At 40.9% G+C, this 230,686-nt stretch carries 196 protein-coding genes, 3 tRNA genes, 1 other RNA gene and 1 pseudogene (1 of these 201 cut by a window edge); 117 read left to right on the forward strand and 84 right to left on the reverse strand.

From position 1 onward, the window contains the following. Nucleotide 1: 1 nt before the first annotated feature. Together I5349_RS07575 and I5349_RS07580 are read right to left on the reverse strand one after the other, a co-directional pair. Nucleotides 2-73: transfer RNA gene (locus tag I5349_RS07575), tRNA-Glu, on the reverse strand. A 40-nt stretch (nt 74-113) separates the two neighbouring features. Continuing rightward, nucleotides 114-185 (reverse strand) — tRNA-Glu (locus tag I5349_RS07580). 200 nt (nt 186-385) lie between these two features. On the opposite strand from I5349_RS07580, the gene gap reads away from it, so the two are divergent. From gap to lhgD, 6 genes are all read left to right on the forward strand, one after another. Next, complete coding sequence (gene gap, locus I5349_RS07585) at nt 386-1,387, forward strand: type I glyceraldehyde-3-phosphate dehydrogenase (RefSeq protein WP_226390160.1); 1,002 nt, start codon at nt 386-388, stop codon at nt 1,385-1,387. Nucleotides 1,388-1,766: 379 nt separating this feature from the next. Then, nucleotides 1,767-2,264, forward strand: a complete 498-nt coding sequence (locus tag I5349_RS07590) for a nuclear transport factor 2 family protein (protein ID WP_226390161.1) — start codon at nt 1,767-1,769, stop codon at nt 2,262-2,264. Nucleotides 2,265-2,384: 120 nt separating this feature from the next. After that, nucleotides 2,385-4,007, forward strand: a complete 1,623-nt coding sequence (locus tag I5349_RS07595; RefSeq protein WP_226390162.1) for an ABC-F family ATP-binding cassette domain-containing protein — start codon at nt 2,385-2,387, stop codon at nt 4,005-4,007. 152 nt (nt 4,008-4,159) lie between these two features. Further along, nucleotides 4,160-5,341 (forward strand): class I SAM-dependent rRNA methyltransferase, encoded by a 1,182-nt coding sequence (locus I5349_RS07600; RefSeq protein WP_226390163.1) that lies wholly within the window; start codon nt 4,160-4,162, stop codon nt 5,339-5,341. 132 nt (nt 5,342-5,473) lie between these two features. Continuing rightward, nucleotides 5,474-5,917, forward strand: a complete 444-nt coding sequence (gene msrB, locus I5349_RS07605) for a peptide-methionine (R)-S-oxide reductase MsrB (RefSeq protein ID WP_226390761.1) — start codon at nt 5,474-5,476, stop codon at nt 5,915-5,917. A gap of 135 nt (nt 5,918-6,052) precedes the next feature. After that, entirely contained in the window at nt 6,053-7,249 is a 1,197-nt protein-coding gene (gene lhgD / locus I5349_RS07610; RefSeq protein WP_226390164.1) for an L-2-hydroxyglutarate dehydrogenase, read from the forward strand. A gap of 10 nt (nt 7,250-7,259) precedes the next feature. Here lhgD and I5349_RS07615 read toward each other — a convergent pair whose 3' ends face one another. Beyond that, nucleotides 7,260-8,231 (reverse strand): YheT family hydrolase, encoded by a 972-nt coding sequence (locus I5349_RS07615; RefSeq protein ID WP_226390165.1) that lies wholly within the window; start codon nt 8,229-8,231, stop codon nt 7,260-7,262. Nucleotides 8,232-8,698: 467 nt separating this feature from the next. Here I5349_RS07615 and I5349_RS07620 point away from each other — a divergent pair, with 467 nt between their 5' ends. Further along, entirely contained in the window at nt 8,699-10,993 is a 2,295-nt protein-coding gene (locus I5349_RS07620) for a TonB-dependent receptor plug domain-containing protein (protein WP_226390762.1), read from the forward strand. A gap of 144 nt (nt 10,994-11,137) precedes the next feature. On the opposite strand, the gene I5349_RS07625 is transcribed toward I5349_RS07620, so the two are convergent. Further along, nucleotides 11,138-11,485 carry a hypothetical protein gene (locus I5349_RS07625; protein WP_226390166.1) on the reverse strand — a complete coding sequence of 116 codons (348 nt, stop codon included), beginning with the start codon at nt 11,483-11,485 and terminating at the stop codon, nt 11,138-11,140. A gap of 54 nt (nt 11,486-11,539) precedes the next feature. Further along, the gene (locus tag I5349_RS07630; protein WP_226390167.1) at nt 11,540-12,778 is read right to left on the reverse strand and encodes a BaiN/RdsA family NAD(P)/FAD-dependent oxidoreductase; all 1,239 of its coding nucleotides are present in this window, start codon (nt 12,776-12,778) and stop codon (nt 11,540-11,542) included. 107 nt (nt 12,779-12,885) lie between these two features. Here I5349_RS07630 and I5349_RS07635 point away from each other — a divergent pair, with 107 nt between their 5' ends. Together I5349_RS07635 and I5349_RS07640 are read left to right on the forward strand one after the other, a co-directional pair. Continuing rightward, nucleotides 12,886-13,830 (forward strand): DNA/RNA non-specific endonuclease, encoded by a 945-nt coding sequence (locus tag I5349_RS07635; protein WP_226390168.1) that lies wholly within the window; start codon nt 12,886-12,888, stop codon nt 13,828-13,830. Then, nucleotides 13,820-14,545: a DnaJ-like cysteine-rich domain-containing protein gene (locus I5349_RS07640; protein ID WP_226390169.1), complete on the forward strand. Its 726-nt coding sequence runs from the start codon at nt 13,820-13,822 to the stop codon at nt 14,543-14,545. Before I5349_RS07635 ends, I5349_RS07640 begins: the two co-directional genes overlap by 11 nt. 41 nt (nt 14,546-14,586) lie before the next feature. Here I5349_RS07640 and I5349_RS07645 read toward each other — a convergent pair whose 3' ends face one another. Further along, nucleotides 14,587-15,435, reverse strand: a complete 849-nt coding sequence (locus I5349_RS07645; RefSeq protein WP_226390170.1) for a pirin family protein — start codon at nt 15,433-15,435, stop codon at nt 14,587-14,589. Nucleotides 15,436-16,676: 1,241 nt separating this feature from the next. Here I5349_RS07645 and I5349_RS07650 point away from each other — a divergent pair. From I5349_RS07650 to I5349_RS07690, 8 genes and pseudogenes are all read left to right on the forward strand, one after another. Further along, nucleotides 16,677-16,937: pseudogene (locus I5349_RS07650) on the forward strand (tyrosine-type recombinase/integrase); the annotation flags it as partial. A gap of 238 nt (nt 16,938-17,175) precedes the next feature. Next, the gene (locus I5349_RS07655) at nt 17,176-17,502 is read left to right on the forward strand and encodes a helix-turn-helix domain-containing protein (protein WP_226390171.1); all 327 of its coding nucleotides are present in this window, start codon (nt 17,176-17,178) and stop codon (nt 17,500-17,502) included. A gap of 1 nt (nt 17,503) precedes the next feature. Continuing rightward, nucleotides 17,504-18,580: a DNA cytosine methyltransferase gene (locus I5349_RS07660; protein WP_226390172.1), complete on the forward strand. Its 1,077-nt coding sequence runs from the start codon at nt 17,504-17,506 to the stop codon at nt 18,578-18,580. Then, a complete protein-coding gene (locus tag I5349_RS07665; protein WP_226390173.1) occupies nt 18,570-19,586 on the forward strand; it encodes a restriction endonuclease PLD domain-containing protein in 1,017 nt (338 codons plus the stop codon). Before I5349_RS07660 ends, I5349_RS07665 begins: the two co-directional genes overlap by 11 nt. A 234-nt stretch (nt 19,587-19,820) precedes the next feature. Beyond that, the gene (locus tag I5349_RS07670; RefSeq protein WP_226390174.1) at nt 19,821-20,411 is read left to right on the forward strand and encodes a DUF6624 domain-containing protein; all 591 of its coding nucleotides are present in this window, start codon (nt 19,821-19,823) and stop codon (nt 20,409-20,411) included. Between the two features lie 375 nt (nt 20,412-20,786). Further along, on the forward strand, nt 20,787-21,263 hold the full coding sequence (locus I5349_RS07680; RefSeq protein WP_226390175.1) for a hypothetical protein: 477 nt from the start codon (nt 20,787-20,789) through the stop codon (nt 21,261-21,263). Nucleotides 21,264-21,922: 659 nt separating this feature from the next. Beyond that, nucleotides 21,923-22,891, forward strand: coding sequence for a virulence RhuM family protein/type II toxin-antitoxin system death-on-curing family toxin (locus I5349_RS07685; RefSeq protein WP_226390176.1), 969 nt, complete (start codon nt 21,923-21,925; stop codon nt 22,889-22,891). A 437-nt stretch (nt 22,892-23,328) separates the two neighbouring features. Next, entirely contained in the window at nt 23,329-24,162 is an 834-nt protein-coding gene (locus tag I5349_RS07690; protein ID WP_226390177.1) for a hypothetical protein, read from the forward strand. Between the two features lie 1,060 nt (nt 24,163-25,222). On the opposite strand, the gene I5349_RS07695 is transcribed toward I5349_RS07690, so the two are convergent. Next, nucleotides 25,223-26,392 (reverse strand): glycosyltransferase family 4 protein, encoded by a 1,170-nt coding sequence (locus I5349_RS07695; RefSeq protein ID WP_226390178.1) that lies wholly within the window; start codon nt 26,390-26,392, stop codon nt 25,223-25,225. Between the two features lie 230 nt (nt 26,393-26,622). On the opposite strand from I5349_RS07695, the gene I5349_RS07700 reads away from it, so the two are divergent. The 6 genes from I5349_RS07700 (at nt 26,623) to I5349_RS07725 (ending at nt 30,520) form a co-directional block, all read left to right on the forward strand. Beyond that, nucleotides 26,623-27,744, forward strand: a complete 1,122-nt coding sequence (locus I5349_RS07700) for a DUF4934 domain-containing protein (protein ID WP_226390179.1) — start codon at nt 26,623-26,625, stop codon at nt 27,742-27,744. Nucleotides 27,745-27,750: 6 nt separating this feature from the next. Beyond that, the gene (locus I5349_RS07705; protein ID WP_226390180.1) at nt 27,751-28,260 is read left to right on the forward strand and encodes a hypothetical protein; all 510 of its coding nucleotides are present in this window, start codon (nt 27,751-27,753) and stop codon (nt 28,258-28,260) included. A 14-nt stretch (nt 28,261-28,274) separates the two neighbouring features. Next, nucleotides 28,275-28,781 (forward strand): hypothetical protein, encoded by a 507-nt coding sequence (locus tag I5349_RS07710; protein WP_226390181.1) that lies wholly within the window; start codon nt 28,275-28,277, stop codon nt 28,779-28,781. Nucleotides 28,782-28,793: 12 nt separating this feature from the next. Beyond that, nucleotides 28,794-29,414 carry a YdeI/OmpD-associated family protein gene (locus tag I5349_RS07715; protein ID WP_226390182.1) on the forward strand — a complete coding sequence of 207 codons (621 nt, stop codon included), beginning with the start codon at nt 28,794-28,796 and terminating at the stop codon, nt 29,412-29,414. Between the two features lie 211 nt (nt 29,415-29,625). Beyond that, nucleotides 29,626-30,051: a DUF3574 domain-containing protein gene (locus tag I5349_RS07720; RefSeq protein ID WP_226390183.1), complete on the forward strand. Its 426-nt coding sequence runs from the start codon at nt 29,626-29,628 to the stop codon at nt 30,049-30,051. 67 nt (nt 30,052-30,118) lie between these two features. Beyond that, complete coding sequence (locus I5349_RS07725; RefSeq protein ID WP_226390184.1) at nt 30,119-30,520, forward strand: hypothetical protein; 402 nt, start codon at nt 30,119-30,121, stop codon at nt 30,518-30,520. 91 nt (nt 30,521-30,611) lie between these two features. On the opposite strand, the gene I5349_RS07730 is transcribed toward I5349_RS07725, so the two are convergent. Next, entirely contained in the window at nt 30,612-31,937 is a 1,326-nt protein-coding gene (locus tag I5349_RS07730) for an ABC1 kinase family protein (protein ID WP_226390185.1), read from the reverse strand. A 2-nt stretch (nt 31,938-31,939) separates the two neighbouring features. Further along, nucleotides 31,940-32,608: a TetR family transcriptional regulator C-terminal domain-containing protein gene (locus tag I5349_RS07735; RefSeq protein WP_226390186.1), complete on the reverse strand. Its 669-nt coding sequence runs from the start codon at nt 32,606-32,608 to the stop codon at nt 31,940-31,942. A 150-nt stretch (nt 32,609-32,758) separates the two neighbouring features. Between I5349_RS07735 and I5349_RS07740 the strand changes: the two genes are divergently transcribed. Beyond that, on the forward strand, nt 32,759-34,060 hold the full coding sequence (locus I5349_RS07740) for a S41 family peptidase (protein ID WP_226390187.1): 1,302 nt from the start codon (nt 32,759-32,761) through the stop codon (nt 34,058-34,060). Between the two features lie 72 nt (nt 34,061-34,132). Here I5349_RS07740 and I5349_RS07745 read toward each other — a convergent pair whose 3' ends face one another. Beyond that, nucleotides 34,133-35,287 carry a glycoside hydrolase family 53 protein gene (locus I5349_RS07745; protein WP_226390188.1) on the reverse strand — a complete coding sequence of 385 codons (1,155 nt, stop codon included), beginning with the start codon at nt 35,285-35,287 and terminating at the stop codon, nt 34,133-34,135. A 145-nt stretch (nt 35,288-35,432) separates the two neighbouring features. Between I5349_RS07745 and I5349_RS07750 the strand changes: the two genes are divergently transcribed. The 3 genes from I5349_RS07750 (at nt 35,433) to acnA (ending at nt 40,075) form a co-directional block, all read left to right on the forward strand. Beyond that, the gene (locus I5349_RS07750; protein WP_226390189.1) at nt 35,433-36,716 is read left to right on the forward strand and encodes an APC family permease; all 1,284 of its coding nucleotides are present in this window, start codon (nt 35,433-35,435) and stop codon (nt 36,714-36,716) included. A gap of 92 nt (nt 36,717-36,808) precedes the next feature. Further along, on the forward strand, nt 36,809-37,252 hold the full coding sequence (locus I5349_RS07755; RefSeq protein WP_262895377.1) for an OsmC family protein: 444 nt from the start codon (nt 36,809-36,811) through the stop codon (nt 37,250-37,252). Nucleotides 37,253-37,297: 45 nt separating this feature from the next. Beyond that, complete coding sequence (acnA, locus tag I5349_RS07760; RefSeq protein ID WP_226390190.1) at nt 37,298-40,075, forward strand: aconitate hydratase AcnA; 2,778 nt, start codon at nt 37,298-37,300, stop codon at nt 40,073-40,075. A gap of 41 nt (nt 40,076-40,116) precedes the next feature. On the opposite strand, the gene ung is transcribed toward acnA, so the two are convergent. Further along, nucleotides 40,117-40,779 (reverse strand): uracil-DNA glycosylase, encoded by a 663-nt coding sequence (gene ung, locus I5349_RS07765; RefSeq protein ID WP_226390191.1) that lies wholly within the window; start codon nt 40,777-40,779, stop codon nt 40,117-40,119. A gap of 71 nt (nt 40,780-40,850) precedes the next feature. On the opposite strand from ung, the gene apaG reads away from it, so the two are divergent. Next, the gene (gene apaG, locus I5349_RS07770) at nt 40,851-41,237 is read left to right on the forward strand and encodes a Co2+/Mg2+ efflux facilitator ApaG/CorD (protein ID WP_226390764.1); all 387 of its coding nucleotides are present in this window, start codon (nt 40,851-40,853) and stop codon (nt 41,235-41,237) included. Nucleotide 41,238: 1 nt separating this feature from the next. After that, complete coding sequence (locus I5349_RS07775; protein WP_226390192.1) at nt 41,239-42,018, forward strand: O-methyltransferase; 780 nt, start codon at nt 41,239-41,241, stop codon at nt 42,016-42,018. On the opposite strand, the gene I5349_RS07780 is transcribed toward I5349_RS07775, so the two are convergent. Beyond that, complete coding sequence (locus I5349_RS07780; RefSeq protein ID WP_226390193.1) at nt 42,012-42,596, reverse strand: methyltransferase domain-containing protein; 585 nt, start codon at nt 42,594-42,596, stop codon at nt 42,012-42,014. The genes I5349_RS07775 and I5349_RS07780 overlap by 7 nt on opposite strands. An 81-nt stretch (nt 42,597-42,677) precedes the next feature. Between I5349_RS07780 and I5349_RS07785 the strand changes: the two genes are divergently transcribed. The 12 genes from I5349_RS07785 (at nt 42,678) to fsa (ending at nt 53,194) form a co-directional block, all read left to right on the forward strand. Continuing rightward, nucleotides 42,678-43,595: a DUF8428 domain-containing protein gene (locus I5349_RS07785; RefSeq protein ID WP_226390194.1), complete on the forward strand. Its 918-nt coding sequence runs from the start codon at nt 42,678-42,680 to the stop codon at nt 43,593-43,595. Between the two features lie 119 nt (nt 43,596-43,714). Next, entirely contained in the window at nt 43,715-44,086 is a 372-nt protein-coding gene (gene rpsF, locus I5349_RS07790; protein WP_226390195.1) for a 30S ribosomal protein S6, read from the forward strand. Further along, nucleotides 44,083-44,334: a 30S ribosomal protein S18 gene (gene rpsR / locus I5349_RS07795; protein ID WP_226390196.1), complete on the forward strand. Its 252-nt coding sequence runs from the start codon at nt 44,083-44,085 to the stop codon at nt 44,332-44,334. Before rpsF ends, rpsR begins: the two co-directional genes overlap by 4 nt. Before the next feature lie 44 nt (nt 44,335-44,378). Then, nucleotides 44,379-44,822 carry a 50S ribosomal protein L9 gene (rplI, locus tag I5349_RS07800; RefSeq protein WP_226390197.1) on the forward strand — a complete coding sequence of 148 codons (444 nt, stop codon included), beginning with the start codon at nt 44,379-44,381 and terminating at the stop codon, nt 44,820-44,822. A gap of 127 nt (nt 44,823-44,949) precedes the next feature. Then, nucleotides 44,950-45,927, forward strand: a complete 978-nt coding sequence (locus I5349_RS07805; RefSeq protein ID WP_226390198.1) for a GSCFA domain-containing protein — start codon at nt 44,950-44,952, stop codon at nt 45,925-45,927. Further along, nucleotides 45,924-47,912, forward strand: coding sequence for a thioredoxin domain-containing protein (locus I5349_RS07810; protein ID WP_226390199.1), 1,989 nt, complete (start codon nt 45,924-45,926; stop codon nt 47,910-47,912). Before I5349_RS07805 ends, I5349_RS07810 begins: the two co-directional genes overlap by 4 nt. Further along, complete coding sequence (priA, locus tag I5349_RS07815) at nt 47,905-50,397, forward strand: replication restart helicase PriA (RefSeq protein WP_226390200.1); 2,493 nt, start codon at nt 47,905-47,907, stop codon at nt 50,395-50,397. Before I5349_RS07810 ends, priA begins: the two co-directional genes overlap by 8 nt. A 4-nt stretch (nt 50,398-50,401) precedes the next feature. Beyond that, nucleotides 50,402-50,809: a hypothetical protein gene (locus I5349_RS07820; protein ID WP_226390201.1), complete on the forward strand. Its 408-nt coding sequence runs from the start codon at nt 50,402-50,404 to the stop codon at nt 50,807-50,809. 134 nt (nt 50,810-50,943) lie between these two features. Next, nucleotides 50,944-51,927, forward strand: a complete 984-nt coding sequence (gene pfkA, locus I5349_RS07825) for a 6-phosphofructokinase (protein WP_226390202.1) — start codon at nt 50,944-50,946, stop codon at nt 51,925-51,927. Nucleotides 51,928-52,016: 89 nt separating this feature from the next. Further along, nucleotides 52,017-52,253 carry a hypothetical protein gene (locus I5349_RS07830; RefSeq protein ID WP_226390203.1) on the forward strand — a complete coding sequence of 79 codons (237 nt, stop codon included), beginning with the start codon at nt 52,017-52,019 and terminating at the stop codon, nt 52,251-52,253. 87 nt (nt 52,254-52,340) lie between these two features. Beyond that, nucleotides 52,341-52,439: signal recognition particle sRNA small type (gene ffs, locus I5349_RS07835), an RNA gene on the forward strand. Nucleotides 52,440-52,534: 95 nt separating this feature from the next. Then, on the forward strand, nt 52,535-53,194 hold the full coding sequence (fsa, locus tag I5349_RS07840) for a fructose-6-phosphate aldolase (RefSeq protein WP_226390204.1): 660 nt from the start codon (nt 52,535-52,537) through the stop codon (nt 53,192-53,194). A gap of 42 nt (nt 53,195-53,236) precedes the next feature. Here the strand turns inward: fsa and I5349_RS07845 are convergent, their stop codons facing one another. Together I5349_RS07845 and I5349_RS07850 are read right to left on the reverse strand one after the other, a co-directional pair. After that, nucleotides 53,237-54,112, reverse strand: coding sequence for a DUF4249 domain-containing protein (locus I5349_RS07845; RefSeq protein ID WP_226390205.1), 876 nt, complete (start codon nt 54,110-54,112; stop codon nt 53,237-53,239). Between the two features lie 4 nt (nt 54,113-54,116). Next, complete coding sequence (locus I5349_RS07850) at nt 54,117-56,477, reverse strand: TonB-dependent receptor (RefSeq protein ID WP_226390206.1); 2,361 nt, start codon at nt 56,475-56,477, stop codon at nt 54,117-54,119. Between the two features lie 245 nt (nt 56,478-56,722). Here I5349_RS07850 and I5349_RS07855 point away from each other — a divergent pair, with 245 nt between their 5' ends. The 4 genes from I5349_RS07855 to I5349_RS07870 all read left to right on the forward strand — a co-directional run bounded on the left by I5349_RS07855 (nt 56,723) and on the right by I5349_RS07870 (nt 59,720). After that, entirely contained in the window at nt 56,723-56,929 is a 207-nt protein-coding gene (locus I5349_RS07855; RefSeq protein ID WP_226390207.1) for a fructose-6-phosphate aldolase, read from the forward strand. A 3-nt stretch (nt 56,930-56,932) separates the two neighbouring features. Continuing rightward, nucleotides 56,933-57,643, forward strand: coding sequence for a cell division ATP-binding protein FtsE (locus I5349_RS07860; protein ID WP_226390208.1), 711 nt, complete (start codon nt 56,933-56,935; stop codon nt 57,641-57,643). 35 nt (nt 57,644-57,678) lie between these two features. Beyond that, on the forward strand, nt 57,679-59,160 hold the full coding sequence (locus I5349_RS07865) for a potassium/proton antiporter (protein WP_226390209.1): 1,482 nt from the start codon (nt 57,679-57,681) through the stop codon (nt 59,158-59,160). Between the two features lie 74 nt (nt 59,161-59,234). Further along, the gene (locus I5349_RS07870) at nt 59,235-59,720 is read left to right on the forward strand and encodes a VOC family protein (RefSeq protein ID WP_226390210.1); all 486 of its coding nucleotides are present in this window, start codon (nt 59,235-59,237) and stop codon (nt 59,718-59,720) included. Between the two features lies 1 nt (nt 59,721). Here the strand turns inward: I5349_RS07870 and I5349_RS07875 are convergent, their stop codons facing one another. Both I5349_RS07875 and I5349_RS07880 read right to left on the reverse strand, forming a co-directional pair. Continuing rightward, nucleotides 59,722-60,486: an XRE family transcriptional regulator gene (locus I5349_RS07875; RefSeq protein WP_226390211.1), complete on the reverse strand. Its 765-nt coding sequence runs from the start codon at nt 60,484-60,486 to the stop codon at nt 59,722-59,724. 12 nt (nt 60,487-60,498) lie between these two features. Then, entirely contained in the window at nt 60,499-60,747 is a 249-nt protein-coding gene (locus I5349_RS07880; RefSeq protein ID WP_226390212.1) for a hypothetical protein, read from the reverse strand. Between the two features lie 262 nt (nt 60,748-61,009). Here I5349_RS07880 and I5349_RS07885 point away from each other — a divergent pair, with 262 nt between their 5' ends. After that, the gene (locus I5349_RS07885; protein ID WP_226390213.1) at nt 61,010-64,240 is read left to right on the forward strand and encodes a WD40/YVTN/BNR-like repeat-containing protein; all 3,231 of its coding nucleotides are present in this window, start codon (nt 61,010-61,012) and stop codon (nt 64,238-64,240) included. Between the two features lie 89 nt (nt 64,241-64,329). Here the strand turns inward: I5349_RS07885 and I5349_RS07890 are convergent, their stop codons facing one another. Further along, the gene (locus I5349_RS07890) at nt 64,330-65,265 is read right to left on the reverse strand and encodes a UDP-glucuronic acid decarboxylase family protein (protein ID WP_226390214.1); all 936 of its coding nucleotides are present in this window, start codon (nt 65,263-65,265) and stop codon (nt 64,330-64,332) included. 35 nt (nt 65,266-65,300) lie between these two features. Further along, a complete protein-coding gene (locus tag I5349_RS07895) occupies nt 65,301-65,834 on the reverse strand; it encodes an ArsR family transcriptional regulator (RefSeq protein ID WP_226390215.1) in 534 nt (177 codons plus the stop codon). A gap of 249 nt (nt 65,835-66,083) precedes the next feature. Here I5349_RS07895 and I5349_RS07900 point away from each other — a divergent pair, with 249 nt between their 5' ends. After that, entirely contained in the window at nt 66,084-67,244 is a 1,161-nt protein-coding gene (locus I5349_RS07900) for a DUF4221 family protein (RefSeq protein ID WP_226390216.1), read from the forward strand. Between the two features lie 56 nt (nt 67,245-67,300). On the opposite strand, the gene katG is transcribed toward I5349_RS07900, so the two are convergent. Continuing rightward, nucleotides 67,301-69,538 carry a catalase/peroxidase HPI gene (katG, locus tag I5349_RS07905; RefSeq protein WP_226390217.1) on the reverse strand — a complete coding sequence of 746 codons (2,238 nt, stop codon included), beginning with the start codon at nt 69,536-69,538 and terminating at the stop codon, nt 67,301-67,303. A 275-nt stretch (nt 69,539-69,813) separates the two neighbouring features. Here katG and I5349_RS07910 point away from each other — a divergent pair, with 275 nt between their 5' ends. The 12 genes from I5349_RS07910 (at nt 69,814) to I5349_RS07965 (ending at nt 82,746) form a co-directional block, all read left to right on the forward strand. Beyond that, a complete protein-coding gene (locus I5349_RS07910) occupies nt 69,814-71,985 on the forward strand; it encodes a penicillin acylase family protein (protein WP_226390218.1) in 2,172 nt (723 codons plus the stop codon). 185 nt (nt 71,986-72,170) lie between these two features. Further along, on the forward strand, nt 72,171-73,655 hold the full coding sequence (gene miaB, locus I5349_RS07915) for a tRNA (N6-isopentenyl adenosine(37)-C2)-methylthiotransferase MiaB (RefSeq protein ID WP_226390219.1): 1,485 nt from the start codon (nt 72,171-72,173) through the stop codon (nt 73,653-73,655). Beyond that, nucleotides 73,652-74,926, forward strand: a complete 1,275-nt coding sequence (locus I5349_RS07920) for a sigma-54-dependent transcriptional regulator (protein ID WP_226390220.1) — start codon at nt 73,652-73,654, stop codon at nt 74,924-74,926. The genes miaB and I5349_RS07920 overlap by 4 nt, the downstream gene beginning before the upstream one ends. Beyond that, a complete protein-coding gene (locus I5349_RS07925) occupies nt 74,919-75,446 on the forward strand; it encodes an LptE family protein (RefSeq protein WP_226390221.1) in 528 nt (175 codons plus the stop codon). The genes I5349_RS07920 and I5349_RS07925 overlap by 8 nt, the downstream gene beginning before the upstream one ends. Nucleotides 75,447-75,482: 36 nt before the next feature. Next, nucleotides 75,483-76,448 (forward strand): DUF8458 domain-containing protein, encoded by a 966-nt coding sequence (locus I5349_RS07930; protein WP_226390222.1) that lies wholly within the window; start codon nt 75,483-75,485, stop codon nt 76,446-76,448. Between the two features lies 1 nt (nt 76,449). After that, entirely contained in the window at nt 76,450-76,803 is a 354-nt protein-coding gene (gene secG, locus I5349_RS07935; protein WP_226390223.1) for a preprotein translocase subunit SecG, read from the forward strand. Between the two features lie 298 nt (nt 76,804-77,101). Further along, nucleotides 77,102-77,980, forward strand: a complete 879-nt coding sequence (locus I5349_RS07940; RefSeq protein ID WP_438865898.1) for a sterol desaturase family protein — start codon at nt 77,102-77,104, stop codon at nt 77,978-77,980. A 221-nt stretch (nt 77,981-78,201) separates the two neighbouring features. Further along, on the forward strand, nt 78,202-78,480 hold the full coding sequence (locus tag I5349_RS07945) for a co-chaperone GroES (RefSeq protein WP_226390225.1): 279 nt from the start codon (nt 78,202-78,204) through the stop codon (nt 78,478-78,480). A gap of 46 nt (nt 78,481-78,526) precedes the next feature. Then, nucleotides 78,527-80,155, forward strand: a complete 1,629-nt coding sequence (groL, locus tag I5349_RS07950; RefSeq protein WP_226390226.1) for a chaperonin GroEL — start codon at nt 78,527-78,529, stop codon at nt 80,153-80,155. A 287-nt stretch (nt 80,156-80,442) separates the two neighbouring features. Next, nucleotides 80,443-80,817 carry a response regulator gene (locus I5349_RS07955; protein WP_226390227.1) on the forward strand — a complete coding sequence of 125 codons (375 nt, stop codon included), beginning with the start codon at nt 80,443-80,445 and terminating at the stop codon, nt 80,815-80,817. A 63-nt stretch (nt 80,818-80,880) separates the two neighbouring features. Then, nucleotides 80,881-81,951, forward strand: coding sequence for a magnesium/cobalt transporter CorA (corA, locus tag I5349_RS07960; RefSeq protein WP_226390228.1), 1,071 nt, complete (start codon nt 80,881-80,883; stop codon nt 81,949-81,951). 3 nt (nt 81,952-81,954) lie between these two features. Continuing rightward, nucleotides 81,955-82,746, forward strand: coding sequence for an alpha/beta fold hydrolase (locus I5349_RS07965; RefSeq protein ID WP_226390229.1), 792 nt, complete (start codon nt 81,955-81,957; stop codon nt 82,744-82,746). 140 nt (nt 82,747-82,886) lie between these two features. On the opposite strand, the gene I5349_RS07970 is transcribed toward I5349_RS07965, so the two are convergent. From I5349_RS07970 to I5349_RS08065, 20 genes are all read right to left on the reverse strand, one after another. Continuing rightward, entirely contained in the window at nt 82,887-83,141 is a 255-nt protein-coding gene (locus I5349_RS07970) for a T9SS type B sorting domain-containing protein (RefSeq protein ID WP_226390230.1), read from the reverse strand. A 147-nt stretch (nt 83,142-83,288) separates the two neighbouring features. Then, on the reverse strand, nt 83,289-83,897 hold the full coding sequence (locus tag I5349_RS07975; RefSeq protein WP_226390231.1) for a Crp/Fnr family transcriptional regulator: 609 nt from the start codon (nt 83,895-83,897) through the stop codon (nt 83,289-83,291). A gap of 139 nt (nt 83,898-84,036) precedes the next feature. Next, nucleotides 84,037-85,035 carry an alkaline phosphatase D family protein gene (locus tag I5349_RS07980; RefSeq protein WP_226390232.1) on the reverse strand — a complete coding sequence of 333 codons (999 nt, stop codon included), beginning with the start codon at nt 85,033-85,035 and terminating at the stop codon, nt 84,037-84,039. 54 nt (nt 85,036-85,089) lie between these two features. Continuing rightward, nucleotides 85,090-85,329 (reverse strand): hypothetical protein, encoded by a 240-nt coding sequence (locus I5349_RS07985; protein ID WP_226390233.1) that lies wholly within the window; start codon nt 85,327-85,329, stop codon nt 85,090-85,092. 202 nt (nt 85,330-85,531) lie between these two features. Then, on the reverse strand, nt 85,532-86,812 hold the full coding sequence (locus I5349_RS07990; RefSeq protein ID WP_226390234.1) for a metal-dependent hydrolase family protein: 1,281 nt from the start codon (nt 86,810-86,812) through the stop codon (nt 85,532-85,534). A gap of 121 nt (nt 86,813-86,933) precedes the next feature. Beyond that, on the reverse strand, nt 86,934-88,580 hold the full coding sequence (gene pgi, locus I5349_RS07995) for a glucose-6-phosphate isomerase (RefSeq protein ID WP_226390235.1): 1,647 nt from the start codon (nt 88,578-88,580) through the stop codon (nt 86,934-86,936). Nucleotides 88,581-88,752: 172 nt separating this feature from the next. Next, the gene (hisIE, locus tag I5349_RS08000; protein WP_262895378.1) at nt 88,753-89,361 is read right to left on the reverse strand and encodes a bifunctional phosphoribosyl-AMP cyclohydrolase/phosphoribosyl-ATP diphosphatase HisIE; all 609 of its coding nucleotides are present in this window, start codon (nt 89,359-89,361) and stop codon (nt 88,753-88,755) included. A 12-nt stretch (nt 89,362-89,373) separates the two neighbouring features. Continuing rightward, nucleotides 89,374-90,129 (reverse strand): imidazole glycerol phosphate synthase subunit HisF, encoded by a 756-nt coding sequence (gene hisF, locus I5349_RS08005; RefSeq protein WP_226390236.1) that lies wholly within the window; start codon nt 90,127-90,129, stop codon nt 89,374-89,376. Nucleotide 90,130: 1 nt separating this feature from the next. After that, nucleotides 90,131-90,850 carry a 1-(5-phosphoribosyl)-5-[(5-phosphoribosylamino)methylideneamino]imidazole-4-carboxamide isomerase gene (hisA, locus tag I5349_RS08010; protein WP_226390237.1) on the reverse strand — a complete coding sequence of 240 codons (720 nt, stop codon included), beginning with the start codon at nt 90,848-90,850 and terminating at the stop codon, nt 90,131-90,133. Next, nucleotides 90,850-91,431: an imidazole glycerol phosphate synthase subunit HisH gene (gene hisH, locus I5349_RS08015; protein WP_226390238.1), complete on the reverse strand. Its 582-nt coding sequence runs from the start codon at nt 91,429-91,431 to the stop codon at nt 90,850-90,852. Before hisH ends, hisA begins: the two co-directional genes overlap by 1 nt. A 95-nt stretch (nt 91,432-91,526) precedes the next feature. Beyond that, nucleotides 91,527-92,306: a phenylalanine 4-monooxygenase gene (locus tag I5349_RS08020; protein ID WP_226390239.1), complete on the reverse strand. Its 780-nt coding sequence runs from the start codon at nt 92,304-92,306 to the stop codon at nt 91,527-91,529. 238 nt (nt 92,307-92,544) lie between these two features. Next, the gene (aroF, locus tag I5349_RS08025; protein WP_226390240.1) at nt 92,545-93,555 is read right to left on the reverse strand and encodes a 3-deoxy-7-phosphoheptulonate synthase; all 1,011 of its coding nucleotides are present in this window, start codon (nt 93,553-93,555) and stop codon (nt 92,545-92,547) included. A gap of 11 nt (nt 93,556-93,566) precedes the next feature. After that, nucleotides 93,567-94,346, reverse strand: a complete 780-nt coding sequence (gene trpA, locus I5349_RS08030) for a tryptophan synthase subunit alpha (RefSeq protein WP_226390241.1) — start codon at nt 94,344-94,346, stop codon at nt 93,567-93,569. 42 nt (nt 94,347-94,388) lie between these two features. Further along, a complete protein-coding gene (trpB, locus tag I5349_RS08035) occupies nt 94,389-95,567 on the reverse strand; it encodes a tryptophan synthase subunit beta (protein WP_226390766.1) in 1,179 nt (392 codons plus the stop codon). 20 nt (nt 95,568-95,587) lie between these two features. Further along, complete coding sequence (locus tag I5349_RS08040) at nt 95,588-96,241, reverse strand: phosphoribosylanthranilate isomerase (protein ID WP_226390242.1); 654 nt, start codon at nt 96,239-96,241, stop codon at nt 95,588-95,590. Nucleotides 96,242-96,246: 5 nt separating this feature from the next. Further along, nucleotides 96,247-97,050: an indole-3-glycerol phosphate synthase TrpC gene (gene trpC, locus I5349_RS08045; protein ID WP_226390243.1), complete on the reverse strand. Its 804-nt coding sequence runs from the start codon at nt 97,048-97,050 to the stop codon at nt 96,247-96,249. Nucleotides 97,051-97,078: 28 nt separating this feature from the next. Beyond that, a complete protein-coding gene (trpD, locus tag I5349_RS08050; RefSeq protein WP_226390244.1) occupies nt 97,079-98,089 on the reverse strand; it encodes an anthranilate phosphoribosyltransferase in 1,011 nt (336 codons plus the stop codon). Nucleotides 98,090-98,103: 14 nt separating this feature from the next. Continuing rightward, the gene (locus I5349_RS08055; RefSeq protein WP_226390245.1) at nt 98,104-98,685 is read right to left on the reverse strand and encodes an anthranilate synthase component II; all 582 of its coding nucleotides are present in this window, start codon (nt 98,683-98,685) and stop codon (nt 98,104-98,106) included. 1 nt (nt 98,686) lies between these two features. Next, nucleotides 98,687-100,096 (reverse strand): anthranilate synthase component I family protein, encoded by a 1,410-nt coding sequence (locus I5349_RS08060; RefSeq protein ID WP_226390246.1) that lies wholly within the window; start codon nt 100,094-100,096, stop codon nt 98,687-98,689. 358 nt (nt 100,097-100,454) lie between these two features. After that, entirely contained in the window at nt 100,455-100,919 is a 465-nt protein-coding gene (locus I5349_RS08065; protein ID WP_226390247.1) for a MaoC family dehydratase, read from the reverse strand. A gap of 125 nt (nt 100,920-101,044) precedes the next feature. Here I5349_RS08065 and I5349_RS08070 point away from each other — a divergent pair, with 125 nt between their 5' ends. After that, nucleotides 101,045-101,812 carry a YdcF family protein gene (locus tag I5349_RS08070; RefSeq protein WP_226390248.1) on the forward strand — a complete coding sequence of 256 codons (768 nt, stop codon included), beginning with the start codon at nt 101,045-101,047 and terminating at the stop codon, nt 101,810-101,812. Here the strand turns inward: I5349_RS08070 and I5349_RS08075 are convergent. The 3 genes from I5349_RS08075 to I5349_RS08085 all read right to left on the reverse strand — a co-directional run bounded on the left by I5349_RS08075 (nt 101,809) and on the right by I5349_RS08085 (nt 105,069). Then, nucleotides 101,809-103,173 carry an NAD-dependent succinate-semialdehyde dehydrogenase gene (locus I5349_RS08075; protein ID WP_226390249.1) on the reverse strand — a complete coding sequence of 455 codons (1,365 nt, stop codon included), beginning with the start codon at nt 103,171-103,173 and terminating at the stop codon, nt 101,809-101,811. The two genes, I5349_RS08070 and I5349_RS08075, sit on opposite strands and share 4 nt — an antisense overlap. Next, entirely contained in the window at nt 103,170-103,580 is a 411-nt protein-coding gene (locus I5349_RS08080; RefSeq protein ID WP_226390250.1) for a rhodanese-like domain-containing protein, read from the reverse strand. Before I5349_RS08080 ends, I5349_RS08075 begins: the two co-directional genes overlap by 4 nt. A 73-nt stretch (nt 103,581-103,653) precedes the next feature. Continuing rightward, nucleotides 103,654-105,069 (reverse strand): MBL fold metallo-hydrolase, encoded by a 1,416-nt coding sequence (locus tag I5349_RS08085; protein ID WP_226390251.1) that lies wholly within the window; start codon nt 105,067-105,069, stop codon nt 103,654-103,656. 123 nt (nt 105,070-105,192) lie between these two features. Here I5349_RS08085 and I5349_RS08090 point away from each other — a divergent pair, with 123 nt between their 5' ends. Further along, nucleotides 105,193-105,702 carry a metallophosphoesterase family protein gene (locus I5349_RS08090; RefSeq protein ID WP_226390252.1) on the forward strand — a complete coding sequence of 170 codons (510 nt, stop codon included), beginning with the start codon at nt 105,193-105,195 and terminating at the stop codon, nt 105,700-105,702. Nucleotides 105,703-105,780: 78 nt separating this feature from the next. Here I5349_RS08090 and I5349_RS08095 read toward each other — a convergent pair whose 3' ends face one another. Beyond that, nucleotides 105,781-105,927, reverse strand: a complete 147-nt coding sequence (locus I5349_RS08095) for a hypothetical protein (RefSeq protein WP_226390253.1) — start codon at nt 105,925-105,927, stop codon at nt 105,781-105,783. A gap of 180 nt (nt 105,928-106,107) precedes the next feature. Between I5349_RS08095 and hisS the strand changes: the two genes are divergently transcribed. The 4 genes from hisS to I5349_RS08115 are packed head-to-tail and all read left to right on the forward strand — an operon-like array spanning nt 106,108 to nt 110,357. Continuing rightward, the gene (gene hisS, locus I5349_RS08100) at nt 106,108-107,472 is read left to right on the forward strand and encodes a histidine--tRNA ligase (RefSeq protein WP_226390254.1); all 1,365 of its coding nucleotides are present in this window, start codon (nt 106,108-106,110) and stop codon (nt 107,470-107,472) included. A gap of 9 nt (nt 107,473-107,481) precedes the next feature. Beyond that, the gene (hutH, locus tag I5349_RS08105) at nt 107,482-108,993 is read left to right on the forward strand and encodes a histidine ammonia-lyase (protein ID WP_226390255.1); all 1,512 of its coding nucleotides are present in this window, start codon (nt 107,482-107,484) and stop codon (nt 108,991-108,993) included. A gap of 3 nt (nt 108,994-108,996) precedes the next feature. Further along, nucleotides 108,997-109,335, forward strand: a complete 339-nt coding sequence (locus tag I5349_RS08110) for a YbaB/EbfC family nucleoid-associated protein (RefSeq protein ID WP_226390256.1) — start codon at nt 108,997-108,999, stop codon at nt 109,333-109,335. Next, nucleotides 109,335-110,357 carry a glycosyltransferase family 2 protein gene (locus I5349_RS08115; RefSeq protein WP_226390257.1) on the forward strand — a complete coding sequence of 341 codons (1,023 nt, stop codon included), beginning with the start codon at nt 109,335-109,337 and terminating at the stop codon, nt 110,355-110,357. The genes I5349_RS08110 and I5349_RS08115 overlap by 1 nt, the downstream gene beginning before the upstream one ends. Here I5349_RS08115 and I5349_RS08120 read toward each other — a convergent pair. Continuing rightward, nucleotides 110,350-110,565: a PspC domain-containing protein gene (locus I5349_RS08120; protein ID WP_226390258.1), complete on the reverse strand. Its 216-nt coding sequence runs from the start codon at nt 110,563-110,565 to the stop codon at nt 110,350-110,352. The genes I5349_RS08115 and I5349_RS08120 overlap by 8 nt on opposite strands. A gap of 118 nt (nt 110,566-110,683) precedes the next feature. Between I5349_RS08120 and I5349_RS08125 the strand changes: the two genes are divergently transcribed. The 7 genes from I5349_RS08125 (at nt 110,684) to I5349_RS08155 (ending at nt 121,226) form a co-directional block, all read left to right on the forward strand. Next, complete coding sequence (locus tag I5349_RS08125; RefSeq protein WP_226390259.1) at nt 110,684-112,498, forward strand: TPR end-of-group domain-containing protein; 1,815 nt, start codon at nt 110,684-110,686, stop codon at nt 112,496-112,498. Nucleotides 112,499-112,674: 176 nt separating this feature from the next. Next, entirely contained in the window at nt 112,675-113,655 is a 981-nt protein-coding gene (locus tag I5349_RS08130) for a pyruvate dehydrogenase complex E1 component subunit beta (RefSeq protein WP_226390260.1), read from the forward strand. Nucleotides 113,656-113,934: 279 nt separating this feature from the next. Beyond that, the gene (locus I5349_RS08135) at nt 113,935-114,546 is read left to right on the forward strand and encodes a hypothetical protein (protein WP_226390261.1); all 612 of its coding nucleotides are present in this window, start codon (nt 113,935-113,937) and stop codon (nt 114,544-114,546) included. 125 nt (nt 114,547-114,671) lie between these two features. Continuing rightward, entirely contained in the window at nt 114,672-115,469 is a 798-nt protein-coding gene (locus I5349_RS08140; protein WP_226390262.1) for a dienelactone hydrolase family protein, read from the forward strand. A 1,166-nt stretch (nt 115,470-116,635) separates the two neighbouring features. Then, nucleotides 116,636-117,787 carry a lycopene cyclase family protein gene (locus tag I5349_RS08145; RefSeq protein WP_226390263.1) on the forward strand — a complete coding sequence of 384 codons (1,152 nt, stop codon included), beginning with the start codon at nt 116,636-116,638 and terminating at the stop codon, nt 117,785-117,787. A gap of 232 nt (nt 117,788-118,019) precedes the next feature. Then, entirely contained in the window at nt 118,020-119,174 is a 1,155-nt protein-coding gene (locus I5349_RS08150) for an SIR2 family protein (protein WP_226390264.1), read from the forward strand. Between the two features lie 138 nt (nt 119,175-119,312). Beyond that, nucleotides 119,313-121,226: an ATP-binding protein gene (locus tag I5349_RS08155; RefSeq protein WP_226390265.1), complete on the forward strand. Its 1,914-nt coding sequence runs from the start codon at nt 119,313-119,315 to the stop codon at nt 121,224-121,226. Between the two features lie 1,799 nt (nt 121,227-123,025). On the opposite strand, the gene I5349_RS08160 is transcribed toward I5349_RS08155, so the two are convergent. Next, nucleotides 123,026-123,988: an SDR family oxidoreductase gene (locus I5349_RS08160; RefSeq protein WP_226390266.1), complete on the reverse strand. Its 963-nt coding sequence runs from the start codon at nt 123,986-123,988 to the stop codon at nt 123,026-123,028. Nucleotides 123,989-124,361: 373 nt separating this feature from the next. Between I5349_RS08160 and pyrG the strand changes: the two genes are divergently transcribed. The 8 genes from pyrG to lepB all read left to right on the forward strand — a co-directional run bounded on the left by pyrG (nt 124,362) and on the right by lepB (nt 132,856). Continuing rightward, a complete protein-coding gene (gene pyrG / locus I5349_RS08165) occupies nt 124,362-125,984 on the forward strand; it encodes a CTP synthase (protein ID WP_226390267.1) in 1,623 nt (540 codons plus the stop codon). 17 nt (nt 125,985-126,001) lie between these two features. Beyond that, nucleotides 126,002-127,810: a membrane protein insertase YidC gene (gene yidC / locus I5349_RS08170; protein ID WP_226390268.1), complete on the forward strand. Its 1,809-nt coding sequence runs from the start codon at nt 126,002-126,004 to the stop codon at nt 127,808-127,810. Between the two features lie 180 nt (nt 127,811-127,990). Next, entirely contained in the window at nt 127,991-128,674 is a 684-nt protein-coding gene (locus tag I5349_RS08175; RefSeq protein WP_226390269.1) for a metal-dependent hydrolase, read from the forward strand. Nucleotides 128,675-128,681: 7 nt separating this feature from the next. Beyond that, nucleotides 128,682-129,461, forward strand: coding sequence for a ParA family protein (locus I5349_RS08180; RefSeq protein ID WP_226390767.1), 780 nt, complete (start codon nt 128,682-128,684; stop codon nt 129,459-129,461). Between the two features lie 4 nt (nt 129,462-129,465). After that, entirely contained in the window at nt 129,466-130,386 is a 921-nt protein-coding gene (locus tag I5349_RS08185; RefSeq protein WP_226390270.1) for a ParB/RepB/Spo0J family partition protein, read from the forward strand. 101 nt (nt 130,387-130,487) lie between these two features. Beyond that, on the forward strand, nt 130,488-131,057 hold the full coding sequence (locus I5349_RS08190) for a DUF5683 domain-containing protein (protein WP_226390271.1): 570 nt from the start codon (nt 130,488-130,490) through the stop codon (nt 131,055-131,057). After that, a complete protein-coding gene (gene dapB / locus I5349_RS08195; protein WP_226390272.1) occupies nt 131,054-131,776 on the forward strand; it encodes a 4-hydroxy-tetrahydrodipicolinate reductase in 723 nt (240 codons plus the stop codon). Before I5349_RS08190 ends, dapB begins: the two co-directional genes overlap by 4 nt. 3 nt (nt 131,777-131,779) lie before the next feature. After that, on the forward strand, nt 131,780-132,856 hold the full coding sequence (lepB, locus tag I5349_RS08200; RefSeq protein WP_226390273.1) for a signal peptidase I: 1,077 nt from the start codon (nt 131,780-131,782) through the stop codon (nt 132,854-132,856). A 41-nt stretch (nt 132,857-132,897) separates the two neighbouring features. On the opposite strand, the gene I5349_RS08205 is transcribed toward lepB, so the two are convergent. The 10 genes from I5349_RS08205 to I5349_RS08250 form a co-directional block, all read right to left on the reverse strand. Then, nucleotides 132,898-133,947, reverse strand: coding sequence for a UDP-glucose--hexose-1-phosphate uridylyltransferase (locus I5349_RS08205; protein ID WP_226390274.1), 1,050 nt, complete (start codon nt 133,945-133,947; stop codon nt 132,898-132,900). Beyond that, the gene (locus tag I5349_RS08210; RefSeq protein WP_226390275.1) at nt 133,944-135,104 is read right to left on the reverse strand and encodes a galactokinase; all 1,161 of its coding nucleotides are present in this window, start codon (nt 135,102-135,104) and stop codon (nt 133,944-133,946) included. Before I5349_RS08210 ends, I5349_RS08205 begins: the two co-directional genes overlap by 4 nt. Before the next feature lie 14 nt (nt 135,105-135,118). Further along, nucleotides 135,119-136,795 (reverse strand): sodium/sugar symporter, encoded by a 1,677-nt coding sequence (locus tag I5349_RS08215; protein WP_226390276.1) that lies wholly within the window; start codon nt 136,793-136,795, stop codon nt 135,119-135,121. A gap of 150 nt (nt 136,796-136,945) precedes the next feature. Beyond that, complete coding sequence (locus I5349_RS08220; protein WP_226390277.1) at nt 136,946-137,983, reverse strand: aldose epimerase family protein; 1,038 nt, start codon at nt 137,981-137,983, stop codon at nt 136,946-136,948. A 76-nt stretch (nt 137,984-138,059) separates the two neighbouring features. Beyond that, nucleotides 138,060-139,028: an MlaD family protein gene (locus I5349_RS08225; protein WP_226390278.1), complete on the reverse strand. Its 969-nt coding sequence runs from the start codon at nt 139,026-139,028 to the stop codon at nt 138,060-138,062. Then, nucleotides 139,029-139,790 (reverse strand): ABC transporter ATP-binding protein, encoded by a 762-nt coding sequence (locus tag I5349_RS08230; protein ID WP_226390279.1) that lies wholly within the window; start codon nt 139,788-139,790, stop codon nt 139,029-139,031. It abuts the gene before it with no gap. A gap of 3 nt (nt 139,791-139,793) precedes the next feature. After that, complete coding sequence (locus I5349_RS08235) at nt 139,794-140,621, reverse strand: MlaE family ABC transporter permease (RefSeq protein WP_226390280.1); 828 nt, start codon at nt 140,619-140,621, stop codon at nt 139,794-139,796. Between the two features lie 132 nt (nt 140,622-140,753). Beyond that, nucleotides 140,754-141,965, reverse strand: coding sequence for a response regulator (locus tag I5349_RS08240; protein ID WP_226390281.1), 1,212 nt, complete (start codon nt 141,963-141,965; stop codon nt 140,754-140,756). Nucleotides 141,966-142,192: 227 nt separating this feature from the next. Continuing rightward, nucleotides 142,193-142,849 carry an MCP four helix bundle domain-containing protein gene (locus I5349_RS08245; RefSeq protein ID WP_226390282.1) on the reverse strand — a complete coding sequence of 219 codons (657 nt, stop codon included), beginning with the start codon at nt 142,847-142,849 and terminating at the stop codon, nt 142,193-142,195. 10 nt (nt 142,850-142,859) lie between these two features. Further along, nucleotides 142,860-143,516 carry an MCP four helix bundle domain-containing protein gene (locus I5349_RS08250; RefSeq protein ID WP_226390283.1) on the reverse strand — a complete coding sequence of 219 codons (657 nt, stop codon included), beginning with the start codon at nt 143,514-143,516 and terminating at the stop codon, nt 142,860-142,862. A gap of 242 nt (nt 143,517-143,758) precedes the next feature. On the opposite strand from I5349_RS08250, the gene I5349_RS08255 reads away from it, so the two are divergent. Beyond that, the gene (locus tag I5349_RS08255; protein WP_226390284.1) at nt 143,759-144,229 is read left to right on the forward strand and encodes a GNAT family N-acetyltransferase; all 471 of its coding nucleotides are present in this window, start codon (nt 143,759-143,761) and stop codon (nt 144,227-144,229) included. An 83-nt stretch (nt 144,230-144,312) separates the two neighbouring features. Here the strand turns inward: I5349_RS08255 and I5349_RS08260 are convergent, their stop codons facing one another. Beyond that, nucleotides 144,313-146,580 carry a Tex family protein gene (locus tag I5349_RS08260; protein WP_226390285.1) on the reverse strand — a complete coding sequence of 756 codons (2,268 nt, stop codon included), beginning with the start codon at nt 146,578-146,580 and terminating at the stop codon, nt 144,313-144,315. 133 nt (nt 146,581-146,713) lie between these two features. Between I5349_RS08260 and I5349_RS08265 the strand changes: the two genes are divergently transcribed. From I5349_RS08265 to I5349_RS08275, 3 genes are all read left to right on the forward strand, one after another. Then, nucleotides 146,714-147,301, forward strand: coding sequence for a TlpA family protein disulfide reductase (locus tag I5349_RS08265; RefSeq protein ID WP_226390286.1), 588 nt, complete (start codon nt 146,714-146,716; stop codon nt 147,299-147,301). Beyond that, a complete protein-coding gene (locus I5349_RS08270; RefSeq protein WP_226390287.1) occupies nt 147,288-148,262 on the forward strand; it encodes an NAD(P)H-quinone oxidoreductase in 975 nt (324 codons plus the stop codon). Before I5349_RS08265 ends, I5349_RS08270 begins: the two co-directional genes overlap by 14 nt. Before the next feature lie 218 nt (nt 148,263-148,480). Then, nucleotides 148,481-149,998, forward strand: coding sequence for a glycosyltransferase family 2 protein (locus tag I5349_RS08275; RefSeq protein ID WP_226390288.1), 1,518 nt, complete (start codon nt 148,481-148,483; stop codon nt 149,996-149,998). 77 nt (nt 149,999-150,075) lie between these two features. Here the strand turns inward: I5349_RS08275 and I5349_RS08280 are convergent, their stop codons facing one another. Further along, nucleotides 150,076-151,470 (reverse strand): alanine/glycine:cation symporter family protein, encoded by a 1,395-nt coding sequence (locus I5349_RS08280; RefSeq protein ID WP_226390289.1) that lies wholly within the window; start codon nt 151,468-151,470, stop codon nt 150,076-150,078. 133 nt (nt 151,471-151,603) lie between these two features. On the opposite strand from I5349_RS08280, the gene I5349_RS08285 reads away from it, so the two are divergent. Next, a complete protein-coding gene (locus I5349_RS08285; RefSeq protein WP_226390290.1) occupies nt 151,604-152,947 on the forward strand; it encodes an amidohydrolase in 1,344 nt (447 codons plus the stop codon). 170 nt (nt 152,948-153,117) lie between these two features. Here the strand turns inward: I5349_RS08285 and I5349_RS08290 are convergent, their stop codons facing one another. The 3 genes from I5349_RS08290 to I5349_RS08300 all read right to left on the reverse strand — a co-directional run bounded on the left by I5349_RS08290 (nt 153,118) and on the right by I5349_RS08300 (nt 156,063). Further along, nucleotides 153,118-154,188, reverse strand: coding sequence for an agmatinase family protein (locus I5349_RS08290; RefSeq protein ID WP_226390291.1), 1,071 nt, complete (start codon nt 154,186-154,188; stop codon nt 153,118-153,120). A 6-nt stretch (nt 154,189-154,194) separates the two neighbouring features. Next, nucleotides 154,195-155,472 carry a polyamine aminopropyltransferase gene (gene speE, locus I5349_RS08295; protein WP_226390292.1) on the reverse strand — a complete coding sequence of 426 codons (1,278 nt, stop codon included), beginning with the start codon at nt 155,470-155,472 and terminating at the stop codon, nt 154,195-154,197. 102 nt (nt 155,473-155,574) lie between these two features. Next, entirely contained in the window at nt 155,575-156,063 is a 489-nt protein-coding gene (locus I5349_RS08300) for a SixA phosphatase family protein (protein ID WP_226390293.1), read from the reverse strand. 166 nt (nt 156,064-156,229) lie between these two features. Here I5349_RS08300 and topA point away from each other — a divergent pair, with 166 nt between their 5' ends. Continuing rightward, nucleotides 156,230-158,551, forward strand: coding sequence for a type I DNA topoisomerase (gene topA, locus I5349_RS08305; protein ID WP_226390294.1), 2,322 nt, complete (start codon nt 156,230-156,232; stop codon nt 158,549-158,551). Nucleotides 158,552-158,608: 57 nt separating this feature from the next. Here the strand turns inward: topA and I5349_RS08310 are convergent, their stop codons facing one another. Then, on the reverse strand, nt 158,609-159,202 hold the full coding sequence (locus tag I5349_RS08310; RefSeq protein WP_226390295.1) for a hypothetical protein: 594 nt from the start codon (nt 159,200-159,202) through the stop codon (nt 158,609-158,611). Nucleotides 159,203-159,375: 173 nt separating this feature from the next. On the opposite strand from I5349_RS08310, the gene I5349_RS08315 reads away from it, so the two are divergent. Both I5349_RS08315 and I5349_RS08320 read left to right on the forward strand, forming a co-directional pair. After that, on the forward strand, nt 159,376-159,753 hold the full coding sequence (locus I5349_RS08315) for a hypothetical protein (RefSeq protein ID WP_226390296.1): 378 nt from the start codon (nt 159,376-159,378) through the stop codon (nt 159,751-159,753). Nucleotides 159,754-159,962: 209 nt separating this feature from the next. Next, nucleotides 159,963-165,440, forward strand: coding sequence for a PAS domain S-box protein (locus I5349_RS08320; protein WP_226390297.1), 5,478 nt, complete (start codon nt 159,963-159,965; stop codon nt 165,438-165,440). Between the two features lie 52 nt (nt 165,441-165,492). Here I5349_RS08320 and I5349_RS08325 read toward each other — a convergent pair whose 3' ends face one another. The 4 genes from I5349_RS08325 to I5349_RS08340 all read right to left on the reverse strand — a co-directional run bounded on the left by I5349_RS08325 (nt 165,493) and on the right by I5349_RS08340 (nt 170,718). After that, on the reverse strand, nt 165,493-167,166 hold the full coding sequence (locus tag I5349_RS08325; protein ID WP_226390298.1) for an AMP-binding protein: 1,674 nt from the start codon (nt 167,164-167,166) through the stop codon (nt 165,493-165,495). 144 nt (nt 167,167-167,310) lie between these two features. After that, nucleotides 167,311-168,468, reverse strand: coding sequence for an acyl-CoA dehydrogenase family protein (locus tag I5349_RS08330; protein ID WP_226390299.1), 1,158 nt, complete (start codon nt 168,466-168,468; stop codon nt 167,311-167,313). Nucleotides 168,469-168,660: 192 nt separating this feature from the next. Beyond that, entirely contained in the window at nt 168,661-170,205 is a 1,545-nt protein-coding gene (locus I5349_RS08335; protein ID WP_226390300.1) for a M20/M25/M40 family metallo-hydrolase, read from the reverse strand. Between the two features lie 33 nt (nt 170,206-170,238). Further along, nucleotides 170,239-170,718 carry a DUF6702 family protein gene (locus tag I5349_RS08340; protein WP_226390301.1) on the reverse strand — a complete coding sequence of 160 codons (480 nt, stop codon included), beginning with the start codon at nt 170,716-170,718 and terminating at the stop codon, nt 170,239-170,241. A 133-nt stretch (nt 170,719-170,851) separates the two neighbouring features. Between I5349_RS08340 and I5349_RS08345 the strand changes: the two genes are divergently transcribed. Then, nucleotides 170,852-171,433 (forward strand): HupE/UreJ family protein, encoded by a 582-nt coding sequence (locus I5349_RS08345; RefSeq protein WP_226390302.1) that lies wholly within the window; start codon nt 170,852-170,854, stop codon nt 171,431-171,433. 55 nt (nt 171,434-171,488) lie between these two features. Here I5349_RS08345 and I5349_RS08350 read toward each other — a convergent pair whose 3' ends face one another. Together I5349_RS08350 and I5349_RS08355 are read right to left on the reverse strand one after the other, a co-directional pair. Then, nucleotides 171,489-171,845, reverse strand: coding sequence for a hypothetical protein (locus I5349_RS08350; protein WP_226390303.1), 357 nt, complete (start codon nt 171,843-171,845; stop codon nt 171,489-171,491). A 2-nt stretch (nt 171,846-171,847) separates the two neighbouring features. Beyond that, on the reverse strand, nt 171,848-172,432 hold the full coding sequence (locus tag I5349_RS08355) for an RNA polymerase sigma factor (protein ID WP_226390304.1): 585 nt from the start codon (nt 172,430-172,432) through the stop codon (nt 171,848-171,850). A gap of 151 nt (nt 172,433-172,583) precedes the next feature. Between I5349_RS08355 and I5349_RS08360 the strand changes: the two genes are divergently transcribed. After that, nucleotides 172,584-172,955, forward strand: coding sequence for a DUF6249 domain-containing protein (locus I5349_RS08360; RefSeq protein ID WP_226390305.1), 372 nt, complete (start codon nt 172,584-172,586; stop codon nt 172,953-172,955). Nucleotides 172,956-173,010: 55 nt separating this feature from the next. On the opposite strand, the gene map is transcribed toward I5349_RS08360, so the two are convergent. From map to I5349_RS08375, 3 genes are read right to left on the reverse strand one after another with little or no spacing between them, the layout of a single operon-like run. Next, nucleotides 173,011-173,769: a type I methionyl aminopeptidase gene (gene map, locus I5349_RS08365; RefSeq protein ID WP_226390306.1), complete on the reverse strand. Its 759-nt coding sequence runs from the start codon at nt 173,767-173,769 to the stop codon at nt 173,011-173,013. A 19-nt stretch (nt 173,770-173,788) separates the two neighbouring features. Beyond that, nucleotides 173,789-174,301, reverse strand: a complete 513-nt coding sequence (locus I5349_RS08370; RefSeq protein ID WP_226390307.1) for an acyl-CoA thioesterase — start codon at nt 174,299-174,301, stop codon at nt 173,789-173,791. Between the two features lie 2 nt (nt 174,302-174,303). After that, the gene (locus I5349_RS08375) at nt 174,304-174,840 is read right to left on the reverse strand and encodes a DinB family protein (protein ID WP_226390308.1); all 537 of its coding nucleotides are present in this window, start codon (nt 174,838-174,840) and stop codon (nt 174,304-174,306) included. 65 nt (nt 174,841-174,905) lie between these two features. Here I5349_RS08375 and I5349_RS08380 point away from each other — a divergent pair, with 65 nt between their 5' ends. Continuing rightward, a complete protein-coding gene (locus tag I5349_RS08380) occupies nt 174,906-176,270 on the forward strand; it encodes a M20/M25/M40 family metallo-hydrolase (protein WP_226390309.1) in 1,365 nt (454 codons plus the stop codon). A 1-nt stretch (nt 176,271) separates the two neighbouring features. Continuing rightward, on the forward strand, nt 176,272-177,207 hold the full coding sequence (locus I5349_RS08385; RefSeq protein ID WP_226390310.1) for an SMP-30/gluconolactonase/LRE family protein: 936 nt from the start codon (nt 176,272-176,274) through the stop codon (nt 177,205-177,207). A gap of 67 nt (nt 177,208-177,274) precedes the next feature. Here the strand turns inward: I5349_RS08385 and I5349_RS08390 are convergent. Next, nucleotides 177,275-177,348 (reverse strand) — tRNA-Ile (locus tag I5349_RS08390). 114 nt (nt 177,349-177,462) lie between these two features. Here I5349_RS08390 and I5349_RS08395 point away from each other — a divergent pair. Both I5349_RS08395 and I5349_RS08400 read left to right on the forward strand, forming a co-directional pair. Then, on the forward strand, nt 177,463-178,095 hold the full coding sequence (locus I5349_RS08395) for an HAD family hydrolase (protein WP_226390311.1): 633 nt from the start codon (nt 177,463-177,465) through the stop codon (nt 178,093-178,095). Beyond that, the gene (locus tag I5349_RS08400; RefSeq protein WP_226390312.1) at nt 178,082-179,209 is read left to right on the forward strand and encodes a site-2 protease family protein; all 1,128 of its coding nucleotides are present in this window, start codon (nt 178,082-178,084) and stop codon (nt 179,207-179,209) included. Before I5349_RS08395 ends, I5349_RS08400 begins: the two co-directional genes overlap by 14 nt. A 13-nt stretch (nt 179,210-179,222) precedes the next feature. Here the strand turns inward: I5349_RS08400 and I5349_RS08405 are convergent, their stop codons facing one another. From I5349_RS08405 to I5349_RS08430, 6 genes are all read right to left on the reverse strand, one after another. Beyond that, nucleotides 179,223-179,789 (reverse strand): DUF7010 family protein, encoded by a 567-nt coding sequence (locus I5349_RS08405; protein WP_226390313.1) that lies wholly within the window; start codon nt 179,787-179,789, stop codon nt 179,223-179,225. Nucleotides 179,790-179,818: 29 nt separating this feature from the next. Then, complete coding sequence (locus I5349_RS08410; RefSeq protein WP_226390314.1) at nt 179,819-180,196, reverse strand: DoxX family protein; 378 nt, start codon at nt 180,194-180,196, stop codon at nt 179,819-179,821. A 31-nt stretch (nt 180,197-180,227) separates the two neighbouring features. After that, nucleotides 180,228-180,593, reverse strand: coding sequence for a cupin domain-containing protein (locus I5349_RS08415; RefSeq protein ID WP_226390315.1), 366 nt, complete (start codon nt 180,591-180,593; stop codon nt 180,228-180,230). 63 nt (nt 180,594-180,656) lie between these two features. Further along, on the reverse strand, nt 180,657-181,565 hold the full coding sequence (locus tag I5349_RS08420; protein ID WP_226390316.1) for an ABC transporter substrate-binding protein: 909 nt from the start codon (nt 181,563-181,565) through the stop codon (nt 180,657-180,659). Nucleotides 181,566-181,643: 78 nt separating this feature from the next. Next, complete coding sequence (locus I5349_RS08425; protein WP_226390317.1) at nt 181,644-182,492, reverse strand: alpha/beta hydrolase; 849 nt, start codon at nt 182,490-182,492, stop codon at nt 181,644-181,646. An 82-nt stretch (nt 182,493-182,574) separates the two neighbouring features. After that, the gene (locus tag I5349_RS08430; RefSeq protein WP_226390318.1) at nt 182,575-186,645 is read right to left on the reverse strand and encodes a two-component regulator propeller domain-containing protein; all 4,071 of its coding nucleotides are present in this window, start codon (nt 186,643-186,645) and stop codon (nt 182,575-182,577) included. A gap of 151 nt (nt 186,646-186,796) precedes the next feature. Here I5349_RS08430 and I5349_RS08435 point away from each other — a divergent pair, with 151 nt between their 5' ends. Continuing rightward, nucleotides 186,797-189,436: a glycoside hydrolase family 2 TIM barrel-domain containing protein gene (locus I5349_RS08435; RefSeq protein ID WP_226390319.1), complete on the forward strand. Its 2,640-nt coding sequence runs from the start codon at nt 186,797-186,799 to the stop codon at nt 189,434-189,436. Nucleotides 189,437-189,486: 50 nt separating this feature from the next. Here the strand turns inward: I5349_RS08435 and I5349_RS08440 are convergent, their stop codons facing one another. From I5349_RS08440 to uxuA, 6 genes are all read right to left on the reverse strand, one after another. After that, nucleotides 189,487-191,505 carry an alpha-galactosidase gene (locus I5349_RS08440; protein ID WP_226390320.1) on the reverse strand — a complete coding sequence of 673 codons (2,019 nt, stop codon included), beginning with the start codon at nt 191,503-191,505 and terminating at the stop codon, nt 189,487-189,489. Beyond that, the gene (locus I5349_RS08445; protein WP_226390321.1) at nt 191,502-192,779 is read right to left on the reverse strand and encodes a purple acid phosphatase family protein; all 1,278 of its coding nucleotides are present in this window, start codon (nt 192,777-192,779) and stop codon (nt 191,502-191,504) included. The genes I5349_RS08440 and I5349_RS08445 overlap by 4 nt, the downstream gene beginning before the upstream one ends. A 68-nt stretch (nt 192,780-192,847) precedes the next feature. Then, nucleotides 192,848-194,401: a beta-helix domain-containing protein gene (locus I5349_RS08450; protein ID WP_226390322.1), complete on the reverse strand. Its 1,554-nt coding sequence runs from the start codon at nt 194,399-194,401 to the stop codon at nt 192,848-192,850. Between the two features lie 27 nt (nt 194,402-194,428). Further along, on the reverse strand, nt 194,429-196,033 hold the full coding sequence (locus I5349_RS08455) for a beta-helix domain-containing protein (protein ID WP_226390323.1): 1,605 nt from the start codon (nt 196,031-196,033) through the stop codon (nt 194,429-194,431). Nucleotides 196,034-196,038: 5 nt separating this feature from the next. Continuing rightward, a complete protein-coding gene (locus I5349_RS08460; protein ID WP_226390324.1) occupies nt 196,039-198,873 on the reverse strand; it encodes a TonB-dependent receptor in 2,835 nt (944 codons plus the stop codon). 297 nt (nt 198,874-199,170) lie between these two features. Further along, complete coding sequence (gene uxuA / locus I5349_RS08465; protein ID WP_226390325.1) at nt 199,171-200,355, reverse strand: mannonate dehydratase; 1,185 nt, start codon at nt 200,353-200,355, stop codon at nt 199,171-199,173. Between the two features lie 203 nt (nt 200,356-200,558). Between uxuA and I5349_RS08470 the strand changes: the two genes are divergently transcribed. From I5349_RS08470 to hsdR, 9 genes are all read left to right on the forward strand, one after another. Further along, nucleotides 200,559-201,059 (forward strand): hypothetical protein, encoded by a 501-nt coding sequence (locus I5349_RS08470; protein WP_226390326.1) that lies wholly within the window; start codon nt 200,559-200,561, stop codon nt 201,057-201,059. A 64-nt stretch (nt 201,060-201,123) separates the two neighbouring features. Then, nucleotides 201,124-201,390 (forward strand): PLDc N-terminal domain-containing protein, encoded by a 267-nt coding sequence (locus I5349_RS08475; RefSeq protein WP_226390327.1) that lies wholly within the window; start codon nt 201,124-201,126, stop codon nt 201,388-201,390. After that, complete coding sequence (locus I5349_RS08480) at nt 201,390-201,971, forward strand: YdeI/OmpD-associated family protein (RefSeq protein WP_226390328.1); 582 nt, start codon at nt 201,390-201,392, stop codon at nt 201,969-201,971. The genes I5349_RS08475 and I5349_RS08480 overlap by 1 nt, the downstream gene beginning before the upstream one ends. 670 nt (nt 201,972-202,641) lie before the next feature. Then, complete coding sequence (locus I5349_RS08485; protein ID WP_226390329.1) at nt 202,642-204,108, forward strand: class I SAM-dependent DNA methyltransferase; 1,467 nt, start codon at nt 202,642-202,644, stop codon at nt 204,106-204,108. Then, nucleotides 204,105-205,388 carry a restriction endonuclease subunit S gene (locus tag I5349_RS08490; RefSeq protein WP_226390330.1) on the forward strand — a complete coding sequence of 428 codons (1,284 nt, stop codon included), beginning with the start codon at nt 204,105-204,107 and terminating at the stop codon, nt 205,386-205,388. The genes I5349_RS08485 and I5349_RS08490 overlap by 4 nt, the downstream gene beginning before the upstream one ends. Beyond that, nucleotides 205,385-205,780, forward strand: coding sequence for a GxxExxY protein (locus I5349_RS08495; protein WP_226390331.1), 396 nt, complete (start codon nt 205,385-205,387; stop codon nt 205,778-205,780). The genes I5349_RS08490 and I5349_RS08495 overlap by 4 nt, the downstream gene beginning before the upstream one ends. 155 nt (nt 205,781-205,935) lie before the next feature. Next, nucleotides 205,936-206,862, forward strand: a complete 927-nt coding sequence (locus I5349_RS08500) for an endonuclease NucS domain-containing protein (RefSeq protein WP_226390332.1) — start codon at nt 205,936-205,938, stop codon at nt 206,860-206,862. A 43-nt stretch (nt 206,863-206,905) separates the two neighbouring features. Beyond that, the gene (locus tag I5349_RS08505) at nt 206,906-208,324 is read left to right on the forward strand and encodes a KAP family P-loop NTPase fold protein (RefSeq protein WP_226390333.1); all 1,419 of its coding nucleotides are present in this window, start codon (nt 206,906-206,908) and stop codon (nt 208,322-208,324) included. A gap of 4 nt (nt 208,325-208,328) precedes the next feature. Continuing rightward, nucleotides 208,329-210,713 (forward strand): EcoAI/FtnUII family type I restriction enzme subunit R, encoded by a 2,385-nt coding sequence (gene hsdR / locus I5349_RS08510; RefSeq protein ID WP_226390334.1) that lies wholly within the window; start codon nt 208,329-208,331, stop codon nt 210,711-210,713. Nucleotides 210,714-210,948: 235 nt separating this feature from the next. Here the strand turns inward: hsdR and I5349_RS08515 are convergent, their stop codons facing one another. Continuing rightward, a complete protein-coding gene (locus I5349_RS08515; protein ID WP_226390335.1) occupies nt 210,949-212,400 on the reverse strand; it encodes an NADP-dependent isocitrate dehydrogenase in 1,452 nt (483 codons plus the stop codon). Nucleotides 212,401-212,627: 227 nt separating this feature from the next. Here I5349_RS08515 and I5349_RS08520 point away from each other — a divergent pair, with 227 nt between their 5' ends. From I5349_RS08520 to sov, 13 genes are all read left to right on the forward strand, one after another. Continuing rightward, complete coding sequence (locus I5349_RS08520) at nt 212,628-213,413, forward strand: enoyl-CoA hydratase/isomerase family protein (RefSeq protein WP_226390336.1); 786 nt, start codon at nt 212,628-212,630, stop codon at nt 213,411-213,413. A gap of 11 nt (nt 213,414-213,424) precedes the next feature. Then, the gene (locus I5349_RS08525) at nt 213,425-214,930 is read left to right on the forward strand and encodes a lipopolysaccharide biosynthesis protein (RefSeq protein ID WP_226390337.1); all 1,506 of its coding nucleotides are present in this window, start codon (nt 213,425-213,427) and stop codon (nt 214,928-214,930) included. A gap of 1 nt (nt 214,931) precedes the next feature. Then, on the forward strand, nt 214,932-215,366 hold the full coding sequence (gene dut / locus I5349_RS08530; RefSeq protein ID WP_226390338.1) for a dUTP diphosphatase: 435 nt from the start codon (nt 214,932-214,934) through the stop codon (nt 215,364-215,366). Between the two features lie 59 nt (nt 215,367-215,425). Next, the gene (locus I5349_RS08535; RefSeq protein WP_226390339.1) at nt 215,426-217,162 is read left to right on the forward strand and encodes a tetratricopeptide repeat protein; all 1,737 of its coding nucleotides are present in this window, start codon (nt 215,426-215,428) and stop codon (nt 217,160-217,162) included. Between the two features lie 22 nt (nt 217,163-217,184). Further along, entirely contained in the window at nt 217,185-217,931 is a 747-nt protein-coding gene (lolB1, locus tag I5349_RS08540; protein WP_226390340.1) for a lipoprotein insertase outer membrane protein LolB1, read from the forward strand. A gap of 3 nt (nt 217,932-217,934) precedes the next feature. Further along, nucleotides 217,935-219,197: a murein hydrolase activator EnvC family protein gene (locus I5349_RS08545; RefSeq protein ID WP_226390341.1), complete on the forward strand. Its 1,263-nt coding sequence runs from the start codon at nt 217,935-217,937 to the stop codon at nt 219,195-219,197. 89 nt (nt 219,198-219,286) lie between these two features. Further along, nucleotides 219,287-219,484: a twin-arginine translocase TatA/TatE family subunit gene (tatA, locus tag I5349_RS08550; RefSeq protein WP_226390342.1), complete on the forward strand. Its 198-nt coding sequence runs from the start codon at nt 219,287-219,289 to the stop codon at nt 219,482-219,484. 4 nt (nt 219,485-219,488) lie between these two features. Next, complete coding sequence (gene gatA / locus I5349_RS08555; RefSeq protein WP_226390343.1) at nt 219,489-220,913, forward strand: Asp-tRNA(Asn)/Glu-tRNA(Gln) amidotransferase subunit GatA; 1,425 nt, start codon at nt 219,489-219,491, stop codon at nt 220,911-220,913. Between the two features lie 5 nt (nt 220,914-220,918). Continuing rightward, nucleotides 220,919-222,313, forward strand: a complete 1,395-nt coding sequence (locus I5349_RS08560) for a lytic transglycosylase domain-containing protein (protein WP_226390344.1) — start codon at nt 220,919-220,921, stop codon at nt 222,311-222,313. Between the two features lie 54 nt (nt 222,314-222,367). Further along, nucleotides 222,368-223,477, forward strand: coding sequence for a DUF4837 family protein (locus tag I5349_RS08565; protein WP_226390345.1), 1,110 nt, complete (start codon nt 222,368-222,370; stop codon nt 223,475-223,477). Between the two features lie 10 nt (nt 223,478-223,487). Further along, complete coding sequence (locus tag I5349_RS08570) at nt 223,488-225,752, forward strand: NADP-dependent malic enzyme (RefSeq protein ID WP_226390346.1); 2,265 nt, start codon at nt 223,488-223,490, stop codon at nt 225,750-225,752. Nucleotide 225,753: 1 nt separating this feature from the next. Further along, a complete protein-coding gene (ruvA, locus tag I5349_RS08575; RefSeq protein ID WP_226390347.1) occupies nt 225,754-226,347 on the forward strand; it encodes a Holliday junction branch migration protein RuvA in 594 nt (197 codons plus the stop codon). Nucleotides 226,348-226,364: 17 nt separating this feature from the next. Beyond that, nucleotides 226,365-230,686, forward strand: the 5' portion of a protein-coding gene (sov, locus tag I5349_RS08580; protein WP_438865896.1) for a T9SS outer membrane translocon Sov/SprA. It continues 2,785 nt past the right edge of the window; 4,322 of the gene's 7,107 nt are visible here — the first part of the coding sequence; it begins with the start codon at nt 226,365-226,367; the stop codon falls past the right edge of the window.

The raw sequence follows: 230,686 nt of genomic DNA on the forward strand, positions 1-230,686 counted from the left end.
GTAGTCCGTACGGGAATCGAACCCGTGTTTTATCCGTGAAAGGGATACGTCCTAACCCCTAGACGAACGGACCATTTCGAAAGGCCGCTATCGCACGATGACGATGTTTAATGTAGTCCGTACGGGAATCGAACCCGTGTTTTATCCGTGAAAGGGATACGTCCTAACCCCTAGACGAACGGACCATTTGACTCTTTGAGGCTTCCCTCCCGAAATGGTGATGCAAATATAGAATTTAGCTTTTGATTCACAAAATGTGACCAAAAAATATTTCGTTTCTACAGCCAAATGGCTGATGCTAAGTAGGAAATCTTTTTCATTGTACATTCTCCCTTTCTTTGCTAATTTCGCATACCAAACCATCATAATAAACCCAGATATCAAGATGTCAAAGATCAAAGTAGCTATCAATGGCTTCGGACGCATCGGTCGCCTGGCTTTTAAACTCCTGCTAAAGCAAAGTAATATAGAGATAGTCGCTGTAAATGACCTCACGACAGACATCCCTACCCTAGCTCACTTACTCAAATATGACTCTGTCCATGGCAAGTTCGATGGCACGATAGAAGTAGCATCAAACGGCTTCATCATCAATGGCTCATTGATCAGGTTGTTTTCAGAAAAAGAACCTAAAAACATTCCTTGGGGATCACTAGGTGTAGATATAGTGCTTGAAGCTACCGGCAGATTTACAGATGAAGCAGGTGCTAGGGGACATTTGATCGCAGGAGCCAAGAGAGTAATCATATCCGCTCCTACCAAAAGTCCTGACACAGTACCTACCGTTGTTTTAGGGGTGAATGACCACATTATCACAGGCCAAGAAAAAATCATTTCTAATGCTTCCTGCACGACCAACTGCCTCTCTCCTATGGCTAAAGTGCTAGATGATCACTTCGGAATTGAAAAGGGCTATATCACTACCGTACACTCCTATACAGGTGATCAAAATATCGTGGACGCTCCGCACAATGACCTCAGAAGAGCCCGAGCAGCGGCATACTCGATAGTACCTACCTCTACTGGCGCTGCTAAAGCTGTCGGTCTCGTTTTGCCACATCTCAAAGGCAAACTAGATGGTGTAGCTATGAGAGTACCGATCCCTGATGGATCCCTCGTTGACCTGACAGCAGTGCTTTCTAGAGAAGTCTCGATAGAAGAAATCAATACTGTGATGAAAAAAGCTGCTGAAGGCCCGTTCAAGGGCATTCTTCAATATGTCACAGACCCAATAGTCTCCATAGACATCATCGGCAATCCTCACTCTTGCATCTTTGACTCGGAACTCACTGCTGTCAATGGCAACTTAGTCAAAGTAGTCGGCTGGTATGACAATGAGGCGGGATACTCGAATAGAATTGTTGACTTGATCAATAAACTAGGTTAAAACTCACATGATTTCACAAAGGCCTCTGAACATCATCCAATCCATGTGTTTCTGAGGCCTTTCTTTTTGACTCAGCACAAAAAAATTATTTCAAAATTTTAATACTCCTCCCTAAAAACTTGTAACTTCATACTGTTGAGAGCAACCTAGTGCAACGAAGCCTAGCATCCCACTCAGCAACTACTCCCATGGCTAAAAGTCAAGACGCAAAGAAAACGACCAAAAAAGAGCCTACTAAGACGCTCAAAGAAAAAAGGCAAGAAAAGCAAAACAAAAGAGATCAAAAAAGCAAACACGATTGATCGACTTTCAAATCCATAAATCAGACAGTAGTTTTAGTAATCACTAAAACTACTCTTTTTTTAACTTCTTCACTCCTATGAAATCTCCAGAGGTACTAATCAAAAATTTCTATGAAGCATTTGCCAATAATGACTTGGAACAAATGATGGCCTGCTATCATCCAGAAATCATTTTTGAAGATCCTGTATTTAGAAAATTGAAAGGTACGGAAGTCAAGTATATGTGGGAAATGCTGCTACTGAGAAGTAATGGCCAACTGAAAATCTCTTTTGAGCAAATAAAAGCTTCCGAATCCAATGGAAGTGCCAAATGGAAAGCTATTTATCCCTTTGGCAAAAAGAAACGCAAAGTGATCAATCACGTAACAGCTCAATTTACTTTCAAAGAAGGCCTCATCTACAGACACTTCGATCACTTTGATCTTTGGAAATGGAGCAGGCAAGCTTTAGGTTTACCAGGCTTCTTTTTTGGATGGACCAAATTCATGCAAGACAAAATCCATCAAACCACAAGATCTCTCCTAGATCAATACATTAGAAAGCGCCTTCATGAGGCTGCATCGGACAATCTCTGAGTCTAAAAATTGTAACACACTGATCAGTAATAATTAATCTCGCTTGCGCTAGGAGTCCATTATTTTGAGGAACATATTTTTCTTATCTTTGCACCTTCAAAATCAAAATAAGCAAACGAAATGATTACTGTTTCTGACCTATCCCTACGATTTGGCAAACGTATCCTTTTTGAGGATGTCAATATAAAATTCACTCCCGGCAACTGCTATGGCGTCATTGGAGCCAACGGTGCAGGTAAATCTACTTTCCTCAAAATACTTTCTGGTGAAATAGAAAGTACTACAGGGCAGATTGCCATCTCTCCAGGAGAGCGTATGGCTACATTAAAGCAAAACCAATTTGAATTTGACAACTACCAAGTATTACAGACAGTGATCATGGGTCACAGCAAGCTGTGGAAGATCATGGAAGAAAAGGATGCTATCTATGCAAAACCTGACTTCTCAGAAGAAGATGGTCTCAGAGCCTCTGAACTTGAAGGGGAGTTTGCAGAGATGGAAGGTTGGAATGCCGAAAGTGATGCTGCATCACTATTGAGTGGTCTGGGGATTTCTGAAGACTTACACTACCTTCAAATGAGCGAACTTGATGGTAAGCAAAAAGTAAGAGTTTTACTTGCACAAGCCTTGTTTGGCAATCCTGACATCCTCCTACTCGATGAGCCTACTAACGACCTTGATATCGAGACAATCAACTGGTTAGAAAACTTCCTGATTGATTTTAAAAATACAGTTATCGTAGTTTCTCACGATAGACACTTCTTAGATACTGTCTGTACACACATCGTGGACATCGACTTTGGTAAAATCCAGACTTACTCTGGTAACTATACATTCTGGTATGAATCTAGTCAGCTAGCTGCAAGACAGAGAGCAGACCAAAACAAGAAAACAGAAGAAAAGCGTAAAGAACTACAAGAGTTCATCGAGCGATTCAGTGCCAACGTAGCCAAATCTAAGCAAGCGACTGCACGTAAGAAAATGCTCGAAAAACTTAATGTAGATGAAATCCAGCCAAGTACTAGAAAATATCCTGGCATCATCTTTAAGCAAGAGCGTGAAGTTGGTGATCAGATCCTCATGGTGGAGCAACTAACCAAAAAAGCAGATGACGGTACTACCCTATTCCATGATGTGAATTTCATGCTTGAAAAAGGTGACAAAGTTGCCTTCATCTCTAAAACAAAGCTCGCAGTGAGTACTTTCTTCAGAACCATCATGGGAGAAGTCAAAGCCGATAAAGGAGAGTTTAAGTGGGGCGTGACCGTTACAAATGCTTACTTACCGTATGACAATGCCAAATACTTCGATGGCAACATGAACCTCATCGAGTGGCTGCGCCAATACACGGCCGAAAATGCTGAAGAAAGCTATGTAAGAGGATTTTTGGGTAGAATGCTATTCACAGGGGAAGAATCTCTCAAAAAGACCAAAGTCCTCTCTGGAGGTGAAAAGGTCCGTTGTATGATCTCCAAAATGATGCTAGCTAACCCAAATGTACTAGTACTCGATGAGCCTACTGCGCACTTGGATCTAGAGTCGATCACTGCTTTTAACAATGGGATCTTAGAATACCCTGGTACAGTGATGATGTCTTCTTATGACCACGCATTTGTACAGTCGGTAGCTAACAGAGTCATCGAACTTACTCCTAAAGGCATGATCGATCGTAGGATGTCTTATGATGACTACCTAGAAAGCGCAGAGATCAACGCACTGAGAGAAAAAATGTACCAAAAATAAATCGCATCATTCATATCAAGAAATCGTCCTCTTATAGCCAAGCACTATTTGAGGACGCTTTTATTTAAGGCTCAGGATATTTTATGAGTACTAGACCTTATAAAATACCCTTGTGACCTTATCTTTAATGAGTCAATTTGTTAAAAGATTCTATGAACTACCCTCAAATATACCTCAAGCCAGGTAAAGAAATTGCTGTCAAAAGAAGACACCTTTGGATATTTTCTGGTGCAATAGCCCGTATGGATGCCGATATCAAAGATGGTGACATCGTCAAAGTCTGTACGCATAAAGGCGCTTTTCTCTGTCTTGGACACTATCAAGACGGTAGTATTGCCATCAGAATTATCGCTTTTGAAGAGCAAGCTATCGATCAAAAGTTTTGGGATGAAAAAATCAAACAAGCACTCAGACTACGACAAGCTTTAGGCCTTGTAAATAGCTCAGAAACCAATGTTTATAGACTTTTTCATGCAGAAGGAGATGGCGTACCAGGACTCATCATCGATATCTATGCACAGACTGCCGTTATTCAAGCACATAGCATAGGTGTATATCTGCAGATAGACTTGATCGCTCAAGCCCTGCAAAACTGCCTTGGAAAGCAGATTAACTGCATCTATGACAAGAGCTCTGAAACACTTCCTAAAAAGTTTGCAGCCCAAATAAACAATCACTTCCTTCTAGGTGAAGCACCTAGTACACAAGTCCAGGAGTATGGTCATCGCTTTCAGATAGACTGGATTACAGGTCAAAAAACAGGCTTTTTCATAGACCAAAGAGAAAATAGAGCTTTACTCGCGCGCTACAGCAAGGGAAAAAAAGTACTCAACACTTTCTGCTATTCGGGTGGCTTCTCAGTCTATGCACTCCAATCTGGTGCCACAGAAATTCATTCAGTAGACATTTCTGCAAAAGCCATCGCACTCACGGAAGAAAACATCGCCCTAAATCCATCTAAAGGAAAGCATGAGGCCATTACGGCTGATGTAGTTAAATATATTAGAGAAATAGGTGATGATTTTGATGTGGTGATACTTGACCCTCCTGCCTTTGCTAAAAGTCAAAACGCTAGACACAATGCCGTCCAAGGATACAAAAGACTCAATGCTGAAGCGCTCAAAAAAATCAAATCTGGCGGAATACTATTTACTTTCTCATGCTCACAAGTAGTAGACAAAGCGCTCTTTGCCAATACCATAGCCGCAGCAGCCATAGAAGTAGGCAGAGAAATCAAGATCCTACACTACCTCTCCCAGCCAGGAGATCACCCGATAAATATCTATCATCCAGAATCTGAATACCTCAAAGGACTCGTACTTTACGTTAGTTAAACAAAGAGTCCTACGAGCCGTTAATCTAAAAAAGCAGAGAATATGAAAAAGTTAATTTATATCATGAGCCTTGCCACCTTAGTCCTAGGTGCATCATGCTCTCAAGCACAAGACAAAAAGATCGAAAAGAAAATGGATAACGGAAAAGTAGCCAAAGTAAGCTTGCCTGAAGAAGAGTGGAAAAAGAAACTGGATCCACTTTCCTATCATGTATTGAGAGAAAAAGGAACAGAAAGAGCCTTCACTGGAGAATACTACCTCAACAAAGAAACGGGTATCTATGAGTGTAAAGCTTGTGGCAATGAGATATTTAGCTCGGAAGCTAAATATGACAGCGGCTGTGGATGGCCAAGCTTTACAGAGCCGATCAGCAAAAATGCCATCAAAGTATCTATGGATTACTCACATGGCATGGTAAGAGAAGAAATTACTTGCGCCAAATGTGACGGACACCTCGGACACAGATTCCCTGATGGACCTAAAGACAAAGGGGGTATCAGATACTGTATCAACTCAGTGTCTATGAACTTTGACAAAAAAGAAGCCTCCAGCGCAAAAGCTAAAAAAGATAACTAAGCAACGCTTAAACAGCTTAAAGCCCTCATGGATAATTTCATGAGGGCTTTTTTTATATAAAAACTCCACAATGAAATTTAGAGAATCTCATTCCTAATTCCGATCCTCTATTATCTTTGTTATCAAATATCAGGTATGAAATACGACATCACGATCATAGGAGGAGGCATTGTAGGCTTAGCTACTGGATTACACCTCATCCAGCAAAAACCCACGCTTAAAATCGCCATTTTAGAAAAGGAATCTAAAGTAGCACTGCATCAAACAGGCAATAATTCTGGAGTGATCCACTCTGGACTTTACTACAAGCCTGGAAGTCTAAAGGCTACCAATTGCATCAAAGGATATCATCAACTGATCAAGTTTTGTGAGGAAGAAAACATCCCATTTGAAATCACAGGAAAGGTAGTCGTAGCCACGAAGCAAGAGCAAGTTCCCCTGCTCAACAACCTACTCGAAAGAGGTCTACAAAATGGCTTAGTCGGAAGTCGAAAAATCACACTAGATGAATTGAAGGAATACGAACCTTATGTACAAGGGGTGGCTGCACTGCACATACCACAAACAGGTATTGTAGATTATAAAAGAGTAGCCGAAGCCTATGCAGAAAAGTTTGAGAAACTAGGCGGGCAGATATTCTTCCAAACCAAGGTACAAGGACTTAAAGAAATCAATGGAGAGACAATTGTAGAAACAAGTCAACACAACTATATAACCAAGCTCGTCATCAATTGCGCGGGTCTCTACTCTGACAAAATCGCCAAGCTAAGCTCCAAGGTAGACTTGAAAATCATCCCGTTTAGAGGCGAATATTTTAAGCTCAAAAAAGAGAAAGAATACCTTGTCAAAAATCTCATCTATCCCGTTCCAGATCCTAATTTCCCATTCCTAGGCGTACACTTCACGCGAATGATGAAGGGTGGTATAGAGGCAGGACCAAATGCCGTGCTGGCCTTTAAGCGTGAAGGCTATAAGCGAACAGACGTCAACTTCGCTGAACTAGCCGAAACACTTGCTTGGCCAGGTTTTCAAAAAGTAGCAGCCAAATATTGGAAGACTGGTCTGGGTGAACTTTATCGCTCTTTTTCCAAGGCAGCTTTTACCAAAGCCCTTCAAGAACTCATCCCTGATATCCAAGAAAGCGATTTAGTAGATGGTGGAGCAGGTGTTCGCGCGCAAGCTTGCGACAGAACGGGTGGGTTGATCGATGATTTCCTCATATTAGAAGAGCCATATGCGATCAATGTCTGCAACGCGCCTTCTCCAGCTGCCACTTCTTCCCTATCTATAGGTGAAACAGTAGCTGGACTGGCACTTAATAGGTTTAAATAAGAGATTTTGCTTACAGTTTAGTCAAAAAATCCCGAATCCTATACTCTGCCCAAGTGAACTCATCTCCTTGGAGCATAAAGCCCGTATGACCTCCTCTAAGTGGTGTCTCCAAATGAATAAAATCATGCGCTTTAGCCAAAGTTACGGGATAACAAGCATCTCCTAAGAGTGGGTCATTCCACGCATTGATAATCAAAACAGGTACATTGATCTGTGGCAAATGAGACTCCGCACTGGCTTTTTGATAAAAATCTGCAGCATCTCTAAAGCCATGAAGCTTAGCTGTATACAGACTATCAAAAATATCAAAAGAGCTTATATCATCTATGCCACTGATATCGAGTCTATCAGGATACTGCGCAGCTTTGAGCTTCATCTTTTCCTTCAGCTTCTTTAAAAAACGATTTTTATAAAAGCTATTTCCTTTCACACTCAGCGTAGCAGCACTGGAAGGCAAACTACAAGGAACAGAATAAACACCTGCACCTCTGATCCTATCTGACAACTGATGTGCTTGCTCACCAAGGTACTTAAGTGTCATGCTACCTCCCATGCTGATACCAGCGAGATAGATCTCCTCATACTGACCGAGAGCCAATACATGATCGATCACAGCAGCCAAATCATCTGTAGCACCATGATGATAAAGCCTAAAAGCACGATTCATTTCTCCCCCACAGCTCCTACAGTTCCAACCCATCACATCCCAACCTGAGCCATTCATGAGCTTAGTCAAACCCTTCACATAGTGCCTGTCCGTACTCCCCTCCAAACCATGAGAAACTATAAGTAATCTCTTCTGACCTGTAGAAATACGACTCCAGTCCAAGTCTAAAAAATCTCCATCTGAAGTATCAATACGCTCCCTTTCATAATTGACCCCTTTTACTTTCCTAAAAAGACTTGGGATGATGGTCTCCATATGTCCATTACGCAAGTAAAAAGGCACTTTGTGATAAGTAGATGATGAGATATAAGGCATAAAAAATTATAAATTCATTAATTAAATAGATACTAATCCAACAAATTTGCAAAGAAAAGAACTATTTACTGAACAGATCGGTTTTAAAAATGATCAGTATAAGACTGGTCATTTAAATTATTTTTAAATCTAAATTTTTAACATGATGAAAATCAAATGGTTAATCATCCCATTTTTACTGTTACTGGGATTTATGCTTGTAGACAAAGTCGTCTATGAAAACAGTAAAACATCTGTTACCGTGGCTAACAACCAAAGGTAACAGAAACCTTCAAAAAAAATCAGCTTCCATTCCTTCAAAAATCCTTGAATTTCCAGCGACTTATCTGTATGATTATAGATAATTTAGCCAATCAATGAGAAGCATTTCCATATTTATTATCCTATTTTTTTGCTGCTGCTTTTCTGCATTTGCACAATCCGTAAAAATCATAGATCAAAAAACATTAAAGCCCATAGAAAGGGTGATGATCACTGATTTGCAAAAAAATCAGTACGTCTTGACAGATGAAAATGGCATATTCAATATCCGTATTTTCCCAGAAAACACGACCCTGGAGATCAAGCATCCCTCCTACGAAACACTCATACTCTCTCCTCCAGCAATCAAAGAAGCCAAATATGTCATTCGGATGCGAGAAAAGGTGATCAACATGTCCGAGATCGTCATTGCAGCAGGCAAATGGGAACAGGATAAAAATGAGATCGCTCATGAGGTAGTCGAAGTAAGTCCTCGAGATATCAATTTCAGGAATCCTCAGACTGCGGCAGATGCACTCTCTGGTAGCGGACAGGTATTTGTCCAAAAAAGCCAATTAGGTGGTGGAAGTCCGATCATCAGAGGCTTCTCTGCCAACTCTGTCCTGATCGTGGTAGATGGCGTTCGTATGAACAATGCCATTTTCAGAAGTGGCAACCTTCAAAATATCATCAACATAGACCCCAATGCCCTAGAAGGTGCTGAGGTTGTATTTGGACCAGGGTCTGTACTCTATGGCAGTGATGCACTCGGTGGTGTGATGGACTTCCACACCAAATCTCCCAAGCTAAGCAGTGACCAAAACATGCTGATGCAAGGCGAAGCGATGACCCGCTACTCAAGTGCAAACAATGAAAATACGGTTAATTTACAATTGAACCTAGCAAGTCAATTCTTTGGGAGTTACACTTCCATGTCCTTCAGTTCCTTTGGAGATCTCAGAGCGGGAAATAGAAGACCAGACAAATACCCAGACCTTTTCAAAAACTTCGATTATGTAGACAGAATTGACAACAGAGATACCATCTTAGTCAATGACAATCCCAATGTACAGATCCCCACAGCGTACGAGCAGGTCAATATCATGCAAAAGTTTCGATTCAGGCCATTTGATGAGATTGACATGAGCTACACCTTTCATTACTCCAATACCTCTGATATCCCACGCTATGATAGACTCATCGAGCGAGAGGAAGATGGTAGCAGAGATGGCGCATGGTACTACGGACCTCAAAAGTGGGTAATGCACCAGTTCAAATCTATCGCCTATACAGACTATAGCTTGATGGATCAGAGCAAATTCATCTTAGCTTACCAGAGATTTGAAGAAAGTAGAAATACCAGAGTTTTTCAGTCGGACAACCTTACTAGCCGCTTAGAAAAAGTGGATGTCGTCAGTATGAATTGGGACATCGAAAAAGCATTTGATGAGGAAAACGAACTCTTCTATGGCTTTGAATTACTCTACAACTATGTGGGCAGCTCGGCTACTAGAACGAATCTAGTAACGGAAGAGCAAACAGCTGCTAGCACGCGCTATCCAGATGGAGGCACTTACTACTACAGTGCTGCCGCTTACTTCAACTATAAGTGGAAATTTAGACCACGTTGGATCATGAACTATGGCGCGAGATATAGCTATGTAGGACTTTTAGGCTATTTTGACAACACCAGCTTCTTTGAACTACCCTTTGACCAACTGTCTCTAGCCAATGGATCTGTCAATGGAAGTGCCAGTATCATCCACCAACCTGTAAATGATATCAAGTACTCCTTGATGGTCTCTACAGGATTTAGAGCGCCCAATCTCGATGATGTAGGCAAAGTGTTCGATTCAGAACCTGGCAATGTCGTAGTCCCAAACCAAGACCTTAAACCAGAATATAGCTACAATGCGGAATTTGGTATAAGCAAAACCTTTGAAGAGAAATTCAAAATAGAAGGAACTGTCTTCTACTCCTACTTATACAATGCCATGGAGCGAAGAAACTTCACTTTCAATGGCTCAGACAGCATCGTTTACGATGGAGTCAATAGTCGAGTACAAGCGATAGTCAATATCGGGCAAGCTTACGTTTATGGAGCTAGCATGAATTTCAAGGCTGCTTTCACGCCAAAATGGTCTGCTTCTGGTGCGGTAACTTATACTTTTGGAGAGGACGCTGTGAGTAATATCCCACTGAGGCACGTCACACCAGTATTTGGTCAGCTGAGCGTCAACTACGAAACGGACAAACTGCAAGTAGAAACTTTCACGCAGTTTAATGGTCCACTACCTTTTGACAGACTTGCCCCATCAGAACAAAACAAACCTTTTCTTTATACCCCTGACGGAGCACTTGCTTGGATCACTTTAAATATCCGTGGAGCTTATAAAATTAATGATAACCTAGAGGTAAATGGAGCGGTAGAAAATATCTTGGATCAACACTATAGACCCTATTCATCAGGCCTGAGCGCACCTGGAAGAAATTTCATATTATCTGCACGTGTGATTTTCTAAAGAAACTTAACAAATATTTTACATGAAGGTATTTTTTTATCACAAAACAAAACTTAATTTTGTGGTAAGTAAAATTTTCTTCATAGGTGTTTGGAATAAAAATAAAGAGAGGATGAGTTTCATCCTCTTTTTTTATGCCCTAAATCAAGCATTTTGCTGGATCACTGCCAAGACTTCGTCACAGCACCTTAGAACATCTTCCAAGCTCTTTTTGACTACTTCAGAAGATTGTTCGTGAGTTTCCGTGATCTGTTTACTTTCATCTAGTGCATTTTTGAGTTGGTTCATCTCAAAAAGCTGTAAAGTAGGCTTGATTTTATGGCGCGCCTGCTTGAGCAAAATCAAATCATAGGAAGCAATTCCCTTTTGATATGTTTCCTTTAGCTCTGTAAGGGAATCTTGGAGTGCCAAAATCAAATCTTGCTTAAACTCCTCATCACCCTCAGCAGTTTCTAATATGCGCTCATAATTCAAGATGTCATTGGACAACATAGATGTGTTGGTATTGTTAGGTTTATTGGCTAAAAACTAAAGCAATCCAAATTATCAAATTCCCTTCAGATTTCCTAAAGCAGACTTACCTGAAACATATCCTGTAGACCAAGCCGCCTGAAAATTAAAGCCCCCCGTGATCCCATCTACATCAATCACCTCCCCTGCAAAATACAAATTAGGCACTTTACGGCTCTGCATGGTATGAGGATCGATATCACTCAGTGCTACTCCCCCAGCGGTGACAAATTCCTCTTTGAAGGTCGTTTTACCTGACATCTCAAAGTCAGCGCGACAAAGCAGCTCTATGAGTTTATTCATGAGCTTTTTGCTACAATCAACCCAGCGCATATCCTGCGGAATCTCTGCGCGAGTAATTAAAAATACCCAAAGCCTACTAGGAAGTTCAAATTGAGGATGTGACACGATCAGCTTTTTAGGATTTTCACCCTTATACTTTTCTAGCGCAGCTCTAGCATCATCTTCTTTGACGGCTGCTTGCCAGCGCACCAACACTCTACAGCGATAGTCAATTTCTTCAAGCCAGCGAGCACCCCAAGCTGAAAGCTTCAAAACAGCCGGACCACTCATTCCCCAGTGGGTAATCAGCAAAGGTCCCTCATATTCTAACTTGGCACCCTCGATCTTGACATAAGCCGATGGTACAGCCACACCGCTCAAGCTAGTCACTGGGTCTTTGGGGTAGTTGAAAGTAAAAAGAGAAGGTACTGGTGAAGCGATCTCATGACCGAGCGATTTGAGCCAATCAAAGTGAGCTAACTTACTCCCTCCGCCCGTAGTCACGATCACTGCATCGAAGTTTCCCAAGTCTTTATTTGAAGCTAATCTTATCTGTCCACTCGGGAGTGGATCTATCTGGAGAATAGGTGTCTGAAGCTGCACACGTACGCCTAACCTATCTGCTGCTTGCGTCAAAGCCTGTATGATAGAAGCCGAACGATCTGTCACTGGAAACATCCGCATATCTGGCTCCACTTTGAGCTTGACACCCCTAGCCTCAAACCAAGCGATGGTATCCTTGACAGCGAATTGCTGAAAGACTTTCTTGAGAAATTTCTCTCCTCTAGGATAGTTTTTGACCAGTTTACTGATCTCAAGCGTATGATTGGTCACATTGCAACGTCCACCACCAGAGATACTCACTTTGGCGAGTACCTTGCTGGTCTTTTCAAAGATCGTGACTGAAGCTTTAGGAGAAGTCTCTGCAGCGTGGATCGCAGCAAAAAAACCTGCGGCTCCTGCTCCTATGATGGCTATGCGGGGCTGTTTCACTGAGCAAATATAAGTAATCCTACGAGCCAGACCTTAGCCCAGAGATTTATTAAATATCAAGAAGGCTTATAGATTAGCTCGAACATATTTTGATTATTTTTGAATCGATGGCAAAGAGCACTCGGCAAAGAAGAAAAAATACCTCAAGCAAAAGTAAGAAATGGATCAGCATCGCAAGTATGATCACTGGATTGATACTGATCATGATCCTCAGCACTTGCGCAGTGAAGGTCTACCAAGACAGTAAGTCCAAACTACCCACAGTAGAGGAAATCTTTTCCCCTAAAGAAGCATCGCCTCCTGTTGAAAATAAGAATCCTACACAGCCAAATACTACAAACACAGCTTGGGAAGCTGCTCTCTTTGAAAACTTCTCTCTAAGCTACCCTACAGTCAATAAAGCGGGAGAACTCATAGAGCATAGTGCCTATACCCTCTTCTATGATGAACCCACAGAGCAGGCTGCTTGGGTCATCTACAAACTAGAAAGTACGGAGCTCAATGGTGCCGCTGAGCGCTCAGATAATTTTAAAATAGACCCTAAAGTGAGTACGGGCTCAGCACATCCTGATGACTACTTACGATCGGGCTATGATAGAGGTCATCTAGCGCCTGCGGCAGACTTTTCCTTCTCTGAGACAGCCATGCAAGAGTCTTTTTACATGAGCAATATGTCGCCTCAAGCACCTAGCTTCAATAGAGGCATCTGGAAAAAACTGGAAACCCAAGTGCGCTACTGGGCTAGCCAATATGAGACGCTCTACATCGTCACAGGCCCTGTCTTTGAGCAAAGCCCACAAACGATCGGCAGCAATCAAGTGGCAGTGCCTACTCACTATTACAAAGTAATTTATGATCTCAAAGGACCTAAATACCAAGCAATAGCATTTATATTTGAAAATAAGAAACTAGATAGACCTTTGACCGAGTTTATCGTTTCAGTAGATAGCGTAGAATCTTTGACTCAAATAGACTTCTTTCCGTATCTTCCCGATAGTTTAGAAAACATACTTGAAAGCAAAGCCACTAAAACACCTTGGTTTGAAGAATAAGCAATATATGAATAAGTATTTACTCCTACTGATCCTCTTCCTAGGGATGCAGTCGGGAATAGCACAAGTCAGACTCACCCAAAATCCAGCCGATAGACTCCTCGAGCAAGCAGTCCAAAAGATGCAAGTAGCCGACTATGAAGGCGCCAATGAGATCTTTAGAGATATCCTCAATAAGGGCTACAATATCCCCGCAGAGATGCCTTACTACTTTGCAGAGACACTCTACATGATCAAGCAGTACTTCAATAGCAAAAACTTCCTAGACAAGTACTTCGAGATCAATGAAACCAATGGGGATAACTATGAAAAAGCCCTAGAGCTCAATAATCTCCTCAAAGCACCCCTGCTCAGCATCTCTAACTGTAAACTTTGTGATACCAAAGGCTATCTCTACGAAATCTGCGGCACTTGTAAAGGCGCCAAAGAAAGCACCCAAACTTGCAACCTCTGTCGTGGCATAGGCATCATCTCCTGCACCACTTGTAGTGGAAAAGGTGTCATCACCAAAGTCAACGCACTCGGCATCAAAGAATTTTACGAGTGTACCCGCTGTGAAAGCAAGGGCCGACTCACCTGTACTAAGTGTGAAGGATCTAAATTGATCTTTACCGCATGCATGAACTGCGGAGGTGCTGGCAAAGTAGCCGGTACAAGCATCTGCACACATGAAGGCGCAGATTTGGACCATGACCATGAAGGCCATCAGCATTAAATCGAAAAAGGTGATCAAATGATCACCTTTTTTGCTATCCTTTAATCCCAACTACCAAATTTACCATCTTGATAGTCTTGATAAGCTTGCATGATTTCCTCTCGCGTATTCATGACAAAAGGTCCTTGAGCCACCATCGGCTCATTATGCGGCTTAGCATGTCCTAAGAGGATGATGCTATCTTCTAGCGCTTCTACCGCTAGTGCATCCCCCTCATTTTTAAATTCTACCAGATTTCTAAAGGGCACTTCTTCCCCACTCACCTTGACCTTTCCTCTGACTACATAAAAGAAGATATTCTCCTCAGCAGGGATCATTTTTTCAAAAGAACCTCCTGACTGCATCGTGACTGTATGCAGCGAGATTGGAAAAAGCGTCTCAAAGCTACCTGCTACATCATCCCAACCGCCAGCGATCACTTGCGCACTGACCTTTTCATTTACTTGGATATGATTCATCTCAGACTTTTGCTTTCCGATATAGCGCGGCTTGGTCATCTTTAATTTAGCAGGAAGATTAACCCAGAGCTGCAGGATCTCTAGATCTCCACCCTCGCGCTTAAACTTATCCGAACTCACCTCTGCATGGATCAAACCACTACCCGCTGTCATCCACTGAATACCACCAGCCTCGATCACACTCTGATGCCCACCAGAGTCTTGGTGCATGATATCACCCTCTAGGATAAAGGTCACCGTCTCCATCCCCCTGTGGGGGTGTGGTCCAAAAGGCAAACCCTGATTATTCGGCTTATAGGTCTGATGGCCATGGTGATTCAAAAAGATAAAAGGATCGACCTGCTGTAGCTGATAGCTAGGCATCGGACTGTATGTGATCAAGTCTGCGATCGGTCTATAGTCTGCTGGATGTATGCGTTTGATAGGTCTCATAATTACTTTATTGATGTATATACATATAATACAAAGTCTATGAATAAAAGTTCAGAAAAATGAGGAGAAATTGACCCACTAGTCCTCGTTTGCAACGAGGATTTTTGAGGTTGGCATTTCTAATGCCTTTGACATAGACTTTTTTATAGCCTCTAGTTGGGAAGAAGGTGGTCGAACCCGCCTCCAGAAGGGGTTGGTAATGGTAGGGTTATGATGATCTGGATGCTTCGGGTCAAGCCCTCGCATTTACCTCCCGCAGGGATGGCCTGCCTCCAGAAGGGAGGATGACGTACCCCGTCTGCATTGTCATACCGCACGTGCGGTATCTCGGAGTAGCGCGTTTGTGCACGGTTAGGGCTAGCTGGTCGCACCTGCCTCCAATAGAGAGGGTATACTTTTGAACAAAAGAGGTCATGATCCCGAAGTGGGTCATATATTTGTAGCAATTAGATAGCAGGTAGTTAACGACCCCGAAGGTGGTCGAATAGATGATAAAGTTTTTAGTTTTAGAATAGCCTCATTCGATACATACTGCGACCAGTTAACCGAATAAATACAGTATAATTTCTGCTTTGAGACCCTTCCTATCGTCAGGGTGACAAAACGGGCATTTTACATCAAACCAGCATTTCAATAATTGTTAACGACATGAAGTATCCCTATTAAGACGTACTCAGCCTGCCTTGTCATGCTGACGAAGGAAGCATCTCGAAGTAGCGCGTTTATATACGAATAAGGTTTGCTGGTCGCAGACAATATGGGATTAGATGCTTCTTATCTTATATATGATACGACCACCTGGTGGCGGTAGGTCAGTAGCACTTCTGCTAAGAGATTTTCCTCATGGGAGGTTGTTAGGATGCATCAATAAATGAGAGGCGTTATCACACGCTACAGGTTCGATTTATATGTTCTTACAGCACCTCTAAAAAAACTGTGATTTTTGTCCATTTTTAAGAATTCATAGCATTCTGAGGATTTGCGCAAAGTGCCTTTTTAGGGGTGGCACAAAGCGTCTCGAAAAAAATAATGTCGAAGTATAGTCGAGGAAGAGTCGAGGAAGAGTCGAGGATAACCCTGGGGAAACCCTAGGTAAAGTCGGAGAAACACCAACTAAATACCACAGATTCTGGCAATAGTGAAAGTTTTAAGTCTTTTTCACATTCAAAATATCACTTGTACTTTTTGGGGAGGTAATTTCACTGAGATTTTGCTAGTATTGGCTACATACTTTTGGTTGAAAAGGGCATCCAAATAAGCCTTATGATGCAAGGAGTTTGCAACAAGTCTTAAAACAAGCTTTAGAAAAAGCAGGCATCAAAAAACCTGTGATACCACATTGGTTGCGTCACTCTTATGCCACTCATCTATTAGAACGAGGTACTGACTTAAGACATATTCAAGAACTACTAGGTCATAACTCGAGTAAAACTACTGAAATATATACACACGTTAGCTTGCGCTCATTACAAAATATCGGATCACCATTTGATGATCTCTGAAAAAACCGTAGTTTTAATAAGCCTGACAAAATACGAGAGAAAACCAGGCTTATCCACCCATAATTGGTGGGCTAAGCCTGATAAGGGTCAGGGGTATATACAAGTTAGCGCCAATGCTGAAAAACTGACAGCAAACAACAAACTAACACTAAGAAATTATAATTGAAGACAAAAAAACTTGACAGAAAGAACTTTTTTGTATTTTTGACAAAAATGTCAAGGCGTAATTTTCAAGAACATGAAAGAAACATTTGGTGAATATATCCACAAACTAAGGACTGAGGGTTGCATGACTTTGACAAAGTTGGCTGCCGCTTTAGACCTTGACCAATCGACACTCTCTAAGATTGAGAATGGCAAGAGAAATATACCAGCTGAAATACTACCTAAACTTGCTTTAACTTTTTCTTTAGACATAAAAGAACTCGAAAAAGAGTACTACAGCGAAAAAATTGCTGAAATAATTTATTCTTATGACGAGCCTAAAAATGTTTTAAAACTTGCGGAGGAAAAAGCCAAGTATTTTAAATTAAAAAACATCAAACAAGGAGAAATAAAATTCTAATATGAAAATAGAAAACATAGTCGAAGAACCTCAATTGCGATTTGAGACTCCTTTACCAAAAATTAAAAAAGGAAAATCCCCTGATAAAATTGAAATGATTTCTCTTTTTTCAGGATGTGGCGGAATGGATTTAGGCTTTCATTTATCTGGCTTTGATATAAAGTGGGCTAATGATTTTGATAAAATGGCTTGCGAAACATACGCTAAGAATATCGGAAATCACATTGTTCATGGTGACATTACTGAATTAGACTACAAACAAATTCCAGATGCTGATTTGGTTATAGGAGGCTTTCCCTGTCAAGACTTTTCAATGATATGGAAACGAGGAGGAATTAATACAGATAGAGGCAATCTTTATAGAAACTTTGTGGAAATTGTTTCTTTAAAAAACCCTTTGATGTTTGTAGCAGAAAATGTAAAAGGTATTTTGACAGCCAATAAAAAACAGGCAATAAAACAAATAATTAAAGACTTTTCGGAAACAGGCAAATATGGATATACAACAACACCATATTTAATAAATTTTGCGGACTATGGAGCACCACAATTACGAGAAAGAGTTCTGATAATTGGTGTTAGAAAAGACATAGATACATTTTTTGACATACCATCTCCTACTCACTCACCAACAAATTATGTTTCAGCAAAAGAAGCATTAAAAGGAGCACATAAAGTTAAACACAACAACGAACATCAAAATATTCAGGAAAGTACAATTGAAAAATTAAAATTAATTCCACCAGGTGGCAATTTCACAGACATTCCAAAAAGTTCTCCTCATTATGTTAAAGGCATGATTTCCCATGTTTATAGACGACTACACCCAGACAAGCCATCTACAACAATAATTGCTGCGGGCGGTGGTGGAACTTGGGGTTATCATTTTGACGAGCCAAGACCATTAACAAACAGAGAAAGAGCAAGGCTATTTGGTTATCCAGACGACTTTGTATTTGAAGGAAGTATAACAGAAGTAAGAAAACAAATTGGTAACTCAGTTCCTCCAGCAGGAATTTTACCAATTGCTAAACACATAAAATTATTTTTAGAAGCCGTTAAAGCCAATGTTTACTAATTTATCACATCACGGAGGAGATTTTAGGGATATTCTTGACAATGAATTTCCAAAGGCAAAAAATGTTTGTATTGCTTCGGGCTATGCTTCTTTAGATATATTACACGCATATGAAACAGAATTTTTAAAAATCGCAAATAAAGGTGGAATTTCTAAACTACTTTTAGGCATGGCGTTTTATGAAGGCTTGAGTTCTAAAAAACTTGATGCTGCAAATGCCTTGAATGAAAAATTGAAGAAGTTTAAGAATGGTTCAGGCGTTTATGTAACTAACGGAAGGCGTTACCATGGAAAAGTCTATTGGTTTGACCAAGAAACAGATACTAACATCTATGTTGGTTCTTCCAATTTTTCATCAAGTGGAACAAGAGGTAATATAGAATGTACAATCCCTGTTTCAGACAAAAATCAAAAACAATCTGTTATTAAGTTTCTGAATGACCTTTATTCTCCAACTCATGCAATTACAATCGACAGAGCAGAAATAACCGTTCCAGGCAAGAAGAAAGTAGTTTTAAAAACGGTTGAGAATTTTTGGAATGCTTTGAAAAGGTATGACCCTAAAACAATAAATATTGCAACACTTCCAAAATTCGAGTTTCCACTAGAAAGAGTGGCAGAAATGGAAAAATCAAACCTTAATGTTTATTTTGGAAAAGGCAGACTTAATACAAAAAACGGCAAAATAATTCCGAGACCTTGGTATGAAATTGAATTGATTGCAAGTAATGACTTAAACTCTCAAGTTTATTATCCTAAAGGTGACTTTTTAGCCTATACAGATGACGGTTACATTATTCCAATGCGAACCCAAGGTGATTACTACAAAAACATAAGGTCTAAGCAAAGTTTACAAATTTTTGGTATTTGGCTTAAAGGAAAACTTGAAAGAAGTGGAGCTTTATCTAAATACGAGCCCGTAACGCTTGACACATTAGAAGAGTATGGAAACAATAAACTAGGTTTTTACAAAATTGAAGAAGGTAAATATTACATGACTTTTTAACATATGAACAGCAAGACGTTAGACCGACAATTAGACGAAAAAAAAGAAGCACTATGCCCAATCGAGTAGACTGCCCCGCCAGTAGATACTGACGGGGAGAGCCTCTCACACCACTGTACGTACGGGTCTCGTATACAGCGGTTCATTGAATTGTAGGTTGCGTTTTGAAATGCTCCGAAATCCGCCACTGCGCCAAGCTCCAAAAGTTATATGTGATATATATAAACTAAAACAATGAAAAAGAAGAAAGTATTCCTCACCATTTTTATATCTCTATTATTGATAGTATCAGTATTTTTATTTATCAACAGAGATAATTTTGTTTATGTTGGTTCTGTGGACTACGTTGAAGTTGACTGCAATAAGAAAAGCCAAATACTTAGTGAAGTCTATATAAGTGACCAAAAAATAAGACGAGAGAACAACCTAATTAAGTATGCAAAAGAAGACCATAGAAATCAAGAATTGATCATAAGTATACTTGAAAAATGTGGAATGCCGACCTTAAATGAAGTAAATCAACAGCAAATGAATGCCATCTGGCTGGGATTACAACATACTGAATATAAATATAGAATAAAGTATTTTCCTCTCATTGAAAAAGCTGTCAAAAATGGCGACTTAAGCAAAGAACAATACGCTTTAATGAAAGATAGAATTCTAATGGATGAGGGTAAACCTCAAATTTTTGGAAGCCAAATGAAGAATGGTAAATTGTATGATTTAGAAGCGCCAGAAACTGTCAATGAAAGAAGACAGGAAATGGGATTAGAACCGATAGAAGATTATCTAAAAAGATATGACATAACATTTAACCCTAACTAGAAATACCACACACAACAGCGCCTACCCAAAAGTGGCGGTTCAATGGTTCAATCAAGCAAGTGGAAAGGGTACCCACTAGTCCTCGTTTGCAACGAGGATTTTCGAGACTGGCATTTTTAATGCCTATACCCTGCTCACTAAAATATCGTTCCCACTAGGTAGTAATGATCTTATATGCACTCAGCAGCTTTTAGGACACAATAGCAGTAAAACTACTGAGATATACACACACGTAAGTCAAAAATCCATTCAACAAGTGATAAGTCAATTAGAAGATTTAGACTTGTAGAGAGAAAAAACCAGACTTATTTGTTATAATTGGTAGTTAAAGTCTGGTTTTTCCAGACATATATTCAAGTTGTGCCTAATTTGAAAATGAAGATATTCCCGACAAAAGAAATTAGCTTCCGACTTATCGACAGTCACGATGAGACTTTGGACAGACTGAAAAGAAGAACAGAACCCTCTGAAAATGTGACTTCTCAATACACCGACAAATCATTCCGTGGAAAAATAAATGGGACAAGATTTAAAATCATATCCTCAGCTATCGGACGTGGTGCTTTCTGCGTACTGACAGGTGAAATTGGTTCTGACCAGGGAAACGTAAGAGTTGAAATTCATAATGTATTTAAAGTGCTATTGAGCATTATTCTTTTATTTCCAGTAATCGGACTAATAATCGCTCTGATAAATGGGACAGAAGATTTTTCACCGATATTTATTGTCGTTGTGATCCTACAGATTTTATTCATTAGACTTCTGTTCATTGGACTTGCATTTCGATTTCTATCAAAGTCAAGTCTCAATAGATTTCGAGATGTATTGGACATTGAATGGAAAAAAAACTAGGCACAACACAGCATATAGCTTATGGCGGGTGAACGGCTGCCAGCAAGGTTTTCGCTTCGTAGCCAACTTAGGTTTCGGTGGACAGGAAAGTGCTTCGAAACCGCTACAAGCCATATGCAAACCGTTATAATAATTTTAATCTTTTGTTCATTTTATTAAGTTCTACATTGGCTACGTTTCATACACCCAACCGTTATGGGCAATTATGCAATTCCAGAGCATAACTAATTCAGGATTAAGTCGTAAATTAAGATTTGGAATAAATAGAAAATATGATAATTGAAGCAGGACAGTTACCTGACATCAATCAATTGCTTTTAACTTTGCAACGTCAATTCTCCAATTACAAAGTTTATACATTTGGCTCTAAGCCTCATAAAAGTATAATTGTTCAAAAATCTGGCATAATTGGTGCCCAAATAACCCTTCGTAATAACGAAATAATGGTTGATGCATGTAGCCCAAACATATTTGTGTCAGGCATATTAGGTGCATTAAGTGCTATTTTCCCACCCTATATTAATTTCGAAATAAAGATTACAGATTTCTTGAAAAGTAAGTACAATTGATAATTTTTTCCAGCTGTCGAGAAGACAAGAAGTTTATTTAATCAAAGATCTCAAAAACTCAACGCAATGAAATTAGGTCAGATATAGCTCATGAAGCAAACAGGTGAAATAGTGATTTATCAGTCAGGTCAAGACGCACCTACTATTTACGTGCTTCTTGAAAATAACACCCTTTGGTTAGATCAATATCAGATTTCTGAATTGTTTGGCACTGACAGGACATCAATCGTTAGGCATATCCGAAATATTTACAAAACCTCTGAATTGGATGAAAAGGCAACTTGTGCAAAAATTACACAAGTTCAACAAGAGGGAGAAAGAACGGTAAAGAGACAGGTAAAAATCTACAATTTGGATCTGATTATTTCTGTAGGTTATCGAGTCAACTCCAAAAAGGGTACATTCTTTAGAATTTGGGCTAACAAGACCATTAAAGATCATCTGGTAAAAGGCTATACGTTTAACGAAAAGAGGTTACTCGAACTTCAAAAAACAATAAAACTTGTTAATAGAACAATACAAAGTCTTGGTTCAGACGATCAGACTAAAGGTATATTTGAAGTTTTAGCTGAATTTTCGACTGCTTTGGATATTCTGGATGATTATGACCATCAAAGATTAAGTTTATCCGATACCCCAATCCAAGCAACTTTTAGAATAACCTACGAGGAAGCAAAACATGCTGTGGATGAATTAAAGAAAAGATTCGGTGGGTCAAGTCTTTTTGGAAATGAAAAAGACCAATCCTTTAAGAGTTCAATTTCAGCTATCGATCAAACATTCGATGGCAAAGAATTGTATCGAAGTTTAGAAGAAAAAGCTGCTCATCTTTTATATTTTGTTGTGAAAAATCATTCATTTTCAGATGGAAACAAAAGAATTGCAGCCTGGCTATTTATTTGGTATTTGGAAAAGAACAAAAGTTTGTATTATCCAGATGGTACTAAAAGAATCAGTGAAAGCGCATTGGTTGCTTTGACTTTGTTAATTGCTGAAAGTAAGCCTGAAGAAAAGGAAATGATGATCAATGTAGTCGTAAATCTTATAAACCGAACATAGAAAGAAGAAAAGCCCATAACAGCACCTACCCAAAAGTGGCGGTTCAGTAGTAAAATCAAGCTTTGTGCTTCTATCAAAGTTTATACTCGGCTGATCCCGCATGTGCGGGACTTCAAAATACGCTTCTTCCCAACTAGCCCCCATTCACAACCAGTATTTTTGAGACTGGCATTTATAATGCCTGTAACCTACCCACCAACATATCCCCTCTATTCAAACCCTCTCAATACCAAAAAAATACACACAGCTTTTTGAATATCTTATTGGAATAGCCTATTTTTATAAGGGTTAAATCAAATATCTACTGAGAAGGACATCTTACAGATAGAAAACCAATTAAATTTTTGTATTTACCAAAAAGTCGAGAGCATGAAGAACACCTGTTTCCTTGATGAACTTTTACTGGACAACTAGATAAATCGCTAAACATAAGCTGTATGATGAAAAAACTACTCATTTTTTTAATTCCTGTGTTGGTCCTCTCCTCTTGCTGGACAGGCAAACACACGATCATCGTCTATAGAAGCCCTAAAAATATTGATCAAGCTGAATTTGTAAACAACGAAGAGCAATCAGCACTGGCCTACACCGCCTTGAATGATGAAGATAGTGAAAACCGAAAGCAAGCGGTAAGAGAATTGAATTCTCAATCTACCCTGTCGCATGTAGCCCTTAATGACGCGGATAGTGAAGTGAGGAAATTAGCCTTGAGCAAATTGATAAGCCAGTCAGCCATATCTTATATGGCTTTAAATGACAAAGACGTTGAAATCAGAAAGATAGCCTTGAGCAGAGCGATGTCTCAGTCTACGATTTCATCAGCTGCACTCAATGACCCTGACAGTGAAGTCAGGATGTTGGCCTTAAGTAAAGTAGCCAGCCAATCAACTTTATCTTCAGCGGCTTTAAATGATAAAGACGTTGAAATCAGAAAGCTAGCCTTAAGCAGAGTCGCTTCTCAATCTACCCTTTCCTCAATAGCGCTGAATGACAAAGATAGAGACATGAGAGCATTAGCCTTCGGTAGAGTTAGTAGCCAATCAACCATCGCTACTGTAGCCCTAAATGATCAGGACGTAGAACTTAGAAAACTCGCTGTAAGAAGATTAGCATCTCAATCGGCACTTGCCTCAGTTGCACTTAATGATCCTGACAGTGAAGTGAGGAAATTAGCTGTCAGCAAATTAAATAGCACTTCAACACTCTATCAGATAGCCTTAAATGATGAGGATAGTGAGATTCGAAAATTAGCAGCAAAACGATTAGAATAATGGAATTTGTAATAGTTGGACTAGTGGCGATTTTTAAAGTTTCCGTTTTAGCGGTCATTGTCTACCTCATTTGGAGACTAGGATTTAAACAAGGTAAAAAATCGATACAGAAATAATCGCAAAGACACCTAATAGGGCGTCTTAAACTAGTCCTCGCTTCCAAAGAGGATTTTTGAGACTGGCATTTCCCAATAGCTTGGACATATCCCCATTTCATAGCCTCCTGCTTTAGCTGTAAGTATTTCAGATCATAGAGTAGAGACCATTAGGCTTTAGCCAAATTATTTATTCGACCCGCTTCGAGGTCATGAATCATCTTTTAAAATACGTATGTCCGTTTTATCACCCTCCCTTCAGGAGGCAAGCGGGGTACGTCATCCTCCCTTTAAGAGATAAATGCGAGGGCTTGACCCGAAGCAATCTAGATACCTACTGATTGCACTGGATAGCTTCGCTTGTGGCTCGCCCTTGCCGGCCACTTTTGGTAGGATGACTGTAAACTGACAGGGTAATATACCGTCAGCTGGCCGCACCCATAACTCATCACTCATAACCCATAACTTATACCCCACTCATAACTCACCTTTAGCTCCTCAATCTTCGCCAAATATTATTTTGTAAAACTGACAAAAACAAACAATCGATTTTTCGCAATCCTCGAAATTCCCCGTTTTTTTAACTTTCAAATATTAGACAAAACCAAGAATCCATAATACTATTTAGCAAGATAAGGGGTAGATACTTGGGGGATGGTTGGGGGGATACTTGGGAGATACTTGGGAGATACTTGGTACATAGTTGGGCATTAAGGGTCTGACCATGCGAATAAACCGCATAAAACGCATAAAGCGCATAAAGTGTCAAAATGCGCATAAAACGCATAAAGCGCAAAAACCGCATATTCCGCATAAAACGCAAAAAGTGTATAAATGCGCAAAAAGCGCATAAAACGCACGTTCAGTTGGAGGATTGCGTCTCATTGCCCATCTTGCTTCCATACTCGGCCGACTGACCGTTCTTTGACATGACAGATCACTACAATAGCCTCTGAATACTGATGCTATTTGGTCAAAAGTACCTGATATTGTCTCAAGATCTCTGCATGAAAGCGCTCTCTAGCATAGTACTGAAAGACTTGCTCTTGCAATCGCTTAGCCCTGATCTGAGCAGCATCATAGTGGCGGTGCACCTCCTCTAGCGTCTGTTCTAGCGCTACCTGCTGCTTCACAGGAAAGATCAGCCCAGTCTCTTCATGACTGATGATGTCAATATTACCTGGAATATCCGAGCAGATCACAGGACAAGCCATCGCTCCCGCTTGAAGTAGGACATTGGGAAAACCCTCTCGATGAGAAGGATGTACCAGCACATCAGCCATCGCCATGAAGTACGCCACTTCATCTGACCAATGCACATGAATGATACGAGGGTCTGCCCCACTCAAAGCCTGTAAGGTTTCCTCAGGTAACGGATCTAAGGACTGCTCCAAAGGCCCTAGCAAAAGCAATTTTGCATGGGGAATATTGACTAACTGAAAAGCCCTAACCAACTCAGGGATACCCTTGTCAGTCACCATCCTACCAACACTGAGGAAAATGAAATCATCTGCACCTAAGCCATACTGTAAGCGCATATCGGCTAACCGGCTAGCCTCCAAAGCAGCTACTTGAAAGGCACTAAGATCGATGCCATTAGACGAACCTTTTAAGATCACTTGCAGCTTTGAAGCACGTGCAAGTCCTTGCTTTAAGATAAAGTCATACAGACTCTTACTATTTGGCCAAACCTGATGAGCCGCTCCATAAGTCAGTCGCTCCATAGCGAGCAAGAGTTGACGCATTATCCCCTTTTTAACCATCAGAGGCATACCAGCAACGGTATGAATCCTCAATGGTACACGGGTGATCCAAGCAGCCAGCATCCCGAGAAGACCAGCTTTGGGCGTATGCGTATGGACGATATCAGGCCTTTCTTGACGAAAATAACGAATCAGTGATAGCAGGCATTTGAGGTCTTGCCAAAGCGTAATCTGTCTGGTGAAAGGAATGACATGATGTGGACAGCCTTCATGAGCCACCACTGCTGCTACTTCTGGACCATCAGCACTGATAAGCTGTACGTTGATACCATGAGCACGCATGTACGCAGCTTGACCCGTGATCAGTAGTTTCAAAGAAATAGGAACGGTGGTGATGCGAACAAGCTTTATGGCATCAGTGCTTTCTTTCATGCTCCAAATATCCAAGTTGTGTAGGAGATTAAAAATAAAAAAAAGGGATTCCTAACTGACAAATGGATAATCCTATTAGTCAAACAATGCCCGCCTATAATATCCGATTTGTTGAAAGCTTAAATCATGATAAAAATTATCTAAGAGGCGTATTTCAAATACCTTGATTTTGAATTATCTTTTTAGTTATGCATCTTACAACATATATAAGCCAACCTAATCCAAATATTATGAAGATCCTCCTCAAAAAACACTATCTAATATTACTTACAGTCTGTATATGTTCATGCTCATCTGAGAAAGAATCTCAATCTACTAACGAGCTAAATGAGCTGTCGATTAAAGCGACACAGTTTGATCCTAGTACACTAGAGCTCGCACAGCTCATCCCACTGGAGACCTCTGCAAACAATCTCATGAGTAATAATCTCCGAATAAAAATGCATGAAGGACAGTACTATATCATAGACATGAATGACCGCAATCGCATCCACCATTTTGGAATTGATGGTCAATACTTAGGGGCAGTTGCTACTGTAGGTGATGGACCTAAGCAAGTTCGAGATATCCAAGACTTTCAAATCAACGCTGAAGGACAACTTCTTACCCTCTCCTCTATCGGGGATCAAACTACAGTATTTAAATTTGATGAAACTGGCTCACCAGACACACTTTTTCAACCAGGTTACTTGGCCAGTGCATTTACATTATTACCAGAGGGCAACTTCCTTTTTTCAGGTAGTTACAATTCACCTATAGTAAGCTCTAGGATCTATCAAACAACTAACCAAGGCGACTCAGTAGCCACCTACTTACCCAATGATTATACGATCATGATGATGCCAATGGGAGAGCGCAATTTCTACGAGTCCAATGGAAAAATCCTCTACACTGAAATCTTCAATGACACCATTTATGAAGTAAATCAATCAGGCATTAAGCCCTTTTTAAAACTGAATTTCGAGCAATATAGCTTACCGAGTGACTTTTGGAAAAAAGACATCATGGAAAGCTTTCCTGTCATTCAAGAAAATGGATTTGCTGTGTTGAACGGAATCTTCGCTGATGAAAATCAAACGCTTATCAATATCAGAATACAAGGAGGAAAAGGTTCTTTCACACGCATCCTTTGGTATGATCATAATACTCAACAGACCAATTATTGGGATGGAGACTCCAATGAAGAAAATCCATTCATGCTCCCTATAGCTGTAGATGATCAAGGCATGACATTTATCACTTACCAATCTGCCCTAATGACCAGTCTCGAAGATCAGTTGAGTGCGGAGCAAAAAAGCCTATTGACAGAACAATCCTATGACTACCCTGTCATTATCAAAGTCAAAAACTAAAAAGAGATGAAACAGCAAATACTTGTCTTACTCATTTTCTTAGGATTTCTTTCTGCATGCGAAGAGAAAGGCCCAGAAACCATTGTTTTTCCTCCTGAATTAGTTTTGATTAATCAAAATGACTCGATCCCTGCTCCTTGTATGAGTTGTCCTAAGAAACTGGTGAATTATATAGATTTAACTAAAACGAATTTGTTTTATGCATATTTGAGCGAAAAGACATTGATAAAGTTGCAGAAACAACATCCCGAAATAGGGATAGTATGGGTATTTGCATATCCAAAAAAACGAGAAGACGTGGCTAATTCTTTAAAAAATAGAAACTTTCACTTTGCCGCATATTATGACAGTACAAATATTTTCTATGATATCAATCAATTAGATACATACCCCAACGAGCAAAAAGCTATTCAATCATATTTTATAAATGGAGAGAAAATATTCTCAGAGGCAGAACCAGGCATACCTGAACTTCTAGAAAGGCAGGTGGCGAAACTTTTAAAGGAAACTGATTAATTGTCATTCAAAACATGAAACAGCAAATACTTGTCTTACTCATTTTCTTAGGGTTTCTTTCTGCATGCGAAGAGAAAGGCCCAGAAACCATTGTTTTTCCTCCTGAACTAGTTTTGATTAATCAAAATGACTCGATCCCCGCTCCTTGTATGAGTTGTCCTAAAAAAATAACGATGTATGTAGACTTATCTCAAAAGTCTCTTCAATTTCCTAAAATGATAGAGTATTCATTATTGAAAATGCAGAAAGAATATCCTACAATAAATATTATCTGGGTATTTGCAAATGCAAAAAGCAGTAAAGCTCTAACTAATGATTTAGAAAAAATACAATTTTCTTTCCCTGTTTATTATGATAGTACCAATATCTTCTATGAAGCTAATCAATTAGATTCTTACCCTTATGAACAAAAAGCATTACAATCTTATTTTATCAATGGAGAGAAAATATTCTCAGAGGCAGAACCAGGCATACCTGAACTTCTAGAAAGGCAGGTGGCGAAATTTCTTCGTGAGAAATGATTAAATTTCATCATGCAAACGACTATTTCAGGATATTTAGCAGATGGCTGCGGACGCTGTGCACATTTCGCTACAGATCACTGTAAAGCCAGACATTGGCAGCGAGAACTCATACTACTACGAGACATCGTCACAACTACTCCACTCACAGAAACCATCAAATGGGGTGCTCCTTGCTACACTTATGAGGATAAAAATGTCTTAATGATAGCAGCCTTCAAGGATTGTGCTTTTATCAGCTTCTTCAAGGGAAGCCTACTCAAAGACACTAGTGGACTGCTCAATAAAGCGGGAGAAAACTCCAACTCAGGCATGCTGATCAAATTCACCGGTGTAGACCAAATCCAAAAAGCAACTCCTACCATTTTAGAACTCATTCAACAAGCTATCGAGGTAGAAAAACAAGGGCTTCAAGTTCCAAAATCAAATGAGATGATACCCATACCAGAAGAATTGACCGAAATGTTCGCTCAACACGAGGGATTCCAAGAGGCATTTGAAGCACTCACACCAGGTCGTCAAAAAGGTTATCTTTTACACTTTTCACAAGCCAAACAATCCTCCACAAGAATAGACAGAATCGAAAAAAACCTTACAAAAATTTTCCAAGGTAAAGGGCTTCATGATAGATAATCAAGATAGCTAAAAACCTAACTCTTGAAGATAAAAGAAATAGCATAAACCTCCCATCACCAACAATCCACTACTCCTATTTAAATCGTATATCTCTACAGATGGGTTTGAAGGTCGCTTGACCCTCATTTTCAAAAAGTTTATTGTTTAGGTTTAGTATCAAAAAAAGCCCGTGACTTTCTCGGGCTTTTTTTATATATTTCCACTTGTTATGAAAATTTTTACACTAAACCGATTATTCGTAGCACTTTTCCTTTTTAGTGCGCTACTCATCTTCTCTGCCTGCGAAAAGAATGAGGACCGTTATATCAAGACCGAACTCTACTTTGGGCTTTCTCAAAACAACAAAACTATCTCAGAATCAGAGTGGAACAGCTTTGAAAAAAATGAAATCAGCATCAGATTACCTGAAGGCTATACAATCTATGATGCTGATGGTGCCTGGAAAGATAAAAATACAGGCCTCACACTAAAAGAAAAGAGCAAAGTGCTCGTAGTCATCCATCACAAAGACCAAAGAAAAAGCCCAGCTATCGATCAGATCCGTGCTCGCTACATGAAGCAATTTTACCAGCAGAGCGTCATGCGCATCGATCACAAAGTAAAAATGAAACCTCTCAAATCAGATAATTCCTAAGAAATCATTTTTTGATCTGAGATTTTGATGTAATTTTCTCCTATATTTTTAACCTATCTATACTATCATGCAAACAAAAGTAGCAGGTGTCATGGTCGGCACCATCATCAGTTGGTTACTCATTGCCTTTGTAGGTTTCGGACTTTATGGTTGCCCTAAGTATCGTGTTTGGCAGCAAGAGATGGAAGGCAAGGCGGAGTTTGCCAAGGCAGAGCAAAACCGTAGAATCAAAATAGAAGAAGCACGCGCCAACTTAGAAGCTGAAAAGCTCAATGCGGAGGCAGAAATCGAACGTGCCAAAGGTGCGGCACAAGCCATCCAAATAGAAAATGGCAGCCTCTCTGAAAAATATATCCAGTACCTCTGGGTCAGACAGCAAAATAACTTGGGAGACAAGACAGTCATTTACATTCCAACGGAAGCCAACTTACCAATATTGGAAGCAGGCAAGACAGGTAACCTCAAATAAAAGGAAAAGGGAAGTTCACACTTCCCTTTTTTGGTTCTACTCCCTTCAAAACAGCATAGGAAGCACCTTATTACATGTGACTTAAGCTAGATTAGCTTTTCAACCAATCTGGTTTAGTCGTCTTGATCTTCGCCCCTATTTCATTGAGCATATTGTAGAGACCAAAGTAGGTCCTATTGATGTATAGACCATGTCTCGATCCTCTAGCTTGCTTAGATTTTCTAAACTCTTTATCATTGGAGATACGATCTCCTAGATCAAAGATTTGCTTGAAATAAGTATCATCACTAAAATCAAACTCATCCGCATGAAATGGCTGACCTAACAAAGAGATCATCTCTTTGAAAATGGCTTTAAAGAACTGCTTTTCCTTGTCCGTATCCTTATCACTGATAAACTCCAAATCGTAAAAGATCTGATCTAGCTCACTTTCTTTGATGAGTAAGTCTTTTTTGATCAGTGAGAAGTAGCCTTTATAAAAAGATTCAGGCATGACTTTCACACAACCAAAATCGATAACACCTAAGCTTCCATCTTCTCTGATGATAAAATTACCTGGGTGTGGATCAGCATGTACTTCCATCAGCGTATGAACTTGATGATCATAGAAGTCCCATAGCGCTTGTCCGATCTGATTACGCATCTCTTGGCTAGGATCAGTTTTGAGCCACTCTCTGAGGTGTAAGCCCTCCACCCAATCCATCGTGATCACGCGCTCAGCAGACAATTCTGGATAATAGTTAGGAAAAAATAAGTTCGGTATATGAGCACACGCCTTACTGATAGACATACTTCGCTCTACCTCTAGCTTATAATCTGTTTCTTCTAGCAGACGCTCCTCCACTTCCTCCATATAGTGATCGAGTTCTTTCTCATTCATATTAAGCAGACGAAGCGCAAAGGGTCTTACAAGCTTTAGATCGGAAGTCACACTAGAAGCGACTCCAGGATATTGTATTTTCACAGCGAGCTTTTGATCACCCTTAGTCGCTTGATGCACTTGACCGATAGACGCTGCATTTACAGCATTTTTAGTAAACGTGTCAAATATATCCAAAGGTGCTTGCTTGAAATACTGCTGAAAAGTCTTCACGACCAATGGGTAAGACAAAGGAGGCGCACTGTACTGTGCCATCACAAACTTATCTTGATAAGCTCTAGGCAGCATATTCTTGTCCATGCTCATCATCTGAGCTACCTTGAGCGCACTGCCTTTCAGCTCACTGAGAGAGTTGTAGATATCATTAGCATTATCTTTATGCAACTCATCCTTACTCAACTCTGGATTGAAAACCTTCTTGGTATAATGCTTCACATAATTACCGCCCACTTTAGCCCCTGTGGAGATAAACTTAGCCGCTCTTTGTACTTTACTCGTAGGGATACTACCCTGCTCTTTCACTCCTTCTTTTCCCACGATTATTTGTTTTGATAGATAAATTTGGCAAAGTCTAGCATAGAGTCTAGTGCACTTTTACCGATGAGGTCAAAGAATAGATTAACAGCTTTCTCTACTGCAGCGTCTGTTCTTTCGAAACCTTTACTAGTGTCTTTTTGCCAAAAATTGAGTAAAAACATGGCTTGCATCCAAAGCAGATCAGCATAGCGGTCACTAATTACTGGCCTAGCGACTACTTCATCCGTCTCCTTACCCTCAGACATGAGCTCCTCTGCATATTGCTTAAAGGCTGACTTGAATCCTTTCAGTACTGTAGGGTCTAAAGATTTCTTCTCTTTGATCTGTTGCAAACTGTATTGAATGTAGCTTCTGTTACTCTTCAATACTTCTAGCCATGTAAAATAAAAAGCCAAGAGCTTTTCTCTCACACTATATTGGATGTAAGTCTTATCTTGATCTAGTCTCGATTTGGTTTCCCCAAAAATATCTGTCCATATAGCAGACTCCACCCCTTCGAAGGAATTGTAATAATTATAAAAATCCTCTTCTTTCATTTTGAGGAGTTTAGCAAACTTAAAAACCGAAGCTGGTGCTTGTCCATGCTCCAATAAATAGGTTATATAAGCTTCTTTGATCTGAGCTTCTGGGCTCTTCTTCTCTTTAGCAGTTTTGGCAGTTGTTTTTTCCATATCGCTTTAACTATACGTCTCAAAAAAGGTTAAGGATTACCTCATGAAACCATAAATATTTCTACAGGCTTGCTATTTTTTCAGTCTTGCACTCACCGAGATAACATTCAATTCGTATATTTAGTTGATGTTGAGATAAGTTAATTGACTATGAAAAAGATATTTTACCTTGGCTTGAGCCTCTTGATTTTGTCTACAAGCCTTATGAGCTGCAAAGACCTAGATGAAGAAAGTACTATAGGGGGGCCAGCCTATCAAAGTGTAATCAAATCAGGTATCCTGAGAGTATTCAATGAAGAGTACCTGTACAATGACCAAGTGCGCAGAGATGTGAATCCTGCCCAGTATAGCAGCTTTGATCAGATGGTCAATGACCTCATGGTATCCCCAGATGTATTTAGCTATTTATTGACCATAGAGGAATTTGAAAGTGCTGTCCTTACGGGAGCTTTTGCTGGTCATGGCTACTCTGCCTTTGTGACCCAAGAGCAACGTATGTTTTTAGGGGTAGTCTTTAGAAATTCTCCCGCTGATGAAGCGGGCTTCACTAGAGGTACCGAAATCCTCCGAATCAATGGCAGCACGATTTCTTCTCTCATCTCTAGTGGCCAACTCAATGCAGCCATAGGGCCAAGTACTCCAGGTGTGGTCAATGAGTTTGAAGTAAGAGACCTAGATGGTACTATCAGAACAGTTAGTGTAGGTAAGCGCGTCATCACACCTAATACAGTGCTGCACGATGAAGTCTATGATATAGATGGAGTCAAAGTAGGTTATGTAGCTTTTAACTCATTCCGTCAGCCTTCAGTACAGGAGCTCAATACTGTGTTTAATAGATTCAAAGCAGAAGGCATCACAGAGATCATCATAGATCTAAGATACAATGGCGGTGGACTAGTCCAAACTGCAGTTTTCTTTGCCAATGCCATTGCGCCAGCCTCTGCTAGAAATAAGGCCATACTGAAGTTCACCTATAACGAAGACAAGTCTGAGAATAACTTCACCGTTCCTTTTACCAACAATGATTACAACTTTGAATTTGAGCGTTTCTTCTTTATCCAAGCTGGCGGAACAGCCTCTGCAAGTGAGTTGCTGATCAATGGGATGGCAGGAGTATCTGAAGTGATCACGATCGGAAGCAACTCTTTTGGTAAGCCTGTAGGACAGTCTCCTTTTGAGATAGGTAATTTGATCTTCTATGCCACCAACTTCACGGTGCGCAATGAGTTGGACTTTGATGATTACTTTGATGGGATACCTGCCGATATCTTAGCTCCAGATGATGTCACCAAAAACTGGGGAGATCCTACTGAACCGAGGCTAGCTGCGGCACTTGATTATATCAGAAATGGTGGACAGACAGGCTTCAGATACAGTAAAGAGGCTATTGAAGAACCACTATGGGCACCTTACATGCTCAAAGGACTTGCGAGAGAAATTGGAGCTTTTTAAATCTTATTCTAATACAAAAAAGGCTGTCATTCTCATCGATTGACAGCCTTTTTTTTGTAAATAACAAATGAATTATCTCGGCAACCAATTGCTAATGTTCATGGCAGGCAGCGCATCATTTCCATTTTGCCCATCAAAGAGCGTAGCATTGTCCCAGTGCGAGCCTTGACCCCACAGGGTACGGCAAGAAGAACTGATCCAAGCTGGCTCCCAGTAAATAAGACCTTCTCCTCCACCCTTGATGACAGCTCTTGTAAGGTCTTGCATATATCTTAGTTGACCCTGAGGACTCGCCTCATAGCCTTCGATCAGTGAATCTTCTCCAAGTATATTTGGCGCATTGTCCACATCTGCCATGGTGTGGATATAGGAAGTTTCTACGATCATCATGCGTTTGTCAAATAAGCTTCTTAATGAATCTAACGCTTGACTAACATCTGACACAGATTTGTAAGTAGACCACTTTGGATAATAGGATAAGCCTATCCATTCGAAACTATTATCTAATCCATTGGCTATTGCATCTTCAAACCACCAAAAGGCATTTTCAGGCTGGGCGATGTGCAGCATGATGCCGATTTCTTTACCTACTGATGCTTCTACATCCTTCACTGCTTTGATACCACTATTGAGCAAAGTTACATTCCTCGACCAATCGATATTAACTAAGTCCATGCTAGCAGAGTCCTGCATGATCTCTATATTCGTTTCATTTCCTACTTGCACATATTCTGGCAGCAAATTGTCTTCATGCAGTGCTATCAGCACTTTTTGCGTGTATTGATACAAGGAGTCTGCAAGTAGTGCTACTGTAGGTACATTCTCCCAAGCTTTGGGAATCACTTGATGCTGTGGATCCGCCCAAGTATCAGAATAGTGAAAGTCTAGGAGAATCTTTAAGTTTTGAGCTCTTGCCCTAGCGATGGTTTTCTTTACATCTTCAAAGTTTGAATATGCAGTCCAGTCAGAAGGGTCATACCACAGTCTTACACGCATAATGTTCCCACCGTTTTGAGCTAGCAATTCAAAAGGATCCACCTCCTCTCCTTCGCTTCTATATACTGCACCGCAGTCTTCTACTTCATTGACGTAGGACATATCCCCTCCTACAAAAAATGTAGACAAATCTGCTGGCATCTCTTGACTTGGCTGACAAGCATAAAAGCCCAGGCCAAGTCCTAAAAATGAGCAGCCTAAAATCCATCTTGAGAGATTAATCATTTTCATGTTTTTCTTTATTGTGAGGTCTAAAACTACAAAATCTTATTTTCAAAAAGGCAGATCTATTGACCAGTTATCATAAATACGGATGCTTTTACCTTGATTCTTCTATTAATTTTTTACTTTCAAAACTTAGCTATCAAAGACCTATATGCTCAAGCGTGAAATCAGTAAATGGGACTTAGTCCTCCTTTTGATTAATGGCACTATCGGTGCAGGCATATTTGGATTACCTGCTCAGCTTTATGCTTTGGCAGGCGTCTACAGTCTTCCAGCACTTTTTCTATGTGCTTTGATCGTTTTCATATTGGTCTTCAATTTTGCTGAGGTTGCTAGTAGGTTTTCTAAGACTGGTGGTCCGTATCTCTACATCCTAAGTGCCTTTGGGAGGATTCCAGCTTTTACCATAGGCTGGCTCATCCTCATCACACGTGTCTCTACTTATGCTGCTTTGGTTAATCTGCTCGTAACTTATTTAGGCTATTTCAACCCTATACTTACAGAGACTAGCTATAGATTTGTATTCATTACAGGCATTACCCTTTGTCTCACTTGGGTCAATTACTTAGGCATCCGCAATTCTACTTTACTAAACAATACCCTCGCCATCGCTAAGATGCTTCCTTTGCTAATCTTCATCGGAGCAGGATTATTTTACTTTCAACCAGAACAGGTAGATTGGCAACAAACACCTCCACCTTTACCTGATTTTTCTACGGCTGTGCTAGTCTTGATTTTTGCTTTCACAGGATTTGAAGCCGTACTTGTCACTACTGGAGAAATGAAAAACCCTAGGGCCAGTATACCTTTTGCTTTAGTAGTATCTATGACCTGTGTTGCCATATTCTACGGACTCATCCAGTTGGTAACCATGGCAGCCCTACCCGACTTAGCCACTTCCTCCACACCTATCACAGATGCTGCAGGTATCCTGCTTGGTAGCAGTGGTGCATTATTGATCACGCTTGGCGCTATAGTCTCAATAGGTGGCACACTGAATTCCGTCATGCTCATAGGATCACGCGTTCCATATGCACTGAGTGAAGAAGGGCAGTTTCCTCATTTTTTTTCTAAGCTGCATTCTAAAAGACAAACGCCAGTTCTTTCGCTGCTTGCCTTTGTTGTCATTACCTTGATAGCCTCCCTGACTGGCACTTTTATCTACGCGGTAGCCATCAGCGTGATCAGCAAAGTCATGATATTCTTGCTAGTTTGTATGGCCATGATCAAACTACGGATGAAGGACAAAGGCACCAATACTAACCACTTCAAGCTACGAGGTGGCTATACCTTCGCTATTTTAGGAATACTAGCTTCTCTAGGGCTTTTAATAAGTGCTAAAGCAGATGAATTTTGGCAGGTAGTGATTACTGTTGTCATTGGACTTATTCTCTATGCACTAGCTTCAGCTTATCAAAAATTCAAAAGAGACTAGGGAAAAACCACCTAAGACTAGGAGCTTTTCTCATGATTTTGTAGATTGTAGAGTATTCTAAATCAATTTTTAACTCTAAAAAAACAAGCATTATGGCGATCAAAAGAAATGCAACGGCTGTCTGGAAAGGCACTGGATCCACTGGTAAAGGCGTACTGAATACTTCTAATAAATTTTTCGATCAAACACCCTATAGTTTCAAGTCAAGGTTTGAAAATGAAGATGGAAAGCAAGGCACCAATCCCGAAGAACTCATCGCTGCTGCACATGCTGGATGTTTTGCCATGGCTTTGAGTTTTGCGATAGCAGAAGCAGGTCATGAGGCAGAAGAACTCAAAGTGGATGCCGCAGTAACACTGGATAAAGCTGATGGAGGATTTGCCATTACTGGTATCACACTAAAACTAGCAGGGATAGTACCTGGCATGTCTGAAAAGCAGTTTAATGAACTAGCCAATGGAGCTAAAGAAGGTTGTCCAATCTCTAAAGCACTTAAAGCCGTACCAATCAAACTAGAGATTACTTTCAAAGGATAATATCCTCTTTTTAGTAATTCATTTTTCAATTTTAAATTTTAGCTCATGGATCAAGACCCTTATAAAATCTTAAGAACCTTACCTAGCAGTAAGGGGGACCTTAAATACTACAGCCTTGCTGAATTAGCTAAACAAGGTCATGCTGTAGAAAAGCTGCCTTTTTCGATCAGAATTCTCTTAGAAAATGCCCTGAGAAACTTTGATGACTTCGCGATCACCAAAGAAAATATAGAAACACTCCTACACTGGCAGCCAGAAGCTTCGGATAAAGACATCCCATTCAAACCTGCCCGAGTGCTCATGCAGGACTTCACAGGTGTACCTGCTGTAGTCGATATCGCTTCACTCAGAGCAGAAGCAGTCCGAAAAGGAAAAGATCCTCAAAAAATCAATCCGCTCATACCAGTAGATCTAGTCATTGATCACAGTGTGCAAGTGGACTACTTTGGTACCAACTATGCTTATCAGAAAAATGTAGATGTAGAATATGAGCGCAATGGCGAACGCTATCAATTCCTCAAGTGGGCACAAAAAGCTTTTGATAATTTCTCTGTAGTACCTCCTGGCATGGGTATTTGCCACCAAGTCAATCTAGAGTACTTAGCTCAAGGCGTCATCGCTAGAGACGGTCAAGTCTTTCCTGACACGCTGGTGGGTACAGACTCTCACACTCCAATGGTCAATGGTATCGGTGTGGTAGGTTGGGGAGTCGGTGGTATAGAAGCTGAAGCCGCTATCCTAGGTCAGCCGATTTACTTCATCATGCCCGAAGTGATCGGTCTCAAACTCACTGGTGAGCTTCCTACTGGAACTACCGCAACTGACATGGTGCTGACCATCACCCATCTCCTGAGAAAGCATGGTGTAGTAGGCAAATTTGTAGAAGTCTTTGGGCCTGGTCTTGATCATTTGAGTGTACCAGATAGAGCAACGATATCAAATATGTCTCCTGAGTTTGGCTGTACCGTCACTTATTTCCCTATAGATGGACAGACCCTTCGCTATATGGAGAAGACCAATCGTAGTGCCGAACAGATCAAGTTGGTAGAAGACTACTGTAAAGCCAATATGCTCTGGAGAGAAAATGAAGAAGCTATTCATTATTCTAAAGTGGTTTCTCTTGACCTAAGTACCGTACAACCTACGGTTTCTGGCCCTAAGCGTCCTCAAGACAAGATTTTGGTAAAAGACTTTAATCAGACTTTCCAATCCTTGCTGAGTAAAGAATATGGCAGAGCATACATTTCTCCAGATAAAAGAGAAGAAGGTCGCATGTCAAATGAGGGTGGAAGTCAGCCTCACAGCCATAAATCAACAGGCATCGCAGATGTGGCTTTTGAAGCCAAAGAAAAAGGGGGACTCAAGACAGTAGATATCCGTATCAAAAATGAGGAATTCACCTTGAGTGATGGGTCTATCGTCATAGCTGCTATCACTAGCTGTACCAATACATCTAATCCAAGTGTGATGATCGGGGCTGGACTCGTAGCAAGAAAAGCCCGTGAAAGAGGCATCAATGTGAAGCCTTGGGTAAAGACCAGTTTAGCACCTGGCTCTAAAGTGGTCACTGACTACCTAGACAGTGCTAACTTGTTAGATGACTTAGAAGCACTCAGATTTCACGTGGTGGGCTATGGCTGTACTTCTTGTATCGGAAACTCTGGGCCCCTTCCTACCCATATTGCTAAAGCTGTGGAGGATAATGATCTAGTAGTTGCTTCAGTGCTTTCTGGCAATAGAAACTTTGAAGCACGCGTACACCCCCAGGTAAAAATGAATTTCCTCATGTCACCGATGCTAGTAGTCGCATATGCCTTAGCTGGTCGTGTAGATATTGATTTGGCTGATGAACCACTCGGATTAGATCCTAATATGGAGCCTGTTTATCTCAAAGACATTTGGCCTAGTCAAGAGGAAATCTTTGAAGTCATGAATCGAGTACTTTCTCCTAAAGATTATGCAAAAAGCTATGGAGAGATATTCGATGGAAATGAGCAATGGCAAAACCTAAGAGCTCCTACGGGCAAAGACTATGCTTGGGATGAAAGCTCTACCTACATCAAAGAAGCACCCTTTTTCAAAGACCTCAGTGTATCTGTGAGTGAACCTAAAGATATCAAAGGTGCTTATCCACTTTTGGTTTTAGGAGATTCCATCACCACCGATCATATCTCACCTGCAGGTTCTTTTAACGAACATTCGCCAGCTGGACAGTATTTGATCAAAAGAGGCGTTTCTCGTCCAGATTTCAACTCTTATGGATCTCGTAGAGGAAACGATGAGGTGATGGTCAGAGGTACCTTTGCCAATGTTAGGATCAAAAATAAGCTAGCTGAAAAAGAAGGTGGCTATACCAAACATATACCTAGCGGTGAGGAAATGGCCATTTATGATGCATCCGTGAAGTATAAAGAAAAAAAGACTCCCCTGATCGTATTGGCGGGTAAGGAGTATGGCAGTGGTTCATCTCGTGACTGGGCAGCTAAGGGCACATACTTACTTGGCATCAAAGCCGTCATCGCTGAGAGCTATGAGCGTATACATCGCAGCAACTTGGTTGGTATGGGTGTATTGCCATTACAGTTTGTAGAGGGTGAAAGTGCCGAAAAACTAGGACTAGACGGCACTGAGCAGTTTGACATCCACGGTATCTCAGATGGGTTGAAGCCTCTCTGTGAGTTGAAAGTCACCGCTATGCATAGCAAAGGAAAGCAAACCGACTTTAAAGTGGTAGCCAGACTGGATTCTCAAATCGAGATTGCCTACTATAAAAATGATGGCATCCTTCAATATGTCTTGAGACAGTTTCTCAAAAATGACTAATTAAACAAACCCAGCTTCTCCTTCAAGAAGCTGGGTTTTTCTTACCATTTAATGGGTGTTTTGCCTTGCTTTTCAAGATAAGCATTGGCTTGACTGAAATGCTTGCTTCCAAAAAAACCTCTACTGGCAGAAAGTGGAGATGGATGTACACTCTTCAAAACACAGTGCTTATTCTCATCGATCATAGCTCCTTTTTGCTGGGCAAAATTACCCCACAGCATAAAGACTACTCCCTCCTTTTCTTCTGCTATGTGTCGAATGACTGCATCTGTGAATTGCTCCCAGCCTTTTTTCTGATGAGAGCCTGCTTCATGTGCCCTTACTGTCAGTGTAGCATTGAGAAGCAGCACCCCTTGCTTAGCCCAGCGCATGAGATTGCCACTGCTTGGCATATCTTGTCCTAGATCGAGTTTGATCTCTTTGAATATGTTGAGTAAAGAGGGCGGAAAAGGCACTCCATCTCTTACAGAAAAACAAAGCCCATTAGCTTGCCCAGGACCATGATAAGGATCCTGACCGATGATGACTACTTTCACATCCTCAAATGAACATGCCTCAAAAGCACTGAATATCTCCCTAGCTGGTGGAAAAATCTGATGCTGACTATACTCAGCTCTTACAAACGATGCTAGATCCTTAAAATACGCTTGTTCAAATTCTGTTTGTAATCTCTGCTTCCAACTATCTGCTATTTTTACTTGCATGCAAGGTCAATTATTTAGAGAATTAAACTTAAATTTCGATGAAGTCGTTAGTTATAAAAATATTTTCAAATATGGTAATACAAGAGACAGAAGGTATCAAAGTGGGCGTAGAAACACAGTATTTAGCTGAATACTCTAATCCTCAAGCGATGCATTTTGTATTTACTTACAAGATTACCATCCAAAATGAAAGTACCTACACTTATCAATTGCTTCGCAGACACTGGGAGATTCATGATGCTTCTGCTCCTATCAAAATGGTCGATGGTGATGGAGTCGTAGGTCAGCAACCTACTCTTGAACCTGGTCAATCGCATCAATATGTCTCTGGATGCAATTTACAGTCTGGTATAGGTAAGATGCTTGGCTATTATGAAATGGAGCGCATCGTAGATGGTAAAATCATTCAGGTGCAGATCCCAGAGTTTCAATTGATGGCGCATTACTTACAAAATTAAGATGCCTAATCATTTCTTCATGGCTTGGGAGTGGCTTCAGTATTGGCTAAAGCAAGAAGATGCGCACTCTCTACACTCACCCTACATCTACAAACTCTACACAGAGATCATTAAGCCAGATGAAAATATTCCTGCTTTTGAAGCTATAGAAAAAGTCCGTAAGCAATATCTCCGCAGTAAAGAAAAGATAGCCATTACCGATCTAGGCGCTGGATCACATCATCACAGTACTCTAGAGAGAAAGCTATCAGCGATCACTAAGAGCAGCTCATCAAGTCCGAAGTACAATAGACTATATCATCGACTCGCTCTAGCAGCTCAAGCCAAACATATCATAGAACTAGGCGCCTGTACAGGCATCAATACAGCCTATCTAGCAAGCAGTGGTGCAGATATCACTAGCTTCGAAGGTTGCCCGAACCTCACTCTACTCGCCAAACAAACACTCAAATACACGCAACAGGAAGCACATATCATTCAAGGCAATATCGATGAAACCTTACCTGATTATTTGGCTAGCTCCCCTTTGATAGACATGGCTTTTATAGATGCTAATCACACTTATGAAGCCACGCTTCGATACTTTCAGTTACTGATTACAAAGATGCTTCATGGTGGTTTTTTACTTATCGGAGATATTCACTGGTCTCTGGGCATGAAAAAGGCATGGAAAGAAATCAAAGAAGATCCTCGAGTGACCCTAAGCATTGATCTTTATGAAGTCGGCATTATCTGCATCCAGCCTGATTTACCTGAGCAACATTATTGTTTGGCTTATTGAGCTTTAATAAATTGAATAAACACTTCTGAGCCCTGTCTTGGTGGGATAGAATTGTAGCAAGGGGCTAAAGTCTTTATCTCAAAAGCTTTTTGAAACAAAGCCTGATACTCCTCAACAGATCCTCCAAAAGGCGGTCCTTGATGCGTAAATTCCCGATCGAAGAGTACTCCTACCAGCTTCCCATTTGATTTCAATAAGCTACTTGACTTTCTCACATAATTCTCCCTCAAACTTGGATCGATCGCACAGAAAAAAGTTTGCTCCAAAATTAAATCATATGCAGCTTCATGCTCGAAAAAATCTCTCAATATCAAATGTTCCTTGGGAAACTGAGGATATCGCTCCGCAAATTGTTGCAGCGGCAAAGGCGATATATCTAGTAAATAAACCGAATTGAAGCCATTTTCGTGTAAATAAGCAGCCTCATGTGCATTACCACAGCCTGGAATGAGTATTTTTGTTGACTTATTTTCAACTTGGTCTAGATATTGCTTTAGCGGAGTTGTGATACTACCTGTATCCCAGCCAGATTGACCAGAAAGATATCGATTGGTCCAGTAGGACTCGTTTAATAGCATATGGATTATGGCGGATTAAAATGGTGTGTATATACAATATTCTTTTAAATTTACGACCAGAATTTTAAAAACAACCACAAAATGAGTGAGAATACGAATTTCAGAAATGCAGAACAGGATAAAAAGAAAAACGTCCTGATCATTATCTTGATCGTCTTATTGGTACTGAGTGGGGTGAAACTAACCTTTGACTATTTAGATAAAGAAGAGTTGAAGACAGACCTATCTGCCACTACTAATGAGCTTGCAAACACCATGAACAAGCTAGATTCTATCAGCATCCAGTTAGATATGAAAATAGCTGAAATACAGCAACTAGGTGGTGATGTGGACTCACTAATTGTAATCAAACAACAATTAGAAAAAGACAAAGAGCAAATCAGAAGATCTGGCAACTCACAAATCGCAGCCTTGAAAGATAAGGTAGAAGGATATGAGTACCTCCTCAAGCAGCAGGATGCTGAAATCGTTCGCTTGAAAGAACTCAACGAAACGCTTTATACAGAAAATGTGGAATTGAAGACAGAGAAAAACGCACTTTCTTCTAATATCACAGAACTCACTAAGGTAAGAGAAGAGCTTTCTGAAAAAGTAGCTGTAGCCTCGCAGCTGAAGGCCGAAAATATCAAGGTCTTTGCGGTCAACTCAAGAGGCAGAGAGCGTGAAGGCGAATTTAGAAGCAGACAACTAGAAAAGCTCAAAGTTTCTTTTGGCCTAGCAGATAATAAAGTCGCTCAAAAAGGCACTAAAGACATCTATGTACAAGTAATAGATCCTAATGGCAATGTGATCTTTGACGTAGCCAAAGGCTCTGGTACTTTCATGCTCAATGGTAAAGAAGAATTTTTCACCGCCAAGCAAGAAATCCTCTTTGACAATACCAAGCAACAGCTGTCGTACTACTATGAAAAAGACAGTGATTATGAGCCAGGTAGCTACGATATCTTCATTTTCTGTGAAGGCTATGTCATAGGAAAAGAAACATTTGTGGTAAAATAAGCCACCTTACAAATCAAAGCTCCTCTAGTGGAGCTTTTTTTATGCCCAAGCTTTGGAAATACAATGTAAAAACTTATCTTTGCGTTCCAAAAAATAATTCATTAATAAACAGTTAAAACATGTTGTTAAAAAATTACGAGACGGTATTCATACTTAATCCCGTTTTATCTGAGCCTCAGATGAAGGATGCTGTCGACAAGTTTGTAAAAGTTTTAACCGATGAAGGTGCTGAAATCATCAACACTGAGAATTGGGGTTTGAAAAAACTAGCTTACAATATCCAGAAAAAAACTACTGGATTCTACACACTTGTTGAATTCAAAGCTCCTACTACAACTATCAAAAAGTTGGACATCGAATACAGAAGAGACGAGAGAGTGATGAGATACATCACCACCGCGTTGGATAAGCACGCAGTAGCTTACAACGAAAGAAGAAGAAACGGAGAATTCAAGAAAAAAGCTGAAGCTAAGGAGGAGCAGGCATCATGACATTAGTAAACGAAGCTGTAAATAGAGCGGAAAACAAGAAAAAATACTGCCGATTCAGAAAGCATGGCATCAAGTACATCGACTATAAAGATGCGAGCTTCCTTTTGAAGTTTGTTAATGAGCAAGGTAAGATCCTTCCAAGAAGACTCACTGGCACAAGTGCTAAGTATCAGAAGAAGGTAGCTGTAGCGATCAAGAAAGCTAGACACTTAGGTCTACTTCCTTATGTAGCTGACGGCTTGAAATAATCACAGCTCACGGTTCATTTATAACCCTATAATTACAAACAACAATGGAAGTTATCTTAAAAACTGATATAAAAGGGCTAGGATTCAAAAACGACCTAGTAAAGGTGAAGCCTGGCTACGGTAGAAACTACCTCATCCCTGAAGGATATGCGGTAATCGCCAATAGCTCAAACAAAAAAGTACTTGCTGAAAACATCAAGCAAGCTGCTCACAAAGCTGATAAGATCAAGCAAGACGCTGAAGCTATCGCTGCTCAACTAGAAACTATTACACTTGAAATCCCTGCAAAAATCGGTGATTCAGGTAAGATTTTCGGTAAAGTAACGACTCTTCAGATCTCTGACGCTTTGAAAGCTAAAGGTGTTGACATCGACAAGAAGAAAATTGCTTTCACTTCAGAAGTGAAATCTGCTGGTGAATTTTCAGTAGAGATCGATCTTCATAAAGAAGTAAAATCTACAGTAAACTTTACTGTAGTCGCTGAATAAGCAAAACACATCTACTCAAAAAGGCACCTCAAAAGGGTGCCTTTTTTTTATGATTTCCTTTTATACACTTTGCTTGATCTAACGAATATTTACTTCATAGCTTCCAATTTAATTGGTATTTTCGAATATGTTTAGAACTGCCCTGCCTCCTACTTCAGCTTCCTTTCAGGTTCAGCATGATCAAAGTTTGCTCTCTTTAGGTTCTTGCTTTGCTAGTAGCATGGGAGATCGACTGGAGCGCAATAAATTCAACATATTAGTCAACCCATTTGGAACACTCTTCAGTCCAATGGCTATCAATCGCATATTACGTGTAGTACTTGGTATAGAAGAGTTTTCTGAAGATAAAATCATCCATAGAGAGGGCGTTTACCTGCACTATGACATGCATTCCGCCCTATCTGCGGCTCAAAAATTTGACCTGTTGACAAAGATCAAATCTAAGGTAAAAAACCTTCAAGATTGGCTCCAAACCAGTCAACCTATACTTCTTTTGACATTAGGTACAGCTTTCAGCTATCAACTAAAAGACTCACAAGTCAGTGTAGCCAACTGTCACAAACAACCCTCAAAACTATTTGACAAAGTACTCTTACAGCCAGCACAAATCGCTAGTGCCCTGAGTGAGACCTTTGATGAGCTAAAAGCGAGGAATCCTTCCTTAAAAATCATCCTTACGGTAAGTCCCGTGAGACATACTAAAGACTCACTCCCACTCAATACAGTAAGCAAAGCCAGTTTAAGACTAGCCGCTCATGAATTAGCAGAAAAACACCATGATTTGGTACATTATTTCCCTAGTTATGAGATCATGATGGATGACCTGAGGGACTATCGCTTTTACAAAGCTGATCTGATTCACCCCAATGATCAAGCGGAAAACTATATTTGGGAGCATTTTTCTCAGGGATTTTTTTCTAAAGAAACACAATCGATTGTCTCTAAATGGCAAAAAATCCAACAAGCAATAGCACATAAACCTTTTAATCCTGAATCAGAAGGACATCAGCGATTTCTTCAAGATACTCTCAGTCAATTAGGAACACTTGCTGGTCAATTAAACGTTGATGCTGAGATAGCCCTCATAAAAGCCCAGATCAAATGAGCCATAAATACACCAATCAACTCATTCATAGTAGTAGCCCTTACTTGCTACAACATGCGCACAACCCTGTCAATTGGTATCCTTGGGGCAAAGAAGCGCTTGATAAAGCCAAGAAAGAGGACAAACCAATCATAGTGAGTATTGGATACTCCGCTTGCCACTGGTGTCATGTGATGGAACGAGAGAGCTTCGAAAATGAAGAAATAGCTGCATTGATGAACACTCACTATATCTGTATCAAGGTAGATAGAGAAGAAAGACCTGACGTAGATCAAGTTTACATGGATGCGCTGCAAACGATGGGTCTGAATGGTGGCTGGCCACTCAATGTCTTTCTTATGCCTAATCAAAAACCATTTTATGGAGGCACTTACTTTCCTCCTAAGGGTTTTGCGCAATTACTGAAAAATATTCATGAAGCTTATACAAACAATCGAGTAGAACTAGAAGAATCTGCAGACAAATTCAGAGAAGCTATTAGTATTAGTGAGCGTAAAAAATATGGCTTAGGAGATCCTTCAGATCAAACCATTTCTCTTCAATCCACCCTTCAAGTTCTCAAAGAAAAATTTGACGAAACTCACGGAGGTACCCAGCGCTCCCCTAAGTTTCCAATGCCCAGTCTTTGGGAGTTTTGCATGCGTGCTGCTCAAGCCACCAAAGATGATGCTGCCTTAAATCAAGTATGGCTCACTTTGGAAAAAATGGCCAAAGGAGGCATCTATGATCAAATAGGCGGTGGTTTTGCACGCTATTCAGTAGATGGACAGTGGTTTGCGCCTCACTTTGAGAAAATGCTCTATGACAATGGACAGTTGATCAGTTTATACAGCAAAGCTTACCAACTGAATCCCAATCCGCTCTTCAAAAATATCGTCTATGAAACCATAGCTTGGATAGAAAGAGAGATGCTACACTCTTCGGGAGCATTTTATGCAGCGCTAGATGCAGATACAGAAGGTGAAGAAGGTAAGTTCTACACTTGGAAGTATGAGGAACTTGATCAGCTTCTCCTAGATCATGAAAAGTGGGTACTCTCCTACTGGGGAGTTATCAAAAAGGGGAATTGGGAACACGGAAATAATATCCTGACAGCCCATCAAGAACTCGAAGGCGATAAGAAATCTTATCAAGCGATCAAAGATAAAGTACTGGCTAAAAGAAATGAGCGGGTCAAACCTGGCATAGACAACAAACTTTTAGCTGGATGGAATGGACTAGCCATCAAGGGACTAGCTGATGCTGCGAAAATATTTGAAGACAACTCTTTTCTAAAATTAGCCGAAAACTGTGCAGATTACATTCAAAATGTGCTTTTTGACGGGAAGCAGCTCTATCGTATCAAAGAAGGAAATACTCGTATCACTGGCTTTTTAGAGGATTATGCACTAGTGATCGATGGCTTTATCAGTCTATATCAAGTCAGTCAAGAACCCAAAAGGCTGACTTTCATACAAGAACTCATGGAGAACTGTATGGATGAATTTTATGATGCGGATGAAAAGCTTTTCTTTGTCACAGGAAAAACTCAAGAACAACTCATTGCAAGAAAAAAAGAGCTTTTTGATAATGTGATCCCAGCATCTAATTCGATCATGGCGAGAAACCTTTATCATGTAGGACAACTTCTCTATAATGACAGCTATATCACCCATGCCAAAGAGATGCTGCAACTAGTTCAAGGAATGATACAAACAGACCCTCAGTATCTCAATAACTGGGGTAACTTATTGATAGAAAATCAGTCAGACTTCCCGGCTATCGTCATTTTAGGACCTGAGGCTAAAAAATGGGCGAAAAACCTAGGGCAAATGATCTCGAAATCATATGCCATTGTAACCTCCGATGCGGTGAGTGATGAACTTCCTTTTACAGGAAAAAGTCTACTAAATAATGAAACTACCGCTTTTGTTTGCTACAACAAAGCGTGTCAAAAACCAGTCAATTCTTGGCAAGAGGCTTTAGAACAAATCACCCATGGATAAATTATTCGATGATGAGCTAGGGCTTTTTGCAGAGGTGATGCTGCCTGTACCTATACCCCGTCTATTTACCTATCGCATTCCGAGATCTATGGAGCAGGATGCTAAGGTGGGTAGTCGTGTTGTCATACAGTTTGGGACAAAAAAAATCCTCACAGGTATCATTGCTGTCATCCATCAAGAAGCCCCAAAGCAATACGCAGCCAAACCAATTTTAGACTTGCTAGATCATACACCTATCATGAATGATTGGCAACTAAAGCTGCTCTACTGGATGTCAGAATACTATCTCTGCTATATCGGAGATGCACTCAATGCTGCGCTTCCGGCAGGATTCAAACTGAGCAGTGAGTCTAAAATTCAGCTTCACCCACACTTTGACCCTGAACTAGTCGACTCTTTAGAAGGTCATCAAGAAGTTATCATCAAAGCACTTTTGGCAGGAAAAGACTTGGATTTTCAAGAAATACAAGACCTGTTACAAATCAAGTCTATTCATCCTATCATCAAGCAAATGGTGGCTGATGAACTTGTATTAGTATATGAGGCTATCAAAGACAAATACCAACCTAAAATCATCCGTAAAGTAAGACTGAATTCAGTACTGAGTAAAGATCAAAAAGCCCTACAGTCGGTCTTTGAGCAACTCAATAAAAAGGAAAAGCAGCTAGAAATATTACTTAAATACCTCCAAGAAGTCCCTATACACCGACTCGCTATTGAAAATGAGGCTGGCTTGGATAAAAGCATTTTTACGCAGGGAAACTTTTCTAATTCATCCTTACAAACACTCGTGAAAAACGGCATTTTCGAAGAATTCCAAGTGATCGTATCGCGATTTGACACAAGGTTAGATGGTACCAGAGATTTTACACTCAGCACAGCCCAGCAGCGAGCCTATGAGGATATTCTACAGCAGTTTGAGACTAAGTCTACCGTATTGCTTCATGGAGTGACTGGCAGTGGCAAAACTGAACTTTACATCAAGCTAGTACAGGATGTCTTAGCTCAGGGTGAACAGTGCTTGATCCTACTTCCAGAGATCGCCCTGACAGCCCAAATCGTTCAGCGATTGAGACGCGTATTTGGAGATGAATTGGCCGTCTACCACTCTAAATTCTCAGATAATGAGCGAGTAGAAACATGGAATGGTCTATTGGAAGGTCGCTTCAAGGTGATCATAGGTGTAAGATCCTCAGTGTTTTTACCATTTGATAATCTAGGTCTAGTGATCGTAGATGAAGAGCATGAGTTTAGCTACAAACAGTATGATCCCGCTCCTCGCTATCAGGCTAGAGATACGGCACTTATGCTAGCCAACTTGCACCATGCCAAAACAATATTGGGCTCCGCCACGCCATCTATCGAGAGCTATGCCAATGCACATGCTGGCAAATTTGGCTTGGTCAAACTTCACACACGCTACCAAGACATCGCACTACCTGATATCATGCTGGCTGACACTAAAGCTGATCGTAAACGAAAGAAGCTACAATATGACTTCTCTGAGCTTTTGATCAATGAAATTAAAGCTAGTCTTGAGCTTGGCAAACAAGTCATGATTTTTCAAAACCGTAGAGGGTATGCCCCCTATCTTACTTGCGAAGATTGTGCTTGGATCCCGCAGTGCGAACGCTGTGATGTGAGTTTGACTTATCACCAATTCTTCAATGAACTGAGATGCCACTATTGCGGCTTCAAACAGCCAGTTCCGATGGCATGCGAAGCTTGCGGCTCCACTAAAATCCACAATCGCGGTCATGGTACTGAGCAAATAGAGGAGTCTCTACAAAGTCTTTTCCCATCTGCGCGAGTAAAAAGAATGGATCAAGATACCACTCGGGGTAAAAACGCCTATCAGGAGATCATTGATGAATTTGAAAATGGTGAGATCGACATCCTAGTAGGCACACAAATGATTAGTAAAGGATTTGATTTTGAGCGTGTTGGATTGGTAGGAGTTTTTGATGCGGATAAGATCATCCACTTCCCAGACTTTAGGAGCAATGAGCGCGCCTATCAAGTACTTACTCAAGTAGCGGGTAGATCTGGTAGAAAAGAAAAAGGGAAAGTCATCATACAGACTGCAGATCCGTCACAAGCTATCCTTCATCAGGTGATCAGTCAGGACTTTGAAGGACTCTTCGCGCATGAAATGGCAGAGCGTAGTACTTATCAATACCCTCCGTATGTTCGTATGATTCGCGTGACAGTAAAGCATCGCGACCTTAAAGTCAGTCAAGAAGCCGCTCAGCAACTCATGATGGTCTTAAAGCAAAGAGCTCCTAAAATCACAGTCTTAGGGCCAGTAGTCCCTTTAGTTAGCAAGATCAGAAATCAGTATTTACAAGAGATTGTGATCAAAATGGATAGACAAATCATACATGCTGCAGGCCCTAAAAAAGTTCTTTGGCAAGCAATCATGGAATTACAAAACCAAAAAAAGTTTAAAACCGTTACTTTTGTTTCGGATGTAGATCCTTACTAAATATATGAAATACCAAATAGCAGGCTTTTTCAAAGACGGACTTTTGCTCAAATTCCAATGGATAGGATTTTTACTCATCGGCTTAGTGGCTAGGTTACTCATCTTTGCTTATGGACTAGAAGAATCCTACGCCAATAAGGTCTATGGCTATGTAGATGTCAATGCCATAGGTGTAGTATTGCTTTCGATATTAGTCTCCTACATTCGTTATAAGGTTTTCCCCAAAATAGGCTCCAAATTAAGCATCATTGCCTTTGTAGGCTATTTGATCACTTGTGTTTATTTGATGATATTAAGTGCAGAGGTCAATATGACGCTGTCTGTTTTATTCAAAACCTCTTTAGCACTCATCATCATATACATGTCGGCTATTTGGTTTAATAAAATCATGTACATGAAAGTGGAAGAATAGTGTCTAAATTTCGACATTTTAATCATTTAAATTTTTAAATATCTATCTTCGAGCTTTGAAAATCGCTTTTCACATAGCATTTACCACTAGGTGATAGTATTCAAGAGAAGAACCTATTAAACTATAAATAAACAATGGACAGCAACATCAAAAGAATTGGTGTGCTTACTTCTGGAGGAGATGCTCCTGGCATGAATGCCGCGATTCGTGCGGTAGTCAGAGCGGGAGTGTTTTATGAAAAGGAAGTTTACGGCATATCTAGAGGTTATGACGGCCTGATCAATGATGAAATCAAAAAACTAGAAGTCCGCTCAGTAGGCAATATCCTCGAAAGAGGTGGCACTTTCCTCAAGTCTGCTAGAAGCATGGACTTCAAAACTCCAGAAGGACGAAAAAAAGCCTACGAAAATCTCCAAAAAAGAGGAATAGACGCATTGGTAACGATCGGTGGTGATGGCACCTTTACTGGAGCTAATTTATTTTTTCAAGAGTACGGTATTAAAGTAATTGGTGTTCCTGGTACTATCGATAATGATCTAAGTGGTACTGACTATACGATTGGATTCGATACTGCATGCAATACCGCCATAGAAGCGATAGATAAGATCAGGGATACTGCTACATCTCACGATAGACTCTTTTTTATTGAAGTGATGGGAAGAGATGCAGGGTTTATTGCTGTGAATGCTGGAATAGGCAGTGGTGCGGTGGCTACACTCATTCCTGAAAGAGAGATGACTACCGAACAGCTCATCGCTCGACTCAACAAGGGCTTCAAAAACCGTAAACTATCCAATATCGTGATCGTAGCGGAAGGAGGCAAAAGCGGTGGCGCAATAGAGGTAGCTGATAAAGTCAGAGAACATTTTCCAAACTATGATATTAAAGTCACGATCCTAGGACACCTGCAACGTGGCGGGAAACCAAGCTCTTTTGATAGACTTCTCGCTAGTCGATTAGGCGTAGCAGCAGTAGAAGGGCTGATCAATGGGCACTCAGGAATGATGGCGGGTATCATCAATCAAAAAGTCGTCTACACTCCACTCGAAAGCGCCATCAATAACACTAAAGTAGTAGATGAAGAAGAGTTTAGGGTAGCGAAAATCTTATCAATTTGATCATTTCATTGGTTAGATTAGATGAAAGCCGAGCAATGCTGTTCGGCTTTTTATTTGGATTTTGTAAGTTTGATCATTAAGACTCATGTATGAAAAAAGAAATCATTCATCAATACTTCAAAAAAGAAATGGAGGAAATGAAAATCCTCGTTCAGATCAATCCTGAGAACTTTCGTGGACTTGAGATCATCGCGTATCCTGATGGACAGATGGAGCAAACTAAGCGTCAGTTTGAACCAGATATCTATGTAGATCTTGAGGCTGATGAGTTCGAAACCTGTAGCCCATTAGAATTTAACCTTTATCTAAAGGGCTTAGTAAAATAATTGCTTCTCAAAATGAAGCACTTAGTCTTTTCCTACTTTTGATTGCTAAATTCCTTTGGCAATCCGCTGCAATATCATTACTTTTGCATCGCAAGTCGGCACAACCAGCTCCTGCTGAACTCCCCCAGGTCCGGAAGGAAGCAAGGGTAAGTGGTCGTAGCGGTGTGATGTTCGGCTTGCACTTTTTTATCTCCCTCTGACAAATCCCCTTTTCTTCTTTTCAGCTAGCAAAATTTGGTAAGAAAATTTACCTTTGCGCAAACAAAACCCTACAAACCAACATGAAATTCTTCATAGATACTGCCAACCTAGCCGAGATCAAAGAAGCCTATGACCTAGGCGTATTAGATGGCGTCACTACCAACCCTTCACTCATGGCCAAAGAAGGCATCAGTGGAGATGCTGCCGTAAAAGCACATTATAAGGCAATATGTGATATCGTAGATGCCAATGTCAGCGCTGAGGTGATCGCCACAGACTTCGAAGGCATGATCAGAGAAGGTAAAGAACTAGCTAAAATCGATGATAAGATTGTAGTGAAAATCCCTATGATCAAAGATGGTGTGAAAGCTTTGAAATACTTTAGCAGTGAGGGTATCCGTACAAACTGTACACTCGTATTCTCTGCAGGTCAAGCACTTCTTGCAGCTAAGGCAGGAGCCTCTTATGTATCGCCATTTATTGGAAGACTAGATGATATCGCTTATGATGGTCTAGAACTCATCGAGCAGATCGTACATATCTACCATACTTACGCTTATGAGACAGAAGTATTAGCAGCCTCTGTGAGACACACGATGCACTTGATCAAATGCGCAGAGATCGGTGCAGATGTAGTTACTTGCCCGCTAAAAGTCATTACTGGTCTACTTGGTCATCCGCTGACAGACAAAGGTCTAGAGCAGTTTCTAGCAGATCACGCTAAAGTGAATAAAAAATAAGCATCAAAGAATTGAAAGCCCTTCCTAGCAGAAGGGCTTTTTTTATCTAGTCCTTACTTCAAAGTTTTCTGGGTCTATGGTGGCTTCTACCCTGACTATAGCAGCTGCATTGAAATAACCTAAAATCACAGGAGAATCACCAGAATTCTTTACGCTGAAATTACCTCTAGCATTTGCAGGCTGCGTCTCAAAAAAACCACCTTGACGGCTCAGCTGTTCAAAAACCAAACTCAAATAATCATAAAAGCCACTTGTGATAGACATCTGCTCTATCAAGACAGTGTCTCCTACTTCGAGAGGATCATCATTCATATTGATATTTCGAAGTTCATTTCCTCTAAAAAGCTCATCTGAAGTAAAGATAAAGCCATCCAAGCCTCCTATTCTTTGGCCATTGACACGCACTCTCCATCTGTAAAAATCATCTCGATTAGGATTATCTGTCATGTTCAAACTGAGATAATAGCCTTCTTCGCTAAAAATAGAATTGGATCGAAATTCCAAATTGACCTGATCGATAGCTGGCACAGGCCATATACGCTCCTGTGTAGAGATGATCGTTTGTCCTGCCAACTCTGCCAGAGGAAAATCATTAGGCAAGTCGATCTCCACATGATAGCGATTGATGAGATTTCCGCGAAAATTAACCTGATACTCTCCCACTACATCCGTATCGGTATAAAGCGCTACCAACTGATTATTTTGATAAAGGCGAATCTGGTCGGCTGTCACATGGCTGAAGTCATCTGTCTCAAAAAAAGGTCTCGATAAGCTAAGTTTAATGATATGCCTACCATCTCTATTATTGATTTCCCCCTCTACTACTAGGCTGGGAGGAGCTTCAGATAAGTCCAGTTCTATGACATCAGAACAGCTCAATAAAAGTAACAGAATGAATAAAAAAGCAATATTTCTCATCAGATCAAAACTTAAGATTGTAAGTAGCAGATGGGATGACAGTACCAAAAATCGAAAGTCTCACTGCCTCCAATTGTGATGGGTTTTGTTCGCTTGGTTGAAAAAATACTGAATAAGCATTTCTCCTCATATAAGCATTATACAAGCCAAAAGACCAAGAGCTTTCAAAACCCTTGCGTTGTCTCCTAGGTGTCAAATTAGCCGAAAGGTCTAGTCTATGATAAGCAGGAAGCCGATCACTATTTCTAGCTCCATAGATAGGTACTGTATTCCCTTCAAACTGAAAAGAGCCCGTTGGATATGTCACTGGTCGTCCAGTAGCTACTATAAAGCTCGCCCCAAAGTCCCACTTGTCATTTAGCGTGTACGTCAAGATCATGTCAAGCTCATGAGGTTTGTCAAAATTTGCACGGTACCAATTCCCATCATTGATTCCATCTGTCCTTCTCAGTGATCTTGAGTAAGTATAGCTCAGCTTTGAATAGAAATTTCCAAGGGATTTCTCACCTGCTATCTCCAAACCATAGGCTTCTCCTTCTCCTGATCTTAAGTCTGCTTCTAAATATTCATTGAAGAGTAAACTAGCTCCATCTACAAAATCGACTAGATTTTCATATTTCTTGTAAAATACCTCCGCTGAAACTGACCAATTTTTCTCTACAGGCTCTAAAAAGTATCCTAGTACAAACTGATCAACTTGCGCTGGTCTCAGATATTGATTGGATGGCTTCCAGATGTCCACAGGTGTCGCAGCTGCTGTATTCGAGATGAGTTGCGCGTACTGATAAAGTCTATTGTAACTTGCCTTTATGGCCGACTGATTCGCAAGCTGGTAATTAATAGCAATGCGAGGTTCTAGCCCGCTATAAGTCTGCATCGTCTGACCACGACTAAAGCTAAGCGTATCTACCACCGCTTGCCTATTTCTGTTTACAGGATCCTCATATACATAAGTACGCCCAGGCCCTACTAGACTGTACGCAGTCCATCTCAAGCCGTAGTTTAATGTCCACTTCTTTCCTATTTTTTGATCAAAATGAAAAAATAGGCTGTTTTCTCTTGTGATATCTTCTGGCAAAAGCAGCGCATTGAGTGAAGCATCAGCTGCTCCTGGTATGATCTCGCCTGGTGCATAGATATGAGCACTATAAGCATAGCCAAAATCCATCGTCAGCCCATTACGAGCAAACCAAGTAAAATCTGCTTTAAGCGTTTGCTGATTGATCTTACTGGTCCACTCAAAGCTATTAATATCATCATCAGAACCGATCGTATAATCGTAGCGACTATAGATTCCTGTGATATTGGCAAAAAGCTTAGGAGAAAAAATATGATTCCAGCGAAGTGTACCTGTACGGTTTCCCCATGCTGTTCTGAAAAGGTCTTGAAAAGCAAAGACGTCATTACCAAAATAGCCTGAAACATAGAGTCTATCTTTTTCTCCCAAGTCAAAGTTCACTTTGGCATTGAGGTCATAAAAGTAAAGTGTGTTATCTCGAATATCAGGATCAGCAGCCAAAGCCGTAAATACATCTAAATATGAACGCCTACCAGATATCATAAAAGAGCTTTTATCCTTTTGAATGGGCCCTTCTAATGTTAGCCTTGAGCTTATTAGACCTAGGCCACCATTTCCTGCAAATTCCTTTTTATTACCATCTTTCTGCCTTACGTCTAGTACTGAGGAAAGTCTTCCGCCATAGTTGGCCGGAATGCCGCCCTTGTAGAGTTTGAGGTCCTTGACAGCATCTGCATTAAACACAGAGAAAAAACCCAACAAATGTGATGAACTGTAGACAGGTGCTTCATCCAAAAGCACTAAGTTTTGATCGATATTTCCGCCTCTGACATTAAATCCTGTAGCACCTTCTCCTACTGTCGAAACACCAGGAAGTAACTGTATCGTTCTGATCACATCAACCTCCCCAAGTAGCTGAGGCAGTTTCTTGATTTGATCTACAGATAGTCGTTCAACGCTTATTTCGGCAGTCTTTACTTTACTTTCTTCTCTATCACTACTGACCACCACTTCTTCAAGACCTAGACCATCCATTTGTAACTCAAAATCCTTTCTCACATTGGACTTGATCTCAAGGCTATACTCTTGAGGAGCGTAGCCAAGGAATTGGACGATGATATCATAAGTGCCAGGAGGGAGATTCAGCACATAATATCCATAATTATTCGCCACCGCTCCAGTACTCGTTCCCTTGACAGATACTGTTGCTCCGATGAGTAGTTCCCCATTAGCCGCATCTTTGATATAGCCATTTAGACTCACATTTTTTTCCTGAGCATAAGTGATGATAGACAGCAGCATCACTATCATTACTGATAAGACTTTTTTGAGAAAGCGTTTAAACATAGGAAACAAAAAGTATACTGGTATCGACTAAAAATAGAGACAAATCTTTCATTTTAAAAAACTTCGAGATTTAAAGACAAACTAGCAAACTATACGCGCTTCTTTCGTATAAGTTTGATAAAAAGTAAAGCTATTTTAATAGCATATTGTTAGAATAAAGATGATAATTATGCTTGCCAATAGCCTATCTATGCCACCATATTTGTTATATTTGTCTAAATAGAATAATCTGAAAAGACCTTCGCATGTACATCATCAAAGTAAAAGGCAAAGCCAAAATACCCGATTACATACAGCTGCGAGATGAAAATTTCGTTTTGATCGCATATTTCAGAGCTGATCGTCCATTGAAAAATATGGATAAATATGGACTTGAAGGTAAGGAAGAGGCCTTTGAGAAATTGATAGCGGAACTTCCTTTCGGTAAATTACAAGCGTTAAACCTAGTATAATCGATGTTTTCAAACGAACCAGTAGTACGTGTCAAAGACGCCTGCATATTTCAAGAAACCAATACTATCCTAAGCGATCTCAATTTCGAGATTGAAAAAGGAGAATTTGTCTTCCTAATAGGTCGTACAGGAAGTGGAAAAAGCTCCCTACTCAAAACGCTTTATGCCGATCTACCGCTTCGCATGGGACACATCGACATCGCTGGTATCACGATCGAAAACATCAAGAATTCTGAAATTCCATTTCTAAGGAGAAAACTAGGTATTGTTTTCCAAGATTTCCAACTTTTCACAGATCGCTCAGTAGCAGAAAACTTACTTTTTGTGCTCAAAGCCACAGGATGGAAAGATAGCGGAAAGATGAAAAACCGACTGTCAGAAGTACTCATGCGCGTAGGGCTTGGTGCCATAGGCAACAAGATGCCTCACCAACTCTCAGGTGGTGAACAGCAGCGTGTGGTAGTCGCTAGGGCACTGCTCAATGAGCCAGTACTTCTACTAGCAGATGAGCCAACTGGAAACCTAGACCCTGAAGTAGCAGAAGGTATTTTCAAACTTTTTCAAGAGATCAATAAGAGTGGTACGACTGTTTTGATGGCTACTCACAACCACAATTTCCTTAAGCACCACCATCAATACAGGGTGTTAAAATGCGAAAAAACTAAATTGATTGACTCGAAGGAAACTCCGATCGATATCAATAGCGTATACTAAGTTTTAACAATGCTTTTCGTAAATAAACTGCGGAGATGAATATCACCATAGAGAACATATTGCTCATAGGATCCGTCTTACTCTTCCTAAGTATATTGGCTGGTAAGACTTCCTATAAGTTTGGAGTACCTACACTCGTACTCTTCTTGATGATCGGCATATTGGCTGGATCTGAAGGTATCGGAGGTATCGAATTTGATGACCCTAAGATCGCGCAGTTTATTGGTGTAGTATCGCTCAATTTCATCCTTTTCTCAGGTGGGCTAGATACCAACTGGTCATCTATCAAGCCTATACTTTGGCAGGGAATTAGCCTCTCGACTGTGGGTGTACTCCTGACGGCCGTCTGTTTGGGATTATTTGCTTGGCAGATTACAGATTTTACTATTTATGAGGGTTTACTGTTAGGAGCGATCGTATCCTCTACGGATGCTGCCGCAGTATTTTCCATCTTGAGATCTAAAAATCTTGGATTAAAAAGTAATCTGAGACCTACACTAGAGCTAGAAAGTGGAAGTAACGATCCTATGGCATATTTCCTGACTATTGCTTTTTTAGGTTTGGTCTTACAGCCTGAGCAAAGTGTTTGGATGGTAGTTCCACTCTTTCTTCAGCAGATCATCATAGGAGCTGTAGCAGGATTACTACTTGGCAAACTCACCAAACTGATTATCAATAAGATACTGTTAGATTTCGAAGGTCTCTATCCAGTTTTAGCCATTGCTATGATGTTTTTCGTCTTTTCCTTCACGGATTTTATTGGAGGAAATGGCTTTTTAGCTGTCTATCTCTGTGCGGTATACCTAGGTAATCAGGACTTAATCCATAAAAAAGCCATCATGAAGATGTTTGATGGTTTGGCTTGGCTGATGCAGATCGTACTATTCCTCACATTAGGACTACTTGTATATCCTAGCAACATATTACCAGTTTTGGGAATTGGAGTCTTGATTTCAGCCTTTTTGATCTTCGTAGCGAGACCTTTGAGTGTTTTTGTCGCGCTTTTACCTTTTAAAATGAAAATGCGTAGACGTTGGTATATCTCTTGGGTAGGACTTAGGGGTGCTGTACCAATTGTATTTGCAACCTACCCGCTCATCGCAGGTATAGATAAAGCGAGTATGATCTTCAATATTGTCTTTTTCGTCTCCCTCAGCTCAGTATTGATCCAAGGCACTACGCTATCTCTATTTGCCAAATGGCTACACGTAGCACTACCTGAAAAAGTCAAACCTAAGTCACCTGTAGACTTATTCTTAGCCGATGACGCCAAGTCTATCATCAGAGAGTTTAGCATAGCCCATAGCAATCCAATCATCAATAAAAGGATTGTAGATTTAGATTTTCCTAAAAAAGCCATCATTGCGATGATCAAAAGAGGAGACAAATTCATCACACCAAATGGTGCCACTACAATAGAGCCTGAAGACACTCTCATTGTCCTTAGTGAAGACGAAAATACATTAGAAGCAATCAACAAAAGTCTACACACCACATATGCAAGTACACCTGCTTAAAGCGTGTTTCATTAAAAATTCTTTTTTCAAATATGATTTTAATGTAGTTTAATGAAATACTAAAACAACTCGCCATGAAATACCTCGCACCTAAAAACACTAGAATTGGTCATGTGCATTTAAAAGTATCAAACTTAGATGTTGCACTTTCTTTTTATCATGACTTATTAGGTTTTGAGATAACTCAACGCTATGGAGATCAAGCTGTTTTCTTATCAGCTGGTGGATATCACCATCATATCGGCTTGAATACTTGGATGAGTAAAGATGCTCCAAAAGCAGCTAAAAGAGGTGTTGGACTTTTTCATACTGCTATATTGTATCCTGAAAGAAAAGACTTAGCAGCCATCCTACAACGACTATTAGACAAGGGCTATCCACTTACAGGAGCAAGTGATCATGGTGTGTCAGAAGCCCTCTATTTAGATGATCCTGATGGTAATGGGGTCGAACTCTATTGGGATAGACCTAGTTCAGAATGGCCAAAGGACGCTGCGGGTAATCTTCAAATGGTCACCGAACAGCTAGATGTAGAGGGCTTACTCGCTGAACTAGCATGAACTAACCTATTCGCGTGATTTCTTCTTGCAACTGATTGATGAGTGATTTGAGTTTGGGTAGATCCACCTCGACCTTTTCTTGCGGATCTGGAAAATCTAAAGAGATATAAGCGACAGCTTCCCAGATCTCTAATATCTCTTCTCCTGTGACTTGATAAGGCTGATATGTCGTATTATCCGACACTAAAAATAACTTCCCATTCTCTTTGAGATAATTAAATACTCTTTTGTAAACCACACCTTCTTGCGCTGTGACGAGGATGTAAGTTTTACTATTTTTGATTTGCTCTGCCCCTTCTACGTATCGCCCTATCACAATAGTCCCAGGACGAAGCGGCAGCATAGAGTCTCCTTTGATCTCAAAGGCTCTGAAAGTGCCATTTTGTAACATAGGCAACTGAAACTTAGGCAAGTTTTCGATATACTCAGGATCTGAAAAACCATTAAGATATCCTGCAGAAGCCTTTTGAGGCACCAATTCTATATTTTCTCTTTCTTGTCGATCTACTGTGATCGCTAGCACTTTAGGGGAATTGCCGACTGAGCCTTTAGGAGTACTTGTTGAACTAGATCGACCTAGTAGCTCATCGATGCTTTTACCAAAAAAGACACTGATCGTCAGTAAGTTTTGCAACCTAGGCTCTGCCCTACCTTCTTCATAGGCTGCCAAAAGCGAACGCTTAATACCCAGTTCGGCAGCTAACTGTTCTTGTGTCAGCCCTTGCTGCTTTCTTAAAGATTTGATGTGTTCACTTAGTACACTCATGCTGGCATTTTTTTAAGCTTCAAATAAAAGAAAATTGTGATCGTCCTTCCATCTCTGTGTCAAAGATAGGTGCTTAAAGATAGATAAGTTATCTCTTTTCGCTGCTATTCTCTCCTTGATCTCATCGATCACATCACTCAATTTACGATTGGGTTCTACCAATACATAACCATATGTTTTCTTTTGACCATCCATCGTGAACTTCACTTGACACTTACCTGAAGGTAGTTTTTTGGTCTCAATTTTCATTTTATTTTCCATCTGATTGCTAATTTTATTACTATTTACCTGACAAATATAAAGCTTAATTTGCCAATAAAAATAGTTTTGCTAAATATTATAGCAATTATCGAGACAATTAATGTCAATAATAGAAATACTTATGAAAATTTGAACGCATGATGATCAGAACTATTAGCAATTGCCATTCAACACGTAAAAAGGGGATCAATCAAAATTTTATAGTCGATCAAACGAGAATAGCTTATCTTTCTTTTCAGATATAATCAAACAATCCAACCTTATGAAAAACAAACTTTTACAAACATTCAGGTGCCACTCCAAAGGCATGGGCTTGTTGTTGATGAGCTTGCTTATCGGAGGAGGTCTATCCGCTCAAAAGCTAGATACTGATCGCCTATCTGTGATGAAAGCTCGAAATATAGGTCCAGCTGGTATGAGTGGTCGTATCACGGCCATCGATGCTGTAGTCGCTGACCCAAATATCATCTATGCAGGTGCAGCCTCAGGTGGTGTATGGAAGACAACTAGTGGAGGTGTCAAGTGGGAACCGATCTTCGATGCTAATGAAACAATCAACATCGGAGCAATCGCTATCCAGCAAAATAATCCAGACGTAGTCTGGGTAGGTACTGGAGAAGGTAATCCTCGAAACTCACTCAACAACGGTGAAGGTATCTATAAAAGTCTCGATGGCGGTAAGACTTGGAAGCTAATGGGTTTGGAAAAAACCAGCAATATCCACCGTATCATCGTACACAGAGACAATCCAGACATCGTCTATGTAGCTGCAATCGGTAACCCTTGGAGCGAGCACCCAGAGCGAGGAGTATATCGTACAAAAGATGGTGGTAAGACTTGGGAAAAGATCCTTTATACAAATGATCTTAGCGGAGCTGCTGACATGGTAGTAGATCCGAGCAATCCTAATAAGCTGTTTGTAGCCATGTGGGAACACAAGCGTTGGCCTTGGTTTTTCAAATCAGGAGGAGAAGGTTCTGGCTTATATGTGACCTTAGACGGTGGTGATACTTGGACTAAAAAAACTGATGCAGACGGACTCCCTAAAGGTGAGATCGGGAGAATCGGTCTAGCCGTAGCTCCAAGCAATCCTGACCGTGTGTATGCACTCGTAGAATCTACTAAAAATGCACTTTATCGCTCTGACGATGGTGGTGTGAAATGGACAGTAGTCAATGATGACAATGGTATCGCCAATCGTCCTTTCTACTATGCTGACATCTTTGTAGATAGTAAAGACCCAAATAGAATTTATAATATTTTCTCCATGGTCTCTATGTCAGAAGATGGCGGTAAAACTTTCAATACGATCATCCCTTACTCAGGAGTCCACCCAGATCACCATGCGTGGTGGATTCACCCAGAAAATCCAAACTTGATCATAGAAGGTAATGATGGAGGACTCAACATTTCTTATGATAGAGCAAAGACTTGGAGATTTGTAGAAAATATCCCAGTAGCACAACTCTATCACGTCAATGTAGACAATGAGTTTCCTTACAATGTCTATGGCGGTATGCAAGACAATGGCTCTTGGAGAGGTCCAGGCTATGTCTTGAGAGCTGGTGGTATCATCAATGCTTACTGGGATGAACTGATGTTTGGAGACGGCTTTGATGTTGTCCCAGATCCAGAAAACGCTAGATACGGCTATGCCATGTCTCAGGGTGGTAATGTCGGTAGATTTGACTATGAGACAGGTAATACTAAAACTATCAAGCCTACTCATCCAGATATCGATGTGAGACTCCGCTTCAACTGGAACGCAGCTATTGCACAAAATCCGCATGACCCTAAGTCTATCTACTATGGTAGCCAATACCTACACAAGAGTAATGATAAAGGGACAACTTGGGAAGTGATCTCTCCAGATCTATCGACCAATGATCCTGAGAAACAAAAGCAATACATGAGTGGTGGCTTGACTATAGATGCTACTGGAGCAGAAAACCACTGTACCATTATCGCTATCGCACCTAGCCCACTAGATCAGCAAGTGATCTGGGTAGGTACAGATGATGGACAAGTACAAGTCACTAGAGATGGTGGCAAGACTTGGACTAATACTTCAGGAAAAATCACTGGCATGCCTAAAGGTAGCTGGGTACCTCAGATCCAAGCTTCACGCTTCACAGCAGGAGAAGCTTTAGTAGTAGTCAACGACTATAGAAGAGGTAACATGGAACCTATGGTTTTCCGTACCAAAGACTTTGGTAATACTTGGGAGCGCATCGTCACTAGCAGCCAAGTGAAAGGCTATGCATTGAGTGTTTTACAAGACTTAGAAGAACCGAACTTGCTTTTCCTAGGTACTGAAAATGGACTATGGGTGAGTATAGATGCAGGTAAAAACTGGACAGCTTGGAAGCATGGATTCCCTCCAGTATCTACTATGGACATGACTATCCAACCAAGAGAGCATGACCTTGTCATCGCTACTTTTGGACGTTCATTCTTTGTCCTTGATGATATCAGACCTTTGAGAGAAATCGCCAAGACTGGTGGTAAAGCGCTTGACAATATCCTAACTGTCTATCAAGCCAATCCAGCTTATATGATCCAAGGCTATAAACAAGCTGCAGGAATGAGATTTGGCGCAGATGGAACCTACTCGGGTGAGAATAAAAACCTTCGTGGAGCCACTATCCGCTACTCTGTAAATCCTCCTAAGGCTACAGAAGCAGCTACTTCAGCCACATCGGCTAAAGGCAAAAAAGCAACACCTGCTGCCCCAGCAGCTCCTAAAGCTACTGTGAAGTATGACACGCTTTATACGCATATCTTTGATGCTTCAGGTAAGAATATCAGAACTCTCAAGACAGTTCCTAAAGAAGCTGGACTTGCAGAAGTGAACTGGGGACTAGACGAGCGTAGCACATCTACCAGTGCTCGCGGTGGTCGTGGTGGTGAACCTGGCGGAAATTCAGTCATGCCAGGCACTTACAAAGCTGTCATGATGTATGGAGATCAAAAAGACTCTACGATGATACAGGTCATGCTTGACCCACGTGTAGAATATGGTGCAGAAGTGATCAAGGCTAAAAATGAGTTGTATGACAGACTCGCTAAGTCTACAGAAACACTCGCTGATATCAATACGCAAATCAGAGAAGCGCAAGAGATGATCACTAAAGTGAATACGCTGACCAAAGATCTCAAAACAGACGAAGCTAAAGCACTTGCTAAAGCAGCTAAAGAGATCGAAAAAGAGCTTACCGAACTCAATGAATCGATCAATGGTGCTAGAAGAGGTGGTGGTCAAGGACTCGTTAGAGCTCCTGAGTTGACTGTAGGTAATAAAGTCGGAGAAGCTAGACGCTATATCGGATCTATGCAACAAGCTACTCCTACTCAGACTGAGCTAACACTGATCGAGCATGCTGAGCAAATGGTCGCTGATGCCAAAGCCAAAGTAGATGCATTCTTTGCAGACAAATGGCCTGCTTTCAAAAGCCAAGCAGCAAAAGCAGACTTTAATCCTTTTAAAGACTAATTGTCAAAAATCTATATAAATCAAAAGGCAGTGTCGTTGACACTGCCTTTTTTATGAGCGATAAGATAAACTTTGATTATGAACAGCGACTATGATAGCTGTGTTCTGAAGTAAGCAATCGTTCTATCAAGTCCTTCTTCTAGGGCGATCTTTGGCTGCCAGTTAAGATGTTCTTTGGCCATATCTATAATTGGCTTACGCTGTAGTGGATCATCCTGAGGCAGTGGTTTGAAGACTAAATTACTCTTGCTCTTGGTCATTTTGATGATCAGTTCAGCTAATTGCAACATCGTAAACTCTGTAGGATTCCCGATATTCACTGGGCCTGTAAAATCTGGACCACTATTCATCAGGCGGTACATCCCATCTATCAGGTCATCCACATAGCAAAAGCTCCTTGTCTGCATACCATCTCCATAAATAGTAATATCCTCATGGCGCAATGCCTGCATGATAAAATTACTCACTACTCTCCCATCCTCTGGATGCATGCGTGGGCCATAAGTATTGAAGATACGCATGACCTTGATCTCCAACTGATGCTGTCTATGATAGTCAAAAAATAAAGTTTCTGCACAGCGTTTTCCCTCATCATAGCAGGCACGTGGACCAGTAGTGCTTACATTGCCACGGTAAGACTCAGGCTGAGGATGCACCTCAGGATCTCCATACACCTCAGAAGTACTCGCTTGTAGAATTCTAATCTTAAGACGCTTTGCTAGACCGAGCATATTAATGGCTCCTACTACGCTTGTTTTGGTGGTCTGTACTGGATCAAACTGATAGTGAATAGGACTTGCAGGACAAGCCAAGTTATAGATCTCATCTACCTCCACATAAAGTGGAAAGGTGATATCATGCCTAAGCAACTCAAAATTGCGATGATCCATCAAGTGATGAATGTTTTGCCTTCTTCCTGTAAAGAAATTATCCACACAAAGTACCTCATGACCTGCTGCTATGAGCTTGTCACAAAGATGACTTCCTAGAAATCCCCCACCTCCTGTGACGAGTATTCTTTTCATATATTCAATATTAATCTTGTAGTCCTATAGATACTCTAAACTTTGTCATAAAGCACGATGCCTTGATCCAAGCATAATTCTACTTGTCTCTCAGCTAGTTCATGCTCAGTCAAGATATGCGTACTCACTTTTCGCTGAATGATTTGCTCTGCCTTCTTGACCAATCCTTCCAAATACACTTGATCTATGCGTCCAACCAACACTAACTCTATAACACCACTATCTCTTCCTTTGGCATAATCACCTATGATCACTGCATAGTGCAAATCGCCAATCTTACTGATGATTTGCTCAATGAGACTGTCTATACCCATGTATTTGGATACAATCTTGGAGATCTCTGGAAATAGTGGATGCGATTGATTGGCAGTATAGACGATAGTATTTCCACTGGGTTTGCTCGAAAGAAACTCGGCTTCTGAGAGTCTATTGAGCTCTACTCGTACAGCATTGGTAGATTCTCCAAACTCCTCCGCAAGACTTCTCAAGTAACTCTTTGTCTGAGGGTTACTAAAAAACTTAAGCAAAAGCTTTAGTCTTGTTTTGGAAGTGATCAGTGACTCTAACATGTTTAAAAAGTGAGTAACAAAATTACTCGAATAATGAGATTATCAAAATTTTTATAAAAAATATATACCCAAAGCTATCATTGAATCTCCCCTACTTACATCAATAAAAGTTGATTTAAACTGTTATAAGCCAATATTTAATATTATTTAACTTAACCTGTATAAAATTAAATTTATCAAAGCTTTTCATTTCCCAAATCAAATGATATGTTTAAATAAAAATAAGCATTTAAACCCAACCTTACCACTATGAGAAAACATATACTTTTACTTCCCATACTAGCACTTTTTGGAGCTTGCAGTACTAGTAATATTCAAGAAGGCCCGCTCGATAAGCTAAGCATCCAACTAGACACAGTGATGATCGATACGGGTGATGATATTATAGACCTTAGAAGCAACTTATATAATGCCCAATTATCTGAAGATAATAGATATCTATACAATTTGATATCATATGGCGATCCAAGTTTGGAAATCATTGATTTAGATGAGCTCAAATTAGTTAGAAGCTCCCCTCTTGAAAAAGATGGGCCAAATGGAATTCCCCAATATTTGAATAAGTTTTATGTGACAAATACAGGGGATTTATTACTCTTAGATTATAGATTCTATAAAGTTTTCAACTTAGACGGAAAAGTCATTAATGACTTAGCTCTTGAAAAAATCGCACCTGAATTGCTCAACGGCTTTGATAACTACCCTAATGCTCTAATAGATTACCCAAACAACCCAAATAAAAAAATACTAATGATAAATAATTGGCAATCAATGAAATATACATTATTGCAATTTGATTTAACTACTAAATCTTTTCAAGAAATCTCTCTTAATGGACTAGATAAACTAAACGACTATCGTACCAAGATCATGATAAATGGAATGGATGCTGGAGGAATGGGGTCAAGAGCAATAGCATCCTACGGAGCAGAAAAAATAGTAATCAGTAATGATGCTTTCAATGAAATTCAAATCTATGATATGTCAAAAGACACGCTTTATATTAAAGATCTTACAACAACCCTATTAGGAAGTAAGAGAAGTTTCATTCCTCCTAAAGAAATTGAAAGAGATGCAAAATTAATGAATGAGTTAATAAAATCTGTGGATGAAGATCTTAAATATGGTAAGTTTATTTGGGATGCAGCTTCAAAAAACTTTTTCAGATTTTCTAGTAAAGAAAACTTCAATGGTGAGCAAAATGAAAATGGTCGATTTATCTCAACAAGTGCAGACGTTTACCTCAGCATCTTTGATGAGGATTTCAATTTATTAGCAGAAGCGCTCATCCCAGAGTTGAATAAAGCTCCTAGCTTACATTTCATCAAGGACGGAAAGATCTGGCTCTTTGAAAACATGAATGATGAAGTGGCTTTTATAAGAATTGATTTGAGTGAAAATAAGCTCTAAATAAAAAAGGATGGTCTGCAAAGACCATCCTTTATTTTCACGCTATTAATTGATTATTATTTCTGTAAATCAAATCTGTCTAGATTCATCACCTTGTCCCAAGCTGCTACAAAGTCTTTCACAAACTTCTCAGCAGAATCAGACTGTGCATAAACCTCCGAGATCGCTCTCAGTTGTGAGTTGCTACCAAATACAAGGTCTACTCTAGTACCAGTCCATTTCACTTCACCAGTCTTACGATCACGACCCTCGAACACATCCATTTCTGAATGTGATGGAGACCATACCGTATTGATATCTGTCAAGTTTATGAAGAAATCATTTGTCAGCTTACCAGGAGTCTTAGTGAACACGCCATGTTTAGCCCCTTTATAGTTAGCATTCAATACACGCATACCACCAACAAGAACTGTCATCTCAGGAGCACTCAATTTGAGTAGTTGCGCCTTGTCGATCAACATTTCCTCATCAGGTACACTGAAAGCTGTTCTTCTGTAGTTTCTGAAACCATCTGCTTCAGGCTTGAGCGGATCAAATGACTCAGCATCTGTCAACTCTTGAGTAGTATCTGTACGACCTGGAGTGAAAGGAACCTCTATATGGTGACCAGCTGCCTTAGCTGCTTCCTCGATGGCTACACAGCCACCTAATACGATCAAATCAGCTACTGATACACGTTTCTTACCAGTTTGTGCATCATTAAACTTCTTCTGAACTCCTTCTAGTGCAGTTAACACTTTATTGAGTTGCTCAGGCTGATTAGCCTCCCAGTATCTCTGTGGAGAAAGTCTGATACGTGCACCATTAGCACCACCCCTTAAGTCAGATCCACGGAAAGTAGAAGCTGATGACCAAGCAGTATATACTAACTCTGAAGTAGATAAGCCTGTAGCTAAGATCGCAGCTTTCAAAGCTTTGATGTCTTCTTTATTGATCACCTCAAAATCAACTGCAGGGATCGGATCTTGCCAGATCAAATCTTCAGCTGGTACTTCAGGACCTAGGTATCTACTCTTTGGCCCCATATCTCTATGAGTCAATTTGAACCAAGCACGAGCAAAGGCATCTGCAAACTCTTCAGGATTTTTATGAAAATGCTCTGAGATCTTACGATAAGCTGGATCTTCTCTCATAGCCATGTCAGCAGTAGACATCATGATGCCAACTTTGATATTGCTATCCTCAGCATCTGGTGCCATATCCTTGTCTTTGAGGTTCTTCGGTACCCACTGGTGTGCACCTGCTGGGCTTTTAGATAGCTCCCACTCATAGCCAAATAACATATCAAAGTAGCTCATATCCCACTTCGTAGGAGTCGGAGTCCAAGCACCTTCTAGACCACTCGTGATGGTATCACGTCCTTTTCCACTTTTGAATGAACTCTTCCATCCAAATCCCATCTCTTCGATAGGTGCTGCTTCTGGCTCAGGACCTACATGTGCTGTATCACCTGCACCGTGCGTCTTACCAAATGTATGTCCCCCAGCAGTCAAAGCCACCGTTTCGTAGTCATTCATAGCCATACGAGCAAATGTCTCTCTGATATCTCTCGCAGAAGCTAGTGGATCTGGATTACCATCTGGTCCTTCTGGATTGACATAGATCAGACCCATCTGAACAGCAGCAAGTGGATGCTCTAGGTTTCTATCACCAGAGTAGCGTTTATTGCCCAACCAAGTGTCCTCAGCTCCCCAATAAATATCCTCTTCTGGTTGGAAAATGTCTTCACGACCACCACCAAAACCAAAAGTCTTAAAGCCCATAGACTCCAAGGCCACGTTACCAGTCAAAATGAAAAGGTCAGCCCAAGAAAGCTTATTACCATACTTTTGCTTTACTGGCCAAAGCAGTCTTCTTGCTTTATCCAAGTTACCATTATCAGGCCAGCTGTTAAGCGGAGCAAAACGCTGATTTCCTGTGGATCCCCCACCTCTACCATCGCTAGTACGATAAGTACCAGCAGCGTGCCATGTCATACGAATCATGAATGGACCATAGTGACCGTAGTCTGCTGGCCACCAATCTTGAGAAGTAGTCAATATCTCTTCAATGTCCGCCTTGACAGCTTTCAGATCTAGTTTCTTAAATTCTTCAGCATAGTTGAAATCGTATCCAAGTGGATTCGACTTAGGTGCATGCTGATGCAAGATATTAAGATTGAGTTGGTTTGGCCACCAATCTCTGTTCTGTGTCCCTCTATTACCCATCTTAGTATTGGAGCCGTGCATCACCGGGCACTTCCCTTCACTATTGACGTTGTAGGACGTTTTGCTGTTGTGATTGTTGTCTTCCATTGATTATGTATGTTTTTGATTTATGCTAAATAGATGTTCGAAGTTACCAAAAAAGATTTTTAATATGATTATAATTCTCATTGATAAAAACTATGAGACTTATCGAAATTCACAAACATTGAATCTACCTATACCTAACTGCTTATCTACTTTGATGGTTTCACAAAAAAGTCCAAAAGCCCACTTATCACACCAAGTCTCTAAGCCACAGATTAAAACTTTTATATTTAGCTCCTTTTACTAATTTAGCTTCACTTTAAACCCAACTATATACTATGAAAAAATTTACTTGGCTATTCTTATTCATCACAAGTTTACTGATCTCCTGTGCTGCTCCTACCCCTGAACAGTCCTGGGAGGCATATGCAGATCAAGTGACTATCATGCGAGATCAGTGGGGCATCCCACACATTTATGGTAAGACTGATGCTGATGCTGTATTTGGTATGATCTACGCCCAGTGTGAGGACGACTTCAACCGCGTAGAAGTCAACTATATCAATGCACTTGGTCGCATGGCTGAAGTAGCAGGTGAAGATTACATTTTCACTGACTTCAGGATGAAACTTTATATCAATGAAGATGAACTTAAAAAGGAATACGCTAACAGCGCCCCTTGGCTCAAAGAGCTCATGGACGCTTGGGCTGCAGGCATTAATTATTACCTACTTAAGCATCCTGAGGTAAAACCAAAGCTAATCACACAGTTCGAACCTTATATGGCACTGGCATTTATCGAAGGTAGTATCGGTGGCGATATAGAGACCATCTCTACAAATGGACTAAAAGCTTTCTATGAAGAAAACTTCATGGCTTACACAGAAAACCCTGTGCAAGACTGGGAAGAAGAGCCAAAAGGATCAAATGGTTTTGCCATAGCTCCTGAACTCACCCAGAATGGCCATGCGCTACTAATGATCAATCCGCATACCTCATTTTACTTTAGACCAGAGATGCATGTGGTTAGTGAAGAAGGCTTAAATGCATATGGCGCAGTGACTTGGGGACAGTTTTTTATCTATCAAGGCTTCAATGAAAACAATGGCTGGATGCATACTTCTGCTAAAGCAGATGCTATCGATCACTTTGCCCTAACAGTAGAGAAAAGAGACAATGGCTACTTCTACAAATTCGGAGAAGAATGGAGACCTCTAACAGAAAAAGTCATATCAATACCATACAAATCTGGAGATGAAACGCTCACTAAAAATATTACAGCTTACTACAGTCATCATGGTCCAGTGATCAGAAAAGAGGGAGATAAATGGATCGCCATCTCCCTTATGGTAGAACATGAGAAAGCACTCACACAGTCATATCAGCGAACTAAGACGACCAATCATGCGGAGTTTAAGGAAAACATGAACCTCAAAACCAACTCCTCTAATAGCACTGTCTATGCAGATAAAAATGGTACTATTGCATACTATCATGGTAATTTTGTCCCTGTGAGAGATCCGCAGTTTGACTGGAGAAATGTAGTAGATGGTAGCGATCCTAGAACTGACTGGCAAGGGCTGCATGAAGTCGAAGAGATGATCTACATCGAAAATCCTTCAAATGGCTGGATACAAAACTGCAACTCTACCCCTTTTACCGCAGCAGGTCCTAACAGCCCAGATCCTGCCAACTACCCTCCGTACGTAGCGTGGGATGTAGAAAATGCACGTGGACTCAACGCTGTCAGAATATTGACTGATAAAAAAGATTTGACCTTAGAAACTTTGATCTCAGAAGTAGCTTATGAACCTACTTTGATGGCTTTCAAACCACTCATACCTGCACTCGTAGCAGCCTATCAAAGAATGCCTAATGGTAAGCGCAAAGATACTCTCAAAGGCCCCATAGACACTCTTGCTAACTGGGATCTTAAGACAGGTGCAGCCTCAGTGGGCACTTCTTTGGCAGTATTTTATGGCAATCAACTCCTCAGTGCTTCCAGAAGCTTGGAACGAGAGTGGAACACCTACATATTTGATTTCCTTGCCGCCAATGCCAGTGATGAAATGATGCTAGGCTCATTAGAAAAAGCTATCGAAAGGTTAAACGAAGATTTTGGTACTTGGGACATCGCATGGGGTGAGATTAATCGTTTCCAAAGACTAACAGGTGAAATACAAGCTACTTATGATGATGAAAAGCCAAGCATCCCAGTAGGCTACAACTCCTCTATGTGGGGATCACTAGCAGCTTATGGCAGTAGAGCCTATCCAAATACCAAGAAGTGGTATGGAAATGTGGGCAATAGTTTCGTAGCAGCTGTGGAGTTTGGGGATAAAGTAAGGGCAAAATCTCTCCTCGCTGGTGGACAAAGTGGTGATCCTAACTCACCTCACTTTACAGACCAAGCAGAGATGTATAGCAGAGGTGAGTTCAAAGATGTTTATTACTATAAAGAAGACGTCACAGCCCACGCAAAGGAGACTTATCAGCCAGGGAAAAGATAACATATTGCCTGTTTAGGTAATTTACAGAGCCCAGTTACCTTTTTAGTTAGCTGGGCTTTTTCTATGGAAACCACAAACACTAAGGCCTCTAAATGAATTCTTCCTAAAGAGATATCAAGAAGCTTTTTAAAGCACTGTCATTTTGTCCGATTTATCTTTAACTTTGCGCTAGAATAAAAGCATACATGGAAAATATCATCAAAGACATCGAAATCCTAGGGGGAGAACAAGCTCCTGAGGCTTGTGATTATAAGACAACTGCAGAGGAGAATACTGGAAAGATCAAGAAGCTCTACATCGAAAGCTACGGTTGTCAAATGAATTTTTCTGATAGTGAAATCGTAGCCTCCATCATGAAAGAGCAAGGCTATGATACGACAGCAGATTTCAATAAAGCTGATGTCATTTTTCTCAATACTTGTTCTATCAGAGAAAAGGCCGAGCAGACTGTTCGCCAAAGACTCAATAATTTCAATAAAGTAAAAAAGGCAAGACCTGAGGTCACTATAGGAGTACTAGGCTGCATGGCAGAGCGACTCAAGGATCAACTTCTCGCTGAGGAAAAATCTGTAGACATCGTAGTAGGTCCAGATGCCTACAGAGACCTACCTAACCTTGTCAATCAAGCAGATGATGGTATCAGAGGGATCAATACTTTCCTGTCTAGAGAAGAGACTTACGCAGATATAGCCCCGGTGAGACTCAATTCAAACGGTGTGACTGCCTTCATTTCCATTATGAGAGGCTGTGACAATATGTGCTCTTTTTGCGTAGTTCCTTTTACTAGAGGGCGTGAGCGCAGTAGAGACCCACAGTCCATCTTAGCAGAAGCACAAGACTTATTTGCAAAAGGCTATAAAGAAGTCACTTTACTTGGTCAAAATGTGGATTCCTATAAATGGTCCCCTGAAGAAAACAATAAAGCAAGACTAGAAAAGAAAACAGACGAAGTCTCTACTGTGGTGACTTTTGCCCATCTTCTAGAAATGGTGGCACAAGTTTCTCCAGACCTTCGTGTGAGATTTTCCACTTCACATCCAAAGGACATCACTGATGATGTGTTATACACTATTAAAAAGTATGATAACATCTGTAATTATATCCACCTGCCAGTACAAAGTGGCAATTCAAGAGTGCTTAAGATGATGAATCGTACTTACGATCGCGCTTGGTACATAGAGCGTGTCCAAAAGATCCGTGAAATCCTAGGAGATGAGTGTGGGATCTCTTCAGACATGATTGCTGGATTTTGCTCCGAAACTGAGGAAGAGCATCTAGACACACTGAGCATCATGGATATTGCACAGTATGATTTCTCTTATATGTTCTACTATTCAGAGCGTCCAGGGACACTAGCGGCCAAAAAATATGCAGATGATATTCCTTTGGAAGTAAAAAAGAGAAGACTTCAAGAAATCATTGATAAACAAGGGGCACTTTCATTAGAAAGAAACAAAATGGACCTAGGAAAAACACATAGAGTCCTACTGGAGGGTTTTGCTAAAAAGTCAAATGAGCAACTCATGGGGAGAAACTCTGCCAACAAAGTAGTCGTGATCGATAAAGGCGCTCATCAAATAGGTGACTATGTAGATGTCTTGATCACTGACTATACGAGAGGCACACTCTTCGGCACTGTAGTTAATACACAACCTATCGCAGCCCTATGATAGCAGACTCAGAGATATTAAGCATCAAGCAACGCTTTGGGATCATTGGTAACTCTCCCCTACTCAATCATGCTATCAGAGTAGCCATGCAAGCTTCTCCTACAGACATGACGGTCTTGATCACAGGTGAAAGCGGTAGTGGTAAAGAGTCATTTTCCAAAATCATCCATAGCCTAAGTTCAAGAAAACACGGGAAATTTATAGCAATTAACTGTGGGGCTATTCCTGAAGGCACTATAGATTCTGAGCTTTTTGGTCATGAGAAAGGCTCGTTTACAGGGGCTCATGAGGCTAGAAAGGGTTACTTCGAAGTCACAGATGGTGGCTCTATCTTTCTAGACGAGATCGGTGAGATGCCTCTAGGTACACAAGCTAGACTACTAAGGGTTTTAGAAAATGGAGAGTTCATCAAGGTAGGCTCTTCTAAGGTTCAAAAGACCAACGTACGTGTCATAGCTGCAACCAATGTCAACCTGATCAAAGCAGTAGAACAAGGCAAATTTAGGGAAGACCTTTACTACAGATTAAATACGGTTCCTATCTACGTTCCCCCTTTAAGAGAGCGAGGAGAAGATATTACATTGCTATTTAGAAAGTTCGCTACAGACTTTTCTGATAAGTATAAGGTAAAGCCTGTCCAACTAACAGAAGATGCTAAAGAAGCTTTATTAAAGTATCGGTTCCCAGGGAATATCAGACAACTGAAAAATCTAGCTGATCAGATTTCACTTTTGGAGCAAGAGCGAGAGATTGACAGTGCTACTTTACTGCGCTATTTACCTAGAAACAGCGATAACTTACCTGCCTTTTTTACTGGTAAAAACGAGAAAGAAAGCATCAACGAAAGAGATATTTTATATAAAGTCCTCTTCGATATGAAAAAGGACATGACTGAACTAAAGAAGTTAGTGCTAGAATCTTTCAACTCTGGTGGTCTTAGTAGTCAGATCATGCAGCAACATGCTGATCTCTTTGAGGACATGGATGAGGTAGGAGATTTTGAGCGAAATATGCCCGAGGCAAGCAAGCCCGCTCCACTTATATTAGATGCTGCCAGAGACCAATCTGAGGACTATGAAGTGGACCAGATCGAGGATATCAGCCACGAGATGGAAGATGATAACTCACTTTCACTGGAGCGAAAAGAAAAAGAAATGATCATCAAAGCGCTGCAAAAAAACCATAATAAAAGAAAATATGCTGCTCGAGATCTAGGTATTTCTGAAAGGACGTTATATAGAAAAATAAAACAGTATGAAATCAATGAATAAGTTTCAAACATTGCTTTTGTTGCTGATGCTAAGCCTTTTAGCGGGATGTGGTCCCTATTCATTTACAGGAGCTAATATCGACTATAATGTCACCAAGACCATCTCTGTAGCTAACTTCTACAATGAGTCTGGAGGAGGTCCTCCCAACATCAATCAACAGCTCACCGAAGATCTGAAAGACTATTTCTTGAGAAATACCAATCTCAACTTGGTCAATGGAACTGGGGACATTTCATTTGAAGGAGGCATCGTGCGCTATGACCTTTCGCCACAAGCTCCTGTAGCCAGTGGCAATCAGAACGTAGCTGATCAGTCTGGCCTGATGCGCTTGACCATCGCTATAGAAGTTACCTACACCAATAACGCCAATGAGGAATACAACTTCAAGCGTACCTTCTCCAACTTTGAAGATTATGATCCTCGAACGACTAATTTCTTGAGTGCAGAGCCGCAACTCGTAGAGCAGATTCTAGAGAAGATCATTGTGGAAATTTTCAATAACTCTGTGGCTACTTGGTAAAAAAACCTTACATTAGTTCTTTATAAAAGCTTAAAAGTGAAGCCGGAACCTTTCTTCAAAATAATTAGTCGCGCCAATCAACTCGGTGAGGAAGATCAAACACTGCTTCTTCAGATGAAGGAGTCCTTCCCCTATGCACAATCCATCCAGGCACTTCACCTCAAAGCCATTTCAAAAGATGCCGCCTCATACAGTGCTAACTTACCTCATGTAGCTATCAGAACTTCAGATAGAGCTCATTTGAAGTCCTATTTAGAAGGTAGCCTTCTCTTTACACAAGACTATCAGCCTATCAGCAATTTGATCATTCCTCAAGTAGGCCAAGAACCTGTGGAAATAGCTGACTTGATCGATGATAATGATGAAAAGTCAATCATAACTGCAAAAGAAGAAGTGAGCCCTATAACGGCAGAAAATATAGAAGTTACTCATCAGTCTACCGAGCCTGAAGCAGCTGCTCCAGTAGAAACGGTAAAACAAAAAACTATTGAAGACACTTCGAAAAATGACCATCAAGACATCCTAAAGGAACTAGAAGCTAATCTAGCCAAACTTAAAAAAAGTAAAGAAAGCATAGATAACAACCACGCGTCTGAGGAAAAGCAAGCAAGAAAAAAACCGATTGAAAAGCCTAAAACAACTGCTACCAAAAGAGCCTCAAAGGATAATAATGACTTGATCGAAAGCATTAAAAAGAAAGAAAAAAAGCAAATCACTGACTCCAAAAAGAAGATGCAAATAGACATCATCAGAGAGTTTAGTCAAAAAGATATTAAAATCAATAAATCACTCAAGGACCTAGAGGATATCCAAGAAATAGAAGATCTCGCAGTCAAAAGCACCGAAAGAAGCGATAAATCACTTTCCGAAGCCTATGCTAAAATGCTTGTAAAACAAGGTAAAAAGGCTAGTGCAATTGAAATATATGAGAAATTAATTTTGAAGTTTCCTAAAAAAAAGGCTTACTTTGCGACTCAAATTAAAGCATTAAAAAAGGAATAACATGTTTGAATTAATCATTGGTATTATAGTATTGCTAGCTGTATTGTTAGTATTGGTCGTTTTAGCTCAAAATTCTAAAGGTGGCGCAGGTGCGGCATTCGGAGGAAGTGCAAGCCAAGTAATGGGTGTCACTAAAACAGGTAACATCCTAGAAAAAACCACTTGGGTGCTAGCTTTAGCTATCATGTCTCTTGCATTGGTTTCAAGCATATTTCTAGGAGATGCTACTCAATCTACAGGGATCACCTCTCCAAATCTAGAGAGAGCACAGGATCAAATCGTAACTCCTCCGAGCTTTGACACTGAAGAAGGAGACGCTGAGATGCCTATCATGACAGATACTACGGGAGAATAAGCTATTTCAATTCTTGAATATAAAAACCACCTCAAACAGGGGTGGTTTTTTTGTTTAACGCCATTCTTCAAAACAGCTCCTTTTTTGTAGTAATCACAGATTGCTTAGGTATAAAAGAACAACTTTTGGCAAATCCGCAGATAAGCCCCCTTTTTATTTCATACTGAGCCAAATAATGATTAATTTGTTAGAATTAACAAAACAGTAAAGTAATTATATTTTGGAAAAGCAACCAGTAACCTTTGAAAGTTTGGGCGCTTCGGATTGGCCCAACATCATCGCCTACGCAGCCCCTATTATGTTCCTCTTAGTATTTGTAGAGTGGGGCATCAGCATATATCAGAAAAGAGATTCATACGATAAACGAGACTTCTTTGCAGCAGCCACAATCGGTTTGACCAATGTAGTCATCAGTGCTTTGATCAAAGCCTTGACTTTTGCCATTATCTTGTTTTTCTATAACCTTGTTCCTTGGAGCGTTCCCCATACATGGTGGTCTTATATACTATGCTTTTTTGCCATTGACTTTTGCCGCTATTGGGCACATAGAGTCTCTCATGAGCAGCGATTTTGGTGGGCTACGCATGTTACACATCACAACTCTGAGAAATACAACTTCTCTGTCTCGTTCAGATTAGGCTGGGTACAACACATCAAGCTCATCTTCTTTCTCCCTGCTGTCATGGTTGGCTTTGATCCATTTGTATTTTTCATTTGTCATCAAATCGCTGTTTTATATCAGTTTTGGATTCATACAGAATACATTACTAAGCTACCGAGACCTATTGAATGGTTTTTTGTTACACCATCACACCATAGAGTGCATCATGGCAAAGACGAAGGCTATATTGATAAGAACTACGGCTCTACGTTCATCATTTGGGATCGCATGTTTGGCACATTTACTCCAGAGACTATTCGCCCTACTTATGGTATTACCAAAAATGTCGGTAGCTATAATCCCATCACGCTAAACTTCCATGAGTTTAGAGACATTTTTAAAGATTTGAAAAAGGCAAGAAATGTCAAACAAGTCTTTCAAGTACTCTTCGCCCCTCCAGGCAAAGGGCCTTTTGATCAAGTGCAGCTTCAAGAGGCTGTAGAGGAGATCAAGGCGAGACCAAACCTCACTCCTACTAATCACATGACTACACAAGTCATGAAGTCAGAAGACTAAATTTGAAGCCTCCTTTGTGAGGCTTTTTTTATCTCTACACACCGACACGACTAATCGACAAAAGTAAAAATGTCAGCGCATGACTTCCATGTGAAAACAAGTTCTGCCACACACATCAAAAAAGTCCGACTTTCTGTCAGCAAAATACGCATAAACGTCATTGGCATAGGAAATGCAACTACTCAAGCCAAACAACGAAACACACAAAACACGATAAAACTATGTCAAAAGTAAACATCAAACCTTTAGCAGACAGAGTGCTCGTAGCACCTGCTGCAGCTGAAGAGAAAACTGCTTCTGGACTTTATATCCCAGACACTGCCAAAGAAAAACCTCAAAAAGGTACTGTTGTAGCAGTAGGTAGTGGTAAAAAAGATGAACCATTGACAGTAAAAGTAGGTGATACAGTCCTTTACGGCAAGTATGCAGGTACTGAGCTTTCTGTAGATGGAAGTGATTACTTGATCATGAGAGAAGCAGACATCTTCGCTATTCTTTAATCCTTACTCATTTCATTTAATCCAAAAGACTTAAACAAAAAACACAATGGCAAAAGAATTATTTTTCGACACAGACGCTAGAGACAGACTGAAAAAAGGTGTAGATGCACTAGCAGATGCAGTAAAAGTGACACTTGGACCTAAGGGTAGAAATGTCATCATAGATAAAAAATTTGGCGCTCCGACCATCACCAAAGATGGTGTATCTGTAGCAAAAGAAATCGAATTGGCTGAGCCAATTGAAAACATGGGTGCTCAACTTGTGAAAGAAGTAGCTTCCAAAACTGCTGACAATGCAGGTGATGGTACTACTACCGCTACCGTATTGACGCAAGCGATTTTCGGTGCTGGTATCAAAAACGTAGCCGCTGGAGCAAATCCTATGGACCTCAAAAGAGGTATCGATAAGGCAGTAGCCGCTGTAGTAAATGAGCTAAAGAAAACTTCGAAGACAATCTCTACATCAAAAGAAATCCAACAAGTAGCGACCATCTCTGCAAATAATGATGATGAGATCGGCAAAATGATCGCTGATGCTATGGATAAAGTAGGTAAAGATGGTGTGATCACTGTAGAAGAAGCAAAAGGTACTGAAACCGAAGTGAAAACTGTAGAAGGTATGCAGTTTGACAGAGGTTACCTATCTCCTTATTTCGTGACTAACACTGAGAAAATGGAAGCTGAACTAAGCAATCCATACATCTTGATCTATGACAAGAAGATTTCTTCTATGAAAGAGCTGCTACCTGTACTTGAGCCAGTAGCGCAGTCAGGCAAGCCACTTCTGATCATCGCAGAAGATGTAGACGGTGAGGCACTTGCTACATTAGTAGTCAACAAGATCAGAGGTTCTCTGAAAGTTGCAGCTGTCAAAGCACCAGGCTTTGGAGATAGAAGAAAAGCCATGCTAGAAGATATCGCTATCCTCACTGGTGGTACTGTCATCTCTGAAGAGAGAGGATATAAGTTAGAAAATGCAACTATCGACTATCTAGGTACTGCTGAGAAAGTCAATATCGATAAAGATAATACGACTATCGTCAATGGTGCTGGTGACTCTAATGCGATCGTTGCAAGAGTAAATGAAATCAAATCTCAAATCGAGAAAACTACTTCTGACTATGACAAAGAAAAGCTACAAGAAAGACTTGCTAAGCTTTCTGGTGGTGTAGCGATCCTATATATCGGTGCTGCTACAGAAGTAGAGATGAAAGAGAAAAAAGACAGAGTAGATGATGCGCTGCACGCTACTAGAGCCGCTGTACAAGAAGGTGTAGTAGTAGGTGGTGGTGTGGCTCTCATTAGAGCTGCTAAGGCATTAGATGGTCTCAAGTTTGAAAACGAAGATCAAGAGACTGGTGCAAACATCATCAGAATCGCAATTGAATCTCCATTAAGAACTATCGTAGCCAACGCTGGTGGTGAAGGCTCTGTGGTGATCAATAAAATCCGCGAAAACAAAGGAAACTACGGCTACAATGCAAGAACTGACAAGTACGAAGACTTATTCGAAGCTGGTGTAGTAGATCCTACAAAGGTGACTAGATTAGCGCTTGAAAATGCAGCTTCTATCGCTTCTCTACTATTAACTACTGAGTGTGTGGTAGCTGATGTGAAAGAAGAAGGCGGTCCAGCTATGCCTCCAATGGGCGGTGGCATGGGCGGCATGATGTAAGCCTTTGACGCTCAAATATTAAATAGGTCTGCTATGAAGCAGGCCTATTTTTTTTGCTTGTAACTCCTGTTTATACTTTTCACTTTTTGCAACAAAATTGTATAAACGGATAGTATTACTTCCGATTTTTAGACTAGCTTTGAATAGCTTATGGTACAATATCTCACTAAACTTCTAGTAGATTTGTATTATTTGATCAGTAGTAGGATTAGTTCTTGACAAATCCTATATTGTGACATATCGCTAGTAAGTAGAACAACCAAACAACCGCTATTTTTGAATCAGGCATGAATTTTAAATATGACAAGGTTATTTTGATTGATGATGATCCGATTAACAACCTGATCAATAGAAAAATATTTAGCAAAACCGTTCCTGATGTTCATATCTTCGAATTTTTAGAAGGAAAAAATGCACTTCAATTCCTAGAATCAGCCGAATCTATCGAAAACACCTTAGTGCTTTTAGACATCAATATGCCTATCATGAACGGATGGGATTTTTTGGATATATTTACCAGTAAGGGCTACAGACTAGACGTTTGGATGCTCTCCTCTTCTATTGATCCTAGAGACGAAGTTAAGTCTCATACATATCCTTCTGTCAAAGGATTCATTGGAAAGCCACTCAGTCAAGATAAGATCAAGGATACTTTTTTCTAATCTTTAAGCACCCAAATTACTTAGCTTCTTTCTCATCTTAAGATATTTTTATTAGCTTAATGTATGGGTAAAAGAAGAAAACATAAATCCTCCATCAAAAAAGGGTTGGCTCCAGGCACACTCGTTCACGTGGGTGAAAAGAACATGGAGCAAATAGAACTTGATCTCTACTGCTATAATGCAGATGAACTCAGCTTTCACAATTTGCAATCTGTCGAAGAACTAGACCCTTTCATGACTAGAAAAGGTGTCAAATGGCTCAATATCAGTGGCGTACATGATGTAGATATCATCTCTGCTATCGGTAAGAAATTCAACTTACATCCACTGGTTATGGAAGATCTCGTCAGCACCCAGCAGCGTCCAAAGCTTGAAATCTTTGATCATTATCTCTTCATTGTCAATCGCATGCTCTACACCCTCAATGGACACCAAGAATTTGTCTCTGAGCAGGTAAGTTTTATTGTGGGAGATGACTACATATTATCCTTCCAAGAGAAAAAAGATGATGTATTTGATGGCGTAAGAAAAAGACTAGAAAATGCCATCGGTCGCATGCGAAAAAGCGGTCCAGACTACATGCTGTATGCACTGATGGATAGTATAGTGGACCACTATTTCATCCTACTCGAACATGTGTCTGACAGTACCGAGGAGATTGAAAACGATGTATTTGATGACAAAAGCCCTAGAAATGTCTTGTCCAAGATACACGCGATCAAGTATGAACTGATCAATATGCGTAAAGCGGTCTGGCCACTCCGAGAAGTACTCGCTAATATTAAGCGCTTGGAGTCCCCACTAGTTCAAGAGGAGACTAAGATCTTTATCAATGACGTCTATGACCACACGATACAGATCATTGATGGTATAGAGACGCAGCGCGATATCACTGGCTCACTGGTAGAGTCACACATGACCAATCTGAGCAATAAGCAAAATGATGTGATGAAAACTCTTACCATCATCTCTACCATATTTATCCCACTAACCTTTATCGCTGGAGTCTATGGGATGAACTTTGAGTATATCCCTGAGCTGAGCTGGTCCTATGGCTATTTTGGTGTATGGGCAGTTTTCCTCATTTTAGCTACCGTCCTATTTATTTATTTCAAAGTCAAAAAATGGTTTTAGCCTATGCCTTATCTATCAATCAATGGAGCCAATATCTATTATGAAATAAGTGGAAAAGGTACTGAAACCATCGTTTTCAGTCATGGTCTACTTTGGAGTGGACAGATGTTTCACAAACAAGTAGCGTACTTTCAAGAAAACTACCGCTGTGTCACTTATGATCATAGAGGACAGGGAAAAAGTGAAGTGACTAAGCATGGATATGACATGGATGAACTCTATGAAGACGCTGTAGCACTAATCGAAGCACTTGATTTAGCCCCTTGCCACTTTGTAGGTTTATCTATGGGAGGATTTATAGGAATGAGACTAGCAGCTCGTAGACCAGACCTACTTCGCACGCTGATCTTGATGGAGACATCTGCCAATGAAGAAGCTTTTAAGGGAAAATATAAGAAGCTAAATTTTATCGCGAAGCTATTTGGCATAGGTATAGTAGCAGATAAAGTAATGCCCATCATGTTTGGCCAAACTTTTCTAAACGACCCCTACAGAACTGGAGAACGCAATAAGTGGCGAAAAATATTAGCAGATAACAAACGGTCTATTACCAAATCAGTGACAGGTGTCATCACTCGAAAGGCTGTCTTAGAGGAGCTCAAAAGTATAGAAATGCCTACACTTATACTCGTGGGTGATGAAGATGTGGCAACGCCTGTAAGCAAAGCTGAGGAAATCAGTCATCATATCATCAACTCAAAATTGGTCGTCCTAGAGGGCGCAGGACATTCTTCATCTATCGAAACACCCGATCAGGTAAATGCTCTTATCGGTGATTTTATCAAAACCTTTTGAAAAAATTAAACCTAAATCTGGTGGCTTGTGGCATGAATACAAGTACCTTGATTTAGGTTTTAAAAATATTAAATCAAAGCTAGAGATAAATTACCCACCAAAACATCCCCTAAAATGGGTATTTTTTGCTCATTGATAAGCTATCTCAAAAGGGTAAATGTCCCCTGAAGTGCCTTTTTGATCAACTGTCCGTCTTGCTCGTAGACATATTCCATTTTATATGAGTATGAGCCCTCTTCTGCTTCTGCTCCATTGATCCGACCGTCCCAGCCTATACTCTCTCCTGAAAAAATCAATTCTCCCCATCTATTGTAAATCAGCAATGTGAAAGACAAATCGCAAGTGGCTACTCCTTGATAAATCGCGTTGTCCCCTATTGTTTTCCATAAAGCCAAGCCAAAACTCCTTCCCAACAGTCGTAAGATGGGCTTGTACCAAAAGACTTTGGAAACAACATATGAAAAGAATGAAGACAAACTTACGGAGCATGCGATAATCGAGTGGACTATTTGTCTCTCAATATCCTAAAAAAATATATGGCATTATGCTTTAAGCACCATATTTTCTTCACATCGCTTTAATACACGAGAAACAGTTTGCCTAGTCAGTCCCGTGAGGTCTGCTATATCCTGCATTGTCATCAGTTTTAAAAGCATATACCTCCTATCGTTTGCGTCTACTATTTGAACTCCATAGTTCTCTCGAATATTATTTACTCGCTCTTCTGGCTCGGCTGAACAAACTGCAAAGAGTCGAGATTCTGCGCGACACCAGCGCTTGACAGTCTGGACATTAAACCACTCTGAGACTGCTGGATCATGCACGATTAGATATTTGTAGTAATTGAGCTCATACTCTCTCAGTACTACATCGGTAAGACACTTGGCAAACTCAAAAAATTGACCATTTAGATAGCGGAGGTTACCGAAAAATTCCTCTGGTCTCAAAACATCATAGCAGATTTCAGCACCTGATTTAGCATAGCTCCCGATCTTTACAGCTCCTTTGACGATTTCGTAGATCTCAGTATGCTTAAATGGAGGAATATAAACATAATCCCCTTTTTGAAAAACTCGCTCACGCACATGCTTAACCAACTCTTGCGGCTGGATAGCTTGTAAGTACTGATATGGATTAAACCCTGCTAACATCACGCTAAATCTCCTCTAATCTCCATGAAATCAGCGCTTAAATCAAGTATGTGAATCAGAATTCACAACAACTTAATAATCTGTTAATCAATCGAATTAAATCTCTTTGAAAAAATAAGCGGTCCGAAGACCGCTTAGATTAATACTTCACAGTAAGTGTCTCTTGGAGATAAAGAGCATCTTCCTCTCCTCTAATTTCCATTTTGACGTCTACTCGGTCTGACTGCCAATCGAAATGCAGCAAACCAAAATTAAGTTTTGCTATCAAATCTCCTACTCTATGCTTATTAGCTTCTGGCCTGTAGCTATTCCATGTATGCGTCAGTCCACTAGAAGTCACATCATAGATTGGATGATTGACCCCAGCGATCTCTACTTTAGAAATCTCTGCGATATGTCTATCACCACTTAGCAAGATCGTCCCGTTAGCTTGAGTCTTTGAAAGTAGGTCAAATAAGCGTTGTCTTTCCTTTGGGAAATTGGCCCACTTCTCATAGATATGCTCTTCTGAGATAAATTGAATCCCGCAGCCTATCACTGTGACGGCAGCATCTTTTTTCATCAATTCTTTTTCTAACCAAGCCCATTGTGCATCTCCCAGCACTGTACCAGTTTGATTGATCACATAGGCATTGTCTGCATCCTTTTGCAAATCATCCCTAAAATATCGAGCGTCCAATAAGATCACCTTTACTCTTTGATCACCCTCACCAAAAAGATGAGCTGAATACGCGCCTTCTCTCTTTCTAAGATCGCTATCCGCAGGAATATTGAGAAAGTCATACATCAGTTCTCTACTTTCCACTTTCTTTGGATATTCTTTTCCAGCATCATTTTTTCCATAATCATGGTCATCCCATGTACCCACTACAGGCATTTGCGCGATGATCTGCTGATAATCTGGATTGCTTAGCTGCTTTTCATACTTAGCTTTCATCAAGCTCATGTCTTCCGTATCACCATATATATTGTCTCCCAGCCATACAAAGGCATCAGGCTGATGACTCAAAATAGGCTTCCAAAGCGGCTGAGCACGATCCTGTCTATTGCAAGATCCAAAAGCTATCGTTTTGACACTTTGGGCGTAAGTCGCTGTAGTCGTCAAAAGGATGAGAAAGAGTAATTTAATTTGCTTCATATGATGAGTTTTTAAATTCGGGCAGTCTAGGACTGCCCGATATACTTTTATTGATTAAAATGCGTATCTCAAACCTAACTGCAATCTCCAAGGTGTACCATTGATCGGCTGTGTACCCACACCACTTTCTACTCGGTAGATGTACTGTTGATTGACCTGATCGAAACCTTGTATGCTGTAGAGGTTTCTACTTCTCCCAAGGTCATTGTTATTTCCCCAGTCCTTATTGAGCAAGTTGCTAAAGTTAAACAAGTCAGCAGTAAGCCGCAAAGCATCATCCAGCAGCTTCTCCAAGCTTTTGTGGTAATTGTTTGATTCATCAGATTATGGTTAAATGGTTAATGATGTATCAAAACTACAGAAGCCAAAAGTCTGCGAATGTTAAAAATTAACTTGTTAAGCCATCTTAATGAAAGCTTAACAAATCCAACATTTAGCCACAAAAAAGCCCTTGACGAAAGGTTTCATCAAGGGCTTATGCTAATCTTTAAATAACTTACTGCTTGTAGACCACACCTTCTTTCATCACAAAAACTACTTCTTTCATGACTTTGATGTCTTTTAATGGGTCTCCATTGACTGCTACGACATCGGCTATTTTACCTTTTTCTACAGAGCCTAGTGTGGCCTCCATCCCGAGTAGTTCTGCTGCACGCATCGTAGCACTCTGGATCGCTTCCATTGCTGGCATTCCTACCTCAGTCATGTAGATAAACTCCCTGTAATTTTCCCCATGAGGAAATACCCCAGCATCTGTACCAAAAGCAATCTTTACGCCTCGCTTATAAGCTTTCCCAAATGTCTCTTGAATCTTTGGACCAATAGCCAAAGCCTTAGGTCTTACCAAGGCGGGATAATACCCTGGAGTCTTGGCATACTCTGCTACAGACTTACCCGCAGTGATCGTAGGTACATACCAAGTGCCTGATTTGATCATCATATCCATTGTCTCTTCAGACATCATCGTACCGTGTTCGATAGAGTGAATCCCCGCAGTAACGGCACGTTTCATCCCCTCATCACCGTGTGCATGGGCTGCTACATGGATGCCAAAGTCTGTGGCTGTTTCTATCACAGCATTGAGCTCATCCTGCTGAAACTGCGGTGCAGAACCATCTCTCGCTACACTGAGAACTCCACCTGTAGCAGTTACCTTGATGACATCTGATCCATTTTTTACAGCTTGTCTGACGGCTTTTCTAGCATCTGTTTCCCCATTGATCACACCTGACTCTGGTCCTGGATCACCCATTAGATCTTTTCGCATACCATTGGTAGGATCTGCATGTCCTCCTGTAGGCGCAATAGATTTACCTGCCGTGATGACTCTTGGGCCTTTTACTTTACCCGCAGCGATGGCATCTCTAAGAGAAATATTGACGCCTGTACCTCCAAGATCTCTGACAGTAGTAAAACCTGACATCAAAGTGCGCTCTGCATAGACGATACTATTGAAAGCCACATCAGCATCATTGAGCACGAAACGCTCTAGATACTTCTGAGGACCCGTCTCACTCTCTAGATGTACGTGCATATCCATCAGACCTGGCATGACAGTTTGGCTTTTGAGATCAATCACTTGATCACCTGATCCTGCCTTTGCATATCCTTTAACTACCGAAATGATCTGCTCACCTTCTATGATGATAGACATTTCCTTTTGAGCAGTATTTGACTTACCATCTATGAGTGTACCACAGTGGATGATTGTTTGCTGCGCACTAGCCATCACACAGGTGAGTGTCAAGAGCACAAGGCTTAGTATTGTTTTCTTCATGGTTACTAGGTTGTTGACACTCTAATCTATCAAAAAATCCGCGCATTATGATAGTAGGGCAATAAAAGGGCATAAAAAAAGCCACCTAAGTTCATTAGATGGCTTTAAAATTATCAAATCTTTATTTCCTCATTTGCTTGAAGGCGTTGATAAGACCATTAGTCGAACTATCATGACTATTGACTTGTCCTTCATTTTCTAACTCAGGAAGGATATTTTTAGCAAGCACCTTGCCCAATTCTACACCCCACTGATCAAAACTATAAACATTCCAGATCACACCTTGGACAAAGATCTTATGTTCATACATCGCGATCAAAGCACCCAAAGTGTAAGGATCTAGTTTTTTAAACAGGATGGAATTAGTTGGCTTATTTCCTGCAAACACTTTGAAAGGCGCAAGCTCGGATATCTCCTCTTTTGACAATCCAGCCTTTTGAAGCTCTGTCACTACTGTGTCATAGTCTTTACCATTCATGAGAGCTTCTGTCTGCGCAAAATAGTTAGACATCAATTTAACATGGTGGTCTCCTATGGGGTTTTGAGAAATTGCTGGAGCTAAGAAATCACATGGGATCAACTGTGTGCCTTGGTGAATCAATTGATAAAAAGCGTGCTGTCCATTAGTTCCTGGCTCACCCCAGATGATAGGTCCTGTCGCATAAGTCACTGGCAGACCGTTTCTATCTACAGACTTACCATTACTCTCCATATTACCCTGTTGGAAATAAGCCGCAAATCGATGCATGTATTGATCATAAGGTAAGATCGCCTCAGAAGCCGCACCAAAGAAATTGGTATACCAAAGACCTATCAAGGCCAAAAGCACTGGAGCATTTTCTTTAAAATCTGCCTTGCGGAAATGCTGATCCATGGCATGTGCTCCTGCAAGTAGTTTTTCAAAGTGGTCAAAACCAATAGCACAAGCAATAGGCAATCCAATCGCTGACCAAAGGGAGTAACGACCACCTACCCAATCCCAAAAACCAAACATATTTTGTGGATCTATCCCAAAGGCTGTCACGGCATCTTTATTAGTAGAGAGTGCTACGAAGTGTTTAGCAACATCCTCCTGCTTACCAAATTTCAAAAACCATTCTCTAGCCGTATTGGCATTGGTCATTGTTTCTTGTGTAGTAAAAGTCTTAGACGCAATGAAAACAAGTGTCTCCTCAGCATTTACCTTTTTGAGCGTCTCCGCTATGTGCGTACCATCTACATTAGACACAAAGAAGATCTCCAAACCTTCCTTTTGATAGGGTTTTAGTGCCTCTGTGACCATCACTGGACCTAAGTCACTTCCTCCTATGCCTATGTTTACTAGATACTTAATAGGCTTTCCTGTATAGCCTTTCCACTTTCCACTATGTAGCTTCTCTACAAATCCCTTCATCTGATCTAGCACTGCATTGACATCCGGCATGACATCTTTGCCTTCGAAATAAACTGGCTGATTGCTTCTATTTCTAAGTGCTGTATGCAAGACAGCTCTGTCCTCTGTGCGATTGATTTTTTCACCCACAAACATTGCTTCTATAGCATCTTTTAAGCCGCACTCCTGCGCTAATGTGATGAGTTGATTAAGAGCTTTTTGATCGAGGATATTTTTGGAGTAGTCTAATAGGATATTTTCAAACTGTAAGTGAAATCGCTCAAATCTCTGAGGATCGCTTGCAAAAAGTGCTGATATATTCGTTTGCTTTAGTCGCGCTGCTTCTAGTTGCAGTTGCTGCCAAGCTTTGGTTTCTGTAGGGTTGATATTTTTCATGAATAATAGGTTTTCTTTGATCGGCCGCAAGATAAGCAATCTCACAAAAGGTCTGAGAACTGAAGTGGAGAAATTAAGTCCTAGACTGTGAGACTTAATCCTAGCATAATGAGCTAACAAAAGAAAAACCGATACTAAATATCGGTTTTTCTGAATAGAATAAACTTAAGATTTACTTCTGATGACGCTCGATGAGCTCATCTACGACTTCATCCAGCTCGTAACCTTTGGCCTCAAGCAGTACCAAGTAGTGGAACAATAAATCGGCCGCTTCCCCCATGAAAAGCTCCTTGTTATCATCTTTGGCCTCAATGACGATTTCTACTGCCTCCTCGCCCACTTTTTGAGCTACTTTATTGATGCCTTTTTTAAAAAGTGAAGCGGTGTATGAAGTATCGCTAGGGTTATTTTTTCGGTCTTTGATCACAGCCCTGAGCTGATCGATAAAAGCCGTCTTAGAAGTATTAGACTCATCCCAGCAAGTGTCAGCACCTGTATGACAAACAGCCCCTTGAGGCTTTACGCTAATCAATAAAGCATCTTGATCACAGTCAAGCTTAATATCTATTAAGTGAAGAAAATTCCCAGAAGCCTCGCCTTTGGTCCAAAGTCTATTCTTTGTCCTACTCCAAAAGGTTACTTTTTTCTCAGTCATTGTTTTCTCAAGCGCCTCCTCATTCATATATCCGAGCATGAGGACTTTGAGCGAAAAAGCATCTTGAATGATAGCAGGAACTAAGCCATCACCTTTTTTAAAATCTATAGTTTTGATATCTATCATTTGCTGATTGATTTAAATTCTAACTGAAATCTCAGACGTTCTAAGATAAGCTTTCAAATCTGGAATGGAGATTTCTTTAAAATGAAATATACTCGCTGCTAATGCGGCATCTGCTTTTCCTTTAGTAAAGACATCCTTGAAATGCTCCATGCTCCCTGCCCCGCCAGAAGCGATCACAGGAATACTCAAGGAAGCAGATATCTCAGCAGTCAGCTCATCAGCAAAACCGCCTTTGGTACCATCATGATCCATCGAGGTAAGTAAAATCTCTCCCGCACCTCTGTCTGCGACTTCTTTGGCCCATTGGATAGTGTCTAGGTCCGTAGCCTGTCTACCTCCATGTGTATGTACTAGGTGCTTGCCATGGACATAGCGTGTATCTATGGCAACGACTACACACTGACTACCAAACTCTGCTGCCATCTCATCGATGACTTCAGGCCTCTTGACTGCAGCAGAATTAATCGAAATCTTATCTGCACCAGCAGCCAAAAGCGCAGAGACATCCGCTACTGAGGAGATGCCTCCTCCTACAGTAAAAGGAATATTGATCGTAGCAGCTACTTTAGTGACAAGCTCTATGAGTGTCTTACGATTTTCTACGGTGGCAGTGATGTCTAAAAAAACAAGTTCATCTGCCCCTTCTAGCGCATAGGCAGCTGCTAGCTCTACAGGATCACCCGCATCTCTCAGGTCTACAAAGTTGACTCCTTTGACTGTTCTCCCCTCTTTGATATCAAGGCAAGGTATGATTCTTTTGGTCAGCATATCAGTTTACAAATGCGGCTAATTGCTCTAAACTTATTCTTCCTTCATAGTAAGCTTTCCCTACTATAGTACCATACACGCCCAATTTCTCTAACTCTTCTAAGTCTTTGACTTCAGCTACACCTCCACTAGCAATGAGCTTGATCTCAGGGATTTCTTGCATGATCTCTTTATACAAATCAATAGAAGGCCCTTGCAGTAGACCGTCTTTGCTCACATCTGTGCAGATCACATATTCGATACCTAAGGCATGGTATTTTTTAATAAAGTCTATCAAAGCTAAAGCAGTCGTCTCTTCCCAGCCACTGATCGCGATCATTTTATCCTTGGCATCTGCTCCAAGGATGAGCTTTTCTGCACCATATTTCTCAAGCCAACTAGTAAATAGCTCAGGATTCTTAACTGCTATACTACCTCCAGTCACCTGTGCTGCTCCAGCTGCAAAGGCTAAGTCAATCATCTCATCCGACTGCACGCCTCCACCGAAGTCTACCGTCAAGGAAGTACCTGAAGTGATGCGCTGCAACACTTCCTTATTGACAATTTGCTTCTGCTTAGCTCCGTCAAGGTCTACTAAGTGTAATCTTCTAATACCTGCTCCCTCAAATCGCTTAGCGACTTCAAGCGGGTCACTGGCATATTCAGTCTTTTGGCTATAGTCTCCTTTGGTAAGTCTGACACATTTGCCACCGATGATATCTATTGCTGGGATGATCTCCATTATAATTTCAAGAAGTTTTCTAAAATACGTGCACCTACGCTTCCACTTTTTTCAGGGTGTGCTTGCATGGCCCAAAAATTATCCTTTTGTAACAAAGCTGAAAAGTCCAGCATGTAATGTGTCTTTGCAATCGTGTACTCACTCAACTCGACATAGTAGCTATGGACATAATATACAAATGAAGCATCTGTCAAACCTTCAAATAAAGGTCCTTTCATCTCCAAAAGATCATTCCAACCTACATGAGGCACTTTTTCTATTGCAGGGAATTTTTTCACTTTGATAGGGAAAATACCTAAGCAAGTGGTATCATTTTCTTCGGTATGTTCACAGAGCAATTGCTGCCCAAGACATACGCCAAAGAATGGTTGTTTTAGTTCTTTAATGAGTGTATCCAGTTTGCGCTCTTTGAGATATCTCATAGCGGTACTCGCCTCCCCCTGTCCAGGGAAAATCACTCTATCAGCTGATTTGATCTTCTCTGGATCATCAGTCAGCTCTGCTTGAACGCCCAAACGCTTGAGGGCTAGATCTACAGAGTGAACATTGCCAGAATTATATTTGATGATGACTGTACTCATAGGATCAACCTGAGTCAATTAGATTTAGTGAAAATGAAAAGGATGCTTTTTGTCAAAAGCACCCTTAGAAAGAAAGGCAAAATTAAGAGAATAATTTAGGAAGCAGAAGCTTCGCTCAACATCTCATCTAAAACTCTTTCAATTTCTGGCAATGACTTATACAATTGCTCGTAATTATCGATCACAAAGTACTTATCTTGGAATTTATCCTTCCAATATGGCGTATTCATGATCTTAGCTACATTGTATGGATGATGTGCCGGCTCATCGCTAAGGCTAAACTTAGTCTCTCCTGCTGATGATAAGATACCCGCACCATAGATGCGCAACTCACCATCTTCTCTGATCAAACCAAACTCAATCGTAAACCAATATATACGGGAAAGTAGCTCGATTGCATACTTATCATCAGAATGCTTGAATGCTATTTTACTCAACTCCTGAAGGAAATCTACGAAAGGCTGATTAGTCAAAAGTGGGACGTGTGCAAAGACATCATGGAACATGTCTGGCTCTTCTAGATAGTCCAACTGACTCATCTTTCTCAACCATGTAGAAGCTGGAAAACGCTTGTTAGACATCAAAGAGAAGAAAAGATCATCATCGATCAGTCCTGGTACAACTTCTATCGCCCAGCCTGTTTGCTTGAGTAAGATTTCATTAGTCTCTTCAAAGTTTGGAATCTTATCGCCAGTGAACTTGACGATCTCCAAACCCTTCATATATTCCTTAGTCGCTGCTTTAGGAAGATTGACGATCTGACGATCATAGAGTATCTTCCATACATTAAAGGCTTCTTGATCATAAGCAGCATAATCCTGCTTCATCTTTTTAAATCTAGGGTCACTATATACCCAATCCAATGACTTTGCCATGTTAATCAATTTTAGTTTTATCTGTCTCAGGATCAGCTCCTAAGCACAAAATACTTTTAATAAAAAAGCCTAATCCATCTGGAATTAGGCTAGCTTATCGTTCATGCACACACAAACCCAAATGCCCAATTCCCTTTTAGAAATTGTTCATAGAGATAATGAGGAGTGCAAGGGTTTATTTTCATGTTGTAAATATAAAATTATTCAGTCCATCAATCAACAACCACTGATATAAAAATCAGAAGCTATTTCTTAGTTCAAACGTTTGATTGAGTTGTTTTATTAACTTAGAACTCTCCTCAAAGTTTAAGGTTTGCTGTCCATCAGAGAATGCTTTTTCAGGTATCTCATGGGTCTCAAAGATGATCCCATCTGCTCCTGACATCACTGCTGCGAGTGCCATCGCTGGCACATACTGCCTGATTCCTATTCCATGTGATGGGTCTACCACTACAGGCAAGTGTGATTTCGCCTTTAAGATAGGTACGGCATTGAGGTCTAATGTGTTTCTACTGGCGCGCTCGTAAGTTCTGATACCACGCTCACAAAGGATGAGTTTTTCATTTCCTCCAGAAAAGACATACTCAGCAGAGTAGAGTAGCTCCTCGACAGTACCTGAGATACCACGCTTGATCATCACAGCTTTATCTATTTTACCTAGTTCGTCTAGTAAATTGAAGTTCTGCGTATTACGAGCACCTACCTGATAGATATCTACATAATCGTACATCTCCTCGATCTGAGATACTTGCATCACCTCAGTTACGATCTTGATTCCAGCTGCTCTAGCGAGCTCATACCACATCTTGAGACCATCGATACCCATTCCTCTAAAAGAGTAAGGACTACTTCTTGGTTTAAATACTCCTCCCCTCATGATTTTGACTCCATTGGCAACTAAGTGGTCGATCACCTTTTTGATCTGCTCTTCACTCTCGATGGAGCAAGGTCCAGCCATAAGGGCAAGACCTCCATCTGCTATCGTCACACCATCTCCAAGGTCTATCACAGTAGGATTTACTTTCCACTTTTTAGAGACTAGCTTATAGTCGTCAGAGACCATGTGGATATCAGAAATACCAGAGGTATTACCTAGGTTTCTGATATCAAACTCACCCTTTCCGATCCCTATGATATAGTGACCTATCTGTGTTTTTACTTCTGTTCCTTTATGGTTGATCGCAGCAAGTTTCTCATGAATAGCATTTATCTCTTGCTCGCTGATTCCTTTTGTCAGTTGAATGATCATAGTTTCATTAGTTAAGCGATGACGCTTTGGATATAGGTTTGAATGGCAGCCTTTAGATCACCACCCTTGGCTTTTGTAAGTACATTGATGAAGGCACTTCCGATGATAGCACCTTTAGAATATTGACAAGCAGTATCAAAAGTGGCCTTATCTGAAATACCAAAGCCAATCAATCGTGGATTTTTAAGCCCCATCTCATTGACTCTTTTGAAGTAGCTGATCTGCTCTTCTGATATGCCTGACTTAGCACCCGTGATGCTCGCTGATGATACCATGTAGATAAATCCCCTGCTGTTTTCATCGATCAGTCGAATCCTCTCTGCGGAGGTCTGTGGCGAAATCAAAAAGATATTAGCCAGATCGTAAGCATCAAAAGTCGCTTTATACTCTTCCATAAATTGGCTCATCGGCAAGTCAGGCACAATGATACCATCTATACCGATTGCAGAGATCTCTTGACAAAACTTCTCTATCCCATACTGAATGATAGGGTTAAGATAGCCCATCAAAATCAATGGTACTTGTGTCTTTTGACGGATATCTTTTAATTCAGACAGCAACTTTTTGAGGGTCATTCCCTGATCCAGCGCTGCTTGATTACTCTCTTGGATAGTCGGACCATCTGCCACAGGGTCTGAAAAAGGAATACCGATCTCAATGATATCAGCACCAGCTTCATCTAGTGCTTCGATGATCGGAATGGTATCTCCTGCACTCGGATAGCCCGCGGTGAAGTAAACTGATAAAAGTCGACTGTCTTTATTTTGGAAAAGTTGTTCTATGCGATTCATTTCAATGCTTATGAATATATAAAGTCTATTTCAACGATTTGATTAATAATTTCCCCACTTGATATAAGTATCCAAGTCTTTATCTCCTCGGCCAGACAAGTTGATCACGATGACATCATCAGATTTGTATTTGACCTGATTGAGGGCTGCAAAGGCATGGGCTGTCTCAATGGCCGGAATGATGCCTTCTAACCTGCTTACTTCTATACCCGCTAGCATGGCATCTTCATCTTCTACGCCTACAAACTCTCCTCTACCCGTCTCAAATAAGTGCGCATGCACTGGGCCGATCCCTGGATAATCTAGACCCGCTGAAATAGAGTAAGGCTCTGTCACTTGACCATCTTCTGTCTGCATGAGGAGTGTTTTGCTACCATGGAGAATTCCTGGTTTACCTAGTGCTGTAGTAGCTGCTGATTTGCCTGAAAAAACCCCCAAGCCTGCTGCTTCGACTGCAATCAATCTAACTTCAGGCGTATTGTAGTAGTGATAAAAAGCACCTGCTGCATTACTGCCTCCACCTACACAAGCGATGACTAGGTCTGGATTTTCTCTTCCTTCTTTTTCTAGCAATTGTGCTTTGATCTCTTCGCTGATCACTGACTGAAACCTAGCCACCATCTCAGGATATGGGTGTGGCCCAACCACGGAACCTATGATGTAATGCGTATCTACGGGATTATTGATCCACTGACGCATGGCTTCATTGGTAGCATCTTTGAGCGTTTGGCTACCACTAGTCGCAGGTACGACTTTAGCACCAAGGATACGCATACGCTCTACATTAGGACGCTGACGCTCCATGTCATGCTTCCCCATGTAGACAGTACAATCCATACCCATCAGAGCACAGACAGTAGCTGTAGCGACTCCATGCTGACCGGCACCAGTTTCAGCGATGATACGCTTCTTACCGAGTTTTTTGGCTAGTATGATTTGTCCAATCGTATTATTGACCTTGTGCGCACCTGTATGACAGAGATCTTCTCTCTTGAGATATATCTTAGCACCATACTTCTCTGACAGCCTTTGAGCATAAAAAAGTGGTGTAGGTCTCCCTACATAGTCTTTTAAAAGACTTTTAAACTGCGCTTGAAAGTCTGGTTCAGCGACTATACGTTCGTAGTTATCTCTCAGCTCTTCTATGTTTGGATGCAACATCTCTGGGATATAAGCCCCTCCGAAATTGCCATAAAATCCTTTTTCATCAACTGCTATCAATGTTTTCATCGTTATGAGATTTAGATCTTTGCTATAGGCTGATTAATCAGCATTTTTAATTTTTCAATATCTTTTATACCTGGCGAGGATTCAAACTTACTATTCACATCCAAAGCCATCATACTGGGAGTTCTCTTGGATAGTTTTTGAATAGCCTCCGACATCCCCATATCTACTCCTCCACTCAAAAAGAATGGGATACTCGATGGATAATGATGCAGTACTTTCCAACTGAAGGCTTCTCCTGTACCGCCAAAGGCTTCACTTTTGGTGTCAAATAGGAAATAGTCTGCAAAAGCCTCATAATCTGCCATATCCAATAAGTCAAACTTGGGCCCTACTCTAAACACTTTGATGATGGGCAGTTTAGTAGCTTTCTTGATAGCCTCCACCTCCTCAGGAGATTCATCCCCGTGCAGCTGAAGGATATCAAGCTGATGAGTGTTGATTTTCTCTTGGATAAAATCAATAGATGCCTTTACAAACACCCCTACCTTTTGGGTACTACTTGGCCAGGATTCATAGAGTTCCTTAGGAAGAGGTGCTGCCATGTATCTAGGAGATTTTTCATAAAAGATAAATCCCATGTAGTCTGGCTTGATTTCTTCCAAAACCTGACGCACATTGTCAGAATCTCTCATCCCACAGACTTTCAGTTGAAGGCGCTTTCTCATCAGGCTTACTTCTTGGTGTCTAGAGATTTAAGTTTTTGCATGAAATCTTTAGCCGCATCATGTGGTCTGCTGCTCTTCATAAAGTTTTCTCCTATGAGAAAACCTTGAAACCCAGCAGTTCTTAAGTCAACGATGGTCTGTGGGTCACTGATGCCACTTTCGGAGATTTTGACATACTGATCAGGAATTTGATCCAGCAGATCATAAGAAGTTTGTACACTCACCTCGAAAGTCTTCAAGCTTCTATTATTCACCCCTAGCAGATCAATCTGTGGATGAAGATTGTTTAGCAGCTCAGCGTCATCATGGACTTCTAAGAATACTTCTAAGCCTAGACTATGAGCAAAATCCGCAAGAGACTTCACTTTGGCTGGCTCTAAAGCCGCTGCAATCAGTAAAATACAGTCAGCACCGATAGACTTAGCTTCTATGATCTGATACTCATCCACAACAAAATCCTTTCTCAGGATCGGACAGAAATTATACTGACGAGCGGTAATCAAGTCTTCATTTTTTCCACCAAAAAACTCCGTATCTGTCAATATAGAAAGTGCTGAAGCACCTGCTTGCATATAGCCGATAGAGGTTCTTTCTACCTGTGCTGTAGCATTGATCAGACCTTTAGAAGGTGACTTTCGCTTAAACTCTGCGATAATTCCCGTCTTATCCGGTCTGAGGATATATTTTTTCATAGAAACTGGCTTCCCTTCGAAAAAAGTGCTCTTTTCCAACAGTTTAGTCGGATAAAGGGCCTTTCTTTCGGCCACTTCTACATGCTTATGTGCAATAATTTTATCTAATACGTTCATATCTTATATCAAGGTCAACCTTATTGATTTAATTAAAAGAAACTGAGCTGTTAGGGCTAACAAGCTTCTGAAATACCCCTAAAGCCTTTTTGGATAGCAAGGCTTCTTCTGCCTGAGCTACAGCCTCTGGGAAACTTATTGCCTCATTAGCAGTCACTAATGCCGCTGCAGCATTGGCGATCACTACTTGGTTTTGTGCCTTAGTCCCATTTCCTCGGAGTATATCTTCAAATATCTTAGCAGACTCCTCTACGGTCTCTCCTCCTTTGATTTGAGCAGCTTGGATAGTTTCTAAGCCTAGATCATCTGGATCATAGAGTTTTTCACCACTATGGGACACCATCTTGAAAGCTCCAGTAAGAGAAATCTCATCATAGCCATCTAAAGCATGAAGGATCGCAAACTTCGCATCAGTATTTTGATACAAATATCCATATAACCTCGCCAATTCTAAGCTAAATACCCCGACCAATTGCTTTTTAGGAAAAGAGGGATTAACCATAGGTCCGAGCATGTTGAAAAAGGTCTTCACACCAAGGTCTTTTCTGATCGGTGCTACATTTTTCATCGCAGGGTGAAAGAGTGGCGCATGTAAGAAACAGATGCCTGCCGTATCTAAACTCTGTTTGATCTTACCGATATCATTTGTAAACTCATACCCAAAGTGCGCTAGCAAATTTGATGAGCCACAAATAGAACTTACTCCCGTATTGCCATGCTTAGCCACTGGCTGACCACAAGCAGCTACGATAAAAGAGGATAAAGTAGAAATATTGAAAGTGTCCTTACCATCTCCCCCAGTACCACATAGATCCATGGCATCATATTCGGAGATTTCTACTGGGACGCACAGCTCTAGCATTGCCTCACGAAAGCCCTCTAATTCTTCCACGGTAATACTGCGCATCAGATAGACCGTCATGAAGGCCGCCATTTGGCTCGCATTATACTTTCCTTGGGTGATGTTTTTCAAAATCTCCTTTGCCGTAGCCTTATCTAGTGATTGATAAGCAATGAGTTGATTTAAAATTTCTTTCATATAATAGCTTTGGCCTAAGCCTTTGGATTAAATGTTAACCAGTTTTGCATCAGCTGCACACCATTCTCTGTGAGAACACTTTCTGGATGAAACTGAACCCCTCTGACTTCATGCTGTGCATGTTTAAATGACATCACTTGCCCATCTGGACTGGTCGAAGTCACGATCAGTTCAGCAGGCATCGTCTGTCTATTGACCACCCAGCTGTGGTATCTTCCTACTCGGAATTCACGAGGCAAACCTTCAAATATGTGATCAGTATTTTCCACTTTGATTTGAGTAGCCAGTCCATGAACTACCTCACTTAGATTATGGAGAGATGCGCCATACGCTTCTGCAATCCCCTGATGCCCCAAACAAACCCCTAATATATCCTTGCTAGCACCGTATTGTTTAATCAATGCTGGCATGATACCCGCCTCATCGGGCACTCCAGGACCTGGTGAGAGCAATATTTTATCATATTGCCCCGCAGCTTCAAGAGATATAGCGTCATTTCGATAGATGTCCAACTGCGCACCGAAGCCTAAGTCTCTGATGATATACACCAGATTATAGGTAAAGGAGTCGTAATTATCTAATACTAAAATCTTCATGTCAGAGTGTTTGAGCGACTTCTAATGCATTTCTCAAAGCAGCCAGTTTATTGGTCACCTCTTGTAGTTCACTTGGGATGTGTGACTTGGCCACTACACCCGCCCCAGCTTGATAGCTTAGTTCATTTTGATGAGAAACAAAAGAGCGAATCAAAATAGCGTGATTGAAGTCTCCATTGAATCCCAAGAAGCCTATAGCTCCGCCATAAAAGCCTCTATTTTTATTTTCCAGACCATCGATTAGCTGCATAGCCTTGTACTTTGGTGCACCTGATAAGGTACCCGCTGGAAAAGTATCCGCCACAAGTTGCAGCCTGTTGACATCAGGATTCAGTTTACCAGTGACTTTGGATACTAAGTGGATGACATGAGAGTAATATTGGATCTCCTTGAATGTCTCCACATTGACCTGGTGGGCATTTCTACTCAAATCATTACGAGCCAAATCCACAAGCATCACATGCTCTGCATTTTCCTTTGGATCATCATAAAGCTGAGCAGCTAAGGCAGCATCAGACTGATCATTGCCCGTCCTACGAAATGTCCCCGCGATAGGGTGAATGGTTGCCTGCTCTCCTTTGATCACAATCTGAGCCTCTGGAGATGAACCAAATACCTTAAAACTTCCAAAATCAAAGAAGAACAGATAAGGAGATGGATTGACGGACCTCAAAGCACGATAAACATTGAAGTCATCCCCCTTAAACTTATTCGTATACCTTCTCGATAGTACGATTTGAAAAACATCACCTCTAAAGCAGTGCTCCTGTCCCTTTTTTAAGATCTCCAAGAAGGCTTCATCTGTAAAATTGGATGTCTCCTCTCCTGTCAACTGAAAATTGTAAGCTGGTATATTTTTATTATTCAGCACATGGAGGATAGTATCTAGCTGAGAATCTTCATGTACACCAGCGATATTATGTTCGATGAGATAGAGTTCATTTTTAAAGTGATCTACTACGATCACATAGCGATAGGTGCTGTATAGCATCTTAGGGATCTGAGGTTTCTCTGCCTGCTGTATCTCTATAGTGTCAAAATGAGCCACTGCATCATACTGCATATAGCCAAAGAGGCCATTGGTCACAAACTTATACGGAAGATCCACATGCTTAAAATAGTTAGAAAAAACCCTCACCTCATCCACTAAAACACGATCACCCAGAGGCTTCCTATCTATATTTCCATCTGGCAAGGTCATGGTCAACTCAGTCCCCAAAAGCTCAATGGTGGCATTAGGCTCGAAACAGATGTAACTGTAGCTATTCTCTTGCCCATGGTAGTCAGAGCTTTCTAGCATGATCGCATTCTGATATTTATCTCTGATGCGCAGATAGATACTTACTGGCGTGATGGTATCTGCCAATTTTTTCACTACCTGTGTTTTTATTTCAAATACTTTTTGACTCATGATTTTTTCCTTGAATTTCCCCAAAACAAAACGACCCATCGGAGAGTCCGACAGGTCGCGTCTAATATGTTTATCAAAACAGTTTAGGCAATAACGATCCGCTTACTCTCACCGAGAATATGAAGATGCCACCACCAATATTTGTTAACTGTATTGTTCATTTTTTCTAATTCGAATTTCAAATTTAGGAAGCCAGATTTTACATCAAAATAATTTCTCGTTTATTTTTTAATGCAAAAAACTCAACAATCCTTATATCGCTCAATTTCAAATACTTAGATTTATCTAAACATTAATATCTAAGCATCGCAATGTAAAGAATAGCAGCCAGCCAATTTGTTGATGACTTGCCAGCTGTTTACAAAAAGTGATACAAGAATATCAGAGTTGCGGTGTAAGCAGGCTTTTTCTGACCCTTAATCTCTAAGGTGATATGGATATTAGCCTTGGTAGTTCCTCTTAGATTTACCACATTTTCCATCTTGGCTACGAGCCTCACTTCGTCATTGACCAATACTGGCTGCGCAAATTTCATATTCTCCACCCCATAGTTGATCATCATCTTGAGGTTATTCACTTGAATGATCTGTTCCCAGAGGTATGGTGCAAGCGATAGCGTGAGGTAACCATGAGCGATGGGAGCACCAAAAGGTCCTTCCTTAGCTGCTCGCTCAGGATCCGTATGAATCCACTGATGATCAAGCGTAGCATCTGCGAAACAATTAATTTGCTCTTGGGTGATCTGGTGATAGTCTGAGGTGCCTAAAGTCTGGCCGATTTGTTTTTCAAAATCCTCAAAACCATTGATAATAAGTTTGTTCATGTACAATTCATTGATATCAAGCCCCGAATATAGCCGTTTTAGTTTTTTGAGGAGACATTTTACTCAACAAAATAGCGGGTCTTATCCAATTCACTTATTTTTGAGCACCTCTTCTGATATGATCTATGTTTTTCATACTATCTAAAATAGTAGGCATCTTGGTGATGCCACTTACCATCATCCTCATCCTGTTTGGGGCCTCTTATCTCCCTAGACTTAAGAAAAGAGCTGCCCTACTCCGTATTACAGCTTTTGTCATGCTGCTTGCGATGAGTAATCAGTTTCTAACCAATATCGTCATGAGACTTTGGGAACCTGAGGCCATAGATCTACAAGAGATGCCCACCTATGACCTCGCAATTGTCCTCACAGGAGTGACCAACTTGAATAAGAGTACTCCTGATAGGGTATTTTTCAACAAAGGAGCTGATCGTGCTACGCAGACTATACAGCTCTATAAACTTGGGAAAATAAATAAAATACTCATCACTGGCGGACAAGGATTGTTTACTAAAAATGGCAATCGTGAAGCTGAACTCTTAGCCAATTTCATGGAAATAGCAGGAGTGGCCAAAGAAGATATCATCATCGAAAATCAAGCAGTTAACACCAGAGAAAATGCAGTATTCACCGCTGAGATCTTAGCAGATGAGTATCCAAAAGAACAAAAGCACCTTTTGATCACTTCAGCATACCACATGTACAGAGCGCAGGCTTGCTTTGACAAGGTAGGCTTACAAACAGCAGCTTTTCCAGTCGCTCACAATAGCCACCCGATCCGATTCAATATAGAAGAACTCCTCTTTCCAGACCCTATGTGCTTGGTCAAGTGGCAATCTCTATTCAAGGAAATCATCGGGATTGCTACTTATAAAGTCATGGGCTACCTCTAACCGAAATAGAGAGTCTTGATATTCACAAACTCCCGAATGCCATTTTTAGAAAGCTCTCTACCGTAACCTGACTTTTTGATTCCTCCAAAAGGCAAATAAGGATTAGAAGCCACAAGTGAATTGATAAATACGCCCCCGCTTTCGATTTGTCTAGCGATCTTTTCTGCCTTTGACAGATCTTTACTCCAAAGGGAAGCACCCAGACCAAAACGAGAATCGTTAGCTATCCGGATAGCATCTGTGGTATCTTTGGCTTTGATGATGGAAGCCACAGGTCCAAAAAGCTCTTCTTCGTAAGCAGGCATACCTGGCTGAACGTCTGTTAAAATAGTAGGACTAAAAAGCGCACTATCTGCCTCAGGACGTATACCTCCAATTAGCGCCTTAGCGCCTTTTTGAATCGAAGCTTCTACTTGTTCCCAAAGCTCCATAGCCAAATCAGCTCGGGCCATACAAGCATAGTCTGTCTCCTCTTGCAGAGGATCTCCTTGTTGCTGAGCGGCCATCTCCGCCTTAAAAATGCTCAAAAATTCCTCATATACTGCCTCTACTACGATGAAGCGCTTAGCTGCAATACAACTTTGACCAAAATTGATCATCCTAGCCTTGACAGCTGTTTGAGCAGCTTTTTCCACATCTGCATCAGCTAACACGATAAATGGATCACTCCCACCAAGTTCGAGTACGCTCTTTTTGATGTGCTTACCAGCCAGTTCGGCTACTTTACTTCCTGCACCCTCACTTCCTGTAAGTGTGACAGCCTGTACGTGCTCATGTGCAATAATATCTGCCACCATATCGCTTCCCACCACCAAAGTCTGAAAGCAACCTACTGGAAATCCTGCTTTGATGAACACCTCTTCGATAGCGAGTGCACACTGAGGTACATTAGAAGCATGCTTGAGTAGGCCAACATTACCCGCCATCAATGTAGGTGCTGCAAACCTAAATACTTGCCAAAAAGGGAAGTTCCAAGGCATAATCGCCAGCACGATACCCAGAGGATCATAGACTACTTTGGCATTGTTTTCCTCAGGTAGATTGATGATGTCTGCAGAGAGAAAACGCTCCGCATGACTGGCATAAAAATCACATGCCCAAGCACACTTTTCTATCTCTGCGATAGATTCCTTGAGTACTTTCCCCATCTCCAAAGTGATGAGTTTGGCAAGTCTTGCTTTATCCTTTCTTAGAATATTGGCAGCATTTTCCATCAACGCTTTACGCTGATCGAATGTAGTAGCACGCCAAGATTCGAAAGTTGCCTGAGCTATGGCGATCTTTTCCTTTACCGCTTCAGAATTATGCACTTGATATGATTGGAGGGTTTCTTTAGTGTATGGATTGACAGAGTGAATCATGATGTTTGGGTTTTCTTGATTGGGAATCCTTTTTCTTTCCAATCAGTAATACCAGACTTCAAACAAAGCACATTTTTAAAGCCACTATCTTTCATGATCTTCATCACTTTGTCTGATCGATTGCCCGTACGGCAATACACATAATAAACAGCTGCTTTATCTAGTTCTGCTAAGCGCATATCAAAATCCTCCGCCTCAAAATCTAGATTAATTGCACCTTCAATATGTCCCTCGATGTAATCTGAGTAACTTCTCACATCGATCAAAAAGGTCTCTTCATTATCCAAAGAGGCTTCTTCTATCCTTTCTTTGAAGTATTCTGCATCAAGATTTAAAAAAGTCAATCGCTCATTAGACTCACAGGCCATCAGGAGCAATAATAAAAATAGCATACTTAATTTTCTCATCGTATTTTCAATTAAATGGTCAAATTTAAAGGTACAACAAAAAGAGGTTGATTAAAAACCAACCTCTCTATGACTATTTTTTAGCTAAAAGCGCTTCTCGTTTCAGTTGATTCGGACAAGCTCCACTTTCTGTAGTGATGCCTGCCACTTTTTTGATCGCTGCAAATCCCCCATAGACATTGGTTACATGATCAAAACCTTTGTTTTTCATCATGGATGCGGCTATCATCGAGCGATAACCTCCCGCACAGTGAATGATATATGGCTTAGCAGGATCTAGTTCGTCTAGACGCTCTTCTAATTCTACCAAAGAGAGAGATTTAGCACCTACTATGTGATCTGTAGCATATTCAGTGCTTCTTCTAACATCTATGATTTCTTGATCTGGGAAGTGCTTGATCTCCTCCGCAGTGATAGAGGCTACTTTTCTAACAGGCTTTCCTGCTGCTTCCCATGCAGCTACTCCCCCAGCGAGATAGCCTTTTACTTGCGTAAAACCTACTCTAGCCAATCTTAAGACAGACTCATAAACTTTGTCTTCTGAAGCTACCAGTATCAATGGTTGGCTGATAGAAATCAATGCACCAACCCACGGAGCAAACTGTCCATTCAATCCAATATTGATCGAATTCGGCAAGTGTCCCTGCTCATACTCATCTGGAGTTCTAGTATCTAAGATCAAAGCATCTTTGGCAGCTGCTTCAAATTCACTGACACTAAGCGCCTTTTGATTGCGCTCCAGAATCAAAGAAATGTCCTCATAGCCACCCTTGTTGAGCTTCACGTTTTCAGGGAAATAAGCAGGTGGTGTCTCTAGTCCATCAGTCACTACTTCTATAAACTGCTCCTTGCTCATAGGCTGTAACGCATAGTTCATTTGACGCTGTACACCTACCGTGGAAACTGTCTCTTTGGAAATATTTTTACCGCAAGCCGAACCAGCCCCATGTCCAGGATAGACGATCACCTCATCTGCTAGTGGCAGTATTTTCTGCTGTAGTGAATCATAGAGCATGCCTGCCAAATTCTGAATAGTCAGGTCACTTTTGGCTGCAAGGTCAGGTCTCCCGACATCTCCTATAAATAAAGTATCTCCTGTGAAAATGGCATGGTCTTTACCTGCTTCATCTTTGAGCAGATAGGTAGTAGACTCAGGGGTATGCCCTGGGGTGTGGAGTACTGTGATGCTGATATCCCCTAGCTTGAGCACTTCACCATCTTCTGCATTGTAAGCATTGTAAGCGGTATTTGCTTGAGGGCCAAAGATCAGCTTAGCACCTGTCGCCCTTACTAGATCCAAGTGTCCTGATACAAAGTCAGCATGAAAATGCGTCTCTAAAACATACTTAATCTTAGCACCACGAGCGGCTGCCATATCGATATAAGGCTGCACTTCTCTCATCGGATCGATGATCGCTGCCTCACCTGCTGACTCTATGTAATATGCCCCCTGTGCGAGGCAATTAGTGTATAATTGTTCTACTTGCATAGCGTATTGGTTTGATCAAAAAAATGCTTCATTTGGATTTTCAAAGATAAGAAAGAATCCCTTTTGAGTAGATACTTTATTGATTAAACTGTAGTTTCAAAGTGCAAAACACAAACACATAAAATGGCAAAAAAGATTGGGATCATCTCAGATACTCATAGTTTCCTAGACCCTCAAGTCAAAGAAGTCTTTCAGGACTGTGATGAGATATGGCATGCAGGTGATATCGGAGATGCAGCGGTAATAGAAGAACTGGCTCGATGGAAACCTCTCAGAGCAGTATATGGCAACATAGATGATCAAAACCTGAGGCGTGCCTACCCCGAGGATTTGTTCTGGGAAGTAGAAGGCCTATCCATCTACATGACCCATATCGGGGGAAAGCCTCCCCGATATAGCAAAGGTATCAAAGCAAAAATCAAAGCAGCTCAAGCCAACATATTCATTTGTGGCCATAGTCATATCTGCAAAGTAGAAAAGGATCCTGTGCTAAATTGCCTCTATATCAATCCCGGTGCTGCGGGAAATCACGGCTTTCATCGTGTGAAAACGGTGCTAAGAATGACCCTAGACCAAGGAAAAATCAGCCACTTAGAAGTCGTAGAATTAGGCAAAAGAGGGGCGCTAGTTTAAAATAACGCATATCTAAACGAAAAATGCAGTGCCATCTCGGATAGCACTGCATTTTTTATCTTAAGGAATTAAAGCAGATTACTTCTTAGTAAACTGTGCTTTCAATTCTTCTTTGTCTACATTTTTGATAACAGGAGTCGCTGTCAATTGCTTGATTTTGATCACTCTTGTGTTTTGAGCCTGTCTTTTTCTCTTAAGTTTTCTAACTAGTCTAGTAACTGCCATTGCTATATAATTTAAAATTTCGGTACCTCTTTTTCCAAACGAGCCACAAATATAGAGATTTCTATTCGTAATACACAAGGGTTAAAAGAATTTGCTAGGATTTTTTAATCCTTATCGCTTGTCCGCTCTGGATTAGCTAAAATTGAGGGCATTTATTAGTTTTGGGGAAATTTTGAGATCATGAGTAACCAGAAACCAAGCCTTCCTAAGGGTACGAGAGACTTTGGCCCTATCCAAATGGCCAGAAGAAACTACATCTTTGATACGATCAAAAAGACTTTCAAACTCTTTGGATACGAACAAATAGAAACTCCAGCGATGGAAAACCTATCTGTACTCACCGGTAAGTATGGTGACGAAGGAGATCAGTTACTCTTTAAAATCCTCAACTCTGGAGACTTTATGTCCAAAGCTGACTCCAGTGACCTGAATTCCAACACACTCCTCCCTCAGATAGCAGAAAAGGGCTTGAGATATGACTTGACAGTGCCTTTTGCACGCTATGTCGTGATGAATCGCCATGAGATCAATTTCCCCTTCAAGCGTTTTCAGATACAGCCAGTCTGGAGAGCCGATAGACCTCAAAAAGGTCGCTATAGAGAATTCTACCAGTGTGATGCAGACGTTGTGGGCACAGACAGCCTCCTATGTGAAGCAGAGATCGTACTCATGATCAATCGTGTATTTGCTGACTTAATGATCACAGACTACAGCATCAAGATCAACAATAGAAAAATCCTCAGTGGCATAGCAGAAACGATCGGAGCCCCAGGTCAAGAAGGCCCCCTCTGTGTGGCCATAGACAAACTAGATAAAATAGGCCAAGAAAAAGTCAACGAAGAGCTTATCCAAAGAGGCTTTAGCACTAGCTCAGTAGAAAAGCTAGCCCCTATCTATGATCTAAAAGGTGATAAAGAAACCGTCATCAATTCCCTCAAAACATACTTGCAAGACTCAGAAATAGGCCTCAAAGGACTTGAAGAATTAGAAGAAGTCTTTCAGTTAGTCAAAGACTTTGGCTTGTCGGAAGACCATATCGCATTTGAACCTACATTAGCGAGAGGACTCTCCTACTACACAGGAGCGATCTTTGAAGTCAAAGTAGCCCATGTGAGCATAGGTTCGGTGAGTGGTGGTGGCCGCTATGACAACCTCACAGGGGTATTTGGCATGGAAGGTGTCTCTGGCGTAGGATTTTCATTTGGAGTGGATCGCATCTATGATGTGATGGATGAGTTAGCGCTCTTTCAAAACATCCAACTAGAGGGTACGCAAGTCCTGATCACTACCTTTGACGAGCCTAGCTATCGCTATGGCTTGCAAGTATTGGCTACCCTAAGAGGTGCTGGTATTGCAGCTGAACTCTTTCCAGAAGCAGGGGCTAAAATGAAAAAGCAAATGAACTATGGGGATAAAAAGCAAATTCCCTTTGTCTGTATCATCGGCAGTGAGGAAGTCGCTCAGCAAAAGCTTACCTTTAAAAATATGAGTACTGGAGAACAACAACTTTTAACTCCAACCGAAATCATCCGTATGCTCACTTAAAGAAATAAGATGGAATTTATCGTCAGCCCCGATTTTTTAGCATTACAACAACTCTATGAAGTCATAGAAGAACCAACTCTTTTAAAAATAAGCGAGGCTTCTCTAGAGCGTGTGAAGAATTGCCGACTCTATCTGGATGAAAAACTCAAACAGACGAATAAGCCGCTTTATGGTATCAATACAGGCTTTGGCTCATTATACAGTAAAAACATCTCGGGAGAAGACCTGGAGAAGCTTCAAGAAAACCTCGTCAAATCACATGCTTGTGGCACAGGAGCAGAAATAGACAGTTCACTAGTGCGACTCATGCTTTTACTCAAAGTACAGTCTTTAGCCTATGGACACTCAGGCGTACAAGTCAATACATTAGAGAGGCTCGTTGACTTATTCAACGCAGGTATTTATCCTGTGATCTACCAACAAGGCTCACTAGGCGCCTCTGGAGACCTAGCGCCTTTAGCACACCTAGCCCTACCATTGATGGGCCTGGGAGAGGTTTACTTTAGAGGTGAAAAAGTCCCAGCGGCTTCACTCATTGAGAAACTGGGTTGGGAACCTATCCGCTTCAAAGCCAAAGAAGGATTGGCGCTCCTCAATGGCACACAGTTCATGTCTGCGCTAGGGCTTTGGTCGATCTATCATGCAGAAAAGCTCAACCTCCTAGCTGACATTATAGGGGCGCTTTCTTTAGACACCTTTGATGGTCGCTTGGAGCCATTTGATGCCCAAGTGCAAAACATCAGACCACATCAAGGACAAGAAGCCACTGCACAACACATCAGGCAATTGCTTCATGGAAGTGAACTGATCGCACAACCTAAGCAGCATGTGCAAGACCCCTACTCTTTTAGATGCATGCCACAAGTACATGGTGCGAGCAAAGACACCCTGCAATTTGTCAAAAAAACCTTCGAAACAGAGATCAATAGCGTCTCTGACAATCCAAATATCTTCCCGCAAACAGATGATATCATCTCAGCAGGAAACTTCCACGGACAGCCACTTGCATTGGGACTGGACTTTTTAAGCATCAGTCTAGCAGAGCTAGGCAGCATCAGTGAGCGGAGAACTTACCAGTTGATCTCCGGACTGAGAGAGCTTCCTCCCTATCTAGTGGCCAATCCTGGACTACATTCAGGCTTGATGATCCCACAGTACACTGCGGCCTCCATCGCGAGTCAAAACAAACAACTCTGCACGCCTGCTTCTGTAGATAGCATCGTCAGTTCCAATGGCCAAGAAGACCATGTCAGCATGGGTGCCAATGCCGCTACCAAAACAATTAAAGTAGTCGACAACTTATATACACTGCTTTCGATCGAACTGCTGACAGCAGCACAGGCACTCGATTTCAGAAAACCCCTGACAAGCAGTCCGACTTTGATGGCATTCTGCCAAGAATACCGACAATTAGTGCCTTTTATAGAAGAGGATCGAATCTTGCACGAGGACATTCAGACGACAATTGCCTTTCTAAAAGGCTTGTCTATCGCATCAGTACAACACATCATTAAAAGATAAGCTATGTTTGATTTTATGAACATCATGAGTAAGGTAAAAGAAGTCCAAGCCAAAGTAAAAGAGGCACAGGAAAAACTTGCTCACATCCAAATCACTGCAGAATCAGGAGCCGGTATGGTCAAAGCCACCATCAATGGCAAAAGAGAAATCATCTCTATCGACATCGATAACAGCTTGGTCAAAGTGGAAGACAAAGACATGCTACAAGACTTAGTCGCTGCCGCAGTCAACAATGCCAACAGACAAATAGACGAGCGGATCAAAGAAGAAATGAAGAAAGCGACAGAGGGATCACTTCCAAATATCCCCGGCATGGACTTCGGCAATATGTTTGGTGGCTGATGAAACGCGCAGCAGTCGTCATACTGAATTACAATGGAAGGCAAATGCTCGAACAGTATTTGCCTTCTGTGATACAACACACGGAGGCTAGCATCATCATTGTAGATAATAATTCTTCGGATGACTCAGTGACTTTTTTACAAGCCCATCATCCTGACCTGCCACTGATCCAGCTAGATCAAAACTATGGCTACAGTGGTGGCTATGCCAAAGTCCTAGAGACACTCCAAGGACAGTACACCTATTATATACTACTCAACTCAGATGTAGAAGTCACACCCAACTGGGACACAACTCTCCTAGCTTGGCTAGACGAGCATCCCCAATATGCTGCGGCACAGCCTAAGATTCTTTCTTATCAAAATAGACAAGCCTTTGACTATGCGGGAGCAGCAGGTGGATATATAGATAGCCTGGGTTATCCTTATTGCCGTGGCCGTATCTTTTATACCATAGAGGAAGATCATGGACAATATGATGAGGTCAAGGACATTTTCTGGGCGAGTGGTGCCTGCATTGTATTGAGAAGTAGCGCCTATCATGAAGTAGGAGGATTAGACCCTGATTTCTTTGCGCACATGGAAGAGATCGACCTGTGCTGGCGCCTATTTAGACAAGGGCACAAGGTAGCCTGCATTCCCCAATCAGTAGTTTATCACCTAGGTGGAGGCACACTAGATAGGCAAAGCAGTTTCAAGACTTACCTCAACTTTCGTAATAATTTATACCTTTTGGACAAAAACCTTCCAGAAACTGAAAGAGGAAAAATCATCTGGATGAGGTTGTTTTTAGATGGCTTAGCAGGACTCAACTACCTGATCAAAGGTGAGTTGCGAAATATACAAGCCATCATTCGTGCCCACAGACACTATTTTAACCACCGAAATGAGTGGAGAAAAAAATGGAAACTGGCATCAAGTTTGCCTCGTAATAGAGGTCTTGAGAAGTATTTTGAAAAGAAGAATATTTTGAAAGACTATTTTATTCGTGGAAAAAAGACGTACGTTGACTTGATTAGCTAAACCACATTCTACGCTTAGATCGAAAATACTTGCGCATATCGATAACAAAAGCGAGTGCTAAGTAGATTATAAGAGGAGAACCTAAAGCTAAAAATGAAGTATAGATAAAAAAGAGTCTGATATGATCGATAGGCATCCTTAGTTTTTCGCCTAATTTGGTACAAACACCAAAAGCTCTTTCTTCAAAAAACAACTTTATCTTTTCCATATGCTTAGTCTATTATTGAAAGTATTAACGAATCACATACCAATTTAGTGAAAATTTTAATAATATTGTAGTGCTTAATAAACGAAAACAATCTAAAAACCAATTTAAATACCACGTTATGAAAAAAACACTTTTTCTACTAGCCATCGGTGGAACAGTTGCTTTCTCGGGATGCTCCCTTAAGCAAATGGTCAAAATGGCCAAGGATCAAGACCTTGCCGTTAACCCTAGTCCACTAGAAGTGCACGCAGATACCGTTAAATTCGAAATGTCTGCCGTGTTGCCAACAAACATGCTGAAAAAAGGAAAGGTATATTCTATCAATACCTTCTATACTTCAGGAGCGGATGAGGTAGCATTGCCTACTGCACTTTCTTTTTCAAGAGAAACTTATCCAAATCAATCTACAGAAGCCCCTTCTACTAGCGTTCAGCAAGCTTTCTTATACAAAGAAGGTATGAACCCTGGTGAACTTCAAGTTCAAGGTGTGGCCTCAAACCCTAAAAACGGTAAAGAGAGAAAGACAGACAGAATGACTGTAGCTCCTGGCTTGATCACTACTTCTAAGCTTGTCATCGCTGATGGTGGTGCTGCTTACGGTGTAGGTGGTGAAGGTGGAAGCATGGCAGCTATCGCTGATCATGGTTACAACAACCAAGAAGAATTGATCCCAACAAACGTTGAGTTCTTCTTCGAGCAAGGAAGATCTACTTTAAGAAACTCTGAGAAGTCTTCTGAAAGAGGTAAGTTCTTAAGCGCTTTCGTAGCAGAGAAAAACGTAACAAGATCAGTAACGATCACTGGTACGCACTCTCCTGAAGGTTCTGAAAGAATCAACTCTAAACTATCTGAAGACAGAGCAGCTGTCATCGAGAAGTTCTACAGAGAGCAAATGGCCAAGTATGACTACAAAGGCGAAGCAGATGGTATCAACTTCATCTTGAAGCCAGTAGTTGACGATTGGACTGATTTCAAAAACGAACTAGCTTCTTATGATGGTATTAGTGCTTCTGAGAAGTCTGAAATCTTAAACATCGTAAACGGTGCAGGTTCTTTTGACGAAAAAGAGAAGAACTTGAAGAAATTGTCTACTTACAAGACTATCTTCAGAGACATCTATCCTAAGCTAAGAACAGCTAAGACTGATATCTTGACAGTAAAAGAAAAGAAAACTGATGCTGAGATCTCTGCATTGGCTAAGCAAATCGTAAGCGGTCAGACTAACGCTGATGCTCTTTCTGCTGAAGAAATGGCTTACGCTGCTACTTTGACTCCTGACTTGAAGGAGAAAGCTGATATCTATGCAGCACTTGTGAAGAAGACTGACAGCTGGGTAGCGCACAACAACCTTGGTGCAACTCACCTAGAGATGGCACTTAGAGGCATGGATGCTACAGCTAACCTATCTAAGGCAGCTACACACTTCGAAACAGCTAACAGAAAGAAAGCTAACGCTGAATCTACTAACAATCTTGGTGTAGTTTACTTACTACAAGGCAACGCTACGAAGGCTTACGCTACATTGAACAGTGTGGCTTCTATGAATCCTTCTGCTAGCACAATGAGATCTAATGCAGCTGCTAAAGGTGTAGTAGAGATCATGCTAGGTAAATATGATGCAGCAGTAGCTTCATTGTCTAAAGCTGACGAAACTTCTGTAAACCTATTCAACAAAGGTCTTGCGCAACTATTGAAGAAAGATTTCCAAAATGCATCTACTTCATTCAATGAAGCAGCTAGCAAAAACAGCAAATTAGCTATCGCTCACTACGGTGCAGCCATCGCTTCTGCTAGATTAAATCAAGAGAGCAAAGTATATGAGCACTTGACGAAAGCAGTAGCTGGTGATGCTAAATTGAAAGACAAAGCAGCTACAGACCTTGAGTTCAGAAACTACGCAAGTACTGACGGATTCAAAGCCGCTATCAGATAATACACAGAGATTTTATCTCTTACACTAGAAGGAGTGATTCACGTCACTCCTTCTTTGCGTTTATACCCCTCCCCACTCGTCAAAAATCAGCGTTAAATCCCCTATCAAAGCCAAAATATCTTTGGTAATTGAAGCCGATCTTCCTATTTTTACGCTTCCTTAAAAAGACCTTTCCAATGAGAGAAATACAATTTAGAGAAGCTTTGAGAGAAGCGATGTCAGAAGAGATGAGACGCGATGAGCGTGTTTTTTTGATGGGAGAAGAAGTAGCCGAGTACAACGGTGCTTATAAAGTGAGCCAAGGCATGCTAGACGAGTTTGGTCCTAAGCGTGTGATTGACACCCCTATCGCTGAGCTAGGATTCGCTGGTATCGGTGTAGGTGCTGCTGTCAATGGCCTCCGTCCGATCATCGAGTTCATGACTTTCAACTTCTCTCTTGTAGCGATAGATCAGATCATCAACTCAGCAGCCAAGATGCTCTCTATGTCTGCTGGACAGTACGGTGCCCCGATGGTATTTAGAGGACCAACAGGTAATGCAGGTCAACTAGGTGCACAGCACTCACAGAACTTCGAAAACTGGTATGCCAATACACCTGGGCTCAAAGTAGTCGTGCCTTCTAATCCTTATGATGCCAAAGGACTCCTCAAAGCCAGTATCCGTGATGAGGATCCTGTGATCTTCATGGAATCAGAACTCATGTATGGAGACAAAGGCGAAGTACCTGAGGGAGAATACCTCCTACCACTCGGACAAGCACATATCGTCAAAGAAGGGACTGATGTGACGTTGATATCTTTTGGTAAAATGATGAAGATCGCCCTAGAAGCTGCTGAAGAAATGGCCAAAGAAGGCGTCAGCTGTGAAGTGATCGACTTGAGAACTGTTCGTCCGATCGACTACAAAACAGTGCTCAATTCCGTAAAGAAAACCAACAGAGCCGTGATCGTAGAAGAAGCTTGGCCACTTGCCTCGATCTCTACAGACCTCGCTTTCAACATCCAAAGACATGCCTTTGACTACCTAGATGCACCAGTCTTGAGAGTCAACTCCATGGACGTTTCGCTTTCTTATGCGCCTACCCTCATCGAGGCTACGCTGCCTAGTGTGAAGCGTACGATCGAGGCGATCAACAAAGTAACTTACAGAGCTTAAAACACTTAGCATCTACAGAAAGGAACTCAAAGGGTTCCTTTTTTTATTTTTTACACAAACTGACGGCCTAAACACCTGAGAAATTCTAAAAATCTGAGTATCAACTGCGCTTTTGAGGTCATTAATTGTTTTTCGATATTTTCATACACAGAAAAACTACATTAAAAACTATTATATTGTTTTTAAGTAAATATTATATATTTTATTTTGATTTCTTTCTTTTTTGTCTTGCAGATGATTGGATTATTTTTTTACTTCACATCAAATAGACAGGGGTATATGAAAAAAATCTACGCACTAACACTGGGAGTACTAGTAGTATTAGCTACTTGGGGATGTGAACCAAAGGGCGAGCAAGTGATTCAAGCATCACTGAGTGCTTATATCGACTCCTACAACATGCGCAATCCAGAAGAATGGATCAACATCGTCCATCCGCTTTGCTATGATGGTAGAGCAACTGCGCTCATGACCTATTATGAAAACAAGCCAAAGTCACTACAATATGAGCAAGCTAAACTCGTCAAGAGAAGTGGCTTCGTCAGTCATGGAGATACGCTCATTACTTTACTCAAGGTAAAGATCAGGGCTTATGAAGATACCGAAAACCAAAACATCTATCAATTAGCTACTTCCCTACGCACCCACAAGGTGAGTTATGGAGAGCGCAATGTGACTTATGCCAAAGAAGAAGCACGCGTCTGGATAGAAAGCCTCGTTCCTTTCCTAGCCATCTCTGAGGATGCAGGCAACTCTTGGAAGCTAGTGCCAGACCTTAAAGAAGAGCTGCTACAAAACATCCCGCTCAATGCTGGCGTGAGGTACAAACTCAACGAGTTTTACCAACAAGAATTTAACCACCAACTGTATAAACAAACGGCCGGCTTATAAGCCCATTTTTTAACCTGATGAAACCGCTGTCTTTTCGGAGATAGCGGTTTTTTTTATGCCCTAGTCTACAAACTTTCTGCTCGCCAAACTAGTTATATGTACCTACACGTAAATTAACCAAATCTATGAAAACGATCAAAAAACTCACTTTTGCCCTAGCGCTCGTGCTTATGGCATTTGCTGCTCAGGCACAGAAGAAAATCATCAAACAAGACGTGACCTATACAGATGCTAACGGTACCAACCTCATCGGTTACCTAGCTTACCCTGAAGGCGCTAAAAATAACCCAGCCGTACTCGTAGTACACGAGTGGTGGGGACTCAATGACTATGTAAAGATGCGTGCAGACCAATTAGCTGAACTAGGCTATGTGGCTATGGCTGTCGACATGTATGGAGACAGAGCACAGGCAGACAACCCTCAGCTAGCTTCTGAGCTATCTGGTAAAATCTATGCAGACCCTACCCTACTCAAAGCAAGATTTGATGCAGGACTAGCCAAAGTAAAGACCCTAGACTTTGTGAATAAGGACAAAGTAGCTGCTATGGGCTACTGCTTCGGTGGATCAGTCGTGATCAATGCCGCCAAGCTAGGCGCAGATGTAGACGGTGTGGTCAGCTTCCATGGCAACCTAGCCGGTGCACCAGCTGACAAAGACCTCTTGAAAGCCAAAGTATTGGTGCTGCATGGCAAAGACGATCAGTTCGTCAGTGCAGAAGAGATCAGCACTTTCAGAACGGGAATGGATGGCATCCAAGCAGACTACGAGTTCATCGAGTATGACAATGCCACTCATGCCTTCACAAATCCTAATTCTACGGCTACAGGAGAGAAATTCAGCATTCCGATCGCCTACAACGAGAAAGCAGACAAAGCCTCATGGAAAGAAATGAAAGGCTTCTTCAAAGAGCTTTTCAAATAAAGGAGGATAAACCCAAAGATAAAGGCAAGCCGCACGGTTTGCCTTTTTTTATGCTATCTGATCGTATTGATGACCCCAAAGTGTGTCACACCACGCCTCTGTCCAAAAGCCACGAATGCACGAATTGATCCCTACATAGATTGTTACCCATGTAGAGACGCGATTTATCGCGTCTCTTGTATGCATGTGTAATCAGCCAATCGTATTTACCTCCTGAAGGGAGGGAATATATCCATAGCATCACGCTGCCAGTTTACCGTCATCCTACCAAAAGTGGTAGGCAGGGGCGAGCCTCAAGCGAAGCCATCCATGAACCCGCCTGCCTCCCGCAGGTCTGCCTCACGAAGGGAGAGATCTCAGTGTAGAAAGGCTACTGCCCTCCACTTATTCATTGGTCGCAGAAGGTATCGGTTGAGACGATAAAGCCCTGAAAGGGCGTAATAAACTAGCACAGGGTGAAGCCCTGTGTTTAAAAAGATGGATTTCCTATGAGCGCTGAAGGTGCGAAACAATCACTTCCTCCTACTAAAACACGAGCCTATTGATTGACTAAACATAAACCACTAAAACCGTTAGACTCCCATGACCACCTCCCCCCTTCTAATCATTTCAACCATTTCATCAATAGCATCCAACATAAAAAACCAACACCTCAAAGAACGCTCAATCGATCATCTGAAAAGCAAGATCAAAAATCACAAAATAGGACGCAAGTGAGATGGCGTGTTTGGCGCGTTTGGCGTGTTTGGCGCGTTTGGCGCAAATCTACACTTTTGGCGTATTTGGCGCATATGTCGCATGATATAGGGGTATTTTGACCCTCTAAGGCAGTATAACCCTCCTTTAGGTAGAGGATAATACGGGGATAACCCCGAGGAAACCCCTATAAAACGAGAGGATTCATCTAAAATAATACTACGAATTCCCTCTTTTATCTAAAATGAAATGGCAAGATCCCTTGACTCAATACGCCTTTTCTCAGACACCAATCGTCAAAATTTCATCCAGTTTGTAGGGACTTGGCTTGGTTTGTTTTATATTGATTTAAAAATACTAACACTGACTGAAAATCAGTCTTAGTTACCTTATAGTAGCTAAATGCACCTTATGGTGTATTTAGCGAATTGTTATAGGCTATGTTAAAGAACGACTCAATCAAAAGATGAATGAATAAAACTTATGATTACATAATTGCAGGTGGTGGTCTAGCAGGACTAACCTTACTTTATTACATACTCGAGGAACCAACCTTAAAAAATAAAAGAATTCTAGTTATTGATAGCGCCAGGAAAGATAATAACGACAGGACTTGGTGCTTTTGGGAAAAAGAAAAAGAATTTTACGAACACTTAGTCAGTGCCAGATGGAATAAACTTAAGTTTGAGTCCCCATCATTAAATCGAATTTTTGAACTTGAAAAATATGAGTATAAATTAATTAAGTCTATTGACTACTACAATTTTATTATAAATAAAGCCATAGATAATAATGTTGAATTCAAAATAGAAACTATAAAAGCAATTTATGATATAGATAGCTTGGTACGTGTTGAAACTGAATTGGGAGAATATAATTCGACATATGTTTTTAACTCAACTAATTTATATACTCCAATTATGTCCAAAAAAGATACTTTGCTACAACATTTTGAAGGTTGGTTTATAAAGTTAGATAACAATCATTTTGATAAGAGTATTGGTACCTTAATGGATTTTACTCTACCACAAGATAATGGAGTTACATTTATGTATGTACTACCTACTCAATCTGATGAAGCTTTAGTTGAATATACTTTATTCAGTGAGAGTTTATTAGATAGAGACGATTACGCTTTTCAATTAAAAGAATATATTAAGGAGAAATTGTTTATTGAGAAATACAAAATCATCCACAAAGAATTTGGCGTAATCCCTATGACTAAAGTTAAATTTCATTCCAACCAAAAAAAGGAATCAAATATTATAAATATTGGAACAACTGGAGGCTACACCAAAGCTAGCACAGGATACACATTTAGATCTGTACATAAGAAAATTAAGAAAATAGCAAATAAATTAATTGAAAATGAAAAGCCAATTTTGACCCATACTTTTAGAGAAAAGATGTTTCGCTGGTACGATTTAACATTGCTTGACGTTTTGATTGAAAAAAAATATAGTGGAGAAAAAATCTTTACAAACTTATTCAAAAAAAATAATCCAGAGATAGTTTTAGCATTTTTAGCTGATGAAAGCACACACTTAGATGAATTTAGAATTAGAAATAGTGTCCCCCTTGCACCATTTATATCATCTGGTCTTAAGCAACTGTTGAAGTAATAAAGTATCATAGACATATAAATTAATAAATCTTTTAATGTATAGAAATATGATCGGAAAAGAAACACAGCCTATAACAGCACCTACAAAAAATTGGCAGTTCACTGGTTAAATGAAGCTTTGTGCTACGAATTAAGTTCAGTGGTGGTTGACACTTTTGTGCTCCTAAACCCGCCCGAACGCAAAGCCCGAAAAGGTTAGTGGCAATACTACGAATAATAAAGACAATAAAATGACTCAAAAAACTGTATACATATTAGGAGCAGGATTTTCAATGAATGCAGGTGCACCTTCACAAGGACAACTAATTAAAGAAATCTATAAACTCAAGACGACATACACTAAATCTTCTAAAGCCAAAGTTCAAGAATGGGTTGATAAATTTGATGATTTTTTAAAAAATAGTCTAATGGTTTCTGAAAATGAAATTAACAATTACACACTTGAAGATATTTATACACCATTAGACAAGTGTATTTCTGAGAACATTCCATTTCGACAGCATACACCTAAAAACCTATCAGAATTAAGAGACATATTTAATAGACTAATTGTTCTTGCTGTAAGAGGCTCAATAGAAAACAGCAATAAGAAAAAAGACTCTGTATATAATTTTGCTAAACACTTGCTTGAATTGAGTAGAGAAAGGATAAAAAATGAAAAAACAGATAATGTATCAGTCATTACAACTAACTGGGACATTATGCTTGATAATACTCTATACAGTTTAATGAGTAAAGAAACTAAACCGAAAAGTATTAAATTTTCTGGGGTTGTAGATTATTGTTGCTATATCAGCTCGCTCGACAAAAATGATGACAGTATCAAACCAGGACTTTATGCAATTGGAAAAGGCAGATACAATACAAAAATTCTAAAACTACACGGTTCTTTAAACTGGATGCAATGCCCAAGATGCCAGAGACTTTACGTGAAGTTTTACCAGAAATGGAATGGAGGTTACATATTTGATAAAAAGTATTGCAGACATTGCGACTCTAACTTTGGCGCTAAACAAGAAGAAGCAAATCTATTAATGACAAATTTAATAATGCCGACCTTTCTAAAAAACCTAAATAACATACAGAACAAACTTATATGGCAAAATGCTGGAATAGAACTTTCAGAAGCTAGCAAAATAGTTTTCTTAGGTTATTCACTACCTCAGGCGGACTTTGAATTTAAACAGTTATTAAGTCGAATGATTAGAAGGGATGCGAAAATAGAAGCAGTACTTGTTGAAGATGACAACCCAGATAACTTGAAAGACAGTGACAGTTCAAAATATCAAACCGCAGGTTTTCGCTATCAAAACTTTTTCAGTGGACGAGAAATCAAAATACATTATGACGGAGTTGAAACATACATTAAAAAGTACTGCCATTAACAGCAAGGTGGAGTTCAATGCTTCTATGAAAGTGAAGTACTAAATCAAAGTTCTGTACTTTTAATGTAGTTCAGTATTAAAAATCCCCACCTGGGTGTAGCTGCGACACATTGGGCGTCATGTTAAAAAGATAACACAATGAAAGAAAAAGAATTCATCCAAGGGACATTATTTGAAGACGACTACTTAGTTCGGACACTTGGAAATTTAGGAACTCAACCTGAAATTGCTTTGACCGAATTAGTAGCAAATGCTTGGGATGCAGGAGCTACCCAAGTAGACATTTTCATCCCAGAAGAAAAGGGACAAAAACTAACAATTCAAGATAATGGAACTGGCCTGACTAAAGAAGAATTTTACAATCGGTGGATGAAGCTGAGTTATAACAGACTTAAGCACCAGGGAAAAATTGTAGAATTTCCCAATGGAGTTGACTTAAAAAGATATGCTTACGGTCGAAACGGAGTTGGTAGACACGGATTATTGTGTTTTAATAGTGAATATCAAGTAATCACAAACAAAAATGGAGTTGAATCAACATTCACTTTAACTACAAAGAGTGAAAAACAACCTTTCATAATAAAAGAAGAATCTTTCAAGAAATCAAAGTCAGTAGGAACCCGACTGGAAGTTGTAGTTGAAAAAAATTTACCTAACCCTATAACAATACTTGAAGTAATATCTGCTAGATTTTTACATGACCCCAAATTTTTCATTTCAATAAACAGGCAGACAATTCAATTAGAAGAACATAAAGGATTAATTGAGTCGAATCCAGTTGAAGTTGATGACATAAAACTTCAAGTAAACCTAATTGACTCCAAAAAATCAAGAAAATCGACACTCTATCAGGGAATTGCAATTTGGCAAGGTGGAAGACTTGTTGGTGAGCCTTCTTGGATACTTGGTAATATTATGGTTTTAGATGGAAGGTCGAAAGAGGCAAAAAGATATACAGTAGTAGTTGAGACAACAGACCTTGCAGACTTTATAAAAGAAGATTGGACAGGTTTCAAAAAGGACGAGAAACTTGACAGAATTTACGAAGCAATAAGTGTAGAAGTCCAAAAAATGTTTTCCAAAATTGCACAAGATAATATTGAAGAAACCACAAAGCACATTAGAAATCAATACAAGAAACAATACAATGAACTAAGTCCTTTAGGCAAATATGAGTTTAATGAAGCTGTTCACCATATCTCAATTACTAATCCAACTGCAAAAGATGAATCAATCTCTTTAGCTTTAGAAACAGTAATAAAATTAGAAAAAACTAGAAGTGGTAGCGAACTACTTCAAAAGCTTTCAAACTTATCACACGAAGACATTGAAGGCTTAAATAAACTGTTAGATAATTGGAGTGTAAAAGATGCTTTGACAGTGCTTGACGAAATTGATAAAAGAATTTCAGTCATTGAAGCTATTAGAAAATTATCGACCGATTCTAATGTTGATGAATTACATGTCTTGCACCCATTAATTGCTAATGCAAGATGGATTTTTGGACCTGAATATGATTCTCCAGAATATTCTTCAAATAGCCAACTTCAAACTACAGTTGAAAAAGTATTCGGCAAAAAAATTAACAAAAGCGTTTTCAATAACAACAAAAAACGGCCAGACATTGTCGTAATGGGAAATTCTACGTTTTCAATCACTGGAACAACGGATTTTGACCATGACAACGGGCTGAGTTCTCTAAGAAAAATATTAATCATTGAACTAAAACGTGGTGGTTTTAAAATCGGTAGAGAAGAGAGAAATCAAGCTGTTGGTTATATTGAAGATTTCTCAAACTGTGGGACAATAATTGGTAATCCTTACATTAACGCATTTGTAGTCGGTGAATCTTTTAGCGAGAAGGTTCAGCCTTTTCAAACAATTGAGAATGACAATAAAGTAGAAATTGGCAAAGTTCATATTTGCTTATTTTCTCAAATAGTTGACTCTTCAGAAAAAAGACTTTTTAATCTAAGAGAACGACTAAATGAAAGGTATACAGACATAGCTGGAATTGACCTATTCTACCAACAAAAAAGACTCGCAATATGACGACTGAGAAAGAAATACGAATGCACAATTGAGTAGACAGCCATGAGCTATAACCCATGATACGGCTCTCAAATAAACTCTCATCCCCTATCATCAACCCCACAAACCACCCCTCTCTCACCAAACATTATTTTGATTTTTTCTCATAACTAATTCCTTCTCACAAAAGACCTCTTCGAAAATCGCTGTTTTTCAAACATTCTGATTTGTCTATTTCTAATATTCCATGGTACTTTTCACTATGATTCTGGGTAGATACTTGGGGGATGGTTGGGGGGATCCTTGGGAGATACTTGGGGGATACTTGGTACATAGTTGGGCATTAAGGCTTTGACCATGCGCATAAAGCGCACAAAACGCAGAAAGTGCAGAAAAGCGCAAAATGCGCATAAAACGCAAAAAGTGTCGAAATGCGCATAAAACGCATAAAGCGCACAGAACGCATAATCCGCATAAAACGCAAAAAGTGTATAAATGCGCAAAAAGCGCATAAAACGCACGTTCAGTTGGAGGATTGGGTCTCATTGCCCATCTTGCTCACCATACGGCCGAGATCCGTTCTTTGACATACTGTGCAGGCACATCGTCCTTCGTTTGCAACGAGGACGGGCGAGATAGGCGTTTGTAACGCCTTTTGATCAAATGATCACTAGCCTCCTGCTTTAGCTGGAGGTACGCATTGCCCTTTTTGTCATGCTGACGATAGGAAGCATCCCGAAGCAGAAATGCCATTGTACTAGCGCTACTAGCTGGTCGCAGACAGTATATGATTTGTGCTTCTTGTTCTTTTTTCTTAGCCAAAAAAGAACCAAAAAGACAAGCCAAAATAATCCTCCTCCCCTCATGGCCAACGCACCCTCGGTATTTTGGCGGCCCACCGCGAAGACGAGACAGTGAACGGTAATTTTTCGTTTCAACTGATATATTAAGCGCCCAGCTGGCTGCGATTGTTCTTTAAATGCGCTACTCCGAGATACCGCACGTGCGGTATGACAATGCAGACAGGGTACGTCATCCTCCCTCTGGAAGGCAGTCCGTCCCTTTGGGAGGTAAATGCGAGGGCTTGACCCGAAGCAATCCAGTTAGGTCAACATGAATTATTTATGCGACCACCTTCCTCCCTGCAGGAGGCAGGCGGGGTCGTCAACTATCTGCTATCTTCGAGCTATAATCATGTGACCCATTCTGGGTCTAAAATGATCGTTTGAAACACAAATGCCCGTTTTGTCACCCTGACGATAGGAAGCATCCCGAAGCAGAAATGCCATTGTCCTAGCGCTACTAGCTGGTCGCAGACAGTATATGATTTGTGCTTCTTGTTCTTTTTTCTTAGCCAAAAAAGAACCAAAAAGACAAGCCAAAATAATCCTCCTCCCCTCATGGCCAACGCACCCTCGGTATTTTGGCGGCCCACCGCGAAGACGAGACAGTGTACGGTAATTTATCGTTTCAACTGATATATTAAGCGCCCAGCTGGCTACGATTGTTCTTTAAATGCGCTACTCCGAGATACCGCACGTGCGGTATGACAATGCAGACAGGGTACGTCATCCTCCCTCTGGAAGGCAGTCCGTCCCTTTGGGAGGTAAATGCGAGGGCTTGACCCGAAGCAATCTAGGTACCTACTGAATGACACTAGATTACTTCGCTTTCGCTCGTAATGACGTTACCGATACAGGATTATTACTATGGAGATATCCCCTCCCTTCAGGAGACATTTTACGATTAGCTAAATGTAAAAGAGACGCCATAAATGGACGTCTCTACGATTATTGCTGCATTCCTGGTGATCAGAATCTTTATGCAGAAACCTGGCTTTGCTTCACATACCAGGCATATACCTGCTTCAAACCTTCTTTGAAACTCACTTGAGGCTTGTAGTGTAAGAGTGTTTGAATCTTGGTAATATCGGCCTTAGAATGCTTCACATCTCCGATGCGCTCTGGGCCATAGATCGGTTGAATGTCCTTGCCACTGATCTCTTGCAGCATCTCGATCATCTCCTTGAGCGTAATCTGATCCCCACAGGCAACATTGTACACCTGATTGAGCGCAGCAGCATCTTCCGTAAAGAGCGCGAGCATATTGGCTTGCACCGCATTCTGCACAAAGGTAAAATCACGGCTATGGCTGCCATCACCATTGACTACTGGCTGTCGGTCTTCGATAAAGGCTTGACAAAAAAGCGGAATAGCCGCGGCATAGGGATTGGTCGGACTTTGTCTCGGTCCGAAGATATTGAAATAGCGCAGCCCTACGAAATTGAGCCCATAGGTCTTGTAAAAAACATCTGCATAAGACTCGCAAGCAAACTTACTCACCGCATAGGGCGAGAGCGGCTTACCGATACGTTCTTCCACCTTGGGCAATTCCTTAGAATCCCCATAGGTAGAACTTGAAAAGGCATGTACTACCCGATCGATTCCCATCGCTTGGGCAGCTTTCATCACCGTCACGGAACCTCCGATATTGACTTCATTGGTACGCATAGGATTTTCGATCGAGCGTGGCACTGATCCTAGCGCGGCCTGATGACAGACGCGGTCTATGCCCTGCATGGCTTGCACACAAGTATCATAGTTGGTGATACAACCCCTGATAAACTCATACTTAGGGTGTCCTTCAAAAAGCTGGACGTTTTCTATATAGCCATTGGAGAGGTCGTCTAGCACCCGCACCAAGGTGATGCGCTCATCTGCTAAACAGGCTTCTACGATATTACTTCCTATAAATCCGGCTCCTCCGGTGATCAAAATTTTCATGTGGTTGGTGCTAAGGCGATTGCCATTCATGATCCAATAAGCTTACAATAATACAGGATGATCAGCAATCGAACAAGCAGAAATCCCCTTCACCTATCAATAATCAAAAGAATACCCAGATACAGGTACTGGATGTAGCATTTGTCTTCCATGTACCCATGACAGCCATCCCCCAGCAAATGAGTGATTTGACTAACCAATAGTGGCCAGATATTTCCTGACTCAGCAGGTATATCAGAGCCAGCTATCCCCTTTAGCGTAGAGCATTTGCGCAAATAGTCTCATTTATATTTGCTCAAAAGCGAAGAATATTCTGAAATAATCCCTAATTTTACATCCCATAAGTTTACATCTACTACCACGCAAACAACTTATGGATCATCCCAAGTATATCTTCATCACAGGGGGCGTTACGTCCTCACTAGGCAAAGGCATCATCGCTTCTTCTCTCGGCAAACTCCTACAAGCCAGAGGCTTATCTGTCACCATTCAAAAGTTTGACCCTTACCTAAACATCGACCCAGGGACACTCAATCCTTATGAGCATGGCGAATGTTATGTGACTGATGATGGCGCTGAGACCGACCTTGATCTTGGTCACTATGAGCGCTTTCTCAATGAGAGCACTTCCCAAGGAAACAACGTCACTACAGGTCGTATCTACAACAACGTGATCACCAAAGAACGTAATGGCGAATACCTCGGCAAGACGGTACAGGTGATCCCGCACATCACGGATGAGATCAAAGCCAACTTCTACAAACTAGCCAAAACGAAGAAATATGATGTCATCATCACCGAGATCGGTGGCTGCGTGGGTGACATCGAGTCTCTTCCTTTTATAGAAGCTGTGAGACAAGTCAAATGGGACGTAGGTGCCAATAACTTCCTCGTGATCCACCTGACACTCATCCCCTACCTTAAGGCTGCTAAGGAGCTGAAAACCAAGCCTACCCAGCACTCTGTAAAGCAGTTGCTCGAAGCAGGGATCCAACCAGACATCCTTGTCTGCCGCTCAGAGTACACCCTACCGACAGATGTGAAGCGCAAGCTCGCCCTCTTCTGCAACGTAGAACTCAACTGTGTGATCGAGGCCATGGACGCAGATACCATCTATGATGTGCCTCTCCTCATGCGCAAAGAAAAGCTAGATGAGCGCGTGATGAAAAAACTTAAACTCAGCACAAAAGAAAATACTAACTTAGAAGACTGGAGGATATTTTTAGGCAAGCTCAAAAACCCACTCAATGAAGTCAAAATAGGTTTGATCGGAAAATACGTATCCCTACCAGATGCTTACAAGTCTATCATAGAGTCATTTACCCATGCTGCTGCTGAGACAGAATGTAAGGTAGACCTGCAATTAATTTCCTCAGAAGACATCGATAAGGACTGTGTTGCCAAACAACTTCAGGAACTTGATGGTATATTAGTGGCGCCAGGTTTTGGAGAGCGTGGTATTGAAGGAAAAATAGAAACGGTTAAATTTGCCCGTGAGCAGCAAATCCCCTTCTTTGGAATCTGCCTAGGGATGCAAGTAGCCGTAGTGGAGTTTGCCAGAAATGTACTCAAACTGGAGGGAGCTTTCTCTACGGAGATGGATCCAAATACGCCTCATCCAGTGATCGACATGATGGCGGAACAGAAAAAAATCACCCAACTTGGTGGAACTATGCGATTGGGTGCTTATCCTTGTGACCTCAAAAAGGGAAGTAAGGTAGCCAGTGCTTATGGAAAGTTGCACATCACTGAGCGCCACAGACATAGATTTGAATTTAACAACAAGTATCTAAAGGACTATGAGGCCAATGGCATGATGGCCACAGGCATCAATCCTGATACTAAACTGGTGGAGATCGTAGAGCTAAAAGACCATCCATGGTTTGTCGGCACACAGTATCACCCAGAGTACCGCAGCACGGCACTGAATCCACATCCATTATTTGTGCGATTTGTAAAGGCTGCTTTAGATTTTCAGAAAAAGAAAAATAATTAATAATTAATCCTTGAATCATGGATAGAAATCAAGCCACGGGCTTAGTTTTATTTGCAGTACTCTTATTAGTTTACTCTTACTTTTTTGCCTCTAGTCCTGAAGTGCCAGCAGAACCACTTGCTGCACAGACAGAGACGAGCATCAGTCCAGCCACAGATCAACCGACTGCCCCTACGCAACTGCCAGATAGCAGTGCTGCCAGTGCCGCTTTGGTACAGCAGTACGGTGCTTTAGCTTCTTTGGCTTCAGGAGAAGAGCAGCAGTTCACTGTAGAAAATGATCTAGCTTCTTATGTTTTCTCAACTAAAGGAGCGAAACTCCTTCAAGTGGAGCTAAAGGAATTTACTACTTGGGACAAGCAGCCTTTGATCCTCTTGGATGAAAACTCCTTTGAGATGAACTGGACAGTAGAGACACCAAATGGGACAATCGACCTATCAGATCTTTACTTTCAAACAAGTCAAATCGATCAGACGATCACTGGAGAAGATTCCGTACAGATCGACTTTGTAGCCACCCTGCCAAATGGCGGTCAGCTGATCCAGCAGTATAAACTCTATGGCGACAGCTATGTAGTGGATTACAACTTAGTCAATAATGGAGTAGCCAATCAGTTCACAGGGGAAAACCTGACTTGGACTTGGAAAAACAAGTTGAAAAAGCAGGAGATGGACTTGAAGGAGTCTCGCAGCAAAGCTACAATCAACTATTACACAACGGCTGGTGACTTTGACTACTTGAGCTCAACTTCCGAGAGTGATGACGAGTCTATCAGTGAATCATTGAAGTGGGTAGCTTTCAAACAAAAGTTCTTCACCACAGCAGTGATCGCAGAAAACGGCTTGAAGTCAGCTGCCATCAGCAAAACTACGCCTAGTGACACTCTTTCAGTAAAAGACATGCAGGCTACATACCAAGTAGCTTTGACAGACTTTAGAGAAAACAAGACTAACTACAGCTTTTACTTTGGTCCAAACGACTACAAGATCCTCAAGAAGGTAAGTCCTGACTTTGAGAAAAACGTAGACCTAGGTTATCCGATCGTCTCTTGGGTCAATAAGTACATCATCATCAATATCTTCCAGATATTAGAGCGCTTTATCGGCAACTATGGGATCATCATCATCATCATGGTGATCTTGATCAAACTGGTGCTCCTGCCACTTTCATACAAGTCATACATCTCTATGGCCAAGATGAAAGTACTCAAGCCTGAGTTGGACAAACTGAAAGAAGAGTTTGGAGATGATCCTGCTAAGATGCAGAAGGAGCAAATGTCGCTATATAGCAAGGTAGGTGTGAATCCATTGAGTGGTTGTATCCCGCTATTGCTTCAGATGCCGATCCTCTTTGCGATGTTCTTCTTCTTCCCTAACTCGATTGAGTTGAGACAAGAGCCATTCCTATGGGCAGCCGATCTATCGACTTACGATTCTGTTTTGAGACTGCCGTTTGAGATTCCATTCTATGGTAGCCACGTGAGTTTGTTTACACTCCTCATGACAGCCTCTACGATCCTCTATACTTGGTCAAACAATCAGGTAAGTAGCGTGTCTGGACCGATGAAAAACATTGGTTACATCATGCCAGTGATGTTTATGTTCGTCTTGAACTCTTTCCCAGCAGCCTTGAGCTTCTACTACTTTGTGTCTAACATCATCACTTTCGGACAGCAGTCCATCATCAGAAAGTTTGTAGATGATGACAAAATCAGACAGAAACTGGAAGAGAACAAAAAGAAAAATGTGAACAAGAAAAAATCAAAATTCCAGCAGCGCATCGAAGAAGCGATGAAGCAAGCGGAAGAAAGCAAAAAGAAAAAATAAGTCGAGAGGGATGCTGCAAAGCATCCCTTTTTACGTGCTAATCCCCTACTAATCAATCCTAAAGGGCTTCTCAAAAGCTATCCACAATGTGCTGTGGAAAAGAATTTTTATTATGTTTCGATTAATCTCATATCTTTGTAAACATCGAAATTTATCCCAAATCAAACTATATTGAACCAAATGATAGGATTGACATATTATGGACATTCTACCTTTTTACTAGATATAGCTGGAGAAAAGGTCCTTTTTGACCCATTCATCAGTGCAAATGAGCTAGCAAAGGACATCGATATCAGCATGATCAAGCCTGACTACATCTTGGTGACACATGGTCATTCGGATCACGTAGCAGATGTGGAGCAGATTGCCAAAGCCTCTGGGGCTAAGCTGATTGCCAATTTTGAGATTGCTACTTGGTTTGCTAATAAAGGGATCAGTAATTACCATCCGATGAATCATGGAGGCAAGCTCAAGCTACCTTTTGGTACCGTCAAGATGGTCAATGCGATCCACTCTAGCACACTGCCTGATGGCGCTTCAGGGGGCAATCCTGCGGGTTTCGTCATAGAGACAGCGCAAGGGACGTTTTACTATGCTGGCGATACAGCATTGACTTATGACATGAAGTTGATCGGAGAGTCTTATGATATAGACTTTGCTTTTCTACCGATTGGGGATAACTTCACGATGGATATTCATGATGCGATCAAGGCGGCTGATTTTGTCAAAACTGACAAGATCATCGGAATGCACTACGATACCTTTGGGTATATCAAAGTGGATCATGAAGCCATCAAAGCAGCTGCAAAGCAAGCAGGCAAGCAGTTGCATATTTTAAAAATTGGAGAAAAAACTAACATCTGACATCCGAATGGGTAAAATCATAGCAATCGCCAACCAAAAAGGTGGAGTAGGAAAAACTACTACTGCCATGAACTTGGCTGCCAGCTTAGCGGTATTAGAATATAAAACACTCGTAGTGGATGCTGATCCTCAGGCCAATACAACTAGTGGTCTAGGGCACAACCCAAAAGAAATCGATAAGAGTATCTATGAGTGCATGGTGGATGGAGTTGATATCAATGACATCATCCGTGCTACTGAAATAGAACACTTAGACCTCCTCCCTTCTCACATAGACTTAGTCGGTGCAGAGGTAGAGATGGTCAACTTGCCCAATAGAGAAGAAAAGATGCGTGAAGTCTTGGCTTTAGTCAAAGACAACTATGACTTCATCATCATCGACTGCTCCCCTTCCCTAGGTCTCATCACGATCAATGCCCTCACGGCTTCTGACTCGGTGATCGTGCCTGTACAGTGTGAGTACTTCGCCCTAGAAGGTCTCGGCAAGCTCCTCAACACGATCAAAATCATCCAAACTAGGCTCAACCCAGACCTAGAAATAGAAGGTATCCTCCTAACCATGTATGATGTCCGCCTCAGACTCTCTAACCAAGTAGTGGAAGAGGTGAAAATACACTTCAAAGACATGGTGTTTGAAACGATCATCCCAAGAAATGTAAAGCTAAGCGAATCTCCTAGCTTTGGTCTACCTGCCATCGCGCATGATGCCGAGGGAAAAGGTGCCATCGCTTACCTCAATTTGGCGACAGAGATCGTTGAAAAAAATGGAACAGAACAAAAAAAGTAAGGCAATGAGTGATAAAAAACCAGTGAAGAAAAGTGCGCTAGGCAGAGGTCTAGGAGCGCTTCTCAAAGATACCCCTTCTGAAAAGAACCTCAGAAGTTCGGAAAACACTCCTGCACCTGCTGTTTCTAATATCAATGAAATATCACTCAAGGAAATACAAGTAAACCCTTATCAGCCAAGGATCCACTTTGACAAGGAAGCCCTACAAGAGCTTTCTGATTCCATCAAAGTACAGGGTATCATCCAACCGATCACCGTCAGAAGACTCGGCCCTAATGAGTACCAACTGATCTCTGGCGAGCGTAGATTCCAAGCGTCTAAACTAGCAGGATTGGATCGTATCCCTGCTTATGTGCGTACTGCGGATGATCAGCAGATGCTAGAGATGGCCTTGATCGAAAATATCCAACGAGAAAACCTCAATGCCCTAGAGATCGCTCAGTCATATCAAAGACTCATGACAGAGTGTAACCTCAAGCAAGAGCAGCTGGGAGACAGAGTTGGTAAAAACCGCTCTACGGTCAATAACTACATGCGATTGCTCAAACTCCCACCAGATATTCAGGCTGGCATCAGAGACAATAAAATCTCTATGGGACATGCGAGGGCTATCATCAATGTAGAAAACGTAGACAAGCAGCTAGATATCTACAAAAGGATCCTTGCAGAAGAGCTATCCGTGAGAAAAGTAGAAGCCCTCGTCAAAGCACTCAATGAAGCGCCTGAGACTGAAAAGGCTGATAAAAAGCAGGATAATCTAGACCCTGTCAAGAAGTATGAGTTGAACAAACTTCAAGGAAAACTCGCGTCTATGTTTGGGACTAAAGTAGCGCTCAAAAGTGATGAGAAAAACCGCGGAGAGATCAAGATTCCTTTCAACTCGACAGATGATCTCAATAGAATATTGGAAATTCTCAACCTCTAAGCCATCTTTGCGTTTGATCGGACAAAGCTATTGAAATGCCTCTAAAGAAAAATCTTCTATCATTGCTCACTATCCTGTGCTTGGTTACAGGGTTTTTCTTTATGACAGTAAACGCGCTGGCTCAGGAAGTGACGGTATTGAGCGCGGAGGATTCTGTACAGCTCAAAGGTGCTACAGAGAAGTTGGCTTATGAAAGAGGTGATTTCCTCCCTATAAAGTATAAAAATCCGAAAAAGGCCGCTTTGCTATCCGCTATTTTGCCTGGACTAGGTCAAGCTTATAATGAGAAATACTGGAAGATCCCTATCCTCTATGGAGGTGCTGCAGGGATCGTCTTTTTTATAGACTTTAATGACAATCGTTACCAACTCTTCAGACAAGCCCTCTTTGCTGAGATAGATGACGATGAGACCACCATCAATCCATTTCCAAACCTCAACGAGCAAGGACTGAGGAGAAACGTGGATTACTGGAGAAGAAATAGAGACTTACTGTATGTAGTAAGTTTTGTTGTTTATGTATTTAATATAGTGGATGCTAATGTAGATGCGCATTTGTCTTCGTTTGACCTGTCAGATGATCTCTCCTTGCGTTTTGAGCCGACTAATCAGACCTTTGCGCTCAACAATCAAAATTACCCCGCTATTTCACTCAAATTGTATTTTAAATGAGTCGCATAGCCTTAGTAGGATACGGTAAAATGGGTCGCACCATAGAAGCCATTGCTTTGGAGCGAGGTCATAGTATCTCTCACAAAATCAATATCGAAAACCAAGCAGATATCCAGTTGATCAAGCCTGACAATACAGATATCGTCATCGAATTTAGTCAGCCTGAGTCTGCCTTTGACAATATCATGGCTTGCTTGAAAAATGGCGTCCCTACCATCTCAGGTACGACAGGTTGGTTAGCCAAAAAGGCAGCAGTAGAAGCTTATTGCCATGAAGTGAATGGTACCTTCCTGTATGCCTCTAACTTTAGCATAGGGGTCAATATCTTCTTCAAACTCAATGCACAACTCGCACAGATGATGGAGAGATATGCTGACTATGATGTGAAAATGGAAGAAATCCACCATACACACAAGAAGGATGCGCCTAGCGGAACAGCCATCACTTTGGCAGAAGGCATCATCGATGGCCTGAGTCGTAAAAGCAACTGGAAACTGAGTACCGAACAACCGCAAGCAAGTGATATCGCTATAGAAGCCCTGAGAATAGATGAAGTACCCGGAACACACTCGGTGACTTATCACTCTCCTATCGATGAGATCGAGATCAAGCATACTGCTCATACAAGGGCAGGATTTGCGCAAGGTGCTGTGATGGTAGCTGAGTGGATCAAAGACAAAAAGGGTGTGTTGACAATGAATGACTTTTTAAATTTTTAACCAATGACTACGAAGAAAAAAAATACGAAGAAGAAATCAGCCTTAAGAGAATGGGCTGATGCGATAGGCTTTGCAGTGATCGCTGCTACTCTGATCAGATGGCTACTCCTAGAGGCATACACGATACCGACTGGCTCTATGGAAAAGTCGATGCTCGTGGGTGATTTCCTTTTTGTAAGCAAGATGCACTATGGAACACGCACACCTACTACTCCACTGCAAGTCCCACTCACCCATCAGAAGATTTGGGGTACAGAGATCCCTTCTTACACAGACTTGATCCAATTGCCATCTTATAGATTGCCTGGCTTTAGTGAGGTGAAGCGTAATGATGTGGTGGTGTTTAACTATCCAATAGAACTACAATATCCAAAGGATCTAAAGACGAACTATATCAAAAGAGCCATTGGTATCCCTGGAGATGTGATAGAGATCAAAGATACGCAGGTCTACGTCAATGGTGAAAAAGGTGAAAACCCTGCTGAGATGCAGTTTAACTACATAGTAGACACCAAAGAAGCCCTCTCAAGAAGCTTCTGGAGCAAATATGACATTACCAGTGTCTACCCACTTTCTAGAGGTGGATTTTCTGTTTCAACCACTCCTGAAACAGCCGAAAAACTCAAAGCGGAGAAGTTTATCAGTGGTGTAGAACTTGATCTCAGCATTGAAGGCATGATCGATACACAAGTCTATCCTAACTCTACACAGTTTGCTTGGAATGTAGACAACTTTGGCCCGCTAGAAGTCCCTGCTGAAGGCCAGACGATACAACTCACGCCTGATAACCTCATCAAGTATGGCCCAGTGATCAAAAACTATGAAGGCTTAGAAGATGTCAGAACTGAAGGAGATCAACTCTTCATCAATGGAGAGAAAGTGACTGAATACACCTTCAAGCAGAACTATTACTTCATGATGGGTGACAACAGGCATGATTCTCTAGATTCTAGATATTGGGGATTTGTACCAGAGGATCATATTGTGGGAAAAGCTCTCTTTATCTGGCTATCCATAGATCCTAATGAGTCATTCTTCAGTAAGATTCGTTGGAGTAGAATCTTTAGCGGCATCAAATAAGATCACGATAACAAAAAAGGACTTCTCTCGAAGTCCTTTTTTTATGCCTTTGCTTTGTAGTGTGTCTTGGGCAAATCCCTGAGGATGGCAGCTGCCTTTTCTGCTGTGAGATCTCTCTGTGGTGTAGCGAGCATCTCATAGCCTACCATAAATTTCTTAACTGTAGCTGATCTAAGTAGCGGTGGATAAAAAACCATGTGCAAATCCCACTCAGGATGGGGCTTCCCATCTGTAGGAGCTTGATGTATCCCGCCAGAGTAGGGAAAAGACACTTCAAAAAGATTGTCATACAAGATCGTCAGCTGTCTATAGGCTGCTGCTAAGTCCCTTTTTTGCTTGACATCAAGATCTAATAAAGACGCCAAATGTAGCTTAGGAGCGATCATGGCCTCAAAAGGCCAAACCGCCCAAAAAGGGACTAAGGCTACGAAAGTATTATTTTCAAAAAGGATCCTTTGTTGTTTCTGGAGCTCTTGATGCACATAATCTACGACCATCGAAGAACCCTTACGCGCATAGTATTCGCTAAATCTCGCTGCTTTCTTAGCTGGTTCATCAGGGATACTTTCTTGCGCCCAGATTTGTCCATGAGGATGCGGATTAGAGCATCCCATGATCTGCCCTTTGTTTTCAAATATCTGCACGTGATTGACCCAAGGCATTTGACCGAGGATTTTGTACTCTTCTTGCCAGCTGTCGATGACGGCTTTCACCTCATCGATGGATAGTTCAGGTACTGTCAGGTCATGCCTTGGAGAAAAACAGAGTACCTTACAGATGCCTTTTTCACTTTTGGCTTTGAAGAATTCTCCTTCATCTAAATTGCCGTCTGGAATATCTGCGGTAATGGCTCCAAAGTCATTTACAAATATGTAGGGTCCTGTGTAGGAAGGGTTTTTCTTTCCTCCTATCCTATCATTACCCGGACATAGATAGCACGTAGGATCATAAGGAATACTCGGTGATGCTACGACCTTTTCTTGTTGGCCTTGCCAAGGTCTTTTTCCTCGGTGAGGAGAAACTTGCACATAGTCTCCAGTGAAAGGATTGAACCTCCTATGACTATGTTCTTCAAAATCAAACTGACTCATATACCTGTCACTAAACGTGTACCGTCTTGAATTTTCACTTCGTAGATAGGTAGCTCTTTTCTATGTTTGGCTTGGTAGATAGCCTGCATTTGTTCTTTAAATTCTTCTACATGGGCTGAGGCGACTAGATTGATCGTACAGCCTCCAAAGCCACCACCCATCATCCTGCTTCCCAGCACATAAGGCAAGTCTTTAGTAGCATCCACTAGGGTATCAAGTTCTCTACAGCTCACTTCATAGTCCGTAGAAAGTCCCTCATGTGAGGCATACATCAACTTACCAAAGCTGACCAAATTGTTTTTAGCGAGCATCTCACAGGCTTGGATGACCCTTTGGTTTTCCTCGATGACATATCGACACCTTTCGTAGATTTTTCCTTTAAACTCTCCCTTGTGGCTTTTAAGCATCTTTAGGGTGACATCTCTCAGGCTAGAGATCCCAATATCATATCTTTGAAGGAGGTCTACCCCCTCTTCACATTCTTGTCTACGGGTATTATAAGCAGAGTCTGCTAAAGCATGCTTTACTTGTGTATCACATAGCAAAAACTCATATCCTTCTAGGCTTATCGGGAAATACTCAAACGCTAAAGATCTGCAATCTAGTCTGATAGCGTGATCTGCTTTGCCCATCACAGAGGCAAACTGATCCATGATACCACACTGCACACCTGCGAAAGTATGTTCGGCCTTTTGTGCCATTTTGATTAAGTCAAGCTTAGGTACCTCATGACCAAAAAGCGTAGCCAAACCCAATCCAACACCACATTCGAGGGCTGCAGAAGAAGAAAGACCTGCTCCGATAGGAATCGCTCCGCCAAAGACACAGTTGAAGCCTTGTACAGCCAAGCCTTTCTGTTGGAACTGATCGATGACTCCCAAGATATAATTGAGCCAACCAAAAGGTACTCGCTTGAAGTCGTTGATCGCAAAAGTAAGCTCTGCATCATAGTCAGTCGAGTACACTTTGCATTCGTCCGAACCACTGGGTCCCATAGCCAAAACGATCTCTTTGTCTATGGCAGCAGGCAATACAAAACCGTCATTGTAGTCTGTATGCTCTCCGATGAGATTGATACGCCCAGGAGAACTGATCAAGATCGGTTCTCCCTCATAGCGCTTTTGATACGTTTGCTTTATCTTATTTTGAAGACTCATATAGAAAATAATCCTTACCAGAATATACCGTAGAGCACTACAAGTACAATCATGATAATGAATGATGAAATATTAAATGTCGGTGAAGTAGCAAAAAGACTTTTGGTAATCACAATTCCTTTTTCATGATCTTGCCCTTTGCCTTCGATCTGTGAGATGATCATCATGACGATCATAGAAAGCACCCACGTGATCATCATCTGATGCATAAATGGTATCGTGACAAATAAAGCACTATCTGACCAGCCATTTGGCGCTACTTTAAAGTAAAGAGCAATCGGAATAGATAGTAGCACTCCCCAGATAGCGGCATTGTTGGTTGTACGCTTCCAGAAGAGTCCCATCATGAATACCGCTAAGATCCCTGGGCTGACTACCCCAGTGTATTCTTGGATGTATTGGAATACTTGTCCTAGATTTTTTAACTGTGGTGCTAAGAATACTGCAATCAGCAAAGCCACTGAGGCTGAGATTCTACCCACATTTACCAAGTTTTTCTCAGAGGTCTTTGGTCCAAAGTATGGCTTAAAGATATCCATCGTAAAGATCGTAGCGGTAGAGTTGAGCATGGAAGCGATAGAACTCACGATCGCTGCGGCAAGTGCTGCTAGTACGAGTCCTTTTAATCCTGTTGGGACAAATGACTTGATCAACCAAGGAGCTGCGTTGTCATTGATGATGCGACCTGTCTCAGAGAAGAAAGATGGATCTGCAGACCCTGTAGAAACCACCCCATCAGGACCGACATTCATCACAAATGCGATAATACCTGGTAGTACGACTATGATCGGTATGATGAGCTTCAACCCTGCTGCAAGCACGATTCCTTTCTGAGCTTCTTTTAGACTTTTGGCGGCTAATGTTCTTTGGATAATGTACTGATTAAATCCCCAATAGTATAAGTTGGCTACCCACATACCACCGATGATCACTGCTAGACCTGGTAGATCCCACCAAGCGTCTTTGCCATCAGGCGTGATGATCTCTCCTTTATCTAAGATCATAGAAAACTTCTCAGGCACTTGTTCATACACCATAGAAAGTCCTGCTAGTACTCCTTGACCATCTGATACATAAGACAAAGCAAATACTGTAGTGATCAATCCACCGATCACTAGCAAGACGACTTGGATCACATCTGTCCAAGCTACTGCCGAAAGGCCACCATATAATGAATAAGCTGCTGAGAAGAGCGCTAGACCTATAATCGCCTTTTGGAAAAGTGCGCCACTGCCATCACCCATGATCGTATCCATTGCTGTAGCACCCAAATAGAGTACAGAAGTCAGGTTGACAAAAACAAAGAGTGCAATCCAGAAGATCGCTAAGATGGTCTTTAGATTGGTACTAAATCGCTTCTCGATAAACTCAGGGATGGTATAGAGTTTTTTCTCGATAAAAATCGGTAAAAAGTACTTACCTACTACTATCAGCGTAAGAGCTGCCATCCACTCATAGGAGGCTATCGCCAGACCTATGGCAAAGCCAGAGCCTGACATACCGATAAACTGTTCGGCCGAGATATTGGCTGCGATGAGTGAGGCACCTATTGCCCACCAAGGGAGGGTCTTACCTGCGAGAAAGTAGTCTTCTGAGGTGTTGCCGTTTTTGCGAGACACCCAGATGCCTATACCGATGATGATGATACCATAGGCAATGAAAATGCCCTGATCAATCCAAGAAAATTCCATAGTGTTTGATTTAGTCAAGTAATCTATCTGTACCCATTCTTCAATTTGGGCACAATTCTACGATGGCTTGAATATCCCTATTTTTTGTTTTACAGCCTAATGTTTTTTCAATCAAAACATCGTTTAAACAAAAGCTGATGATCTATAGGGTTATTGCACTACAGAGAATTTATAGATACAAGTCTGTGTGTAAGTCTCTCCAGGATTTAAAACAGTAGAAGGGAAATTAGCTTGATTAGGGCTATCAGGAAAATGCTGTGTCTCTAAGCATAATGCTGACCTGAAAGTGTAAGCCTTATCTTCTTTCCCAGTAATGCTGCCATCAAGGAAATTGCCACTGTAAAACTGTATGCCCGGCTCTGTGGTATATACTTCCATTTTTCTACCATTGGCTGGAGCAATCACCGTAGCCGCAAGACTTAGTGCTCCTGCTTCCTCTTTGTCCAAAACCCAATTATGATCATAGCCCTTACCATAAGCTAGCTGCTGAAAATCAGCCTCTATACGCTCACCAATCGCTACTGAAGATCTGAAGTCCATAGGAGTACCCCCTACAGAGGCGATTTCTCCTGTAGGAATTAGTAGGCTATCTACGGGTGTGTAAGCACTGGCATTGAGTGTCAAGATATGGTCAGTGATCTCTCCACTTCCAGCTCCATTGAGGTTGAAAAAAGAATGATGGGTCAAATTCACAACCGTTTGCTTGTCTGTACTAGCTTCATAAGTGATCTTAAACTCACCTTCCTCAGTCAGCGCATAAGTCATCAATACGGACAAAGTCCCAGGAAATCCTTCTTCTCCATCTACTGAGGTATAGCTAAAGACGATCTCTTGCTCAGTGGCTGATACAACTTCCCATACGACATTGTGAAAACCATCAGGTCCACCATGCAGCGAGTTAGGGCCATTGTTTTTAGCCAGCTGATAGGTTTTACCATCTAGTGTAAACTCGCCATTGGCTATGCGATTGCCATAGCGACCGATCGCAGCACCAAAGTAAGGTTCAGCACTTTTTTGGTAGTCTTTTAAACTGTCATAACCTAGAACGATATCTGCAAGCTTTCCATCACGGTCAGGCACGAATAGTGTCACTACCTTTGCGCCAAAGTTGGAGACAGTCATCTCTATCCCTTTACTATTTTTAAGTGTATAAAGCTGCACGGGCTTACCGGCTATGATTCCTTCCATGGGTTGTGTTTGTATTGATTTTTCTTTAAAGTAAGGACTAAAAAAAGGAGGCTGTTTGTGTAAACAGCCTCTAGTCTTATTTGATCTTACCTTTTTCTAATCTCTTGAAATACCTCCTAAAAAGGAAGTTGTGTCTGATGGCCACCATATTGGTATCCAGCTTTTCTGATGTGCTTTCTAAATTCTCTGTCATTTGCTTGATCGTGGCAGCAAACTCTGAATCATTGAGCATCATACCCATGAAATTATCAGACTCAGTGAGTCTCTGAGAGCTTGTCTCCAAGTTGAGGCTAAGATTAGCAATGCGCTCACTGGCTACATTGAAATTACTCAGTGTACTATCTAATTTAGGATATAATTCTTGGTCAGTGATGAGCTTATTAAAGAGTGTACCTTCTTGATTGAGTGCACTTAGGGTTTTATTCAAGTTATTGAATGAAGCTCTCGCTCCAGCTACTGTGGCCTTCATTTCTGAGAAAGTGAGTTTTACCTCATCTCTAAAAACTGTATCCGTCAGTAACATCCCAACCGTACCCTTACCACCTGCTAGATCATCAATGATAATAGACAAATCTGCAATGATTTTAGTGAGGTTTTCTACGTTTTCTGGAAGTTTGGCCATGAGTGCATCTGTATCTATAGGCGCTTTGATCTTGAGCCTATCTCCATCCTCTACTGGTGGTGCATCATTAGACCCTCCCGAGATGACGATGATCTTGTTACCTATGAGGCCATCTGAGCCAATGCTTGCCTCTGAGTCCTTCTTGATGAATTCTCTGACTTTCTCTTCGATATTGAGGTCGATTTCTATCTGACCACCACCTAAGAAGTGGATATCCTTCACTGTACCTACTTTCACACCTGAGTACCAGACGTTATTGCCTTTTTGAAGTCCACCTACATTTTCAAAGACTGCCTTGAGTCCGAATGTACTAGAAAAGATCTTTTTTTGACCTCCTAAGGAGATGATCATAAAGATGAGTATGGCTAGCGCAATCGCTACAAATATGCCTACTATGACTGATTTTTTGTGATCTGGATTCATCTATTCTATAAAGTTATAGTCAAAAAACGGTTTCAAATTTGGATCCTGAGTACGAGATACTTCCTCAAAAGTCCCTTCTGTCTTGAACTGCCCATCGATCAATACCACTACACGGTCGCCTGTTTGCTTTGCACATGTCAAGTCATGTGTGATGATGATAGAGCTCGTATGATATTTCTCTTGCACTTCATTGATCAGTTCATTGATCTCTATGCAGGTGATGGGATCTAGTCCTGCGGTTGGTTCATCATAAAGCATAATCTCAGGGTTGAGGATCAGCGTACGTGCGATCCCTATACGCTTACGCATCCCTCCAGAGAGTTCTGAAGGCATCTGATTGATCGCTCGCAGAAGTCCTACATCTTCAAGCGCCTCCTCTATCTTCATTTCGGTTTCCTTTCTTGTCAATCTCTTGTTTCTCACAAGCGGGAATGCGAGATTTTCCCTAACAGTCATCGAGTCATACAAGGCACTATTTTGAAATGAAAAGCCAATCTTTAAGCGCAATTCGTCCATCTCTCTGACCGAAAGCTTATCGATACGCTTGCCTAGCACGTCTATGGTTCCCTCATCTGCTTTGAGCAGTCTCACTACTAGTTTGATCAATACTGACTTGCCAGAGCCTGATTTACCGAGCACTACTAGGTTCTCTCCTTTATATAAGTGTAGATCTACTCCTTTGAGCACATCCATATCTCCAAAGGATTTTTTGACTTCTTTGACCTCTATTACCTTCTCACTATAGTCTATCTCGTCTCTCATAGCTTATGCGTATCTGATAGCATTTACGATTTGTAAGATCAATATCTCTAAGATAAATATCAAAAACATGGAGGCGACCACCGCTGAGTTGGCGGCTTTACCTACTCCTTCTGTACCTCTCGAAGAGTGATATCCTTTATAGCAACTCACCATTCCTATGGTAAATCCGAAAAACACCGACTTGATCACTGATGAAAATAAATCCAAAAAAGTAATCGCATCAAATACTTGTACCACAAATGAGCTTAAACTCACTAATTCATTGCTCCTAACATTCAAATAAGAACCTGCTAGTGCGACAAAGTCTGTATACATCACCAGTACAGGGATCATGATCGATGTTGCTAGTACTCTCGTGACCACTAAATATTTGAAAGGCTTAGTGGCGGATACTTCCATCGCATCTATTTGCTCTGTGACATTCATCGATCCTAGTTCTGCACCTATATTGGAGCCCACCTTCCCTGCTGCGATCAGGGCTGTAACGAGCGGTCCTAGAGCTCGGATGATTGCGATAGAGATCAAAGCAGGAAGCCATGAAGTAGCACCAAATTCGGCAAGTGATGGTCTAGACTGATTGGTAAATACCAAACCAGTGATAAAACCCGTCATACTGATGAGCGGAAGCGATTTATACCCCACTTGGTAGCACTGTCTGAGTACCTCTTTAAACTCATATGGAGGAAACCATACTTCTCTAAAAAATCTAGCGACAAAGGAGAAGACCCCATATAACTCACTAAAAAATCGATCTATCTTTTTACTGATGACGTATTTCGGAGTTGAACTTTCTTTTGGAGATTCTTCTACGACTTGATTTGCAGATGCCATACTATTCATTTAAAAGCGCGAGTTGACTCTGATTGACAAAGCCAAAATAAGGCAAAAAAAAGGGAATCTTGAACGTTTATTCCATAAACTTAAGACTCTCCACAGAAAGAAGCCTTCAAAGCACTGAAATGTTTAAAGAATTTCACTCAGATTTTCTTTTGAAAGCGGCTTGATGATGAAGCCATTGACCTGATTATACTTCATCGACCTGAGCACGTCATTCGGATCAATAGAGGAAGTGACCATTTTGACTTCCATCTGTATCTCCTTTGCTTGAAGCTTGTCTAGAAACTGCCAGCCATTCATACTAGGCATATTGATATCTAGTAAAAGTAGATCTGGCATATCCTGGCCGCCATCTAGTAAATATGATAAGGCCAACTCTCCCTCTGTGTAACTACTCACCTTCATATTGGGGTGGAGGGATTTGATCATCTTGGTATTGATCAGGTGCTGTATGCTATCATCATCTACAAGCATGACATGATTGATCTGCTTACCCGTAGTCATCTCTCCTATATGCTTAGCAGCTGTTCTTGATGAAAGTATTTTGTTGATCACCTGAATCTCATTGTCCAATTGATCAGCAGCAGTTTTTAATTTACTTATTAAGCTTTCTTCTACTAAGGTTTTTTCCTCATTGAGGAGATTGACTAAGCCTAGGATATTGGTCAGAGGAGCACGTACCTTGTGCGAATTGATATAGCTATATTTTCTCAATTGCTCATTTTGCTCTTTGAGGAAGCTATTGAGTTTTTGATTTTCTTGTAGAGACATTTCCTTTTCGGTGACATCTATCAGCAAAGCGAGCACCGCAGATCTTCCTTCAAAAATAAATGGATGCGCATATACTTGCATCAATACCACACTTCCGTCCTTTTTCAAGTGACGCTCTTCCACCATTGAGTTGTAGACTACCTTATGCACTGTGCTAGCTTTGCCCATCTCTTGGTGAAGCAAGTCATCCACTTTCATGCTATAAAAATCTCTAGTGGAATATCCGTAACTATTTACCGCCATGGCATTGACTTCAATAAAGGCCAAAGTGTCCTGATCGTAGATCCACATAGGGTTGGGATTGTCCTGAAAAACTAGCCGATAGTGCGCTTCAGATTCGATTAATTTTCGATTAAATGACTTGACAAAAAAGTAGATCAAAGCTGCCGTGATAAAGACAAAAACGAGTCCTTTGATAGTTTGTAAATAAGCTACATTGTAGTCTATAAATAACTCATCTAGTAGCGTCAATAATCTATCACTACCCAGTATCCAACAGGCTCCAAATATCAAGTAAATCAGCGCTATTCTGTGAGGAATATACTTGAAAGATCGCTTCGACCTCATATATCAATACATTTATCTGGGTATCAAAAGCATTTTTGTAATTCTAAAAATTATAAAAAGCCTGATCAAATGTACTCAATTAAACATTCATTTCACCTAATTGGATGATGAATCTGTTGTTAATTTTTTACTTAAAAAAATTTAGGGTAGACTAATTTAGCCTACCCTAAATTTAATTTATTATTTTTAATATCAGACAGTTACCTATATAATATTAAATAATTTGATCAATCCCTCTCATAATGAATGAAGGTGTAATATAAAGCGATGAAAAGTGTCACAGTAAAGGCAATTCCTAGAGTAATGAAGCTAATCCTACGCACATTGTTGATACGATCATAGCTACTCTGATAGAGTTCCTCCCCTACTTTGACCTGTATCAAAGCGATCTCTTGAAGCGGCAAAATCATCGCATCAAAAGTAGAATACCCCTCACTCTCGAAGAGCTGAGCCGCTTGAACAGGCTCATTCAGTTGGACTAGAGAAAAGACTTTAGCTACTACATCATCAAATAACTTTTTGTTGACTTTGTACTGCTTGAAAGCTTCGTATTCTGCTGGTGTCAAAAAAGTATTCGAATACAACTTTTGAAGGCTGTCAATGGAAGCATTATAGGTCTTGATGCTAGCCATTTCTGTCTCATCTAATTCGGCACTACCATCCAAGATTTGACGCTTGATCAGACTCTTGATCGCATACTCAAATTGAGACATGAGTGCTACCTGATTGGAAGGGACGAGCCTATCTTCATAGATAGATCTGAAAGAGACTGACACCTTACTCAGCGAGTTGATCCCAACCAGACCGCTCACTGTAAATAGCAAGAAAACCACGATTAGGGCGTTCTTTATTTTCCCGAACTGGGCAATTTTTTTCTTTATCATCTTCTTTTAATTATTCGTAGTAGTAGAAAGTCAAATATAAGCCAACTATAATGACTGAGACCAAAGCTATACCCATGATGACTAGAAACAATACTTTTACATTGCCTGTAATATTTTCTACATCTGTATAGAGGGTTTTTCCTACTTCTAGCTGTATGTTCATAAGCTCTTGCAAGTGACTAATGACACTGTGTAAAGACTCCTGCCCCTTTTGTTGTAGCATTTTCTCTGCCTCTTCTCCTTTTCCTTCCATTTTGAGACGAATGATCTCTTTTTCCACCTCTTTGTAGGCAGCATATGAGTCTTTAAACTGTTGCAAATACAGCTTCTCATCGTCTACTAGATAAGTTTCGGCCAGCTCAGCGATGAGTAGATTCAAGTCTGTCTTGCGCTTGGCTATAGCTCGCTGGACAAGCTCAGGACTGACTACATCGGCATTGCTGTAGACAAAAGATTCTAAGCCTATTTCTGTTTCGTAAAAGAGCTCCATCATCTTAGCGACATTACGCTCAGGGACTAATCGATCATCATATAATGTCTTAAATGAATCTGAGAGCTTCCCTACAGTAGAAAGTCCAATGATTCCCACTAGCATGACCAATACGACCAAACCTACAAACAGGGCTGAAAGCTTAGATTTGTGTTTGTTTTTATAAAACCAATGCATCTTAATATTATTTTTTTATCAAATTTCAAGCTAGCACAAAATAACTGATTCTAATACATTTAAGCAAAATAAGCTTCTATTTCGGTTATATAGAGCTTTTGTACTTTAAAAGATCAACAACTTTTACCAAAATATAGAATCCGTTTTCTTTAAGCACCTTTTTAAAATTGTTTTTTTGACTATTTATTTCCTAAATTTAAATAATCAATGATTTTTTGATCCAAAACCAAAGCAAACACACAATGAGCAATGCCCAAATCAAATTCTTTATAGCAGATACGGATGAGATCAAAAACCTCGCTGTATGGCTAAAAAGTCACTTCCCCACTATGGAGAAAACGTATATTGGAGAAAAAGGCTTTAAAACCTATATCGATAATTTCAAGGAAAAAAACCTGCTCGATAGACGTAAAAAAGGATTTGAAATCTGCTGTGCAAAAATAGAGGGGGAGATCGTAGGGTTCTGCGAATACAACAGCAATCAGATCCACCTCTTCTTCGTAGCCCCTAAGTATCAAAATCAAGGAATAGGCAGTATGATGCTTGAGCAACAAGTTAAATCCCTGAACCAAAATGGCGTTTATAATAAAGTCATCATAGAGAGCCCTCCACAAGCTTATGACTTTTTCAAAAAGAAACATTTCATCCCTACTGCACCCGAGCTCGAAAGAGATGGTATGATCTTTAAGCCTATGGAGCTACATTTTGGATGATTAACTAGCGGTTAAATAAATTAAACCTAAGTCAAATATTTGGTAGAAAAAAGCCTTATCTCATCGATAAGGCTTTTTTTATATTATTTAAACTTATTTTTAAGCATCGCCAATTTAGTAGCTAGATCTCCATCAGCTACTGCAGAAGTCTGTTTGGTTTGTTCTCTTCTTTGAGCTTGAGGTCGAGCTCCCTCTTCCCTCTTTGGTTTCTCTGCAAATGGATCTGACTTCATACTCAGCGCGATACGCTTTCTAGCGATATCTACTTCGACTACGGTCACTTCTACCTTTTGCTGTACTTGTACGATATCATTGGCATTGCTCACATAGCGATCTGCTAGATGACTCATGTGCACAAGTCCATCCTGATGAACTCCGATATCTACAAAGGCTCCAAAATTGGTAATATTCGTGACGATACCAGGGAGCTTCATTCCTACTTTGAGGTCTTCCATGTGGTTGACACCCTCAGCAAATTCAAATGCTTCAAAAGCCTCTCTAGGATCTCTACCAGGCTTGGAAAGCTCCGATAGGATATCTTCTAAAGTAGGCAAACCCACCTCAGCAGTTACGTATTGTTTGATATTGATTTTTTCTCTCAGCGTATCATCCTTGACCAAATCAGCTATAGTGCATCCTAGGTCTTTGGCCATCTTGCTGACGATCTCATAGCGCTCGGGGTGCACAGCGGAGCTATCCAGAGGATTGGCAGCATTGCGAATTCTCAAAAATCCAGCGGCTTGTTCAAAGGCTTTATCTCCCAGTCTTGGGACATTTTTGATGGCTGCTCGATCTTTAAATGGTCCATTTTGATTTCGATACTCTATGATATTCTGTGCTAGCTGAGGACCTAGTCCTGATACATAAGTGAGTAGTTGCTTACTCGCTGTATTGACTTCTACTCCTACTGCATTTACGCAGCTCATGACGACATCATCTAGGCTATTTTTAAGTTGTGATTGGTCTACATCATGCTGATACTGACCTACGCCTATCGACTTAGCGTCTATTTTGACTAGCTCAGCTAGAGGATCCATGAGTCTCCGACCGATAGAGACTGCTCCTCTCACGGTTAGATCATGATCTGGAAACTCTTCTCTCGCCACATCAGATGCAGAATAGATCGAAGCACCGCTTTCATTGACCATGACAATCGCGATATGGCTTGGAAGTCCCAATCCTCTCACAAACTGCTCTGTCTCTCTACTGGCCGTTCCGTTGCCAATAGCGATCGCTTGCACACCATACTTCTCCACCATGTGCTTTACTAAAGCAGCAGACTCACGCACTTGCTTTTGTGGTTCATTTGGATAAATCGTCTCATTTTTCAGTAGCTTGCCTTGCGCATCTAGGCAGACTGTCTTACAGCCTGTTCGAAATCCTGGATCTATAGCCATCACACTGCGCTCTCCTAGTGGTGCCGAAAGCAGCAGCTGTCTTAAATTTTCAGCAAAAACCTTGATCGCCTCTTCATCTGCTTTCTTCTTTGTTGCCAATCTCACCTCTGTCTCCATAGAAGGCTTGAGTAGACGTTTATAGCTATCCTTTATGGCTATGTTTACTTGATTAGCGGCCGCGTTACCTGCTTTGATGAAATGTTTTTCCAACAGCGCAATAGCCAGCTCTTCTTCGGGACAAGAGTCTAGCATCAAAAAGAGCTCTTTCTCCCCTCTTCTCATGGCTAATACCCTGTGAGATGGCGCAGTCTTGATGGGCTCTTCCCAGTCGAAGTAGTCTTTATATTTTTGTCCAGCTTCTTCTTTGCCAGGAATCACTTTTGATTTGAACACACCTTTTTCCATAAAAAGCGTCCTCATAGCAGCTCTAGCCTCCGCATTTTCATTGATCCACTCTGCGATGATATCTCTCGCACCAGCAAGTGCATCCTCTACTGTCGCCACTTCTTTGGCTTCGTCTATATAGCCTGATGCTATAGTTTCTAGATCTATCTTTTCTTGTGCAAATATCAGTTCTGCCAGTGGCTCGAGTCCTTTCTCTCTAGCAATAGTAGCCTTCGTTCTCCTCTTAGGCTTATAAGGCAAGTAAATATCCTCAAGCACTGCCATAGTCTCTGCTCCGACTACTTTGGCTTGAAGTTCTGGTGTTAGTTTTTGTTGTTCTTCTAGTGATTTTAGTATAGCTTCCTTGCGCTTATCCAGCTCTCTGAGTTGGGTGACACGATCTCTGATAGCAGCTACTGCTACCTCATCCAGACTTCCTGTGACCTCTTTTCGATACCTAGAGATAAAGGGCACTGTGGCTCCTTCATCCAAAAGTTCAGAAGTAGCCTTTACTTGTTTTTCACTAATGCCTAATTCCTTGGCTACTTTGAAATAATGTACTTCGCTCATTGAATTATTTTTAAGATATTGTATGCACAAAGATGTGTAATCCGAGTCACATATAGAAAAACAAATGTTGCTTACCTTTGAAAGCTTTTGACGCTCAAGTAGAAAAGAATTCTAATTAAATAAATCCAATAAAATGTCTCCAACTCTGAAAAAGGAAATCAAATCGTGGGTGATCATTCTCAGTGTGATGCTGGTGGGGCATTTTACGGGCATCAACAAACACTTCATCACGGGAATCCAATCGGTCATGATCCAAGTGATGCCACTAAACCTAAGTCCTGATCATGAAAAAGTAGCTCAGAAAGCTGACTATAGTCTGACTATGAGCAATCCAGCGGGAGAATTGATAAAATTTGAAGATTATAAAGGGAAGGTAGTTTTTCTTAACCTTTGGGCAAGTTGGTGTCCTCCATGTCTAGCCGAGATGCCTAATATCAACAACCTGTATGAAAAAATGAAAGACGAGCCTGATATCAAATTTGTCATGCTGTCTATCGATGAAAACTTCGACAAAGCACAAGCTTATGTCAATAGAAAGAAGTTCAACTTCCCTTATTTCAAGGTGGAGTTCATGCCTCAAGTATTTAAAAGCCCCTCTATTCCAACCACCTATGTGATCAATAAGTCTGGTGAGATCATCTTCATCAAAGAAGGTATGGCAGACTACAATACCAATAAATTCATAGATCTATTAAAAGAAGCTGCTAATGAAGGTAATTAGCATCACTGCAGCAGGTGGACCAGAAGTACTGCAACTGGATGATAGGCAAATGCCTACTCCAGCTGCTAACGAAGTACTGATCCAAGTACATGCTGCCGGTGTCAATCGTCCAGATATCGCACAAAGAAAAGGTCACTATCCTGCACCCAAAGGTGCTGTAGCTGATATACCGGGCTTGGAAGTCGCTGGGGAAATCACTGCTTTAGGTACAAGTGTACAACACTGGGAAGTAGGTGATCGAGTATGTGCACTCCTCACTGGTGGTGGTTATGCGGAGTTTGTCACAGTAGATCAAAAGCAAGTACTTCCCATTCCTGCAGGCTTAGATATGGTAGAAGCGTCAAGCTTACCCGAGACATTTTTTACCGTTTGGAGCAATGTTTTCGATAGAGGCCAATTCAAAGCAGGAGAAAAAGTGCTCATCCATGGAGGTACTAGCGGCATAGGCGTAACTGCTATCCAAATGGTCCAAGCGATGGGCGGGTATGCTTTTGCTTCAGCTGGCACTCCTGAGAAAGTTACTTTTTGTCAGTCTCTTGGGGCGCAAGCTTACAATTATAAGTCAGCTGATTTTTGGGAAGCATTGCAGAGAGACAGTGAAGGAATTGACATTATCTTAGATATGGTCGGAGGTGACTATTTTGAGCAAAATATCAAGCTACTCAATCCAGATGGCAGACTGATCTTTATCAATGCGATGAAGGGGCGTCAAGCGACTGTTGATATTCTACAGATCATGACCAGAAGACTTCACATCACTGGATCTACTTTGAGAGCAAGAGATGCTGACTTCAAAGGGGAAATCGCCACAAAGCTGTCTCAACATATCTGGCCACTACTATCTGCTGGTACGATCAAACCGATAGTCTACCAAACTTTCCCTTTAGCCGATGCTGCTAAAGCGCACCAGCTCATGGAATCAAGTGAGCATATAGGCAAAATCGTACTGGTGGTTTCTTAAAGGCTATCATTCAGGATACTGATTCAGCTTTTCATTTTTCAAACTCCATTTCAAATAATCCCACTTTGCCTACCTACTTCCTCAATTTGCGTATTTAGTCCGCAGCGCTCACTCTCAAAAGTAGCTTTTAAACCCTAAAAAAAGGCTTTTTAGACGTGGTATAGTAGTTGAAACATCAATCTGGAGCGATGCTCATAAACCAAACCTATACCGATCATATGGATACCAGAGAAAAAGCAACACTGGAGAAGGAAAGCGAAATAAACAGCGCTGTAAAGAAAAAGCAGGCACACGAAAGCCGATTGTTTAGCTTCGTCTTACCAATGGACAATCAGGCGATCAGCCATGCATTAAATACTAAAAATTGGAAATCAAAAGCAGTTCATCCTGCTCATCCAACTCAAGGATTTTATAAGAAAGATATTTTCCTACTTATAGCAACTTTCACACTGCTATTAAGTGGTGCTTACTTAGTGTATGAATTACAGCCAAGCTTCGAAGCATTGCATTTGAGTAGAATCAGTTCGACTTGGGGCTTTAGTTTAATAGTCTTATCTATATCATTGATATTATTCAAAGCAGGGTTCTTCCTTTTCAACTTAGTCCTCTATCTACGCTATAAGCCAGTGAAGTCAGTGAGTGATGAGCTACTTCCGACTTGTACTGTGATCGTCCCTGCCTACAATGAGGGCAAGCAAGTATATGATACTTTACAAAGCTTGGTAGAAAGTGATTTTCCAGCGGACAAATTGCAACTCATAGCCATAGATGATGGTAGCCAAGATGATACGTGGCACTGGATGCAAGAGGCTAAAAAAACCATCGGTGATAGACTGGCCATCTATCAACAACCTGTGAATAAAGGAAAAAGACATGCATTGTATAGAGGATTTCACTTGGCTACAGGTGAGATATTTGTCACAGTAGATAGTGACTCCATCGTCAAAAAAGACACACTACGTAACATGGTATCACCATTTGCTTTGGATCAAAAGTGCGGTGCAGTAGCAGGTAATGTGCGTGTATTGAACAATCAAAAAGCGATCATTCCTCGCATGCTGAATGTCAGCTTTGTCTTCAGCTTTGAGTTTATCAGATCTGCACAGAGTCAGTTGGGATCAGTGCTTTGTACCCCTGGTGCCCTATCAGCTTACCGCAAAAAAGCAGTAATGGCTTGTCTGCCTGAGTGGATCAATCAAACCTTTATGGGACAACCATCTGACATTGGGGAAGATCGTGCCATGACAAATATGATCCTCAAACAAGGTTATGAAGTGAAGTTCCAGAAAAATGCTTACGTCCTAACTAAGCTCCCTGAAAAATATAAGGGCCTCTACAAGATGTTTATCCGATGGGAAAGAAGCAATGTGAGAGAGAATATCATGATGTCTAAGTATGTATTTAAAAATTTCAGAGAAGGTTCTACTTTCGGAACGAGGTTACTATTTGTGAATCAGTGGGTCAAACTCATTATGGCTTATCCATTCTTGGTATTGATGCTATCTTTTATCTTGACACATCCAGTTCTCTTCTTAAGCTCTACTTGTATGAGTATTTTGATACTGTCTAGTTTTCCTGCGATCTTTTATGCTAAAAAGTATAAATCAGCAGAAGCATTCTGGGCATATTCTTATAGCTTGTTTTACACCTTTGGCTTATTTTGGATTACACCATATGCCATCGCTACTGCAAGTAGAAGAGGTTGGCTGACTAGAGGACTCCCACAAGCTAAATAAGTTAAGTGCAGTATTACTTAAACCAAAACGGCTACTTCAGATGAGGTAGCCGTTTTGGTTTGTATTATTATATATCCTCAAGCTTTTTCAGCCTTCATCCTAGCAAAGTAGTCTTTAGTAGCTGCTACCACCTTTGGTGCTAAGATGATCGCAGATACCATGGTAGGTATCGCCATCACGGCATACATCGCATCTATGAGGCTCACCACAACTGCCAATGAAGCCACTGCTCCAAAGATGATCGTGGCTAGATAGAAGTAATTGTAATATTTAGCTTTATCGGCACCAAAAAGGAAATTGGTGCACTTAGTGCCATAATAAGAATAGGTAAACATGGTAGAAAGTGCGAAAACAAAGACACTTAACATGAGTAGATAAGTCCCAAAGCCTGGCAGTGCTGTCTCAAAGGCTGCAATGGTCAATCGCACGCCATCATTTTCTGTAGACTCCCAAGCTCCTGTCGCAAGAATCGCTAAGGCCGTCAACGTACATACTATTACCGTATCAATGAAAGGACCTAGCATGGCGACAAGCCCTTCTCTTACTGGCTCATTGTTTTTAGAGGCTCCATGAACCATCGGTGCTGTTCCGATACCTGCTTCATTAGAAAATGCAGCGCGTCTAGCTCCGATCACGATCATCTCTCCTACTACACCGCCCATGACAGCCTTTCCTGTAAATGCATCCTCTATGATACTCCAAAACATGGCTGGCACTTCTGTATAATTGATAATCAAAATGATCAACACTGTAATGAAGTAGGTAACCACCATAAAAGGCACTAGCTTCTCTGCTACTTTACCGATACGCTGAATGCCCCCAAGAATCACCAAAGAAACCAACCCACATATAATAATTCCCAATACTAATTTTCTCAGATCAATCTCTCCCATAAAAGAAGACCACATCATAGGCTCAAGTCCATTGGGCAGCATGATCACTTCATCGATCACCGCGATGAGTTGATTCGCTTGAAAGATGGGTAATAAACCTATCATCCCCGCTACGCAGAAAATCACTGCAAGTGGCTTCCATTTTTTACCCAAACCCTCTGTGATGACATACATAGGGCCACCTTGGATCTCTCCTTGGGTATCTTTTCCTCGGTACATGATCGCAAGGGTACATGTAAAATATTTGGTCGCCATACCCACAAAGGCGCTCACCCACATCCAAAAGATCGCTCCTGGGCCTCCCATATTGATCGCTACGGCTACCCCTGAGATGTTTCCAAGTCCAACTGTAGCCGCGATAGCTGAAGTCAAAGCCTGAAAAGAACTGATCTGACCAGGAGCATTTTCATCGTCATATTTACCACTGACTACCTTGATCGCATGACGCAACTTAGTAAAGGGCAGAAACCCACAGTAAATCATAAAAAAAGCTCCTCCACCCATCAAAAGATAGAGCAGCGGCATCCCCCAAATCCAGTTACTAAAATCTACAATTCCTTCCCCAAGTATTTCAAACATGATTCATTGCTATTGTTACAAGCTTCTAGTTTACACTTTTGGATGTTTACTCCCAAGATTTAATTCAAAATCCCGCAATTATCTGTTTATTTTAGGTTGTTTTTAGTAAATAGTCATGATAAAACTGTCAACTATGAAGTATCTATCCCTACTCACTGCTACCCTATTTTTAGGAATCTGTCAAGTTTCTGCTCAACAGGTTAAGTCCATTGAGCAACATATCGCTCAAGAATACCAAAGCTTGGAAACGCTCTACAAAACCCTCCATCAAAATCCTGAGCTCTCACTTCAAGAAGAAAAAACCAGTGCTCGTATAGCGGAGGAACTCCGAAAAGCTGGCTTTGAAGTAACTGAAAAAGTTGGAGGCTATGGTGTAGTAGGTGTGATGAAAAACGGTGATGGGCCTACGCTGCTTATCAGAACGGACATGGATGCCCTTCCACTAGAAGAAAAAACGGGAGTACCCTATGCTAGCACAAAAAAAGCGACCAGTAATGCGGGTCAAGAAACCTTCACTATGCATGCTTGTGGCCATGATGTGCATATGACCGTATTCGTAGGAACAGCTAGAGCGCTCAGTCAGTCAAAAGACCGCTGGAGAGGGACACTCGTCATGATCGGTCAGCCAGCCGAGGAAAATGGTCTAGGTGCAGATGCTATGCTCAAAGCTGGTCTTTATGAGCGATTTCCTAAGCCTGACTATGCGATTGCGCTTCATGACAATCCTACCCTACCTGCTGGCACCATCGGATATAGAGAAGGTGCACTCATGGCTAGTGTAGACATGATGGACATCACAGTCTATGGAGAAGGTGGACATGGTGCTGCTCCTCATACCACTATAGATCCTATTGTTTTGAGTGCTCAACTGATCAATGCCTACCAAACCATCATCAGCAGAGAGATCAACCCCATAGACCCTGGAGTGATCACCGTAGGCGCTATCAATGGTGGTACTGTGCATAACATCATCCCTGATCAGGTCAAGATGCAACTTACCATTCGTGCCTATTCACAGGAAGTTCGTAATCAGATGATCGATGCTATCAAGCGCATCTCGATAGGCTATGCCAAAACTGCTGGGCTGCCAGAAGACAAAATGCCTACTTTCAGTATACGAGATCCACAAACACCCGCTACAGTCAATGACCCTGCACTCGCTCGAAGGCTTGTCGGAGTGTTTCAGGAGACTTTTGGTAGAGAGAAAGTTGTAGAAGTAGCGCCTTACATGGTTGGAGAGGATTTTTCTCGCTACGGACAGCAAGCTACTCCTATTCCTAGCTTTATGTTTTGGCTAGGTGCGATAGAGCCAGAAAAGTATGCAGCTGCTCTTCAAGAAGTAGATGGTGTAGAGAGTAGTCTATCGTTTGTATTGCCTTCGCTACACTCGCCCTACTATGCGCCTGTGATTCGCCCTACCCTAGAGACTGGTATCAAAGCCATGTACACTGCAGCTTTAGAGATATTGGAGAAGTGATTAATAGATAAAAATCAATTAACTATTTTCTATTAATATAAAGCTCCTATGGAGCAAGACTATACCTAACTTATTTGTAGTTAAAAAGGTAAAATTCAATCTCCATCATAAAAAAAACCACCTCAATAAATCATTCCTGAGGTGGTTTTTTTATGCTTATATGAATTAATTCAGTCGTTGAATGACAATCTCTTCTGGCTAACGCCTAGCAAGTTGGCCATACGGTAAAGCACACGTGCACCGACATTGCCATCCCACTCATCGCCATCAGGTCCTGGAGCAACCTCTACTAAGTCAAATCCAATCATTTCCTTCCCAGATTTCACAAGTTGCTTCATCAAGTAGAGCATCTGCTCCAACTCAAATCCTCCTGCTACTGGCGTTCCCGTATTTGGACACAGCTTTGTGTCTAGGCCATCTATATCGATGGTCACATAGACCTTATCTGGAAGTGCTGAGATGATATCTTGACAGATGGCTTGCCATGATTTGCCTTCATATTGTTGCGCTTTGATCGCATGATCATAGAAGCTCACGATTCTTCCTCCTGAGTGCATCACATAGTTAGCTTCTGCCTCACAGTAGTCTCTGATACCTACTTGCACCATTTTGCTGACTTGAGGAAGCTTGAGTACATTGTGCATGATAGAGGCATGGCTATTTTCAAAACCTTCATAATCTACTCTCAAATCAGCATGTGCGTCTATCTGAAGCACACCAAAGCTATCGTGCTTTTCTGCCATGGCTTGTAGCATACCTCTAGGTGTAGAGTGATCACCTCCTAGTAGTGCTACTAACTTACCTTTTGCCAAAAGCATTTGAGTCTGTTCCCTGACCCAAGCATTCATCTCTTCTGCAGCTTTATCAATTAATCTAGGAACTGCGATAAATCTCTCTCTCTCCTCTTCTGACTCACCTTCTTCCAGCCAATTGATATAATTAGCCGCTAACGCTCGGTATTTATCACTCATTTCAGCAATATGCTCTGGGATAGGAAGCATAGCGATTCCCATTTTCCAAGCATGATCTATATCATATTGGTATAAATCAAGTTGTGGAGAAGCATTGAGCACAGCCTCTGGCCCAGCCGCTGTGCCAGCACTGTATGATACAGTCACTTCCCATGGCACTGGGATGATCACTAGATCTGCAGTCTCTGTGTCAAATGGCAATCCAAAAAGCGTACCCTGAGCTCCTACTCCATTAGGATCAAAGGATTGGATCAATTGTGTCTTGTTCATAAAATCTTAGGCTAACATTTTTTTAACAAAATTTGGTAGGGCAAATGCAGCACGGTGTATTTCAGCATTGTAATATTTGAGCTGTAATTGATTTGATAGGGCATCAACCTTGGCTGCGTCAAGACCCGCTAGTGGATCACAATCCCCTTTAGCTGAATACGAGAAAGACCACATACCTGTTGGGTAAGTAGGGATATACGCTAGGTAACAATGCACTTTATCTTTACCGAAAATCTCTCTGTAACAGTCATATATCTCCACAAAAACTTTTTCATTAAATCTTGGAGATTCTGACTGTGTGACCATGATACCATCCTTTTTGAGGATTCTGTAAACCTCTTTGTAAAACTCCGCAGTGAAGAGTCCTTCGCCTGGTCCGACAGGATCTGTAGAGTCGACTAATACGATATCAAATGTCCCATCTTTGGCGTCATTGACATACTTGATACCATCATCTACGATGAGTGTCAACTTGGGGTCATCAAATGCCGAAGCGATACTTGGAAGAAACTGCTTAGAAGCTTCGATGACTTTATCATCGATCTCGACCATCACTACTTCTTCCACACCTGGATGTTTGAGGATTTCTCGAGCTGTACCACCATCTCCTCCACCTATGATCAAGATACGCTTAGGATTAGGATGTGTCATCATCGGGATATGCGTGATCATCTCATGATAGACATACTCATCCTTCTCCGTAGTCATGACCATGCCATCAAGTGTCAGCATATTGCCATAAGCAAAGGTTTTATAAACCTCTACTTTCTGAAAATCAGACTGCGCATCATAGAGTTTGCCATCGTGCTTGAGGGATAGTGCGATATTGTCATTACGCTCAGTGAACCATACATCTTTGGTACGAATAGGACTGCCATCTCCTGCCGACTTTTCATCTCGCATTTGATTAATATCAAAATCCTTATGTGTCAAAAGCGCCATCTCTCCTCTTCTGAGCTCAATGGCAGAACCATGTGCTGCTTCAAAAGCATCTTTGAGATAGTTGTAGGATACCCATGGGTTGACAGTCTCTCCACAAGTAAATAGATCTACGGCTGCATAGCCATACTCTGGCCATGTATGAATCGCTAAGTGACTCTCTTGAATCACGACTACACCTGACACACCATAGGGTGAAAAATGGTGAAAAGTAGAGTTGATCAAAGTAGCACCTGCTTCTTCAGCTGCCTCTTCCATCTTATTTTGTATTGTGACTACATCATTGAGTATAGCCGGACTACAGTCGTATAGTTCTACTATGATATGTCTTCCCAGTGCGCTCATTTTCTTGTATTTGAAATTTTAATGATAAAATAGAAATACAAAAAAAATAAAATTTTACCGCATCAGGAAATTAAACGCGTATTCAATCGAAAATAGCTGAGATTAATTGAGATGGTGCTGAAAGACTATCGTGCAAGTATCTGCACTGAGATGATACCATTCCTCTATCTCTGTCTTCAAGATGAAGACTTGACCTGTATCCATGGTGATGTATCCATCACCGCTCAAATGGGTCAATAGCATTGAGAGTTCTGGGTTATGACCTACCACCATCAGTTTCTCTATAGTACTGTTTTGGTCAGAAAGTATTTCAATGATCTGCTCCATAGATGTACTATAGAGTTCTTGCTTTAGGTATAAAGCAGTTTTATTACATTCCATCTCTAGAAAGGCAATAGCTGCTGACTGTCGTGTACGGGTAGCTGCACTCGCTAAAATGACATCTGGTATTAGCTCTTTTTCTTTGATAAAGTTTGCTGCAGATTTAATTTGTTGTTTACCCAACTCTGTCAATTCTCTTTGAAAATCAGAAGTTTGATGTAAAAAGGAATGTGCTTCGCCATGCCTAAGCACAATTAGATATTTAACCATTTGATAATTTAGGAGTTAATCCTATTTGAGGACAAACCTTTACTTTGAAAACCGTGCCAAAAATAGCATCGATCTAAACACTGGATTTTAATTTGTGCTTTTTTTTCAACAAGTTTGCCTCGTCCAATATATTTGCAAAACTACCGAGTACTAATAAATCGATCAAATGCCAAAGAATCTAGTCATAGTTGAGTCACCGGCCAAAGCCAAAACCATAGAGGGATATTTAGGGAAAGATTATACGGTGGCATCTAGCTATGGTCATGTAAGAGACTTACCCAAAGATAATAATGCCATCGATATCAAAAATGGATACAAACCAACCTATATCGTATCGGCTGATAAAAAAGAAGTCATCAAAAAGCTTCAAGCCTTGGTCAAAGATGCGGAGACTGTCTACCTAGCATCCGATGATGACCGCGAAGGAGAGGCGATATCTTGGCACCTTAATGAAGTACTCAAACTCAAAGATGCTCATACAAAAAGAATTGTTTTCAGAGAGATCACCAAAAATGCCATCCTGAAAGCCATAGACAATCCTAGAAAAATCGATATCGACCTAGTGAATGCTCAGCAAGCGCGAAGGGTATTAGATAGATTAGTTGGATTTGAGCTTTCGCCAGTACTCTGGAAAAAAATCAAAAGAGGTCTCTCTGCAGGCCGTGTGCAGTCAGTAGCCGTCAGACTAGTCGTAGAGCGTGAGCGTGAGATCGAAAAGCACAGCGCTCAGTCAAGCTTTAGAATTACAGCTATCTTTCTAGTGGATGGCAAGGAAATGCAGGCAGAACTTCCTCGCAAACTAGCCAATGAGGAAGAAGCCTCTGCTTTTCTCAATGAATGTTTAGAGGCTACCTTTAGCATAGACAACTTAGAAACAAAGCCTGCTAAAAAGACTCCTGCACCACCGTTCACTACTTCTACCCTACAGCAGGAAGCCAGTAGAAAACTATATTTCTCCGTCTCTCAGACAATGAGTGTAGCTCAGCGACTGTACGAAGCAGGTAAGATCTCTTACATGAGAACGGACTCCGTCAATCTCTCTGATGATGCCATATCCAGTGCTAAGGCTGAGATCACCAAATCCTACGGAAAGGAATTTGTTCAAACGAGAAAATTTGCCACTAAATCTGATTCAGCTCAAGAAGCGCACGAAGCCATCAGGCCTACCGACTTTTCTACACTAGAAGCTAGTGGAGACCGCAATGAGCAACGCTTATACGAACTCATCTGGAAACGAGCCATTGCTTCCCAAATGGCAGACGCTCAGCTCGAAAGAACTAATGTGACTATCGGTATTTCCACCTCAAAGGAAACACTTAGTGCAAGTGGTGAAGTCATCAAATTTGAAGGATTTCTCAAAGTATATCTAGAGAGTACTGATGACGAGCCAGAAGAAGAAAGCACTGCAAAAGGTCTACTACCTCCACTGAAAGTCGGTCAAAAACTCGACTTGAAGGAGATGAAAGCTAGGGAAAGCTTTACCCGTCCTCCTGCTAGATATACTGAAGCTAGTTTGGTCAAAAAACTAGAAGAAATGGGCATCGGTAGACCATCTACTTATGCGCCCACCATCTCCACTATTCAAAAGCGTGAGTATGTGCTCAAAGAAGCGCGTGAAGGTGTAGAAAGAAAGTATAGAGAGCTGATCTTAGCAAATAAAGCAATCGATAAGAAAACCAAGACTGAAATCACTGGAGCAGAGAAAAATAAACTCTTCCCTACTAACATCGCGATGGTAGTAAATGATTTCCTAGTAGAACACTTCCCCAACGTCATTGACTTTTCCTTCACTGCCAAAGTGGAAAAAGAGTTTGACGAGATCGCTCAAGGGAAGCAAGCTTGGGATACGATGATAGACAATTTCTACCAAAAGTTTCATGTCAAGGTAGAAGACACAGAAAGTATCGAACGACAGAATATCAACACTTCGCGCGAGATAGGAATCGACCCAAAGAGTGGTAAAAAAATCATCGCTAGACTTGGTAAGTTTGGACCACTCGTACAGATCGGAGAAGCGGAAGATGAAGAAAAGCAATTTGCTAGTTTGAAAAAAGGGCAGTTCATAGAAAGCATTACGCTAGAAGATGCTTTAGAGCTCTTCAAACTCCCACGAGATGTTGGTCAGTTTGAGGGTAAAAAAATAGTAGCAGCTATCGGTAGATTTGGTCCATACCTGAGACATGATGGAGGCTTTGTTTCCTTAGGCAAAGAACACGATCCACTCAGCATCACGGAAGAGGAAGCCATCGCCTTGATAGAAGCTAAGCGTAAAGCCGATGCCGAGAAGTTTATCAAGGAATTTGAGCAAGATAAAGATCTCCAAATACTCAATGGCAGATGGGGGCCATATATCAAGTACGGTAAGCAAAATGTAAAAATCCCAAAGGACAAAGAAGCAGCAGACTTAAGCTATGAAGAATGTATGGAGCTTGTCCAAAACCAACCTGCTAAGAAAGCTGGTGGTAGATTTGCCAAGAAGAAAAAATAAACGAAAGAGGCGCCCATCACAGGCGCCTTCTTTCTTACCACTAAACTAAAAACTGTTTTAAACCAGTCTCTTATTGCGCTCATCGATCAACTGACGACTGAGCTTTCTTTCTCTTTCGAGTGCATTTCTTCTATGTTGTTCAAATTCTTCTCTGGTCTCAGAAAGGGTTTTATTGGTATCAGCGATGATCCTAAAGCTGGCATTGAATCGATAGATAAAGAATAACAATCCAATACCTAATACTGCTATGATACCCAGCATCAAAGTATTGTAAGTAGACTTATGCATATTGGCGCCTAAGAATGGAATGCTTTCTTGAATCGCTATGGTACTTTCTAATTCTTCTTGAGCAGCTGCGACTTCAGATTTTAACTGCTCGATCTCCTCATCTCTTGTTTTCAGTTCAGCACTAAGCTGCGCAAGGTTTTTCCTAAAAGTATTCAGCGTATCTAGTACATTCGACTGCATTTTAGTCATGTTGTACTTCTTCACTACTTTATACTCTTCGTAATTATTTGAAATACGATTGAGGTACTCAAACTGGCTTTCTATAGTCCCTTCCTCCAGAGATCCTTGAGCCATTGAGTTGAGAGGTAGCCATGCAATGCACAAGAGCAACACACCTCGGATGGTGTAGATAAGTATTTTCATAATGTTACTGTTTAGATGATTTGGTTTTGGTCGTTAGAATTTTAACCTTTTTTAAGATTCGATTATTGTATGTTTTTTCAAATTAATTTACGCGAGTTGTACTATCCTTATCAGCTCATTTTGATTGTGCCTTGCTTTTCTTTAAATTAGGTATCAAACTAAACCAAATCAACATGATCCTCAAACTACTCCAAATCGAAAATATTGGCAAAACTATTCTTAGAATCATGTTGAGCCTAGTACTACTTTTGATCGGCATTAGCACCTCTACCCAAGGGGCAAATACGGCATCTTCATTGATTTGTGTACTCTTAATCGTGATTGCATGTGGGCTACACACACATTATTTCAAACCCACTTGGGGAATTGTATTTGGAGGGCTCGCCATGATCACCTTTATCTCATTAAGCGTCTGGATGATGTTCAAGAGCTTTTCTGCTTTTGATCTGACCATGTATTTACTTTTTGCAAGTGCTTCTTTAGTAGCTACAGGACAGTCATTCAAAGAATACATTCGACAAAGAATCACTGCGCCATTTCCTAAGCGCTAATTGATAGTTTTGACATTTATCATTATTATCAAATTCTTAAGTAGTTTAATAGCATTAAATAAAAATAATATTCGCTATTTTTCCTCTTGAAATAACACCAATAACCTATAGCCTAAACAGACAGCATAAAAGAAAAAAAGCGCCTAAAATGCTATGTAATTTGCCTTATGAGGCATTCAATCAATTTTTAGAGGGATAAAAGTGAAAGTATGAGGCGATCAGATATCAAGAGAGTAAAAACTATAAATAGTTATCACATATTAGATTCTCCTTCGGAAAAAGAATATGATGATATCGCTAAGCTTGCGGCAAGCATCTGTGGCACTCCCATAGCCTTGGTTACTTTGTTAGACTACGAAAGGCAGTTCTTTAAGGCCAAAGTAGGGATTGACATAGATGAGACTCCGATAGAGCACGCTTTCTGTACACATGCAGTAGAAGCATCTGACGAGATATTCATCATAGAAGATGCCCGTGAAGATGATCGCTTTAAAAACAATCCTTATGTCACCTCAGATCCTCATGTAGTCTTCTATGCTGGTGTTCCGCTTGTCGCTCCAAATGGAGCTGGCATGGGCACGCTCTGTGTGATCGATGATACTCCTAAAAAACTCAGCGAAACCCAAAAAGAAGCACTTCAAGCCCTTGCTAATCAGGTCATGCAGTTGTTTGAGTTGCGGAAGACTCACAATGAACTTTCCGAGAATAAAAAAATCCTCAAAAAAGAAAATCAAAGATTAAATAATATCATCTCTGCGACCAATGTAGGAACATGGGAGTGGCATATAGAAACCAGTGAAGTCTTCGTCAATCATCGCTGGGCAGATATGATTGGCTTTAGCATAGAAGAGTTAGCACCTATCAACCTAAAGACTTGGTACATGATCCTACATCCTGAAGATGTGGGCTTGTATGAGCAAAATATGCAAGCATGTTTTGATAAAAAACAAGAGTTCTTTGATATAGAATGCCGCATCTATCATAAAAATGGCCAGGTCGTCTGGATACACAATAGAGGTCAGGTAACTGAATGGTCAGATGATGGAAAACCTTTGATAGTATCGGGATCACATGAAGATATCACAGAAAAGAAAGAAATAGAGGTTCAAATACTCAAAAGTGAGCAGTACTACCGGGCACTTGTAGAAAATGGAAGCGATGGTATTGCTATCATTAATATAGATGGCTCTCTCTCATATATCTCTCCTTCTATCTCTCGCATATTAGGTTATTCTGAGACTGAAGCCCTCCAACTCAACCTTTTCGAAGTAGTTCATCCTGAGGATATTCCTGCACTGGAGATCAAAATGCAAAGCGTGTTCGAAAATCCTGGAGTACCTATGGAAGGCCACACTTCTAGAGTACAGCACAAAAATGGCTCTTGGAGATGGCTAGAAGCGACTATCACCAATATGCTCCATGATCCTAATATCAATGGCATAGTGGACAACTTCCGAGATGTCACCGATAGAATTCACAAAGATAAGCTAATAGCCGATAGTGAAAAGCGCTTTAAGGCATTGGTACAAGAAGGTGCTGATCTCACTGCCATCCTCGATTGGGAAGGCATCTATCAGTACATCAGTCCTAGTTATGGGCCAAACCTAGGCTATACTGAAGCTGATCTATTAGGCGCTAATGGTTTTTCTTTTGTTCATCCCGAGGATAGAGAATTTGCCAGACCTGAGTATGAGAAACTTGCTCATCAAGAACGCGTCCGACTACTGCCCTATCGGTTTAAAAACAAAGCTGGTGAATGGAGATGGATTCAAAGTACCTGCACCAATCTACTAGATGATCCTGCTATAATGGGTATAGTCGTTAATAGCATAGATATCACAGACCTAATCCGTACGCAGAGAAATCTTCAAGAGAGCAATGAGCGCTACGAACTGATCAATAAAGCTACCAATGAAGCAATCTATGAATGGGACATTGTAGCTGATATCTTCTACTGGGGGGATGCATTTAAACGTGTCTTTGGTCATGATTTTCAGGAAGAAAAGTTTACCATCAGCACTTGGGCGAGCTTCATGCATCCTGTAGATGATGAGAAAAACAAAGGACTGTGGGAGAAATTTTTAAACGATAAGCATGAGCATCTCTGGCAAAAAGAATACAGGTTCAGAAAAGCTGATGGCAACTATGCCTATGTAGAAGAAACTGGACATTTGATTCGAAACAAAAAAGGCCAGCCAATCAAAATGATAGGTGTCATCAGAGATGTGTCTGATAATAAAATCATTGAACTACAAAAGCAGATTCAGCAAGAAATCGCGCAGTATTTTAAAGATCAAACAAGCCTAAGAAGCACACTACAATATACTGTAAGACACTTAACTGAATTTGGAGAGTATCACACTTCAGAAATATGGATAGTAAGTGAAGAAAAAGAAGAAATTCACCTCATCGCTTATCACGGAAAGGATACTAAGAGTGAAAAGTTATATGAACAGGCTATCGAAAAAAATACACTCGCCAAAGGTCAAGGCTTACCCGGACATACATGGGAGAGTCTTTCAGTTGAGATTTGGGATGATATCGATACTGATCCTCGGTTCATTAGATATCAATCCGCTCAAAAAGCAGGGTTGAAATCTGCATTTTCTATCCCTATCATACATAATGAGCAATTTCTTGGTGTACTTTTAGTCACTAGTGCACGCTCCCTATCAGAGGATCATTACAAAACAGCCATTTTCACCGATCTAGGTAAGTTTTTAGGTGCTGAGATCAAACGAAAGCAACAAGAGGAAGAAATGTACCTGCTTTTTCACAGTGCGCCAGAGATACTTGCTATAACTTCTCCAAATGGTTATTTCAAAAAGGTGAATGCGGCATTTTGCAAGTTGATGAGTTATACAGAGCAGGAACTTACCTCTCAACCTTTTACTAATTTTGTGCATCCCGAAGACCTTGATAAAACCTCTCTAGAATACGTAGATACAATCACAGGAAAGAGACAGGCAAGGAATTTCATCAATCGATACATCACCAAATCGGGAGAGTATCTATGGATATCATGGGACTCATCAGAAGTATTTGGTGAAGATGGATTTGTATTTAGCTATGGTAGAGATATCTCAGACATCATCGAACTACAACATCTACTTGATCGCGCATCTAAGCTCTCAAGAGTAGGTGGATGGGAAATCGATCTCGAAAATCAAAACCTATACTGGTCAGATATCACTAGAGAAATTCATGAAGTTGATAAAAACTACAAGATCGATTTAGAATCAGCAATCAATTTTTATAGAGAAGATTTCAAGGATCAGATTAAATTAGCCGTTGAAGCTGCTATCAAAAATCAGGAAATCTATGATTTTGAAGCAGTCATCATCACCGCCAACGGTAATGAAAGATGGGTCAGAACTATTGGTGAGATAGAATCTATAGATGGGAAAGTCAAACGAATTTACGGTAGTTTTCAAGACATTCATGACAAGAAAATCACTGAACTCAGACTCAAAAACCTCTCTGACAATATCCCAGGGGTGATTTTCCAATATATTCTAAAGCCTGACATGACAGACCAGCTCATGTATGTCAGTAAGGGGTCTCACCTCATCTGGGGAAGAAGCCCAGAAGCTTGTATGGCTGACTCTAAGATCATCTGGGAGCGGATAGCCATGGCAGGAGATCAGCAGCACCTACAACAAACAATACTAGAATCTGCCGAAAACCTCACCTACTGGCATGCTAAATGGCGCTATCTTTCCCCTATCGATGGACAAATCAGATATCATGAAGGGTTTGGCAATCCCCAAAAAATGGCTGACGGAACGATCCTATGGGATTCTATCATCCTAGATATCACAGAAAAAAATGACCTTGAGCTACTCGCTCAGCGCACTGCTAAGATGGCTAGGATAGGTAACTGGAAAATGGATATCATAGAAGATGAAACAGACAAAATGTATTGGTCTCCTATGACTAAGGAAATCCTAGAAGTTCCGGATTCATACGACCCTTCATTATCTGGAGGCCTCGAGTTTTATGAAGGTGAAAGCAAAGAGCGTATCACAGAAGCCATCGACAAACTCATCAAAAGTGGCGAAGAATTTGACTTGGAGCTATTGCTCAAAACTTACACAGGTAAGTCCCGCTGGAACCGTGTCATAGGCCATGCCGATGTCATCAATGGAAAAAGCACACGAATCTATGGTAGTATCCAAGATATCGATAAGCAAAAGAATACTGAAATAGCTATTCAGAGATCACTCGAAGAGCGAAATACTATTCTAGAAAGTATCGGAGACGCATTTTTCGCAGTAGATAAAAACTGGAAAGTGCTTTATTGGAATAAGCAAGCTGAAAAAATCCTTTACACCAAGCGTGAAGACATCATAGGAAAACTGCTTTGGGACGTTTTTGAAGATGCTAAATCACTCAATTCCTTCAAGCAGTACTCTAAAGCTATGGAAACCGGTCAAACGGTGCATTTCGAGGACTATTACCCTCCTATCAACAGTTGGTTTGAAATCAGCGCCTATCCATCAGCTGAAGGACTTTCCGTGTATTTCAAAGATGTTAGCATCCGAAAAATAGCAGAAATGCAAATCAAGGAGTCTAATGAGCGATTTGAGAAAATTTCAGAAGCCACTAATGATGCTATCTGGGACTATGATATCCACGGTCAAAAGCTATTCTGGGGCAAAGGATTTGAAGAGTTATTTGGCTATCGATTAGATCAAATAACACCTTCGTTTGAACTACTCATCAGCAAAATACATCCAGAGGACCGCCAACAGATTAGTGATAAAATAATGGCTAGCATGGCTGATCCGCATACTAATAACTGGTTTGAAGAATATAGATTCAAGCAGAAAGATGGTACCTATGCTTATGTCATAGACAGAGCGGTATTTATCAGAGATAGCGCTGGTCAGGTCACTCGAGTAGTCGGTGCGATGACAGATATCAGTCAACGCAAAGCCTATGAAGAATACCTCAAACAGCTCAATGAGCAATTGGAAAAGCATACGAGGGATTTAGAGATCTCCAATAAAGAACTAGAACAGTTTGCTTATGTAGCCTCTCATGACCTTCAAGAACCACTTAGAATGATCACTAGCTTCATTAGCTTACTAGATAAGAAGTATGGTGACCAACTTGATGAGAAAGCACATCAATACATCAACTTTGCCGTAGATGGAGCCAAGCGAATGAGGCAAATCATCCTTGATCTTTTGGAGTTTTCGAGAATTGGTAAAGTAGAGGATAAGATCAAAAAAATCGATATTCAAAAGATCGTGGATGAAATCTGCTCGCTAGAACGGAGACGCATTCAAGAGAAAAAAGCTGTTATCCATTATGAAAATCTTCCTGAGATAGCTTCTTATGAAATACCTATACGTCAGGTATTTAACAACTTAATAGGCAATGCCCTCAAGTATAGTAAAACAAATGTCAAGCCTGAGATCAAGATCAGCGCAAAAGCGCTCAAAGACGAGTGGCACTTTCAAATAAAAGACAATGGCATTGGCATCAATGAAAGCTATTTTGAGAAGATTTTCATCATCTTCCAGCGACTACATGGAAAAGATGAATACGGAGGAACGGGTATGGGATTAGCGATCGTCAAGAAGATCATAGACAACTTAGGAGGACGCATTTGGGTCGAATCTAAAGAAGGAGAAGGAAGTACCTTCCACTTCACACTACCTAAGACTCCAAATTCGTAGAAAAACAAAACTCCCAAGTAACAATCATACTTGGGAGTTTCTATTTATAGACTTATTTAGCTTCATGTAGCTCCTTGATTTTTCTTCGGAGTATTTTACCTACATTCGATTTTGGAAGCTCGTCTATGAAGTGTACCTCTTTAGGCACTTTGTAGTTAGTTAGATTCTCCTTACAATGCGCGATCAGTTCTTCAGCAGTCACAGACTTGTCTTTGGCTACGACATAGGCTACTACACGCTCGGTAGAACGCTCATCTGGCATACCTATCACACCAGATTCCAAAACCTTTGGATTTTCAGCGAGACAGTTTTCCACTTCATTTGGATAGACATTGAAGCCTGACACGAGGATCATCTCTTTCTTGCGATCTACGATCTTGAAGAAACCGTCTGCATCTACAATACCGATATCACCTGATTTAAACCATTCTCCATTCATGACTTTATCCGTCTCATCTTGTCTCCTCCAGTAGCCCGACATGACTTGTGGACCTTTGATGCAGATTTCGCCTGGCTCGCCTAAAGCTACTTCATTGCCAGCATCATCCATGATCTTCATCTCCGTATTTGGTAGTGGGATACCGATCGTACCAATTCGTTCTGTTCCATTGATTGGATTGCAACTCGCTACAGGTGATGTTTCTGTGAGACCATAACCCTCAGCTAGTGACACCCCTGTGACTTGTTTCCATTTCTTAGCTACGGCATCTTGAACCGCCATACCACCTCCTACAGCTATCTTGAAACTGCTAAAGTTGATCTTAGCAAAATCGGGCTGATTGAGTAACCCATTAAAAAGGGTATTCACTCCAGTAAGTATAGTAAATGGATAGCTATTCAGGTCTTTGATGAAGGCCTTCATATCTCTAGGATTAGTCACCAATATATTCTTAGCGCCTAGCTTGAGCATAGCTAGACAGTTGACTGTCAGTGCAAAAATATGATAGAGTGGCAAAGCGGTAATCACAATCTCCTTGCCTTCATGCAGGTCTTTACCAAACCAAGCAGAGATCTGCTGCATATTAGCAACTATGTTTCGCTGCGTCAGCGCTGCCCCTTTTGACACACCGGTAGTTCCACCAGTGTACTGTAAAAATGCTATATCTGAAGATTTTACTTCAGGTCTATCATACTTAAGATTAGCACCTGCTTTAAGTACCGCATTGAATTTAATGGCTTGAGGAAGGCTATAGGCTGGCACCATCTTTTTGATATGCTTCACTACGAAATTGACGATACCTCCTTTAAGTCCACCGAGCATGTCTCCGATTTCGGTGATGATGATATGCTTGGCAGGAATCTCACCTTGGATTTTCTCTAAGTTATGCGCAAAATTGGCTACAATCACCACAGCGGCTATATCTGCATCCTTGAACTGATGCTTCATCTCACTAGCTGTATAGAGTGGATTGGTATTGACCACGATCATCCCTGCTCTTAATATGCCAAAAAGCGCTACAGGGTACTGAAGCATATTGGGCATTTGAATAGCTACACGATCTCCTTTTTGTAGTTTAAGTTCATGCTGTAGATAAGCAGCGAAGTTTCTAGAGAGTTTGTCTAACTCATTGAAGGTGATAGATTTGCCCATACATACATAGGCTTCTTTATCTCCAAACTTCTTTACACTTTCTTCTAAGAGATCCATCACGGATGAAAACTGATCTGGATCCACTTCATGAGGCACCCCCTCAGGATAGTTCTTTAGCCAAGGATATTTTTGCATGGTTTATTGGTTTATTTTGGGTCAAAAATCCGCTGCCAGTCATTCGGCATGCATACCTTTAAATATAGTATAAAAGGCCATAAAATGAAAAAAGCCCTCAAAGATTTCTCTTAAAAGGGCTTAATTTCTGAAAAGAAAATCGCTTTACTTCAATATTTTTCTTGCGATCAATTCTTTCATGATCTCATTGGTACCAGCATAGATTCGCTGCACACGAGCATCTGCATAGGCTCTCGCTACTTGGTATTCCCACATATAGCCATATCCACCGTGAAGTTGCACACAAACATCAGCTACCTTACACTGTAGCTCTGTCATTGCGAGTTTAGCAGCTGAGGCATTGGCTCCATCGAGTTGACCTTCTTGGTGCAGTTCTACTAGTTTATCACAGTAAACTCTGCCCATTTGGAGTTCTGTAGCCAACTGTGCGAGTTGATACTTGGTGTTTTGAAAATCTGCCACCGTCTTACCAAAGGCTGGACGCTCTTTCACATATTCCACAGTGATCTGATAAGTACTCTCTGCAAGGGCCAAAGCGGCAAGAGCCACAACTAATCTTTCTTGTGCAAGCTCTGTCATGAGGTATACGAATCCTTCTCCTACTTTTCCTAGGAGATTTTCTTTAGGCACTTTGACATCTTCGAAAAATAATTCACAAGTATCCTGTGCATGCAAACCTACTTTTTCGAATGGTTTACCTTTGCTAAATCCAGGCATGGTGCTGTCTACTAAAAATAAGCTGATTCCTTTAGCACCTTTAGTAGGGTCTGTTTTAGCAGCTACCACTACGACATCTGCTAAGTAGCCATTGGTGATAAAAGTCTTGGAGCCATTGATGACATAGTGATCTCCTTGATCTTCTGCTGTAGCTCTGATACCCTGTAAGTCACTACCTGCGCCTGGTTCAGTCATGGCTACAGCTGCGATGTAGTCTCCAGAGATCATTTTAGGTAGATATTTCTTCTTAGCCGCCTCAGTAGCGTAGTGGATCAAGTATGGTGCTACGATGTCATTGTGAAGTGGATAGCCAATCGCAGGTCCACTACAGCCGCTAAGCCCTAACTCCTCTATAAATGCTGCATTGAATCGGAAATCATTGATACCTAAGCCGCCAAATTCTTCTGGTGCTTGGATCACTAAGAAGCCATTTTCGCCTAATTTCTTCCATGACTCACGAGAGACCATTTTATCTTTTTCCCAGGTAGCATTATTGGGTGTGATTTCTTTAGCAACAAAGTCCCTAACTGACTGCCTGAACATCTCATGGTCTTCATTGTAAATAGAGCGGGGTAATCCTATCATGTTAATATTTGGGTTTTGATCAAATCACTTCTGTTCAAAACAGAACATTATTTTATTTTTAACTAAATAACAGTTTTTCAGTTCGAAATATACACTCAAAAAGTCTGATTTAGAAATTTAGCTTGCTAATAGTCTCTATAAAAACGAAAAGGCCATCCATTGCTGAATGACCTCTTCTTTATTACAATCAAATTATTGTTTACACCAAGGTTTTCTTGGTAGTTTCTCGTCTCTCTGTGCAGTATTGTACACTAGGGAAGCTACGATAGTGGCCGCTTGTGCCATATCAGCCATTTGCAGTCTTTCGTATACGTCCATATTAGTATGATAGCCTCTACCATAGTCGATAGGATCTTGGATAAATTGGAATCCTGGGATACCTACAGCCTCGAATGCTACGTGATCTGTAGAACCTACTGATCTGTTGGCGATCGTCTTGGCACCTAGCTCATGGAAAGGCGCAAACCATGATTCAAAGATCGGCACCACAGCATCATTGCTTTGTGTATTGATACCTCTGATTTTACCAGAACCATTATCTAAGTTGTAGTAAGCTGAGATTTTGTCCCACTCACCCTTTTTCTCATAAGTTTGTCTGTCCGCTACGTACTTTTGGATGTAGCCTCTAGAGCCATATAGACCCTGCTCCTCTTCACCCCAAAGTGCGATACGAATCGTACGCTTAGGCTGTACACCTAGTGTCTTCAAGATACGAATCGCTTCCATCATCACAATCACACCAGCACCGTTATCATTAGCACCAGTACCTGCATGCCAAGAGTCTAAGTGAGCGCCTAGTAGGACGATCTCAGACTTTAAGTTTTTGTCTGTTCCAGGGATCTCAGCCAATACATTGTAACCTTTGTAGTCATCATCTAACCACTCTACTTGTACTTCAGCATCTACTGATACTGTCTGGCCGTTTTCTATCAATCTGACCATACGACCCCAGTGCTCAGCTGACAGCTCAAGCTCAGGGAGTGTTTTTCTTTTGTCTGTAGAGTATGATCCTCCAGTAGAGTGAAATACTGTACCGAAGCTACCTCTAGTGCCCGTTAGTTTCAAGGCTACACCTTCTTCCAAAAAGAAATCGTTGATTTTTTGATTAAGTGCTCTTGCATTTCTCATTTGAGCAAGTTGTGCAGGACTCATCGGTGTACGACCGCCACTTACGTTGACATTGACCTCTTTCATCCCATCTAGCTGCTCATCAGTCCATCTTCTAGCAGATGGATCAAATGATGTAGTGACAGAAAGTGTAGAAGGAAGTGTTACCACTTTACCTTTCAACTTGCCTTTGTATTTAGCAAAGTCTTCCTCAGAGTCGATTTTCACCAAGACTACTTCTGAACTCACTGGACCATCAGTACCATCTGTCCAAGCCTTAGGCGTAGCGATCAACTGCTGATAGTAAGGAGTAGTCATTGCTAAATATGACTTCTTGATATCCCAACCTCTACCAAACTCACCATAAGAATCAATCTTCACGTTTTGAAGACCCCACTCTTTAAATTTCTCAGCTGACCAATTTCTCGCTCTTCTAAGATTGGAAGACCCAGATAGTCTTGGTCCTAAATAGTCTGTTAAATAATATGACAAATCTCTTACTGTAGAGTTTGACAAGCCTTCTCTTTTGATCTTGTAGACCATGTCCAGATCCACATTTTCTGTAGCCTTTGGTGTAAAGGCGAAAACGAAAAAGATGGCTAGGAAAAAGTAAAAATTCTTCTTTAGCATGTGCGTTTAGTTTAGTTGTATTAGGTATTTGATTTATGGATTTATTTCTGCCTTGATATTAAACTCCTTTAGTGGGAAAGTCCGCTTAGTACTGCCCACGATGAGTGCTACAATGTTGGTCTGCTCGGCAAACAGCTCCATGAGATAAGTCGCTTCCACCTCTAACTTTTTAGGTTTGGTCGGCACACTCTTGATCTCATACTCAAATATCAGCGCATCATAGTTTTTACTCTTTTTGAGAAAAGTAAAATCCTTGCGAGACTTTCCATCTATTTTGATTTTGAGATTATCCCATACATATTCATCGATGTATTTTTGAATATTCGGATTTTTAGCATCACTGACGATATCTATCCCATGAGTGATCTGCAGGACCTCCTGAATATCTGTCTCAAAGATTTGTACCCGCACACTCAATGCCTTCTTACTCTCTTCATATTTGATGATGGTGTTGGACATGTAGAGTGGGTGCTGATTGAAAAACAACCCTATCCAAACGAGGAAACTAAGCATGGTATTCATAATTTATAATGTCAAATTTGTTCATTTTTAGCATAAGCATTTCGACCGTTTGTGTAAAAAAACGGAATAAAGACATAATTTACCATAAAATTGAGAAACATTAAAAACTTAAACCTAATCATTCATGTCTGACTTTTCTTTATTTCTAAAGCTTGGTTTTGAGCATATCTCTGATCTTCAAGGTTATGATCACATCCTCTTCATCGTAGCGCTCTGTGCAATCTACACACTCAAAGACTGGCGAGGCATCCTATGGATGGTCACAGCCTTCACGATAGGTCACTCTATCACTTTAGTATTAGCTACTTTTGAAGTGATCATGGTATCTCAGACATTAGTGGAAAAAGCTATCCCTTTGACCATTCTTCTCACTTGTCTTTTCAATATCTTCTTGACTAAGGGAGAGAAAAATGTCAAACAAAGTGCCACTATCAAATACCTCATCGCTTGTGGTTTTGGTCTGATTCACGGATTAGGCTTCTCAGGCTATTTGAGAAGTTTACTAGCTATGCAAGACAGCATTGTTTTAGAGCTTCTTGCCTTCAATATTGGCTTGGAACTAGGTCAGATATTGATCGTGATGATCACTCTTGTTCTTGCTTTTATCTTTGTAGATAAATTAAAAGCCCCAAAAAGAGAGTGGAACTTAGTCCTCTCAGGAGCAGCAGGAGGAGTTTCACTTTTGATGGTATTAGGACTTATCTAAACAAACTAATCGATACAAAAAGTCCGATATGAGTTTCATATCGGACTTTTTTACTTTAATCCTCTTTGTAGTAGTATCGCTTTTCGTACCATAGCCAAACCCAAAGTCCACTACATATAAAGAGAGTAGAAAAGACCCAAAGTGGATTGATCTTCAGATCTGGCAGATTCACTGATGGCATCTCCAAATCTGGAAAAGTGATGTCAAATGATCGAAGCGAAATCACGCTGATGATTAAAATAATTACAAATAACACTGGAACCAGATAGATCACTGAAGAGCTAGCATCAATTGTTTCAGGAGCACTTTTAGTTTCTAAAGTATCTATGCTATGCATGACTCGCTTAGAAAAATCCGAACTAGGACTTTCATTTGCTTCTTTGAGCCATTTTTTGATCGATTCTTCTTTCATGTTTACAATATGCTTTTTACCTCACCCTTCAATATTCCTTCTAATGCTATTTCAAAACGCTTTCTAGCACGATGAAGTTGCACTTTGAGCCTTTCCTTAGGCACTTCTAATATCTCCTGCATCTCAGCTAGCGTACACTCGTTTTGATAGTATAAGTTAAGCAAAACTGCCTCATACTCCTGCAACTGATCCAGTGCCAAAAGGATAAATTGCTGGCGCTCTTTGGTAGTCAACTCATCCATACTACTCTCAGAGCTAGAATATGTTTGGTATGCTTCCTGCCACTCCACATCCATCCGAAATTTTTTATTGGACTCAAGTTTATTGAGACATTTATTATACGCTATCCTGTAGAGCCAAGTGCCAAATTTCGATGTGGCTTGAAAAGTGTCCAGCTTCCTATAAGCAGATACAAAGGCATCTTGTGCGATTTCTTCCGCATCTTCTCTGTTTTTAAGCATGCGCATACACAGTGAAAATACTTCCGACTGATACGCTTGGATGAGGAGATTAAAGGCTTTAGTATCGCCTTTTTTCACCTCTTTGATGACTGTTAAAACTTGCTTTTCTTCCAATCTTGCGCGCATACGAATACTTAGACAAGCTAATAAATAAGCCGGTTACAGAAAAACTTGAATAATGCATTGATAAAAATTTTCAATACGAGATGTAACCAGTATACCTTAAGCTCTGTCAAAAGAGCAAAATCACTTAAACTTTAAACCTAAATTTAAAATCATGGAAGCTGTTTTAATTATTCTTACGCTTTGTGCTACTGTTTTTGGCTGTATTTATTACACACTCTTTACTAGAAATAAGGAGCGTATGGCACTTATAGCTGCAGGAGCAGATGCCTCTTTGTTTCAGGCTGACCCTAACAAGCGCAGAAGACATCCTGCATACAGCATTGTACTAGTGCTTGGCTTGATGTTGACTGGTGTTGGATTAGGTATCCTGACCGCATTGATCATTAGCACTGTAGCAGAAGTAAAAATCTATGAAGAAGGCCCTCTCTATATGAGTACTATCTTCCTTTTTGGTGGATTAGGCTTAGTGACTTCCTTTTTGAGTTTGAGAAAACTAGACAAGGCAGATAGTCTCAAAAAATAATAAAGGTTAATCCAAACAAAATAGGCTTGGTGCAATGTATCAAGCCTATTTTGTTTTAGACACCATTGGCAGCTGTGAGGATCACTGGCTTGCTATCTGTGACAAGTATAGTGTGCTCATGCTGTGCCATGTAGCCTCCCCGATTGCCGACCATCGTCCAGCCGTCAGCAGTGGTATCAGCATAGTGAGAATCCGTAGCTATGAATGTCTCGATAGCCACTACAGAGTTTTGCTTAAACCTCCGCTGATCAAATCTATTTCTGTAATTCAGCAGTTCATCAGGTTGCTCGTGAAGGCTCCTTCCGATACCATGTCCCGCTAGATTCTTGATGACCTTATACCCAGCTTTCTTAGCTTCTGTTTCTATTAGGTAGCCTATATCCGCTATTTTCACTCCTCCAGATATATTATCAAGGGCTTTTTTCAAAATATCCCTTGAAGTATCTACCAAAGCTTGATGCCCATGAACATCTTTGCCCAAGACAAATGAGTTGCCATTATCTGACCAAAAACCATTCAATTCCGCTGAGACATCAATATTGATCAGATCTCCTTCTTTTAGAATCCTACGGGAAGATGGGATACCATGACAAAACTCATCGTCTACACTGATACACGTCCAACCTGGAAAACCATAGGTCATATAAGGCGCTGATTTTGCTCCAAACTGCTTTAATATCGTAGCACCATATTCATCTAGCTCCTTAGTAGACATGCCAGGCCTTGCATATTGCGTCATTTGCTTTAGCGTATAAGCTACTGCTTGGCTTACAAGCTGCATTCCGATGAGTTCTGATTCTTTTTTGATAGACATGGTATCTCTTTTATGATTTTTATTTCAGTTCTTCCTTGATCTGCTTGATGCGCTCACGCATGGTAAGGTTTTGAAAATCTACCCCTGGAACTAGTGCCGCTTTGAGGTAATCTAAAACTGCCCCCTCATGTGGTGTAGTCTTAGCCGTTTTCATATCGATGTATCTCAGCGTAGTCCAGAGCAAGGTCTTCAGCTCTTGTTCGTTGTCATCTGTCATATAGTACTCTACCACTAGGCTGTTTTCGTTATACCAAATGACTCGTGACATGATGCGCACCCATTCGCCTACATTGGCTGGACGGACATAGCTGATTTGGTGATTATACACTACCCAAGCGGCCTTGTACTTTTTGATAAAATCCATGATCTCTACACCATAAAGCTTCGGCACTTGATCTTCTCGAGCATTGAAAAAGTAATCAAAGTACTTAGCATTATTGAGGTGCTGCAGGGGGTCACAGTCTTGAAACCTAATGATCACACGACTTTCGGTTTGCTTTGGATATTGCTTATGTGGATCGTATTCAAACATACTTATCGAGGTAAAACTGGTAAATAACGCGTCTGATAAACGGCCATGTGATGTGCTACGTGCCCAGGGATCATATACGCGATGGCTTGAACGGACATTGGGTAGTTGTTAGCTTTGCCCAAATGCGCAAAAGTATGATCTCCAAAACTTGAGATAGTCTTTAAATAGACCCTTCTACCTAGCTCAAAGTCTTCTAATAGATCCGCAATAGATCTCTTTTCGAATCCGCCATTGGCTACATAAGCGTTTTCATCAAAGCCTGCCAAGGACTGCTGCTCACCTCTAGCAAACGAAAGCGCACGATAAAGCATAATCTTCTCTGTATCGATCAAGTGACCAAGAAGTTGCTTCGCAGACCACTTTCCCTCAGCATAGGCAAAGTCAGCCTGTACCGCTGTCAAAGAACCAAAGAGAGAGCGTACTTCTGCTATTTGTGCCTCCGCAAAAGCTAAAATATCAGTCACCTTTTCCACATATCCCAAGTATGTACCGTAATAGGAAGGGTATTCGTCTTTTAATGGAAATGATATCGTTTTCATGGAAAATTTATATTTATATTGCTTGACTATAAAAGTATCCTCTAGTACTAAACAAACCTAAAGTAATGAAGAAAATTTATACAGCTATACTAGTGTTCGCAGTATTGGCTACGAGCCTACCGAGTATAGCACAGACGACTATCATCAAACGTGATCCTGAGATTGCTAAAATGGTCAATGAGATCTCTGCTGAAAACCTAGAAAAGTATGTCACTGACATGGTTAGTTATGGCACAAGAAACACCCTCAGCACACAAAAAGACAAGGATAAAGGAGTAGGCGCAGCGATGCAATATGTGCTCAGACACTTTCAAGAAGTCGCTAAAACTTCCAATGGACGCATGACTGCAGAGATAGATGAGTTTGTGATCAAAGCAGATGGCAGACGTATCAGAGAAGACCTCCCTATCGGCAATGTGATGGCTACACTTAAAGGTACTGATCCAAATGATGACAGGGTATTCATTATATCAGGTCACCTTGATAGCCGTGCTAGCAATGTCATGAATGGAGAAATCGCAGCTCCTGGAGCCAATGATGATGGATCTGGTGTAGCAGCTGTAATGGAACTTGCCCGCATCATGGCGACTCGAGAGTTTCCTGCCACTATCCTATTTGTCGCAGTGACAGGTGAAGAGCAAGGTCTGAAAGGCGCTAGATACCTCGCTGAAAAGGCTAAAACAGAAAACTGGAACATCACCGCCATGCTCAATAATGATATGATAGGTAATAGCTCTAGCTCTGAAACAAACATCAATGACAACACAAGACTCAGAGTATTTTCTGAAGGTGTACCAATGGCTGAGACAGATCAAGAAGCACTCGTGAGAGGCTATACCAATGGTGAAAATGATAGCAAATCACGCCAGTTAGCGAGATATGTCAAAGAAATCGGTGAGCGCTATGTAGACCAACTAGAAGTGAAGCTCATCTATAGAAACGACAGGTTCCTTAGAGGTGGAGACCATACAGCATTTGCTGAGAGAGGATTTACTGCTGTGAGACTTTGTGAGATGAATGAAAACTACAACCAACAACACCAAGATGTTCGCGTAGAAAATGGTATCCAATACGGTGACTTGGTGGAATTTGTAGACTTCGAATATGTGAGAAAAGCATCAGGGGTTAACCTTGCGACCCTCGCCAGTTTAGCCATGGCGCCAGAGCAACCACAAAATGTAGGTATCGATGTTCGTGTCCTTGGCAATGCAACCACCCTCAGATGGGAAGCACCAAAGACAGGAACTGCCAAAGGGTACTATGTACTGATGAGAGAAACAGATCAGTCTGTTTGGGAGAAAAAATTCTTTACTACAGATACCATGATAGAGCTTCCTTACTCTAAGGACAACTACTTCTTTGCCGTGCAGGCTGTCGGTGCCAATGGACACGAAAGCTTAGCCGTATTCCCAAGACCAATCACTCGATAATATGAAAAAATCAAACATCAATACCTGCTTGTTAGCGATTTTGACACTGGGATGGACTGCCTGTAGTAGTCCCTCGGCAGAAAAAGAAGATGATCCGCTTGCAGCACTGATAGCAGAAGGAGCTACTCCTACACTCTTAGCAGATGGCTTTGGCTTTACAGAAGGGCCAGTTTGGTCACCTGCCTTAGAAGCTTGGTTATTTAGTGATATTCCTGGCAATACCATCCATCAAGTAACGGAGGCTGGTGAAGTCTCTGACTATATCACACCTTCTCAAAACTCTAATGGACTCATCTACAACAGCATGAGCCATCTGATAGCCGCTGAACACTCTGGCAGAGCACTTCGTGTGTATTTTAGACCAGACTCATCAGCTATCTTGGTAGACAACTATCAAGGTGCTAAGCTCAATAGTCCTAATGATGTAGTGCAACATTCTAATGGCAGCTACTACTTCACTGATCCTCCTTATGGGCTCAATGGACAAGATGACAGTGAGGATAAAGAAGTCAAGTACAATGGAGTATATCGCTTTCAAAATGGTGAAATGACCCTTTTGGACAGCACATTTACCAGACCAAATGGTTTGGCATTTTCTCCTGATGAGCAATATCTCTATGTCACGCAATCAGATGCGGCTAATAGAATCATCGCCAAATATGAAGTAACTACTGAGGGCACTTTGGCCAATCGCACACTTTTGTATGAAGCTGGTGATGAGCCTGCCAAAGGACTTCCAGACGGAATCAAAGTGGACGATAAAGGAAATGTATGGTCTACAGGGCCTGGTGGTATCTTGGTATTTGATTCTAATGGCACTCAGCTAGGTACTATCACTGTCCCTCAGGTACCTACTAATTTGGCCTTTGGTGGTAGTGATGGTAAGACGCTTTTCATCACTGCACAGAGTGGTGTTTATACGCTCAAGCTGAGATAAGTTAGTACTGCATTTTATACTGCAAATAAAAAGAAAAGCCCTATACTCAACGTATAGGGCTTTTTAGTGGGCCCACCTGGGCTCGAACCAGGGACTTACTGATTATGAGTCAGTTACTCTAACCAACTGAGTTATAGGCCCTAAAGAAGTGAATCTTTATTTTCCCTAGTCAAAAGCTTTTCATTACTGAAATACCTTGATTTTGGGACTGCAATGTTACATATTTGTCCTCAATTACACAAATAAATAAGGGTCTTGGAATTAAAAAATATAAAGAATTTTCTCTTCGATTTAGGGGGTGTAATCATCGATATTGATATCCCTTTAACTATCAAAGCCTTACAAAGTAAATTACCTAGCACCGCTCAAGATACCGTGAGTGCGTTTTTTCAATCAGACCTTCATGACCGCTATGAAAGAGGCTATATTTCCTCGGGAGAGTTTAGAGAGGAATTGAGAACGCTTGGCCTATCTGGATTGACAGATGAGGACATCGATGCGCTTTGGAATACTTTGCTTTTAGACATCCCTCGAGAGCGTGTAGCCTTGCTACAGTCATTGGCTGAAAATCATGCACTCTATATGCTGAGCAATACAAATCCTATCCACTTCGTAGAAGTAGAAAGAAGGCTCGCTGAGAATCACTCCATAAATGGCTTTAAAGATATATTTACTCACCTTTTTCTTAGCTATGAGATGGGTATGAGAAAGCCCGAAGCTACTATCTATCAAACGGTAGCTCAGCAAGCGAGTATCCTACCTGAGGAGACACTTTTCATAGATGACATGCTTGTCAATATAGAAGCGGCAGCAGCTGTAGGTTATCAAGTTTTTCATCTAGAGAATCCTAGTCAACTAGCTCAATTAATACGATATGCACGATCGTAAAACTTACATAAAGCATATATTGCTCTTCTTGCTTACAGCAGTGTGTACAACATTGGCTGGGATGGAATGGACCTATGGCAAATTCATTATGGTCGAAGAAGCGCAACCTGAATGGAAACATCTTTGGGGCGCACTCCCCTATACCATTTCTTTTTTGAGCTTCCTCATGGTGCATGAGTTAGGGCATTACTTTATGGCTCGGTACTATAAGATCGATGTGACGCTACCCACTTTTATGCCGGGTTGGTTAGGATTCTTGGGAGCTCCCTCTATTGGTACTTTTGGGGCAGTGATCCGAATCAAAGGCTTCATCAAATCAAGGAAGGAATACTTTGACATAGGCATAGCAGGACCTTTGGCTGGATTTATCATAGCAGTAAGCGTGTTAATTTATGGCTTTACACACCTTCCTGAGCCTGATTTTATTTATGAAGTACATCCTGAGTATGCAGCATTTCAAGGTGACTTCAAGGATTATGTCTTTGAAGATGAGTCAGGGGTCAAACTCAGACTTGGCTATAATTTACTCTTTAGTTTACTTGAAGACACATTCGCAGATTCTGATAAGATGCCTAACGCTTATGAGGTGATCCACTACCCCATCCTATTTGCTGGGTATCTTGGGCTACTCTTTACTGCACTCAATCTTCTTCCTATTGGTCAGCTAGATGGTGGGCATGTTATCTTCGGTTTGTTCGGGAGACATCGACATAAGCCTATTAGCATTGCGCTTTTCATTGCTTTACTCTTTTATTCGGGGCTAGGCATTGTATCACCATATCATGCCGTAGAAGAATTGATCTTTAGCATTCCGCTTTACACGGGATTTCTTTACATCTGTTTTCACACAACTGGTTGGCGCAAAAGTAATAAACTCCTTGCAGCGGTGAGTATTGTTTTGGGTCAATACTTGATCTCACAGTTTTGGCCTCATGCGGCAGGCTATCAAGGATGGCTACTTTATGGGTTTCTCATCGGTAGAGTACTAGGAATCGGGCATCCACCTGCCCTATTTGATGAGCCTTTGAGCAAAAGAAGGAAATTATTAGGATGGGTTTGTTTAGTGATTTTCATCCTATGTTTTAGTCCTCAGCCATTGGTGATTGATTTGTAGTAAACTAACTATTCTACAAATACCACCTTTGTTTGCGTCTATTAAAATCTACATATAGGAAAATAGAAAGCAGCGCTAAGCAAGCACTGGTGAAAATACCAATCACAAATTGCTCTCCTGTAAAAGCTTGATAGCCAATCATCAAAGCACCGAAACTCACGATACCTGCAAATACAGCATACCATGCTGTACGATAATACCATGCATAAGGGAAGAAATGTGCTCCAGTGATGATCGCATAAGCCATCAAGAAATATTGAGGATAGCGTAAAAGGCAAAAAAACAAAAAAGGGAAATAAAAGAGCTGTGCAAAGTTGAGCCAAAGACCAAGCGGCTGGAGTGGATTGTTTTTTACTTTCCAATTGGTCTTTAGCACTTTAGAAAAAGTAAAAGCTAAGGGCAATAAAATCCCTCCTACGATAAAAGTAAGTACAGACTTATCATACGCATCAGCTTCATCTATCGTCCATATAATAGCGATAAGTGCCCACACAACAGAAGCTGCCAAAGTGAAGTCCAAACCATTTTTAGCACGCAGAGATAGCTCATCCCTGAGATAATCAAAATCCTTCGTTTCCATAAAATCCCTTTTCCCTTAATAAAAATAGCCTACTTTAAGAGTCCCATCAACTGCTCTTTACGATCAAACATGATCCATGTCATCACTGCGAGCATCAAGACGACAATAGGTAAACCATCAGGTGCTACAGTCAAATGGGTCAAAGTGATCCCTACCATGATAGGTGTCAAAATCACAGCGGCTAGTAATCTAGTCTTTCTCGGGATGAGCATTAGCCCAGCTATGATCTCTACGATAGAGATCAGCGGCATGAGCCAAACGATTTCTTGTAGTGCTACAAAGTCATCCACTACTTCTTGTGGCATGTCTTCTGGCATAGGGAAATAATTGAAAAATTTGTTGAGACCACTATTGACAAAAAGTATCGCCAATAGTACCGAACAGATGAGCTGGGCTTTCTTTTTCATATTTGTTTTGGTTTAAATGTCGATCGTTCTGTCAAATCCAAGTCAGATTTTCCACAGTCTGCGCTGATTTGACCTCTCCAGTATGCTTGGTAGACTTAGGCTCTACTAGCATGACACAAGCTTCCTCTCCCTCTCTCGTCCATGGCTTGTGCTGTACACCTTTTGGCACCAAGATGACTTCCCCTGCGCGAGTCTCTACAGTCGTCCCATCATTAAAATCCATCATCAAAGTGCCGCTGATTACTACAAAAAGTTCATCTTCTAGATCATGCTGATGCCATACAAAATCCCCCTGTAGTTTGGCCAGCTTGACATAGTTGTCATTTAGATCACCTATGATGTATGGATGCCAGTGATCTTTAATCTTATCGAACTTTTCTTTTAAATTAGTTTTCATAACAGCTGTCTTGGTTCACTAAAGATACACAGCTTATCCTTTATTTAGAATACTTTAGCCCAATTATAAAAGTGCATTGGTTACCAAGTCCTTAGCTGACAATTCACTCACTTCTAAACCCTTTGCATAGATCCAGTCGAGGTATTCCTGCACCTTAGCCATATCCATCTGTCCCCAGTTAGCTTCATCTCCATAATACTGTGAAGTATAGAGCTGACTATCCAATAAAAATCCGAGATCATGTGATCCTGATGGCATGTAAGCTTCCATGATTTTAACTACTTGTAATGGGTTGGCAGCGGCATGTAAAAAGCCCTTTTTAGATGCTTGCAGAAATGCTCGATAAATAGCCTGAAGCTTATTCATCTTATCCTCTGAGGCCATGATTACTGGCGAATAACTGTAGGGAATTCCAAAGTCTTCCATTTTGAAAGTAGATAGTGCCACACCATTTCTAGCAGCTTCTACGCCTTCCCAATTATCAAAGATCCAAGTAGCATCCGCTGTGCCTTCGAGGAGTGTATTCCATATCCCAAGCTTAGCAGGATACGTGATTTTGATATTCCCTTTTCCTCCATCATTTTTGATCATCTCTTTGACTATATGATCTTCATACCTGGCCTGATAGGAAGCATAAATCTTTCCATCTAAGTCCTTGGGAGACCGAACATCTGCTCGCTTGAGCGTCACGATCGCACTGATATCTGACTTAAAGAGGGCAGCTATAGCTTTGACTGCAAATGGCTTCGCTTTGGTGCGGTAGCTGAGTACACTCTCCATAGGACAGAGCGCAAAATCCACTTGTCCAAGCTCTAGCTTTTTAGCTGGGGTGACTTGATAGTCGTCCTGATCTGGAGTAACCAAGTCTAAGGCTATACCAAGATCTTGGTAAAATCCGAGCTCTTTGGCTACTACGAATCCAATATGATTGGTATTGACTGTCCAGTCTAGGGCTATTTTCAATGAATGCATAAGCGTAAAATGGTTGAAAAGCTAAGATACTATCTCAGGGGAGAGGAAGCAAACCATCTAAAACTTACCTTGGGTCTCCTAATCACTCAAGATAAACTGTAAAGGAATGTGAAGTCTTTGCTTCCAGTCTGCTTCTGCATGTGCTGCACCTTCAATCTTCATAGTTTGCCAACTGTCTGAAGTATATCCTTTATCTCTCATGACTTGATCTACCTGAAGCTGATATTTCTCATAGTAAGCATCAAGCGCTTCTGTGCCAAAGTCAAAATATAGTTTGTGTGAAGCAGGATCAGGCAAATGGTCTTTTAAGTATGCTAAAAATGACTGCGGAATGTCCGCTCTGCTATCGTCAAAAACCCCTATCCAGTGAGTAGATAGGCAAGCAGCTGCAGAAAACACCTCTGGATACTCACAGAGCGCATACATCGAGATCAATCCACCCATGCTTGATCCTGCTATAAAAGTATGTGCTTGATCTGGAAGCGTAGCATAGTGAGTATCTATGTATGGCTTTAACTCCTCGACAATAAACCGCAAATAAGCATCAGAACTAACATCATGGACGAAAAGCGTAGATTCTTCTAATAGCCACTTTTGATAATCTGAGGACAGTGACTCAAAAGGTTTCTGAGGAAAATAATCTGCATGTCTTTCTTTGTTTGCATTCCAGATACCTACTACGATTGTTGGTGGGACTTTTTCCTCCGAGCGTAGGCTAGTCATTACTTCATCTACACCCCACTCCTGCCTATTCCATGTGGTGGTACTATCATAGAGCATTTGACCATCGTGCATGTAGAGCACTTGATAAGCCCTCTGCTCATCATAGTCCGCTGGCAGCCATATGTCTATATGTCGAGGGGTGACATGCTCAGAAGGAAAATCAGCCAAGCGTAGGACTTGTCCCCCTGCGAGCTTAAAATCCATCGGCTTTGGTACTATCTTAGTTTGACAGGCACTCATGAGAAGGAAAAAACATAAGAAGTAATATTTATTTAAAGCTTTCATATCAATCCATATCATCTTTGTAAACAGAAGGACTTTGTCCATACGTTTTTTTGAAGACCTTACTAAAGTATGGCACATCTTGAAATCCGACTGCATAAGCCACATCAGCTATTCTGTACTTGCCAGATTGCAACATCTTTAAAGCCATCTTCATTCTATATTCTTTGATGAAATCCGATGGAGAAAGACCTGTTAGGGCTTTTAATTTCCTGAACAAATGCACCCTACTCATTCCAACTTTCTCTCCTAAAAAATCTACAGTAAGGTTAGGTTGATCTACATTCTCCTTTAATATCTCATAAAGCTTTTGTATCAGTTGCTCATCAAACCCTTGCTTAGTGGACTCTTCTGAAGATATATCTGATCTGGCTTCTCTATATTTATTTTGGAGTAATTTACGATTGATTAAAATATTTTTAATTCTTGCTTTGAGCTCCAAAATATTGAAAGGCTTGCTGATATAATCATCTGCTCCATACTCCAAACCTTCCAACCTATTCATTTGTGAGTTTTTAGCAGTTAGCAAGATGACTGGAATATGACTTAATTCATTTGTTGATTTGATCGCTTTGCATAGCTCAAAACCATCCATTTCTGGCATCATCACATCACTGATGATTAAGGCTGGCCCTTTTCTTTTTACTTTTTCAAGTCCTGATTTTCCGTCTTTCGCAGTGCTTATCTCAAATTCATTTTTAAGATGATCCTTCAAAAATCTCCTCAGCTCCTGATGATCCTCTACAATTAAGATGAGCTCTTTCTCCTCTTTTGATTGTTCACTAGAGATAATTAGTGGGGTATCTTGATATTCAAGTGGAATAGGTTTAGTGAATGGCTCTGGAGATGCACTATTGCCTTGATTTGTAGCAGGATCAAAAGGCAACCAAAACTCAAAAAGAGTCCCCTCCCCAAACTTGCTTGATACATTTATCTCCCCTCCTAGTATATTCACTAAAGACTGTGTGAGCGAAAGACCTATCCCTGCGCCATAATTATTTTGACCTGTTTTAAAAAATCTATCAAAAACTCTCCCTAAATCCTCGGGTGCTATTCCTGAACCCGTATCCTGTACTGAGAAAAGGTATCGATCATCTTTGTCTAGTTTCAAACCAACTGTAATCTCACCACCTTCCTCAGTAAACTTAAAGGCATTTGATAACAAATTGAAAAAGATTTTCTCTAGTTTGTCTTGATCTATCAATAAGGGAACTTCTCTAACATCAGTTTTGACATAGCTAAGTTTGATTTTTCGCTTATCTGCCATAGCTCTAAAGCTATCTATCACTTCCTGCATCAAGGCATCAAGGTACACTGGCCTCAAGTTCAATTTGTGATGACCCGTTTCTATCTCTCTAATCTCTAAGATCTGATCGATGAGATGCAATAGCCTTTTAGCATTAAAGAGCATGATTTTCAACCTACTCTTTAGCCACTGATCTCCTATTTTACTATTAATGATCTCTTCAAGGGGACTCAAAATCAGTGTAAGTGGTGTCCTAAACTCATGAGAAACATCTATAAAATATTTAAGCTTTAGATCATGAATTTCCTTCCACTTTTCCTTTTCTAACTGTTCTAGCTTAAGGTTACTTTTTAGCTGGGTACTTTTGACAGCATTGTACCTGATGATCCAAAAGCCAAGTAAGATACCTACACCATACAAGCATATAGCCCACCAAGTACGCCAAGGTGGTGGTAAAACAATCACTTCTAACGTCTTGGGAGTCTCATTCCATACGCCATCATTATTAGATCCCTTTACTAGAAATGTGTAAGTTCCATCGGGTAAGTTGGTATACGTCACGCTTCTTCTATCACCACTGTACACCCAGTCTTGATCAAAACCCTCCAGTTTGTAAGCATATTGATTGTTCTCAGGCCTGATATAATTGAGCGCGGCAAACTCAAGTGTCAAAATGGATTGAAAGTAATCAATGACAATTTGTTCTGTTTTATTAAGCTCTTTACTTAGAATTCCTGTCGGATCCCTAGGAGATATTTCTTTATTTGAAATGCTCAGACTAGTCAAAACCACAGGAGGAATGTAGCTATTACTTTCTAGTTTGATCGGGTCTAGCATCACATAGCCATTACTCCCACCGATCAAAAAGTCCCCTGATTTCAATTTATAAAAAGCTCCCTCATTAATTTCTTCCAGCGGAAATCCAGAATTGAAATTATAATTTTTGAAAGTTTGCCCTAAATGAGGAGTCCATTTAGATAAGCCATCCAAGCAAACAAACCATATTTGCCCTAGATCATCTTGAAGTGTTCCAAGTACGATATTGTTGGCTAATCCATTGCCCGTATGAAACTGCCTCAATTCCTCACTATTTGGATCAAAAGCAAACACTCCTTCCCCATTAGACGCTAGCCAAAGGGTACCATCAGCGTCTTCAAATACATGATTAAACTCATCTACTCTGACTGATACACCATTCACCAGTCCTTGCTCATAGGGAGTTATATTACCACTTTTTGGATCAAAAACTACAATCCCTTTACCCTTAGTAGCCAATATGAGAGTACCATCTGATCGCTGAAGAATATTTTTTACAGGATAGTTTTTAAGAAAGTCATGCACTAAGTCCTCTCCTATAAAAGACTCATATTGTCTTCTTATTGTATTGAAAAAATAAAGTCCTCCATCACTATCTGTTCCTATCCACAAGCCATTGTTGGCATCTTCTACTATGCAATTGATAATAGATTGACTTAGTGATATATAATTAGAAGATTGTTCACCAGGATATTTAATCAGCGAATTTTGACTCTTATCCAAAAGATGTAGCCCTTCTCTAAATATGCCAACCCAAATCTGATCTTGCTTATCCCTTAAAATGGCTTTTACAGTAGACTGTGCATTACCTATGATCTTATGCGTATCCTTATTTTTATTGACAAAGTTGATCCCTCCACGCTCAGTGCCGATATATTTATTTCCTTCTGCATCTTCTACAAATGCCCCTACCACATCATAGCTTAACGAAGAAAGGTCAGTTGGTACGTGATAATAATGTTTGAATTTTTGGTTTTCAATATCAAATAAGTTGATGCCTCCAAAGTAAGTTCCTACCCACATAGATCCTTTTTGATCTAACAATAAAGCCCTGATACTTCCATGAGAAAGCCCTTTGGCATCTCCTTCTTGAAAGTTTATTCTTTTAGATATTTTACCATCTGAGATTAAGTTTAAACCATTGAAAGTCCCTACCCAGAGTTGTCCTTCTTTGTCATGTTGGAGTACTCTAATGTTATTATTTGAAAGCACTAAATCTTTACTATAGGCTCCAGTGTGGTAGTGAGCTAGAGGTTTACCAGAGAAGTCAATGAGAAAAAGACCATCACCATAAGTACCTAGCCAGATGCCTCTATCTGAAAAAGCGATAGCCTCTATTCTCGCTTCATAACTTTGAGCATATGAGGTTTTAACTTTTTCTACCTTTCCATTTTGATTGATTTTATACAGACCAAGCCTAGATCCACCTACCCAGATATTGCCCATTTCATCAGAGGTGATCGCACTGATCATCCCTATTCCGTTAAAAATGGGATCGTCCTGTGGTTCAAACATTTCGGACTGCTGGTTAAAATTAAATAATCCATAGCGACCACCTATCCAAATTTGATTTTTATCATCTATGTAAATGACATTAAATGGAGTAGCTTCATAAGTTGCTTGTGGCAATTCATAATTGATAAAAATACCTAAAGTCCTATCGTACTTACTTAATCCATTTTCTGACACTACCCAGATATCCCCCCTATCATCTTCAGCTATGTCATAGATGATATTACCTCCTAGGGTAGATGAGTCCCCTACTTCATGCTTAAAAACATCAAAAACGTATCCGTCATATAAATTAAGCCCATCTCGGGTTCCGATCCATATAAATCCATAGCTGTCTTGATGTAAGCTTAATACTGAGCTTTGCGATAAGCCATTTTTGACACCAATTCTTTCAAATTTAAAATCACTATAATCTAGTCCTTGACCATGGACATGGTAAGAAAAGCTAATGCAAATCAAAAGCTTGAATAGGCAGTAGAAAATGTTTCGGATAGATATCATATAAATACTTCCTTAAAAATGAGGGATGCATTTATCAGTATCAAATTTTGAACATTAAAATTTTGTGTTAATTTTATGCAGCTTTTAACGATTTTTAATTTTACACTTCATTTGCTTGTATTGGAGCTTAAAAACTCAAAATACACGTTTAATGAACACTTTGTCATACAGACTTCTCATTCTAGCTTTCTGCTTGAATGCCTTCACCTCTGCACTAGCTCAAGTCAGAACTACATCTACCATCAATAGCCTGTGGAAATTTTCTAAGGGAGACTATTCCATAGCCGACATTGATCACTTAGCACAATCATGGCAAACAGTCAACATCCCGCATACTTGGAATGACAAAGATGTATTAGCTGATGATGAGAGAGGCTACTATCGTGGACCAGCCTGGTACTTTAGGGAGCTAGAGGGTGCTTTTGATCTTCAAAACAAACAATATTTCCTACACTTTGAAGGGGCTAATCAAGTAGCCTCAGTCTATATCAATGGTCAGTTTGTAGGCGAACATAAAGGCGGTTACTCGGCATTCACCCTTGATATCAGTCCCTACATCACAGCAAATGATAATACTCTTGCAGTAAAGGTGACTAATGCACATGATCCAGACATCGCGCCTCTCTCAGCAGACTTCACTTTTTTTGGTGGTATCTATAGAGACCTGTGGCTGATAGAAACAAATAAGATTCACTTCGACCTGTCTGATCATGGAAGTAAAGGCATCTACCTATCCACACCACAGGTCAATGGCGATCAAGCTCAGCTTAAAATCAGAGGTGCTATACAGAATCACACCTCCTCTAAACGAAATATAACCTTACAGATAAATGTGATCGATCCAAATGGTAATAGTACAAAGTCACATCATCAAAAAGTCGCTTTAAATGGGGAAAAGGCATCTTTTGAAATCGATGAAATCTGGATTAAAAACCCAATGCTTTGGAGTCCAGATGCTCCTAATCTATACCAATTAGAGGCCAATTTACTCATTGATGGTGAAGTGATAGATGAGCAAGCATTTCATTTTGGAATCAGAACCTTTGACTTTGATGCAAATGAGGGCTTTAGGATCAATGGCCAACCGCTTAAACTGATAGGTGCTAACAGACATCAAGATTACATGGGTAATGGTAATGCCCTTAGTGACGAACAACACTACAGGGACCTCAAGCTCATTAAAGATATGGGTGCCAATGTAGTAAGACTGGCTCATTACCCACAAGACCCAGCAGTGCTAGCTGCTGCAGACAAGTTGGGACTGCTGGTCTGGGAAGAAACTCCACTAGTCAATGAAGTCACACTATCAGCCCAACATGATAACAATGCAGAAGTCATGCTCATAGAAATGATCCGGCAGCACTATAACCACCCCTCTGTCATCATCTGGGGATATATGAATGAAATCTACTGGGCACACAGATTTATAGATAGTAGCATAGTAGATGCTCATACAGCACATACAGTGGCACTCGCTCAACGATTAGAACAAGTGGCGAGAACAGAAGATCCAAGTCGATATACCGCTATGGCACTGCACAACTATCCCCTCTATGAAAGCTCCCAAATAGCTAAAATCCCTCAAATAGTCAGTTGGAACCTCTATCACGGCTGGTATTATGATGCATTTGATGATTTTGGAAAGTTCATGGATGAGCAACACCAAAAGTATCCAAATAGAATCCATTTCATCAGTGAATTCGGTGCAGGAAGCGATGAAAGGATTCACAGTACAAAACCTGAAAAATTTGATTTCAGTGTTGAAGGTCAAAAGCGTTTTTTAGAGAGTTTTTTGAAGCAAATACATGAGAGACCTTATATCTCTGGGGCTACTGTATGGAATTTAATAGACTTTAGTTCTGAAAGAAGGATCGATACCAATCCACATCTCAACAACAAAGGCATCATGACCTCTGATAGAAAGCCAAAAGATGTCTATTATTTGTTTCAGGCTTACCTATTAGATAAGCCATTTCTTAAAATCGCTGAAACTGGCTGGACAAATCGAAGTAGTGTCACTTCTGATCAAAATAGTGCGAGACTTCCAGTACAGATCTACAGTAATATGGAGAAAGTAACGCTTTATCATAATGGCAAATCTCTGGGAGAAAAACTGGTAGTAAATAAGCAAGCGATCTGGGAGGTTGATTTTACTGAAGGTGATAACAATTTTTCTGCAAAAGCTACAAGAGGATCTTTAGAAGAAATTGACCAAATAGCCATACATTTTAAAGGAGTGCCAAAAAGATTTGAAAAAGGAGAACCTGTAAACCTACGGGTGAATCTTGGCAGTAATCACAGCTTTAGAGATGATAAAGGCAATGTCATATGGATCATCGATCAAGCTTATGAAAAAGGCAGCTGGGGAAGTGTATCAGGAAAACCATTATATGTAGGTAATAAAATAGGAACAAAAGAGGATATCTTGACAGAAAATGATTTAGATCCGCTCTATCAAACTATGTCAGAAGGAATCGCTAGCTTCAACGCTGATGTGCCTGACGGTTGGTACACTGTGGAGCTGTTGATGGTAGAGCCTTTTCCAAAGTCTAGGAGATTTGTAGATGGCATAGAGTCCCCAGATCATCCGGGAGGTTTACGCATATTTGATGTGATCATCAATGACAAGAAAGTACTTCCTGCCTTAGACTTACTGAAGGACTACGGGTATAATTATCCCATTAGGAAAAAATACCTCATCAAAGCTCAAAACGGTGAGGGGATTAAAGTAACCTTGGATGCCATAAAAGGAAAACCTATCCTGAGTGCTATCAGCATCCAAAGCCATTAAACAATCAAATTCAAGCCTATCAGGGTTCTTAGTATAAATAGCTAAGAACCCTATTTTTTGATCTCAAAAACACCAAAACTAAATGCCTCTGGAAGCTCTACCGAAAACTTAGCTCCATCTGCATGGAAAGAAGTAGGCGAGTCTCCAAAAAGGTGCTTTATAGAACTCACCGCTTTGGGAAGCATGAAAGTATGACTCGACTCTGCCGTTTGCTCTCTATAAACAATCAAAAAATCACTTGCTTCAGTATCAATGTAAAAACCCGTCCAATGGTACCCACTAGGCTCATCACCTATAGGGATTACTATACCCCTATGCCAAATATCTGCAAGTGCTTTATAATCAGCAAGTAACTCTTTGACTTCTAATGTGTCTTTCGTAAGTCCTGACAGCTCCATCCAAGCCAAAGGCTGTGCAGTAAGTGTGGTAGCAATTGCATAATCAAGCCCCACTTGAGCTGGTGCTTGTACATCACTTGAGGGGTACTTATCTACATTTCTGAAGACATTCAAAAACTCGATCTGCAGCCTATCCGCTGGCATGTGATGTGAGAGCAACCAAAGATTTCTAAGCGTTCTATAAGGAAAATAATTAGCCCAATCGGTATATCTGTTTTCTAAAAACACATTGCCAAATTCTTGGAAATAATGGTAACCCACTCGTTTTCCAGCAGTAACATCTAAATTGAAAGTGACATTTCCATCACTTTCAATCATAACCTTCTCAAAAAGCTTTTTTACATTGTTTTCAGACACTCTATCCCCTAGATCAAGTCCGTCTATTTTGAAGACTTTGATCCCATAAGTCTTATAATAATCTATCAGAATAGTTGCGTCACGTTCCCATGAAGCATACTGATTTTGTTTGCTAGGGTTAAACCAAAGACAAATCTCAATGCCATGCTTAGCTGCCAAATCAATAATAGGCTTCAGTCCATTAGGAAATCTTTCTCTATGAGGCATCCAGTCTTCTTGTTTCCAGTCATCCCATTTAACGCCAGCTTTTGAAGCTGAATTTCTTGAGAGCCCCTGTTGCCAACCATCATCCAACTGTAGATGTGTAATGCCTAAACTAGCAGCTGCATTGATCTCGGCTATGATAAAAGCTTCATTCATTCTCGAATCTTTACTCCTATCACCCCAGGTATTGGCGAGTATCATACCATCCCTGTCAGGTCTATATGCTCTCAACGTCTTTTGCGAACTTACTACATCTGAGATTTGTCTAAAGTGCCCACCAGAAGTGATCCCTAGGGTATAGCCATACAACGACTGCCAATCATCTGATAACTCTGAGGGTTTCAGTCCTATGCCTCTAAGCAGGAGCCTCTCTTGAGAGAATTCAAAATCATAACCTGGATAGCTTGACTGGCTGTATCCTATCGGGGACTCCTTGACTATAAAAAAGTGGACATCATTTTCATCACGAGACCCAATAAGCAGATTACCTAAAGCTGTCTGTGTCTGCCTATGCAGAAAATATGATTGTGTATTGACAGGCTGATCATGATAATCAGTAGCTTCTCTGAAGCTATGAACCTTCACTTTCCAGTGAGGACTTTTCATCGGAATAGCGGATAGCCAACTTAGCTGAAAATCTTTCTTAGCAAGCTGCTCTATCATATCATTCTCTTTGGGTTTGATAACTTCCCAGCTATCAACTGTAGACTTTCCCCTGACTGAGATAAAATGTCTGATAGCTGGACTCTGATCATATATTTTAATGCTTCTTTGAACTTGTAGTGCGGCACTTGTGATATGAAGTACCACTTCTGTATAAGGTACTTCAGTAGCTCCTCCATCTCGTATCTCTAGATCCGCTCTAAACTCACTTTCAAAATCAGGCAGCCAAAAATCCACTTCAGGCTGGTTGATCTCCCAGCTACTATTAGATCTTTTATCCTTCATGCTGTGTAGCATCAGTTTTCCGTCATTCCAGAGATACTGATATTCGACTAGCTCATTGGCTAGAATCAATTTATCATCCAATCGATAAACTTCACGCTGCGCCTGCAGTTCAAGCCACTGAAAGAGTAAAAGGCTAAGAAGGATTACAGTTTTTTTCATCATTCTTCTATGAGTTTCTCTATTAGTTTGTTTGCACTACCTTCTATCTTGATGAGATCAAAGGCATCAAAAACGTCTCCATCAAGCGTGTACGCTTTATAGCTTAATCTATCATTTCCTATGTTGATGACTTGATAAGTCTGCACATCCTGACCTTTTTTCTGCATCCAAGGGTGATCGCTGAGCTCATACATCTTGCGTCCAGCGACAGAAACGACATATACAGTACCACTATCTTCATCCCATTTGCCAAGGCCACTATTTACCGCATTGCCTCTGCCATAGACATGATCATGTCCTTGTAAGACCATGTCTACTTTATAGCGATCAAGTAGTGGCTTCCAGTTTTTCATAACTCCCTCATTGATTCTACCTTCGGCAGCAGAGATCACTGGATGGTGAAAAGTCACTATCGTCCATCGCTGAGGATTATTCTTGAGGAGGCTTTCTAGCCAAACCGCTTGAGTTTCGATGTCATCATTAGAGTCCAGAGCTATAAATCTAACTTTTTGATAGTCTATATAATACGCTCTATCAGATAATTTTTGAGGTGCGTTTTTAGGGAAATTAAACTGCGGATCCCAAAGTGGGCTAATCCCTACTTTTTCTCCATTCTCATTTTTCACGTATTCATGATTACCTGGAACAATGATCTGAGGAATGCTGGAAAGTATGTACCCTCCAGCAGCAAACCACTCAGCCCATTCGTAATCATTTTGAGAATGATTAATCAAATCCCCCGCATGTAAGACTAACCTAGCTTCAGGTGCTCGTTGATATGCTGCTCGGATTACTCTAGACCAAAGTGGATACAGATCATTTTGAGCATCCCCTAGATAGATGAATTGAAACTCATCAGCAGCAGTTGTTTCGAAATCTATCCATTCACTCCAATGGACGCCATCACCTACTCTGTAGGTATATTTTTCGTTTGGTTTTAGTTCATCCAATATTACTTCATGATAAGTGACCCTCTCACCCAAAATAGTAGTGAGGCTAGTAGATTCAGCTTCTTTTTTGTACACATCTTTGTAAAACTCCACTTCTTTTGTTTGTGAGGACCATTGTATTAAACCTTTATTTCCAGTTTCTTTTGTTCTCCAAGTGATGATACGACTATTACCTTTATCATCACCAAAAGTCATCAAAATCCGATCAGGTCTTTCACTAGCTAAATAGGAAATGTGCTGTACGCTTGGAGGAGTATTTTGCTGAAGGCTTTGACCCAAAACCAATCCAGTACTGACCCCGAAAAGTAAAGTGAGTAGATATTTCATAGGCTTAAAATTGAGAAAGCTGGCCAGCGCAAACTGACCAGCTTTTTAGGCAAATGGTTGATTAAGTTTTATCTGATGCTACCGTCTGAGTTTTTCACCCATCCAGTAGTCCAGTCATTTGCAGCATTTTGGATAGCGCCTACAAAGGCCGCAGAAGCAAATCCTGAAATGCTATTAGGATTGAAATCACTCGTCTCCTCAGCCGTTGGCACAAAGCTATTAGTGCCTATGCCAGCGATGGAGGTCAAGATTGGATCTCCCTCTGCATCAAATCCAGTGACATTATTGAAGAATGGGTTTTGAAAATCTCCATTACCGTCTACAAATCCTCTAAATGGATTGCCATTAGCTGTGTCATCTCTGTAAGGATCAGTTGGCACATTAAAGATAAAGCTATAGGCAAATACCGTTTCTCCATCTAGGTCCGTGATATTCACTGCATCATTGAGTCTAAGTCCTCTGCGTGGGAAGTCTGCTATAATGGTATTGTATATTTTACCTGCACTGCTGCTTCTCATTCTGATACCTGAAGTGTTTTCAGCCTCTGTACCAGGACCTATCACTGTAAAGTTGGCTAGTATCGGAGAGGCAGTCTCTCTGATTTCTATCTCAGAGTTGTCATCCAAAGTTTCTGAAGTCATAGCGATACCAAACTGAATTCTTCCAGAATAAGCATCCCCTAATCTAAATCCACCACCAGCACAGTCAGTAGCTACTAAATAGCTCATATTGACATTGCCATCTGTAGGCATGATGCCTTCACCATCAGCTTTATATACTTGGATATGATCTATTACAGTACCATCTCCGACATTTTGTAGTCTAAAGTTTCGTGCGTTTCCATACTCAAGTCTTACATATTGGAATGTCCCACTGCTAGTACCAGCACCGCCACCTCGGATATTAAATACTCCCCAGTCTCCAGGAGCTGCATCACCCGATATTGCTCTATCAGATGTGATCACGATTGGGTTATTTCTAGTGCCAGTAGCTTCTATAGTAGCCCCTTCATTGATCACAATATCTACTAAAATGGCTGCATCAGATGCCATGTAGACATTGACGCCTTCTTCTATGGTGAGAGAAGAACCCGCTGCAAAACTTAGTGTCTCAGAGATGTAGTAATCTCTTCCAGTAATGAATTTGACATCACCTTCTACGATACCATCTGTAGGAATGTCCACATTGTAAAGTGTCTCTCCATTGACCTCTATCTCATCATATGCAATGGTAACTACTGTAAGCCCTACCCTTGGTGAGCTAGATCCCTGAGTATTGAAGACAGCAAACTCGTATTCAAATTCTTCACCTTCTTCAGCATCAGCAGGCACTGTCTGATTTGTATAAGTAAAAGAGGTTGCTGTAGCATTTAGTGGCACAACTTCTAGTACACCACCACCTCTGTAAACTACAAGCTCTCTATTGTTGCCATCTGTGTCGATATTGAGTGTAACAGAGATCGCCTCGCCTCTCTTCACCTCAATCACCTCACCACCTTGGATAGAGAGTGTAGGATCTGGTAGAATTGGGTCTTCATCATCCGAACAGGATGTCATGACAAAAGCTGACATGGCCAAGCAAATAAGTAGCTTTGACATGTCTAATAGGTTCATCTTTTTCATAATAAATTTAGGTTAAGGGTTAAAGTTTTATCTTATCGTTCCATTCAGGTTTTTAAACCAAGAGCCATCCGCAGTCCAGTCATTGGCTGGATCTACTGCACCTGCATATGGAGCAGATGAAAAGAAGGCACCTAGTACCGTAGGATTATAGCTTGTCGCTTGTATCCCTACAAAGTTTTCTTGAGTAATCCCTCCAGCAGTTTGCTCAGAGACATTGTAGGCAGGGTCTTCTGCGAAAATGGGAGCATCTTGCTCATAATTCGTTCTGTTGTTAAATGAGTAAGTATTGTCCAAGATCATGGTCTGACCGAAACTTTCTACGTCAAGGTCTTCTATCCTCACACCGTCACCAGGAAACTCCGTGACGATTAAGTTTTGTAAAATACCAGTGGCACCAGTTCTGATTCGGACTCCTCTCCTCGTGCCCGAGTTGACACCATCTGTAAAACCATTTCCTATGAGTGTGACATTAGAAATCCTAAAAGTGGTACGAGGTTGTGTCAAAAATGAATTGTCATTGTTGCGCATCTCTAGTGATCTGGCAATATTCCAGAAGTTTACTGGAACGAGAGTCGCTTGTCTATCTGTCTGAAATAGCCAAAACTGTCCATTGCCCTGCCAGCCAGCATCAGCCCAGATACCATATCCACCATGACCAATCGCAGAAATGTATTTGAAACTCACACGACCGCCTCTTACGCGAATGGCTATGTTTTCATTACGATAAACTTGCAAATACTCCACTCGAGTCTGGGATCCCACACCAAAAAAGTGAATTCCGTGAAAACCAAGTTTACCAGCGTATTCAATCCTTACATAGCGTAGTATTCCTGAGTTGTCATTAGGCACATTACCTCCGTAGCGGTAGCCATCTACGATCACTACATTTCCCTCATTGGTAGGTGCATTGCCTAGTAGATAGATGCCTCCCCAGTCATTTGGCTGTGGTGTCTGGCCTAGCAGCACCTTGTCACTTGTCATGACTATAGGCGTGTCTTTAGTTCCTTCTGCTATGATCTGAGAGTTTCTATTGATGACTAATTGAGAAAAGAGATTTGGATCATCATAGGTCTTAAAATAAATCGTACTCCCTGCTTCTATGGTGAGTGTAGCGCCATTTTCTACTGATAATACACTGTCTATGAGATAAGTATTTACTGCTTCAAATGTGTAGTCATTGTTCAACTTACCTTTGATAGTGATGACATCCGTGCCATTGATGTTTTCTTGTATTTCTGAAAAAGTAGACCTTACCAATACTGTCAAATCATAGCTATCAGTACGACCATCTCTATCTCGCACAGTAAAAGAAAATTGATTTTCCGAACCAATTTCCTGATCCTGTGGTACTACATATTCAAAAGTATAACGAGAAGAAATTTCTGAATCAAAAAGGACTTCATCAAAAGGCTGACCATCCTTAAGCACTGTAAATCTATCTAATCCTACAGATGCAAATACATCAAACTCTAAAAAGACTTCATTGCCAGGCTCCTGTACTATCTCAGGTGGACCACTATAGCTTGTTAGGATCAAGCTGGGAGCTGGTAGATCAAATGCTTCTTCTCGCTCGCATGCTCCTAAGGCTAGCAATAGCAACAAACCTATACCGATCAAATGTCTTGTTTTCATCTTTATTAAAATCTAAAGCTCACACCCATTCTAGTCCACCAACCGAAGTATGCTATTCGGGAAATACGCTCTCGCTCACCTTGGTACCTGATGCTTGGTGCATTGGTGATGTTTACCCACTCTCCGAAGATCCTCCACTTATCATTGATGGCATAGGAAGCATTAGCATCTACTTGCAGACGTTGCTCTTGGATGATATCATCCTGCCTCTGAGAAGCTAAAGAGCTGACAAAATCTCCATTGTAGTTGGCCATGATGCGTCCTGTAAACTTCCCAAAGTCTCCCGAAAGAGCTGCATTGAACGTATGCTCCGCTTGACCTGGAAGGGAGATGTTATTTCTATCTTGTGTAAATGCGTCAGAGTATGCATAAGTATAATTAGCATCTATATTTAACTTGCTCAAAATACCTGGCAAAAAGTCTAATGCTCTCACGAAATTCACCTCTACACCAGCCACTTGAGCATTTTCACCGTTTTGCTCTTGCTCAAATCTAAAACCTTGAGTACTAGGATATCCAGGGAAATCATTTAATAAAGAAGGATCTATCCTACTGAATTGAAACTGGTCGATGTCCTTGTAAAATCCACCCACTGAGATGATCCCTACGTTGGCAAAGTAATGCTCATACATCAAATCTAAATTGATCGCCTGAGCTGGCTGCAAATCTGGGTTTCCTAAACGAAGTGTAATCGCATCTGCATCATAGTTGACAAATGGTACGATGTCTACAAAGTTTGGTCTGGCATAATTGACCACAGCAGAAAACCTGATGGCTCTGAACTTATCCAAACTATATTTCACATGTAAATTAGGAAGGATGAAGCCGTAGGAAGTACCTCCAGTGATGGGACTACCTTCTACCGTAGTACCTACTCTAAAGACCTCAAAGGCATCATATCTGACATCATTATACTCATAGCGAACACCAGCAAGCACCATCCATTTATTTAACTGTATTCTTGCCATCGCATAAGTAGCGTAGATGTCTTCAAAAGCATCATAAGTATCATTGAGTGAAAGCCTCTCAGAATCCCATGCATCATCTGATGTGTCTAATAGAAGTCTGTTTTGATTGATATATGATTGGAAAGCTTGACGACCAATCAATGGTCCAAATCGGTATCCTGAGTTTAAAAAGCTAATTGGTTCTGTACGACTAAGCACTCTTAAAAAGGCTTCCTGTGGATTGATGAGTCCATTTGGATCATTAAATCTCAAGACTTGATTATTTCTAAATTTTGAATTAGTCTGCGACCTGTATTTACCTCCTACTTTGATGTATGCTTGCGTATCTCCGAAAAGTGTAAAGTTTCTTAAGATATCTAGCCTGGTCACTAAATTAGTCGCATCAGTAGTCTCAAAGTCTTCTTCGTATCTTCTGAAGTCACTGTAGAAAAATGGATCGTACATACTTTGTTCTCCAGCTGCTTGTCTAAAAATAGGCACATCTGCGTAGATACCACCGGGATTATCAGCCACTATCCCCACTTCATCTTGGGCAAAATCCCCTCTATCTGATGAAAAAGTCCTATTGGAAACTGTGTAATAGGCAGACCAGTCTAACTTCCAGGCACCTAGTCTATGATAGCCTTGTAAATTGAAGCTTTGGTTGGTTTTTAGCTCATCAAACAAGTTGATATCTCTTCGGATACGACCATCAGTGATAGAGTCGAGCCTTTGATAGACTGCTCCACTTCTATCCATATCAAATCGCAGTCTATTTCTAGTATCTATGTCTTCTCTTCTATTGTACATATAGTTGAAGACAATCTCATGCTTATCATTGAAGTGGTAATCTAGTGTAGCCGTTGCCCCTATCCTTTCTCTTTGATTGATAGTGCTTCTAAACTGATAGTTTCCCATGACTATCTCTGGGTTTTCCATATTGCCCACTGGTCTAGGGATACCCAACCAAGTAGCATCTATCCTGTCTTCAGAATTATTGGTACTGTAGTAGCTCGCCCCCAGGATCACTCCAAGTTTACCAATAGGGTCATTGTCTGTCGCAAAAAACCTTCTGTCTAGGCGAAGTTTACCGATGCCATTGAGTCCTCCAGAGATGTCATTGTAACCAAGAGCTGCTTCAGTCCTAACTGCGAGTTCCTTTTTTCTTGCTATTGGAGTCTTGAGATTGATCACACCACCGATAGCATCACCGTCCATATCGGGAGTTGGAGCTTTAGTGATTTCCATGCTAGAAAGCTGGTCAGCAGGAATCAAGTCTAAGGCTTCATTTCGAGAGCCATCCTGTTGTACTGAGGGGATTTGTTCTCCATTGATTTGTATAGCGGTAAAGTGCTGTGGAGTTCCTCTGATCGAAACGGTCGACCCCTCTCCTTTGTCTCGCTGTATGTTGACACCAGGCACACGCTGCATAGCTTCTGCCACATTGAGGTCTGGAAAGCGACCTATCAAATCTGCAGAAATGATGTTTTTGATATTATCGGCTGTTCTTTGTTGGTTGAGTGCACGCTGCTGACCCTCTAGACTACCTCGTACTTCAAATGTTTCCAGATTAGAGACATTTGCTCCTAGCTTGATAATGCCTAGATCGATATCTTGATCCGCTATATTGACAGGTATCGATTTAGTCTCAAATCCTATAAAACGAATGACAAAAACCTGTGAACCTTTTTTATCTGTTCTGAATACAAAATCTCCATCCAAATTAGTCGCTACTCCACCCACCAAACCTTCCAAACCCATCGATGCTCCGAAGAGTGGCTCATTGGTTTCAGCATCTATAACTTTGCCTTTGATCTGAATAGTCTGCGACCAGCTAGTCAATGAAAATAAACATACCAGCAGTAGCGTGGTCAGTGTGATTTTGGGTTTCATGCTTTGCTATAATATTAGCGTGAGTACTAACAAGAATACCAGAAAGAGAAGACCAAAAAGTACTTCTCTTATCTGATATAACTTGAGCTTTTTCGATTTTGAAATTTTACTAAACTTCAATTCTTGTTTATTGGATGTTTTAACGATTCAAATTTGTCGAAAAAGGCTCTCCGCCTATTTGTAATTTGGTTGCTAAAAATATGTAAAATTGTTACATCGCTGTTTAAAGGCATTTAAAGGATGTTTTTCAAACACAAAGCACTAAAATATCCTCCTTTGGATAGAGAATATCTTAGACTATGGCAAAAAATGTAATAACCCTAACTCCAACCCCCTCAACTCTGCTAAGCCTTTGAGTCTTCCTATAGCTGAATAACCAGGGTTAGTTTGCTTATGTAGATCGTCTAGCATCTGGTGTCCATGATCGGGACGCATCGGGATACTCTCTTTTCTTATTTGCTGCAAAGTCAAGAGCTCTTTGACTACATCAGCCATAGGAACATCTCCAGCTAAGTGTTCTGCTTCGAAAAAGTCCCCTCGATCATTTCGCTGTGTACTCCTTAAATGAATAAAATGAATCCGATCACCAAACTCTCTAATCATCTGAGGAAGGTCATTGTCAGGTCTGACTCCAAAGCTCCCTGTACAAAAAGTAAGTCCATTGGATAAACTAGGCACAGCCTCAAAAAGCATCCTCAAATGAGTCGCAGAGCTCACTACCCTTGGTAAGCCAAAAATAGGGAAAGGGGGATCATCTGGATGGATGGCCATTCTGATACCTAAAGAAGTTGCTACGGGAATGATTTCTTGCAAAAAGGCAATGAGGTTTTGTGTTAGCTTTTGAGCATCAATATTTTGGTAAGTAGCAAGTGCTGCTTGGAACTGCTCCATGGAGTAACCCTCTTCTGAGCCTGGTAGACCCGCTATGATCGTAGCTGCTAGTTTAGCCTTTGCCTCATCTGTAAGTGAAGCAAAATATAGGGAGGCTTCCTCTACTACTGCTGGGGAGTAATCCTTCATGGCATCCCTCCTACACAATATGTACAAATCAAATGCTGCTAGTGCACGCCATTCAAATAATAGTGCTTTAGCTCCAGTAGGAAGTTCATGAGAGAGGTCTGTTCGCGTCCAGTCAAGTATCGGCATGAAATTGTAACAAACCCTCAGTATCCCCGCTTCTGCCAAGTGTCTGAGCGTTTGCTTATACCGCTCTATGTAGTGGGCATAATCACCTGTTCTTGTTTTGATGGATTCATGTACTGGGACGGATTCTACCACTGACCAAGTGAGACCTGCCTCTTGGATCATTTGTTTGCGTGCCTCTATGACTTTTATTGGCCAGACTTCCCCATTGGGTATGTGATGGAGTGCTGTGACGATCCCAGTGGCACCTGCTTGTCTTATATCAGACAGTGAGACTGGATCAGATGGGCCGTACCATCTCATGGTCTGCTCCATCTTAAATGTAGGTGTGTGATTCATATACTATCAGTAGTTATGTTGGAGTAGTGTGTTAAAACATCCAAACAAATTCGATAGCGATCACAAATATACAATCTCTTGTGATCAAACATATATAAGTTCTAAAATACTCTCCATCAATCACTTGCTTATTATATTCATATATAAAGATAAAATTGGCATGATCTTGGAAATATGGGAAGTAACACCAAAGGGAAAATATCATGAAAACGTTCAGAAAAATGCTCGGAGTCACACTCGTACTTGCTATGATACTTGGGACAGATGCTATCGCTCAGCGAGGCAAGGGCAGAAAGGATGATGACAGGGATCGCAGAAAAGAATATAGACATTACCCTAATCAGCAGGGAAGGCATCATGCCCCTCGATACGAAAGCCATAGAAGACCGCAAGGTCCTCCACCTTGGGCTAGAGCGTATGGATACAACGGTCGACACCACGTCTACTTCCCTGACTATCAGGTGTTCTATGATGCACGTAGACATGCCTATATCTACAGAGATCGTAGAGGCTGGGTGACGAGTAGACAGCTGCCCTACTTCATGGCGAGGGTAGATATGAGGAGGGTGCGTGTGCAGATGATGGCGCAAGTGCCTCTTCACAGACATCCAGAACTGTACTATGCGGACTACAACCGTCAGTATCCAGCGAGGAGAGGCGGCACACAGATCAATATCAATGTGCCCATCCGAATAGATCGATAAATTTTCAGGCTGCTTCACATGAGGCAGCCTTTTTTTATTGCTCAACTAGGAAAATATCTTTATATTGAATGATCAAAAAGCGATCACCATGTACTATTTCATTTTCCTCGCTACAGCACTTTGGATCTGGATGATTATCAAGGTACTCTATAGTCACCAAGTCAATCGACAAGTACTTAGATGGTCTTGGCTGTTTCTTTTGCTCATTTTTCCTATCATCGGGCCGCTGATCTATCATAGCTTAGAGCGAAAAAATAGACTAAGCCGCAGAAAAAGCTTCCTAGGAGGCTATCAGCGCAGATTATACACAGATAATTCTACAAAGGCTTAATGATGATCTCCACTGAAAATTTTGCTCAGGTACAGATCAGTTCTCCAGCTGATCTACGGACTTGGCTAGAAGCAAACCATGCCCAACAGGAAAGTGTATGGCTTGTGACTTACAAGAAAAATGTGCCTGATAAGTATGTCTCCACGCAGGAAGTACTAGATGAACTGCTTTGCTTTGGTTGGATAGATGGCATCAGGCGCAAGCTGGACGAGGAGCGCACCATGCAGCTCATCTCTCCTCGCAGGGTGGAGCACTGGGCCAAAACTTACAAGGATCGCGCAGCCAAACTCATCGCTGATGGCAAAATGCATACTGCGGGCTTTCGCTCCATAGAGGTGGCCAAGCAAAATGGGCTGTGGGACTTCATGGATGATGTAGACCAACTCATCGAGCCAGCAGATCTCCGAGCAGCGCTCGACCAACAGGCACATGCTGCGGTATTTTTTGATGGGATCAATCCTTCCAGCAAGCGCTTTGTCTTGCGCTGGCTCAAACTCGCCAAAACGGACAAGACTCGCCAATCACGCATCGAGCAGCTGGTAGCCCTCTCAGCCAAGGGTGAAAAGCTCAAAGGCAGCTGATCTCTCCACTCGCCTATCAAGATGTCAAAGAACTAGTAATGAGGTCTAGCTAGGGAGGCAAGATGGGAAAGATCAAGGAATCAAAAAAACGAACGTTCGTTCTGTTCGCATTATGCGTATTATTCGTTTTGTTCGCTTTATTCGTTCTGTTCGTATTATTCGTTTTATTCGCCTTTTATAGGGTAAAGTAAAGGATGAGTCGAGGATAAGTCGAGGATAAGTCGAGGAAGAGTCGAGGATAACCCCCAGCAAAATCTGCTCAAAATATCAATATAATACAGTGATAAATTATAAATATACAATTTTATATAAACCTTCAATGACACAAACTGTCACGGACTTTTGAGATTTTTTGTATGGAAATTTGGTGATTAGACGTGTGAAATGCCTGCCCAAGCGAGGAGTATTTGAGGAGGTGATGGGTGTTTTTTCTTAAGCTAGAAAGGGCTATTTTAGAAGAGAATTTTTGAGCGGGGACAGATTATCCCTAAAAATGAATAAGTTTAAGAGGGGATAAAAGCATTTTATCTGAGTTTAAATCCAATTTCTTACTTTAAAAAGCTGAATAACAAGGTGTAAAGCTTGGGATGTAAGAGGTTGATCTTTAAAAGAGAAGTGGGTGGAGAAATACTATATTTGATAAATAAGGATTTGAAATAAAAGAAAGAGAATGTTTGAACAGACTTTTAAAAACATAGACGATATACTTTACAAGGACGCAGGTGCAGATAGCGAACTAGATTATATTGAACAGACTTCATGGGTTTTGTTCTTACGATACCTTGACCATTTGGAGAGTGAAAAAGCAGATGAAGCTGCTTTAGAAGGCAAAGCATACAAATATATTATCGATGAAGCTTACCGCTGGCCAAATTGGGCGATGCCCAAAACAGCTGATGGGAAACTCGATCACCACAAAACCAAGACAGGGCCAGATTTGGTCAAGTTTGTTGACCATGAACTATTCCCCTACCTAGCTGAATTCAAGCAGAAATCCATTGATAACCCGAAATCCATTGAATACAAAATCGGGGAGATTTTTAGTGAGTTGAGTAATAAAGTGAAAAGTGGCTACAACCTGCGTGAGATCATCGAAATGACAGATGGTCTACCTTTTGGCAGCTCTCAAGACAAGCACGAACTCAGCCACTTGTACGAAACCAAAATCAAGAACATGGGCAACGCAGGACGTAATGGCGGCCAATACTACACGCCACGTCCTTTGATTCGTGCCATGATCGAAGTGCTTGACCCCAAAATTGGTGAGAAAATATATGATGCCGCTTGTGGAAGTGCGGGCTTCTTGTGCGAAGCTTATGAGTACCTATACAACCGCATGGAGAAAACCACTGCCAACCTCAAAACCTTGCAGGAAAACACCCTGTACGGCAAAGAGAAAAAGAACTTGGCTTATATCATTGGGGTGATGAACATGATTTTGCACGGCATTGAAGCCCCAAACATCATACATACCAATACGCTTACTGAGAACATTCGCGACATTCAAGAAAAAGACCGCTACCATGTCATTCTAGCCAATCCACCATTTGGAGGTAAAGAGCGCCCTGAGGTTCAACAGAACTTTGATATTAAAACAGGCGAAACGGCTTCTTTATTCTTACAGCATTTTATCAAAAGCTTAAAAACGGGCGGAAGAGCAGCTATTGTTATCAAAAATACCTTTTTGAGCAATTCAGATAATGCTTCTGTTTCCTTGCGAAAGCATATATTGGAGAGCTGTAACCTGCATACCATTTTGGACATGCCCGCTGGAACGTTTCTAGGTGCGGGCGTAAAGACGGTAGTGTTGTTTTTTACCAAAGGTGAATCCACTGAAAAGATTTGGTACTACCAGCTCGACCCAGGACGTAAAATGGGGAAAACCAACCCATTGAGTGATGCCGATATGCGTCATTTTGTAGAGCAGCAAGGCTCCTTTGCAGAAAGCCCCAATTCATGGACCATTTCGGTGGCTGAACTTGCCAAATCCAGCAATGGAAGCTACGACCTCAGCGTAAAGAATCCAAACAAAAAAGAAGAAGCTGCCCTACGCCAACCGCAAGCCATTTTGGAAGAAATGAGAGCATTGGATGAAGAAAGTGCCGAAATTTTAAACTCAATTTCGGAATTGATATGAAGCAAGGAAAAATGTCTGAACCAAGATTATCAGGATTTAATGATGAACAGGATTTAAAAACAAAAAAAATCTTGAAATCCTATAATCAAGCAAATCCTGATTCTGACAATATGAAGCAAGTTTGGGAAATAAAGAAGTTGGGGGAAGTTGTTGATATTATCAACGGTAGAAATCAATCAGCTGTAATTTCAGAAAGCGGACAATATCCTATTTATGGAAGTGCGGGAAATTTGATGGGTTTTGCTACTGATTATTTGTGTGAAGAAGGGACTACAATAATTGGAAGAAAGGGCAACATTTCAAATCCTATTTACATTGAAGAAAAATTTTGGAATGTTGATACCGCTTTTGGATTGTATCCTAAGAATGGCTATGACCCAAAGTTTATAAATTACTTGTGTCAAACAATAGATTTTAAAAGTCGAAACAGGGGAACAACAATTCCAAGTTTAGTAAAATCTGATTTAATAACTATTGATGTTCCTTTCATCTCAACTCTCCCCGAACAACAACGCATCGTTTCCATATTAGATGAAACTTTTGCCGCCATAGCCAAGGCAAAAGCCAATGCCGAACAAAACCTCAAAAACGCTAAAGAACTTTTTGATAGCTATTTGCAGGGGGTGTTTGAGAATAAGGCTGATGGTTGGGAAGAGAAAACTTTAGGACAATTATGTGTTTTCACACAAGGCATACAAAGAGATGTAAAACTTCAAAGCGAAATAGAAGGTGCAAATCAAGTTAGATTTTTAAGGATTGTTGATTACACACAAGGAAATGAACCTCCAAGGTATATTGATTTCCCAGGGGATAAATACATTTTAAATACGGATGATGTGGCACTTGTTAGATACGGTGCATCAACAGGGTTTGTGTGTCGTGGTTTGGAAGGTGCTTTGGCAAACAATCTATTCAGAGTTATTCCTAAATCAACCGAAAAACTGACAACTGATTTTTTGTTCATTTATCTTAATTCACCAATATTCCAAAATGTTATTAAAGCAACTATGAATGGTGCAGCAATGCCAGCAATAAGTTTTGGTCTAATTGAAGAAATACCTTTTCCTCTTCCACCACTCAAATCCCAACAAACCATCGTCCGCCAATTAGATGCCCTCCGAACCGAAACACAAAAGTTGGAAGCGGTGTATCAAAAGAAAATAGATGATTTGGAAGAACTGAAAAAATCCATCTTGCAAAAGGCGTTTAGTGGGCAATTGTCAGCATCAGGATTGGCAGGATTAAAGGATGAACAGGATTTTAAAACTGTAAATGTATGACGCTTGATGAGCTAACATATAAGATCAATGGCTGTGCAATGAAAGTTCACAACACTTTAGGCAATGGCTTTCAGGAAGTCATTTACCAAAGGTGTTTGGCTATTGAGATGGAGCGTGCAGGTTTAAGTTTCGGTAGAGAAATAGAACAAGTAATTTATTATGACGGCATTCAAGTAGGAACACGCAGGGCTGATTTTGTGGTGGAAAATCAAGTAATCGTTGAGTTAAAAGCCGTTATCAATTTAGAAGATGTGCATTTGGCACAAGCAAAGAACTATGTAGTGGCTTATGATTTTCCTATTGGCTTGCTCATCAATTTCGGAGCAACCAGCTTGCAATTCAAAAAGGTTTTTAACCCGAAATACAATCTTGCAAATCCTAAAATCAAGTAAATCCTGATTCAGACAAATGGAAGAAAATAAAACGAAGACAAGAAATCACTCAAATTCTGAAAGAACTTGGGGCAAACTTCATTCATTTTGTCGAAGCCTTTTTTATTGTAAGGTTTACCAAAATATGAGGGAAGAGTTAATAAATTGTAAACAGTATGAAAAGTTATTTCAGAGTCATATTAGGAGCCAAAAGCATATACGCCAAAGAGTGTTATGATGGTAATTTTATCGGTGCTCATTACGGTATCAACCAAGACCTTACCAAAGAACTACCCGAAAATTGGCGTGATTTTAATGCCAAGTTCAGAGATATTTGGTTGCAATTGCACCCCAATAAAACCAAAGTAGCCGCAGGTTTAGCTTGCGGTATGTTGTGGACGGTTTGCAAAGGCATCAAAAAAGGAGATGTGGTCATTTGTCCTGATGGGCTGGGTAGTTATTACGTAGGTGAAGTTATATCAGATTACAGTTATCAGCCCAACACCAATTTACCCCACCGCAGAAGCGTAAAATGGTTTCCTGTTTTCATTGAGCGTTCGGCAATGTCGCAGGAACTTAAAAATTCCACAGGTTCAACAGGTACAATAGCCAACGTCAGTCAATATGCGGATGAAATTGAAAAACTCATTGGCAATGTAAAACCACCTACTATTGTTTCAAATGATGCAACTGTAGAAGACCCATCGGTTTTTGCATTAGAAAAGCATTTGGAAGATTTCTTGGTGCAAAATTGGAAGCAAACCGAATTGGGCAAGAAATACGACATCTATGAAGAAGATGGTGTTATACTCGGACAGCAATATCCAAGTGATACTGGACCTATTGACATATTAGCCGTAAGCAAAGACAAGAAAATCTTATTGGTAGTAGAACTTAAAAAAGGAAGGGTAAGTGATAATGTAGTTGGGCAAATACAACGCTATATGGGTTATGTAAAAGAAGAATTAGCCGAACCTAATCAGGAAGTAAAAGGCATCATCATCGCTTTAGAAGATGATATTCGCATCAAACGAGCCCTCTCCGTTACCAACAACATTGAGTTTTATCGTTATCAGGTGAGTTTTAAATTATTCAAGAATTAAGAAAAATGAACGAAACCGAAACAAGAGCTGAATTCACAACTAAATGAAAATAAAGCATCACGAAATAGAAATACCTCAAGAAAATCCATTTGCCAACTGCAAATTGGCAAGAGAACCCTACGCAAGCATCTTAACAGATATTGTAAATACATATTCGGATGGTTTTGTCTTAGCTATAAACAATGAATGGGGAGCTGGAAAAACGACCTTTGTGAAGATGTGGCAGCAGCAACTTAAAAATGAAGGCTTTCAAACTATTTATTTCAATGCTTGGGAAAATGATTTTGATAATAATCCTTTAGTTGCACTAGTCTCGGAGTTACAAACTTTAACTAATGAGAAGAATAAGGAGGTTTTTAAATCAGTAGTTGAAAAGGGAGCTGTTTTAGTCAAGAATATTGCTCCTGCACTTGTAAAATCATTGATTAAGAAATATGTAGCTGATATAGATGATATTGCCATCAATTCCATTGAAGACGCTACTAAAGCATCTACTGAAATTTTAGAAGAAGAACTAAAAGAATATGCTTCAAAAAAGAAAACCATCATTGAGTTCAGAAAAGAGTTAGAAAAATTTGTAAAACAAGCTGATAACTCAAAACCTCTAATTTTCATTGTTGATGAATTAGATAGGTGCAGACCGAACTATTCTGTTGAAGTTTTAGAACAGATCAAACACTTTTTTTCAGTTTCGGGAATTGTGTTTGTGCTATCTATCGACAAGAACCACTTAGCAAGTGCTGTAAAAGGTTTCTATGGAAGTGAACAAATTGACAGCAATGAATATTTAAGGCGGTTTATCGACTTAGAGTATTCAATACCCAAACCTTCTACAGAGGATTTTACCAAGTACCTTTTTGAATACTATTCATTTGACAGCTTCTTTTATTCAGAGGAGAGATTGAGAATTGGATTCTTTCCATACGATTCAGATAAATTCCTCTCTATGGCTAACTTTCTTTTTACAAATCTAAATGCTACATTGAGACAACAAGAAAGAATATTTGCATTAACTCGACTTGTTCTGTGCTCGTTTAAAAGTAATCAATTAACATTTTCTGATTTACTTTTTATTTTAGTCTATTTGAAAATAATGCGAAATGATGATTTTCAAAAAATTGAAAGAAATGATTTCTCTCTACAAGAATTAAGTGACTTATTTTTTGACATTACCTTTTCAAAAAAAAATGAGTCTAATGGAATTTCCTTTTTGTATATAGAATCCTTATTGCTTTGGTTTTATAATAATGACCGAGATTATTCTAAGAAAATTAACTTAATCAAGGAAGATGATGCTGGAAATCTATCAGTTCCAATCAAATCAAAACTTGAAAATGAAACCCAATCTACAAATTTGATTCAATGTTTAAGCAATATTAATAACCATTGGGATCATAATAATATAAAACTAAATTATTTAATTAGAAAAATAAATTTGACTGAGTCAGTGACAATTCAATAAGATCATGAACGAAACCGAAACAAGGGCTGAATATATTGATCCTGCATTAAAAGCAGCAGGTTGGGGCGTTGTGGAAGGCAGTCGCATTCGCATGGAATACCCTATCAATAAAGGTCGCTTAATCGGTCATGGTCAGCGAAGCAAGCCCGACAAGGCTGACTACATTCTACAATACAAAAATAGAAATCTTGCAGTAATTGAAGCCAAAGCACGGGATAAACATTATACAGAAGGTGTAAGTCAAGCTAAAGACTATGCGGGGAAATTGCAGGTTCGATTTACCTACAGTACCAACGGATTACAAATTTACCGTATAGATATGCAAGAAGGACAGGAAGGTGACGTGACCTCCTATCCTACTCCAGACGAATTGTGGGAAATGACCTTCCCAAGTTCAAATGAACCTAAGGTCATTGAAACAGCTCATTGGAGAGAGACATTATTATCTGTTCCCTTTGAAGATCGAGGTGGGACATGGCAACCGCGCTACTATCAGGAAAATGCCATCTCAAAGGTTTTAGAAGCTGTCGCCAAAAACCAGCAGCGCATTTTATTAACGCTCGCTACAGGAACAGGAAAAACAGCCATTGCTTTTCAAATAGCATGGAAACTGTTTCAAGCCAAATGGAATATCCAGCAAGATGGACAGAGAAGCCCTCGAATCTTATTCTTAGCAGACAGAAATATATTGGCAGACCAAGCTTTCAATGCTTTTTCAGTTTTCGAAGAAGATGCCTTGGTTCGCATCAACCCAAGTGACATCAGGAAAAAAGGTAGAGTACCCAAAAATGGCAGTGTGTTTTTTACCATTTTCCAAACTTTCATGAGCGGGTCGAATGACACACCCTACTTTGGCGAATATGAGAAAGACTTTTTTGATTTCATCATTATTGACGAGTGCCACCGTGGCGGAGCCAATGACGAAAGCAGTTGGCGAGCCATCATGGAGTATTTTAGTCCAGCAGTTCAGTTAGGTTTAACCGCTACACCAAAACGGACCATTAATTCAGACACCTATAATTATTTTGGTGAGCCAGTTTATGTGTATTCGCTGAAAGAAGGCATCAATGACGGTTTCTTAACACCTTTCAAAGTCAAACAAATTGACACTACGATTGACGAATATTTATTCACTTCAGATGACACTGTTTTAGAAGGAGAAATCGAAGAAGGTAAACGCTATACTGAAGCGGAAATGAACCGCATTATTGAGATTAAGGAACGAGAAGAATATCGAGTGAAGATTTTTATGAGCCTGATAAATCAAAGTGAAAAGACTTTGGTTTTTTGTGCTACGCAATTACATGCTTTGGCCATTCGTGACTTAATCAATCAATATGCAGAAACTAAAAATCCGAACTATTGCCACCGAGTTACAGCCCATGATGGAAAATTAGGCGAACAGCATTTAAGAGATTTTCAGGATAACGAAAAAAGTATTCCAACCATTCTCACAACTTCACAGAAGTTAAGCACGGGAGTAGATGCTCCCGAAGTGAGAAACATTGTTTTGCTTCGACCTGTAAATTCCATGATTGAGTTTAAGCAAATCATTGGGCGTGGAACTCGTTTGTTTGACGGCAAAGATTATTTCACTATCTATGACTTTGTAAAGGCACATCATCATTTTAGCGACCCTGAATGGGATGGTGAGCCTGAAGAACCTGAAACATCTAGCCCGAGGCCACAACCACAGCCTTGTGATACTTGCGGACAAAGACCTTGTATTTGTCTAAGTGAGCCTCAACCAGCATGTGAAGTTTGCGGGTATGTCATGTGTCGTTGCGACAATCCACCTAGAAGAATGGTAAAAGTGAAATTGGCAGATGGAAAAGTTCGTCAGTTTCAACACATGGTAAGCACGACATTTTGGAGTCCAGACGGTAGACCCATTTCAGCAGAAGAGTTTTTGCATTCACTTTTCGGAGCATTGCCCGAACTTTTCAAAAGTGAAGATGAATTGAGAGCTATTTGGAGCAAACCAGATACAAGGAAAAAGCTATTGGAAGAGCTAACTGAAAAAGGTTTTGCCAAACAACAGTTGACAGAGTTTCAAAAGATACTAAACGCTGAAAATAGTGATCTTTATGACGTTTTGGCTTATATCGCATTCCATTCAGATATATTGGAACGAACAGATAGAGCAGACAAAGCGAAAATTCAGTTAGCCAACTATAACCCAAAACAGCAAGAGTTTTTGAATTTTGTTTTGAGTCAATATGTAAAACAAGGCGTTGATGAATTGGACGATACTAAAATTGGAGACTTGCTTGTATTGAAATATCATGCCATTGCAGATGCTAAAAAAGAGCTTGGTGACATTCCTAGTATTAGGAGTGCATTTATAGGATTTCAAACTTATCTCTATAACAAAAGAGCCGCTGTTTGATATTCATTGAATAGCTACATCCTGCCTTTGTACGATATAATGCCATATCGCTTCATTAGACGATATTTTGAATTATCGTTGAGTTATACGATACATCCCAATTGATAGGGATTCTTACAGAAGGCTTTATCAATAATGAAAATTTATAATCCTTAGATCTCGCAAAGACAAAGCCCTTAAAACAAAAAAAACGACCCATTGCTGGGTCGTTTTTGGTATGTGCTCTTATGAGGTTTTACTCTCCTTGACCTAGTGAGTAGCCTAGCTGCCCATCAAAGGTGTAGAGGTTCTCTGTTTTGATAGCATCTAGCTGCATGCTGTCTATTTTAGAGAGGAGTTCGATCACTGTGGCATTGTTGATGCTGCCACCGTCTGCTTTTGTGAATCTGCATCTCCAGTGATCTGTACAGAAGGTTTCCTTCATACCACCTGGATATACTTTCACCCCTCTATTGGTGATCATCTTTAGTTTCAGCCCATTGAGGTTGATCTGTGCTAGTTGGTCACCGAGTACATTAGGATCTCTGTTGTCCTTGTCCCAGTCGATGAATACATCCACTCCTACTAGCTCTTTTTTAGCTTTCTTGCGCTCTTTCAGCTTGATCGTGAAAGAAGAATCAGCTCCTTGGTCAAACTTAGCCGGTGTCATCGTCTGTGGCACTTGTCCTAAACGTTTGATCACTTCTTGGGCAAATTCTTTTGTACCCACTTTCTTCTTGCTGAGCCCTTCTTGGTAGATGTCTGCTGTGTGCATACCATCTTCTAATGTCTTCATCCAAGCGTTGCTTACTTTCTCAGCGATCTCTGGCTGACCGATGTGCACGAGCATCATCACGGCACCATTGAGCAAGCCTGATGGGTTAGCGATGTCTTTCCCTGCGATGTCTGGAGCAGATCCGTGAATCGCCTCAAACATGGCTACCTCTTGACCTACGTTAGCAGAGCCACCGAGCCCTACCGAACCTGTGATCTGCGCTGCGATATCAGAGATGATGTCCCCATATAGGTTGAGCGTCACGATCACGTCTAGTGTTTCCGGACGATCTGCGATCATAGCTGATCCGATATCGATGATCATGTGATTGGTCTCGATCTCAGGATACTCTTGTGCTATCTCATCAAATACTTTGTGGAAAAGGCCATCAGAAAGCTTCATGATGTTGTCCTTAGACATACAAGTCACTTTCTTTCTGCCGTATTTTTTAGCGTATTCAAAGGCATAACGGATGATCTTCTCACTACCCGGTCTAGAGATGAGTTTTAGACACTGATAGACTTCGTCTGTCTGTCTGTGCTCGATCCCTGCATATAGGTCCTCTTCGTTTTCACGGATGATGACCATATCCGTCTTAGGATGATTGGTCTTGACAAAAGGTGAAAAAGCTCTGCATGGACGCACGTTAGCATACAAGCCAAGGCTCTTGCGTGTCGTCACGTTTAAGCTTTTGAAGCCTCCACCCTGAGGTGTGGTGATAGGAGATTTTAAAAATACTTTGGTCTCTCTCAAAGAATCCCAAGCACTTGGTTCGATACCAGAAGTAATGCCTTTGAGATACACTTTCTCGCCTATTTCGATCACATCTGTTTCGATCTGAGCGCCTGCGGCATACAAAATATCCAAAGTAGCTTGCATGATATCAGGTCCGATACCATCCCCGTAGGCTACCGTTATTTTTGTCTTTGACATATATATGTGGTTTTGAAGATTAAATGAAATGTTGTGCGAAATTAGCAAAAATTGATGGAAGCACAGCCCATACATCCAAAGATTTCAGCCGCTTAACAGAACAATCCCGAAAAACTATACGCGCTTTCTCTCTATGGAGTTATCCCGAGCTGCAATTTTCACCCTGCTTACTTTGTGATTGCAGAGGGTCGTAGTATATTTGACCGAAACATTATAGCAATCCAATCATGTCAGACTTCAAAAACCTCAAGATTGAAGAAGAAAAAGGCATCCTCCACATCACTATCGACAGAGAGGACAAGCTCAATGCACTCAATCTGGCGACCATAGAAGAGTTCAGAGTAGTATTCAATGAAATCTATGACAATAAGCAGATCAAAGCTGTCCTACTCACTGGTGCAGGCGAAAAAGCCTTTGCTGCAGGAGCAGATATCTCTGAAATCGCTGAACTGAATGAACTCAATGCCCGCAAGTTTGCGGAAAATGGTCAAGAAGTCTTTCAACTGATCGAAAACTGCCCAAAACCTGTTATCGCCCTTGTTAACGGCTTTGCCCTAGGTGGTGGCTGTGAGTTAGCGATGAGCTGCCACATGCGTGTCGCTAGTGCTAATGCTAAGTTTGGTCAGCCAGAAGTAAACCTCGGAGTGATCCCAGGATATGGTGGTACACAGCGCCTGACACAACTCATCGGTAAAGGAAAAGCCCTCGAACTGATGATGACTGGCGACATGATCGGAGCAGAAGAAGCTAAGTCACTAAGACTGGTCAATCACGTGAGTCCTACTAAAGAAGAAGCTAAAGTCAAAACACTAGAGATCTTAGGTAAAATCATGTCCAAGGCACCTTTGGCTGTCAGCATGGTGATCGACTGTGTCAATGCAGTCTATCTCTCTGAGGAGGATGGCTATCAGATGGAGGCCAATGGTTTTGCTAGATGCTGCAAATCAGAAGACTTCAAAGAAGGAACTACTGCATTTCTAGAAAAGAGAAAGCCTGAATTCAAAGGAGAATAAGCTGACCAAACATGAGTCAGATCAAAAAACTAGCGGGTGATACCGCCCTCTATGGCGTCAGCAGTATCTTAGCCAGACTGATCAACTTCCTACTGATCATCGTCTATACGGGATACTTAGACGTAGCAAATAATGGGTCAATTACGTCTTTATACGCGTATTTGGCCTTTTTTAATGTCATCTTCACTTATGGTATGGAGACAGCCTACTTTAGGTTTGCTTCCAAACAAAATGCACTTCCTCTGCAAGTTTACAACAATGCCCAGAGCTTGGTCATCACGACTACTGTGTTACTAGCTGGATTGATCTATTTTTCAGCTGACTGGCTGAGCACGGTCTTAGACTATCCTGGCAAAGCTTACATCTTCAGGTGGATGGCGATGATCTTGGCGATCGATGCAGTCTTAGCGATACCGTATGCTAGACTCAGGCTAGAGCGTAGGGTGAAGCTCTTTGTCAGCACCAAGCTCTTTAACGTCTTGCTGACAGTACTTCTCAATTTACTCTTTATCGTATGGCTTCCACAAATCGCTAGTGGATCACTTTTCCCAAGTTTGCAAGATTGGGCTTTGGACGTTTACCAACCTGCTTGGGGCATGGACTATGCGATACTGGCTAATCTATGCGCCAATGCCGCGATCATCCCTTTACTATTTTGGGTCAATAAAGGCTTTCGCTATCAACTTGACAAAGGATTGCTTCAAGAAATGTGGAAGTATGCCTATCCGCTACTATTCATGGGACTCGCTGGCGTGACCAATGAGATGCTCTCACGAGGGATGTTTGAATATATCCTACCCGCAGACTATTATGCGCATCTGACACCAAGAGAAGCTAATGGTGTCTTTGGTGCTTGTTATAAATTGGCCATCTTGATGAATCTCGGCATTCAGGCTTTCAAGTATGCTGCAGAGCCTTTTTTCTTTTCACAGGCCAGTGACAAAAATTCTCCTCAGCTTTTCGCTGACGTGATGCATTGGTTTGTGATCGTCTGCTGCTTTGTACTCTTTAGCATCACGATCAACTTACACTGGATCGCCCCGATCTTTCTGCAAAGACCTGTTTTCCTTGAAGCGCTAGACATTGTACCGACATTACTCCTCGCCTATTTGTTTTTGGGTGTTTATTACAACCTGTCCATTTGGTTTAAACTCACTGATAAAACTGGATATTCCGTATGGATCACGAGTATAGGAGTGGTAATTACTGTGGCGTTAAATATTGCCTTGATCCCGATACTGGGTTATCAAGGGAGTGCTTTGGCGACATTGGCCTGCTATATTGGTATGGCGATCATTTGCTATCTATGGGGACAGCGCCACTTGCATATCCCCTATCAGACTGGCAAGGATTTAGCTTACATTTTGCTGACATTTAGTGTAGCCTATCTTGTGTTTACATTCAAAATCAACAACCTTTGGGTTTCGATAGGAATCAATGCCTTGCTGATGCTTGGTTTTTTGGTGCTTGTCTATGGCCTAGAGAAAAAAAATATCAAATCGCTTACTGCTCGCTAATATGACGATCAAAATCATCAACCAATCAAAACATCCTCTTCCTCACTACCAAACTGAGGGGGCTGCTGGTATGGATTTGCATGCCAATATTGAACATGCTATCGCTATTGGTCCTCTAGAAAGAAAGCTGATCGGGACAGGTTTATTTATAGAGCTTCCCTTAGGCTATGAAGCCCAAGTGAGGCCGAGAAGTGGCTTAGCTTTCAAGCATGGATTGACAGTACTCAACTCTCCTGGTACGATAGATGCTGACTATAGAGGAGAGATCAAAGTACTTTTGGTGAACTTGTCTAAAGAAGCCTTCCTTATACAGGATGGAGAGCGCATCGCTCAGCTGGTGATCGCCAAGCATGAACGCGCTTCTTGGGAGCAGGTAGAAGTACTTTCAGATACCGAAAGAGGCGCTGGAGGATATGGTAGCACAGGAACTAAGTGATCCACTATTCGTAAACAATAGCAGCAAACATTAGTCGTTTAATCGATAGTATAATATTTATGAAGACTTCATTTCTTTTCCGTTGGGTCCTTTGCCTTTTCCTCTTTGGGGGAGTGGTGGATACTTTTGCCCAGTCCAAAAAACTCAACAGAAAGGAAAGAAAAGAGCGAAAAGATCGAATACTTGCTGAAGACTATTTCATAGAAGGTGAGCGCTACTACATGAATGAAGAGTATGCCAAAGCCTTGTGGTTCTTTCAAGAGTCGTACAAGTTTAATGAAAACAATGCGGCTACTAATTTTAAAATCGCAGAGATCAAGAGTAAGGCAAATGACCTAGATGACGCCTATATTTACAGCAGTCAGGCCGTAGCACTTTCTCCTGAAAATAAGTACTATCGACTCCTGCTAGCGGAAATTCTATCCAATCAAAATAGACTTGAAGAGGCCACAGCTATATTAGAAGATTTGGTCAATGACGTAGAAGGCACAGAGTATTATCTTTTTGACCTTGCTTCGTTATATCTCTATCAATCTAAATTTGAAGAAGCCTTAGTCGTCCTAGACAAAGCTGAAAGCTACTTTGGCGTGATCGATCAGATTTCTTTTCAAAAGCAGCGCATCTATTTGAGATTAAACAAACTAGATCAAGCCATTGCTGAGGGTAAAACACTTATTGAAAAGTATCCTGGTGATGGCCGATATGTCTTAACGCTAGTGGAGATATTGGCTGCTAATAATCGCACTAGAGAAGCCATTTCTTTGATCAAAGAGAGCTTGGCCATCAATCCAGATCAGCCTACTTTAGACTTGACTTTGTATAAGGTTTACAAACTATTGGGTGAAAAGGAAAATGCTGCCATTTATCTCAAAAAATCATTTGACTCCCCTGATCTAGCGGCTGAAGATAAGGCCAAAGTGATTGCTGATATGCTCCGAGAGTATCCATCTGCCGATCTGAATAATACGATAGATAAGCTAGCTGCTCAGATCATAGACATGCATCCTGAAAATGACCAAAGCTATGGCATCAATGGAGATGTACAATTGGCTAGAAATAACAAAGAAGAAGCACTAGGTTATTACCGCCAAGCTAATGAACTCAATAAAGAAAATGAAAACGTCTGGAGTACTTTGCTTTCGCTTTTATTGGAGAAAAGTGATTGGGAAAACCTTTATGATTATAGCTTAGAAGCCGTGGAGTATTTTGAAAAAAAACCTGAGTTTAGGTTCTTTCTCGGTACTGCACAACTCATTCAAAAAGACTATGATGGCGCTATCGAAGCACTAGAAAAAGCTAATGAACTGGTCAAGAATAATAAAGAGCTGAAGCGACTCATCAATAGTCAACTGGGAGATGCCTACTATGGTGCTGATCGTCCTGAGGATGCTTTTGAGACTTATGAAAAAGTCTTAATCGACTTCCCCGAGGATGCGCAAGTACTCAATAACTATAGCTACTATTTAGCGCTTCAAAATAAAAATCTAAATAGAGCGAAAGTCCTCTCCGCACAATTAGTGAAGCTTTATCCTCGTAATGCCAACTATCTAGACACGCATGCCTGGGTACTCTTCAAGCTTGGGGACTACAAGAGTGCTAAGGAATATCAAGAGCGCGCACTAAGCCTTACTAATAATCCAAGTGCAGAAATGTTAGAACATCTCGGAGATATCCTATCCAAACTGGGCGATAGTGAGGGCGCTGTCACGCAATGGAAAAGGGCAAAAGAAAAAATGGCCGACTCTGCTACACTAAGTGAAAAAATAGCCACTGGCAAATATCAAGAATCACAGTAATCATCAGGAAGTTAATCACACAATGCAAAAACTAAGCCTCTGGGCACTGCTCATCCTACTCATCTTCTCTTCATGTGCTAGAAAATCACAATTGAATGGCACTAAGGATAGAGATGCTGATGTCAAAGCATTCAGTATCGATGAAGTAGATTTTAGCTATTTCACTTCAAGAGCGAAGTTCAAATACGAAGACAGCGATGGACAGAAGTTGCGTGCTACGGTTAATTTCCGCATCAAAAAAGACAGTTTGATTTGGTTTTCTATCACACCAGGTTTTGGAATAGAAGCCGCTAGAGGAGTGATCACACAAGATATGATCATGATCAATGATCGGATCAATAGAGACTACACAGAAATGTCTATTGAAGAACTCGGTGCTCAATACAATATCAATCTCAGCTATGGAGTATTTGAAGCCTTGATTCTGGGAAATACTGCCTTTTCGGACTTGCCTGGCAAATGGAAGAAATCAGGAAGAGAAGCAGATTTCCTACAAGAAATATCTCACATCACCATCCAAAATACTGTCGCTATAGGAAGTCAAAAAATTCGAAGCTTAGAAATGTCTTCTAGCCAATATCCAGCTAGACTCAGTGCTCAGTATAGTAATTTCATGCCACTGGCCAATCAGCAGATGGCCTCACTGATCACTGCTATGCTTGCCTATGAGACCAATGCTGGTCAGAGCAACATCTCTGTGGAAATAGAGCATATCAAACCAGAGATTTCAGAAAAACCCTTAACTTTCCCCTTTAATAAAGGAAGATAACACATGCGCCACCTCTCGGTACTCCTATTGATCCTCTTTCTATCAGGTAGCTATGCTTTCGAATCCATCGCGCAGACCAAAACCAAGGCTCAACTAGAGAAAGAAAAGCAGGAGACCCAAAAGAAAATAGCGGAGTATGAAAAAATACTCCAACAAACTACTCAACAAAAACGCAATACGATTGGCCAACTGACGATTGTAGCCAAGCAATTGGAAGCACGCGCCAATTTGATCAAAAATATCAATAATGAAGTGTCTTCTCTCAACCGTGAGATAGATGAGACACAGATGCTAGTTGATGCCCTTCAAAGTGATCTCCGCAAGCTTAAAGCTGAATACGCTCAGATGGTCTATCACTCTTCAAAGTCCAATAGAGACATTGGAGTCATTACATTTTTATTTTCTGCCCAGACTTTTAGAGAGCTCTACATGCGACTCAAGTACATGCAGCAGTACAGCGATGCCCGAAAAAAGCAAGTCAAACAAATAGAGCGTGTCTCTCAAGATCTCGCCCTGCAAGTACAAAAACTTGAAGAAAATAGGAATCAAAAGCAGGCACTTCTGGGTGAAGAAAGACAGCAAAACGAAAAGCTACAATCACTCAAGCGTGACCAAGAAGCCATCGTATCTAACCTAAATAAAAAGGAGAAAGAACTCAGACAAGAAGTAGAAGATCGAAAAGTAGCGCTCAATCGCCTCAATAAGCAGATCACGGATATTATCAACGAGGAAATCAGAAAGGCTGAGGCAGAAGCTCGTAGAAAAGCAGAAGCTGCTAAAAAAGGTGGAGAGAAATCTAACATCACGACCAAGCCAGGCTCTATGCCGATGGCGCCAGAGGCAGTCGCACTTTCTAATTCATTTGCAGGAAACAAAGGAAAATTCCCTTGGCCAGTAGGCGCAGGTTTTATCTCTAAGAAATTTGGTATCACGCCTCACCCTACGCTCAAAGGTATCGAAGAGTCTAATGATGGTGTAGACATCCAAACCAATCCTGATGCTGAGGTCAAGAGTGTGTATAGTGGAGAAGTAATCGCAGTGCGCACTATCCCAGGTGTAGGTGCCTTTGTGATGATCAAGCATGGAGAGTACTTCACCGTGTATTCTAAGTTGAAAAAAGTATATGTCAAGCCAGGTCAAGCCATAGAAGCTAATGCCTTGGTCGGAGTCGTATATACTGATAAAAATGGTGTGTCAGAATTACAGTTTCAAGTCTGGAAAGGAAAAGACAAACTCAATCCGGAACTTTGGCTCCTGAGACGCTAGTTGTAAAGAAACTAGGGGCGATACGATTTATATAGTCAAATATATTTACGTATCTTTACCGCATCAATTGATATAAAATAAACAGAGTTATGGAAACCGTATTAGCATTTGGAATGCCAGGTGGAATGGAATGGGCTTTAATCATTTTGTTCATCATTATCTTCTTTGGCGCTAAGAAAATCCCTGAACTAGCTCGTGGTCTTGGCAAAGGTATCCGTGAGTTCAAGGATGCTACAAAAGACATCAAAAGCGAAATAGAAGACGGAGTTAAGGACGAGAAAAAATAAGATATTGGAAGCACTTATTTCTTTTGAGAAAACGCAAGAAGAAATCAAATCCGGTCGCATTGATTGTGTCGGAATTGTCAAACATTACCTCAACAACATTCAAACGAAGGCATCTCTCAATGCCTTCGTTGAAGTTTATGAGGAGGAGGCACTTACACGTGCTGCCCTCATAGATCAAAAAATCAAAGCAGGCTCAGCGGGAAAGCTGGCTGGCATGGTCATCGGCATCAAAGATGTTCTTTGCTATGAAGGACATGAAGTCAATGCTGCTAGTAAAATCCTTTCTGGATTTGAATCACAATTCACCGCTACTGCTGTACAGCGACTCATCGATGAAGACGCTATCATCATCGGCAGACTCAATTGTGATGAGTTTGCGATGGGCTCATCCAATGAAAATTCCTATCATGGCAAAGTACTCAACGATGCAGACCACGAACGTGTACCAGGTGGCTCATCTGGAGGCTCTGCAGTGGCGGTTCAAGCTGATCTTTGTTTAGTTTCTCTAGGAACAGATACAGGTGGATCAGTGAGACAGCCTGCGGCATTTTGTGGCGTAGTGGGTTTGAAACCAACTTACTCTCGCATCTCTCGCTATGGCTTGATCGCTTATGCTTCTTCATTTGATACAATTGGGATCTTTTCTAAAAATATAGCAGACAATGCCCTCGTCCTAGAGGTCATGGCAGGTGCAGATGAGTATGACTCTACCGTCTCTCAGAAACCAGTGCCTTCCTACAGCACGCTTCTAGCGCTTAAGAAAAAAACTAAGGTAGCCTATATCAAAGAAACTATGGACTCTCCTGCCCTACAGCCTGAAATCAAAGTGGCTATGCAGGAAAAAATAAATGCGCTCAGAAGTGCTGGACATGAAGTAGAGGAAGTTACTTTCCCTTATTTGGATTATGTACTACCTACTTACTATATCTTGACTACCGCAGAAGCTAGCGCTAATCTTTCTAGATTTGATGGTGTAAAATACGGCTACAGAAGCGCACAAACAGCGAATCTAGAGTCTATGTATAAAAAATCTCGTGGAGAAGGCTTTAGCGAAGAAGTCAAAAGAAGAATCATGGTAGGTACTTTCGTATTAAGTGCCAGCTATTATGACGCCTATTTTACAAAAGCCCAAAAAGTCCGTAGGTTGATCAAAGAAAAAACGGAGGACTTGCTTAGTACTTATGATTTCCTCATCTTACCTACTACTCCAACTACTGCGTTTAAGTTTGGTGAGCATTCTGGTGATCCCGTAGCGATGTATTTGGAGGATCTTTACACTGTACAAGCCTCGGTATCAGGCATACCTGCGATTTCTATTCCGATTGGTCATGACAAAAAAGGTTTGCCAATAGGCATGCAAATCATGGCCAATGCGTTTAAAGAAGCAGATATCTACGCTTTTGCAGCAGCAGTATCTAATCTAAAGTAAAGCTCATGAAAAAGGCATTCACATACCTGACCATTTTGTTCTTAGGCCTATTAGGCACTTTCCAAGCTAGTGCACAAGCACCAGCAGAGAGTCCAGCCTCTGACACCTTGTTTTCACCTGTGTATGCCTATGAATATATCCCAGACTTCACCTATGCTGAAGTAGCTTCTCGTGTAGAGGCTTTAGAAAATGGGATGCCATTTGAGCTTAATAAGACGATCTATTCTTTTATCAACTATTTCACTGTCAGAAATAGAGAATACACTAAAATGATCATGGCCCGAGTGGACTTCTACTTCCCGATATTCGAGGAAGCCTTGAAGCGTCACGGGCTACCTGATGAACTCAAGTATCTGGCCATCATAGAGTCAGGTCTCAACCCAAAAGCTAGGTCTCGTGTAGGTGCCGTTGGACTTTGGCAGTTTATGCCTGCTACAGGTAGGGCTTATGGCTTGAACAATGACTTCTACATGGATGATCGCATGGATCCTTATGAGGCTACAGAAGCTGCTTGTAAGTATCTTAAGTCACTCTATAGCATGTTTGGCAACTGGGAACTTGCTCTGGCAAGCTACAATGCTGGTCCAGGTAATGTGCGTAAAGCGATCAGAAGATCTGGTTATAAGAAGACATTTTGGGAAGTTTATAATTACTTGCCAAGAGAGACCCGCTCCTATGTACCGCAATTTCAAGCGATGATCTATGTCCTCAAGCATGCAGAGGATCATCACCTTTTCGTGAATGAAATCGAATATCCTGGAAGAGTGGCTCAAGTAAATTTGGATTCACACATTGATTTGGAGAAGTTATCCCTTCTCACTGACATCTGTTTAGAAGATATCCAAAGACTCAATCCAAGTTTGAAGTCAACTATTATCCCTGAGCATAGAAAGTCTTATACGCTCAATATTCCCGCTGATAAGCAAGAGTTTCTCGTGAGTAACCTAGGTGCTATCAAAGATTCCCTCAAGGTATCTCAAGAGCGCCTCATGGCAGTAACTGAAGAAATCAGAAAAAGCTCTCCCTATGGTGATCGTCAAAGAAGCACTTATACCGTCAGAAGCGGTGATTTTCTCGGAAGAATTGCTCAGCGATATGGTGTATCAGTAGCGACAGTCAAAGAATGGAACAACCTCAGTTCAAACACCATCCGAGTAGGTCAACGCTTAGTAGTCTATGAAAAAATCAATCCTTCTACTACTACTAACACTGTCGTAGCTCAAAGACAACTCCCAGCCAACGCCACCTCTCCTGATGGCAAATATTATACAGTTCAGCCTGGAGATTCTCTATGGCTGATTTCTAAAAGATTTCCAGGCTTGACCATAGATAAGATCAAAGAACTCAATAACCTGAACACAAGCAATATCAAACCGGGGCAAAAGCTCAAAATAGGATAAACTAACTATTTAGGTATTTTTCTGTATATTGCTTATTGAACAAAATTCTACACCATGAAAAAGTTAATCTTCCTCCCTTTTTTATTACTCATTGGCCTACTGTCCTTGTCCAGCTGTGAATCAGAAGAAGGAGATGAATCTAGCAATAAGTCTTCACTTCCTATCGCCAGAGGTGAGGCTGCAGAAATCATCTTAGCCATAGACTCAGCCAAATGGAATGGCCCTGTAGGAGATGTTCTCAAAGACATCTTTTATGCCACCGTCCCAGGTAACTTCAGAGATGAAAACCTTTTTACTCTTAGAAGGGTCGATCCTGTCAAGATGAATAGTGTCCTACAATCTGCACATAGCTTAGTCTATGTGACAACACTAGATAGTAGAAGTGCTGGAAGTAGAAGGATCAGCTCGCTTTTCTCTAAAGAATCAATAGAGCGCATCGTAGCAGACTCTTCTCTCTTTATCAACAGGAGAAAAGATCAGTTTGCTAGAGGGCAAGAAGTACTCTATCTCTTTGGTAAAAATGACGCAGAACTCATCAAAAACCTCAAGCAAAATAAAGACAAGCTAAGAGAAGTCTTTAATAACAATGAGCGTCTTCGTCTAGAGAAAAAGCTGTATGCAGCTACCCCTGAGAGAGGGATCATGAATAAAGTGGAAGACAAATTTGGTGTTCAAATCAAAATTCCAAGAGGCTATAAAATTGCGAGCGAGTCAGATAATTTCCTTTGGATCAGACAGCTTTCTCCAAATACTTATGAGCCAGACAAAAACTTATATTTTTATGAAACGGACTATTATTCAGAAGAGCAACTTTTTCCTTCTAGCTTAATAGATCTGAGAGATCAAATAGGGCAAGAAAATATCTTTGGTGATCCTGCAAGGCCAAGTACCTACATGAAGACCGAAAAAGAGATTTTGCCTGGCTTTAAAAACCTTCAAATTAACGGTAATTTTGCCTCGGAAATAAGGGGCGCTTGGAGAACCAATGAGATCATCATGGGAGGCTCATTCATCTCTTATGCTATAGTAGATGCAGAAAAGGGTAAAATTTATTTTATCGAGGGATTTGTATATTTTCCTAATGAGCCTCATCGAGAACTGATGAGAGAATTTGAAACGATCATCAAGACAGCCAAAATTGTCAAACCTAAAACGGAAGAATAAAAAGAGTAATATGGCGATTAAAATCAGAAAAGAAGACGCACTCAACTACCACCAGCAAGGTCAACCTGGTAAAATAGAAGTAGTCCCTACCAAGCCACTTAGTTCACAGATGGATTTGGCATTGGCCTACTCACCTGGCGTAGCGGAGCCTTGTAAAGATATAGCTGAAAACAAAGAAGATGTCTATAAATACACTGCCAAAGGCAATCTAGTTGCTGTGATCTCCAACGGTACCGCGGTACTAGGCTTGGGAGATATCGGTCCAGAGGCTTCTAAGCCAGTGATGGAAGGTAAAGGCGTACTCTTCAAAAAATTTGCTGGTATCGATGTTTTCGATATCGAAATCAACGAAAAAGACCCAGACAAACTCATCGATATCATTGCTTCTTTAGAGCCTACTTTTGGTGGTGTCAATCTAGAAGATATCAAAGCACCTGAGTGTTTTAAGATCGAAACTGAGTTGAAAAAGCGCATGGCTATCCCTGTCATGCATGATGATCAGCATGGTACGGCCATCATCTCTGGAGCTGCCCTACTCAATGGACTAGAGGTAGTGGGTAAGAAAATCGAAGAAATCAAGCTAGTAGTCAATGGTGCAGGTGCATCAGCGGTGTCTTGTACTAAGCTATACATGAAACTGGGTGTCAAGCGTGAGAATATCATCATGTGTGACAAAGAAGGCGCTATCCGAGCAGATAGAGCTGATCTAGATGAGATCAAATCTCAGTTTGCCACGAGCAGAGATGTGACTACCCTGCTTGATGCTCTCAAAGGTGCTGATGTATTTTTAGGTCTTTCTGCAGGTAACATCATGGGGCCTGAGCATATCCTAGCCATGGCGCCAAATCCTATAGTTTTTGCTTTGGCCAATCCAGATCCTGAGATCCCTTATGAAGTAGCTACAGCGACTAGAGAGGATATCATCATGGCGACTGGCCGTTCTGACTATCCTAATCAAGTGAATAACGTGCTTGGTTTCCCATATATCTTCAGAGGTGCACTAGATGTCAGATCAACAGCTATCAATGAGGAAATGAAACTCGCGGCAGTTTATGCTATTGCTAAGCTCGCTAAAGAGCCAGTGCCTGACATGGTCAATAAGGCTTATGGAGATGCTAAAATGGCTTTTGGTAAGTATTATCTCATTCCTAAACCGCTTGATCCTAGACTCATCACCACTATCGCGCCTGCAGTAGCTAAAGCCGCTATGGATTCAGGTGTCGCTAAGACACACATCACTGATTGGGAAGCTTACGAAGTGGAGCTACAGAAGCGAATCGGTATCGATCAGCGACTCATGTCTAGAGTGATTGGAAGAGCTAAGAAAGATCCTAAGCGTGTAGTATTTGCAGAAGCAGACAATAAGAAGATCCTCAAAGCCGCTCAGATCGTCCAAGATGAGAAGATTGGTATCCCTATTCTTTTAGGAAATAAAGAAAAAATACTCGCACTCATTGAAGAGCACAACTTAGACCTTTCAAATTGCGAAATCATCGATCCATTTGAGAATAAGGATAAAATGAAAGCCTTTGGACAGCAGATCTATGAAAAGAGAAAGCGCAAAGGGATCACACCTTATGAAGGAGAAAAACTCATGCGCGACCGTAACTACTTTGGCGCTATGATGGTGGATAATGGTGAAGCTGATGCTTTGATCTCTGGCTTGACCAAAGATTATCCTCGTACCATCACACCTGCACTTCAGGTGATCGGTGTGAAGCCTGGTGTCAAAAAAGTAGCCGGCATGTACATCATCGCTAGCAAAAAAGGAACTTTCTTCTTTGCAGATACCACTGTCAATGTAGATCCTACAGCGGACGAGCTAGTAGATATCATTGGGCAAGCTGCTGAGGGCGTTCGCTTCTTTGATCACGAACCTAGAATGGCTGTACTTTCTTACTCTAACTTCGGCTCTGCTAAAGGAAAAACTCCTACAAAGGCTGCTGAAGCTACCATGAAGGCCAAGATCAAATATCCAGACCTGATCATAGATGGAGATATTCAAGCCAATGTAGCACTAGATGCACAGCTGCAAAAGGAAAACTATCCTTTTAGTGCGTTAGCAGAAAAAGGAGCTAATACGCTGATCTTTCCAGACTTGACATCAGGTAACATTGCCTATAAACTGATCATGGAAATCGGAGATGGCGAAGCAATTGGCCCTGTTCTCTTGGGTATGAACAAACCAGTTCATATATTACAACTTGGTAGCAGTATTCGCGAGATCGTGAATATGGTAGCTATCGCAGTTGTAGACGCTCAACAGAATAACTAATATGATCGCATACCTCAAAGGAAAACTTGCTTTCAAAGATCCTACCTACGTCATCATAGACATACAAGGCATCGGATATGAAGCTAAAATTTCTCTGAATACATATTCTAAAATCAAGGATGAGGAGCAAGTTATGCTCCTCACCTATTTACACATCAAAGAAGACGCTCACACACTCTACGGATTCAAAGAAGCTACTGAAAAAAGACTGTTTCTGGACCTGATTTCTATTTCAGGCGTAGGGCCAAATACCGCACTGATGATGCTCTCTTCGCTGAGCGCTGAAGAACTCAAAACAGCCATAGCCTCAGAAGACATCAGAGTCATCCAAGGTGTCAAAGGAATAGGTGCTAAGACGGCTCAACGAATCGTCTTAGAACTAAAAGATAAAATCAAAAAAGAGGGATTATCAGAAAATTGGACTCAAAATACTGGTTCTCATCAAAATACTTCCAGAGCTGAGGCGTTACAAGCATTGATCACACTAGGGATACCAAAGGCTGCTGCTGAGAAGAATATCGAGGCGATCATCAAGCAAAAGGGAAATGATATATCGATCGAGGAGTTGATCAAACTTGCACTTAAAACCAACTAAACCACGGGCTCTTGACCATGCCAGCAAAAATAAGCCGACAGTTTATCTGTTCAGTTTTTTGCTTGACAGTAGCTTGGATACTGTCTATGGGAAATCTCATGGCTAGCCCTCTCCAACAAGTTCAAGGCACTCCTCAAACCACTCAAATAGATACCCTAGCTCTAAGAAGAACCATTAATAGCCTCTTACTATGGCCTAGCTTACCCAATCCGATGCGCTTGGGTAATCCATTTTTAGGGCAAAGGTTGAACTCACCTTTTCTTTTCAAAGACCCTAATGATGTCACGGTACAGACCAAACTAGACACCAGTCTTACCTATACTGTTACTGAGAGATTGGGAGATTTTAACTATCGACCACCCTCGACTATTGGCTTTCAGCAATATGCTGCGCAGCGGGAAAGAGAAATGACACGCAACTATTGGCGTGAAAAATCTAGAGGTCAAGATGGTGAAAGCGCAGTATCCAGTCGAAGTTTGATTCCTCCTATCGAGGTGAGCGAAGTCTTTGATAAGATATTTGGTGGTAGTACGATTGAGATCGTGCCTACTGGCTTTGTCAATTTGGACTTTGGTGGACGATTTCAAAGGATAGACAATCCTGCACTCCCAATTCGCCAACAAAGAAATGGGGGATTTGACTTCAATCAGCTCATCAATATGTCTGTGACAGGTACGCTAGGTGAAAAGATGAAAGTGGGCGCCAACTTTGACTCTAATAATTCTTTTGACTTTGAAAATCAGCTCAAAGTAGAGTACACTGGTTTTGAGCAAGACATCATCAAGAGTATAGAAATCGGTAATGTCAGCATGCCAATACAAAATAGCCTCATCCCAGGTGCTCAAAATCTCTTTGGCTTGAAGACCCAACTACAGTTTGGTAGACTGTATGTCACCGCCTTAGCTTCTACTCAAAGAGGTATTCGAGAAAGCATAGAAATCAATGGTGGAGGTAGCCAAGGACAACCTTTTGAGATCAGAGCGTCTGACTATGATGATAATAGGCACTTTTTCTTAGGACACTTTTTTAGACAAAATTACGAAAACTGGCTGAGGGGTCTACCTCAAGTACTTTCGGGAGTGAATATCACTCGTGTAGAAGTCTATATCATGAACCGTGCGAATAATACGGAAACACTCAGAAACTTTGTCGCATTCACTGATCTAGGGGAAGGACAAGTATTGCAAAGCCCCACAAACCCTAACATAGCTCCTGCTCAGGGCAATGTAGCTAATGGAAATAATGCCAATCAACTTTTTGCGGCACTTAATGCAAATCCCAGCATCAGAAACTTTGACCAAGCCAGCAGCATCTTACAAGGTACCTTTGACCTACAGCGAGGCCAAGATTTCGAGCAGATCAATGGTGCCAGAAGACTTGCAGAAACGGAGTTTGTGGTGCATAAAGAGCTTGGCTACATCACACTGACAAGAAGACTCCAAAATGATGAAGTCCTAGCTGTTTCCTATGAGTATACTTACAATGGTCAAAGTTTCAAAGTAGGTGAACTCACAGAAGACTACCAAAACAGGCCTGAAAGTGAAGTACTATTTCTCAAAATGCTCAGGCCTGCGAGGATAGATACTCGAATCCCTACTTGGGAACTGATGATGAAAAATATCTATACGCTCAATGCTTCTCAAATCCAGCGTGAGGGCTTTCAGTTGAGTGTGATTTACAGAGATGATCGTACAGGACTAGACAATCCTAGCTTATTGGAAGGGGCAAACACCAAAGATGTTCCACTGATCAGACTTTTGAACCTTGATAGGCTCAACCAAAACAATGACCCTCAGCCAGATGGCAACTTTGACTATATACAAAATATCACAGTAGATGAAGCTAGAGGATTGATCATCTTCCCTACCCTAGAGCCATTTGGCAATACTTTGAGGCAAAGGTTTGATCCTGGAGAGATCCAGTTTATCAATAAATATGTCTATGATACGCTATATCGTACTACCAAAGCAGACGCAGAACTGGTGTCTAGGCTCAATAAATATTTCATCAAAGGTCAAGTACAATCAGGCGCGAGTAGTGAAATCATCCTTCCCGGACTGAATATCTCTCCTGGTTCGGTGATCGTCACTGCTGGTAATATTCCTTTGACAGAAGGGGTGGACTTTACGGTAGATTATAATATAGGAAGGGTCATCATCATCAACGATGCCATCCTTAGCTCTGGCAAAAGTATCCGAGTGAGTTTTGAAAAAGCGGATCTTTTCAACCTTCAAACGAGAAGTCTCCTTGGGACACGCTTTGACTACATGGTAGATGATAATCTAAACCTTGGGGGTACATTTTTATACCTCAATGAGAGACCACTCATCAGCCGAGTCAATGTGGGCAGTGAACCATTGAGAAATTCCATCTGGGGACTAGATGTCAATTACAACAAAGAGTCTCGCTTCCTCACCAAAATGGTTGATTTTCTGCCATTTGTACAAACCAAAGAGCCTTCTAGCATACAGTTTAGCGGGGAATTTGCACACTTGATGGCAGGAACATCTAATAGAGTCAACGGAGAATCTACTTTTTACATTGATGATTTTGAAGCCGCTGCTACGCCATTTAATCTAGGGCAAGGACCCCAACAATGGAAGCTAGGTGCCACCCCAGAGACAGATGATGATCGCTTTGACATGGCTGCTCAAGCAGGAACTATTCTGGGCAATTCATATAAAAGAGCGCGACTTGCTTGGTATAGTATAGATAATGTCTTCTATGTGAGAGGAAGAAGACCCAATAATATCGAAGATGAAGATGTACAAAATCATTATGTAAGGCAGGTTTTACCGCAAGAAATCTTTAAACTAAGAGATCGAGAGCAGTTTCAAGTCAATGAACCTATCTTCGACCTTGCCTACTACCCTTCTGAGCGAGGCATGTACAACTATAATGTAGGGTTAGACAATAGTGGATTTCTTCCAAACCCAAGATCAAACTATGGCGCAATCACTAGAGCGATCTTGACAGAAGTCGACTTTGATCGAAATAATATTGAGTATGTGGAGTTTTGGATGATGGATCCTTTTATCCAAGGTCCAAATGGTCGTGTGCTCGATGGTATCAATAATGAAAATAATCAAACAGGTGGTAAGCTCATCATTAATCTAGGAGATATCTCTGAGGATGTCATGAAGGATAGCCGTCATGCATTTGAAAATGGACTTCCTGCGGACTATGATGAAGCACTCACCCTACTCAATGAATGGGGTAGAGTCACGAGACAACAGTTTCTCACACCAGCATTTGATACAGATCCAGCCTCAAGACAAAACCAAGATGTAGGACTTGATGGATTGAAAAGTGAAGATGAAGCAGCCTATTTTGAAGACTTCATCAATCAGCTCAATGTATCTCCTCAGGCGTTAAATGCTATCTTGGAAGATCCCTCTGCAGATGACTTTAAATACTACCTAAGTGCCGAATACGATGCTGATAACATTAAGATCCTTCAGCGATACAAGTACTTCAACGGCATGGAGAATAATAGCCCTGTACTGACTAATTCAAACTTGAACTTCACTCCTTCTGGTAGCAATAATCCAGACAATGAGGACTTGAATAACGATAATACCATCAATGAACTCGAGCAATACTATGAATATGAAATTGATCTGAGACCTGGTCAGCTAGCTATAGGCAATAAATACATCGTAGACCAAGTCACCAATACGATCAATGGTGATGAAGTAAGATGGTATCTTTTTAGAATTCCTGTTAGGATTCCTGATCGCGTACAAGGCAATATCCAAGGATTTAAATCAATCCGATTTATCAGAACCTACTTGACTGATTTTGAGCAACCTGTGGTGTTGAGAATGGCGAAATTTCAAATGGTCGGTAGCCAATGGAGAAGATTTAATGAGCCGCTTTTCGAACGAGGCTTCTTTGAAATACCAGAAAACTCAAATGCATCAGTCATTGTATCCGTAGTCAATGTAGAGGAAAATAGTGAAGGAAGTGCTGGAAGAAGCCCATATGTACTCCCTCCAGGCATAGAGCGTGATAGAGACAATACGACAACTGTACAGAGAAGACTCAATGAGCAATCACTTCAAATCTGTATTGATGACCTAGAACCAAGAAACTCTCAAGCAGTCTTCAAAAATGTCAATTTTGATCTAGTACAGTATGAACGCCTCAAAATGTTCATCCATGCAGATAGTGAGACAACACAAAGTGGTGAAGTGAGTGCCTTTTTGAGACTAGGAACAGACTTCACCGATAACTACTATGAGATCGAAGTTCCCCTAACTATCACACCTGAAGGGACTAGAGATCCTCGACAAATATGGCCTTTAGAAAATGAAATAGACATTTCCTTTGAAGACAT

The sequence above is a fragment of the Penaeicola halotolerans genome (assembly GCF_016464625.1).
GTDB classification, from domain to species: Bacteria; Bacteroidota; Bacteroidia; order Cytophagales; family Cyclobacteriaceae; genus Penaeicola; species Penaeicola halotolerans.

Coding starts and splice junctions, on each gene's coding strand:
- gap (WP_226390160.1), top strand. CDS start 386: ATGTCAAAGATCAAAGTAGCTATCAATGGCTTCGGACGCATCGGTCGC.
- I5349_RS07590 (WP_226390161.1), top strand. CDS start 1,767: ATGAAATCTCCAGAGGTACTAATCAAAAATTTCTATGAAGCATTTGCC.
- I5349_RS07595 (WP_226390162.1), top strand. CDS start 2,385: ATGATTACTGTTTCTGACCTATCCCTACGATTTGGCAAACGTATCCTT.
- I5349_RS07600 (WP_226390163.1), top strand. CDS start 4,160: ATGAACTACCCTCAAATATACCTCAAGCCAGGTAAAGAAATTGCTGTC.
- msrB (WP_226390761.1), top strand. CDS start 5,474: ATGGATAACGGAAAAGTAGCCAAAGTAAGCTTGCCTGAAGAAGAGTGG.
- lhgD (WP_226390164.1), top strand. CDS start 6,053: ATGAAATACGACATCACGATCATAGGAGGAGGCATTGTAGGCTTAGCT.
- I5349_RS07615 (WP_226390165.1), bottom strand. CDS start 8,231: ATGCCTTATATCTCATCATCTACTTATCACAAAGTGCCTTTTTACTTG.
- I5349_RS07620 (WP_226390762.1), top strand. CDS start 8,699: ATGATCACTGATTTGCAAAAAAATCAGTACGTCTTGACAGATGAAAAT.
- I5349_RS07625 (WP_226390166.1), bottom strand. CDS start 11,485: ATGTTGTCCAATGACATCTTGAATTATGAGCGCATATTAGAAACTGCT.
- I5349_RS07635 (WP_226390168.1), top strand. CDS start 12,886: ATGGCAAAGAGCACTCGGCAAAGAAGAAAAAATACCTCAAGCAAAAGT.
- I5349_RS07645 (WP_226390170.1), bottom strand. CDS start 15,435: ATGAGACCTATCAAACGCATACATCCAGCAGACTATAGACCGATCGCA.
- I5349_RS07655 (WP_226390171.1), top strand. CDS start 17,176: ATGAAAGAAACATTTGGTGAATATATCCACAAACTAAGGACTGAGGGT.
- I5349_RS07660 (WP_226390172.1), top strand. CDS start 17,504: ATGAAAATAGAAAACATAGTCGAAGAACCTCAATTGCGATTTGAGACT.
- I5349_RS07665 (WP_226390173.1), top strand. CDS start 18,570: ATGTTTACTAATTTATCACATCACGGAGGAGATTTTAGGGATATTCTT.
- I5349_RS07670 (WP_226390174.1), top strand. CDS start 19,821: ATGAAAAAGAAGAAAGTATTCCTCACCATTTTTATATCTCTATTATTG.
- I5349_RS07680 (WP_226390175.1), top strand. CDS start 20,787: ATGAAGATATTCCCGACAAAAGAAATTAGCTTCCGACTTATCGACAGT.
- I5349_RS07685 (WP_226390176.1), top strand. CDS start 21,923: ATGAAGCAAACAGGTGAAATAGTGATTTATCAGTCAGGTCAAGACGCA.
- I5349_RS07690 (WP_226390177.1), top strand. CDS start 23,329: ATGATGAAAAAACTACTCATTTTTTTAATTCCTGTGTTGGTCCTCTCC.
- I5349_RS07695 (WP_226390178.1), bottom strand. CDS start 26,392: ATGAAAGAAAGCACTGATGCCATAAAGCTTGTTCGCATCACCACCGTT.
- I5349_RS07700 (WP_226390179.1), top strand. CDS start 26,623: ATGAAGATCCTCCTCAAAAAACACTATCTAATATTACTTACAGTCTGT.
- I5349_RS07705 (WP_226390180.1), top strand. CDS start 27,751: ATGAAACAGCAAATACTTGTCTTACTCATTTTCTTAGGATTTCTTTCT.
- I5349_RS07710 (WP_226390181.1), top strand. CDS start 28,275: ATGAAACAGCAAATACTTGTCTTACTCATTTTCTTAGGGTTTCTTTCT.
- I5349_RS07715 (WP_226390182.1), top strand. CDS start 28,794: ATGCAAACGACTATTTCAGGATATTTAGCAGATGGCTGCGGACGCTGT.
- I5349_RS07720 (WP_226390183.1), top strand. CDS start 29,626: ATGAAAATTTTTACACTAAACCGATTATTCGTAGCACTTTTCCTTTTT.
- I5349_RS07725 (WP_226390184.1), top strand. CDS start 30,119: ATGCAAACAAAAGTAGCAGGTGTCATGGTCGGCACCATCATCAGTTGG.
- I5349_RS07735 (WP_226390186.1), bottom strand. CDS start 32,608: ATGGAAAAAACAACTGCCAAAACTGCTAAAGAGAAGAAGAGCCCAGAA.
- I5349_RS07740 (WP_226390187.1), top strand. CDS start 32,759: ATGAAAAAGATATTTTACCTTGGCTTGAGCCTCTTGATTTTGTCTACA.
- I5349_RS07745 (WP_226390188.1), bottom strand. CDS start 35,287: ATGAAAATGATTAATCTCTCAAGATGGATTTTAGGCTGCTCATTTTTA.
- I5349_RS07750 (WP_226390189.1), top strand. CDS start 35,433: ATGCTCAAGCGTGAAATCAGTAAATGGGACTTAGTCCTCCTTTTGATT.
- I5349_RS07755 (WP_262895377.1), top strand. CDS start 36,809: ATGGCGATCAAAAGAAATGCAACGGCTGTCTGGAAAGGCACTGGATCC.
- acnA (WP_226390190.1), top strand. CDS start 37,298: ATGGATCAAGACCCTTATAAAATCTTAAGAACCTTACCTAGCAGTAAG.
- ung (WP_226390191.1), bottom strand. CDS start 40,779: ATGCAAGTAAAAATAGCAGATAGTTGGAAGCAGAGATTACAAACAGAA.
- apaG (WP_226390764.1), top strand. CDS start 40,851: ATGGTAATACAAGAGACAGAAGGTATCAAAGTGGGCGTAGAAACACAG.
- I5349_RS07775 (WP_226390192.1), top strand. CDS start 41,239: ATGCCTAATCATTTCTTCATGGCTTGGGAGTGGCTTCAGTATTGGCTA.
- I5349_RS07780 (WP_226390193.1), bottom strand. CDS start 42,596: ATGCTATTAAACGAGTCCTACTGGACCAATCGATATCTTTCTGGTCAA.
- I5349_RS07785 (WP_226390194.1), top strand. CDS start 42,678: ATGAGTGAGAATACGAATTTCAGAAATGCAGAACAGGATAAAAAGAAA.
- rpsF (WP_226390195.1), top strand. CDS start 43,715: ATGTTGTTAAAAAATTACGAGACGGTATTCATACTTAATCCCGTTTTA.
- rpsR (WP_226390196.1), top strand. CDS start 44,083: ATGACATTAGTAAACGAAGCTGTAAATAGAGCGGAAAACAAGAAAAAA.
- rplI (WP_226390197.1), top strand. CDS start 44,379: ATGGAAGTTATCTTAAAAACTGATATAAAAGGGCTAGGATTCAAAAAC.
- I5349_RS07805 (WP_226390198.1), top strand. CDS start 44,950: ATGTTTAGAACTGCCCTGCCTCCTACTTCAGCTTCCTTTCAGGTTCAG.
- I5349_RS07810 (WP_226390199.1), top strand. CDS start 45,924: ATGAGCCATAAATACACCAATCAACTCATTCATAGTAGTAGCCCTTAC.
- priA (WP_226390200.1), top strand. CDS start 47,905: ATGGATAAATTATTCGATGATGAGCTAGGGCTTTTTGCAGAGGTGATG.
- I5349_RS07820 (WP_226390201.1), top strand. CDS start 50,402: ATGAAATACCAAATAGCAGGCTTTTTCAAAGACGGACTTTTGCTCAAA.
- pfkA (WP_226390202.1), top strand. CDS start 50,944: ATGGACAGCAACATCAAAAGAATTGGTGTGCTTACTTCTGGAGGAGAT.
- I5349_RS07830 (WP_226390203.1), top strand. CDS start 52,017: ATGAAAAAAGAAATCATTCATCAATACTTCAAAAAAGAAATGGAGGAA.
- fsa (WP_226390204.1), top strand. CDS start 52,535: ATGAAATTCTTCATAGATACTGCCAACCTAGCCGAGATCAAAGAAGCC.
- I5349_RS07845 (WP_226390205.1), bottom strand. CDS start 54,112: ATGAGAAATATTGCTTTTTTATTCATTCTGTTACTTTTATTGAGCTGT.
- I5349_RS07850 (WP_226390206.1), bottom strand. CDS start 56,477: ATGTTTAAACGCTTTCTCAAAAAAGTCTTATCAGTAATGATAGTGATG.
- I5349_RS07855 (WP_226390207.1), top strand. CDS start 56,723: ATGTACATCATCAAAGTAAAAGGCAAAGCCAAAATACCCGATTACATA.
- I5349_RS07860 (WP_226390208.1), top strand. CDS start 56,933: ATGTTTTCAAACGAACCAGTAGTACGTGTCAAAGACGCCTGCATATTT.
- I5349_RS07865 (WP_226390209.1), top strand. CDS start 57,679: ATGAATATCACCATAGAGAACATATTGCTCATAGGATCCGTCTTACTC.
- I5349_RS07870 (WP_226390210.1), top strand. CDS start 59,235: ATGAAATACCTCGCACCTAAAAACACTAGAATTGGTCATGTGCATTTA.
- I5349_RS07875 (WP_226390211.1), bottom strand. CDS start 60,486: ATGAGTGTACTAAGTGAACACATCAAATCTTTAAGAAAGCAGCAAGGG.
- I5349_RS07880 (WP_226390212.1), bottom strand. CDS start 60,747: ATGGAAAATAAAATGAAAATTGAGACCAAAAAACTACCTTCAGGTAAG.
- I5349_RS07885 (WP_226390213.1), top strand. CDS start 61,010: ATGAAAAACAAACTTTTACAAACATTCAGGTGCCACTCCAAAGGCATG.
- I5349_RS07890 (WP_226390214.1), bottom strand. CDS start 65,265: ATGAAAAGAATACTCGTCACAGGAGGTGGGGGATTTCTAGGAAGTCAT.
- I5349_RS07895 (WP_226390215.1), bottom strand. CDS start 65,834: ATGTTAGAGTCACTGATCACTTCCAAAACAAGACTAAAGCTTTTGCTT.
- I5349_RS07900 (WP_226390216.1), top strand. CDS start 66,084: ATGAGAAAACATATACTTTTACTTCCCATACTAGCACTTTTTGGAGCT.
- katG (WP_226390217.1), bottom strand. CDS start 69,538: ATGGAAGACAACAATCACAACAGCAAAACGTCCTACAACGTCAATAGT.
- I5349_RS07910 (WP_226390218.1), top strand. CDS start 69,814: ATGAAAAAATTTACTTGGCTATTCTTATTCATCACAAGTTTACTGATC.
- miaB (WP_226390219.1), top strand. CDS start 72,171: ATGGAAAATATCATCAAAGACATCGAAATCCTAGGGGGAGAACAAGCT.
- I5349_RS07920 (WP_226390220.1), top strand. CDS start 73,652: ATGATAGCAGACTCAGAGATATTAAGCATCAAGCAACGCTTTGGGATC.
- I5349_RS07925 (WP_226390221.1), top strand. CDS start 74,919: ATGAATAAGTTTCAAACATTGCTTTTGTTGCTGATGCTAAGCCTTTTA.
- secG (WP_226390223.1), top strand. CDS start 76,450: ATGTTTGAATTAATCATTGGTATTATAGTATTGCTAGCTGTATTGTTA.
- I5349_RS07940 (WP_438865898.1), top strand. CDS start 77,102: ATGTTCCTCTTAGTATTTGTAGAGTGGGGCATCAGCATATATCAGAAA.
- I5349_RS07945 (WP_226390225.1), top strand. CDS start 78,202: ATGTCAAAAGTAAACATCAAACCTTTAGCAGACAGAGTGCTCGTAGCA.
- groL (WP_226390226.1), top strand. CDS start 78,527: ATGGCAAAAGAATTATTTTTCGACACAGACGCTAGAGACAGACTGAAA.
- I5349_RS07955 (WP_226390227.1), top strand. CDS start 80,443: ATGAATTTTAAATATGACAAGGTTATTTTGATTGATGATGATCCGATT.
- corA (WP_226390228.1), top strand. CDS start 80,881: ATGGGTAAAAGAAGAAAACATAAATCCTCCATCAAAAAAGGGTTGGCT.
- I5349_RS07965 (WP_226390229.1), top strand. CDS start 81,955: ATGCCTTATCTATCAATCAATGGAGCCAATATCTATTATGAAATAAGT.
- I5349_RS07975 (WP_226390231.1), bottom strand. CDS start 83,897: ATGTTAGCAGGGTTTAATCCATATCAGTACTTACAAGCTATCCAGCCG.
- I5349_RS07980 (WP_226390232.1), bottom strand. CDS start 85,035: ATGAAGCAAATTAAATTACTCTTTCTCATCCTTTTGACGACTACAGCG.
- I5349_RS07990 (WP_226390234.1), bottom strand. CDS start 86,812: ATGAAGAAAACAATACTAAGCCTTGTGCTCTTGACACTCACCTGTGTG.
- pgi (WP_226390235.1), bottom strand. CDS start 88,580: ATGAAAAATATCAACCCTACAGAAACCAAAGCTTGGCAGCAACTGCAA.
- hisIE (WP_262895378.1), bottom strand. CDS start 89,361: ATGATAGATATCAAAACTATAGATTTTAAAAAAGGTGATGGCTTAGTT.
- hisF (WP_226390236.1), bottom strand. CDS start 90,129: ATGCTGACCAAAAGAATCATACCTTGCCTTGATATCAAAGAGGGGAGA.
- hisA (WP_226390237.1), bottom strand. CDS start 90,850: ATGGAGATCATCCCAGCAATAGATATCATCGGTGGCAAATGTGTCAGA.
- hisH (WP_226390238.1), bottom strand. CDS start 91,431: ATGAGTACAGTCATCATCAAATATAATTCTGGCAATGTTCACTCTGTA.
- I5349_RS08020 (WP_226390239.1), bottom strand. CDS start 92,306: ATGGCAAAGTCATTGGATTGGGTATATAGTGACCCTAGATTTAAAAAG.
- aroF (WP_226390240.1), bottom strand. CDS start 93,555: ATGATCATTCAACTGACAAAAGGAATCAGCGAGCAAGAGATAAATGCT.
- trpA (WP_226390241.1), bottom strand. CDS start 94,346: ATGAATCGCATAGAACAACTTTTCCAAAATAAAGACAGTCGACTTTTA.
- I5349_RS08040 (WP_226390242.1), bottom strand. CDS start 96,241: ATGAGAAAGCGCCTTCAACTGAAAGTCTGTGGGATGAGAGATTCTGAC.
- trpC (WP_226390243.1), bottom strand. CDS start 97,050: ATGAACGTATTAGATAAAATTATTGCACATAAGCATGTAGAAGTGGCC.
- trpD (WP_226390244.1), bottom strand. CDS start 98,089: ATGAAAGAAATTTTAAATCAACTCATTGCTTATCAATCACTAGATAAG.
- I5349_RS08055 (WP_226390245.1), bottom strand. CDS start 98,685: ATGAAGATTTTAGTATTAGATAATTACGACTCCTTTACCTATAATCTG.
- I5349_RS08060 (WP_226390246.1), bottom strand. CDS start 100,096: ATGAGTCAAAAAGTATTTGAAATAAAAACACAGGTAGTGAAAAAATTG.
- I5349_RS08065 (WP_226390247.1), bottom strand. CDS start 100,919: ATGAACAAACTTATTATCAATGGTTTTGAGGATTTTGAAAAACAAATC.
- I5349_RS08070 (WP_226390248.1), top strand. CDS start 101,045: ATGTTTTTCATACTATCTAAAATAGTAGGCATCTTGGTGATGCCACTT.
- I5349_RS08075 (WP_226390249.1), bottom strand. CDS start 103,173: ATGATTCACTCTGTCAATCCATACACTAAAGAAACCCTCCAATCATAT.
- I5349_RS08080 (WP_226390250.1), bottom strand. CDS start 103,580: ATGAGAAAATTAAGTATGCTATTTTTATTATTGCTCCTGATGGCCTGT.
- I5349_RS08085 (WP_226390251.1), bottom strand. CDS start 105,069: ATGCAAGTAGAACAATTATACACTAATTGCCTCGCACAGGGGGCATAT.
- I5349_RS08090 (WP_226390252.1), top strand. CDS start 105,193: ATGGCAAAAAAGATTGGGATCATCTCAGATACTCATAGTTTCCTAGAC.
- I5349_RS08095 (WP_226390253.1), bottom strand. CDS start 105,927: ATGGCAGTTACTAGACTAGTTAGAAAACTTAAGAGAAAAAGACAGGCT.
- hisS (WP_226390254.1), top strand. CDS start 106,108: ATGAGTAACCAGAAACCAAGCCTTCCTAAGGGTACGAGAGACTTTGGC.
- hutH (WP_226390255.1), top strand. CDS start 107,482: ATGGAATTTATCGTCAGCCCCGATTTTTTAGCATTACAACAACTCTAT.
- I5349_RS08110 (WP_226390256.1), top strand. CDS start 108,997: ATGTTTGATTTTATGAACATCATGAGTAAGGTAAAAGAAGTCCAAGCC.
- I5349_RS08115 (WP_226390257.1), top strand. CDS start 109,335: ATGAAACGCGCAGCAGTCGTCATACTGAATTACAATGGAAGGCAAATG.
- I5349_RS08120 (WP_226390258.1), bottom strand. CDS start 110,565: ATGGAAAAGATAAAGTTGTTTTTTGAAGAAAGAGCTTTTGGTGTTTGT.
- I5349_RS08125 (WP_226390259.1), top strand. CDS start 110,684: ATGAAAAAAACACTTTTTCTACTAGCCATCGGTGGAACAGTTGCTTTC.
- I5349_RS08130 (WP_226390260.1), top strand. CDS start 112,675: ATGAGAGAAATACAATTTAGAGAAGCTTTGAGAGAAGCGATGTCAGAA.
- I5349_RS08135 (WP_226390261.1), top strand. CDS start 113,935: ATGAAAAAAATCTACGCACTAACACTGGGAGTACTAGTAGTATTAGCT.
- I5349_RS08140 (WP_226390262.1), top strand. CDS start 114,672: ATGAAAACGATCAAAAAACTCACTTTTGCCCTAGCGCTCGTGCTTATG.
- I5349_RS08145 (WP_226390263.1), top strand. CDS start 116,636: ATGAATAAAACTTATGATTACATAATTGCAGGTGGTGGTCTAGCAGGA.
- I5349_RS08150 (WP_226390264.1), top strand. CDS start 118,020: ATGACTCAAAAAACTGTATACATATTAGGAGCAGGATTTTCAATGAAT.
- I5349_RS08155 (WP_226390265.1), top strand. CDS start 119,313: ATGAAAGAAAAAGAATTCATCCAAGGGACATTATTTGAAGACGACTAC.
- I5349_RS08160 (WP_226390266.1), bottom strand. CDS start 123,988: ATGAAAATTTTGATCACCGGAGGAGCCGGATTTATAGGAAGTAATATC.
- pyrG (WP_226390267.1), top strand. CDS start 124,362: ATGGATCATCCCAAGTATATCTTCATCACAGGGGGCGTTACGTCCTCA.
- yidC (WP_226390268.1), top strand. CDS start 126,002: ATGGATAGAAATCAAGCCACGGGCTTAGTTTTATTTGCAGTACTCTTA.
- I5349_RS08175 (WP_226390269.1), top strand. CDS start 127,991: ATGATAGGATTGACATATTATGGACATTCTACCTTTTTACTAGATATA.
- I5349_RS08180 (WP_226390767.1), top strand. CDS start 128,682: ATGGGTAAAATCATAGCAATCGCCAACCAAAAAGGTGGAGTAGGAAAA.
- I5349_RS08185 (WP_226390270.1), top strand. CDS start 129,466: ATGAGTGATAAAAAACCAGTGAAGAAAAGTGCGCTAGGCAGAGGTCTA.
- I5349_RS08190 (WP_226390271.1), top strand. CDS start 130,488: ATGACAGTAAACGCGCTGGCTCAGGAAGTGACGGTATTGAGCGCGGAG.
- dapB (WP_226390272.1), top strand. CDS start 131,054: ATGAGTCGCATAGCCTTAGTAGGATACGGTAAAATGGGTCGCACCATA.
- lepB (WP_226390273.1), top strand. CDS start 131,780: ATGACTACGAAGAAAAAAAATACGAAGAAGAAATCAGCCTTAAGAGAA.
- I5349_RS08205 (WP_226390274.1), bottom strand. CDS start 133,947: ATGAGTCAGTTTGATTTTGAAGAACATAGTCATAGGAGGTTCAATCCT.
- I5349_RS08210 (WP_226390275.1), bottom strand. CDS start 135,104: ATGAGTCTTCAAAATAAGATAAAGCAAACGTATCAAAAGCGCTATGAG.
- I5349_RS08215 (WP_226390276.1), bottom strand. CDS start 136,795: ATGGAATTTTCTTGGATTGATCAGGGCATTTTCATTGCCTATGGTATC.
- I5349_RS08220 (WP_226390277.1), bottom strand. CDS start 137,983: ATGGAAGGAATCATAGCCGGTAAGCCCGTGCAGCTTTATACACTTAAA.
- I5349_RS08225 (WP_226390278.1), bottom strand. CDS start 139,028: ATGAATCCAGATCACAAAAAATCAGTCATAGTAGGCATATTTGTAGCG.
- I5349_RS08230 (WP_226390279.1), bottom strand. CDS start 139,790: ATGAGAGACGAGATAGACTATAGTGAGAAGGTAATAGAGGTCAAAGAA.
- I5349_RS08235 (WP_226390280.1), bottom strand. CDS start 140,621: ATGGCATCTGCAAATCAAGTCGTAGAAGAATCTCCAAAAGAAAGTTCA.
- I5349_RS08240 (WP_226390281.1), bottom strand. CDS start 141,965: ATGAGGTCGAAGCGATCTTTCAAGTATATTCCTCACAGAATAGCGCTG.
- I5349_RS08245 (WP_226390282.1), bottom strand. CDS start 142,849: ATGATAAAGAAAAAAATTGCCCAGTTCGGGAAAATAAAGAACGCCCTA.
- I5349_RS08250 (WP_226390283.1), bottom strand. CDS start 143,516: ATGCATTGGTTTTATAAAAACAAACACAAATCTAAGCTTTCAGCCCTG.
- I5349_RS08255 (WP_226390284.1), top strand. CDS start 143,759: ATGAGCAATGCCCAAATCAAATTCTTTATAGCAGATACGGATGAGATC.
- I5349_RS08260 (WP_226390285.1), bottom strand. CDS start 146,580: ATGAGCGAAGTACATTATTTCAAAGTAGCCAAGGAATTAGGCATTAGT.
- I5349_RS08265 (WP_226390286.1), top strand. CDS start 146,714: ATGTCTCCAACTCTGAAAAAGGAAATCAAATCGTGGGTGATCATTCTC.
- I5349_RS08270 (WP_226390287.1), top strand. CDS start 147,288: ATGAAGGTAATTAGCATCACTGCAGCAGGTGGACCAGAAGTACTGCAA.
- I5349_RS08275 (WP_226390288.1), top strand. CDS start 148,481: ATGGATACCAGAGAAAAAGCAACACTGGAGAAGGAAAGCGAAATAAAC.
- I5349_RS08280 (WP_226390289.1), bottom strand. CDS start 151,470: ATGTTTGAAATACTTGGGGAAGGAATTGTAGATTTTAGTAACTGGATT.
- I5349_RS08285 (WP_226390290.1), top strand. CDS start 151,604: ATGAAGTATCTATCCCTACTCACTGCTACCCTATTTTTAGGAATCTGT.
- I5349_RS08290 (WP_226390291.1), bottom strand. CDS start 154,188: ATGAACAAGACACAATTGATCCAATCCTTTGATCCTAATGGAGTAGGA.
- speE (WP_226390292.1), bottom strand. CDS start 155,472: ATGAGCGCACTGGGAAGACATATCATAGTAGAACTATACGACTGTAGT.
- I5349_RS08300 (WP_226390293.1), bottom strand. CDS start 156,063: ATGGTTAAATATCTAATTGTGCTTAGGCATGGCGAAGCACATTCCTTT.
- topA (WP_226390294.1), top strand. CDS start 156,230: ATGCCAAAGAATCTAGTCATAGTTGAGTCACCGGCCAAAGCCAAAACC.
- I5349_RS08310 (WP_226390295.1), bottom strand. CDS start 159,202: ATGAAAATACTTATCTACACCATCCGAGGTGTGTTGCTCTTGTGCATT.
- I5349_RS08315 (WP_226390296.1), top strand. CDS start 159,376: ATGATCCTCAAACTACTCCAAATCGAAAATATTGGCAAAACTATTCTT.
- I5349_RS08320 (WP_226390297.1), top strand. CDS start 159,963: ATGAGGCGATCAGATATCAAGAGAGTAAAAACTATAAATAGTTATCAC.
- I5349_RS08325 (WP_226390298.1), bottom strand. CDS start 167,166: ATGCAAAAATATCCTTGGCTAAAGAACTATCCTGAGGGGGTGCCTCAT.
- I5349_RS08330 (WP_226390299.1), bottom strand. CDS start 168,468: ATGATAGGATTACCCCGCTCTATTTACAATGAAGACCATGAGATGTTC.
- I5349_RS08335 (WP_226390300.1), bottom strand. CDS start 170,205: ATGCTAAAGAAGAATTTTTACTTTTTCCTAGCCATCTTTTTCGTTTTC.
- I5349_RS08340 (WP_226390301.1), bottom strand. CDS start 170,718: ATGCTTAGTTTCCTCGTTTGGATAGGGTTGTTTTTCAATCAGCACCCA.
- I5349_RS08345 (WP_226390302.1), top strand. CDS start 170,852: ATGTCTGACTTTTCTTTATTTCTAAAGCTTGGTTTTGAGCATATCTCT.
- I5349_RS08350 (WP_226390303.1), bottom strand. CDS start 171,845: ATGAAAGAAGAATCGATCAAAAAATGGCTCAAAGAAGCAAATGAAAGT.
- I5349_RS08355 (WP_226390304.1), bottom strand. CDS start 172,432: ATGCGCGCAAGATTGGAAGAAAAGCAAGTTTTAACAGTCATCAAAGAG.
- I5349_RS08360 (WP_226390305.1), top strand. CDS start 172,584: ATGGAAGCTGTTTTAATTATTCTTACGCTTTGTGCTACTGTTTTTGGC.
- map (WP_226390306.1), bottom strand. CDS start 173,769: ATGTCTATCAAAAAAGAATCAGAACTCATCGGAATGCAGCTTGTAAGC.
- I5349_RS08370 (WP_226390307.1), bottom strand. CDS start 174,301: ATGTTTGAATACGATCCACATAAGCAATATCCAAAGCAAACCGAAAGT.
- I5349_RS08375 (WP_226390308.1), bottom strand. CDS start 174,840: ATGAAAACGATATCATTTCCATTAAAAGACGAATACCCTTCCTATTAC.
- I5349_RS08380 (WP_226390309.1), top strand. CDS start 174,906: ATGAAGAAAATTTATACAGCTATACTAGTGTTCGCAGTATTGGCTACG.
- I5349_RS08385 (WP_226390310.1), top strand. CDS start 176,272: ATGAAAAAATCAAACATCAATACCTGCTTGTTAGCGATTTTGACACTG.
- I5349_RS08400 (WP_226390312.1), top strand. CDS start 178,082: ATGCACGATCGTAAAACTTACATAAAGCATATATTGCTCTTCTTGCTT.
- I5349_RS08405 (WP_226390313.1), bottom strand. CDS start 179,789: ATGGAAACGAAGGATTTTGATTATCTCAGGGATGAGCTATCTCTGCGT.
- I5349_RS08410 (WP_226390314.1), bottom strand. CDS start 180,196: ATGAAAAAGAAAGCCCAGCTCATCTGTTCGGTACTATTGGCGATACTT.
- I5349_RS08415 (WP_226390315.1), bottom strand. CDS start 180,593: ATGAAAACTAATTTAAAAGAAAAGTTCGATAAGATTAAAGATCACTGG.
- I5349_RS08420 (WP_226390316.1), bottom strand. CDS start 181,565: ATGCATTCATTGAAAATAGCCCTAGACTGGACAGTCAATACCAATCAT.
- I5349_RS08425 (WP_226390317.1), bottom strand. CDS start 182,492: ATGGATTTTAAGCTCGCAGGGGGACAAGTCCTACGCTTGGCTGATTTT.
- I5349_RS08430 (WP_226390318.1), bottom strand. CDS start 186,645: ATGATATCTATCCGAAACATTTTCTACTGCCTATTCAAGCTTTTGATT.
- I5349_RS08435 (WP_226390319.1), top strand. CDS start 186,797: ATGAACACTTTGTCATACAGACTTCTCATTCTAGCTTTCTGCTTGAAT.
- I5349_RS08440 (WP_226390320.1), bottom strand. CDS start 191,505: ATGATGAAAAAAACTGTAATCCTTCTTAGCCTTTTACTCTTTCAGTGG.
- I5349_RS08445 (WP_226390321.1), bottom strand. CDS start 192,779: ATGAAATATCTACTCACTTTACTTTTCGGGGTCAGTACTGGATTGGTT.
- I5349_RS08450 (WP_226390322.1), bottom strand. CDS start 194,401: ATGAAAAAGATGAACCTATTAGACATGTCAAAGCTACTTATTTGCTTG.
- I5349_RS08455 (WP_226390323.1), bottom strand. CDS start 196,033: ATGAAAACAAGACATTTGATCGGTATAGGTTTGTTGCTATTGCTAGCC.
- I5349_RS08460 (WP_226390324.1), bottom strand. CDS start 198,873: ATGAAACCCAAAATCACACTGACCACGCTACTGCTGGTATGTTTATTT.
- uxuA (WP_226390325.1), bottom strand. CDS start 200,355: ATGAATCACACACCTACATTTAAGATGGAGCAGACCATGAGATGGTAC.
- I5349_RS08470 (WP_226390326.1), top strand. CDS start 200,559: ATGAAAACGTTCAGAAAAATGCTCGGAGTCACACTCGTACTTGCTATG.
- I5349_RS08480 (WP_226390328.1), top strand. CDS start 201,390: ATGATGATCTCCACTGAAAATTTTGCTCAGGTACAGATCAGTTCTCCA.
- I5349_RS08485 (WP_226390329.1), top strand. CDS start 202,642: ATGTTTGAACAGACTTTTAAAAACATAGACGATATACTTTACAAGGAC.
- I5349_RS08490 (WP_226390330.1), top strand. CDS start 204,105: ATGAAGCAAGGAAAAATGTCTGAACCAAGATTATCAGGATTTAATGAT.
- I5349_RS08495 (WP_226390331.1), top strand. CDS start 205,385: ATGACGCTTGATGAGCTAACATATAAGATCAATGGCTGTGCAATGAAA.
- I5349_RS08500 (WP_226390332.1), top strand. CDS start 205,936: ATGAAAAGTTATTTCAGAGTCATATTAGGAGCCAAAAGCATATACGCC.
- I5349_RS08505 (WP_226390333.1), top strand. CDS start 206,906: ATGAAAATAAAGCATCACGAAATAGAAATACCTCAAGAAAATCCATTT.
- hsdR (WP_226390334.1), top strand. CDS start 208,329: ATGAACGAAACCGAAACAAGGGCTGAATATATTGATCCTGCATTAAAA.
- I5349_RS08515 (WP_226390335.1), bottom strand. CDS start 212,400: ATGTCAAAGACAAAAATAACGGTAGCCTACGGGGATGGTATCGGACCT.
- I5349_RS08520 (WP_226390336.1), top strand. CDS start 212,628: ATGTCAGACTTCAAAAACCTCAAGATTGAAGAAGAAAAAGGCATCCTC.
- I5349_RS08525 (WP_226390337.1), top strand. CDS start 213,425: ATGAGTCAGATCAAAAAACTAGCGGGTGATACCGCCCTCTATGGCGTC.
- dut (WP_226390338.1), top strand. CDS start 214,932: ATGACGATCAAAATCATCAACCAATCAAAACATCCTCTTCCTCACTAC.
- I5349_RS08535 (WP_226390339.1), top strand. CDS start 215,426: ATGAAGACTTCATTTCTTTTCCGTTGGGTCCTTTGCCTTTTCCTCTTT.
- lolB1 (WP_226390340.1), top strand. CDS start 217,185: ATGCAAAAACTAAGCCTCTGGGCACTGCTCATCCTACTCATCTTCTCT.
- I5349_RS08545 (WP_226390341.1), top strand. CDS start 217,935: ATGCGCCACCTCTCGGTACTCCTATTGATCCTCTTTCTATCAGGTAGC.
- tatA (WP_226390342.1), top strand. CDS start 219,287: ATGGAAACCGTATTAGCATTTGGAATGCCAGGTGGAATGGAATGGGCT.
- I5349_RS08560 (WP_226390344.1), top strand. CDS start 220,919: ATGAAAAAGGCATTCACATACCTGACCATTTTGTTCTTAGGCCTATTA.
- I5349_RS08565 (WP_226390345.1), top strand. CDS start 222,368: ATGAAAAAGTTAATCTTCCTCCCTTTTTTATTACTCATTGGCCTACTG.
- I5349_RS08570 (WP_226390346.1), top strand. CDS start 223,488: ATGGCGATTAAAATCAGAAAAGAAGACGCACTCAACTACCACCAGCAA.
- ruvA (WP_226390347.1), top strand. CDS start 225,754: ATGATCGCATACCTCAAAGGAAAACTTGCTTTCAAAGATCCTACCTAC.